Here is a 228,360-nt window from a genome sequence, read left to right on the forward strand (position 1 = left end):
GAGATCGCCACCGCCGTCTCCCTGGGAATCTTCGGCAGCATCGACGCCAACCGTGGCGATCCGCAGAACGGCTGGGACACCGACCAGTTCCCCAACAGCGTCGAAGAGATGACTCTGGCCACCTATGAAATCCTCAAGGCCGGCGGGTTCGGCAATGGCGGCTTCAACTTCGATTCCAAGGTCCGTCGTCAGAGCCTGGACGAGATTGACCTGTTCCACGGCCACGTTGCGGCCATGGACGTACTGGCTTTGGCCCTGGAACGCGCGGCAGCCATGGTGCAGAACGATCAGTTACAACAGTTCAAGGACCAGCGCTACGCAGGCTGGCAACAACCGTTTGGCAAAGCGGTACTGGCCGGTGATTTCAGTCTTGAATCACTGGCCGAACATGCCTTTACCACCGAGCTGAATCCCCAGGCTGTCAGCGGTCGGCAAGAGATGCTCGAGAACGTGGTCAACCGGTTCATCTACCCCTGATACCCGGCCCGTTCGCTGCGCAGAGGTTGTTACATTCTCGCGACAAATCTCTGCCCGCGGCACCCCGGGAGTCTCTACAGTTCTACCCGCACCACGTTCATCGTCAGGCAGTGTCTTTCAAACAACAATAAAAGGACGCACCACCATGAAAAAACTAAAACTCACGCTGCTCGCCGGCGCCCTGGCCCTGCTCTCGCTTCCGGTCATGGCCGACGCTACTAACCCCAAGATCGGTTTCTCCATCGATGATCTGCGCCTGGAGCGCTGGTCCAGGGACCGTGACTATTTCGTCGCGGCGGCGGAAAAAATGGACGCCAAAGTCTTCGTCCAGTCGGCCGATGCCAACGAGCAGAAGCAGATTTCCCAGATCGAAAACCTCATCTCCCGTGGCGTCGATGTGATCGTCATCGTGCCGTTCAATGCCACCGTGCTGACCAATGCCGTAGCCGAAGCCAAGAAGGCCGGGATCAAGGTGGTGTCCTATGACCGACTGATCCTCAATGCCGACATCGACGCCTACATTTCCTTCGATAACGAAAAAGTCGGCGAGATGCAGGCCAGCGGCGTGTTGAAAGCCGCGCCCAAGGGCAACTACTTCTTGCTCGGCGGCGCGCCCACGGACAACAACGCCAAGGTCCTGCGCGAAGGCCAGATGAAAGTGCTGCAACCGGCCATCGACCGGGGTGATATCAAGATTGTCGGGCAACAGTGGGTCAAGGAATGGAACCCCACCGAAGCCTTGAGCATCGTTGAAAACGCCCTGACCCGTAACGACAACAAGATCGACGGCATCGTCGCCTCCAACGACGCCACCGCCGGCGGTGCCATCCAGGCACTGGCCTCGCAAAAAATGGCCGGCAAGGTGCCGATCTCAGGCCAGGACGCCGACCTGGCGGCGGTCAAGCGGGTGATCGATGGCACCCAGACCATGACCGTCTACAAGCCGCTGAAACTGATCGCCACCGAAGCGGCCAAGCTCTCGGTGCAGCTGGCGCGTAACGAGAAACCCACCTACACCTCGCAATACGACAATGGCAGCAAGAAAGTCGACACCATCCTGCTCACCCCGACCCCGTTGACCAAGGACAACATCGACCTGCTGGAAAAAGATGGGTTCTACACCAAGGCGCAGATAGCCGGGCAGTGATTTCTGTGGGAGCGGGCTTGCTCGCGAATGCGGTGGGTCAGTCACCATCAATGCAGACTGATGCACCGCTTTCGCGAGCAAGCCCGCTCCCACAGGAACTTTGCCTGACTCTGGCATTAGCGTGAGGCTGGCCCCCCATCCCCACCTGCTGATGTGTGAGCCCTTTTCATATGAGCCCTCGCCATGTCCGACTACCTGCTGCAAATGAACGGCATCGTCAAAACCTTCGGCGGCGTCAAAGCCCTCAATGGCATCGACATCAAGGTCAGGCCGGGTGAATGCGTCGGCCTGTGCGGTGAGAACGGTGCCGGTAAATCCACGCTGATGAAAGTCCTGTCGGCGGTCTACCCCTACGGCACCTGGGACGGTGAAATTGTCTGGGACGGCCAGCCGCTCAAGGCGCATTCGATCAGCGAAACCGAAGCCGCCGGGATCGTCATCATCCATCAGGAACTGACCCTGGTCCCCGACCTGTCGGTGGCCGAAAACATCTTCATGGGCCACGAGCTGACGCTGCCCGGCGGACGCATGAACTACCCGGCAATGATCCACCGTGCCGAAGCCCTGATGCGTGAACTCAAGGTACCGGACATGAACGTCTCGCTGCCGGTGTCACAATACGGCGGGGGGTACCAGCAACTGGTGGAAATCGCCAAGGCACTGAACAAACAGGCGCGCCTGCTGATCCTCGATGAGCCCTCCTCGGCCCTGACCCGTTCGGAAATCGAGGTGCTGCTGGACATCATCCGCGACCTCAAGGCCAAGGGCGTTGCCTGCGTGTATATCTCCCACAAGCTCGATGAAGTGGCCGCCGTGTGCGACACCATTGCGGTGATCCGCGACGGCAAACACATCGCCACCACCGCCATGACCGACATGGACATTGCCAAGATCATCACCCAGATGGTCGGCCGGGAAATGAGCAACCTCTACCCCACCGAACCCCATGACATCGGCGAGGTGATTTTCGAGGCGCGCCATATCACCTGCTACGACATCGACAACCCGAGGCGCAAACGGGTCGATGACATTTCGTTCGTCCTCAAGCGCGGGGAAATCCTCGGCATCGCCGGGCTGGTCGGCGCCGGCCGCACGGAACTGGTGTCGGCGCTGTTCGGCGCCTACCCCGGCCACCATGAAGGTGAAGTCTGGCTCAACGGCCAACGGATCGACACGCGCACGCCCCTCAAGTCAATCCGCGCCGGTCTGTGCATGGTTCCTGAAGACCGCAAGCGCCAAGGCATCGTTCCCGACCTGGGAGTCGGTCAGAACATCACCCTGGCGGTGCTGGGCAACTACTCGAAAATGACCCGCATCGACGCCGAAGCGGAGTTAGGCAGCATCGACCGGGAAATCTCGCGCATGCACCTCAAGACCGCGAGCCCGTTCCTGCCGATCACCAGCCTCTCCGGCGGTAACCAGCAAAAAGCCGTGCTGGCCAAAATGCTGCTGACCCGACCCCGCGTGCTGATTCTCGATGAGCCGACCCGTGGCGTGGACGTCGGCGCCAAGTATGAGATCTACAAGCTGATGGGCGCGCTGGCCGCCGAAGGCGTGTCGATCATCATGGTGTCCTCGGAGCTGGCCGAAGTGCTGGGGGTGTCCGACCGCGTACTGGTGATCGGCGAAGGCCAGTTGCGCGGCGATTTCATCAACCACGAACTCACTCAGGAACAGGTGCTCGCCGCCGCCCTCAGCCACCCCGAAGACCATAACAATAATGATCGGAAGTCCGCGTAGATGAATCAGGTCAAGCAACTCTTCAGCCGCTACAAAATGCTCGCGCTGGTGATCGCCGTGGCGGTGATCTGGCTGTTTTTCAGCTGGCAGACCGAGGGCGGGTTCCTGACCCCGCGCAACCTCTCCAACCTGCTGCGGCAGATGTCCATCACCGGGATTCTGGCCTGCGGCATGGTGCTGGTGATCATCAGCGGCGAGATCGATCTGTCGGTGGGCTCACTGCTTGGATTGCTCGGTGGCCTGGCGGCGATTCTCGACGTGATCTATCACATACCGTTGTTGGCGAACCTGAGCCTGGTTGCCCTGTGTGGCCTGGTGATTGGCCTGGGTAACGGCTACATGACCGCCTATCTGCGCATCCCGTCGTTCATTGTCGGCCTGGGCGGCATGCTGGCCTTTCGCGGCGTTCTGCTGGGCATTACCGACGGCACCACCATCGCTCCGGTGTCACCAGAGCTGGTCTACATCGGCCAGGGCTATTTACCGCACTCCGTCGGCACGGGCCTGGGCGTGCTGCTGTTCGCCTTGACCCTGTTCCTGACCTGGAAACAGCGCCGCAATCGTGCCCTGCATGGCCTGGCGGCCCACTCACTGATGCGTGACGTATTACGCGTGGTGCTGATCGGCGCGGTACTGGCCGGCTTCGTCTATACCCTCAACAGCTACGACGGTATTCCGGTTCCCGTGCTGCTTCTGCTGATTCTGCTCGGCGTGTTCAGCTACGTCACCAGCCAGACCGTGTTCGGACGACGGGTTTACTCGGTGGGTAGCAACATGGAAGCCACGCGCCTGTCCGGCATCAACGTACAGGCGGTGAAGCTATGGATCTTCGGCATCATGGGCGTGATGTGCGCCCTCGCCGGCGTGGTCAACACCGCGCGCCTGGCCGCGGGCTCACCCTCGGCCGGCAGCATGGGCGAACTCGACGCCATCGCCGCCTGCTTCATCGGCGGCACCTCCATGCGCGGCGGCTCCGGCACCGTCTACGGCGCCCTCCTCGGCGCGCTGGTGATCACCAGCCTGGACAACGGCATGTCCATGCTCGACGTCGACAGTTATTGGCAGATGATCGTCAAGGGCAGCATTCTGGTGCTGGCGGTGTGGGTGGATGTGAGTACGCGCACTGGGCGGCGTTGATCTGTATGCGTCACTTGCTGGCAGAAGCCATCAGCACGCCAAAACCCAGGAAAGTGACGCCCGACAACTTGCCGACAAGCCTGGCGCCCTTGTTTGTGGAGAGCCAGCCTCTTGCGGCCTGGGCCATCAGGGCATACCCGGAATGCACCACTACAACGAGCAAACTGTAAGACGACACCAGCAAGAAGAACTGGCTGTAGTAGTCACCCGCCGGCTTGATGAATTGGGGAAATACAGCCAGGAAAAAGAAACCCGCCTTGGGGTTGAGCAACTGGATTGACAACGCTTCGGTAAAGCGCCGCCAAGGACGTGGCGAAGTGGCGTTGAGTTCGGGAATAAAACGCTGGGTACGCCACATCTTGATGCCCAGGTACAACAAGTACAGCGCGCCGATGTATTTGAGCACCGTGAAGGCTGTCGCCGAGGCAGCCAGGATCAGCCCCAGGCTACTGGCGCAAATGCCCGCCACGATAAAAGCGCCTGAGGCGATCCCGACGATACCCGGCAGCGAACCGCTCCAGCCATGGCGCAAGGCATTGGAAATCGTCAATACCACGCCGGGGCCCGGGCTGAGCACTGTCAGGGTTGCCAGAATCAGAAAAAGTCCGTAACTGGCCATTAATCACTCCACGTTGAAAGGCGCGTTGAACCGGCCTGCAGATTGGCGTGGCAATGCGACGCTGACAAACGCTTTAATTGCACCTCATATGTGACTAAATTAGACACATGATTGCCGACCTCCCCCCGTTGAACGCCGTCCGCGCCTTCGCCGCTGCCGCTCGCCACCAGAGTTTCAGTCGCGCAGCCGAAGAACTGCACGTCAGTCACAGTGCCGTCAGCCGGCACATCAAGCTGCTTGAAGAACGCCTGGGCGTGCTGCTGTTCGAGCGTCGAACCCGGCAGTCTGTGCTCACGCCGGCGGGCCAGAGCTTTTACGAACAGGTCAACGTGGCACTGACGCAGATTGCCAACGCCGCCACAACCCTGACCCGCAATGCTGCCCTGCGCAAGGTCACCATTAACGTGCGTCCATCCTTTGCGGTGCGCTGGCTGATTCCGCGGTTGCCTGAGTTCATGGCGCTCCATCCGGACATCAAGCCCGACGTCGTCACCAGCACCCGGCCTCCCGATCCATCACGGGAAACATTCGACGTAGTCATCCGTCGCGGGCACGCCGGCTGGTCGGCCAATCTGCAGCCCACGGTATTGCTGGAAGATGACTTGCTGCTGGTCGCCGCACCGTCATTGTTGCAAAGCGTGCCATTGGAAAACGTCCACGACCTGGCCCGGCACACCTTGTTGTCGGGCAGGACGCGCAGCAGCGATTGGCAAGATTGGTCGGAGCACGCGAAGATCAATCCATTGAACAACCTGCCAACCCTGCAATTCGATCACATGCACCTCGTGCTGCAGGCCGCCGTCGATGGGCTGGGCGTGGCGTTGTGTCCGGCTTCGCTGCTGGGCAGGGATTTGTCCAACGGGCGCCTGACCTGTCCACTGCCGTCGTTGCGCCTGCCGTTAGCCCGCTATTACTACGGGGTGTCCGGGGATGCGGTGGCTGAGACGCAGGTTTTTGTTGATTGGTTGTTGACCCATATTCATCAGGGTTGGGATGGGCGGGGTTTCAGTCATTCAGATCCAGTTAGCAACGCTGCAAATAACCAGCCGCATCCAGGGTGACGGTCAAAAAACGTAGCGCTCGGCAAAAGACGGGATGACATTGGTCATAAGGTAAATCGTCAAAAGGTGCCCAGAAGAACTCAAAAGCAAGACCGCCGCCGTCACACGTGTTGTATGTCCATTGCTCGGGGAGTGCGATCCTTGGGTCACATAGATGAAACGACCATACTTGGGCAAGATGATCAGCGTCCCAACATCCGAGATCGGCCGACACTGTCGCGCAGTCGATGCCAGCCTCCTCATTCAGCTCTCGCAGGGCGGCCTGCCAGGCAGACTCACCGGTCTCAATCGTGCCCTTCACAATTTGCACACCTGCCAACGGATGACGGAACAACAAGATTCGCGGCAGGTGAGAATGGGAAAGAATGATAGGACAAGCTTTGTTTGGAAGCATCATGTTTTCCAGAGAGAGGGCCGGATTGCTTAAGGTTTCTCAAGCAATGTCGACTCAACGCAATCCGACAAGACTAGCCATTCAAAGCTGGTTTCGCGATAGCTGTGCTGTTGTTTGTGAGGTGTGAAATCAGTATCAAGAGTGGCTACGGCAACCGATATCCAGTCTGGAAACGCACCGTGAGGGTCAGACCAGAACAAGCTTGAACCGCAGGCCCCGCAGAACTGCCGTTTGACGCCAGTTTCGGATTCATACAACCTGAGCACGTTTCCATTTGCTGAGATTCGCAGTGAAACAGCCGGAACGCTGGCATAGGTTGCGAACGCAGCACCATGAGCTTTCTGGCAGCGCCTGCAATGGCAATGAGTCAACGCCTTGAGCTTTGCCGAAATTTCGTAACGGATCTCGCCGCATAGGCAACTTCCGTGGTGATTTTCATTCATCCTTGGCGCTCTGTTTAAACTTGGGCTGGGACTCTAGCGCAATGATCGCTGAGGGCCAACACATTGGGCTAAAAGCCCGAGAGCCTAGGTCGAGCCCCTGCCATCCATCACGGTCCAGCCACAAGACCGATAGCCACGATGCCAGGCCAGATCAGCAAGTGTCGCCAGAGCTCTGCGAAAAACAGATAGATCACGCCCAAAAACAGAATCGCCAACACTTGGAACGCATCCACTTCATCCACTTGATCACTGTCCGGATTCTTGAAATAGCGTGCCATGTACCACTCCTTCGTTAGGCATTTCCATCTTTAATCTGCGGTACTCGTCCAGCATCAAGCACGGCCATCGTGGCTACACTAGCTGCGCCCAGGTCATGCCGGCATCTTAAGCAACACAGGAATGTCCAGTGATTGAATCAGCACGAGAACTGACGGTACGGCAACTGCTAGAACTTCCTTCGGCGATTCTGCAACTAGAGGCAGAATCTGTCACAGAGGGTTTCAGGTTTCTTACTCGCTTGATCACCGATTGGAGAAACGGGTCCAATCGATTCGATCAACCTGGGGAGTGCTTTCTAGGAGTCTTCTGCAACGGGCAACTGATTGCCGTTGGCGGACTTTCATATGATCCCCATGCCGCCCCGAGTGTCGGTAGGTTACGAAGGGTATATGTCACGCGAACCTCAAGGGGCCTGAAGGCGGGCAGTTTTTTGGTGGAGCATCTCTTGGAGCATGCAGCATCACGGTTCCAAGCGGTGCGCCTGTCTACAGACACACCGGAGGGCGCAGCCTTTTACCTTCACTGCGGATTTCGGCCGGTAGAAGATGATTTTGCGACCCATGTCATGTCATTTTCAGATGCTACGTAATCAGGACGAAAACACGCATGCTCATCGAACCTTTCTCCATCGACATCCCCGAAAGCGCCCTTGAAGACCTTCGGCACCGCCTGTTGAACGCAAGGTTGCCAGAGCCCCTGGCCGGCCAAGGCTGGAGCGAAGGCATGGACATGGATGTGCTACGAGAGCTTCTCGCCTATTGGTCGAGCCCATTCGATTGGCGCGCTCAGGAGGCAGCACTTAATCGTCTGCCGCAATTTGTCGCCGACATCGGCGAACAAAGGGTTCATTTCATTCATCAGCGGGGCGTCGGGCCGAATCCGATGCCGCTGATTCTCACCCATGGCTGGCCGGGTTCATTCATCGAGATGCAACGAATAATCCCGTTACTGACCGACCCCGCCAGCCATGGCGGCGATCCGACAGATGCCTTTGATGTGGTGGTGCCGTCGCTACCCGGCTACACCTTTTCCGCGCCGTTCAAGCAATCCGACATGGGGCCTTATGAAGTAGCCGGTTTGTGGAGTGAGTTGATGACGGGGCTGGGCTATGACCGGTTTGGCGCCCAGGGCGGGGACATTGGCGCGGGCGTGTCGAGCTGGCTCGGCGTACGGTTTCCCGAGCGGGTGCCAGGCATACACCTCAATTACATCCCGGGGTCCTATCGCCCTCCCCTTGGCGAAACCGAACCACCGCTAACGGAGGCCGAAACGGTCTTCTTGCAACGCGCCGCGGCATTTGCCGATGCCGAGGGTGCCTATGGGCACATTCAGCGAACCAAACCGCAAAGCCTGGCCGTGGGCCTGAATGACTCACCGGCGGGACTGCTGGCATGGATGGGGGAAAAGATCCTGTCCTGGTGCGATACCCGCCCCGCCATTGATCATGACTGGCTGCTGAGCAATGTCACCCTGTACTGGCTGACGAATTGCATCGGCTCGTCGTTTCGCCAGTATGTGGCAGGTAGCAAGCGGCCGTTGCTATTCAACCACGGAGAACGGGTGAAACCACCGGTTGGGGTTGCGCTGTTTCCCAAGGAACTGCCCATGCCGCCGAGGAGCTGGGTGGAGCGCTGCTATAACGTGGAGCGATGGACCCTCATGCCTCGCGGTGGTCACTTTGCCGCGCTGGAGCAGCCGGAGTTGTTGGCGGAGGATATCAGGGCGTTTTTTCGCAGCTGTCGCTAGAAAAACTCCGAAAAAGCTCAGCGCAAGCCTTCTGTGGGAGCAAGGCTTGCCCGCGATGAAGATGACGCGGTCTTCCGGGGGACCGAGGTGCCTGCATCGCGAGCAAGCTTTGCTCCCACTGGAACCTGCGCACTCCAAGCAGTGACGGCCAGAGCCGGTCTGAAAACCTCGTAGGAATTTACCTCTGTGGCGAGGGGATTTATCCCCGCTGGGCTGCGAAGCAGCCCCAAACTGGGCACCTCGTTTCGCCAGGTACACCGCAGACACCGGGTTTGCGACTGCTGCGCAGCCCAGCGGGGATAAATCCCCTCGCCACAGGGGACGGGGGGCGTCCTACAGGTAGGTTGTGGGTGCCGGGATCGACTTCTATAGTTGGGTTCGTCGCTGGCTTTGGCCGGTGATGGGGTTTCGCAGCCCGAGTGAACAAATCTAGATACCGTCAAATTGAATTCAGGCAAACTTGCCCGCTTTCATTTTATGGCGGTTGCGCGCGGGAGACTTTCGGGTCTGCCGAGTTTTGGATTGGTTCCTCGGTCTGCGAACCCTCGCGCAACTGCCACCCATTTGATTCGCAGCAAAAAGGTGGCGATTCTTTCTATCAAATGAGTGCAACCTTATGACAACGAATCAACCATCCAGCCGCTTCACCCCACTCACCCAAACCGCCACCACCCACCCCGTCCTGCTGATCGACACCCACGCTCCACTGCCCGAACTCCATGCCTGCGCCAGCGAACGCCTGCACGCCACGCTCGATTACCTGACACTGGTGGCCTGCTCCAGCCTGCGCGATTCAGCGACGAGCGACATCAACACCCTCACCAACGTCGCCCGGATTCTGGTACAGGACGTGGCGGATGTGTTTGGCGTGATCGAACAGCGCGGGCTCGAAAGCTAAACAAACAGTTGTGTTTTCGCAGCTGTCGCTAGAAAAACTCCGAAAAATCTCAGCGCAAGCCTTCTGTGGGAGCAAGGCTTGCCCGCGATGAAGATGACGCGGTCTTCCGGGGGGCCGAAGTGCCTGCATCGCGAGCAAGCTTTGCTCCCACAGAAAACCGTGCACTCACAGCGGTGCGGCAAGAGGTGATCCGAAAATCTCGTAGGAATTTACCTCTGTGGCGACGGGAGCTTGCTTGCACAGGGAGTTTCCTGTCCTATCGAAGATCGGCTCGGATTGGGCCGTTCCTACTTCAACAAGGAGTGACTGCATGGAAGTGCACAATCAGCTACAACCCTGCGATTGCGCGAATATGGAAGACATCCGGCGCGAGATCGATGCCCTTGACCAAGCCGTTATCAAACTGCTGGGCAAGCGCTTTCAGTACGTACTGGCAGCGTCGAAGTTCAAGACCTCAGCCACGGCGGTGCGTGCTCCGGAACGCTTCCAGGCCATGCTGGCGACCCGGCGCCAGTGGGCCGAGGCGGAGGGCCTTAGCCCGGATGCGATCGAGAAAATGTACAGCGACCTGGTGAACCACTTCATCGCCCAAGAGATGGAACACTGGACGGCTCTTCAATCCGCGACCTGATCGACACCACAAGCGCCCTGCGTTCAGGCCCAGGCAACCGTCAGCAGGCCGGCGCCAAGCACGACACATAACGGTGAATAGACCCAGGTGTCGAGCTTGGCGAACGTCGAGCCCTTGACCTCCTTGAAGAAACCCACCAGGTTCGATTCGCCAATGGCACGGGCGAACATCAGCAAGGCGATCGCGCTGATCAGCCATTGCAAGGCCCGATGGGTGACGGGCGGTGCCAGCAAGCCGACTCGCAGGCACACCAGAACTGCGATCAGCAGCAGCGCAAGCGCCACCAGCAGTGTCAACCAGCCCGATGGGTTGAATGCCGGGCGAAGCGTCTGTCCTTGTGTCACCGGAACCTGAGGCACGACCGCCAGGGCCGCCCATCGGCCGCCCAGGGCCCAATACAAATGAATCAAGCTGATGGTCGCAAATATTGCGACCAGCGACCGAGCCACTAAAAGCGTCATTCGCCAGCCTCCTTGAAAGGTTGAACAATCATCCTAGCTCGAATTCGGCATTTCGCCGCACGGGCGCAGATTGCCGGTTTGCGGCGAATGACGCATTGCTCAAGATCAAGAGTTCAACCTGACGCGCTACAGACCGGCGGCGACTTTGTCGGCAACCTCCTTGGGCAACCAGGCCTGCCAGACCTGTGGATGGGCCTTGAGGAACGCTACCGCGGCTTCACGCGGCGGTGTGTGCTTTTCGCTCATGTCGGCCAGGGCCTTGTTCAACGGCTCGATCGGCAGGTCAACCTTACTGAAAAACTCGGCAATGTCCGGGTGCTGCTTCTGGAACGGCGCGGATACGCCAATCGACAGCTTCGAGGCCAGGGAGCGGGTTGGCTTGGGGTTGGGGTTGTCGGCATCGGTCAGGGTTTTCCAGGCCTCGGCATCGAACGCAGGCTCTTGCAACTGCACCAACTTGAAACGTCCCAGCAGCGGCGTAGGCGACCAGTAATAAAACAGAATCGGCTTGCCTCGGCGGATCGACGAGCTGATTTCCGCATCCAGCGCCGCCCCCGAACCACTGCGGAAATTCACATAGCTGTCGGACAGCCCATAAGCCTTGAGCTTCTGCTTGTTGACGACTTCGGAGGTCCAGCCGATGGGACTGTTGAGGAAGCGGCCCTTGCTGGGGCTTTCCGGGTCTTTGAAGACATGCTTGTAGCGCGCCAGGTCTTCGACGCTGCGCAGATCCGGCGCCATGGGTTTGATGCCCCTGGCCGGATCGCCCTTGATCACATACTCCGGGACCCACCAGCCTTCGGTCGCGCCCTTGACCGTATCGCCCAAGGCGATCACCTTGCCTTCAGCCTCGGCCTTGACCCACACCGGGCTGCGCCCCGCCCACTCTTCCCCGATCACCTGGATGTCGTTATTGGCCAGCGCCGTTTCCAGGGTAATGGTAGTGCCCGGCAATGTGTCGGTCGGCAGCCCATAGCCCTTTTCGACGATGACCCGCAGGATATCGGTGATCAGGCTGCCGCTTTCCCAATTCAGGTCGGCAAAATGGATCGGCGCCTGCGCGGCCGATACCGGGAGTGGCGAAACCATCACCGCACAGGTGGCCCAGGCAGCCAACCACTGTCGAACTCGTTTCATGCGTTGCACCTCGTAACAGACACAGCGATAGCTGAAAGGTCCTGCGTAACCAGACGCAAGCCTCTGAACAGTTCAGTCAACTGACTGTAGCCGAGGTTCCAACCCGATCCTGTGAAAACTGTTACCGAAATGCGGATCCCAGGCATTGTGCCAACCCGGCTCTCACCGTCCCTGCACCGTCACTGCAGGCATTACTCGCTGGCTTTGAAGGTGACCAGTTCGCCCTTGCGCCACTTGGCGGCTTTGGCGGTCACCGCCTTCAACGTCTTGGTCAGGCCCTCATGTAACTGCTCATTGGCAGCGAATACGGTCACCACGCTGTGCCCTTCCTTGAACAGGATCGCGTGGCCACCGGGGGTGGTTACGAACGCGTAATCCCCGAGGCCATAGACCGTCAGTTTGATTTCGCGAAACCTGATTTCAAACTTGCCACCTTCACGGCTCGGCAATACCGCTGCACGAAAATGATCACCGACTTTGAGTTCAAGCCTGGGCTTGTCATCGACCACCAGGGCCGACTCAGTGTCGATTTCGGCAACATAGATACCTTCGGCGGTTTGCTCGGTGATGTAGACGAAGCGCGACTGGAATTGCTTGACCAGTTTTGCCCGCAGGTCACCAAGTACGAATAACGCATGCATGTCGAGATTACTTACTGCCAAGGAAACATCCCCATCTTTGTAAACGGCCCGCCCTCTGAAAAGGACGGACCACGAGAACCCGTGCCGACTGTGTGTCGCAGTGGACCTGAAACTGAAAATTCGAAGTGAACGGCGTGCCCTGCCCCGGGGCGAGAGAAGACTAAAGGATTGCCACTCTCGCCGTCTTTCCCGCGGGGTCGTCAGAGGCTGAAGGAAAACGCCACTCTGAGCATCGGAAAAGGTGGGACTACTAACTTTAGGGAAATTTCTCACTTAGAAAAGCATTTTTCTGACATCGAGGCCAAAAAAAATTGCTTTAGATAGGCACAGCCATCCACACAGTGCTGCCGATTCTAGAGCAGCCGCAGGCGTGGAGACTACTCAAAACACTCGGCAATTCGTCGGTAAACCATAGAAAAGGAATTCACATGGGCACTTTCACCACACTGACCCAACCCCTCACCCCTTGCATCGCTAACAAGCCTGACGCGTTTGCCGAGGTCCATTACCTGCCTGTTTCTTTGTTTCAACCGCGTTATCGGGTGGTTCTGGCCGGCAAGTGCTTTTTCCATATTGAAGAAACATCGACTGGCCGTGTACGAGGTTTCCGCACCGATCATAACGAGGCTTGCTACCTGGCCAGGCGTCTGGAACGAAGCGCTTGACCTGATATACGCCACGCCCATCACTTAACTCAGCCGCGACGGGCAACTGCTGCCATACTGCCCGCCCCGCGAAGCCCGTCCCCCATTGACGGATCGCGCACCCATACTATGACTTGTGAAGGAAAGGCGCGACGTGACGGAATTTGATATTGGCGAATTTTTCATCCGGGGCGAGGCCAGAGAGGTCGAAGGCGAATTCCAGGCCGTCATCGTGATGCGCGCCAAGCCCCCCTTGACCACCACCAGTTATCATCAGGTGGAAAAGGATCGCTGGTTCAAAACCCCCGAGATCGCCGCCGAAGCCGCGCGGGCAGCGGCAATAGCCCTGAAACTCGCCGTGGATGAAGGCGCGTTGAAAGCCTGAACCCGATCGAACTCCTGACGGGCGTTTGCCTCAGATAAAGGGAAGCAACCGAGGCGCCATGACGGCGCCCGCCCAAAGGAGAACCCCATGGAACAGCCTTCGCACGAACTCAGAACCCTGTTCGATCAACTAGGCCTGCCTTCGGATGGCGAAGCCATCGATGACTTCATCATGGCACATCCGCTGGACCCGGAGATCAAACTGGTGGAGGCCGACTTCTGGTCGGAGCAACAGAAAGATCTACTTCGCGAATGGCTGCTCGCCGACGGCGAAGAGGCGGTGCTGGTAGATCAGTTGAATGTCCGTTTGCACGACGGTAAATAACCGATCAAACCTCGCCACCATTTGTTCAAGTGCGGGCCAGAGAACTGCATGAGGCCTAGCGCGGCTTCTCTGGCTTATAACCCAGCCGCAAGCCACCCCAATGACGCCCCTTGAGCATGATCGGCACTGAAAGGTCATGCATCAGCTCACCCGTATCTCGAGTGTAGGTCTGCAACAGCACGGGCTGCTGGTGGCTGCCGCAACGGATCCCGGTGCGGTCGGAGAATTTGCGTTTAGTGCGATTGTTCACCGTGTCCACTTGCGGATCGCCGGTCAAGGGTTGGCTGAAGACGTTGTTGTGGGTCGGTACATAACCTTCCTGGGTACAGGCAATCGCGAAAACCAGGCCCTCGTGCCGGGCGAGCAACGGTTCCTGGAGGGCCGGCAGGACCTGATCGGTATAGCGGTCGAAACGGGTCTGGAACTTGGCGGGCTGGGTATTGGGAATCGGCTGGTAGCTGCGGTCGAACAGATCCTCCAGGCTGACACGGCCCTGGTCAATGTCCGCCTCGAATCGTGCGGCGATCTGACTCGCCCCTTCGCGCGCCAGGTCGTAGACCCGTTGGTGATAGTCGTCCAGGCCAACCTCGGCCAGGCGCTCGCTGATGGTTTCGGCCTGGCCTTCCATTTGCACCGCCGCCTGGGCCAGGCGCTGGGTCTGCTGATCGCTGATGGACAGGTCGCTGCGCATCTGTTCGATGGCATGAAACAGGCTGTCGAGTTGTTCGCGGTTGGTGTCGGTGCCTTGGGCGATGGCGCTGACCTGGGTTTCGACGCCGGCCGCCAGCCGGGCAATGTTTTCCAGGTGCTGACCGGTGTGTTCGACCTGCTGCACGCCACTGTCCAGGTCACTGGCCAGTTGCCGGATCTGCTCCACCACCTGGGCGGTGCGCTGCTGGATGTCCGCAACCATTACGCCAACCTCGCCGGTTGCCGCGGCCGTACGCCCGGCCAGCCCACGGACCTCATCAGCCACCACCGCGAAACCACGACCATGTTCACCGGCCCGCGCAGCTTCGATGGCCGCGTTCAGCGCCAATAAGTTGGTCTGGCTGGCGATCGACTGAATCACCAGGCTTACCCGCTGGATCTCATCGCTGCGTACGCTCAGCGCCTCGATCAACTCGCGACTGTCGTTTGCACGCTGGCTGAGCTGGTGCATCCGGCTGATGGACTCCACCAGTTCGCTGCGCCCGGCAACGCTGCTGCGATGGGCCTCACTGGCGGCACTCAGGGCCTGCTGGCTGAGTTGCGAGGTGGCCTGTTCGGTGGCAATCATCGATTCGGCATTGCCGACGATTTGCGCCGCCGCGTCGAGCTGCGACTGGACCTTGCCAGCCAGTTGCTTGACCGAATAGGCGACGCCGGCCGCTGACAACGCGTTATGGCTGGTGGTGTAAGACAGGTCGCGGGTCAGCTCGGCCAAAGTGTCCGCGGCTACCGGCTCAGGCGCGGCAGCCAGGCGCGAGCGTAGGCGCGGCAGCCAGACGATGAGCATCGCCAGGGGCAGGCCCAGATACAACGACCAGCCGCCCAGCGTCATGCCGCACAGCAGCAATGTCAGCGCCAGGCTCTGCAAAGTCGGCGTCAACCAGCGCGCCATGCTGTTGGCCACAGGCACCTGTGCCTGTACCGCATTCGCCACGGAACCGTCTGTCGCCATGTTGATCACCCACATTTCTCGTTGTTATACCTGCATTAAACGCCACTACGGAGCCATTATCCATGGTCCATTAGTCGTGTTCTTGCGGGGGGTCAACGGAAGTAGACGAACAGGCGCAGACGAAAGCAAAAAATCGCAGCTTCCGGATGAAAGCTGCGATCTTTTCTGAAACGCGAATCAGGCCTGACGCTGATGCTTGTCGATCTGCTCGTGACGTTCCTGAGCTTCGATGCAGTACTTGGTGGTCGGGCTGATCAGCAAGCGCTTGAGGCCGATTGGCTCGCCGCTGTCATCACACCAGCCGAAGCTGTCGTCGTTGATACGGTCCAGGGCCTGCTCCAGCTGAGGCAGCATGCGCTGGTCGCGATCGATGGCGTTGACCAGCCAGGTCCGCTCTTCTTCTACGGAAGCAGCGTCCGCCGGGTCAGCCGGGGTATCCAGGCTCTCAATGGCGATTCGGTTCTGTTCGATGCGCTCGTGGGTTTCCACTTTCATGTTCTGCAACAGCTTGGTGAAGAAAGCCAGCTGCTCGGCATTCATGTAGTCATCCGCCGGCATGGCCAGCAACTTTTCCTTTGTCATTGATTTCTCTATAAAAAAACGTGCATTAAGACGAATTATGAAGCGTCCCGCAGCGCGCTGCCACGCTCATCGGGAAGGCGCCGTCTATTCCAAGCGCCACCCGGCACTCAATTTACGAGGGGCGGCAGTCTAAGGCCGAGTCGAAGCGTCAGCAACTGAAAACATAGGGAAAATGTCCGACAACCCTTCTAAATGTTCTCTGACAAGCTTTCGGCAGTCATCGGAGTGCGTTTATAACAAGAAATTCGATTCAATAGCTGTATCAAGAAGACAAATGGCAACGCCACGCGGGTCAGGCGTGGCGCTTTGTCGCAGCGTAAGACCGTTCAGCGTTTGAGTTTACGCTTGTTGCGGTACTGGTCGATGACCACCGCCACCACAATGATCAGCCCCTTGATGATGTCCTGGATATAGGCATCGACCCCGACGAAGGTGAACCCACTGGCCATGACCCCGAGGATCAGCGCGCCGATCACCGTCCCGGTGATGCGCCCCACCCCTCCGGCCAGACTGGTGCCGCCGATCACCGCTGCGGCAATCGCGTCCAGCTCATAGGACATGCCCATGCCGGCCTGCCCGGTGGCGGCCCGTGCCGAAGCCACCACCCCGGCCAGCCCCGCCAGCAAGCCGGCGATGCTGTAGACGATCACCAAGTGGCGCTTGACGTTGATGCCCGAGGTGCGCGCCGCCTGCATGTTGCCGCCGATGGCGTAGGTGTATTTGCCGTACTTGGTGTAGCGCAGGGCGATATGGAAAATCACCGCCACCACCAGGAAGATGATCACCGGCATGGCACCATGACCGATGGCCGTATAGGAATCGGACAACATGCTCACCGGCTGGCCTTCGGTGTAGTAACGCGCCAGACCGCGGGCCGAGACCATCATGCCGAGGGTGGCAATAAAGGGTGGGATGCCCGTGATGGCGATGATGCTGCCATTGATCGCTCCGGCCAACAGCCCAACACCCAGCCCCGCCACCACCGGTATCCACACCGGCAAGTCCGTCAGGGAGGGGAACACCGCCCGGGTGAAGTCCGACGTCTGGGCCAGGCTGGCGGCGATCATGGCTGACAACGCCAGCACCGAACCGGACGACAGGTCGATACCGGTGGTGATGATCACCTGGGTCACCCCGATGGCCAGCAGACCGATGATCGACACTTGCAGGATCATCAGCACCAGGCGCTGGGAGTTCATCAGGAAACTCTGGTCGCGCACGATCCAGCCGAACACTTCGAACACCAGGCCGATGCCAATCAGCACCAGGAAGATACTCAGTTCCGTCGGTAGCCGCCGACGTGTCCGGGCCGGTGCGGCCGCGGGTTTGTTTTCCAGTATCGCGTTCATAACCACTCACCTTTTTTTATTGCTTACCGGCGGCGCAGGGATCGCTGCCGGCGTCGATTCGTTTAACCGCTAGAGCAACCCCGAAGCCAGTTGCATGACCCGTTCCTGGGTCGCCTCGCTACGGTCCAGCGTGCCCGTCAGGTCACCTTCATGCATCACCATCACGCGGTCGCTCATGCCCAGTACTTCCGGCAGTTCCGAAGAAATCATGATCACCGCCATGCCTTCACTGGCGAGGTAGGAAATGAGCCGGTAGATCTCGGCCTTGGCGCCAACGTCGATGCCGCGAGTCGGCTCGTCGAGGATCAGGATGCGCGGGTTGGTCATCAGCCAGCGGGCCAGCAGGGCTTTCTGTTGGTTGCCGCCGGACAAGGTGTCGATGCACTGTTCCAGAGACGGGGTCTTGACCCTCAGTTTCTTGCACATGTCTTCGCACAATGCGCGCAGGGCTTTCTGCTGGATGAAGCCGTTGCCGACGTAATGAGGCAATACGGCCATTTCCATGTTTTCCAGCACCGACAGACACGGGAACAGGCCGCTGAGCTTGCGATCTTCGGTCAACAGCGCAAAGCCCTTTTCGATAGCCATGTGCGGGTCGCTGATGCGCACCGGTTGGCCGTCCAGGAAGATTTCGCCGCTGGTGCTCGGGGTGACCCCGAAAATCGCCTCGGCGACGTTGGTCCGACCCGAGCCCATGAGTCCGGCGATGCCAAGGATTTCACCAGCATGCAGGTCGAAGGACACACCCTTGAACACGCCATCCAGGCTCAGGTCACGCACCGACAGCAACAAATCGCCGATGGGCTGTTCCCGCACCGGGAACAACTGGCTCAATTCACGCCCGACCATCATCGAGATCAGGCTGTCGCCGTCCATACTGTCGGCCCGTTGCAGGCCGATGTAGGCGCCGTCGCGAAACACCGCCACTTCATCGGCGATGGCGAACACCTCGTTCATTTTGTGGGTGATGTAGATGATGCCCTTACCCTGAGACTTGAGGTCGGCGATGATCGAGAACAGATGGGCGACCTCCGTCTCGGTGATGGCTGAGGTCGGCTCGTCCATGATCAGAATGTCAGAGTCGTAGGACACCGCCTTGGCGATCTCGACCATCTGCCGTTCGGCAATGCTCAGATTGCCCACCTGCTCCTCGGGATCAAGGTTGATGCGCAGGCGCTCCAGCAACTTGGCGGTGCAACGGTGCATTTCCCCGTGATCAACCATATGCAGGCCGTTGAGCTGCTCGCGGCCGATCCAGATATTTTCGGCGATGCTCATATGGGGCATCAGGTTCAGTTCCTGGTGGATCATCGCGATGCCAGCCTGCAAGGCTGCCAAAGGTGTGTCGAACTTCACCGGCTTGCCCCGCAGGCGCAATTCACCGGCGTCCGGTTGGTAGATACCGGCCACAATTTTCATCAGGGTGGATTTGCCCGCACCGTTCTCGCCCATCAAGGCCAGCACCGAGCCGGGGCGCACCCGCAATTGCACATCCGACAGGGCCACCACGCCGGGAAACCCCTTGCTGACATTGGCGACTTCCAGCAGGTACGGTTCTTCAGGTGTTACGTCCGGTCGGACAGTAGCCGCCGGGGCGCTCGAAGCAGTCGCTGAAGCGAACATGGTCAGGTACTCCCTTGGCAAGGTCGACGGTGCGACCTTGCCTGCTTATTGTGGTGGTGGGCGGCGATGGGTTGAACGTCACTTGAACTGGTCGACGTTCTCCGGGGTGATCAGGCGATACGGCACCCACACGGCCTGCTCGACGGGCTGCTTCTTGACCATTTTCACCGCCGTATCGATGGAGCCGTCGGCCTGGCCCTTGGCGTCCTGGAACACCGAGACCGCCATCTCGCCTTTCTTCACGGCGTTCAGGCCGTCCGGCGTGCCATCGACCCCGGCGATCAGTACGCTGCCTTTCTCCTTGCCGGCACCCTTGAGTGCCATGGCCGCGCCGATGGCCATTTCGTCGTTGTTGGAGACCACGGCATTGAACTCACGACCCTGAGTCAGCCAGTCGTTCACCAGTGTCATGCCTTTATCCCGCGACCAGATACCGGTCTGCTCTTGCTCGATCTTGATGCCCGGGTACTTGGCCAGCACTTCCTTGACGCCCTTGGTGCGGTTGGTGGTGGAGTTGTTCGCCAGGTCACCCAGCAGAATCACGATGTTGCCCTTGCCACCCATCTTGTCGGCCAGGTATTGCATCTGCATCCGGCCGGCTTCCAGATCGTCGGACGCCACGGTCACCACGCCAGCGGGCAGCTTCAGGTCGTCGGGACGACGATTGACGTACACCAACGGGATACCGGCGGCGACGGCGGCCTGGGTTATGCGCTGGGTGGCGGCAGTGTCCACCGGGTTGACGATGATTGCGTCGACCTTCTGGCTGATAAAGTTTTCCACCTGACTCAGTTGCTTGACCACATCACTGCGTGCGTCTTCGAACTGCAAGGTGACGTCGTCCGGCAGGGACTTGGCTTTGCTGTCCATCGACTCACGCAGGTACGTCAGCCAGGTGTCATCGAACTGGGACATGCTGACGCCGATCTTCAGGTCCGCCAGGGCGGCGCCGCTGGTGAGCATCAACGACAGGGCCAGCGAGGCGATACGGGTCTTGGTCTTCATGAACGGTCTTTCTCCACTTTTTTGTTGGTTTTATGGATAAGGCGTGATGGATCTCAGGAACGGGGCAAACGCACGATGGGCGCACCGGGCATGCAACACACCACGGCGCCGTTGCGCTGAATGCACAGGGATTCGAACAGGGGAAGGATTGCGCACAAGCGCAGCAGGCGTGGCAGGTGAAACGCAGAGCGGCTGAAGGTTTTCATCGACGGTACCTAGCTGTGTTTCTTGTTTTTGTTTTGTCCGTGATTGGCTCAAGGCGGGCTTGGCAAAAGACGAACAGGGTTGTCGGTAACCTGGAATCGACTTTATTGGAAAATATTTTCCATATCAACTCATTTTAGAATTTTATTCGTTTTTTATTCCATGGCCGACAGGCGTGGATAACATCACCACTTCACCCTGTTCGGCGCTCTGCCTTGCCGCGTCCAGAATGCGCGTGGTCGCCAGTGCATCACGAGCTTGCACTGGCAGCGGGCCGGCGTTCTGCAAGGCGGTTTGCAGGCTCTGGTAGAACGCCATCCAGCAGCCGCGCTCCGACGCCACACGCTCGCGCTCGCTACCTTGCTCGAACCAGCCCCAGCGCCGATGCTCTTCGCTCCCCCAGCGCTCACCCTCGGTCGCCGGGCTCAACCCAGCCAGCGCCTGGGCCTCCTGCCCGTCCAGGCCCTCGACGGTGTAACAGCCCTCGGTGCCGCTGACCCGAAAGCGCGGGCGCGGTGCGTTTTGCAGGCAACTGCCGCTCAGGTGGGAAAGCACGCCGCTGGCATGGGTCAGGCACATAAAAAAGCCGTTGTCGAACGTCTGGTCGGGTTGTCGGTAATCCAGCTCGGCGTACACCCTGGTCACCGGCCCGAACAATTGCAGCGCCTGGTCCACCAGATGGCTACCCAGGTCCCGCAGAAACCCGCCGCCGCTGCCTTTGCCGACTGAGGCAGGCGAATAGCGCTCGACGCTGGACTCAAAACGAATGACTTGCCCCAGCGCAGCGGACTCCAGCAGTTTGCGCAAGGTCAGGTAGTCCGAATCCCAGCGGCGATTCTGATACACGGTCAGCGGCACGTTGCGCTGCTCGGCGGCCAGCACCATCGCCTCGGCCTGTGCGGCATCAAGGGCGAAAGGTTTGTCGCTGACCACCGCCACACCCAGTTCAATGGCCTGCATGACCACGGCCGGACGACCGTCCAGCGGCGTGGACACCACCACCGCATCGACGCCTGCGGCCACCAACTGTTCGAGGGTGTCGAAGGCTTGGGCGTGCGGGTGCTCATTCGCCAGTTGCTGGCGCCGCTCAGCGGACCGCGTCACCACGCCGACAAACGTAGCCCCGGGCAGACTGCTGATCAGCGGCGCATGGAAAAACCGCCCGCCCTTGCCGTAGCCTACTAGTCCGATGCGCATGAAAGCTCCTTGTTGATCACTGAATGAATGCAAGCCCAGCTCCCACAGTTTGTTCTCGGGTAACTGCGGGAACTCTGCTCACCACAGATCCCATGTGGGAGCGAGTATCTTCAGGGTAAACGCGGTCGACTGTGGGAGCGGGCTGGCTCGCGAAGGCGGCGGTACATTCAGCATTGATGGCGACTGACACTACGCCTTCGCGAGCAAGCCCGCTCCCATAGGGAATGCATTTAACCGTAGAAACGCGGGCGCTCGGGCAGCTCGACTTTGACGATCTGCCCGCTCTGCTGCGCTTCGACGCAGGCATCCGCCGCCACTGCCGCGGCGAAGCCGTCCCAGGCCGAGGGTCCACCCACTTGCCCGGCGCGCACGCCGTCGATGAACGCCTGCAACTCAACGTCGTAAGCCGCAATGAAGCGATCCTTCCAGTCCATCAGAATGGCGTTGGACAGCTTGGCGCCACTGCGCAGTTGCACCTGGGACGGCTCCGGGAGTTTGGCGATGCCGGTTTCCCCCACCACTTCGCACTGGATGTCGTAGCCATACTGGCAGTTGACGAACACCTCCACATCGATGCGCGTGCCCCTGGCGGTTTCCAGCAGCACGATCTGCGGATCGCGCAGGTGCGCCAGCGCCTTGCTGGTCTTGCGCGGGAACACCACCTGCACCGAAACGTAGTCATCGGCCAGCAGCCAGCGCAACACATCCAGTTCATGGATCAAGGTGTCGGTGATCGCCATGTCGGTCTTGTAATTCTCCCCCACGCTCGGATTGCGATGAGCGCAGTGCAGCATCAGCGGCTCGCCGATCTGGCCGCTGTCGATCACCGCCTTGAGCGCTCGATAACCTTCATCGTACGGGCGCATGAAACCGACCTGAACCAGCCGCTTGCCATGGGCGACTTCGGCTTCGACGATCTTGCGACAGCCTTCGGCCGTGACCGCCAGGGGCTTTTCACAGAACACCGGTTTACCGGCCGTGATCGCCGCCAGTACGAACTCTTCGTGGCTCGGGCCCCAGGAAGTGACCAGGATCGCCTCCACGTCCGGCGCACTGATCAAGGCATGGCCGTCGGGATACACCTCGGCGGTCAACTTCAGATCGGCCACCACCTTTGCCGCCTGGGTGAGGTTGATGTCGGTAACAGCAACCACCTGGCTGTTGAGCAAGGTCTGACTGCAACGACGGATATGGTCCTGGCCGATGGCCCCGGTGCCGATAACGCCCAGCTTCAAAGACATGTAGAACTCCTTTCGTAGGGTTGGGGCAATCAGTATTGACGGGCCTTGGCCAGTCGTTCGTTAAGGGTCCTGGCGACCGCATCGGTGCGGGCACTGGTGGAAACTTGCGCGACGCCGACCCGCCACCACGACAGGTACTTGTGGATCATGGTCTTGGGCAGAACCTTGATATCGATCAGTGTCGAGACCGTTTGCAACCGCGCATCGGCCAGGGCCGCGTGCAGTTCGTCGAGGGTCTTCACCTTGTAGGTCTTGCAGCCATAGGCTGCCGCACTCATGGCGAAGTCCACCGGCACGAAGCCGCCATCGAGCTTGCCGGTGTCCGGGTTGCGGAAGCGGAACTCGGTGCCGAAGCTGTCCATGCCGTGTTCCATTTGCAGGTTGTTGATGCAACCGAACGTCATGTTGTCCAGCAGCACCACATTGATCTTGCGGCGCTCCTGGATCGAGGTCGCCAGCTCCGAATGCAGCATCATGTAAGAGCCGTCACCCACCAGGGCATAGACCTCTTTGTCGGGCTCGGCCAGCTTCACGCCCAGCGCCGCGTTCACCTCGTAGCCCATGCACGAATAACCGTACTCGACGTGATAGGTGTTCACGCCCTTGCTGCGCCAACTGCGCTGCAAGTCGCCGGGCAGGCTGCCGGCAGCGGCGACGATAATCGCCTCATCCGCCAGGGTCTCGTTGAGGGTGCCCAGTACCCGGCTCTGGGTCAGGCAGGAGCCGGTGAGTTCGATGAATTCGCGAAATACGGCCGGGTCCATGTGATCGTTGATTTCAGGGACGAAATCCTGGGCCTGGAAGTCAGCCTGATAGATCCGGTCCACTTCGGCATCCAGTTGGGCTTTGGCATCGGCGATCTGCCCGCCCCATTCGGCACGATAGTCACCCATCGCAGCGGACAAAGCCTCCAGACCGGAGCGCGCGTCGGCCAGCAATTGCACGCCGTCGAGCTTCAAGGCGTCGCACGGGCTGATGTTGAGGTTAAGAAACTGCACATCCGGATGCTGGAACAGCCATTTGGACGCGGTGGTGAAATCGCTGTAGCGGGTGCCAATCCCGATAATCAGGTCTGCTTCCTTGGCCAGCAGGTTCGCCGCCAGGCAACCGGTTTCGCCGACGCCACCGACATTCAGCGGATGGCTGGACACCACCGCGCTCTTGCCGGCCTGGGTCTCGGCGAAGGGGATTGCGAAGCGCTCGGCAAACGCCTGCAACGCTGCGTTGGCGCCGGCGTATTTCACCCCGCCGCCGCAGATGATCAACGGCTGGCGCTTGCCCTTGAGCAGTGCCAGGGCATCGCCGAGCATCGCTTCGGTGGCCGGGCGGCGGTCGATGCGGTGAACGCGCTTTTGCAGAAAGTAATCGGGGTAATCGTAAGCTTCGGCCTGCACATCCTGGGGCAGCGCCAGGGTCACCGCGCCGGTCTCGGCCGGATCGGTGAGCACGCGCATGGCGTGGATAGCGGCGCTCATCAGTTGCTCAGGGCGGTTGATGCGATCCCAGTATTTGCTCACGGCCTTGAACGCATCGTTGGTGCTGATGCTCAGGTCATGGAACTGCTCGATCTGCTGCAGCACCGGGTCCGGTTGGCGGCTGGCGTAGACGTCGCCGGGCAACAGCAGTAACGGGATGCGATTGGCGGTCGCAGTGGCGGCGGCGGTCAGCATGTTCGCCGCGCCAGGGCCGACCGACGACGTACAGGCGTAGATCTTGCGGCGCAGATGCTGCTTGGCGAAACCGATGGCAGCGTGGGCCATGCCCTGCTCGTTGCGGCCCTGATGGACCACCAGGTCGCCGCTGTCCTGCTCCAGCGCCTGGCCCAGGCCCAGCACATTGCCGTGGCCAAAAATGGTAAAGACCCCGGCGACAAATTTGCTTTGAACGCCATCGACCTCGATGTACTGGTTATCGAGGAATTTCACCAGGGCCTGGGCCATGGTCAGTCGTGTTGTGGTCATGCTTGCACCTTTTCAAACGCAACTCGGTCGAGTGTGGGAGCGGGCTTGCTCGCGAAAGCGGTGTGTCAGGCGACATCAATGTTGGCTGTACTGCCGCCTTCGCGAGCAAGCCCGCTCCCACAGGGGTTCTTCATCATTTGAGGACTGTGTCAGGCCTGGGGGTTTTGCAAGTGGTTCATACTCGCCCCCAATGCCTGGCGAATGTCAGCCAGTTCATGAATGCTCTGGGCAAATGGTTCGAAGGACAGGTAGCCCTCGTAACCACCGGCCCGCAACGCCTCGATCTGCGCGGCATTGCCCAGGATGTCGGCCTCGCCCACCAGCACGCGGTGGCCGTCGCGGATGGTCGTCAAGGGTGCCTGGGCATCCTCGACACCGGAGATGTGTACCAGCCCGGTCAGCTCGGGAAAAAATTCCTGCTCACCGGCCAGGTGATGATGAAAGGTGTCATGCACCAGCCGGAACACATCCAGCCCGCCAGTCGCCTTGATCGCTTCCACTGCCGTGCGCTTGCGCCGCAGCGAACATTCCTCGAAACCCAACGGTTCGATGAAACCGTAGATGCCGAACGCCCGCAGGATCGGCGCCAGCTCACTGAGGGCCGTGCGCAATCCCGCGGCGCGTTCTGCCTCGCTGCGCGGGTCGGCGCGATCGTTGAGCGGGCACATCACCAGTCCCTCGGCGCCGCATTCGCGAGCATAGTCCGCCAGCCGCACGGCCTGGGCACGGCGCTCCTCGTTCCACACGTCGAAGGGATACAGCGCGTTGATCGACAACACCGTGATACCCCGTTCCTCGCACAACTCACGCACCTGTGCGGGCGGCATGCCGTTTTCGATCTCGACTCCTTGCAGGTCGTTGCGAATCTCGATGGCATCGGTTTTCAAGGCCAGCGCCAGGTCAATGAAATCAGGCAGTGACAGGCGCGGGGCAACCATTCGGTTCAGGGCAAAACGCAGGGGTTTGTTCATTGTTGTTATCCCTCCGGCATTCATAAAAAATTATTGGGCGGTCGGCATGCTGAACTCGGGACCCTTGGCAATGCTGTCGGGCCAGCGCTGCATCACGCTTTTGTAGCGGCTGTAAAAGCGCAAACCTTCTTCACCGTAGGCATGGTGATCGCCAAACAGCGAGCGCTTCCAGCCGCCAAAGGAATGCCAGGCCATGGGCACCGGAATCGGCACGTTGATACCGACCATGCCGACCTTGATGCTGCGGGCAAACGCCCGGGCAATGCCGCCGTCACGGGTGAAGCAGGACACGCCGTTGCCGAACTCGTGAGCATTGATCAAGGCCACTGCGCTGGCGAAATCCGCCACGCGGACGATGCCCAGCACCGGACCGAAGATCTCTTGCTGGTAGATGCTCATCTGGGCGGTGACCTGGTCGAACAATGTCGCCCCGACAAAGAAACCGTCCTCGGCCCCCGGCACTTTGAAACCACGGCCATCGACAATCAGCCGAGCGCCTTCGGCCACGCCCGCGTCGATAAAACCTTCGACCTTGGCCTTGTGCTCAGCGGTGACCAGCGGCCCCATGTCGGTACCAGGTTGCTGGCCATTGCCGATCTTCAACTGGTCAATGCGAGGCAACAGTTTGGCGATCAGTTCATCGCCCACATCACCCACCGCCACGGCAATGGAAATCGCCATGCAACGTTCGCCGGCCGAGCCGTAGGCCGCGCCGATCAGCGCATCCGCCGCCTGGTCGAGGTCGGCATCGGGCATGACGATCATGTGATTTTTCGCTCCGCCAAGCGCCTGTACACGCTTGCCGTTCGCCGTGCCCTGCTGGTGGATGTACTCGGCAATCGGCGTGGAGCCGACAAAGGAAATCGCTTCGATGTGCGGGTGCTGCAACAGCGCATCTACCGCCACTTTGTCGCCCTGGACCACATTGAAAACGCCGTCGGGCAAGCCGGCTTCCGTCAGCAGCCGGGCCATCAGCAAACTGGCGGACGGATCGCGCTCCGAAGGCTTGAGGATGAAGCAGTTGCCGGTGACCAGTGCCAGGGGAATCATCCACAACGGCACCATCACCGGGAAATTGAACGGCGTGATGCCGGCACACACCCCCAGGGGCTGGCGCAGGTTCCAGTTGTCGATGCCGCCGCCGATGTTGTCGCTGAAATCGGTCTTGAGCAGGTTCGGCGCACCGCAGGCGTACTCGACGATCTCGATGCCACGGGTGACTTCGCCATGGGCATCGGACAGCACCTTGCCGTGCTCGCGACTGATGATCTGCGCCAGTTCGTCATGATGGCGGTCGAGCAATTCCTTGAACTTGAACATCACCCGCGAACGGCGCAAGGACGATTGCTCGGACCAGCCCGGGAATGCCGCCAGCGCCGAAGCCACCGCGGCCTCGACGGTGCCCGGTTCGGCCAGCGCCACCCGGGCCTGGACCGCGCCGGTAGCCGGGTTGAAGACGTTGCTGAACCGCACCGTGTCGCTGTCCTGCACTCGACCGCTGATGTAATGGCCTACAACCGGGACATCGCTCATTGTTCTTGTTCTCCGTGCAAAGGGTGGAAGTCAGAGATCGAGCAGCCAACTGTGCTGCGGATCGTTATGGAACTGCCAGACCCGTTTCGGGCCGGCCATGACGTTCAGGTAATACGACTCGTACCCGTAGGGCACGCTGACCGGGTGGTAACCCTTGGGCACCACCACCAGGTCGCTGTTTTCCACGGCCATGGCCTGGTCGATGCTGCGGTCATCGGTGTAGACCCGCTGGAACACGAACCCTTGGGACGGGTTGACCTGGTGGTAATAGGTTTCTTCCAGGAAGCTCTGGTGCGGCAGGTCATCAGTGTCGTGTTTGTGGGGCGGGTAGCTCGATGAATGCCCCGACGGCGTGCGCACCTCCACCACCAGCAGCGAGTGGGCCGGCTCACTGTCGGGCAGGATGTCGCAGACATAGCGAGTGTTGGCGCCCTTGCCGCGCACGCTGCGCTTCATGCTGTCGGGACGGATCAACCGCGGGCCATAGTTGTTCTGGTCGCCGCCCGGCGCGGCACACACGGCCAGTTGCACGTCGCTCAGGGCGGCCACCTGGGCCTGGCTGCCGGGCGGCAGGTACACGGCGTAGGGCGATTTGTCCTCGAACACCGATTGACGATCACCCAGGTTGTCCCAGTCGAAGCTGCCCTGCCCCGGCGCTTCACCCTTGAGGCTGATTCGCCCGCAGAGCAAGACCAGGCACAGTTCCTTGTCGGCGGCAGCCACCGGCAGCTTTTCACCCAGACTCAAGCGGTAGGCGGCAAACCCGACATACTCCAGTTCGCCGGCGGGTAGCTGGACCATGGTCTGGCCGCTTGGCTGGCTTTTGATCAACAGGCTCATGACAAAGTCCTCTCTTGCAGCAAGGCGCGCAGGGTGTCGTAGCCTTTCTTGGCGTAGGCATAACTCGGTGCCACGGCCGGATCCTGTTCGGCTTCTACGACCAGCCAGCCGTGATAGTCGGCGGCCAGCAGGACGTCCAGCAACGCGGCAAAGTCGATGTCACCGTCACCCGGTACGGTGAAGGTGCCGTTGATGATGCAGTCGGGGAAACTCCAGAGGTTGTTGCGCGCCAGTTGCACCACAGGCTTGCGCACGTCCTTGAAATGCACATGGCAAATGCGCTCGATGTGCTTGCGCAACACCTGCAAGGGTTCGCCTCCGCCCATGTAGCAGTGGCCCGAGTCGAACAGCAGGCCGACTTCGTTGCCGGTCAGGGCCATCAGTTTGTCGATGTCCGAAGGCGACTCGACATAGGCGCCCATATGATGGTGATACGCCAGGCGCACACCCCGGGACAGGGTGAAGCGCGCCAGTTCGGTGAGTTTTTCGGCGTAGTCTTGCCAGGCTTCGTCCGTGTGAAAACGCGGCCGCTCGATCAGTGGGATGCGCTGGCCCTGAATGGAATCGGCCACCTCACCGTACACCAGCACCGTCGCACCGTTTTGCGCCAGCAACTCGACATGGCTGGCGATGGCGTCGATTTCTTCGGCCGCCGAGCGCCGGGCCAGACGACTGGAATACCAGCCGGAGACCAGCGCCAGGTCATAGGGCCGCAGCACATCGCCAACGCCCTTGGCATCCTTGGGAAACTTGCCGTTGAGTTCGAAACCTTCATAACCGATTTCCTTGCCTTCGCTCAGCGCCGTACTCAACGGCGTCTCGCCACCCAACGATGGCAGGTCGTCGTTGCTCCAGGAAATCGGGTTGATGCCAATTCGAATAGCGGGCATGGCTGCACCTTTTATTGTTTTTTCACAAATCCGTAAGAACAACGCTGCCCCTGTGGGAGCAGGCTCGCTCCCACAGGGTCAGTGTTCACAGCTTTTAACTTCGCGCAGCACGCCACGCCTCGATCAACTCCACAAACCTGCCCTGCACCTGTCGGATCAACGTTTCATCGTCGATTTCCCCGGCCAGCCAGGCTCGGCTCGGTTCCTGGAAAATCGTCCGCCCGACAGCAAACCCACGGCAGGTTGTGCTCTGACTGGCCTGGCGAAAGCCTTCGGCCAGTGCGGCGGCCGGGGCGTTGAGGCCCAGCAGGACCACGCCGCGGCAATACGGGTCGCGCTGTTGAATCAGTTCGTCGAGCTGTTTCCACTGCTCCGCTGTCTGGGCCTGGATCTTCCACCATGCCGGGAAGATGCCCAGGTTGTAGAGGCGTTTGAGGGCGCGATACAGCACGTCCGGGTGCGGCGACGGGTGATCGTTGGGGGGAATGACCTCCAGCAGCAGTTCGTGACCGCTGACCTGGGACGCCTGATACAACCCCATTAGCTGCGCCTCCTGCTCCAGGCGCAGCAGCGGTTCGTCGTCGGGGTGAAATTGCACCAGGCACTTGATGATCTGTTCCTGTGGCCAGGCGATCAGGTTGCTGCCAATGGAGCGCCCGTGTTCGAACGCCAGTGGTCGCGAACCCTGGACTTCCACCGGCCGCGCCACCCACCAGTCACGTCCGGTGGCGGCGTTCAGCGAATCCTGGCCGAAACGTTGATCGGCCAGCAAACCAACATCAGCCTCGATGCCTTGACGCTTCAAGTCGGTTTCGACCCGCTCCACGGCCTGGATGAACAGTTGTTTGAGTTCGCTGATGGCGCTCAGCTCGCGACCGCCTTTGTGGGCCAGCTCCACCAGTTGCCAGCGATGATCGAAGGCAAAAATGAACAGTTGTTTCCACTGTTTGCGCGGCACGCTGACCTGATGCAGACGTTGCAATACCACGTCCTGATCCGGCCGGGTAATGGGTACCGGGCTATTGAACAGATAGTCGAGTTCAGCCCGGGTCGGCATCGCAGGAGCACAGGCGTGGCGCGACACCACCAGGCCACCGCAGGCGTTGGCCAACTGGCAGCAGCGCTCATCGCTGGCGTCCTCCAGCCAACCGGTGAGAAAGCCCGACATGAAGGCATCACCTGCGCCCAATACGTTCAGTACCTCAACCCGAACCCCGGGATAGAGGGCGCCGTCTTCAAGGCGGCTCGGGATGGCACCGTGGATCACCGTGCAGCCCTGTGGGCCAAGCTTGACCACCAGGGTCGCCGCCGTCAGCGCGCGCACGCTGCGCAATGCGCTCAACAGGTCTTCGCGGCCACCGGCGATCAGGAATTCTTCCTCGGTGCCGACGATCAGGTCAAACCGCGGCAGGATGCTCTGCACGTGCTGGCTGACCTTCTGGTCGGCGACGAACCGGGTCTCGCCATCGGCCTTGCCTGCCAGGCCCCAGAGTACCGGGCGATAGTCGATGTCCAACACGCGTTTGACGTTGTGCTTCTCGGCGTAATCCAGTGCCTGAGTGCTGGCCTTGTAGACGCCTTCGGTAGAGAAATGAGTGCCGGTAATCAGCAGGGACTTGCTGGAAGCGATGAAGGCCTCGTCAATGTCTTCGGCGCGCAGCGCCATGTCGGCGCAGTTTTCCCGGTAGAACACCAAGGGAAAGGTTTCCCGGTCCTTGATACCCAGCAGGACCATGGCCGTCAGACGTTCAGGGTCGACCTTGATGCCACTGACATCGCAGCCCTCGCGAACCAGGGACTCCACCAGGAAGCGACCCATATGGTCGTCCCCTACCCGGCTCAGCATCGCCGACTTGAGCCCCAACCGCGCGGTGCCAAAGGCGATGTTGGCCGACGAGCCACCCAGGTATTTGGCGAAGCTTGCGACATCTTCCAGACGCGCGCCGACTTGCTGCGCGTAGAGGTCGACGCCCAGGCGTCCCAGGCAGATCACATCCAATTGACGCCCACTGGCAAAACGAGTCTGGCCCATGCTGGCTCCTGTTATTTTTATCAGCCCGCGCTTGCCACCGAAACCGGCGTCAACGCTGTTGGTGGATGCAGACTAAAACGAGCAGCAGCCAATAATCAATAATTATTCTATAAATTTTTTACGTGGAATATTTTTTCCAATACGCTATCACTGGAGCGCGCCAGACGCAGTGCATCGTTTCAGCAGCGACTGCAACGTTGTCTGCTCATGATTTTCCCCGCGCCTACGCTGTAGACTGCGATCAGCCAACCTATTGTCGAGGGCCGGGCCTTTTTCCGGGCGGCCCTATAAGAACAAGCCAGAAGGATTTTCTATGACCCGCCCCGATCTGCCGGCGCCGTCCGAGAGTGCGTCCGAACCCGCCCTTTCAAGCCCACCGATCAATGCCGAGCGTCTGCTGCAACTGATTACCGACGAGTATGAAAGCCTGCCGCGACAGCTCAAACGCATCGCCAGCTACATGAGCCAGCAAAGCGACCGGATCATGGTCGATCGCATCAGCGACATTGCGCGCGAATGCGAAGTGCATCCGTCGGCCATCGTGCGGTTTTCCCAGCGTTTCGGCTTCAGCGGGTTCAGCGAAATGCAGGCCTTGTTTCGCGAGGCCTATACCCACAAGACCACGCCGGTGCAGAACTACCAGCAGCGCATCCGCAGCATGATCGCCAACAAGTCGCAGAAAGCCAGCGGCGGCGACCTGGCGCGCGAATGCGTCAACGCCACCCTCTCGGGCATCGAGCGCCTGGGCCTGGAGCTGGACGATCAAGCCTTCGACAAAGCCGTAGACCTGGTGGTCAACGCCGACAACATCTATGTGGTCGGCGTGCGACGCTCGTTCGCGGTGGCCGATTACCTGGTTTATAACCTGCAACACACCAACAAGCGTATCCATCTGGTGTCCGGCCTGGGGGGCAGTTACCGCGAGCAGATGCGCAGCGTGCGGGCCAACGACCTGGTGATCGCCATCAGCTTTACGCCCTACGGCAAGGAAACCCAGCACTGCCTGCGCATTGCCCAGCATCATCAGGCCAAGACGCTGATCATCACCGACAGCAACCTGTCGCCTCTGGCCAAACGGGCCAATGCGGTGCTGCTGGTGAACGAAGGCAGCTCTTTCGCCTTCCGCTCGTTGAGTGCCACGCTGTGCCTGTGCCAGGCGTTGTTCATCGCCGTGGCTTACCGGCTGGAACTCAAGGTCGATGAGATCCATGAACAGGTCGGGTTCGAGGATTAACACCCGCAAAGGATTACTCAAGGAGACGTCATGAAACTGATCGGCATGCTGGACTCGCCCTACGTGCGACGCGTCGCCATTTCCGCCAAGTGCCTGGGGGTTGCCCTGGAGCACGAGTCCGTTTCGGTGTTCAGGCACTTCGAACAGTTCCAGCGCATCAACCCGGTGGTCAAGGCCCCCACCCTGGTGCTCGACGATGGCGGCGTGCTGATGGACTCCACGTTGATCATCGACTACCTGGAAGCCCTGGCCGAGCCGGGTAAAAGCCTGATGCCGAGCGATATCGGAGAACGGCTCAGGTCATTGCAGTTGATCGGCCTGGCATTGGCGGCGTGCGAGAAGTCGGTGCAGATCTACTACGAACGCAACCTGCGGCCGACAGAAATTCAGCACGCGCCCTGGGTCGAACGCGTGGAAGGCCAACTGGCGGCGGCCTATGACATGCTCGAACAGGAACTGGTGAAACAGCCCCTGGCCACCGATGGCACCCTCGATCAGGCGGGCATCACCGTGGCAGTGGCCTGGAGCTTCACCAATCTGGTGGTGCCGGATCAGGTGCAGGGCAAGTCATTTCCGTCGATCAGCGCGTTTACCGCTTATGCCGAAGGGTTGGAGGCGTTTATCAGCACGCCGATGGTATAGCGGACGAGCGCGGCTTGTGTGGGAGCGGGCTTGCTCGCGAAGACGGCGGCAGACTCAACATCATCGTCTCGGATATACCGCTTTCGCGAGCAAGCCCGCTCCCACAGTTGGTTCCTGAGTGACCATCGGATGAGGGTCACCCCAAGATCTATGTGGGAGCGAGCCTGCTCGCGATAGCGGTGGGTCAATCAACATCAATGGCACTGATCCGACGCCATCGCGAGCAGGCTCGCTCCCACAGTTTGGGGCCGGGGGACTGCAAAATTTGTGTTCGGCACAAAGAGTTGCTTCAAGTCAGTTCCATTTCCTTGGGTTTTGCCATGGGTGTCACCTCAAACCGGTCCGCCAGAAACGGCGTGATGTCCACCGGCAACGGCTCGTTGTTCACCAGTTTGTCCAGCAATACTCCGGTAATGGCCGAGGTCAGGATGCCAGTGCGGAAGTGCCCGCAGGCGTTGAGGTACCCTTCCACGCCGCGCATCGGCCCCAGGATGGGCAGTTCATCAGGTGAGCCGGGGCGCAAACCGGCCCAGGTGCGTTTCAGGTTGATGTCGGCCAACTGCGGTATGCACCGCACCGCGCCCTGCACCAGCCCCTCGATTTCCGGGTAGGTGGTGGTCACGTCGAACCCCTTGTCCTCGGTGGTACTGCCGATGAGGATTTCGCCATTGTCCTTTTGCGCTACATAGCAGTCGCTGGTAGTCAGACACCCGTTGAGGATCTTCGGCATGCGCTCGGTCAGCAGGATTTGCCCCTTGACCGGCTTGACCGGGATTCGCACGCCCGTGGCCTGTTCGCTCAGGTCCGCTGCCCAGGCACCGGCGGCATTGATCAGCGTCCGGCAGTTGAACGTCCCGGCTTCGGCGGTTCTCACCCCCGTCACCCGCGCCCCGTCACGCAGCACTTCAGTCACGTTGGTGTTGAAGAACATATCGACGCCGTTCTGTCGGGCACCCTCAGTGTAGGCATCGGCCAGGCGGAACGGGCTCACCTGATGGTCGCACAGGAACTCCAGCGCGCCCCGCGCCTCATGGCTGACATTCGGCTCGGCCTCGCGCAAGGCGGCCTGATCGAGCCAGCGCACCTGATCGGCCAGATGGGGAATGCAGGCGACGATGTGCTCGGCGTACAAACGGTCTTCATCGTCGTAGATCACGAACTTGAGCCCGGTCTCCTCGAACTTGAAGTCCATGCCGTGGTTGTCCATCAGCTCGCGGTGCAGTTGGGGATACATCGCGTTGGACTGCAGGGCGAAATCGAAGAACGACTGGGGCAGGATGTGCGGGGTGCTGGCGTCCACCGCCACGGCGGCGCCCTGGGCCTGGCGCTTGCGGTTGGCCGACATCATCCGAAAGAAGATCACCCCGCAGCCCAGGCCCACGGATTCACCGATAGCCCACAGGCCGCCGGCCGAAGCGCGGGTGGCGTTGCCGGGGCGCTTGGCGTCGATCAAGGCGACTTTCAGATGTTTGCGTTTGGACAGTTGATAGGCACAGGACGCACCGATCACGCCCCCGCCGGCGATGACGACGTCATAGTGCTTGAGGTCTGGATGCTCAGTCATGCGGGACGGCCTCCGTGCCGAGGTTCTGAAAAGCTGAAAAGGGAATCGGGTCGATGGGGAAACGCGGCCGCAGCCAGCCAACGTCGGCGCGCCCGGTGGCCTGGCGCAGGCGATCACTGCAATAGCCGACGCACATCCGCCCCTGGCAATCGCCCATGCTCACGCGGGTGCGCATTTTCAGGCTGGCCATGTCTTGCACGCCCTGCTCCAAGGCGCAGTCGATGTCGGCGCGGGTCGCGTGTTCGCAGCGACAAATGACCGTATCGGCGGTCGGCAAAGCGGTTTGCCCGGCGCCGCGCTGGGTGTAGCGGTCCACCGCGGCGCGAAAGCGCACGATCCGGTCAAGCTGCGCCTGATATCGCTCTCTGCGCGCAAGGGCCGTGGATGAGTCCAGCACACCGCATCGCATCAGGATCGACAGCGCGGCCATGCGCCCGCTTAGCACGGCAGCCTCACCGCCGCGAATCCCGCCCACGTCGCCGGCCAGGTGAATGTGCGCCTCGCTGCTTTGTTGCCAGGCATCGGACACCGCCCGCAAATAACCGTCATCGCTAAAGCCATGTTCCAGGCCCATCTGCTGGCTCAACTGAGTGCGCGGGATGAAACCGTAGCCGACCGCCAGCGTCTGGGCCGGGACGTGCTCGACTCGTTTGAGGTCGGGCTCCCAGGTACTGGAATACGGCGCGACGCTGACCATGTTCAACTCACCTTCGCCGTGGGCTTGCACCACCCCCCAACCATACCGCATGGGGATGCGATGCAGTTTGAGATAAGCCAGCATGCTCAGGCCGTCGAGCAACAGTTGCGGCTTGTTCAACAACGCCAGGCTTTCTTTGGCGATCCTGCCGAATGCACAGGCCTCGTAGACACCCGCCACGGCCACGCCCGAAGCGTGCAGTTGACAGGCCACCAGCGGCAACAACGGACCGGTGCCGGTGATCACCACCGGGCTCGGCGGCTTGACCACCCCGCTCTTGATCTGCAACTGCAGCCCCCCGAGCATCATCACACCCGGCAGCGTCCAGCCAGGAAACGGCACGCTGCGCTCATGACAACCGGCCGCCAGCACCAGGTGCGAATAGGTGACCTCGCACAGCTGTTCATCGGCGTTCAGCAGCATCAGCGCCTTGAACCCTTCGGCGCCGATGACGCGGTGGTTGAGTCGCACATCGATCAGCTCGGCGTAGCGCTGGAACTCACCGTGGAGTTTCTCCAGGGCTTCGCTGTAGCGCGGCCCCAGGTAATCCAGGCTCACCCCGTCGCGCAGCGGCCCGCGGTAAACCACGCCCCCCAGGCGCGGCGCTTCTTCGAGCAGGGTGCAGCGCACCCCGTGGGAGGCCAGTTCGATGGCCGCTGCCATACCCGCCGGCCCGCCGCCGACAATCACCGGATCAAGGTTCATGGCGCCTCCGTTTCGGCGATGCGATTGGCCCGGGTTTCGATCTGCATGCCGGGACGCACCTGGGTCTGACAGGCGCGGCGCTTGTGACGGCCGTCGATCTTGACCAGGCAACACTGACACACGCCCATGCCGCAGTAGGCACCGCTGAGCTGGTCGTGATCGTTGCGGGCCACTTGACGCTGACCCAGGGACTGGATGACGCTGAGGACGGTTTCACCTTGCGCCGCGCTGACGAATTGCCCATCAAGGCGAACCGTCATGTCGGCCTGCTTCAGCGGCTGGATATCAAATTTTCGGCGTAGAAGGTCTTGAGGTTGCATCATGCTGCTCTTCCTTGAAGGTTCAGTGAGGTCTCGGCTCCTTGCGGCACACCATCACCGGTTCGTGTCAGTGCCCGTCAGCGACAGCGCGCCAAAGCAGGGCAACGGACGCAGCATGATAGTGCGCACCAAATTTATGTTAGGGATTATTTGTGACCAAGTGTTGATCCAGGCCAGTGAATTCAACTGTCGGCGTCCATGAACTTTTTTTCAGAAAGCCGACCGCTAATTTTTGGCAGAATGCAGCGCAATGGCTTCAATTTCTCACCCGGTACCGCCCATGAACCGCATTTTGACCATCGAAGACGACGCCGTGACCGCCCGTGAAATCGTCGCCGAACTGACCCGCAACGGCCTGGATGTCGACTGGGTCGACAACGGCCGCGAAGGCCTGGAGCGAGCGGTGAGCGGCGATTACGACCTGATCACCCTGGACCGCATGCTGCCCGAACTCGATGGGCTGGTGATCGTGACGACATTGCGCACCATGGGCGTGGCCACGCCGATCCTGATGATCAGCGCCCTCTCCGATGTGGACGAGCGGGTCCGTGGCCTGCGGGCCGGCGGCGACGATTATCTGACCAAGCCGTTCGCCACCGACGAAATGGCTGCCCGGGTCGAAGTGCTGCTGCGGCGCAACAACGGTGCCCGCGAGCCGGAAACCGCGCTGCGGGTGGCCGACCTGGAACTCAACCTGATCAGCCGCGAAGCCAGCCGCAACGGGCAACTGCTCAGCCTGCTGCCCACCGAATACAAGCTGCTGGAGTTCCTGATGCGCAACAGCGGCCAGATCCTCTCGCGCATGATGATTTTCGAAGAGGTTTGGGGCTATCACTTCGACCCCGGCACCAACCTGATCGACGTCCATATCGGCCGCCTGCGCAAAAAAATCGACCCGCCGGGCCTGGAACCGCTGATTCGTACGGTACGAGGTTCCGGCTATGTCATTGCTGAACCCCGCTAAGGGCTGGCGCTCCTCCAGCAGCCGCCTGCTGGCGCTGTACAGTTCGCTGTTCGTGCTCTGGAGCGCAGTCCTGATGGGGGTGATGTATTACGAAGTGTTCGGCTACCTCGACAGCCTTGCCAAACACTCCCTGATGCAGCGCCAGCACCTGTTCGCGCGGATTCATGGCGATCAGTTGGAAGATGCTCTCATGGCCAGCCTGACCCTGGATGAACGCGGCGTCGACGCCTACGGCCTGTTCGATCCGCAACTGCGCCACTTGAGCGGACCGATCCGGCGCGTCCCCGCCGACCTGCCGCTGGACGGCAAGATTCATATGCTCGGTGGCTGCGTCGATTCCAGAGATCCAGGTACTCCTTCCGACAGTTGCGACGCGGTGGCGACCCGGACCCAGGACGGCCGCTGGCTAATCCTGGCGCGGGACAACGGCTCGCTGTTCGCCGTGACACGCATCATTCTGCACGCGCTGTTCTGGGGCGTGTCCCTGACCATCCTGCCGGGCATTGCCGGCTGGCATCTGTTGCGCCGGCGACCGTTGCAACGCATCCGCAAACTGCAGGCCAGTGCCGAGGCCATCGTGGCCGGCGACCTGACCCATCGTTTGCCGCTATCGAGCCGTCGCGATGAGCTGGACATGCTGGCGGCGATCGTCAACGCCATGCTCGATCGTATCGAACGTTTGATGAACGAGGTCAAGGGCGTGTGCGACAACATCGCCCACGACCTGCGCACACCACTGACTCGCCTGCGCGCCCAGCTTTATCGCATCCAGCAGCAAGCTCCGGACGGCTCGCCCGAGGCGTTGCAGATGGATCAGGTGATTGCCGAGACTGATACCCTGATGGCCAGGTTTCGGGGGTTGTTGCGGATTTCCGAGCTGGAAGACCAGCAACGACGCTCAGGGTTTGTGCGCCTCGATCCGTTGCAGTTGTTGCAGGAACTGCACGATTTTTATCTGCCGCTGGCCGAGGAGCGGGAACTGACCTTCACCCTCGAAGTGCCCGATGCCCTGCCCTTGCTCAACGGCGACCGGGCATTGCTGTTCGAGGCGGTGTCCAACCTGCTGAGCAACTCGATCAAATTCACCCCGTCGGGTGGTGAGGTGATCCTGCGTGGCGTTGATCAGGGCGACAGCAGCCGCATCGAAGTGCTCGACTCCGGGCCTGGAATCCCCGAGGCGGAGCGCAAGGCCGTGTTTCGCCGCTTCTACCGCGCCGAGGGCAGCAGCCAGCAAAGCGGCTTTGGCCTGGGGCTGTCGATCGTCGCGGCGATCGTCAATTTGCACGGGTTCACGCTGGAAGTGGGCAACAGCGAACAAGGCGGCGCTCGGCTGGCGCTCGATTGCCGGGCGACGCTGTTGTAGTCACTGAAGGGAATGAGCTGCAAACACATACCTGTGGCGAGGGGACTTGTGGCGAGGGGATTTATCCCCGCTGGACTGCGAAGCAGGCCCATTCAGTTATGACTACTGGCGTCTGCTTCGCAGCCGAACGGGGATAAATCCCCTCACCACAATGGATTCTGCACACCAGGTCAATCAGGACTCACGTCGATGCAGCGGGGAGTTTTCAAGCTCATAGCGCAACTCGTCAATCAGCTTTGCCAGGCTTTCTTCCGATCGGACGCTGTCCAGGCTCATGCCACTAACCACCAGATCCACTTCCCCGCTTTCGCGGTGATAGAGGCGTACGGTAAGGGTTCCGTCGCCGTTGAGGCTGCAGTCGCAAGCCAGCGGCGTAAAGCTTTCTTCGAGGCGAGCGCGCAGGGGGGCCAGTTGGGTCATTCCTTACACCTCAGCGCTGAGGTCGCAGATGACCGGCGCACTGCTCCCGGCTCATGGACTCTGCAAACATCCTGTCGATTGCACGATTGATTCGTTCACTGCGCATTGTGGCCTGTTCCTTGACTGTTTCGTGGGGGACGCGGCGTTATGAAGAACATGCCGCACCCTCACAGAGTAAGGAGCCAACGACAGGTGCAAAACCCAAATTTGCACCAGCACGCCCAGTGCATTTGCACTGGCTATCACGGTGCCTTCATTCGCCACTCCTTGGCGAACAGGCCGCGCTCGCGAGCCCAGACGATCGCCTCGCTACGGCTGTGAACATCAAGCTTGGAGTACAGCGTCGCCACATGATTGCGCACGGTATTGGGGGCCAGCTTCAAGCGCGCGGCGATTTCCTTGTCGGCCAGGCCTTGGCAGATCAGCCCCAGCACATCACGCTCCCGGGCTGTGAGTTCTGTAAATGAAGTGGTGGGCAACTGGGCGTTGATGCTCTTCACATTGGCCAGTTTTTCAATGAGGGTCCGACTGAACCAGGAGGCATCTTTCATCACCTCCTCGATAGCCGCCACCAGCTCCAGCTCTGAGCGTTTGCGTTCGGTGATGTTCATCAACACCAGCAAATAACACGCTTTGTCCTGGATCACGACAGTATCGGCCGCCATCTCGCAGTCGATCTGTTCCCCGCCCTTTTTGTGAACCTTGACGTCGACATTGGACACGGTTGCGGTTTTTTCCAGCGTGGCAAACAGCGCGGCGCGGGCATCCGGGTCGAGAAAGCCGATTTCCTCCACGGTTTTGCCCAGTAGCTCTTCACTGGCGTAACCGCTGGTCTGGAGAAAGGCTTCGTTGATTTCCAGCAATTGCTGTTCGGCACTGCACACCAGGGTCGGCACGGGCGTGAGGCGGAACGACTTGGCAAAGCGCTCCTCACTCTGGCGCAACGCCGTTTCAGCCTTGCGGCGCGGCTCCATGTCCATGAAGGAAAACAGCATGCAGTCTTCGTCATGCAGGTCCAACGGCTGGCCGGCGACGATCACTTGTTTGCTACCGCCACCGGGCAATTTCAGCTCGGCCTGCATCTGCGGAATGGTCGCACCCTGGCCCAGCCGTTCAACGGCCAAATCACGTTTCTCAGCCGCCTCGAGTACATCCAGCTCATACACCGAACGCCCGATCACTTGCTCGCGGCTGTAGCCGGTCATTTCCAGAAAGCCTTGGTTGACCTTGATATAACGCAGGTCGCTGAGACGACAGATCACCGCCGGCGCCGGGTTGGCCGCGAAGGTTTTCTCGAAACGCTGTTCGGCGCTGGCCCATTCGGTGGCATCGCTGAGAATCAGCACCAGCAATTCCGCCTCGCCGCTGCGGTCGGTCAGCACCATGCTGCGGATCCGGTGAACCCAGGTGCGGTCGGAATCAGCCTCGGGCGTAACCTCCACCAGAACATCGCTGAACTCATCGCCACGGGCGACCCGGGCGATGGGGTAGTTGTCTTCGGTCAGCGGATGGTTGTTGCGATATCGCAAATTGAACCGCTGGGCGTATTGCTCGGCGTTGGCCCCAAGGTCCTTGAGATCAGCGACCCCGTGCATGGTCAACGCCGCCTCATTGGCCCAGGCGATGGTCTGGTCGACTTCGATCAACATCACCCCATCAGACAGCCCGGCGATGATTTGCAGCAATTGACGACGATTGGTATCGGTAGTCGGGACATCCTGGCTCATCAGGTCTCCATGTGGTCAGAGGAGCGTGGAGATTACGACCATCCGCGGTGATGACACGTTCCCTGGAGCTGCCGAGTGCAACGAGGCTGCGATCTTTTGATCCTCAGCCTTTTCAAGCCGCCATGCGCCCCTCGGCAATCGCCTGTGAGGCGGCGAGCATCGCTCGCAGCAGCACCGCGCAACCGGCGGCGAGGTCATCCGGGGCGGCGTTTTCGATTTCGTTGTGGCTGATACCGCCTTCGCACGGTACGAAGATCATCCCGGCCGGCCCCAGTTCGGCGAGGAAGATCGCGTCGTGGCCGGCGCCGCTGACGATGTCCATATGCGACAGGCCCAGCCCTTGGGCAGCACCGCGTACGGCTTCGACGCAGCCCTTGTCGAAGTACAGCGGCGGGAAGTCGGCCGTAGGGGTCAATTCATACGTCAACCCGTGTTGCTGGCAGGTGTCATCAATGACTTGCCTGACCTCGGCGATCATCGAATCCAGGCGGGCCGGCTCCAGGTGACGAAAATCCAGGGTCATGCGCACTTCGCCCGGGATGACATTGCGCGAACCGGGATAGGCTTGCAGGCAGCCAACCGTGCCGCAGGCATGGGGTTGATGACCGAGGGCCGCGCGGTTGAGCGCACCGACGATGATCGAAGCACCCACCAAAGCGTCCTTGCGCAAGTGCATCGGAGTCGGGCCGGCGTGGGCTTCGACGCCCCGCAAGGTCAGATCGAACCACTTCTGCCCCAATGCGCCCATGACCACACCGATGGTCTTGCGTTCGTCCTCCAGGATCGGCCCCTGCTCGATATGCGCCTCGAAATACGCCCCCACCGAATGCCCGCTGACCGGGCGTGGCCCGGCGTAGCCGATGGCATTGAGCGCCTGGCCGACGCTAATGCCCTCGGCGTCGGTCTTGGCCAGGGTTTCTTCGAGAGTGAACTTCTCGGCGAATACGCCAGAACCCATCATGCATGGGGCGAAGCGCGAGCCTTCTTCGTTGGTCCAGACCACCACCTCCAACGGTGCTTCGGTTTCTATTTTCAGATCATTGAGGGTGCGCAGCACTTCCAGGCCAGACAGCACTCCGAAGCATCCGTCGAACTTGCCGCCGGTAGGCTGGGTGTCGATGTGGCTGCCGGTCATCACCGGCGGCAGGTTCGGATTGCGCCCCGGGCGACGGGCAAAAATATTGCCCACCGCGTCAATGCTGACGGTGCAGCCGGCCGCCTCGGTCCATTGCACAAACAAGTCCCGGGCCTGGCGGTCCAGGTCGGTCAGGGCCAGCCTGCACACCCCGCCCTTGACCGTGGCACCGAGCTGCGCCAGGTCCATGAGCGACTGCCACAAGCGGTCGCGGTTGATGTGCTGTTGGGTGGACTGTAGAACGTCGACGGCTGCGTTCATGGGGGATCTCCTTCAACCGATTATTTCAATCTCAACGCGGTCCAGTGTGGGAGCGGGCTTGCTCGCGAATGCGGTGGGTCAGTCGACATCACTGCTGGCTGAACCACAGCATTCGCGAGCAAGCCCGCTCCCACAGGAACCACACTCATCTGTTATTGCAGCGGTGATTTAACGATGGCGGGGTTTGCTCCTTGCAGACTGCACAACCCGTAATAAATCACCCCGCCCAGTGCCGAGCCGGTGAACCAGCCGTAGCTGTAGAACCAGCTGAACGCGTCGCTGCCCAGGGACAACAGCGTCAGCACCACTGGCACGCCAAAGGCAATGAAGCCGTTCCAGTTCCAGGCCGGGTAGACGTCGTCGCGGTACAGCCCGGCCAGGTCCAGTTGCTGTTTCTTGATCAGGAAATAGTCCACCACCATGATCCCGGCAATCGGCCCCAGCAGGCTGGAATAACCCAGCAGCCAGTTGGAATAGACCGACTCAAGGCTGACCTCGGAAACGATCAGACCGAGTTTTTTCAGCAGTTCATGGGCCATCAGCGCCAGCCCCACCAGCCCGGTCAGCATCACCGCCTTGGTACGGCCGATCAGTTTTGGCGCCAGGTTCTGGAAATCGTTGGTGGGCGAAACGATGTTGGCGGCGGTGTTGGTCGAGAGCGTGACGATGATGATCAACACCATGGCCAACGCCACCCACAGCGGGCTCTGAATGTGTCCGATCAGGGTCACCGGGTCGGAGACGGTCACGCCCACCAGTTTTGCCGAGGCCGCCGTCATGACCACGCCGAGGGCGGCGAACAGGAACATGGTCAGCGGCAGGCCGATGATCTGCCCCACGATCTGGTCTTTCTGGCTCTTGGCATAACGACTGAAATCAGGAATGTTCAGCGACAGCGTGGCCCAGAAACCCACCATCGCCGTGAGTCCCGCCAGGAAATAACTGGTCACACCGGCACCTTCGGGCCGTTTGGCCGGCTGCGCCATCAGTTCGGTCAGGGAGACGTTGGGCAATGCCCACATCAACAGGCCGACCCCCACCAGCACCAACAGCGGCGCGGACAGGGTTTCCAGCCATTTGATCGACTCGGCACCGCGCAGCACCACCCACAAGTTCAAGACCCAGAACACCATGAAACCGATCACTTCGCCGGTACCGTCCAGGCTCTTCCAGCCTTCGAACACCGAGCCCAGAAACAGATGAATCGCCAAGCCGCCGAACATCGTCTGGATTCGGAACCAGCCACACGCCACCAGCGCGCGGATCAGGCAGGGAACGTTGGAGCCGATGACGCCGAAGGACGAGCGCAACAGCACCGGGAACGGAATGCCGTATTTGGTCCCGGCAAAGGCGTTGAGGGTCAGGGGAATCAACACGATGATGTTGGCGAACAGGATGGCCAGCAGCGCTTCGCCCACGGAAAGCCCGAAATAGGCCGTGAGCACGCCGCCGAGGGTGTAGGTCGGCACACAGATCGACATGCCGACCCAGAGCGCGGTGATGTGCCATTTATTCCAGGTTCGTTCATGCACCTGAGTGGGTGCGATGTCATGGTTGTAACGGGGGCTGTCGAGAACGTCGCTACCGGCTTCAAGCTCGAACAACCCGTCGCGCTCGGTCACTGTTGATCTGGTCATGTCCGCTCCACTGTTTTCATTATTTTTGCTCATCGACTGGCGATGGCCGGAGTACTTGCATGTAAAGCGCGCGTTCTACCGGCGGCCCTGCCTGGCAGCGACAGCACTCAATAACCGTGCCGATTGCCTCGCCAGGCTGACCGGTTGAACGATATAACGCTGACAACTTTCTGATATTTAAAGCTTTAATCTGATTTCATTGTCCTCTTGCACTGCGCGCCAGTGACCTTGAGGCTAGATGACCTATACGTTCTGTCGAGCCCGAGATTCAAAGTGGTGCACTCCACATTATTGCGAAGCGTCTAAACCGCACTTTAACGCCTTTCAAGCTGCTGATTTACCATGATTAATCTCGCTCAAATAATGATCCTGTCAAGTGCGTCAAAATGGTGAGGCCGCTCACCATTTTGGTGATTCAAACATTTAATTCATTATTTTCAATGAGTTATACATTCAAACAACCTATTAAAAATAATCTTGCTGATTCGGCAAACTCCAGCTAGCTTCTAATCCTGACAACTGTGACAGGATTAGAACGCTGCACGAGTCATCACTTCCCCATGATGATCTATACAACATAAAGAACCGGCATCAGTCGGTCATGCCTGCGAGGAACTCGGAATGTCTTTGTTGATCCGTGGTGCCACCGTAATAACCCATGATGAACGTTATCGCGCCGATGTGTTGTGTGCCGAGGGTGTGATCAAGGCCATTGGTGAAAACCTGGATGCGCCCGCCGATGTCGAAGTACTCGATGGCAGCGGCCAATACCTGATGCCGGGCGGCATCGACCCACATACCCACATGCAGTTGCCGTTCATGGGCACCGTCGCCAGCGAAGACTTTTTCAGTGGCACGGCGGCAGGCTTGGCGGGAGGCACGACGTCGATCATCGACTTCGTCATTCCCAATCCCCAGCAGTCGCTGATGGAAGCGTTTCACCAATGGCGCGGCTGGGCAGAGAAAAGCGCCAGTGACTACGGTTTTCACGTGGCGATCACTTGGTGGAGCGAACAGGTTCGTGAAGAGATGGCCGAACTGGTCAGCCATCACGGAGTGAACAGCTTCAAGCACTTCATGGCCTACAAAAACGCGATCATGGCGGCCGACGACACCTTGGTGGCGAGCTTCGAGCGGTGCCTGGAGCTGGGCGCCGTGCCCACGGTACATGCCGAGAACGGCGAGCTGGTTGATCACCTGCAGCGCAAGTTGCTGGCCCAGGGCATTACCGGTCCCGAAGCCCATCCACTGTCGCGGCCATCGCAAGTGGAAGGTGAAGCCGCGAGCCGGGCCATCCGCATTGCCCAGACCCTGGGCACGCCGCTGTATCTGGTGCACGTGTCGACCAAGGAAGCCCTGGATGAAATCACCTATGCCCGCAGCCAGGGCCAGCCAGTCTACGGTGAAGTATTGGCCGGGCATCTGCTGCTGGACGATAGCGTTTATCGCCATCCCGACTGGCAGACCGCAGCCGGTTATGTGATGAGCCCACCCTTCCGTCCTCGCGGGCATCAGGAGGCGCTCTGGCATGGCTTGCAGTCGGGCAACTTGCACACCACCGCCACCGACCATTGCTGTTTCTGCGCCGAGCAGAAAGCCGCCGGCCGCGAAGACTTCAGCAAGATTCCCAACGGCACCGCCGGTATCGAAGACCGCATGGCGGTGCTCTGGGATGAAGGGGTCAACAGCGGCAAATTGTCGATGCATGATTTCGTCGCCCTCACCTCCACCAACACGGCGAAGATCTTCAACCTTTACCCGCGCAAAGGCGCCATTCGCGTCGGTGCCGACGCCGACCTGGTGCTCTGGGACCCCCAAGGCAGCCGTACGATTTCGGCCAAGACCCACCATCAGCAGGTGGACTTCAACATCTTCGAAGGCAAGACCGTACGCGGCGTTCCCAGCCACACCATCAGCCAGGGCCGACTGGTCTGGGTCGATGGCGACCTGCGGGCCGAACGCGGGGCCGGACGCTACATCGAACGACCGGCTTACCCGGCGGTGTTTGATTTGCTGAGCAAGCGGGCGGAGTTGCACCGGCCAACTGCGGTTAAACGCTGAAATCCAGGCCTTCGGCCTTCGCGAGCAAGCCCGCTCCCACATTGGATCTGGGATAGACGCAGATGTGTGGTGCGCAGCAGATCCCTTGTGGGAGCGGGCTTGCTCGCGAAGGCGTCAGTCCAGGCAACGAAAAAAACACTGCCCACCAGAGGCAGCACCTCAAACACCGTGAGGCCAATTCCATGATCGAGCCCTTGAGTCACCTCCCCCATTCCCAGGAAGACCCGGCCGCCCTCGCAGCGCGCTTCAGCGACCTGGCGCCGCCGCTCAACGCGCGCCAGGCGCACCTGGAAGCATCCCGTTGCCTGTACTGCTACGACGCACCATGCGTGAACGCCTGTCCAAGCGAGATCGACATCCCTTCGTTCATCCGCAACATCCATCAGGACAACGTCCAGGGCGCGGCGCAAAAGATTCTCTCGGCCAATATCCTCGGCGGCAGTTGTGCCCGGGTCTGCCCCACGGAGATCCTTTGCCAGCAAGCCTGCGTGCGCAACAACGCCCACGAGTGCGCGCCGGTACTGATCGGCCTGTTGCAGCGCTACGCCGTGGACAACGCGCACTTCAGCGAACACCCGTTCAAACGCGCCGCCGCCACTGGCAAGCGTATTGCCGTGGTCGGCGCGGGTCCCGCAGGGTTGTCCTGCGCTCACCGCAGCGCGATGCACGGCCATGACGTGGTGGTGTTCGAAGCCCGGGAAAAGGCCGGCGGCCTCAACGAATACGGAATCGCCAAATACAAGCTGGTGGACGATTATGCCCAGCGCGAATTGGACTTTCTGCTGGGCATCGGCGGCATCGAAATCCGCCATGGCCAAAAGCTTGGCGAGAACCTCAGCTTGAGCGACTTGCACCAGCAATTCGACGCCGTGTTCCTCGGCCTGGGCCTGGCCGCCAGCAAACAACTGGGCCTGAGCGATGAACAAGCGCCGGGGCTGCTGGCCGCCACCGAGTACATCCGCGAGTTGCGCCAGGCCGACGATCTCAGCCAATTGCCACTGGCCGACCGCTGCATCGTTCTCGGCGCTGGCAACACCGCCATCGACATGGCCGTGCAGATGGCCCGTCTCGGCGCCCGGGACGTTAGCCTGGTGTACCGGCGCGGTCTTGAGGACATGGGCGCCACCGTCCATGAGCAAGACATCGCCAAGGCCAATCAGGTGCGTCTGCTGACCTGGGCCCAGCCGCAACAAGTGCTGCTGGACGAGGCCGGGAATGTGCGGGGCATGCGCTTCTGCCGCACCCATCTGGAGAACGGTCGGTTGGTCACCGGCACCGACACCTTCGACCTGCCCGCCGACGGGATTTTCAAAGCCATCGGCCAGGCCTTCGATGACCACGCGCTGGCGGACCCGCTGGCCCGGGAGCTCAAACGCCAGGATGGACGAATCCTGGTGGACGAGCATTTGCGCACCAGCATTGCCGGCGTGTATGCCGGCGGTGACTGCACCAGCCTGGACCAGGACCTGACGGTGCAGGCCGTGCAGCACGGCAAGCTTGCCGCCGAGGCGATCAACGCTCAACTCATGCTCAACGTGGAGGCTGCGTAAATGGCCGATCTGTCGATTGTCTTCGCCGGCATCAAAGCCCCCAATCCGTTCTGGCTGGCCTCCGCGCCGCCGACCGACAAGGCCTACAACGTGGTACGTGCCTTCGAGGCCGGCTGGGGTGGCGTGGTCTGGAAAACCCTTGGCGAGGACCCGGCGGCCGTGAACGTGTCGTCGCGTTACTCGGCCCACTTCGGCGCCAATCGCGAGGTGCTGGGCATTAATAACATTGAGCTGATCACCGACCGTTCGCTGGAGATCAACCTGCGGGAAATCACCCAGGTGAAAAAGGACTGGCCGGACCGGGCGCTGATCGTGTCGTTGATGGTGCCGTGCGTGGAAGAATCCTGGAAACGCATCCTGCCCCTGGTGGAGGCCACCGGTGCCGATGGTATCGAGCTGAACTTCGGCTGCCCCCACGGCATGCCAGAACGGGGCATGGGCGCGGCCGTCGGCCAGGTGCCGGAGTACGTCGAACAAGTCACACGCTGGTGCAAAACCTATTGCTCGCTGCCGGTGATCGTCAAGCTCACCCCGAACATCACCGACATCCGCGTTGCCGCCCGCGCGGCCCATCGGGGCGGCGCCGATGCAGTGTCGTTGATCAACACCATCAACTCCATCACCAGCGTCGACCTGGACCGCATGGTCGCCCTGCCCATCGTCGGCAGCCAGAGCACTCACGGCGGCTACTGCGGCTCGGCGGTCAAACCGATCGCGCTGAACATGGTCGCGGAAATCGCCCGCGACCCGCAGACCCAGGGCTTACCGATTTGCGGCATCGGCGGCATCGGCAGTTGGCGCGACGCGGCGGAATTCATCGCCCTGGGCAGTGGCGCCGTGCAAGTGTGTACGGCAGCGATGCTCCATGGCTTTCGCATCGTCGAAGAGATGAAAGACGGCCTGTCACGCTGGATGGACGATCACGGCCACGCCAACCTGCAGGCATTTTCCGGTCGCGCGGTGGGCAACACCACCGACTGGAAGTACCTGGACATCAACTATCAGGTCATCGCCAAGATCGACCAAGAGGCCTGCATCGGTTGCGGTCGCTGCCACATCGCCTGTGAAGACACTTCCCACCAGTCCATCGCCAGCCTCAAACAGGCGGACGGTACGCACAAATATGAAGTGATCGATGAAGAGTGCGTGGGCTGCAATCTCTGCCAGATCACCTGCCCGGTGCAGGACTGCATCGAGATGGTGACGGTGGAGACAGGCAAGCCGTTCCTGGACTGGAACCATGATCCGCGTAATCCCTATCATGTAACGGCTTGAAATTTGAGGCGTCTGGGCTGGCCTCTTCGCGAGCAAGCCCGCTCCCACAGTGGATCGCTGTCGTTCACAAATATTGTGTTCACTGCAGATCAAATGTGGGAGCGGGCTTGCTCGCGAAAGGGCCATCAGCCACTCCACAAATTTCAGGGCTCCAACCCGATCCCCCGCAAAATCACACTGGTCACCGTCTGCACCGCCCGTTCGAACTGCATGTCGGACAGCGGCTGGTGATCATTGAGGATGTTGATCTGGTGGTCGAAGTCGGCGTAGTGCTGGGTCGAGGCCCAGATCATGTAGAGCAGGCTTGAAGGCTCCACCGGCAGGATGCGCTTGTCCTCGACCCACTGGCGGATTTTTGCCTCCTTCATCTTGGCCCAGTCATAGAGGCTGGCATCCAGCGCCTGGCCCAGCGTCGGCGCACCGTGGATCACTTCGTTGGCCCAGACCTTCGAGCCGTAGGGCCGACTGCGGGAGTGGTTCATCTTGGCGCGGATGTAACTGCTGAGCACCACCCGTGGGTCATCGAACATCTCGAAGCACAAGGCATCCTGCTTCCAGACCTCCAGCAGATCGAACAGCACGGCGCTGTACAGTTCGCTCTTGGTGCTGAAGTAATAATGCAGGTTGGATCGGGGCAACTGCACCTCGGCGGCGATGTCGGCCATGGCGGTGCTGCCGAAGCCCTTTTCGGCAAAGACCTTCTCGGCGGCCAGCAGGATTTTCTCGACGTTACTGCGACGAATCTCGATCTTGTGATTGCCCATGAGGGCTCCCTGGCGACAGCGTTGGTCAAGACTAGCATTCACCCACTTTTGAGAACACCGGCGCTGCTTGTGGGAAAGCTTTTGTGGCGAGGGAGCTTGCTCCCTCGCCACAGAAGCGGGTTCGTGTTGGCCTCTGGAGGTGTTCTTCGGAGGCCAGTTTCAAGGGGAGAGTCGACTAGTGCGCTTCGACATTATCCAGCGCGCGGTTCGCCAGCAATCCGCTCAGTTCGATCAATTGCTGGATGCCCAGGGCGATGTGGCGCCTGGGACCTTCCAGGTCGAAGGCCAAGTCACTGACCATGGCATTGGCCGAGGCCAGGTTTTCGCTGAGGTTGGCGAGCAGGGTTTCGGTGTCCACGCCATTGGCGACGGTGAACAGTTGGCCGGGATCGGCCTCGGGTTTGCTGGGTTTGGGCTTGAGGTAGTGGTCGAGGATACGGTCAGCGGCTTTGTCGAACGCCTTGGAGTTGGATGGATCTGTCTCGGGTGGGTTGGGGGTTACTTTGAACATAGATGAATCTCCAAATCGAAAAATGGAGCCATCACTCTCGCTACCAAACGAAGGGTGGCGGCCATACGCGGGTTGGTAGACCGGTGACTTGGAGAACCGGCGCGTCCGAAGACGCCCTGCGCATGACCACCATAAAACAGATACCGAAACGGACTGTTATGACAGGGGGCTATGCGTCAAGTCAAAAGCCGGGCTACCAAACCCGATCACTGATTCAATCAGTGACCCGGAAACGATAGAGCCCGGCCCCAAGGCGCACAAGCCGGCGGATTCTGGCGCAGTTGTAGGCAACGGCGCAAGACAACGTAGCCCGACCCCGAACGATCCTACATCTGGATAAACACAAGCCTGTTTGAACTGGAAACACAGGGTAACAGCACACTCTTGTGGCGAGGGGATTTATCCCCGCTGGGCTGCGCAGCGGCCCTAAAGCAGTTGATTCAATCTTCCTGGCACACCGAGTTGCCGGTTTGGGGGCTGCTGCGCAGCCCAGCGGGGATAAATCCCCTCGCCACAAGAGCCTTCTTAAGACTTCCAATCGCCAACATTCGACTAATGTCTTAGACCAGTCATCGCACAACCAAGGACAGCCGCAGCTATTCTGAGGCCCGTGGATTGCTTGGGCCGAAGCTTTCAAAGCCTCCCTTATCGACCCTGAAACCAACGTAATCCCTCATCCTCAGACACAAGGACGATGAGAATTCCGATAATGGCCAGTTGACAACGTGGAACGACGCCCAAATAATCCGCGCCATGTTGTACGACGACGTATGACAAATAAAAACAACAAAAAAGTAGGGAGCGTCATAGTGAGCACACCTGTCCGTTTTTCACCCGGCAACCAAACCCGTCGTACCCTTTTCAACTCCCGACACGCCCTGGGGTTGATCAGTTGCAGCAGCCTTGCCCTGTTCCTGCCCATGACCGCCAACGCCGAAGGCTTCGTTGATGACGCCAAGGTCAACCTCAACCTGCGCAACTTCTACATCAACCGCAACTTCACCAACCCGGACAACGCCCAAGGCAAAGCCGAGGAATGGACCCAGAGTTTCATTCTCGACGCCAAGTCCGGCTTCACCCAAGGCGTGGTCGGTTTCGGCGTGGACGTGTTGGGCATGTACTCGGTCAAGCTCGACGGGGGTCGCGGTACTGCCAATACCGCATTGTTGCCGGTGCACGATGATGGCCGTCCGGCCGATGACTTCGGTCGCCTGGGGATCGCCCTCAAGGCCAAGGTGTCGAAAACCGAACTGAAGGTGGGCGAATGGATGCCGGTGCTGCCGATCCTGCGCTCGGACGACGGTCGCTCCCTGCCGCAAACCTTCCGCGGCGGCCAGGTAACCTCCACCGAAATCAGCGGCCTGAGCCTCTACGGCGGCCAGTTCCGCGCCAACAGCATGCGCAACGACGCGAGCATGGAAGACATGTCCATGAACGGCCGTGGTGCGTTCCTTTCGGACCGCTTTAACTTCGGCGGTGGCGAATACGCCTTCAACGACAAACGCACCCAGGTCGGTGTCTGGTATGCGGAACTGTCCGACATCTACCAGCAGAAGTATTTCAACCTGACCCACAGCCAGCCCGTCGGTGACTGGACCCTGGGCGCCAACCTCGGTTACTTCATCGGTAAGGAAGAAGGCAGCGCCTTGGCCGGCGACCTGGACAACAAAACCTTGTCCGCCATGCTCTCGGCCAAATACGGTGGCAACACTTTCTACGTCGGCCTGCAAAAACTCAGTGGCGACGATGGCTGGATGCGCGTCAACGGCACCAGCGGCGGCACCCTGGCCAACGACAGCTACAACTCCAGCTATGACAACGCCGAGGAAAGATCCTGGCAAGTGCGCCACGACTTCAACTTCGCCGCCGTCGGCGTACCGGGCCTGACCCTGATGAACCGTTACATCAGCGGTGACAACGTACACACCGGCACCATCACCGACGGTAAGGAATGGGGCCGCGAAAGCGAACTCGCTTACACCGTACAGAGCGGTGCGTTGAAGAGCCTCAATGTGAAATGGCGTAACTCGACGATGCGCCGGGATTACAGCACCAGTGAGTTCGATGAAAACCGCTTGATTGTCAGCTACCCGATCTCGCTTCTTTAAGCCGGGATCCGTCGCCATGGGCGCTTTTCAAAAGGGCCATGGCGACGCAACAGCCAAAGGCAAGGATGCCGTTGTAGAGCGATTCGTCGATCAAACGTTGACAAGGTAGCGGTAGGATAAGGATATTCCCTCTCGGTCGTACGACAACTTATAACAACTGATACCTCTCACCGTTTGCTCAGGTAATTTCATGACTACGACACACATTCGCCAACCCTTCAATCGTCTGCTGCTGACCGGTGCTGCCGGCGGCCTGGGCAAAGTCTTGCGTGAACGCCTCAAGCCTTTCGCCCGCCACATTCGCCTGTCGGACATCGCCAACATGGCCCCGGCCATTGATGAAAGTGAAGAAGTGCTGCCGTGCGACCTGTCTGATAAACAGGCGGTGCACCAACTGGTGGAAGGCGTCGACGCCATTTTGCATTTCGGCGGCGTTTCGGTAGAGCGTCCGTTCGAAGAAATTCTCGGTGCCAACATCAGCGGCGTGTTCCACATCTATGAAGCCGCCCGCAAGCATGGCGTCAAGCGCGTAATCTTCGCCAGCTCCAACCACGTCATCGGCTTCTACAAGCAGGACGAGGCCCTCGACGCCCGATCCCCTCGCCGTCCGGATGGCTACTACGGCTTGTCCAAGTCCTACGGCGAAGACATGGCCAGTTTTTACTTTGATCGCTACGGCATCGAAACCGTGAGCATCCGCATTGGCTCGTCGTTCCCCGAACCGCAGAACCGCCGGATGATGAGCACCTGGCTGAGCTTCGACGACCTCACTCAACTGATCGAATGCTCGCTCTATACCCCGAAAGTCGGCCACACCGTGGTGTATGGCATGTCCGCCAACCGCGACGTGTGGTGGGACAACAGCCAGGCCGCGCACCTGGGCTACCAGCCCAAGGACAGCTCCGAAATCTTCCGTGACAAGGTCGAAGCTCAGCCGATGCCGGCCGCCGATGACCCGGCCAGGGTCTACCAGGGTGGTGCCTTTGTCGCGGCCGGCCCGTTCGACGACTGATTCGCCTGTTTTTCATGGGATACGAACGAACCAAGGAATCGCCATGCAAGCCGAATTGATTGTCGATGCACGCAACGCTGTCGGTGAGAGCCCGGTGTGGGTCCCCGAGGAAAACGCCCTGTACTGGGTAGACATTCCCAGCGGTGGGCTGCAGTGCTGGAATGCCGGAACCGGACAACTCAAAGGCTGGGAAACGCCCGAAATGCTCGCCTGCATCGCCCGTCACCAGGACGGGGGTTGGGTCGCCGGCATGGAGAGCGGCTTCTTTCGTCTGCACCCCTTTGATGACGGCAGCCTGGACAGCGAATTGTGCGCCAGTGTCGAGCACGCCCGCACCGACATGCGCCTCAACGATGGCCGTTGCGACCGCCAGGGTCGTTTCTGGGCCGGCAGCATGGTGCTGAACATGGGGGCCAATGCCGATCAGGGACGGATGTACCGCTTTGATGGCGGGCAGCGCGGCCCGGTCGAGGCACAACTGAGCGGGTTCATCGTACCCAACGGCCTGGGCTTCAGCCCGGACGGGCGCACGATGTACCTCTCCGACTCACATCCGTTGGTCCAGCAGATCTGGGCTTTCGACTACGACATCGACAGCGGCACGCCCTCCAACCGGCGGCTGTTCGTCGACATGATGCCCCTGGCCGGACGTCCGGACGGCGCGGCGGTGGACGCTGAAGGTTGCTACTGGATCTGCGCCAACGATGCCGGCCTCATCCATCGTTTCACCCCGGATGGCCGACTGGATCGCTCTTTGGCGGTGCCGGTGAAGAAACCGACGATGTGCGCCTTTGGCGGCAGCCGTCTGGACACCCTGTTCGTCACCTCGATCCGCCCTGGCGACGACACTGATCCGCAATCCCTGGCTGGGGGCGTGTTTGCCCTCAACCCCGGCGTCAAGGGCCTTGCTGAAACGGCTTTCGGAGGATCGAAACACGCCGCCAACTGACCTGCATTGCCGCTTCATTCGATAGACATAAAAACAACAACACTGGAGATTGACCATGAATTTCAAACGCACGCTTCTGATCGCAGCCCTCCCCCTGGCCTTCCTTGCGCAAGCGGCCCAGGCTCTTGAGATCAAGTTTGCCGATATCCACCCCGATGGCTATCCAACCGTGGAAGCGGAAAAAATCCTCGGCAAGACGCTGGTCGAGGGAAGCAAAGGCCAGAAAGACCCGTTCACCTTCAAGATGTATTCCGGCGGTGTGTTGGGCTCGGAAAAAGAAGTCATCGAGCAGCTTCAGGTTGGCGCCGTACAAATGGCTCGCGTCAGTCTGGGCATCGTTGGACCGGTGGTGCCGGACGTGAACGTCTTCAACATGCCATTCGTGTTTCGTGACCAGGCGCACATGCGCAAGATCATCGACGGTGAAATCGGCCAGGAGATCCTCGACAAGATCACCAATTCCGAATTCAACCTGGTGGCCCTGGCCTGGATGGACGGCGGCACGCGCAACCTCTACACCAAGAAGCCAGTGCACAAGCCCGAAGACATGCATGGCATGAAGATTCGCGTCATGGGCAACCCGATGTTCATCGAAACGCTCAACGCCATGGGCGGTAACGGGATCGCCATGGACACCGGTGAAATCTTCAGTGCCCTGCAGACCGGCGTGATTGACGGTGCGGAAAACAACCCGCCGACCATGCTGGAGCACAACCACTACCAGAACGCCAAGTACTACAGCCTGACCGGCCACCTGATCCTGCCGGAACCAGTGGTGATGTCCAAGTTCACCTGGGAAAAACTCACCCCCGAGCAGCAAGCCCTGGTGAAAAAAGCGGCCAAGCAGTCCCAACTGGACGAGCGCGAATTGTGGGACAAGAAGACCCTCGCCAGTGAAGAGAAACTCAAGGCCGCCGGCGTTGAGTTCATCACTGTCGACAAGAAACCCTTCTATGACGCCACCGCACCGATCCGGGCCAAATACGGTGCGCCGTACGCCGACCTGATCAAGCGTATCGAAGCCGTTCAGTAACACCTCTCAATCTGTACTTGAAAAGGCCAGGCGCGCCCGATGTCCCAGGGCGCGCCCGGTTACGGTGGAACCCGATGAAGAATTTGCTGCTGCGCATCAACGATAAGATTTACATGACTTGCATCTGGGTCGCCGGCCTCTCTGTCCTGGCAATTGCTCTGATGATTCCCTGGGGCGTGTTCGCCCGCTACGTGCTGGGTACCGGCTCAAGCTGGCCTGAGCCCACCGCGATTTTGCTGATGATTGTGTTCTCGTTCATCGGCGCCGCCGCCAGCTACCGCGCCGGTGCGCACATGGCCGTGGACATGCTCACCAGCCGCCTGCCCCCTCACTTGAAAACCGCGGCCTCGGTCGTTTCCCAACTGCTGATGGCTGCAATCTGCATCTTCATGATCAGCGGCGGCACCAAACTCTGCATATCCACCTGGAACCAGTACATGAGCGCCCTGCCCACGCTGCGGGTCGGCATCACGTACATGCCCATACCGGTCGGTGGTTTTTTGACCCTGATTTTTGTCCTGGAAAAACTCTTGCTCGGTGATCAGAGCAAGCGTCGGGTCGTGCAGTTCGACCTGGTCGAAGAAAGTGAAGGTGCCGCTTAATGGACGCTCTGATTCTGCTGGGCAGTTTTTTCCTGTTGATCGTGATCGGCATGCCGGTCGCCTACGCTCTGGGCGCCGCTGCGCTGATCGGCGCGTGGTGGATCGACATCCCGTTCCAGGCCGTGATGATCCAGGTCGCGGGCGGGGTGAATAAGTTTTCGTTGCTGGCCATTCCGTTCTTCATTCTGGCCGGTGCAATCATGGCCGAGGGCGGTATGTCTCGCCGGCTGGTGGCATTCGCCGGTGTGCTGGTGGGTTTCGTGCGCGGCGGTCTGTCGTTGGTCAACATCATGGCCTCGACCTTCTTTGGCGCAATCTCGGGTTCCTCGGTAGCGGACACCGCATCAGTCGGTTCGGTGCTGATTCCGGAAATGGAACGCCGTGGTTATCCGCGCGAATTCTCCACCGCCGTCACCGTCAGCGGCTCGGTACAAGCGCTACTGACCCCACCGAGTCACAACTCGGTGCTCTACTCCCTGGCTGCCGGTGGTACGGTCTCCATTGGCGCACTGTTCATGGCCGGAATCGTGCCGGGGCTGTTGATGAGCGCCTCGCTGATGGCCCTGTGTCTGATCTTCGCGAAAAAGCGCAACTACCCCAAGGGCGAAGTGATTCCCCTCAAGCAGGCGCTGAAAATTTGTGGTGAAGCCCTGTGGGGCATGATGACCATGGTGATCATTCTCGGCGGTATTCTGTCAGGCGTTTTCACTGCCACCGAATCGGCCGCCATCGCTGTGCTCTGGGCATTTTTCGTGACCATGTGCATCTACCGCGACTACAAGTGGAGCGAGTTGCCGAAACTGATGCATCGCACGGTACGTACCATCTCAATCGTGATGATCCTGATCGGCTTCGCCGCCAGCTTCGGTTACATCATGACCCTGATGCAGATCCCGGCGAAAATCACCACCCTGTTCCTGACCATCTCCGATAACCGTTATGTGATCCTGATGTGCATCAACGTGATGCTGCTGGTCCTGGGTACGGTGATGGACATGGCGCCGCTGATCCTGATCCTGACGCCGATTCTGATGCCGGTGATCCTGGGCATCGGTGTAGACCCGGTGCAGTTCGGCATGATCATGCTGGTGAACCTGGGTATCGGGCTGATCACTCCGCCTGTGGGCGCCGTGCTGTTCGTGGGCGCCGCCATTGGCAAGGTCAGTATCGAAAGCACCGTCAAGGCCCTGCTGCCGTTCTACGGCATGCTGTTCCTGGTGTTGCTGGCCGTGACCTACATTCCGGCTATCTCGCTGTGGCTGCCGAATCTGGTGTTGTAACGAACAAACGACAAAATCCCCTTGTGGGAAATCCCCTTGTGGGAGCAAAGCTTGCTCGCGATGCAGGCTCCTCGGTTTCCAGGGAGACTGCGTCATCTTCATCGCGAGCAAGCTTTGCTCCTACAAGTCCTCGCCAAAAATCCGGCTGTCCCCACAACAGTTTTTTCAACCTTGCAAAACAAGGTCACCATGACGCCGCCCCTTCTCCACCTCGAAGACGAACTGACCCGCCTCACCCTGGCCCCGCACCTGGGCGCCAGTCTCGTTGAATGGACGTTGCGCAGCACCGGTGCTCCCCTGCTACGCCCGCCCGCGCCGCAAGCGCTGGAAAACGGCCTGCCTGGCAAGCTCGGCTGTTTCCCGCTGATCCCGTGGTCGAACCGGATCGCCAAGGGCGGTTTCGACTGTCCGGGCGGCTGGCTCGCCCTGGAAGCCAACAGCCCCAACGATCCGTTTCCGATCCATGGCAGCGCCTGGCAGCAACCCTGGCAAGTCATTGAGCACAGTGCTCAGCAAGCGCTGTTGCAGCTCGACAGCCAACAGCCGTTCGCCTACTGCGCCAGCCTGCGGATCCGTTTGAGCGGTGGTCAGTTACAGATCGCGATGCACGTCACCCACCTGGCCGAACAGGCCGCGTGGCATGGGCTGGGTTTACACCCGTACTTCCCGCGCACTGCGGGCACACGCCTGCAAACCCGTGCGACCGAAGTCTGGATGTGCGATGAGCAAAAACTACCGACAGGGCTGGGGCAGGTTCCTGAAATCTGGGACTTCCAACAACCCCGCTTGCTGCCGGACACCCTCGTGGATAACGGCTTTGGCGGGTGGGACGGGCATTGCCTGATCCAGCAACCAGACCTGGGTTATGAGCTGGAATGCCGAGCCAGCGGTAGCGAATACTTCCTGCTGTACTGTCCCGTGGGCCTGGATTTCTTTTGCATCGAACCGGTCAGCCATCCGGTCAATGCCCACCACCTGCCAGGGCGGCCGGGGTTGCGCTTGCTGGAGCAAGGGCAAGCGGTGACGCTCGGGTTTTCGATGCAGTGCCGACTGCTCTAACACCCAGTTCCCTGTGGGAGCAAGGCTTGCCCGCGATGAAGTGGACGCGGTCTCCCGGGAACCGAGGCGTCTGCATCGCGAGCAAGCTTTGCTCCCACAGGGATTGGTGCGGTCTTTTGATGCTCAGGTGCCCAAGGTCAATCCGTTGGCCGGCAAAGGCAGCGCAGTCTTGTAACGCACCTGCTTGAGCGCAAAGCTCGAACGGATATTCGCCACACCCGGGACCTTGGTCAGAAAGTCCATCATGAACCGCTCCAGCGACTGGATCGACGGCACCAGCACGCGGATCAGGTAATCCGGGTCGCCTGCCATCAAGTAGCACTCCATCACCTCCGGCCGGTCGGAGATCGCCTCTTCGAAGTGCTGCAACGCCTCCTCCACCTGTTTTTCCAGGCTCACGTGGATGAACACATTGACATGCAGGCCCAGCAGATCGGCATCCAGCAGCGTGACCTGCTCGCGTATCACCCCCAGCTCCTCCATGGCCCGGACCCGGTTGAAGCAAGGCGTGGGCGAGAGATTGACCGACCGGGCGAGCTCGGCGTTGGTAATGCGGGCGTTTTCCTGAAGGCTGTTCAGAATGCCGATGTCGGTGCGATCCAGTTTACGCATGAGACAAATAATCCTGTTTTTTATCGTTGTGCAGATTTTTTATCTGCAAATGATCTGAACAGCAACCCAACAGAGAAAAATATTCTTCTGCGTCGAGCCTATGATTGTTGTAGGACAATTTTTCCTTACCCAGGAAAGTTCGTCAGCTAGCGCGCCCACTACAAGAAATTCACAAGATCGAGCGTAGAAAGCCATGAACCCAGCGTATGAACCACTACGCCTGCACGTCCCCGAACCCTCGGGCCGTCCCGGCTGCCAGACCGACTTCTCCTACCTGCATCTGAGCGATGCCGGCACGGTGCGCAAACCCTCCATCGACGTTGAGCCGTCCGACACCGCCGACCTGGCCCGAGGGCTGATTCGGGTGCTCGATGACCAGGGCAATGCCCACGGCCCATGGGCCGAAGACGTGCCTCTGGAGATCCTGCGCAAAGGCATGCGCGCCATGCTCAAGACGCGCATCTACGACAACCGCATGGTGGTCGCTCAGCGCCAGAAAAAAATGTCGTTCTACATGCAGAGCCTCGGCGAGGAAGCCATCGGCAGCGGCCAGGCCCTGGCGCTGAACATCGATGACATGTGCTTTCCCACCTATCGCCAGCAAAGCATCCTGATGGCCCGCGACGTGCCGCTGGTGGGCATGATCTGCCAACTGCTGTCCAACGAGCGCGATCCGCTCAAGGGCCGGCAGTTGCCGATCATGTACTCGGTCAAGGACGCCGGTTTCTTCACCATTTCCGGCAACCTGGCCACGCAATTCATCCAGGGTGTGGGCTGGGGCATGGCCTCGGCGATCAAGGGCGACACCAAGATCGCCTCGGCCTGGATCGGTGACGGTGCCACCGCCGAATCGGACTTCCACACCGCCCTCACTTTCGCCCACGTCTACCGGGCGCCGGTGATCCTCAACGTGGTCAACAACCAGTGGGCAATCTCCACTTTCCAGGCCATTGCCGGTGGTGAAGCCACCACCTTCGCCGGACGCGGCGTCGGCTGCGGCATCGCCTCGCTGCGGGTGGATGGTAACGACTTCATGGCGGTCTACGCCGCCTCGCGCTGGGCCGCCGAACGTGCCCGCCGCAACCTCGGCCCGGCGCTGATCGAATGGGTGACCTACCGCGCGGGCCCGCACTCCACTTCCGACGATCCCTCGAAGTACCGTCCCGCCGACGACTGGAGCCACTTCCCGCTGGGTGACCCGATTGCGCGCCTCAAGCAGCACTTGGTGAAAATCGGCCACTGGTCCGAAGAGGAACATGCTGCAGTCACCGCCGAACTCGAAGCCGAGGTGATCGCCGCGCAGAAGGAAGCCGAGCAGTACGGCACCCTCGCCGGCGGGCAGATCCCAAGCGCCGCGACCATATTCGAAGACGTCTACAAAGAGATGCCGGAGCACTTGAAGCGCCAGCGTCAGGAGTTGGGGATCTGACATGAACGATCACAACAACGCTATCCAGCTGGACACCGCCATGACCACTACCACCATGACCATGATCCAGGCCCTGCGCTCGGCCATGGACGTGATGCTCGAGCGCGACGACAACGTCGTGGTGTTCGGCCAGGACGTGGGCTACTTCGGCGGCGTGTTCCGCTGCACCGAAGGCCTGCAAAACAAGTACGGCACCTCCCGGGTGTTCGATGCACCGATCTCTGAAAGCGGTATCGTCGGCGTGGCCGTGGGCATGGGCGCCTACGGGTTGCGGCCGGTGGCCGAGATTCAGTTCGCCGACTACGTCTACCCGGCGTCGGACCAGATCATTTCCGAAGCGGCGCGCCTGCGCTATCGCTCGGCCGGCGAGTTCACCGCGCCGATGACTCTGCGCATGCCCTGCGGCGGCGGTATCTATGGCGGCCAGACCCACAGCCAGAGCATCGAAGCGATGTTCACCCAGGTCTGTGGCCTGCGAACCGTGATGCCATCGAACCCTTACGACGCCAAGGGCCTGCTGATCGCCTCCATCGAAAACGATGACCCGGTGATCTTCCTCGAACCCAAGCGCCTGTATAACGGCCCGTTCGACGGCCACCACGACCGCCCGGTAACGCCGTGGTCCAAACACCCGTCGGCGCAGGTGCCGGACGGTTACTACACCGTGCCGCTGGACGTCGCCGCCATCACCCGTCCGGGCAAGGATGTGACCATCCTCACCTACGGCACTACGGTCTACGTCTCCCAAGTGGCGGCCGAAGAAACCGGCATCGACGCCGAAGTCATCGACCTGCGCAGCCTGTGGCCGCTGGACCTTGAGACCATCGTCAAATCCGTGAAGAAGACCGGCCGCTGTGTGGTGGTCCACGAAGCCACCCGCACCTGCGGTTTCGGCGCTGAACTGGTGTCGCTGGTGCAAGAGCATTGTTTCCATCACCTGGAAGCGCCCATCGAGCGTGTCACCGGTTGGGACACGCCCTACCCGCATGCGCAGGAGTGGGCGTATTTCCCAGGGCCGTCCCGGGTGGGCGCGGCGTTGAAACGGGTCATGGAGGTCTGAATGGGCACGCACGTTATCAAGATGCCGGACATCGGCGAAGGCATCGCCGAAGTTGAACTGTCGGTGTGGCACGTCAAGGTTGGCGACATGGTGGTCGAGGACCAGGTACTGGCCGATGTCATGACCGACAAGGCCATGGTGGACATTCCCTCGCCAGTCCACGGTCGGGTGATTGCCCTGGGTGGCGAGCCGGGCGAAGTCATGGCGGTGGGCAGCGAACTGATCCGCATTGAAGTCGAAGGTGCCGGCAACCTCAAGGAATCGGCGCAGCCCGCCGTCGCCGCGCCAGCGCCGAAAGCCGAGCCGGTGGCAACGCCTGAACCGGCGCTGGAAAAACCCGCTGCGGCGCCACGCCCCGCGCCGCAAGCGCCGGTAGCCCGCGAGCCTGACGAGCGGCCGCTGGCCTCTCCGGCCGTACGCAAACACGCGCTGGACCTGGGCATTCAATTGCGCCTGGTCCAGGGCAGTGGCCCGGCCGGGCGTGTCCTGCATGAAGACCTGGAGGCCTATCTGGCCCAGGGTCCGTCGATCCAGAACAAGGGGGGTGCAGGCTACGCCGAACGCCACGACGAGCAGCAAATCCCGGTGATCGGCATGCGCCGCAAGATCGCCCAGCGCATGCAGGAGGCGACTCAACGTGCCGCCCATTTCAGCTACGTTGAGGAAATCGACGTCACCGCTCTGGAAGAACTGCGGGTTCATCTGAACGAAAAACATGGCGCCAGCCGCGGCAAGCTGACCTTGTTGCCATTCCTGGTACGCGCCCTGGTCGTGGCCCTGCGCGACTTCCCGCAAATGAACGCCCGCTATGACGACGAAGCCCAGGTCATCACTCGCTCGGGCGCCGTGCATGTCGGCGTTGCCACTCAGAGCGACGTCGGCCTAATGGTGCCGGTGGTGCGCCACGCCGAAGCCCGCAGCCTGTGGGATAGCGCGGCAGAAATCTCGCGCTTGGCCACCTCGGCCCGCAATGGCAAGGCCAGCCGCGATGAGCTGTCCGGCTCGACCATTACCCTGACCAGCCTCGGCGCCCTCGGCGGTATCGTCAGTACGCCAGTGCTGAACCTGCCGGAAGTGGCGATCGTCGGCGTGAACAAAATCGTCGAACGGCCCGTGGTAATCAAAGGCCAGATCGTGATCCGCAAAATGATGAACCTTTCCAGTTCCTTCGATCACCGGGTGGTCGACGGCATGGACGCGGCGCAATTCATCCAGGCCCTACGCGGCTTGCTCGAACAACCTGCCACCCTGTTTGTGGAGTAAGCGATGCAGACTTTGAACACCAAGCTGCTGATCATTGGCGGCGGTCCTGGCGGCTACGTGACAGCGATTCGCGCCGGCCAACTGGGCATTGAAACGATACTGGTGGAAGGCCAGGCGCTGGGCGGTACCTGCCTGAACATCGGCTGCATCCCATCCAAGGCGTTGATCCATGTGGCCGAGCAGTTCCACCAGACCCGACACCACAGCCAGGGCTCGGCCCTGGGCATCACGGTTTCGGCGCCACGCCTGGACATCGGCAAGAGCGTGGAATGGAAGGACGGCATCGTTGATCGCCTGACCACCGGCGTCGCGGCGCTGCTGAAAAAGCATAAGGTCCAGGTCATTCACGGTTGGGCCAACGTAGTCGATGGCAAAACCGTTGACGTCGGTGACACGCGCATCCAGTGCGAACACCTGCTGCTGGCCACCGGTTCGAAAAGCGTCGATCTGCCGATGCTGCCGATTGGTGGGCCGATCATTTCCTCCACCGAAGCCCTCGCCCCGGCCTCGGTGCCCAAGCACCTGGTGGTGGTGGGCGGTGGCTACATCGGCCTGGAGTTGGGCATCGCCTACCGCAAACTCGGCGCCGAAGTCAGCGTGGTCGAGACCCAGGAGCGGATTCTGCCGGCCTACGACGGCGAACTGACCCAACCGGTGCACGAGGCGCTCAAGCAGTTGGGCGTGAAGCTGTACCTCAAGCACAGCGTCGAAGGTTTCGATGCCCAGGCCAGTACGTTGCAAGTGCGAGATCCCGATGGCGATACGCTGAACCTGGACACCGACCGGGTGCTGGTGGCCGTTGGTCGCAAACCCAACACCCAGGGTTGGAACCTCGAAGCGTTGCACTTGGAAATGAACGGTTCGGCGGTAAAAATCGACAATCGCTGCCAGACCAGCATGCGCAACGTCTGGGCCATCGGCGATCTGAGCGGCGAACCGATGCTCGCTCACCGGGCCATGGCCCAGGGCGAAATGGTTGCCGAGCTGATCGCCGGCCAGCCTCGCGAGTTCGCCCCGACGGCCATCGCTGCGGTGTGCTTTACCGACCCGGAACTGGTGGTGGTCGGCAAGACCCCGGACGAAGCCAAGGCCGCCGGGCTCGACTGCATCGTTTCCAGCTTCCCGTTCGCCGCCAATGGCCGGGCCATGACCCTGGAATCGAAAAGCGGTTTCGTGCGGGTCGTGGCACGTCGGGACAATCACCTGATCGTTGGCTGGCAGGCGGTCGGCGTCGGTGTGTCGGAGCTGTCCACCGCGTTCGGCCAGTCCCTGGAAATGGGCGCACGCCTGGAAGACATCGCCGGCACCATCCACGCCCATCCGACGCTGGGCGAGGCGGTGCAGGAAGCGGCGCTGCGGGCGTTGGGGCATGCATTGCATCTGTGACTCAGGGGATTTGAGGGTGTGAGTGGTGGCCTCTTCGCGAGCAAGCCCGCTCCCACAAGTGATCTCGGTCGCTCATGCGAACACAATCCAATGTGGGAGCGGGCTTGCTCGCGAATTTTCAAAAACACCACCATTTATCTGCCTACCCCCCATCGAGCAGGCTGCGAAACAGCCCCGGAATGAAGTATTGTTGTCCCCATCCAAAAAACGTCAGAAGCCTTGAACCGTTTCGGCGGTTGTTAAGAAATAGAGGGTGTCATGGGTAACGAGAGCATCAATTGGGACAAACTGGGCTTTGACTACATCAAGACCGACAAGCGCTATCTGTCGCACTGGCGCGATGGCGCCTGGGACGCCGGCACCCTGACCGACGACAACGTGCTGCACATCAGCGAGGGCTCCACCGCCCTGCACTACGGTCAGCAGTGCTTCGAAGGCCTGAAGGCCTATCGCTGCAAGGACGGTTCGATCAACCTGTTCCGCCCGGACCAGAACGCCGCGCGCATGCAGCGCAGCTGCGCCCGCCTGCTGATGCCGTTCGTCGAGACCGAGCAGTTCGTCGAAGCCTGCAAGCAGGTGGTTCGCGCCAACGAGCGTTTCATCCCGCCTTACGGCACCGGCGGCGCGCTGTACCTGCGCCCCTTCGTGATCGGCGTGGGTGACAACATTGGCGTGCGCACCGCACCGGAGTTCATTTTCTCGGTCTTCTGCATCCCGGTCGGCGCCTATTTCAAGGGTGGCCTGACCCCGCACAACTTCCTGATCTCCAGCTTCGACCGCGCAGCCCCACAAGGCACTGGCGCGGCCAAGGTCGGTGGCAACTACGCCGCCAGCCTGATGCCCGGTTCCCAGGCCAAGAAGGCGAGCTTCGCTGATTGCATCTACCTGGACCCGCTGACCCACTCGAAAATCGAGGAAGTCGGTTCGGCCAACTTCTTCGGCATTACCCACGACAACAAATTCATCACCCCCAACTCGCCCTCGGTACTGCCAGGCATCACCCGCCTGTCGCTGATCGAACTGGCCAAATCGCGCCTGGGCCTGGAAGTGATCGAAGGCGATGTGTTTATCGACAAGCTGTCGGACTTCAAGGAAGCCGGCGCCTGCGGTACCGCCGCGGTCATTACCCCGATCGGCGGTATCAGCTACAAGGACAAGCTGCACGTGTTCCACAGCGAAACCGAAGTCGGTCCGATCACCCAGAAGCTCTACAAAGAGCTGACCGGTGTGCAGACCGGTGACGTGGAAGCGCCGGCGGGTTGGATCGTCAAGGTCTAAGCAGCGTTCATGTGGCGAGGGAACCTGCTCCCTCGCTACATGAACCTATGCCCACTACCCCCGACGCAATAACCCCCATTGCCCCCAGCGCTGGTAAAACCACCCGGCACCACTGACCAGCAGGATACCGCTCAGCACCAGAGCGGCGCCGACGATGAAGTTCGGTTCCAGCGGTTCATCCAATAACCAGACGCCGAAACCGATGCCGAACAGCGGCGTCATGAACGACAGCACCCCCAATTGCGAAGCCAGGTAGCGGCGCAGCAGGGAAAACCAGATCAGAAAACTGGCAAAAGACACCAGCAACACTTGAAAGGCCAGGCTGGCCAGCAGTTGCGGTGTGGGGTGGATCGTCGTTTGCCCCAGCACCACCGACATCCCTACCAGCAGCACCCCGGCGCCGACCAATTGGTACAGCAACGTCTGGCTGGCGGGCAGGTTCGTCAAGCGCGAACAACGCACTGTCACCGTGGTCGCCCCCCAGAGCGCACCGGCCAACAGCCCCATGCCATCACCCAGCAGCGAACTGCCGTTCGCCGACCCCGTCCCCCCACTGAAGGCCACGACAATACCGCCGAACGCCACGGCGATACCCAGCCATTGCAGAGGTTTGAGGCGCTCGCTCGGCAGTTTCCAGTGCAGCCCCAGGGCGGCGAACATGGGCGCGGTGTAGAGGAAAATCACCATGTGCGAAGCCGTCGTGTGGCGCAGGCCTTCACCCACCATCACGAACTCCAGGGCAAACAGCAACCCCACCAGCAGGCCCGGGCGCCAACTGCCATCGGCCAGCGACAGACGCTCGCCCCGCACCCACACCAGTAGCGATACCAACACTGCGGCGATGGCCGAGCGCAGACCCAGTTGCAGCATGGGCGCCATATCGGCGGCGCTGGCCTTGATTGCCACCTGCTGAAACCCCCAGATGGCGCACAGACCAGTCATCAGGGCACAGACTGGCCCATCCAGGGCGCGGCGGGTCGTCATGGTAATTGTCCTTAGGGTTGATTTGAGGAAAGGATTGTCTGCCTGACAACTTTGATGGATATAGTGATAACCCGACAAGCCATCCCGGCAATCCGCCATCGTGGTCGATATGCATCCACCTGCCCAGCATTTGAAGATTCCGCCGTTCGAAGCCGCCCTGCCGACGCCGATTTATTTTCGCAGCGCCTGCATGCCGGCCCACGCTACTTACCCACGACACAGCCACGCCTGGGGCGAGTTCGTCTACTCCTATAGCGGGGTCATGGAGATCGAGATCGCCGGACACCACTACCTGGCACCGCCGCAGTACGGCATCTGGTTACCACCGGATATGGAACACATGGGATTCAATCGGCATGAGGCCTGTCATTGCTCCTTGTACCTGTCAGCCGAACTGTGCAGCGCCCTGCCCGCCTGGCCTTGCGCATTGACCTTGAGCCCGTTGATCCGCGCCCTCCTGGAAGAACTGCGCAGCGATCCGCCGAGCGTTGCGCCGACACCTCAACAGCAACGATTATTACAAGTGCTGGTGGACAAACTGACCCAGGCGCCCCACGTCGGCAGCTACCTGCCCTCCTCCGACGATCCACTGTTGGGGCCGGTACTGCGAGCCCTGGAGGCCAATCCGGGTGACCCACGCTCGCTGCCGGAACTGGCCCGCGCCGCCAACACCACCGAACGCACGCTGATGCGCCGGGCACAGCGGGACTTAGGCATCTCACTGGTGCAATGGCGTCAGCGCCTGAAAGTCATCGAAGCCCTGGCCCTGCTCGAACGAGGCCAGACCGTGGAAACCATCGGCCTGGACCTGGGCTACAGCAGCGCCTCGGCGTTCATCAGCATGTTTCGCAAAATGATGGGCACCACGCCAGAGGAGTATCGACGCAGGCACATGGCTTGATGACCATGGCGCGGCTGACACCACCTTCGCGAGCAAGCTCGCTCCCACAGGAGGTTGGGGTGTTCATGAGCTTGTGTTCTGCGCAGTTCCACTGTGGGAGCGGGCTTGCTCGCGAAGAGGCCGTCACATTCAACATCAATGCTGACTGACTCACCGCCATCGCGAGCAGGCTCTCTCCCACAGGGGTTTGGGGTGTTCATGAGCTTTGTGTTCAGCGCAGTTCCACTGTGTGGCGGGCTTGCTCGCGAAGAGGCCGTCACATTCAACATCAATACTGACTGACTCACCGCCTTCGCGAGCAAGCCCGCTCCCACAGGGGTTCGGGGTGTTCATGAGTTTTGGTTCAGCGCAGTTCCATTGTGGGAGCGAGCCTGCTCGCGATGGCGTCAGCAGGTCCGACATCCATCGCGACATCGACACCCAATCGCGCCGCCATTTCCTTGCGGCCACTGGCCGTCAAGCCCAGCGCCCGACTGTCCAGGTCCTGGATCACCCATTTGCGCTTGATCGCCGTCTGCAGCAGCGCCGCGCCCAAGGCGCCCCCCAAGTGTGGACGGCGCATGCTCCAGTCCAGGCAGGGACAGGCAAATCGGCGTCGCTGAACGGCAAGCGCCTGGACATCAATGCCCAGCCCTTGGAACAGCGCCTCGCCGGACTCACTCAGGCGATACCCTTTGCCGTCCACATCCACCAGCCAGCCGGCTTCAAGCATCCGATCATGCATGCGCACCGCCAGCGTACCGGCCATGTGGTCGTAGCAGGTGCGGGCGAATTGCAGGCGGTCCGGGGTGCGTGGGGAGAAGCTCGAGGCGGCGTTCTGGCCGATCACCATCAACGCTTCAAGGGCCTGGGCAACGCGTTTATCCGCCAGGCTGTAGTAGCGATGTCGGCCCTGGACGTACACGCGCACCAACGCCAGCTCCTTGAGCTTCGCCAAATGGGTGCTGGCGGTAGAGGCGCTGACATCGGCGATGCTCGCCAACTCCGTGCTGGTTCGGGCATGGCCGTCCATCAACGCGCACAGCATTCGGGTGCGGGCCGGTTCGGCAATGGCCGCGGCGACCTGGGACACCCCCAGATCATGTTGCTCTGCATTCATATTTCGCTCCCTGACGAATCGAGCCATGGCACCACTGGAGAGAATAGCAACACGTTCAATCGTCGCGGGTCAGCACTTCCAGCAACTCGATTTCGAAAATCAGATTGGCGCCCGGCTTGATGTGGGCCCCCATGGACCGTTCGCCGTAGGCCAGATTCGCTGGCACCCACAGCTTGCGCTTGCCGCCGACCTTCATGCCCATCAGGCCCAGGTCCCAGCCCTTGATAACCCGACCGGTACCAATCACGCACTGGAAAGGTTTGCCTCGACTGTAGGACGAATCGAATTCAGTGCCGTCTTCCAGCGTGCCACTGTATTGGGTGGTGATCAGCGCGCCTTTGACTACGCTTTTGCCGTCGCCCTGTTCCAGGTCGATGATTTGCAGCTCTTCGTTCATGGGGCACTCCCGTGTGGTTCAGGCGCGGGTTTTCGCAGAAATTCGCGTGGCTGGCAAACTTTTGTGTATTGCGTACATAAGGGAACCGCAGCGGTCGCTTCGGTTCACATGGGTATCGACCCTGCATTTCAGATAAGGATATTCTGATGATCGACTCTCGCCCGCTCCACGGCTTCATTCCCCCCTATATCCTCAACCGAATCATCGCCCACGGCTCCGAACATCAGCGCTCCAGTGCCCTCGGCACCCTGACCCACGTACGCAACCTGCGGCATAACCCCGGCCCGCCGCACACCCCGCCCGCCGCCGCTGCGCTGCCCAGGCCCGGTAAGCCCGGCCAACCCCAGCGCAGCGTGCATGACGCACAAAACACCATGGAACTGCCCGGCCAGCCGGTACGCCTCGAAGGCCAGGCAGCCACTGGCGACCCGGCCGTGGACGAGGCCTACGATGCCCTCGGCGCCACCTACGATTTTTTCTGGAAAGTGCTGGGGCGCGACTCCATCGACAACAAAGGCTTTGCTCTGGTGGGCAGCGTGCATTACGGCCAGGACTACGAAAACGCCTTCTGGAACGGCGCACAGATGGTGTTCGGCGACGGCGATGGCGAAATCTTCCAGCGCTTCACCCGATCCCTTGACGTCGTGGCCCACGAGCTGGCCCATGGCGTGACCGAAAGCGAAGCCGGATTGATCTACGCCAACCAGTCCGGCGCGTTGAACGAGTCCATGTCCGATGTATTCGGCGTACTGGTCAAGCAGTTCGTCCTCGAACAGACCGCGGACCAGGCCGACTGGCTGATCGGCGCCGACCTGCTCACGGACAAAATCAACGGCGACGGCCTGCGCAGCATGTCCAACCCCGGCACCGCCTACGATGACCCGCTGCTGGGCAAGGACCCGCAACCGGCGCACATGCGTGAATTCGTCATCACCCGTGAGGACAACGGCGGCGTACACATCAATTCCGGCATTCCCAACCGCGCCTTCTATCTGGCGGCCACCACGCTGGGCGGATTTGCCTGGGAAAAGGCCGGCCGGATCTGGTATGAAACCTTGTGCGACAGAAGACTGGCCAACGACGCATCCTTCAGCGCCTTCGCCCGCTTGACCGTCGAGCACGCCCGCCAGCGCTTCGGCGTCCGGGAAGTGCAGGCGGTGCAGAACGGCTGGGCCCAGGTTGGCGTCGACTTAACCGAGGAACGCTGATGAAACCCCTTCCAGACCTCGATGACCACGCCGTGGTGCGGCTGTCCCGCCAGGGCGGCGTGGCGGCGATTCCCGCCCTGTCTCGCCCTCGGGAAATCGAGTTCGCCCAGTGCGATCTCGACCAACGCACGCGCATCTGCTCGGTACTGGAAGGTTGCCTGCCGCTGGACTCGGCGGCGCCGGGGCGTGGCGACCAACGTTTTTTTCGGATCGAGGTGCGCTATCGCGCCAACGAACAGGACGACGAAATGGTGCTGCAGGTGCCTGAGGATCAGGCACCCGGCGAGCTGGTTCGCCTGTGGGACAAAGGCGAAGTGAGCTGATGGATTAACGCGTGGCGGGGGTGATTTTCAGAATCCGGCCGGAGGCAATCACCACCATCACGTATTTGTCATGGATCTGCACCCATTGCGCCCCTTCCTCGGGTGCTTCGAGCCCCTTCTGCTTCCAGTTTTTTATGGCCTTGTCCGAGCGCTGATATTCAGCCGGCGTCCGGTCGGCCTCCACCAACCGGCGACCATTGTTGGGTGAATGCTCCACCGCATCTCCGGTGGCCTCGACCGCTTGCGCCATAGGGCCAAAAGCTCCGAGACCGGCGATCAGGACCAGACTGGCGATCAGGGTTGGGTTGCGCATAAAAACTCCAGTGATTTCGAGAATACTGAAATCTCCGACTTCAACGGCAGCGAATCATTCCGTTTACTGTAGCGACGAATCTGTCGCCGACTGTACGGGGCGGCCATGCCAACTACCGGCGTAGGCTGGCAAAAAAGCCATTGATAAAAACCGGGGCTCGCCATGCACATCGCCATTCTGACCTTCGACGGTTTCAACGAACTGGACTCACTGATTGCCTACGGCATGCTCAGCCGCATTGCCCTGGTGGGCGATAAGGATTGGCGCGTGAGCATCGCATCACCTGCCCCGCGCGTCACGTCCATGAATGGCTTGACCATCGACGCCCAGATCGACCTGGAGCAGGCCTGCAAGGCCGACGCTGTGTTGTTTGGCAGCGGCATGAAGACCCGGGAAGTGGCCGACGACCCAGCCATCATGAGCCGGCTGCGTCTGGATCCGACGCGCCAGCTGCTCGGCTCCCAATGCTCCGGCACCTTTCTGCTAGCGCGCCTGGGGCTGCTCGGCCAGGCACCGGCCTGCACCGACACCACCAGTAAACCATGGGTCGTGGCGGCGGGTGTCAACGTGGTCAACCAGGCATTCCACGCCAATGGCAACATCGCCACCGCCGGTGGCTGTTTCTCTGCCCAGTACCTGTCGGCCTGGGTGCTGGCCCGGCTCAAGGGTCTGGAGACCGCGCGAGAAGTGCTGCATTATTTTGCCCCGGTGGGCGAGAAAGATGCGTATGTCGAGCGTGGGTTGGGGCATATTCGCCGGTATGTGGGTGAAGCGGCAGAAGTTTGATTGTCAAAGAACTGAACCAGGCCGAGCCCCTCTGGCGGGAGGATAAATTCCCCTGCCACAATTTTGCGTTACAGCACATCCTGCGCTACAAATCGGCCAGCCCATCGTGAAGTCGATCACACCCGGACGGACCCTGAAATGACCACCCCCACCACCTCATCCCCGGCCCTGAAGGAAATCTTCAACAAACCGCGCCTTGAGCACATCGCCAGTGAAATGAGCGCGGTGTATCCGGCATTCGATAGCCGGGCGTTCCTGGACAAGGCTCAGGACGGTTTGAACGAGTTGTCGGTGATGCAACGCATGGCGCGAGTCAGTGAGTGCCTGCATGCGGTACTGCCTATGGAGTACGAGGCATCGCTGGACGTGCTGCGGGACCTGGCGCCCCGACTCAACAGCATGTTTGTCAGCATGTTCCTGCCCCACTATGTGGCGTCCTACGGCCGGCACAGTTTCGACCTGTCCCTGGATGCGCTCAAATACTTCACCCGGTTCGGCTCCTCGGAGTTCGCGGTGCGGCATTTCCTGCGCGATGACCTGGCGCGCACCCTCAAGGCCATGCACGACTGGGCGCACGACCCCAACGAACACGTGCGTCGCCTGGCCAGCGAAGGCAGTCGACCGCGCTTGCCCTGGTCATTCCATCTGGCACCGATCCAGGCCAATCCCGACCTCGCCGCCGCGATCCTTGAGGCCCTCAAGGCCGACAGCAGCCTGTATGTACGCAAGTCCGTGGCCAATCATCTCAACGACATCACCAAGCAGCACCCTGACTGGGTGCTGGACCGGATCGAAGGCTGGCCCCTGCAAGATCGCCATACCGCATGGATTGCCCGCCATGCTTTGCGCAGCCTGATCAAACAAGGCAATTCGCGGGCGCTGGCGGTTATCGGGGTCGGCGGCAAGGCGCACATCCAGGTGCTGGACTTGAAGGTCACACCTGCGGTGATTCGTCTCGGCGAGCCAATCACCTTGTCGTTCAAGGTGCAATCAACCCTCGAGCAGAGCCAGCGCCTGGTGATCGACTATGCCATCGACTATGTGAAAGCCTCGGGCGGCACCTCGGCCAAAGTCTTCAAGCTCAAGACCTTCGACCTGCCCGCGCTGGAGTGCGTCAGCCTCAGCCGCTCCCAGCACATTCGCGAGCTGACCACCCGCCGGCACTACGCGGGCCGGCATGCGGTGCATCTGCTGGTCAATGGCGAGCGGCTGGGCAGCACGGCGTTCGACATCGTTCCCTGAGCGGCCGCTCAGGCCAGCGCCAGCCGTTGTGCCTGGCGAATGTCGTGCAGGAAGCGTTCGGCCGGCAGCGGGTGGCCCAGCAAGTAACCCTGCAATGAATCGCAACCCAATTGGGTCAGGAAATCCTGCTGCACGTCGGTCTCCACCCCTTCGGCAACGATCCGCAGCCCCAGGGCCTGGCCGAGGGCGACGATGGCCGAGACGATCGCCGCGTCATCACTGTCGTGCTCCAGGTCGCGGACGAAACCACGATCGATCTTCAGCTCGTTGGCCGGCAAACGCTTGAGGTACATCAGGCTCGAATACCCGGTGCCAAAGTCGTCGATGGACAAGTCCACGCCCATGTCCGAGAGCTCCTGCAGTACGGTCATGCTCGCATCCGCATCGCTCATCGCCGTGGTCTCGGTGATTTCCAGGGTCAGGCTGTTGGCCGGCAGATGATGAATCTCCAGCGCCGTGGCGACGCTCTGCACCAGGCCCACGTGACAGAACTGCAAGGCCGACAGGTTCACCGCGATGCGCCAGTCGGTGTAGCCGAGCACGTACCATTCACGCATCTGGCGACAGGCCTCGTTCAACACCCATTCACCGATGGGAATGATCAGCCCGGTTTTTTCCGCAAGGTCGATGAAGGTATCGGGCATCAACAGGCCCTGGGTTGGATGCGTCCAGCGCAACAAGGCTTCGGCACCGACCGGACGGCCGTTGGCGGCATCGAACTTGGGCTGGTAATGGAGGCTGAACTGGCGCTGCTCGACGGCAATGCGCAAGTCTTGCAGCAATTGCAGTTGCTTGCGGGCGTTGCTGTTCATCGAGGCATCGAAAAAGCTGTAGCCGTTCTTGCCGGCGCCCTTGGCGTGGTACATCGCCGCGTCGGCATTCATCAGCAGCTCTTCGGCGCTCTGGCCGTTGCCCGGATAAAGCGCGATGCCGACACTGGCGGATATCTGCAGGTCATGATCGGCCACCCGGAATGTGCGACCGATCAGCCCGACCTGACGGGCCGCCAGTCGCAATGCATCGTCAGGCTCGGCCAGTTGCACCAGTAGCACGAACTCATCACCGCCGATCCGCGCCAGGGTGTCCTGGCTGCGCAAGTCTTCCCGCAGGCGCTGGGCTACGTCCCGCAGCAACAAGTCACCCATGTGATGACCGAAAGCATCGTTGACCGGTTTGAAGCCGTCCAGGTCGATGAACATCAAGGCGAAACAGCCGCCTTGCTCATGCACCCGATGCATGGCCTGATCGATACGATCGGCCAGCAGCACGCGGTTGGGCAATTCGGTGAGCGGGTCGTGCAGGGCCAGTTGCGTCAGCTCGCGGTTGGCCAGGGTCAGCGATTGGGCCAGCTCGGCGGTCCGGGCTTCCAGGCGCGCATCGAGAATCGAGGTGAGCAAGGCGATGGCCAGTACCGCCAACGTGGTGATCAGCACCAGATTGTCCAGGCCCTTGCCGCTCAAGCCGTCCAGGGCCCCGCAAAAACTGCCGTCGCTGAACCGCGCTGCGGCCATGCCGGTGTAATGCATGCCGACAATGGCCAGCCCCATCACTACGGCGGCGCCGGCGCGGGCCAGGCGTACATGAGGGATGTTCTGGCGCAGGCGAAAGGCAATCCACAACGCGGCCGCCGAAGCGCCGACCGCAATCACCAGCGAAGCGCCGAACAACGAGGGGTCATAATCAATACCCGGCTGCATCCGCAGCGCCGCCATGCCGGTGTAATGCATGGCGCTGATGCCGGCGCCCATGATCAACGCGCCGAAAGCCAGTTGCCAAGCCGGCAATTGCGGTTGACTGACCAACCACAGGGCAAAGCCGCAGGACAGGATGGCGGTCAGCAGCGACAAAGCGGTGATCGACACATCGTAGCCAAGCTCCACCGGCAAGGTGAACGCCAGCATGCCGATAAAATGCATGGACCAGACCCCGATGCCCATGGCCAGGGAACCGCCGGCCATCCACCAATGCGCCGCGCGCCCCTGGGTGGTCGCTATGCGTCCGGTCATGTCCAGCGCGGTGTAGGAAGCCAGTACCGCAACAAACAGGGAAATCAAAACAAGGGCCGGTGAATAACTACCGATGAGCATGGGGTTTTTCTCGTGACTGGAAAGCCGAACTGCTTCCATGCCCGGTTGAAAGGCGGCGATTGTACTCAATTGTGGTACGGGCGTACCGACCAAATATCAAAAAGCCATCAGCCCTTGAATATTTGCGACGAAAGACATCTTCTTCCGTTCGGCTAAGCTGTGGGGGCCATTTTTCAGGAGCCCCATCCATGACCGCCCCAACTACCGCGTTAGTGGTAATAGACGTTCAGAACGACTTCATCCCCGCAGGCCAACTGGCCGTACCGGGGGGTGACGAAATCGTGCCATTGATCAACCGCCTGGGCCGTTCATTCAGGCACGTCATCCTCGCCCAGGACTGGCACCCGGCCGGGCATGCTTCGTTTGCCTCCAGCCATCCGGACAAGCAACCGTTCGACCTTATTCAACTGCCCTATGGCGAACAGAAACTGTGGCCCGACCACTGCATACAGGGCACCCAAGGCGCCGCGCTGCACCCGGCCCTGGACCTGCCCCACGCCCAACTGATCATTCGCAAGGGCTGTAACCCGGACATCGACAGCTATTCGGCCTTCATGGAAGCCGACCGCCAGACACCCACCGGGTTGACGGGCTACCTCAAGGAGCGCGGCATCGACACGGTGTATATGGTGGGGCTGGCGCTGGATTTTTGCGTGATGTTTTCGGCGCTGGATGCCCGGGCGGCGGGGTTCAATGCGCTTGTGGTGCTCGACGCCTGTCGGGGCATTGATATCGACGGTTCGATGGAGGCGGCAATCCGGCGGATGCAGCAAGCGGGTGTGGCGCTGATTGAATCGAGCGCATTAGACGCCTGACCCCTCGCCCCGGCCTCGAACGGCATCAGCACGCTGGTGGCAACCACAAGCGCAACCGCGCGCCGCCCAGCGGCGAGGCTTGCGCCGTCAGCGTACCGCCCTGGGCTTGCAGGGCTCGACGGCTGATGGCCAGGCCCAGGCCAAAGCCGCCCGTGGCGCGGTCGCGGCTGCGGTCCAAACGGTAGAACGGCTCAAACACGCGCTCGCGCTCGCTGTCGGGAATACCGATACCGTCGTCGTCGACCCAGATCTCACAGCCCTGGACGCCGACCTGGACGCCGACCTGGATCCGTTTTTCGCAATAGCGCATGGCATTGCGCAACAAGTTCTGCAATGCCCGGGCCGTCAAGCGTGGGTCCAGCACGAAACGCTCCAGCGCGCCGTGCAGCAGCACATCAATCACCACGTCCGGCGCCGCCAGGTCCTCGTCAACACTGCCCAGGATGCTGTCGATGAACTCGTCCAGTGCCACCTCCACTCGCTCGGGCAGATGCTCGGGGTTCTGCAGACGGCTGTAGGACAGCAACTCCAGCACCAACTCATCCAGCTCGCGAATGTGCGCCACCAACCCTTGCAGCCGCTCGCGACTGGCCGGTGGCAGGTCTTCGGACAGCGCCAGGGCCAGGCCGAAATCGAGGCGGGTCAATGGCGTGCGTAATTCATGGGACACCGCATTGAGCAGATCGCGCTGCTGGTTGAGCAGACGCTCGATGTCGCCGGCCATCGTATCGAACACGTGGGCCAGGCTGCCGATGTTCGAGCTGGCGCCAATCTGCGTACGTTCGCTCAAATGGCCTTTGCCGAAGCGTTCAGCGGTGCGTTTGAGCCGTTCCAGATCGCGCCAATGCGGCCGCAACCAAAGCAGCAGGCAGGCCAGCATCGTCGCGCCGATCAGCACGTTGATGCTCCAGTACAGCCCACTGACCTCGGTCGGGTCCGGGGGCACGATCATCTTGACCGCCGTGCGCTCATCCAGCGGCGCGGCCGCCAGGGTTCGCCAGGCCCATTCGCCCAGACGCACCACGTTCTCGCCGCGCTTGAGACGCGTCTGCTCATCGGCGCTGAAACCTTCATCATCGATGGCCGCCAGTTCGATGCGCAGCGGCTCGAATTCCTTATCCATCTGTGCCGCCAGTGTCGGCCACTGTTCGCTGGGCACGTTATGGAACTGCCTGACCATCAAGGTTTGCAGGCCACGGGAGTAATCGAGGTTGTAGCTCAGAAAACGCTCATGAAACAGCCGGACCACCAGTTCCGGCATCAGGTAGATCGCGGCGCTGTAGGACACGATGGTGACCAGGTAAAGGCGAATCAGCAGCTTCCACATCGACTCAACATTCCCACTCGGAGCGGCTGAACAGATAACCCTTGCCCCACACGGTCTTGATCTTGCGGGCTTCGCCGGCGTTGTCGTCGAACTTGCGCCGCAGCTTGGAAATCGCCACGTCCACCGAGCGGTCGGTGCCGTTGAATTCGATGCCGCGCAGGCGCTGCAGGATCTGATCGCGGCTCAACACCTCACCGCAATGCCGGGCCAGCACTACCAGCAGGTTGTATTCGCCGCTGGACAGTTCCACCGCTTGCCCGCGCCAGGTCACGGTACGTTCGGACAGGTCGATGCACAGGTTGCCCATGAGAATACGGTCGTTGACCGTCTGCGGCTCGGTGAGGCTACTGCGGCGCAACAAGGTCCGCACCCGCGCCAGCAGCACCCTGGGCTCGCAGGGCTTGCTGACGTAGTCGTCGGCCCCCATCTCCAGGCCCAACACCTGATCATGGCTGTCGTCCCGGGCGGTGAGCATCAGAATCGGCAAGGTGGCCGAATCGGCCCGCAACAAGCGGCAGACCTGCAAGCCGTCCAGCCCCGGCAGCATCAGGTCGAGGATCACCAGGTCCGGTGGATCGACCCGCGCCCGTTCACGCACATGATCGCCACGGCTGAGCACACTGACCTTGTAGCCGTTGCGCTCCAGGTAGCTGGCGATCAGTTCAGAAAGGGCGGTGTCGTCTTCCACCAGGAGGATGTTGGGCATGGTGTTTCCAGAGTGCTGGGGCGCCTGGCGGATCGCCTTCGCGAGCAAGCCCGCTCCCACAGAGGTTGGCATGAGCATTGTGGGAGCGGGCTTGCTCGCGAAGGCGGCATAACAGGCACCAAGGAATCAAGCTGCCAAGGATATACGCCCTCGCCCCCCCACGAGCAAACCCCTTACACAATTTCACACAGCCCCTACAAAGCTTTACCGATGCGCCCCTTCACCCCCCGTAGCATGCAACGTTCATTGTTGGGGAAGCACCATGCCAAAGAACCCTTTCGCCACCCTGGGCCTGTTGCTCGGGACGCTGCTGCTGAGCGCCTGCGACGGCCCCTCGAGCCCTGAAGACGCGACGCCGCTGGCCACTGTGGCAATCGAAACCATCGAAGCCCGGCCACTCTCCATCAGCAGCGAACTGAGCGGACGCCTCGCTGCGCCGCGCATTGCCGAGGTTCGCGCACGGGTGCCAGGGGTGGTGCTGCAGCAGGTCTTTCGTGAGGGCAGCGACGTGAAACAAGGCGATGTGCTGTTTCGCATCGACCCGGCACCGTTCAAGGCCGACCTGGACAGCGCCGAAGCGGCATTGCGCAAGGCTGAGGCCAACGCGTTCCAGGCCCGCCTGCAAGCGCAGCGTTATTCGCAGTTGATTGAAGATAACGCCGTCAGCGGCCAGGACTACGACAATGCCCGTGCCGCCGTACGTCAGACCGCCGCCGACGTCTGGGCGAATAAGGCCGCCGTGGAACGGGCCAGGCTGAACCTGGGCTATGCCACGGTCACCGCGCCGATTGCCGGGCGCATCGGTCGGGCGCTGGTGACCGAAGGTGCGCTGGTGGGACAGAACGAAACCACACCGCTGGCCCTCATCCAGCAGTTGAATCCGATCCATGCAGACCTGACCCAATCAGTGCGCGAGCTCAATGATTTGCGCCGCGCCTTGCGTTCCGGCCAGTTAAAACAGGTCGGGCAGGACCAGGCCAAGGCCACGCTGATCCAGGATGACGGCAGCCTCTACCCGTTGCCGGGCAAGTTGCTGTTCACCGACATCACCGTCGACCCGGGCACCGGCCAGATCACCCTGCGCAGCGAGTTTCCCAACCCTGACCTCGACCTGCTGCCGGGCAGCTTCGTGCGCGTGCGCCTGGAGCAAGCCGTCGACCGTCAGGGTATCAGCGTGCCGCAACGGGCTATCCAGCGCGACAGCGCCGGGACCGCTCAGGTGTTGCTGCTCGACGCGCAGCAGCAAGTCAGCCTGCAACCGGTGGAACTGGGTCCCGTGCAAAACGACCGCTGGATTGTCACCCACGGTCTCAAGCCCGGCGACCGTATCGTGGTGCAAGGTCTGCAACACGCACGCCCCGGTGAAAAAGTCCGGATCGACCCATCCCCTCTTCCACTTGCCCAGGCACCTGGTCAGTAAGCAGGACGTTCCCTATGCCGCAGTTCTTTATCGACCGCCCGGTATTCGCCTGGGTGGTCGCGTTGTTCATCCTGTTGGCCGGCGCGCTGGCCATACCCCAACTGCCGGTGGCGCAATACCCCGATGTCGCGCCGCCGCAAATCGAGATATCCGCCACTTACCCGGGCGCGTCGGCACACACGGTCGACGAAAGCGTGGTCAGCGTGATTGAGGAAGAGCTCAACGGCGTCGATCACCTGTTGTATTTCGAGTCCCAGAGCAGCCTCGGCAGCGCCACCATCACCGCGACTTTCCAACCCGGCACGAACCCGGAGCTGGCCCAGGTCGATGTGCAGAACCGCCTCAAGGCCGTGGAGTCACGCTTGCCCCAGGCGGTCACCCAGCAAGGCTTGCAGGTGGAAAAAGTCTCCGCCGGCTTCCTGCTGCTGATCACCCTCACCTCCAGCGACGGCCAACTCGACGACGTAGCCCTCAGTGATTACCTGGCGCGCAACGTGATGAACGAGATCAAGCGCCTGGACGGTGTCGGCAAGGCGCAGTTGTACGGCGCCGAACGGGCGATGCGGATCTGGATCGACCCGCAGAAACTGATCGGTTTCAACCTGACCCCAACGGATGTCAATGCCGCCATTGTCGCGCAGAACGCTCAGGTCTCGGCGGGCAGCATCGGCGACTTGCCGACCCGTGCCACTCAGGAGATCACGGCGACCGTCCTGGTCAAGGGACAGCTGTCGACCCCCGAAGAATTCGCCGACATCGTGCTCAAGGCCAACCCCGACGGCTCGACCGTGCGTATCGCCGACGTGGCGCGGGTTGAAGTCGGCAGCCAGGAATACCAGTTCTCCACACGGTTGAACGGCAAGCCCTCCACCGCCGTCGGCGTGCAGTTGTCACCGGGTGCCAATGCCCTGAATACGGCGTCCCTGGTGCGGGCAAAAATGGACGAACTGGCGCGCTACTTCCCCAAAGGCGTGGAATACAAGATCCCGTATGACACCTCGCCCTTTGTCAAAGTCTCCATCACCAAAGTGATCTACACCCTCGGCGAGGCGATGCTGCTGGTGTTCGCCGTGATGTTCCTGTTCCTGCAGAACATCCGCTACACCTTGATCCCGACCCTGGTGGTGCCCGTGGCGTTGATGGGAACGTTTGCCACCATGCTCGCCCTGGGCTTTTCCATCAACGTGCTGACGATGTTCGGCATGGTGTTGGCCATCGGCATCCTGGTGGACGATGCCATCGTGGTGGTGGAGAACGTCGAACGGATCATGGCCAGCGAAGGCTTGTCACCCAAGGACGCCACGCGCAAGGCGATGCAGCAAATCACCGGGGCAATCATCGGTATCACCCTGGTGCTGGTGGCAGTGTTTATCCCCATGGCGTTCATGCAAGGTTCGGTGGGTGTCATCTACCGGCAGTTCTCCCTGTCCATGGCAACGTCGATCCTGTTTTCGGCGTTCCTCGCATTGACCTTGACCCCGGCGCTCTGTGGGACGTTGCTCAAACCGGTAAGCCAGGGCGACCATCACGCCAAGGGCGGATTCTTCGGCTGGTTCAATCGGCGTTTCGAGCAGTTGAGCGATCGTTATCAAGGCTGGGTCGCCTATGCCCTCAGGCGTACCGGGCGTTATCTGCTGATCTACGGCGTGCTGCTGGTGGGCGTGGGCCTGCTGTTCAGTCGCCTGCCCTCCTCCTTCCTGCCGGTGGAGGACCAGGGCTACACCATCACCGATATCCAGCTGCCGCCCGGTGCGAGCAAGAACCGCACGGTACAGGTGGTCGAACAGATCGAGGCCCACAACGCCGGTGAACCGGGGGTGGGCGACAGCACGATAATTCTGGGCTTCAGCTTTTCCGGCAGCGGGCAGAACGCCGCACTGGCATTCACCACGCTCAAGGACTGGTCGCAGCGAGGCAGCGACGACTCGGCCGGCTCGATTGCCGAGCGCGCCAACCAGGCGCTCGGCCAGATCAAGGATGCCATGGCCTTTACCGTGCTGCCGCCGCCAGTGGATGGCCTGGGGACCTCCAGTGGTTTCGAATTCCGCCTCCAGGACCGCGGCGGCCTCGGCCACGCCACGCTGATGCAGGCGCGCAGCGAATTGCTCGCCGCCGCCGAAAAAAGCCCGGTACTGATGAACGTGCGTGAAAGCGCCCTGGCCGAGGCGCCGCAGGTGCAACTGGAAGTCGACCGCAAACAGGCCAATGCCCTCGGCGTCTCCTTTGCCGATGTTGGCAACGTGCTGGCCACTGCGGTGGGTTCGGCGTATATCAACGACTTCCCCAATCAGGGGCGGATGCAGCGGGTGGTGGTCCAGGCTGAAGGCGATCAGCGCAGCCAGGTGGCCGACCTGCTGAAAATCCATGTTCGCAACAACAGCGGAAAAATGGTGCCGCTGTCGGCTTTCGTCCAGGCCAGATGGACCCAGGGACCGGCGCAGTTGACCCGCTATAACGGTTACCCGGCCATCAGTATTTCCGGCGAACCGGCGTCTGGCCACAGCACCGGCGAGGCCATGGCGGAGATCGAACGGCTGGTGGCCCAAGGGCCGGCGGGACTGGGCCAGGAATGGACCGGGCTGTCGTTGCAGGAGCGCTTGTCCGGCAGCCAGGCGCCAATATTGCTGGGCCTGTCGTTGCTGGTGGTGTTCCTGTGCCTGGCGGCGCTTTATGAGAGTTGGTCGATCCCCACTGCGGTGCTGTTGGTGGTGCCGCTGGGGGTACTCGGCGCGGTGTTGGCGGTATCGTTGCGCGGCATGCCCAACGATGTGTTCTTCAAGGTCGGGTTGGTCACCATCATCGGTCTGTCGGCCAAGAACGCGATCCTGATCATCGAGTTTGCCAAGCATCTTTACGACGAAGGCCACGACCTGATCGACGCCACGCTCCAGGCCGCGCGCCTGCGCCTGCGCCCGATCATCATGACCTCTCTGGCCTTCATCCTCGGCGTGGTGCCGCTGGCCATCGCCACCGGAGCCAGTTCAGCGAGCCAGCAGGCCATCGGGACCGGGGTGATTGGCGGAATGATTACGGCCACGCTGGCAGTGGTGTTTGTGCCGGTGTTTTTTGTCGGGGTGATGAAGCTGGTGCGCAAGCGTCACAAGCACATTAAAGAGTCAGCCCCGTCTGCGGGCTAATCAAAAAATCATAAATAAAAGTGCTTGTAAACTGTCAGGAATGACAGTTTACAAGCCTTTGAAAAACGCGTTCTCTAGCGTTATCCAGCAGTAGGCTCAATGCGGCCTTTGGACACCTTAGTTCTAGCAACGGAGACCGAATCCATGAATGCCGCCACTCATCAATTGAGCTTTGCCCCCGGCAACTATGTCACCGCGTCAGCGTTCTCAACCAATGGCAAAGAGTTCCCCGAGTTTGTCGCCACCTCTCGGCTCATCGAAAAGAAAAAGGCGGGTATCACGCGCACGGAAGCCGTGGTGATTACCGCCATTGATCGGGAGGAAAAAAAGACGAGGGCGACAGTCACATCGACTCGCGAACTCACTATCAGTATTCCGGCAAACTTCGAGCCGGGTAGTTATGAGTTGAAAACACGGGATGATGTGAGCTTCAGCTTCAAGGCGTCCACCACTATTTACGAAGGTATTTCCGGTAGCATCGAATTGATACCAACCTCTGAGGGGAACGTAAGGGGCAACTTCAATGTTGATCTCGAACTGCCGGAGGCCGATGGACAAACCATACTGCTTAAAGGCCAGTTCCAGGTGCGCAAGGCTTGATAGTTCGCTGCCAGCACACAGCAAAAAGGGAAGCCGAAGCTTCCCTTTTTACGTTACTCAGAATGTGTAGTGGGCACCCAGATTGAATCCGATGTCCTTGGTCACATTGTCACCTTTGCTGGTGTCGAGTTCGGCATGAACCTGCCAGCGATCATTCAGTGTCCATGAGGCCCCTGCAGCCACTTCGAACCGGGTACCGGACAAGTCGTTATTGAACTTGTTGTTGTTGACTCGAACTTCGTTGTGCTTGGCAAATTCCTGGACCACCGCGGTGCGAATATGCGGTTGCAGTACGCTGCCATCGTCCAGGGTCATACCCCGCCCCAGTGTCACACCCACTTTGCCAAGCATCGACCGCGTGGTGTCGGCGTCAGCCTTCAAACCATTATCGAGGCTGAAATCCTTGCCCTGCACTGTCGCCACCTGCCACTGGGTAAACGGCTCCACGTAGTAGCCATCCTTGATATCGATGTGTTTACCAAACTCCACTGACGCACTGGCCCCCAGGTTGTTGTAGCCGCCCTTGGTCCTGGTGCCATCGCTCATCGTGACCTTGGCATCGTTACGGAAATGGTTGAGCTTGGCGACGGTATCCAGGTAGTAACCGCTATCACCCAGCCAGGTGCCGTACATACCCAGGGAGGTGCTGTCGATTTCTCCCGAACTGCCACGGCTTAAATCGAGGTTCGACTTGCTGTAACCGGCGAATACACCCAGCAACACACGTTCGCCGGCGATCTGCACCGGGGTATCGACCCCCAGGGAGATGCCGTGTTGATTCTGGCTGTAGCCGTTGCCGTAAGCGTTGGTGGTGACGCTGTATCGATTGCCGAACGAACGAATCCAGCCACCCGTCTGTCCGCCATTGACCCGCAGATCGCCCATACGGGTGTTCAACAGCGCCATCTCGCCATAAATCACCGTGGGCGCGGTGCCGAAGATGGCCATGACCGAACGGGTCGGCGTGCTGACCTCATCCTTATCGGGTTGCAGATACCAGTCATCTCCATTCTTCACCAACCGGTAGGTATAAGCGCCGACATCCACGCGATCATTGACCAGATCGTACTGGGCACCTGAGGCGACACTCTGCACCACCTTGATCGAGTCATCATTGACCGGATCAAGACCGGTGCTGGCGACCAACACTTGATGATTGCCGGTAGCGCTGCCAGTGATGTTCAGAAGGTCACTGATGCCCTGATTGAAGTCGGTGCCTATTTCGAACCTGCCATTACCCGCCAGATTGGCCACGTCCAGTTGGAAATATTGCTGATCACTCCCCAACCGAACGGTCCCGCCAGCGCTGAGCGTAAGATTGCTCACCGACTGGCTCTCGGTCATCTGCCACAACGCCTGATTGTTGATGGCGAAATTGGATACACCGTTCACCTGGCCGGTCAGGCTGGCGCCATTATCCAACGTCAGATTGGAAACGCTGTCGGCAGCGCCCGTTACATCACCGACCATTACGCTGCGGTTGTTGATCGAGACATTGGCGACATCTTGCAAGTTGCCGGTGAGCGTAGAGGCGTTGTTGATCACCACGTTCGAGGCGCCCAGCACGTTGCCCGTCATATGCGCCTGATTGTTGAGGGTCGCGTTGGTGACATTCTGCAGATCACCGGTCAACGACGCCGCGTTCTGCAGGATGACATTACCCGAACCACCCTCGTCCACTACGATATTTCCCGTCAATGCGCTGTTATCGACGAGTAAATCAGCCGCGGCACCGGTACGCACTTCCAGCAACGTACCGTTCCCGCCGATCAGGGTTGAACCGTTGCGGACCTCAATGTCGGCCACGCCTGGGATACTGACCGGACTGTAGCCGACGACAATCGCCGAACCGCTTTGACCTTCTACCCGGGTACTGTCGAGCACGATCGACGACCGGATGACCGTTGATGCATTGGAATCGGTGCCCACGATCAGCCCGTTCAGGCCACCCGTGATCGTGCTGCCGCTGGCGGACAATACTCCTTCATGCAGACGTATCCCGAAACTGTTGGCACCGGTGCCCTCCACCGTGGAGTTCTGAACGCTCAGGTCGCTGAAACGGTTGCCGGCGAGCCCTCCCACCAAACCTCGGACCACACTGTTGTTACCCAAGGTGACCTGCGAGCCGCCGGTACTGGCAATATTGCGCGCGGCCAATATGCCAATTCCCGTAGCGCTGGTAACCGTGGAGTTATTCAACGTAGCGCTGGCATTAGTCAGCGCAATACCCTGCACGCCATTCACGCCGTCAGAGGTGACCATGGAATTGCTCAGGTTAACCGTGGCACCCGCAACGCCGGAGATGCCAAAGGTCGAGGCCCCCGAGCCTGTTAACGTTGCGCCGGCTCCAACGACCCAGGTTTCCACCGGGGTATTAACGTCGATAGCCTGACTTTGCCCAGCAGGAACAGTGCCAGCCTCGGCCAGCGATGGATTGATCAGCAGCGGCATGAACAACAAGGCCGATATGCTGGTAGCTGTTTTGCGATAGGAAAATACAGACTTAGACGACATATTAATGAGTCCTACTCGATTACATTCCGTCAGGAACGAATATCCGACTCAATGAGCGTGAGCCGGAATAAAAAACGGTCGCCAGACTAGTGCTTATCTATTCATCGCTATGTAGGATAAATCCGTATATGCGTACGACTTTTCCCGTTTCAATGTGGGAGTTCTATATCTGAATCTATGGAGCCTCGTTTCAACAGTTAAAGACGACAACCACCGTCGCCCTTAACTGTTTATATTTGAAACACTATCAATTTTTATTGGAAACCCTATCAGGGGACCTCGGGACGTTCCTGTTCGCAATACACCAGGCTGGAGTTCAAGAGGGACACGCCGATGGTGGCCGCTGATTCGATACCATTGACCGTGTAGGCGATACGTGCGTATCGAGCGGGGGGGCGTTGCCCTGCTCCAGGGCTCGGCAACTGGATCTCGCGGATTTTGGCGTAGTCATTCAGCCTGAACTCCAAGTCTCCGGTCGGCGGCATGGGCGCCGAATCCGTAATGCGAGTATTGGGAATGACCGGGGCACCCACTGCGTTGGTTTCGCGCCCTTCGAATACCAATGCCACCGTGGCACCCGATGGAATATTGGGGTCGCGCCGGATGCGGATTCGCAGATTGCGCGGCATATAGGGAGGCATAGGGCCATCAGGCACCACCGGGTGGTTGAGACTCGGGCAATTAATCATGCTAACGATTCGTTCCGGCACGGACGAACCGCTTGCAGCTGTGTACGCCGAGACGACAACTTGTGGGGCGGGCAAGTTGATGACGATAGCCGTTACATCGACTTTGGTCGTTGGCGTCTGTTTCATCACGTTGGCGCTGCCAGGGTATTCAATGGTGATGTAGGCCTCACGGGCGTCACCACCTGCACTCGTGCCGTTACCCTCAGCCAGAATTGTTTCCCAAGGCAATTGTGTCGTGATTGTCGTATCACCTACCCGGACAGGCACTGGGCCGCCAACCTGCTTGTCTTGATAGTAGAACTTGACGATTTCACGGCCAGTGATGGGCCGACTGGCATCAACCCAAACGGGCCAGTTCATGGCCGCGCCCATACCTGCCTGATCAGGCCCCAGGGTGTTGGGAGGGGGGGGAGTGGTGCCTACGCCTTGAACCACTACCGGATCCATGTTGGGGTTATCCGGACTCGGCAGATTGGGGTTTTCCGGTCCGGCATAGGAAAAGTCGATGATCGCGAATTGCATGGGCGTCGAAATCGGATTGGGACTAATGGTAGAGCGTTCCAATTCATACCAGTACTCGATCTCGGTTTCGTCGGCTTTATTCTCGTCCCCGAAGAACGGGGCCAACGTTGCGTAGTCCAGGTTGAACTCCAATGTCCCAGGCGTAGGGGGATTCGGTATGCTTTGTTCTGGCAACGCGGTTGGCCCGCTTTCGCTTGAATAGATGTAGGGAATGATTCGATCACCGCCAAGGGCGTTAAGTGGATGGTCGATTTCCATAATCGCTCGGGTGCCTGGAGGCGCCACCGTCGAGAAAGAAATAGGCACGCCACCATCGGTGACCGGGATCCTTGGCACACTGAGAATCGGTGCCGGAGCCTTGACCCGCGTGAACAACAAGGTAATGGGCGCGTTGTTACTGATATTGCCCGGTAAATCAATGAGGTTGTAGGAATAAAAGTAAGTCCCTTCGTCCAGCCCATCCAAAAAAGTGCGCGGAATGTTGATGATCCCAGTGCCAGGCAGAGGGCCGCTAAATGCCGGAGTTTCAGCCTGCATTAAGCTGAACGTCGTTGCCGTCGAGATATAGAAATTGACCTCATCGTTAAGCGCCTCGAACTTTGTATAGGCGTGGGGAATGGTGAGGTCCAACCCATTGGCATTGACGGGGTCACTCAGCCACGCGTCGTCAATGGTGTCGGGAAACGTACCGCCCAGCGTTAATGATTCAGGCCGCGCCCCGGTACCATTACCAGTGCCTGGCTGGCGTTGGTAGGGTGCTGTCAAATCAACCAGAACGTCGGTATAGGGGTCCGATGTGTCTTTGTTACCGTCATCGTCCTCCAGAACAAACGCCATTTCGTACGCGGCGTAATCACCCGCGCTATCGAATACATCGACCAGACGATCAACCGCTACATCAAACTCTATCGGGAACGTCCAGACACCTGTTGGCTCATCGGCTCTTTCTTTTACTGCGACTATATAGGTGAAATCGTAAGGGTCGGGGTCGGGGTTTGCACCTTGTGGAAATAAATGAAGTGTTATCCTTGCCCCCCCTTTGACTTTATCGTCGATGTCCGCAAGTTCCACTTTAATGCGCTGGTCTACCTTGAGCTGTTGATAGGTGAGCCGGCCATCCGCCAATTGACCGACAACCACGGGAGATTCGGCAAATATGCCACCTGACCTGACGTTCATGTTCATGTTCATAAACTCCGTCGATGAATGATTGATTGAATTGCCAACGCCATGAAACGCAGAGGCGCTCCCGATGCCTGAACCCGCCACGCTACCTGGGCCGCAGGGGAGCGCCTCGCCCGGGATGATTCGATCGATCTTCACCAGCCCAGGGGGGGATTTGCCTAATGGGCCGCTGTTTCGATACAGCGTGTAACTGGCCAAAGCCGATGCATTGCGTTCCATCGGCTTTATGTACTGTTCATATTTATCGCTACCCAAGACGAAATCGAATCCCTGGGCGGACGTGGCCTCTTCCTGGGTCAATAACTTAGTCAGTCGCAGCGCTGTACCACCGATCGGGCCTAGACCATTGAGAGAGGTAAAGCCCTCCCAATTCAGGATGCATTCATCATCCTTGGCGAACCGTCCGGGTTGGGCGGGCACATGAACTAATACGCTTTCCCATAACTTCGGCTGCGAAGAGCAATTGAGATAGCCCCATAACGTAGCGCTGGGAAACTCTGGTTCGGCCAGATTCACAGGGGTAGGACGCTTGACAATGAACACTTGCGGGGACGATGTATCCTCGTTCTCATCATCTCCAGCCGTCACCCGATAACGCAGGCGAATATCTCCCTCTGCCTGCAGGTATTGCGCCGGCAATAAAACAAAATCCGGAAAGACCACCTCCACGGGAAACAAGTTGCTGTAGAACCGTATTTCAATCGGCGAACCCGGCGGCACCACCCAGACTTCCAGCAAGTCACTTTTACCGGGTGTTTGGGACGGCGCCTCCCACGCTGGAATGAATAGTTTCGCGCCCACGGTGGACGCTTCGGGCGGAAGCACGTTATCGGCGCCGACCCCTTCAATACTCAAAGGTCTTGCCAGGACACCGGTATTTCTTCCACTTTTGGTTGATGAAGACATTCACAATTCTCCAAAGCCAGGATTCATCTGGCCTGGAGAAATTAGATGCGGATTTGCCGGTGACGCCTACTGTCAGATCTGACAGGTCTGACCGCCGTTCGTCGGACTGATCACCTCGGCCGCCTTTTACCAGAGAGGACAATCAAGTTGGCGATTGCTCCAGTGTTTGCGCCGCGCAACGGCTGATCCGTTGGCAGGCCTCCTTGAGGTGTGGCTGGCCAAGCACCAGGCCAATCCGTATATGCCCCGCCGCGCTCGCCCCGAACGCCTCGCCGGCCAGCACCGCCACGCCATAGCCGTCCAGCAGCCGTTCGGCGAAGGCCTGGGCGCCGAGGCCGGTCTGGCGCACGTCGACCATCACGAACATGCCGCCATCAGGCCGCACCGGCTTGAGGCCGGGACAGTCACCAAGCATGGCGCACACCAGATCCCGACGCTGGCGATACTCCTCGTGCATCTGCGCCACCTCAGGCAAGTCCTGCTCCAGCGCAACCTGGGCCGCCCGCTGGACGAAATCCGGCAGGCCGAACAGCATGCACAGCGACAGGTTCGCCAGATGCTCGGCGAGCGGTTCAGGGCCAACGACCCAGCCGATGCGCCATCCGGTCATGGCGTGGGATTTGGACAGGCTGTTGATCGTCGCGGTGCGCTCAGCCATGCCCGGGAGGCTGGCCGGGCTGATGTGTTCGCCTTCGTACAGCAGGTCGCTGTAGACCTCGTCGCTGATCAGCCACACGTCATGCTCGATGCACAACTGCGCCAACCCTTGCCAGGTGGACAGCGGCAGGCTGGCGCCGGAAGGATTGTTGGGGCTGTTGAGCAGCATCGCCCGGGTACGGGGGGTAATCAGCCGGGCGACGTCGGCCGGGTCAACCCGAAAAGCGTTTTCCGGGCGCACCGCCACCGGCAGTACTTTCGCCCCACAGGCACCAAACACGGCTTCGTAGGTGACATACATCGGTTCGGCGATGATCACTTCATCACCGGGGTTGAGCAGACATTGCGCGACCGCATAGACCCCACACTGTGCCCCCGGCAACACGATGACATGCTCGGCACCTACCGGCTGGCCACAACGCTGGCGATGGCGCCGGGCAATGCTGGTGCGCAAGGTGTGCAAGCCACGCACGTCCGAATAATGCGTGTCGCCGGCCCGCAGGCTGGTCACAGCGGCGTCGATGATGGCGCGTGGGGTGTCGAAATCCGGGTCGCCCACCGATAACAGCAATACATCCATGCCCTGCTCGCGCATGGCCAGCGCCCGGTCGTGGATCTGCCATGCGGCGGCGCCGTCGCCGGTGATGCGGCGGGTCAAGTCTGAAAAGCGCATGTGCCACTCCTGTTTGCGCGAGGTCCAGCCTCAACCCTATCTCAAATTCAACCCCGTGGGAGCAAAGCTTGCTCGCGATACAGGCGCAGCGGTCTCCCAGGAATCGAGTCGCCCCTTTCGCGGGCAAGCCTTGCTCCCACAGGTCTATCGGGCGGCCACTCGCCAAAGCCGGGCGATGTCCCGGGCTCGTTCACTCAGCAGACGTGGCGCATCGGCACAGGCCTCTTGCAGGGTCATCGGCCCGCTCACCAAGGCAAAGGCTGCTTCGATGCCGTGCTCATACAGTGCCTGATAACCCTCCCCCAGCGTGCCGGCGATGACCATCACCGGTACGCCATGCTGGCGGGCGATGCGGGCCACGCCAAAGGGCGTCTTGCCGCGCAAGGTCTGGGCGTCGAAACGGCCTTCGCCGGTGATCACCAGGTCGGCGCCGTTGATCGCCTCGGCCAACCCGGTCAACTGGGCGACGACGTCCACGCCCGTGCGAAATTGCGCGCCCAGGAACGCCTTGGCGGCGAACCCCAGTCCTCCGGCGGCGCCGCTGCCCGGTTCGTCGCGTACATCCTTGTTCAACACCTGGGCGCAGTGTCCGGCGAAATGCCCCAGGGCCTGGTCCAGTTGCTGTACCTGCTGAGGGGATGCACCCTTCTGCGGGCCGAAAATCGCGGAAGCCCCGTGAGGGCCGCACAGCGGGTTATCGACATCGGCGGCGATCTCGAAACTCACCTGGGCCAGGCGCGGGTCCATCTTGCTCAAGTCGATACGCGCCAGTTCCGCCAGGGCCAGGCCGCCGGGTGGGAGTGGCCGGTTGTGTTCATCCAACAGCGCCACGCCCAGGGCCTGCATCGCACCGGCACCGCCGTCGTTGGTGGCGCTGCCGCCGATGGCCAGGATCACTCGCCCGGCACCCTCATCCAGGGCGGCGCGAATCAGTTCGCCGGTGCCGTAGGTGCTGCTCGAGCAGGCATCGCGTTGCCCTGGAGGTACCAATTGCAAGCCGCTGGCCTCGGCCATTTCAATGATCGCGGTGCGGCTGTCGGGCAACCAGCCCCAACGCGCCTCGACGATGGTGCCCAGCGGACCGCTCACCCGATTGCGGCGCCACTCACCATTGCACGCCGCCAGCACCGACTCCACCGTGCCCTCCCCGCCGTCGGCCATCGGGCACTTGATCAACTGTGCATCCGGCCAGACCTGGGCCAGGCCCTGAGCGACGGCATCCGCCACGCCCTGGGCGCTCAGGCTGTCCTTGAACGAGTCGGGGGCGATGACTATTTTCATACTTATTCTCCGGTTCCAGTGCACAGTTGTTCAAGTTCACGCAATCGGATTGCCATCGACATGGTTGTCGAGGCTGATGGCCTCATCGCGAGCAGGCTCGCTCCCACAGGGATCTGGGTTAGCTGAAACCTATGGCCCAGGCAGATCAGTGTGGGAGCGAGCCTGCTCGCGATAGCGGTCTGCCTGTCAAATCCCAATCGCGTGCGTGGGTTGTTGTCGGGAGTGTAAGGGGTCGAGCGCGGCCTGCGATCTTTTCGTTTGCCACGCCCGGTTGTTCTAGGGTTTGATTGGACCTTTCCCACCGATAAAAGGACCTTGTCATGAGCTACCGCACGCTAGGCCATTCCGGGTTGCAAGTCTCGACATTGACTCTGGGCACCATGATGTTCGGCGAACAGACCAGCACCGAGGATTCGCTGCGGATCATCGACAAGGCCTGGGACCAGGGCATCAATTTCATCGACACGGCGGACGTCTACACCAACGGTCGCTCCGAGGAAATCGTCGGCGAGGCGATTGCCAGTCACCGTCATGAATGGGTGCTGGCCACCAAGGTCGGCTTCGGTCCGCCGGACGGCGTGCCCAACCGCAGCGGCCTGAGTCGCAAGCACATCTTCAATGGCATCGAGGCCAGCCTGACGCGCCTGGGCACCGATTATCTGGACATCTATTACCTGCACCGCGAAGACCACAACACCCCGCTTGAGGTCACGGTGTCGGCCATCGGTGATTTGATTCGTCAGGGCAAGATCCGCTACTGGGGCCTGTCGAACTACCGTGGCTGGCGCATCGCCGAGGTGATTCGAATCGCCGACCGCCTGGGCATCGACCGGCCGGTGATCAGCCAACCGCTGTACAACATCGTCAATCGCCAGGCCGAAACCGAGCAGATCACCGCCGCGCAGAACTATGGCCTTGGTGTGGTGCCCTTCAGCCCGCTGGCCCGCGGGGTGCTCAGTGGCAAGTACGCACCGGACGTGGCACCGGACGCCAACAGTCGCGCCGGTCGCCAGGACAAACGCATCCTGGAAACCGAATGGCGGGTCGAGTCCCTGCGCATTGCCCAACAGATCCAGCAATACACCCAGGGACGCGGCGTGGGCATTGTCGAGTTCGCCATTGCCTGGGTGCTGAACAACCGCGCCGTCACCTCGGCCATCGTCGGGCCGCGCACCGAGGAACAATGGGATGGTTACACCAAGGCGCAGTCGGTGACGATCACGGCCGAAGATGAAGCCTTCATTGATTCGCTGGTGACACCGGGGCATGCCTCGACACCAGGGTTCAATGACGTGGGCCACTTCGTGCCGGGGCGTGTGGCGCGTACGTCATAACTTCGTCGACTCCGACGCCCCCCTTGTGGCATGGGGATTTACCTGTGGGAGCATGGCTTGCCCGCGATGGCTGCGCTGCGGTTTAACAGCTGAACCGCGTTATCGTTCATCGCGGGCAAGCCTTGCTCCCACAGGCCATGCGCCACAGATAAATTTTCCAGTCACAAGTTCGGGTGTTGACTGATCACCCCCAAGAGAATCACCGTGTCTAAAGGCATCGTTCTGTCGGTCTCGGCCTCTGCGCTGTTCGCCGTCATGTATTACTACACCTCACTGCTCTCGCCACTGACCGGCGTGGAAATCTTCGGTTGGCGCATGCTGCTGACGATGCCCTGCATGACGGTGTTCATGCTGGTGGCAAAGGAGTGGAACCTGGTGACGGCGCTCGGCAGGCGGCTGATCGCCGCGCCGCGTCTGTTGATCGGCGCCATAGCGTCTTCGGCGTTGCTGGGGGCGCAGTTGTGGCTGTTCATGTGGGCGCCCCTCAACGGCTACAGCCTGGACGTGTCGCTGGGGTATTTTCTGTTGCCGCTGTCGATGGTTCTGACCGGGCGCCTCGTCTATGGCGAGCGCCTGTCCTACCTGCAGAAAATCGCCGTGTTCTTCGCCTCCCTCGGTGTGGTCAACGAGTTATACCAAGTGGGCGGTTTTTCCTGGGCGACCTTGCTGGTGGTGGTGGGTTATCCCCTCTACTTCATCCTGCGCAAACGCCTGGGGACCGACAACCTGGGCGGGCTGTGGCTGGACATGACCCTGATGCTGCCGCTGGCGCTCTGGTTCGTGCAAAGCGGTGAGCAGGGATTCGCTGTTTTCGACCAGTACCCTTGGCTGTCGTTGCTGATCCCGTTGCTCGGGGTGATCAGCGCTTCGGCACTGGTGGCCTACATCATTGCCAGCCGGTTGCTGCCGTTCAGCCTGTTCGGACTGTTGAGCTATGTCGAACCGGTGTTACTGCTGGGCGTTGCGCTGCTGCTGGGAGAAAGCATCCAGGCCAGTGAATGGCTGACCTACATTCCGATCTGGATGGCCGTGGCCGTGCTGGTGTTCGAAGGGTTCAAGCACCTGATGCGCCAGCGACGCCGGAACTGAAAATTACACGGCCCCCTTGTGGGAGCGGGCTTGCTCGCGAAAGCAGTGTATCAGTCGATATCAATGGCGCCTGACACGACGCCTTCGCGAGCAAGCCCGCTCCCACAGGGGGCCTGTACTGGCAATAAAAAGCCCGCCCGACATCACTGCCGGGCGGGCTTTTTGGTCTCAGCTCTTACTCAGTAGCCAGCACACCACGCCGCACCTGGTCACGCTCGATGGACTCGAACAGCGCCTTGAAGTTGCCTTCGCCGAAGCCATCGTCGCCCTTGCGCTGAATGAATTCGAAGAACACCGGTCCCATCAGGGTTTCCGAGAAAATCTGCAACAGCAGACGCTTGTCGCCCTGTTCGGAGGAGCCGTCCAGCAAAATGCCCCGTGCTTGCAGTTCATCCACCGGCTCGCCGTGATTTGGCAGGCGGCCTTCGAGCATTTCGTAGTAGGTGTCCGGCGGCGCGGTCATGAAGCGCATGCCGATGCCTTTGAGCTGGTCCCAGGTCTTGATCAGATCATCGGTCAGGAAGGCCACGTGCTGGATGCCCTCACCGTTGAACTGCATCAGAAACTCTTCGATCTGCCCGGCACCCTTGGACGATTCCTCGTTCAGCGGGATGCGGATCATGCCGTCCGGGGCGGTCATGGCCTTGGAGGTCAGACCGGTGTATTCGCCCTTGATGTCGAAGTAACGGATCTCGCGGAAGTTGAACAGCTTCTCGTAGAAGCCGGCCCAATAGGCCATGCGCCCGCGATAAACGTTGTGGGTCAGGTGGTCGATGATTTTCAGGCCAGCGCCCACCGGGTTGCGGTCAACACCTTCGAGGAACACGAAGTCGATGTCGTAGATGGAGCTGCCTTCGCCAAAACGGTCGATCAGGTACAACGGCGCGCCGCCGATGCCTTTGATTGCCGGCAGGTTCAGTTCCATCGGGCCGGTTTCGATGTGGATCGGCTGGGCGCCGAGTTCCAGGGCGCGCTTGTAGGCCTGTTGCGAATCCTTGACGCGGAATGCCATGCCGCACACCGACGGGCCGTGTTCGGCGGCGAAATACGAGGCCACGCTGTGGGGTTCGTTGTTGAGGATCAGGTTGATCGCGCCCTGGCGATACAGATGCACGTCCTTGGAGCGGTGGCTGGCCACTTTGGTGAAGCCCATGATCTCGAAGATCGGCTCCAGGGTGTTCGGGGTCGGGGATGCGAATTCGATGAATTCAAAGCCCATCAGGCCCATCGGGTTTTCGTATAGATCTGCCATGTTGGCGCCTCATCATGCTTATCAATTAACGGAGCGTTAGTTGCCGGCCATGCTGAGGGCACGCGGTGGCGCGCAGGAAATGCCGCGAACGGTGCGGGCGAGGAAATCGCCGTAGATCAGTTGAAACCCGAATATCTTCATTGTCGACCCAAGGCTCTTGCGGGCGAGGCTTCTGCTGCCAGAAGACGTTTATTCTTATATGCGTAACTCGATTCTACACAGCGTAACCTTGTTTGTCCGCCTTCCTTATCAAATCGTCTTTTCCGGCGACCGCGCAAGGGGTTTGTTGCACAGGAAAATCCCCGTCAGGATCAGCCCCGCGCCTACGCCCATCAAGACGGTGAGCCGCTCGTCCAGCAGCAGCGCACCGAACAACACCGCAGTCAGCGGGTTAAGAGCGATGAACACGCCGGAACGCGTCGCGCCAATCCGACGGATGCCGTCGTACCAGGCAATATAGGCCAACGCCGATCCCAGCACGCCGAGGTAGAGCAGGCTCAACCATTGCCCGATGTCCAGCCCGCGCAATGCTTCTACGCGAACTTCGCCTGCGGCCACGCAGGCTACCCACAACATCAACGTGCCCAGCAGAATCGACCAGGTCACGGTTTGCAAAGGCCCGAGGCTTTCATTCAAGTTTTTGGAAAACAAGGAATAGATGCCCCAGCCCAGCACACAGCCGAAAATCAGCAGATCGCCCAGCCAGCCCTGTGCTGCACTCTGCAGCAAGGAAGGATCGCGACTGACGATCACCAACCCGGCCCCGCCCATACACAGCACGATACCCGCGACTTTCAACCGGCTCAGCCGCTCCTTGAATAGCCACCAGGACGCCAGCCCGATCACCGCCGGATTCAAGGCCACGATCAACGAGGCCCGCGACGCATTGATGTATTGCAGGCCATAGAAGAAACACAGGTTGTAGAAAAAGATCCCGAAGAATCCCAGCGCCGCCAATTGCAGCCCTTGTTTCAGGCTGGGCCTGGCCAGCGGGATCCCGGCCAGACCGAGAAACAGCAACAGCGCGAGACTGGCCAGCAGAAACCGCAGGCTGGCGGCGAGCAACGGCGCCAGGACATCGGAAAGGATCCTGCCAGCGACGAAGGTGCCGCCCCAGATCATGGTGACCATGGCCAGCTTCAGGTACACCGGCAGGTCGGAAGGGGTTGGGACAGATTGTTCGAGGGTTTTCATGGGGCACCGAAGCATGTAAGTGAACGACGTACAAACCTTGCGGCGCGCAAGATTTTCCCCCTGTGGGAGCAAGGCTTGCCCGCGATGAACGAGAACGCGGTTCAACGGTTAGACTGCGGTGCGGCCATCGCGGGCAAGCCTTGCTCCCACAACTAATCCCCGCGCCACAAGGTTGTATTGCTTTCTGAATAGCGTCAGATGCCTCATTATCGAACTCATGTTCGATCATCGTAAAATGAGCATTCCCTCATGACCCTCACCCAACTCGAAATCTTCTCCCAGGTCGCCGAGCTGCGCGGTTTTACCGCCGCGGCGACGCGGTTGGGCATTAGCCAGTCGGCGGTGTCCCACGCCATCAAATCGCTGGAGCAGGAGTTGGGCGTGGAGTTGTTCAGGCGTCATCAGGCCCTCATCGAGCCCAGCGACATTGGTCAGCAATTGCTGCTGCGCGCCCGGGCCATGCTCGGGCTGGCCAACACGCTACGCCAGGAGGCTGCCGATGCACGGGGCATGCGCCGAGGCACCCTGCGCATCGGCTCGTTCGGCCCGACTTCGTCAATGAAGTTGTTGCCCGCCATCCTGCAACGCTACCGCGCTCTGCATCCGGGAATCGAAGTGCACATCGACGAAGGACCGGACCGGCAAGTCATCCAGTGGCTGGATGAGCGGCGGATCGACGTCGGTTTCGTGGTGCTGCCCGAAGACCGTTTCGACACGTTCGCGCTGATGCAAGACCAGATGGTCGCCGTGCTACCCACCGCCCATCCCCTCGCCGCCCAAACCAGCCTGAGCCTCAAGGACCTGTGCAACGACCCCTTCGTACTCACCGAGGCCGGATCTTCTGAACTGGTTTCGCGCCTGTTCAACTCGGCCCGGCTCACACCGAACGTACGCTATCGTTGTTCGCAACTGCTCAGCACCCTGGATGTCGTCAGCCGCGGTGAGGCCGTGACCCTGGTGTCCGAAGGGTCGCTGCCGGGCGGCGACAACCCGCGCTTCGTCACGCGGCCATTGTCGCCGCAGGTCCCGCGTCAGATAGGCCTGGCGGTACTGGACAGCCGACAGGCCTCGCCCGCCACCCTGGCGTTTATAGAACTGGCGAGGCAGTCAGTCTGATCATCCGCAACCGGATGCACTATCGGGCCTGTCTTGCGGCTGATCGGTAGCAACGCGCACTTGAGGCTGGGGAATTCGTGCCGTATCTGCAACCGGTCGTGCATGGCGACAGGCATCATCGAACTGTCAGGCAAGCTGGACTTGGGTATTGTTGCCTAGGGGGTCGAAACCGTTGAACAAAGCGACTATCAGGCCGCCATGGGGTGAACTTTCTACAAGGTTATCTATTTGGTCGCCCCCTGAGTGCGCCAGACTTCATTACGACCGTGCCTCCCTTGAAAACCATCGCCCTGCACCGCTTCATTGGCACAGTCCAAGTGAAAAACTTTGCTATTGTTACATAACGAAAAAGTTACGATTTACACCTTTGCGATTCACTACTACAATTTTTTCAGCGGTACCCGATAACAGGAGCGTCATTATCACCGAGTCGCTTCAAGGCACTTGGCTTATAGCTTTGTTTGCGGTTGGTATCAGCCAAATATTCTGATTGGAGTAACGATATTGTCCAGACTCGCTGAATTTCGTAGAGCAGAACAGGACCTTCAAGAACAGCTCAAGCAGCTGGAAAAGCTGAAGAACGACGCCGGGCTCAAGAAAGAAATCGAATTTGAAGAGAAGCTCCAGGGACTGATGAAAACCTACGGCAAGAGCCTGCGTGACGTCATCGCGATTCTCGACCCGAACCCGGCCAAGGGTGGCCTGTCATCGACTAAACCTGTGAAAACCCGCCGCGCGCGAGTGGTCAAGGTGTACCAGAACCCGCACACGGGTGAACTGATCGAAACCAAAGGCGGCAACCATCGAGGCCTGAAAGCCTGGAAAGAACAGTACGGTGCAAAAACCGTTGACTCCTGGTTGCGCACCTGAAAGCTGACCGAATGAAAAAACCCTGAGTTCTGCTCAGGGTTTTTTTATGGGAAAAATTTATGGACTCAGTGGTTCTAATGCCGAGGGCTTTATAGTTTCAGACTGTTTCGTACTGACTGTATTTCATCTTGGCTTTCTAAAAATTCCTGCGCCTGCTCTGCATAGGACAGCACATTAGCCCTGCCCTCCTTTAGTGCAGCTACGAGTGTCTGAGACAACACATGCCGCCCGTTTTGCGTGATCGTGCAAGTGGTCTCCAGCGCGGCGACGTCGCCCAACATCGAAGCATGAATTTTATTACACACACTTTGATAACCGCCCTGGTAAAAGTCCTTCTGAACTGACTTGCGCATTTCCAGTAACACGCCTTGCAAGTTGACTTGATGGTCCGGTTCGATGGGCGTCGTGGTCAGTTCCATGACCATCAGCGCAGTGCCCGCTGAATCACTCTTTGTCGCCCGTTGCCGGGTCGTCCCTGGCACTGCCAGCGAGGTGCCCGCATCAGAGGGCAACGGTTCGATGACCCAGCCTGGGGGCCAGGTAACTTGCGGTTCGGCCGCCTGGACACCGACACCTGCCATCGCGAGCAGCAGGACAAACAGCGAAAGGAACGGTCGAATCATTGCATTGCACTCAAGGACGATGGGTAAAGTCTGAAGCCCGCCGCCCAGGCAAGCAATAGCCAGAGGCGTTTGGCGATGCCGAGCCCCTTGCGTATCATGGGCGCACCTGCAAGGAAGCCGTTTAGCGCAAGCCCAGGATCATCGCAGCAAGGTTGCGATGCCGTTTGCCTCACTTATTTTCCGGAGGGCCCATGAGCCTGCACGAACTCAACACTGTCCCAGGCGTCACCGCCCAACCCGATACCGCCACGGCCAAATTTGTCTTCAACCACACCATGCTGCGGGTCAAGGACATCACCCAGTCTCTGGATTTCTACACCCGAGTGTTGGGTTTTTCCCTGGTGGAAAAACGCGATTTCCCGGAAGCCGAATTCAGTCTGTACTTCCTGGCCCTGGTGGACAAGAGCCAGATTCCGGCCGACGCTGCACAGCGTACCGAATGGATGAAATCCATCCCCGGCATCCTGGAACTGACCCACAACCACGGCACCGAAAGCGACCCGGCGTTCGCCTACCACAACGGCAACACTGACCCACGCGGGTTCGGCCACATCTGCATCTCGGTCCCGGACGTCGTGGCCGCCTGCGAGCGCTTCGAAGCGCTGGGCTGCGACTTCCAGAAACGCCTGAGCGACGGTCGCATGAAAAGCCTGGCGTTCATCAAGGACCCGGATGGCTACTGGGTCGAGATCATCCAGCCCGCGCCGCTGTAAAACCAGAGCGCGCCTGCTCCCGATAGCGCTGGGCCTGTCGACAATGATGCTGCACCTGAAGACCCCTTCGCGAGCAAGCCCGCTCCCACACTGGATCGGTGACACACACAAAAACTGTGAACGCCGCGATCAAATGTGGGAGCGGGCTTGCTCGCGAAGAGGGCGACTCGACCTGTCGAACTGAACAAGCCACCCGCCCCACAAACAATGCGCAATATAAAAAACCCCATGAGCACTGGCTCATGGGGTTTTGTTTTTCCCGCTGTCGGCTATTGATTTAGGCCGGCGCGGAGGTGCGGATCAGGTGATCAAAGGCGCTCAGCGAAGCCTTGGCCCCTTCGCCCACGGCGATCACGATCTGTTTGTACGGAACAGTCGTCACGTCACCGGCGGCGAACACGCCAGGGATCGAGGTTTCACCGCGGGCATCGACAATGATCTCGCCCCGTGGCGACAGCTCGACGGTGCCTTTGAGCCAATCGGTGTTAGGCAACAGGCCAATCTGCACGAAGATCCCTTCCAGCGCCACGTCCCGCGCTTCACCGCTCGGGCGGTCTTTGTAGCGCAAGCCGTTGACCTTCTGGCCATCGCCCGTCACTTCGGTGGTCTGGGCGTTGGTGATCACGGTCACGTTCGGCAGGCTGTGCAGTTTGCGTTGCAATACTGCATCGGCACGCAATTGCACGTCGAACTCCAACAGAGTGACGTGGGCCACGATGCCAGCCAGGTCAATGGCCGCTTCCACGCCGGAGTTACCGCCGCCAATCACCGCGACGCGCTTGCCTTTGAACAGCGGGCCGTCGCAGTGCGGGCAGTACGCCACGCCCTTGTTGCGGTATTGCTGCTCGCCCGGCACGTTCATTTCGCGCCAGCGGGCACCGGTCGCCAGAATCACGGTCTTGGCCTTGAGGCTCGCACCGCTGGCGAATTTGATTTCGTGCAGCACGCCATTCTTGCCAGGCACCAATGCATCGGCGCGTTGCAGGTTCATGATGTCCACGTCGTACTGCTTGACGTGCTCTTCCAGGGCCACGGCCAGTTTCGGGCCTTCGGTTTCCTGTACCGAGATGAAGTTCTCGATGGCCATGGTGTCGAGCACCTGACCGCCGAAACGCTCAGCCGCGACACCAGTGCGGATACCCTTGCGGGCCGCGTAGATCGCCGCCGAAGCGCCGGCTGGGCCACCGCCCACCACCAGCACATCAAAAGCATCCTTGGCGCTGATCTTCTCGGCCTGACGCTCGATACCACTGGTGTCGATCTTGGCGAGAATTTCCTCCAGGCCCATGCGGCCCTGGCCGAAGTTCACGCCATTGAGATAAACACTCGGCACGGCCATGATCTGACGTTCGTCGACCTCGGCCTGGAACAGCGCGCCGTCGATGGCGACGTGGCGGATGTTCGGGTTCAGCACCGCCATCAGGTTCAGCGCCTGGACCACGTCCGGGCAGTTCTGGCAGGACAGCGAGAAATAGGTCTCGAAGTTGAACTCGCCTTCAAGTGAGCGAATCTGCTCGATCACTTCAACACTGGCCTTGGAAGGATGACCGCCGACTTGCAGCAAGGCCAACACCAGCGAAGTGAATTCGTGGCCCATGGGGATACCGGCAAAACGCAGGCTGATATCGGCTCCCGGGCGATTCAACGAAAACGAAGGCTTGCGCGCGTCGGTGCCGTTGTCGAGCAAGGTGATCTGGTCACAAAGACTGGCAACGTCTTTGAGTAATGCGAGCATTTCCTGGGATTTCGCACCGTCGTCGAGGGAGGCGACGATCTCGATCGGCTGGGTGACCCGTTCCAGGTATGACTTCAACTGAGCTTTAAGATTGGCGTCCAACATACGGGCGATTTCCATTTTTTGAATTTCAGAAAAAACAACGCCCGAGCGAATCTCGCCCGGGCGTTTTTTGGGGCGAAGCGGCTTACTTGATTAAGAGCGGATCGCCCTCGGATGACTCACAGACTTAGATCTTGCCAACCAGGTCCAGGGACGGAGCCAGAGTAGCCTCGCCTTCCTTCCACTTGGCCGGGCAGACTTCGCCCGGGTGAGCAGCAACGTATTGAGCAGCCTTGACCTTGCGCAGCAGCTCGGAAGCGTCACGGCCTACACCGCCGTCGTTGATTTCAACGATCTTGATCTGACCTTCAGGGTTGATCACGAAAGTACCGCGGTCAGCCAGGCCAACTTCTTCGATCAGCACGTCGAAGTTGCGAGAGATGACGTGGGTCGGGTCGCCAATCATGGTGTACTGGATTTTGCCAATGGCTGGCGAGGTGTTGTGCCAGGCAGCGTGAGCAAAGTGAGTGTCGGTGGAGACGCTGTAGATTTCGACACCCAGCTTCTTGAATTCAGCGTAGTTGTCGGCCAGGTCTTCCAGCTCGGTTGGGCAAACGAAGGTGAAGTCGGCCGGGTAGAAGAACACCACGGACCACTTGCCTTTCAGGTCGGCGTCCGAAATCTGGACGAATTCGCCGTTTTTGAAAGCGGTAGCGTTGAACGGTTTAACTTGGCTGTTGATGATAGGCATCGATGACTCTCCGTCAGGGGTTGAAAAGTTGATGACGTGAATCTTAACCACTCGTCCCCCGGCAGGCTCATTGGCAAACCTCATGTGAATGATTGGTTTTGGCTATCAGCCGCGTAATAGATAGAAGAAAACCTAATATGGCGAGCAGGCTCGCTCGCCATAGGTTCGTCCCAGGGATCAGGACGCTAAGGGCGTACGCATCGTGACGAATTCCTCAGCGGCAGTCGGATGCACGCCAATGGTCTCGTCGAAATCACGCTTGGTGGCGCCAGCCTTGAGTGCGATGGCCAGGCCCTGGACGATTTCCCCCGCATCCGGCCCGACCATGTGGCAGCCCAGCACTTTGTCCGTACGGGCATCCACCACCAGCTTCATCAGCGTGCGCTCCTGGCAGTCGGTGAGGGTCAGTTTCATCGGGCGGAAACGGCTTTCGAACACCTGCACCTCATGCCCCTCCTCCCTGGCTTGTTCTTCGGTCAGGCCGACCGTACCGATATTCGGCAGGCTGAACACAGCCGTGGGGATCATTCGGTAATCCACCAGGCGATATTGCTCGGGCTTGAACAGGCGCCGCGCCACGGCCATGCCTTCAGCCAGGGCAACGGGCGTGAGTTGTACGCGACCGATGACATCGCCGATGGCCAGGATCGACGGTTCGGCGGTCTCGTACTTTTCATTGACCTTGACGAAGCCCTTCTCGTCCAGCGTGACACCGGTGTGTTCAAGGCCAAGATTGTCGAGCATCGGCCGCCGGCCGGTGGCGTAGAAGACGCAATCGGTGGCCAGTATGCGACCATCCTTGAGCTCTACCTTCAGGCTGCCATCGTCCAGTTTTTCGATGCGTTTGATGTCAGCGTTGAATTGCAGATCCAGGCCACGACGGGTCAATTCTTCGGCCAGATGTTTGCGTACCGCGCCATCAAAACCGCGCAGGAATAGCTCCCCGCGATACAGCAACGACGTCTGCGCGCCCATGCCGTGGAAGATTCCGGCGAACTCCACGGCAATGTAACCACCGCCCACGACGATGACGCGCTTGGGCAGTTCTTTGAGGAAAAACGCCTCGTTGGAGCTGATGGCGTGCTCACGGCCCGGAATGTCCGGTATCACCGGCCAGCCACCGGTGGCGATCATGATGTGTTCGGCGGTGTAGCGCTGACCGTTGATCTCGACCTCATGGGGTCCGGTCAGCCTGGCGTGGCCCTCGTGCAACACCACGCCGCTGTTGACCAGCAGGTTGCGGTAAATCCCGTTGAGGCGATTGATTTCCCGATCCTTGTTGGCGATCAGCGTGGCCCAGTCGAAACTCGCTTCTCCCGCCGTCCAGCCATAGGCCGACGCTTGCTCAAGGTCCTCGGCATAATGCGCACCGTAGACCAGCAGCTTCTTCGGTACACAACCCACGTTCACGCAGGTACCACCCAGGTAGCGGCTCTCCGCCACGGCCACCTTGGCTCCGAAACCGGCCGCGAACCGCGCAGCACGCACACCGCCGGAACCGGCGCCAATCACATACAAGTCAAAATCGTAGGCCATTTTCTATCTCCTTCGGCAGACCATCAGCATACCTGCTGTTTTCACGCGAGGCAGCGTTGCGATGTTATGGGGGCGGGAAATGAATAAGCCAGGCGGATTGACTCATGTCGAGCGGTCAAGCCGAAAACCTGTGGGAGCGGGCTTGCTCGCGAATGCAGTGTGTCAAACGACATCAATGTTGGCTGTACCGCCCTCTTCGCGAGCAAGCCCGCTCCCACAGGGGTTCGCTTGTGTGATTGATGACTTGCGAGACCTTTCCCCGCGCAAAAAAACGCCCCGAACCAGTCGGGGCGTTTTTCAAGGTGCGGCGCAGGTGATCAGTACGCCTTACCCGTCTTGTAGAAATTCTCGAAGCAGAAGTTGGTCGCGTCGATGTAGCCTTCGGCGCCACCGCAGTCGAAACGCTTGCCTTTGAATTTGTAGGCCATGACGCAGCCGTTCTGGGCCTGCTTCATCAGGGCGTCGGTGATCTGGATTTCACCACCCTTGCCTGGCTCGGTCTGTTCGATCAGGTCGAAGATGTCCGGGGTCAGGATGTAGCGGCCGATGATCGCCAGGTTCGACGGCGCATCTTCAGGCTTTGGTTTTTCAACCATGCTGTGGACGCGGTAGATGTCGTCGCGAATCATTTCGCCAGCGATCACACCGTACTTGTTGGTTTCCTGCGGATCGACTTCCTGGATCGCCACGATGGAGCAGCGGAACTGTTTGTACAGCTTGACCATCTGGGTCAACACGCCATCGCCTTCGAGGTTGACGCACAGGTCGTCCGCCAGGACCACGGCGAAGGGTTCGTCACCGATCAGCGGGCGACCGGTCAGGATCGCGTGGCCCAGGCCTTTCATTTCGGTCTGACGGGTGTAGGAGAACGAACATTCGTCCAGCAGTTTGCGGATGCCGACCAGGTACTTCTCTTTGTCGGTGCCCTTGATCTGGTTTTCCAGCTCGTAGCTGATGTCGAAATGGTCTTCCAGGGCGCGCTTGCCACGGCCGGTGACGATGGAGATTTCCGTCAGGCCCGCAGCAAGGGCCTCTTCGACGCCGTACTGGATCAGTGGCTTGTTCACCACCGGCAGCATTTCTTTGGGCATGGCTTTAGTCGCTGGCAGGAAGCGAGTACCGTAACCGGCTGCTGGGAACAAGCATTTCTTGATCATATAAGTCCTTGAAAAGGCGGTGTGTACGAGTTTCGGCGCAGTCTAATCAGGCCGCAGGCACCTTACAATGCCGGGCTGGCCAACCGGTGCCATCATAGAGAAATAAAAAATGGCGGATAGTTCAATCATCTTTCATTGCGATAGCCAGGCGGTCTCACTGTACGCTCATGGGCGCTGTTTGCGAGCATTTGGCGTATCATGGCGCCCTTGATCCCGCCAATGAGGCAGCTAGATGTCGGCAACAAAAAACGCAAACGGTTATTCGGTCAGCCAGGACAAAGACGGTCAGTGGTGGATTATCAACTACCACGGAGAACAGGTTGCTGGCCCCTTGCCCAGCAAAGCGATGGCGGTGGAAGTGGCCGCAGTGTTCCAGGACGAGCGCTCTGCCCCGGCAGCAAAAGAGCGTGAAACGGCTCCAGCGCGCAGCCCCCGTCGCAAAAAGTAACTGGACAAGCCTCAAGTAAATGTTGTTTGAACATGGAATGAGGCTTTGTTTATCTGTACCGAAATGGCCATTAGCTATAACCTCGCGCCAGCCCCTTCCTTCTCGATGACGATTCCATGAAAAAACTTCTGGCGCTGTTTGCAGTCCTGGCCCTGGCGGGCTGTGCCACGGCCGAAAAAACCTACCTGAACAGCGGCGAGCAAGGCCTGACCATCGATTGCTCGGGCGAAGCGAACTCCTGGGCCACCTGTTATGAAAAGGCTGACGCCTCCTGTGCCGGCACCGGCTACCGCATTGTCGGCACCGATGGCACGCCGCACGCCAAGGAAAGCGAAAAGACCTTGGGTGTCGATGTCGGCAACTTCACCAGCCGCAGCGTGCTGGTGGTGTGTAAATAAACGAGTGTCCTGACACTCAGATGTGGATCTCGGCGAACTTGATCCCCAGGCCGCGGATGATCTCGATCAGGTCGTCGAGACGGCTGAAGGATTCAACTTCATCCTGGTCATCCACCAGAAAAAAGCTGCGCCCTGCGCTTTTCTTGAAAAAGACGATCCATTCCCCCGGGTTCGCCGGGTTCTGAATCACATGGGTGGCGCAGATAAGACCTTCTGCATGGCGCACACGCACCTGCTCGCGCTTCATCGACTGACTCCATAAATGACAATGCCGCCAACGTCGGCCGTGGCGGCATTTTTTGTCGAGGGCGGCAGTTTATCCGATGCCCGGCCTGCTCGTCAGGTCGAGCCCTGGCTCAACCGGAAATGCAGGCGTTGGCCGCATCCTGCACATCACCCGGGCGCACAGGCACATTGGACAGGCTTTCGTGCAGCTTGATGCTGCTGCCGCTGGAGCGCTCGTCAATATCGAACACTGCCGCCGGCAACGTCGACAATTTGCCGGGGACGATCAAGCGAACGCCATTCTTGTGAGGTTCCATTTGCAACGGACCACGGGTACTGGCCAGCTTGTCAGCAACGCACTTGGCATATTCCTGAGGTTTCTTTCCGGAGATGACATTCATGGTGGGCGGCGTCTGGTTGATGTCCGATACCGATGCACATCCACTCATGGCCAATGCCAACACCCACACGCTGCGCTTCATATGATTCCTCCGATAAAGATCCTCCGACAGTGCAAACGCTGCTTTTCTCCGGCGTCCTGCGTCTTTTTTTTTGCGCATCCTGCGATAAATGAATAAAGCGTGAGGCGCGGGCCGGATATTAGCACTCGGTGCTGATAAACTGCGCACCATTGCCCCTTGCTATCGTTTTGATTTGGTAGAAAAAGCCCTTCTGGAGGCGCCCATGAAATTCATACACCAGCGCGAGCACCTCAACGAAGACGATATCGTCGTCATCGAATGCTCCCAAATGTGCAACATCCGTTTGATGAACGACGCCAACTTCCGCAGCTTCAAGAACGGCGGCCGGCACACTTATCACGGCGGCGCGTTCGACACGTTCCCGGCCAGGATCACCGCACCAAGTACCGGTTTCTGGAACATCACCATCGACACCGTCAACCGCCGTGCCATCAGCGTCACGCGCAAGCCGACCCTGACCCACAAGATCAAAATCATCCGGCGTTCCAGCTCGAAACTGAGCTGAGCATCGCCCCTCCAAGACAGGCAAAACCGTGGCCCAGACAACCAAATACGTCATCAACTACAAGCTTAACGGCGAACGCCGCTTCGAATTCGCGCAACTGCAAACCGGTACAGTGGACGAAGCCATGGCAGCGCTGCAGGCGATGCATGGCCAGACCGATGATGTGATCAGCGACGTTAAAGTCAGCAAAGCGCTGTAACAAGCTCCGCTCCCCAAGTGTTGTGTGGCGAGGGGATTTATTCCCGCTCGGGTTCTGGCACCGCAAGATCCAGGGTGCCAGCCTCCGAAGCACTTGCCAGACTGATCAATCCTCTCTGTCAGGACTTGTGATCATGTCTCCCACTGCGCACTGCCCCTCACTCGCCCAACGAATAAACAACATCGACTGGCCGTCCCTGGAACAAAACCTCGAGCAGGACGGCAGCGCAATCATCCGTAACCTGCTTACGGCCAGGCAATGCAGGATGCTCAGTGGCCTATACGCTGAACCCGGCTTTTTCCGTTCGAGGGTAATCATGGCCCGCCATGGATTCGGGCGCGGCGAATATCAGTACTTTCGTTATCCGCTGCCCGATGCGGTCCAGCAACTGCGTCAGTCGTTGTACCCGGCGCTGGTGCCCCTGGCCAATCGCTGGAATGAATGCCTGGGAATTGAGGTGCGATATCCCAACGAGCACCCGGCTTTCATTCAACGCTGTCACGCCGCCGGGCAACGGCGTCCTACGCCGTTGTTGCTGCAATACGGTCCGCAGGACTACAACTGCCTGCATCAGGATCTGTACGGCGAGCATGTATTCCCGTTGCAGGTGGCGATTCTGCTGTCGGAACCGGGCCAGGACTTTAGCGGCGGCGAGTTCGTTCTCACTGAGCAGCGCCCGCGCATGCAGTCACGTGCGCAGGTTATCGATCTGAAACAGGGCGATGCGCTGGTGTTTGCCGTGCATCAACGGCCGGTCAAAGGCGTTCGCGGTTATTATCGAGTGAATTTGCGCCATGGCGTCAGCCGCGTACACAGCGGCAGCCGGCATACACTTGGAATCATTTTTCATGATGCGCAGTGATAACCCCCCTATCACGCTGGACCTGTTCGCCGACCAGACGCCGACGACACCCGGCCTGACCGAACAGATCGGCGAGCAGGCGTTTGTGTTACGCGGTTTCGCTCTGCCCTGGCTCGAACGTTTGCTGCCGGCCCTGGAAGCGGTGTTGCTGGCCGCGCCGTTCCGGCAGATGGTCACGCCTGGCGGTTTTACCATGTCGGTGGCCTTAAGCAGTTGCGGCGCCCTGGGCTGGACCACCGACCGCAGCGGCTATCGCTACACGGCCCACGACCCACAGACCGGCCTGCCCTGGCCCGACATGCCAAAGGTGTTCCGCGAACTGGCCCAGGCCGCCGCCCGGCAGGCACACTTCGAACACTTCGAGCCCGACGCCTGCCTGATCAACCGTTACCTGCCCGGCGCGCGGATGTCGCTGCATCAGGACAAGAACGAACGTTGCCTCAGCGCCCCCATCGTCTCGATGTCCCTGGGCTTGCCGGCGGTGTTTCAGTTCGGCGGATTCGAGCGCAGTGACAAGAGCCTTCGTGTTCCGTTGTTTCATGGCGATATCGTGGTCTGGGGCGGCGTGGACCGAATGCGTTTTCACGGTGTGCTGCCGCTCAAGGAAGGCCAGCATCCGAAGCTGGGCGTCCAGCGGATCAACCTGACATTTCGCACCGCCGGATGAAGGTGCAGAATTCAACCGCAAGACCCGGAGTGTTGCCATCTTGCAGGCTCGCTACCTTAGCCAAAACGGGCCAATGGACATAACGACCATGAACAGCACTTCGAACACCCTTACCGCTGAACTGGACCCTCGCTGGGCTGCCGTGCTCGCCCGGGATCCGCGCGCCGACGGGCAATTCGTCTATGGCGTGAAAACCACCGGCATCTATTGCCACCCCAGCAGCCTGTCGCGCCTGCCCAACCCGCGTAACGTGGAATTTTTCGACACGCCGGAACAGGCCCAGGCGGCGGGTTATCGTCCTAGCAAGCGGGTGGCCAGGGACCAGACCCAGATCGCCGCCCAACAAGCGGCCCGGGTCGCGGCCGCCTGTCGGCAGATCGAGGCCGCCGAAGAACTGCCTGGGCTCAATGAACTGGCGCAAAGCGCAGGCTTGAGTCCCTTCCATTTCCACCGGGTGTTCAAGGCCGTCACCGGTCTGACACCCAAGGGTTATGCCGCCGCCCACCGCTCACGCAAGGTGCGCGACCGCCTGAGCGATGGTGGATCGATCACCGAAGCGCTGTACGACGCCGGCTTCAACTCCAACAGTCGCTTCTATGAAGCCGCCGACAAAGTGCTGGGCATGAAACCCGCCGATTACCGCGCCGCCGGGCAGAACACCGATATCCGCTTCGCCGTCGGCCAATGTTCCCTGGGGGCGATTTTGGTGGCGCAAAGCGAACGTGGTGTGTGCGCGATCCTGCTGGGCGACGATCCGGACGCGCTGGTGCGCGACCTGCAAGACAAATTCCGCCGCGCCAACCTGATCGGTGCTGACCGCGAATTCGAGCAGTTGATCGCCCAGGTGGTGGGTTTTATCGAAGCACCGGCCCTGGGCCTGGACCTGCCACTGGACCTGCAAGGCACGGCGTTCCAGGAACGGGTCTGGCAGGCCCTGCGGGATATTCCGCCGGGCAGCACCGCCAGCTACGCCGAGATCGCCCAGCGCATCGGCATGCCCAAGGCCGTGCGCGCCGTGGCCCAGGCCTGCGGCGCCAACAGCCTGGCGGTGGCGATCCCCTGCCACCGGGTGGTGCGCAGCGACGGCAACCTGTCGGGTTATCGCTGGGGCGTGGAGCGTAAACGTCAGTTGCTGGCGCTGGAACGCTCGTCCGCGGACTGAACGCCGATGTAGATCGCCACCGAATCGGGGCCGCTGTAGACCTCGAAATCGGTGGCGAACCGGCGCAGGGTTTGCGGGTTATCCGCGAAATATGCCCAGATCAGGCCCCAGGTCTGGATCACGCAATCGGGCATCGGCCCCTTGGCCGAAAACACCAGGTAATCCCCGCCTTCGATGTCCACGGCGGGATAGCCTGCGCTGGTCGCATCCACCTGCACCCCGGCCGTCACATCAAAGTACCCGGTGGCGTCGGATTCATAGTGGGAATAGACCCCGTAGACAAACGATTCCGACTGCCTGGCGGGGATCTTGTCAAACAGCCCTTCGGTGAAGAACTGCTGCCACATCGGGCCGATCCGTGCCGTGTCGGGCTGCTGTTCGTCAGCGTTGCGCGTGTGTACCTGCAGACCGGCCACGGTGAAGGGTTCGACTGCCTTGAGTTTGACGTCCATGGGTCAGGCTCCTTGATAAATGAAGCCCGCATGGTAACCCGCTTGCCCCCGGGATCAAGTTGCAGCATCCGATTGAAAAACTCGACTGGCCCTGGCCGGGCCACACCTGCTAAAAACGCTGTTTTCCTCTGCCGTCGGAGACCCGCACATGAGCCAGTGGCCAGACACTCGCATTCTTGACCTGCTCGGCATCGATCTGCCCATCATCCAGGGGCCGATGGCCGGGGTGACGGGCCCGGCCATGGTGATCGCCGCCTGCAATGCCGGCGGACTGGGTTCGATGCCGGCGGCGATGCTGGATGTCGAGCAACTGCGTCAGGCGCTGACGACAATCAGCGAACAGACCGACAAGCCGTTCAACGTGAATTTTTTCTGTCACCAGCCACCCGTGCTCGATGAACAACGCGCCGAGGCCTGGAAGCAACACCTCAAGCCCTACTACGAAGAACTGGGCGCCGACTTCGACGCACCGACACCAGTGTCCAACCGCACGCCGTTCGATGATGCGGCCTGCCAGGTGCTGGAGCAGATGCGTCCTGAAGTGGTCAGCTTCCACTTCGGCCTGCCGGAAAAGTCCCTGCTGGACCGGGTGAAAGCCACCGGCGCTAAAGTCCTGTCGTCAGCCACCACTGTCGAGGAGGCCATCTGGCTGGAACAGCACGGGTGCGACGCGATCATCGCCATGGGCTATGAAGCCGGCGGCCATCGCGGGATGTTCCTCAGTGACGACCTCAACTCCCAGGTCGGCCTGTTTGCCTTGCTGCCACAGGTGGTGGATGCGGTGAGCGTGCCGGTGATCGCTGCGGGCGGTATTGGCGATGCACGGGGTATCGTTGCGGCGTTTGCTCTGGGTGCATCGGCGGTGCAACTGGGCAGCGCTTATCTGTTTACGCCCGAGGCCAAGATCAGCGCGGCCCATCACCGGGCGCTACGCACGGCCAAGGAAAGTCAAACTGCTGTCACCAACCTGTTCACCGGCCGCCCGGCCCGAGGCATCGTCAACCGGGTGATGCGCGAGATCGGGCCGATGACTCCCATGACACCGGCGTTCCCCCTGGCGGGCGGCGCGTTGATGCCGTTGCGGGCCAAGGATGAAGCGGACTTCAGCAACCTCTGGGCCGGCCAGGGGTTTCCCTTGGGCCGGGAGCTGTCCACCGCCGAGCTGACCCGGCATTTGGCCGAAGAGACGCTGGCCCAACTGAACGGCCGTGGGCGGTCCTGACGGTCATCATCGTCTGTCAGGCCGTCATCGCGAGCAGGCTCGCTCCCACAGGGGATGTGTGGCGAACACAACATCTGGACACACCACTGGACCTGTGGGAGCGGGCTTGCTCGCGAAAGCGGTGGGTCAGCCAACAGACATGTTGAATGTACCGCCATCTTCGCGAGCAAGCCCGCTCCCACATGGGTTCTGGTGTGGCAGCAAGCGGTGTGTTCGCCACAGATCCCTGTGGCAGCAAGAGGTGTGTTCGCCACAGATTCCTGTGGGAGCAAAGCTTGCTCGCGAAGATGGCGGCACATTCAACATCACCGCCACTGCCCTCTGCAAAACTCACATTCCGTTTGCCAGCCATTCGCTATATATTTCCGTATATAGCGAAACCGACCTTACGGAGCCTTTAATGCACCTCATCCGCCTCGCGCCGCTGCTGCTGACCACACTCTTTACCGTTGGCGCCGTCCAGGCCGATGAAGTGCAGGTGGCCGTGGCGTCCAATTTCACCGCGCCGATCCAGGCCATCGCCGCCGGTTTTGAGCAAGACACCGGCCACAAACTGGTGGCGGCCTATGGCGCGACCGGGCAGTTTTATACCCAGATCAAGAACGGCGCACCGTTCGAAGTCTTCCTCGCCGCCGACGACACCACCCCGGCCAGGCTCGAACGAGAAGGCGACACGGTAAAGGGTTCGCGCTTCACCTACGCGGTCGGCACGCTGGCGCTGTGGTCGGCCAAGGACGGTTATGTCGACAGCCAGGGCCAAGTGCTCAAGGGCAACGGTTTCCAGCACCTGTCCATCGCCAACCCGAAAGCCGCGCCCTATGGTTTGGCCGCGACCCAGGTGCTGGATAAGCTGGGGTTGACCGGGCAAGTCAAAGGCAAGATCGTCGAAGGCCAGAACATCACCCAGGCCTATCAGTTCGTTTCCACCGGCAACGCAGAACTCGGTTTCGTGGCCTTGTCCCAGGTCTACAAGGACGGCAAGGTGGCCAGCGGCTCGGCATGGATCGTCCCCGCCGAACTGCATGACCCGATCAAACAGGACGCGGTGATCCTCGAAAAAGGGCGAAACAACGCCGCAGCCTCGGCATTCATGGATTACCTAAGAGGCCCGAAAGCCACCGCCATCATCCAAGCCTACGGTTATCAACGCTAAATGCCACTGACCAGTGCCGACTACGCCGCCATCTGGCTGACCCTGAAACTGGCGTCGCTGACCACGGTGATCCTGCTGCTGATCGGCACGCCCATCGCCCTGTGGCTGTCACGTACCCAGTCCTGGCTGCGCGGGCCGGTGGGCGCGGTGGTGGCCCTGCCGTTGGTGCTGCCGCCCACGGTGATCGGCTTTTACCTGTTGCTCGCCCTGGGTCCCAACGGCTGGATCGGCCAATTCACCCAGGCCGTCGGGCTGGGTACCCTCACTTTCAGCTTCACCGGACTGGTGATCGGCTCGGTGATCTATTCCATGCCGTTTGTGGTGCAGCCGTTGCAAAACGCATTCTCCGCCATCGGCAGTCGCCCCCTGGAAGTGGCCGCCACCTTGCGGGCCGGTCCTTGGGATACTTTTTTCAGTGTCATCCTGCCGTTGGCTCGCCCCGGTTTCATCACCGCCGCGATCCTCGGCTTCGCCCACACCGTCGGCGAATTCGGCGTGGTGCTGATGATCGGCGGTAATATCCCCGAAAAAACCCGGGTGGTGTCGGTGCAGATTTACGACCATGTCGAAGCCCTGGAATATGCCCAGGCTCATTGGCTGGCGGCGGCGATGCTGGTGTTTTCATTTCTTGTGCTGCTGGCGTTGTATTCCAGCCGTCGAACCCGGGCCGGCTGGAGCTGATCGATGATTCAAGCGCGTTTTCAGCTCGACCATGGGGACTTCTCCCTGGACCTGGATGTGCAACTGCCGGGCCGTGGCGTGACCGCGCTGTACGGTCAGTCCGGTTCCGGCAAGACCACCTGCCTGCGCGGCATTGCCGGGCTGGAGCGGCCGGCTCGGGGTTTCATCGAGGTCAACGGCGAAGTCTGGCAGGACAGCGAGCGCGGCGTGTTCGTGCCGCCCCATCAACGGGCGCTGGGCTACGTGTTCCAAGAGGCGAGCCTGTTCGCGCATCTGTCGGTGCAGGCCAACCTGGCATTCGGCCTCAAGCGCATCGCGCCAGCGCAACGACGGGTGGACATGAGCCAAGCGACCGAGCTGCTGGGCATCGGTCACTTGCTGGAGCGGCAGCCACACAACCTGTCCGGCGGCGAACGCCAGCGGGTCGGCATCGCTCGAGCCCTGTTGACCAGCCCGCGACTGCTGCTGATGGACGAGCCGCTGGCCGCCCTGGATACCCGGCGCAAGAACGAAATCCTGCCCTACCTGCAACGCCTGCACGATGAGCTGGACATCCCGGTGCTGTACGTCAGCCACTCGCAGGACGAAGTGGCGCGCCTGGCCGACCACATCGTGCTGCTGGACGCCGGTCGTGTGCTGGCCAGCGGCCCGATCGGCGAAACACTGGCGCGACTCGACCTGCCGCTGGCGTTGGGGGATGACGCGGGCGTGGTGGTCCAGGGCAAGGTCAGCGGTTATGACGCTGCCTATCAATTGCTGTCCCTGACCCTGCCCGACAGCCTCTTGAACGTGCGTGTCGCCCACACGCCTCTGGCCGTCGGACAGCCACTGCGCTTCAAGGTCCAGGCCCGTGACGTCAGCCTCAGCCTGACAAACGATGCCCAGACCAGCATCCTCAACCGTTTGCCCGTCACCGTGGTCAGCGAACTGGCCGCGGACAACGCCGCCCATGTGCTGATTCGGCTGGAGGCTGCCGGCACCCCGCTGTTGGCGCGCATCACCCGTTACTCCCGCGATCAGCTCAAGCTTCATCCGGGGCAGTTGCTGTGGGCGCAGATCAAGGCGGTGGCGGTGTTGGCGTAAGGTTTGAACATCTCAAGTCGACCTCATGTGGGAGCGGGCTTGCTCGCGAAAGCGGTGTAACAGCCAACATTGATGTTGAATGCAATTGCCTCTTCGCGAGCAAGCCCGCTCCCACATGAAGCCCAGCGGTGTAGTCCAGATGCGGTGGACTACACGCCGTTGCGGGCCACCTCAGAAACTTGGCACGAGCGTCACAGGCTGCGGTCAATCAATCACAGGCCCCCGGATTTGCTGCCAAGGATTCTTTCATGCCCGACACCCTGCCGCCGGATGCATTGCCGGCCGATCTGCATTATGTCGATGACACCGCCCCTGGCATCTCCCGCAAAAAGTTGCGGGGCAAGTTCTGTTATTTCGATCCTCAGGGCCAGCGGATCACCGAGGTGGCGCAAATCCAGCGCATCAACGCCTTGGCCGTGCCGCCGGCCTACACCGATGTATGGATCTGCCTTGACCCGCGCGGTCATCTCCAGGCCACCGGCCGGGATGCTCGCGGGCGCAAGCAATACCGCTACCACCCACGCTGGCGCGAAGTGCGCGATGCCGACAAATACTCGCGAATGCTGGAGTTTGGCCGGACCCTGCCCCGCCTGCGCAAACGCCTGGAGCAAACCCTGGCCACGCCCGGATTCAGCCGCGATAAGGTCATGGCCACGGTGATCACGTTGCTGGACGTCACCCTGATCCGGGTCGGCAACCCCCAGTATGCCCGGGACAACCGCTCCTACGGCCTGACCACCCTGCGCAGCAAGCACGTCGAGGTCAACGGCAGCGCCATCGCCTTCCAGTTCCGTGGCAAGAGCGGCGTCGAACACCAGATCACCGTGAAAGACCGGCGCCTGGCGCGGATCATCAAGCGCTGCCAGGAGATCCCCGGGCAGAACCTGTTCCAGTACCTGGATGAACAGGGTGAGCGCCACTCCATCAGCTCCTCGGACATCAACGCCTACCTCAAGAGCCTGACCGGCGCCGATTTCACCGCCAAGGATTACCGCACCTGGGCCGGCAGCGCGGCGGCGCTGGCCGGGCTGCGAACGCTGCGCTGGGAAACCGAGACCGAAGCGAAAAAGCACGTTGTCGAGATGGTCAGGCAGGTCGCCCGGCAACTGGGCAATACGCCAACCGTCTGTCGTAAATGCTACATTCATCCGGCGGTGGTGGAGGGTTTCCTGCTCGGTGCCCTGTGGCAATTGCCCAGGCCTGGGGCACGCAAAGGCCTCAGTGCGGAAGAAGCCGGATTGGCGATGTTTTTGCAACGCATGGCCGAATGTTAAGACAAGCTCGTCAGCGCTCGCTATACGCCCGTTTCACCGTCTCAATCCAGGTCGGGTCCAGGCACGGCTGATCGGTGTCGAGATTCAGTGCCTGCATTCTGGCCAAATGCTCGTCGGCGTCCCGGCTCAGTGAACCCTGGGCGCTGGAGTTGGCGTCGAGTTGATGCATCTGCGTCAGGCCCAGGTGATAGAAGCGCAACAACTTCATTGCCGCCGGGTCCTGGGCCTGCACACCGGCCGTCACCTGATGCATCACATTGGTGATGCTCATCAGGCTGCGCTTGAGTCGCCAACCGTACACCGCCGCGGCCATCCAGGGCTGCGACCAGAAATACAGCCGCATCAGTGCGACCATCATCAGCACCGCCGCAAACACCCCGCCCAGGTTGAAGCGAAAATTATCACCCCCAGGCGTGCCGAACAGCATCACGGCCAGACTGGACAACAGCATCGCCAGTGCCAGGAACGTCACGGCGACGATGAAGGTACTGCGCCGGGTCTGGCGTCGGTAGGCTTCGGCGTCCCACGGTTTGAGCTCGAACATCGCAGTGCAATTTCCTTGTGCGGCGTAAAAAAAGTCCCGCATTATCGCCTGCCCGGTGGATTTAGCTATGCTGGGGCTCATTTTGTGTGCAACTGACCCGAAGGATCCGGATCAAAGCCCATGGCGATACCACAAGGATCGTGCGATCTTTCTGCGTGGACGTTTTTTTCAAGATGCCGTCGTTGTGCGTACGGCATCGTTTTCAAGGAAAGCTGAATGAATCAAAGACATGTAATCAACGCCTCGGTCAGCCCCAAGGGCAGCCTGGAGACTTTGTCCCAGCGCGAAGTCCAGCAACTGAGCGAAGCCGGTTCCGGCAGTATCTATACCCTCTTCCGCCAGTGCGCCCTGGCCATTCTCAACACCGGCGCCCATGTCGACAACGCCAAGACCATCCTGGAAGCCTACAAGGACTTCGAGATCCGTATTCACCAGCAGGACCGGGGTGTTCGCCTGGAACTGCTGAACGCGCCGGCGGATGCCTTCGTCGACGGCGAAATGATTGCCAGCACCCGGGAAATGCTCTTCAGCGCCTTGCGCGACATCGTCTACACCGAGAACGAACTGGACAGCCAGCGCATCGACCTCAGCTCCTCACAAGGCATCAGCGACTACGTCTTCCACCTGCTGCGCAACGCCCGCACTTTGCGGCCCGGCGTGGAGCCAAAAATTGTTGTGTGCTGGGGCGGCCACTCGATCAACACCGAAGAATACAAGTACACCAAGAAAGTCGGCCACGAACTGGGCCTGCGCAGCCTGGACATCTGCACCGGCTGCGGCCCGGGCGTGATGAAAGGCCCGATGAAAGGCGCCACCATCGCCCACGCCAAACAACGCATCCACGGCGGCCGTTACCTGGGCCTGACGGAGCCGGGCATCATCGCCGCCGAAGCGCCGAACCCGATCGTCAATGAGCTGGTGATCCTGCCGGACATCGAGAAGCGCCTGGAAGCTTTCGTGCGCGTGGGCCACGGCATCATCATCTTCCCGGGCGGCGCCGGTACGGCGGAAGAATTCCTCTATTTGCTGGGTATCCTGATGCACCCGGCCAACCAGGACCTGCCCTTCCCGGTCGTCCTTACCGGGCCCAAAAGTGCCGCACCGTACCTCGATCAACTGCATGCCTTTGTCGGCGCAACCCTGGGCAAGGCTGCGCAGAAGCACTACCAGATCATCATCGACGACCCGGCCGAAGTGGCGCGGCATATGACCCAGGGGCTCAAGGCGGTCAAACAGTTCCGCCGCGAGCGCAACGACGCCTTCCACTTCAACTGGTTGCTGAAAATCGACGAAGGCTTCCAACGCCCGTTCGACCCAACCCACGCCAACATGGCCAGCCTGGGCCTGAGCCGCGACCTGCCTCCCCACGAACTGGCCGCCAACTTGCGCCGGGCGTTCTCGGGGATCGTGGCCGGTAACGTCAAGGACAAGGGTATCCGCCTGATCGAAGAACACGGCCCTTACGAGATTCACGGCGATGCCGCCATCATGGAACCTCTCGACCGGCTGCTCCAGGCCTTCGTCGCCCAGCACCGGATGAAACTGCCGGGCGGCGCGGCGTATGAACCGTGCTATCGCGTGGTGACCTGACGCCCCGCTCCAATGTGGGAGCGGGCTTGCTCGCGAAGACGGCGGTACATTCGGCATTGATGCAAGCTGACCCACCGCTTTCGCGAGCAAGCCCGCTTGTGTCTTGCGCTACGTTTAGACTGAAGGTGAGAGCGGTGGGTGGCAAGCTGAATGCCCGGAGTGCTTAAAGCACGTGTGGGAGCCCATGCTGCCACTCACCTCTCCACTCTGGTCATTGAGCCCGAACAGTTGAACGAGCCCACCTCGAACAGTTACAAGCGTGGGCCAAGCCAGAGCGCTCTCACCTTGAGTGTAAGAGGGTTTGGCCATGTTTTCCTATCCAGCAGGTATTGATGTTTCAAAAGACAGTCTTCAGGTTCAGGTTGATCTCTTAGATGTTGGGGTGAGTTGCCCTAACGCTGAAGATGATTTTCCTGGATTAATTGGTTGGCTGCTGCTCCATCAGGTCACCCGTGTGTTGTTGGAAGCCACTGGCGGTTACGAGCGAAACGTCATGAAAGCGCTTCAGGCTGCAGGTTTTGAGGTCATTCGGATCAACCCCTGCCGAGCCAAGAGCTTTGCCAAAGCAATGGGACAACAAGCTAAAACCGACCCGATAGATGCGCGCCTCCTGGCGCAATTTGCAGCGGTCATCAAATCGGCTAACAGCCGGATCACAAGTGCCGAACAGGACGACTTGCGCGCACTGGTCCAGCAACGGGAAAACTTTACTCAGCAGAGAGATGACGACAAACGCAGATTTAAAACGGCCTCATCTGAGGCCGTTAAACCCGCGTTGCAGAGTCATATCGACTACCTGTGCGAAGCCATTAAGTTGATAGAAAAGATGATCCGTCAAAGCGCTGAAAGCCTGGACAGTGAAAAAGTCACTCGCCTGTGCTCGGTCAAGGGGATCGGTCTCGTCACGGCAGCCAGCGTAATGGCCTATCTTCCAGAGCTCGGCGAGGTTGGGCGACATCAGATAGCCGCATTAGCAGGCATCGCCCCCTACAACGACGATAGCGGCACGCACAAAGGCCAACGCCATATCAGCGGCGGTAGGTTCTCCGCCAGGCGCGCTCTGTACATGGCCTGCTGGTCAGTGATCAGGTATCAGCCTGACTTCAATGCACGCTACAAGGCGCTGCGCGAGAAAGGCAAATGCGCGAAGGTTGCGCTCATCGCATGTATGCGGATCTTGTTGATACGTCTAAACGCAATGATCCGGGATGGTTCTGAGTGGAAGGGAGACGTCGCGTAGATTGTGATTCCGGTTCCCTCAGACAATTGCATAGCCCAGAGCTGTGGGAGGCTCGCTGCCTCTGAAAAAGATGGCTAAATAAACCATCCAAGACAGTTGCTCCCACAGGGGATTTGTGTGGTTACAAAATTCGCATCCGGCCGGTTTCATTTACCTCAACGCCAAGGCCTCGGTAATCCTTGATCTGCGGATGAAGGGTGACTACCGGGTGCGTATGTGTCGCCGTTACCACCATCACATCCGCCTCGGCCGCCTCGCCTGCCCGGATGCCTGCCTCGGCGTCTTCAAAGACCAGGCATTCTTGCGGTGCCACTTGCAAGCGTTCGGCGGCCAGGCGATAGCAGGTGGGGTTGGGCTTGCCATCGCTTACGTCTTCGGCCGTGACCATGACCAAAGGGCGCGGAATTGCGGCGGCTTCCATACGGCGTAAGGCCAATGCCATGGGCGCTGAGGTGACGATTGCCCACCGTTCTGGCGGCAGGCTGTTCAGAAATGCCGCAGCACCGGGTACTGGCACCACACCTTCCACGTCTTCGATTTCCTCGCGGGTAATCTGCTCGGCCTCGGCCAGGGCATCCACCCCCGGCAGGCGTTGGCGGGCGATGGTGTCGACAGCACGCACGCCGTGGATAGTCGGCAGAAAGCTCGCCACATCCACGCCGTGACGAAGGGCCCAGCGCGTCCAGATCCGCTCGGCAGCGGCGATGGAATTGAGCAGCGTGCCGTCCATGTCGAAGAGGAAGGCGCGGTAGGAAACACTGGATGGCGGGCTGGCAGACATCGAGATCCTCGGTGATGGCAGTAGGAGAATGCCGGCCACTGTAACATCGCCAGGCACCGAATCTCCGTGGGAACGAGCTTGTGGAAGCAAAGCAAAGCCTGTGGGAGCGAGCCTGTGGAAGCAAAGCAAAGCCTGTGGGAGCGAGCCTGTGGGAGCAAAGCTTGCTCGCGATGACGTCATCACCTACAACACCCCTGTTGGCTTTAAAACCGCTATCGCGAGCAAGCTTTGCTCCCACAGGCTTGCTCCCACAGGTTCAACCACAGGCTCACCCGCAGGGGATGTGTGTTGTGTCAGTAAAGCTCTGGTCTACACAAGGCGCTCAATCCGCTGATGCTGCCAGACCAGTTTGTAGTACAGCGTCTGCAGCACCAGCATGCTCAAGTAAGCCACCGGAAACGCCATCCATACCCCCTGCAGCCCGAACTGTGCGTCCAGCAGGTAGGCCACTGGCACCTGAACGCCGACGATGCAGAAGATCGAAATCGCCACCGGCATCAGCACCGTGCCGCTGGCGCGCATAATGCCGCCGACCACCGCCTGGAAGCCGAATACCAGCAGGCTCCAGAGCATGATGTGCAGCAGGTGTTCAGCCTGGATTCGCGCCGCCGGGTCGGTGATGAATAATCCCAGCAACCAGTGAGACAACAGATACCCCGAGACCACCAGTCCACCGGTGAGCCAGACATTGATCAACAGACCCGTGCGCAGGATCGGCCCCAGCCGCTCCAGACGCCCGGCGCCGATGGCCTGGGCACCGAGGATCGAGGCGGTGATGGCAATCGACAATGCCGGGAACTGCACGTAATTGACGATTTGCGTCACCGCGCCATAGGCGGCCGTGGCCTCGGAACCGTGACGATTGACCAGCGCCAGGATCACCAACTCCGACAGCGAGATCACCACCATCTGCAACCCCGTGGGCAGGCCGATGCGCAGCACCTTGCCGAGGATGTCCATGTTCAGGCGCATCGCCGCGAACAACGCCCGGTCCGGCGCCAGGGCGTGTTCACGACGGTTCAGGCGCCACGCCAGCATGACCATAGCCGATGCCGTACCCACCAGCCCTGCCAGCGCCGCGCTCTCGATGCCTATCTGCGGCAGCCCCAGCCAACCGCGAATCAGCGCTGGTGTCAGCAGCAGTCCGACACTGGTGGACACCAGCAACGCCAGCATGGGCGACAGCGTATCGCTCACCCCACGCAGCAACTGGGTGAACACCACGAACACCAGCAGTATCGGCAGGATCCACATCATCACCCGGGCATAGGAAACCGCGTCCTCAAGCACATCGACCGGCGTTCCCAACCCCTGGAGCGCCTGGCGCGCGAACACACTGCCGAGCACCGCCGCCACCAGCCCGATGATCGCCGCCAGCAACAGCGTAGTGCCGGCAATCGCCTTTACCGTGCCGGTTTCCCCGGCGCCGTAGGCCTGCCCGATCAGCACCCCTGCTCCAGCGCCCAGGCCAATCACCAGCGCGATAAAGAAAAACAGGATGGGAAACATGCCCGACACCGCCGCCAATGCCTGGGTGCCGAGCATCTGCCCGATGTAGATGCTATTGAGCGTGCCGGACATCGATTGCAGGAAATTGGACAGGACCATGGGGGCCAGGAACAGGAGGTAGATTTTCCAGAGAGGCTGGGTGGGCATGAGGGCTCGTGATGGCAGGTTCGAAGATCCGATGCGGGGTAATTTAGCTTATTCCCACCCAGGGGTGAGGGAATCTGTGGGAGCAAGGCTTGCCCGCGAAAGAGGCGACTGAAGTGCGTCTCATCTGTTCGTCAGTGCACCTCGACATTTCAGGGACTGCGTCTAACCTCAAGTAGCACAGTGCCACTTACTGGGCAGGCCAATGCCCTCAGCCAAACCGGAATCGGACGACCGGTCTTAAAGTCCGGGGTGGGGTCGCAGATAACCAGTTATTCGCAAACAACCTGTTAGCAACACTGTTCAAGGACCGAACCATGACGTCGTATTCACACGGTCATTCCCAATCCCAAACTCCGCCGCGCATCCTCTGGTCCAGCTTGTTTGTGGCCCTGATCGCGAGCGTTGGCCTACTGGTTCTCAACGACCCGAGTACACAAAACCTGGCGTTGTGCGCCGTGCTCCTGGCTATTGGCGCCGGTGCCGGCGTGTGGGGGGCTCGTGCCCAATACCAGCAGATCGACAAAGCAGTCGCCGCCGCCATTGCACATCATCAGCTCAATGCCGCCGACCACTTGAGCCAAAAGGCCAGCGCGCAACTCAACGAAGTCATCCTCGGGGCGATGCCGATCTGGGCCAAGCAGGTGGAAAGCTCCCGGCAGCAGACCGAAACCGCGATCGTCTCGCTGACCAGTCGCTTCACCGGCATTTCTTCACGTCTGGAAGACACCGTGCAAGCCTCGCAACTGGCCGCCGGTGAGCTGGCTGGCAATAGCAGTGGCGGCGCCGTACAGGTGCTGGCCCAAAGTGAAGGTGAGCTGGTCCAGGTCATCAACTCCCTGAAAGCCACCCAGGCCAGCCGCGACGAAACCCTGGCCCAGGTGCGTAACCTCACCGCCTACACCGGTGAGCTGCGGACCATGGCCGCCGATGTCGCGGCCATTGCCGCCCAGACCAACCTGCTAGCCCTCAATGCCGCGATCGAAGCCGCCCGTGCCGGCGAAGCCGGGCGCGGTTTTGCGGTGGTGGCCGATGCCGTGCGCAGTCTGTCGAGCAAGTCCAGCGAGACCGGCCAGCAGATGTCGGCCAAGGTCGACATCATCAATAACGCCATCACTCAATTGGTCCAGGCCGCCTCCAGCGGCGCGGATCAGGACAGTCAGTCGGTTACCGTCTCCGAGGACAGCATCCAGCGCGTGCTGGAGCGCTTCAAGAGCGTCACCGGGCGGTTGGCCGAATCGGCCGACCTGCTGCAACAGGAAAGCTTTGGTATTCGCGACGAACTCACCGAAGTGCTGGTCAACCTGCAATTTCAGGATCGGGTCAGCCAGATCCTCAGCCACGTGCGCGACAACATCGAGGACCTGCATGTGCATATGCAGCAGGCCAGTCAGTCGCCCGACCAGGCCGTCTCCATCGACGCCCGCCAATGGCTGGCGCGTATGGAAACCACTTACGCCACCGAAGAACAACGCCGCAACCACCACGGCGGATCGGGCGCGCAACAGAATTCACAGGAAATAACCTTCTTCTAGGAGAGCCGTTCATGGCTAAAAGTGTATTGGTTGTCGACGACTCCGCGAGCGTTCGGCAGGTCGTCGGCATCGCGTTGAAAAGTGCCGGCTACGACGTGATCGAGGCCAGCGATGGCAAGGATGCATTGGGCAAGCTCAATGGCCAGAAGGTGCACCTGATCATCAGTGACGTGAACATGCCGAACATGGACGGCATCACCTTCGTCAAGGAGGTCAAGAAGCTGGCCAGCTACAAGTTCACGCCGATCATCATGCTCACCACCGAATCCCAGGAGTCGAAAAAACTCGAGGGCCAGGCGGCGGGTGCCAAGGCCTGGGTGGTCAAGCCGTTCCAGCCGGCGCAGATGCTGGCGGCGGTGTCCAAGCTGATTCTTCCTTGATTCGCGGAGAGTGAAATGCCGTTGCTGTACGAAACACAGGATGACACCGCGCAGGTGCAGATCGACGGCGAGCTGACGATCTACACCGCCGCCGACCTCGCCGCGCAGTTGCTGCCGCGCCTGGGGGCGACGCCGCGCATGGCGCTGGATCTGTCGCAGATCACAGAAATGGACGGCGCTGGCCTGCAATTGCTGCTGATGGTCCAGCGCGAGGCGCCCAAGGCCGGTACCCGGCTGGAGATAACGGATCACAGCAAAGCCGTCACCGAAACACTCGCCCTGTGCAACCTGGTTGTATAGCGGCCCCGCAACACGTCGGACACGACAAAGGATATGAGCGTGAGCATCAATCTCGATCAGGCACAACAAACGTTCATCGTCGAGGCACGAGAACAGTTGCAGGCAATGGAAGAGTCCCTGCTGCAACTGGAAAGCGACCCCGCTGACGATGATGCCATCGGCGCGATCTTCCGGGCGGCCCATACGATCAAAGGCTCGGCCGGGCTGTTCGGCCTGGAACCCATCGTCAGTTTCACCCACATCGTCGAAGACGTGCTCGATCGGTTACGCAACGGCAGCGTCGAAGTGGACGCCGGCTTGATCGCCGTGTTGCTCAAGTCCAGTGATCACATGCTGGAGCTGATCAATGTGGTGGCCAACCAGGGCGCGACACTGGCGCCCCCGGCGCTGGCCCGGGAAATAGAGCTGTGTCAGATCCTTCAGGAATACCAGGCGCCCTCGCCTGCCGAAGCCCCGAAACCCGCCGAAGCAAGCGAGACACAGGCGTCCGCCGAAGCGCGCCTCTGGCACATTTCCCTGCACTTCGGTCCAGAGGTGTTCCGCAACGGCATGGACCCGCTGTCATTCCTGCGTTACCTGCAAACCCTCGGAGAGATCATCCACATCACCACGCTGACCGACGCAATGCCCTCGGCCGAAACCTGGGATGCCGAGTCCTGCTACCTGGGGTTCGACATTGAGTTTCGTTCGGCCGCCGGCCACGGGGCGATCAACGAAGTCTTCGATTTCGTGCGGGAAGATTGCCAGATCCAGATCGTCGCCATGGATGACCCTGCGCCGCCGATGAACACCGGGTTGGTTGCAACCACCCAGGAGCAGGCTGACCCCAACACGGCAATGGTCACCACCGGCGACCTGATGCCAGACCAGCGTTCAGCACCGCGCATGCCCGCTCAAGTCACGGCCGACAAGCAACCGGCGACCAGCGACGGCAAAGCCCGGGATGGCACCTATGTGCGAGTCAACGCCGACAAGCTCGACGAGTTGATCAACCTGGTGGGCGAGCTGGTCATCGCCAGCGCCGGCGCCAGCCTGCTAGCCCGCAACTGCAACGACGACTCGTTGCAGGAATCGACCTCAACGGTGTCCGGGCTGGTGGAAGAAATTCTCGACGGTGCCTTGCGTCTGCGCATGATCCCCATCGGTGAGACCTTCAACCGGTTCCGCCGGGTGGTGCGCGATGTCAGCCAGGAACTGGGCAAGGACATCGACCTGATCATCAGCGGTGCGGAAACCGAGCTGGATAAAACCGTGGTGGAAAAAATCGGCGACCCGCTCATGCACCTGTTGCGCAACGCCATGGACCACGGCATCGAAACCGCCGAGGCGCGGCTGGCGGCCGGTAAACCGGTCAAAGGTCATCTGCACCTCAATGCCTACCACGACTCGGGCAGCATCGTGCTGGAAATCGCCGACGACGGCGCCGGCCTGAACCGTGACCGGATCCTGGAAAAAGCCCAGGAACGTGGCCTGGTCGCCCCCGGCGCCAGCCCCACCGACCAGGAAATCTACAACCTGATCTTCGAGCCTGGTTTCTCCACCGCCCAGGCCGTCACCAACCTTTCCGGGCGTGGCGTGGGCATGGATGTGGTCAAGCGCAACATTACCCTGCTACGCGGCACTGTCGACCTGGACAGCCAGCCGGGCCAGGGCACCGTGGTGCGTATCCGCCTGCCGCTGACGCTGGCGATCATCAATGGCTTTCTGGTGGGCATCGGCCAGTCCACGTACGTCATTCCCCTGGACATGGTCCAGGAATGCATCGAGCTGAGCGAGGACGACGGGGTTTGCAGCCGCGAACAAGGCTACCTCGACCTGCGCGGCGAAGTGCTGCCGCTGGTGTACCTGCGCGACCACTTCAACCACGAAGGCCCGGCCTCGCGTCGGCAGAACGTGGTGGTGGTGCGCTACGCCGAACTCAAGGCCGGGCTGGTGGTGGATGACCTGCTGGGTGAATTCCAGACCGTGATCAAACCCCTGGGCAAGCTGTTCGGCGCGCTGCGCGGGATCAGCGGCTCGACCATCCTGGGCAGCGGCGCCGTGGCCTTGATTCTCGACGTGCCGGCGCTGCTCACCCAGATCGCCCAAATAGACAACCGCTACACCTCGACTCAATCACAACAAGCCACTGCTCGCTGACGCTTTAGCAATTCCATGGAGAGGTACTTCCCGATGAAATGGTTCTACGATCTTAGAATCGCCACCAAACTGATCACCTCGTTTTTGGTGGTGCTCGCGTTGACCGCCGTCATGGGGGTGTTCTCGATTATCCAACTCAACGAGGTCAACGGCACAACCATCGATATCCGCGAGAACTGGATGTCTTCGATGCGCGCCGCCTCGGGCATGCGCTTCTACGCGGCGAACTATCGCCTCAAGGAAAATCGCCACATTTCCGCCGACTCCGAGCAGGAGCGCACTGGCATCGAGCAAGAAGCGGACGAAGCCAAACAGGGTTTCGAAACGCGCCTGGCGACCTATGAAAAACTGATCTCCAGTGCCGAAGATCGCCAGCTGTTCGACACCACCCGCAGTGACTGGGCCGCGTACCTGGCTGTTAGCAAGGACCTGTTCGCGCTGTCGCGGCAGAACCTGACCGGCCAAGCCCAGGAACTGCTCAAGGGTGAGTCCAAACGTCATTTCGACCTGGTGACCGCCGACCTGCAGAAATTGGTCGAGCTCAATGCCGCCGGGGCCGACGTGGCCAGCGCCCATGGTACGGAGCTGTACGAGGAGGCGCGCCTGTCGATCATTGCCGTGCTGATTGCCACCCTACTGGTAGGCCTGGGCCTGGCACTGTTCATTTCCCGGATCATTTCCCGTCCCCTGAAGCAGGCGGCCTTGGTAGCCGGGCAACTGGCCGAAGGCAACCTGAACGCGAAAATCGAAAGCGGCTCCAAGGACGAAACCGGCATGGTGCTCAACGCTATGCAAAATATGGTGGGCAAGCTGTCCCACATCATCGGTGAAGTGCGCAACGCCGCCGACAACCTGGCCAGCGCCTCCGAAGAAGTCAGCGCCACCGCGCAATCCATGAGCCAAGCCACCAGCGAACAGGCGGCCAGCGTCGAAGAAACCAGCGCCTCCATCGAGCAGATGAGCGCCAGCATCAACCAGAACACCGAGAACGCCAAGGTCACCGACGGCATGGCCAGCAAGGCCGCCAAGGAAGCCACCGACGGCGGTGAATCGGTGCAGCAGACCGTGGTGGCGATGAAAAAAATCGCCCAGCGCATCAGCATCATCGACGACATCGCCTACCAGACCAACCTGCTGGCGCTCAACGCTGCAATCGAAGCGGCCCGCGCCGGTGAACATGGCAAAGGCTTCGCTGTGGTCGCCGCCGAGGTACGCAAACTGGCTGAACGCAGCCAGGTGGCGGCCCAGGAGATCGGCGAGCTGTCGTCCAGCAGCGTCGACATGGCCGAGAAGGCCGGGCATCTGCTCAACGAAATGGTCCCGTCTATCAACAAGACCTCGGACCTGGTGCAGGAAATCAGCGCCGCTTCCGAAGAACAGGCCGCCGGTGTGGCGCAGATCAACACCGCCATGACCCAACTCAACCAGGTGACCCAGCAGAACGCTTCCAGCAGCGAAGAGCTGGCCGCCACTGCTGAAGAGATGAGCAGCCAGGCCGAACAACTGCAACAGGCCATGAGCTTCTTCACCCTGGACGCGCCGGCCAAATCGGCCAACCAGCCGCTGAAGGTGGACAACACGCCCGGCCCGTCCAGTCGCAAGACCGTCCGTGCCCCCGCGACGGTGATGCCCAAGGCGTTTGCCTACACCATGGCCAGCGCGCCAGACGAATCCGAGTTCACCCGATTCTGACGGTCCGACCCTACAGGCTTGCTTAAAAGGAGAAAAGGCATGGGCGCCATCGCGACCACACGTCAAGCCGCCATCGCGGTTGAGGAAGAAGCGCAATACCTGACGTTTATGCTCGGCACGGAGATGTTTGCCATCGGCATCCTGTGCATCAAGGAGATCATCGAGTACGGCAACCTGACGGTGGTGCCGATGATGCCGACCTTCGTACGCGGGGTGATCAACCTGCGCGGCGCGGTCGTGCCGGTGGTGGACCTGTCGGCCCGGTTCGGCCGACAGAACTCGGCGATCACCCGGCGTTCGTGCGTGGTGATCATTGAGGCCAACACCGAGGACGGACCCGCCCAGGACATTGGCCTGCTGGTGGACACCGTGTCGGCGGTGCTGGAGATTCCGGCTTCGCAGATCGAACCGCCACCGAGTTTCGGGGCGAAGATCCGCGCCGATTTCATCAGCGGCATGGCCAAGGTCGACGGCAAGTTCGTGATCGTACTGGAGGTGGACCGGGTGCTGTCCATCGATGAAATGTCGCAGTTGGCCCAGGCCAGCCCTGCCGCGTTGGAAGCTGAAAGCCAATGAACACGGACACCTGCAAGGAACGCACTGTGAACTCATTGGCGCTCAATGACCGTGAGTTCAGCCAGTTTCAAGCCTGGCTGTACCAGGCCGCGGGCATCAACCTGTCACCGGCCAAGAAGGCCCTGGTGGCCGGACGTTTGTTCAAGCGCCTCAAGCACTATGAACTGGGCAGTTATGGCGAGTATTTCAAGCTGATCATGAGCGGCCAGCGCACCGAGGAACTGCAGGTGGCGCTGGACCTGCTTACCACCAACGAAACCTACTTTTTCCGCGAACCCAAGCACTTTGATTTCCTGCGCCAGCATGTGCTGCCCCATGCAACGCCAGGTAAAACCTTTCGTCTGTGGAGCGCGGCCAGTTCCTCGGGTGAAGAGCCCTACAGCCTGGCCATGACCCTCGCCGAAGGACTGGGCACCACACCCTGGGAGATCATCGGTTCAGACATCAGCAGCCAGGTACTGGCCAAGGCCCGCTCCGGACATTACCCCATGGAACGCGCCCGTACCCTGCCCCAACCGTTGCTGGTGAAATATTGCCTGAAGGGCACCGGCAGCCAGCAAGGCACATTCCTCATCGACCGGGCGTTACGCAGCCGGGTCAACTTCATCCAGGTCAACCTCAACGACACCTTGCCGGAGCTGGGGGAGTTCGATGTCATCTTCCTGCGCAACGTGATGATCTATTTCGACCAGCCCACCAAAAGCAAAGTGGTCGCCCGATTGCTCCCGCGGCTCAAGTCCGGCGGGTATTTCATCGTGAGCCACTCCGAAAGCCTCAACGGCGTATCCGATGCGTTGAAACTGGTGGCGCCTTCGATTTATCGCAAGCCATGAGCGCCGCGCTGATGCAAGTGCCCGAGGTGTATCTGGCACCAGGCGAGTTTCGTTTCGCCACGAGTCCGACTCGCCTGCGCACCATTCTCGGCTCTTGCGTGGCCGTCACCCTGTGGCACCCGGAGCGCAAGATCGGCGGCATGTGCCATTACATGTTGCCCAGCCGGGCGCGCTGCTCGACGGCGCTGAACGGCATGTACGCCGACGAAGCCATCGAACTGTTCGTCCGCCAGGCGAAGGCCCATCGCACCGAACCCGAGGATTACCAGCTCAAGCTGTTCGGCGGCGGCGAAATGTTCCCGGAGCTGCAACGCCAGGTGCCGTTCGGCGACGTGGCGCGCATGAACGTCAACGCAGCGCTGGAAATGGCCGCCCTCTACCGCCTGGACCTGATCGCCCAGGACATGGGCAGCACCGGCTACCGAAGTATCATCTTTGACCTGTGCAGCGGCGACGTGTGGGTCAGGCATCAACCGATAAGGACCCGGCATTAACCATGTCAAAAAAGATAAATGTACTGTTGGTGGATGACTCTGCCGTGGTTCGCCAGGTACTGCTGGCGATCCTCAGCGACACGCCGGACATTCATGTGATGGGCGCGGCGTCCGATCCGATTTTCGCCATGGACAAACTGGCCAAGGAATGGCCCGACGTGATCGTGCTGGACGTGGAAATGCCGCGCATGGATGGCATCACCTTCCTGAAAAAAATCATGAGCGAGCGTCCCACGCCGGTGGTGATCTGCTCGTCCCTGACGCCCAGGGGCGCCGAAACCACCTTGCAAGCCATGGCCGCCGGTGCGGTGGAAATCATCACCAAGCCGACCAGCGGCCTGAAGAATTTCCTGTTGGAATCGGCACCGGAGTTGATATCGGCCATCCGCGCCGCCGCCCAGGTCAACGTCAGAAACCTGGGCCGGCGCCCTGCCCCGGCCCCACTGACCCCAGCCACCAAACTCACCGCTGACGCCATGCTGCCGGCCGCCAACGGCCACGCCATGGCCCAGACCACCGAACGCATCGTCGCCCTCGGCACTTCCACCGGTGGCACCCAAGCCCTGGAAGCAGTGCTGACTGCCTTGCCACGAGTGTGCCCAGGGATCGTCATCGTCCAGCACATGCCGGAAAAATTCACCGCCTCGTTTGCCGCCCGGCTCGACAGCCTGTGCCAGATCGAAGTGCGCGAAGCTCGCAACAACGATCGTATCCACCCGGGCCTGGCCCTCATTGCCCCAGGCGGCAAACACATGATGGTGACCCGCAGCGGCGCGTTCTATCACGTACAAGTGGTGGACGGCCCCCTGGTCAATCGCCACCGCCCATCGGTGGACGTGCTGTTTCGCTCAGTGGCCAAATTCGCCGGCCGCAACGCCACCGGCATCATCATGACCGGCATGGGCGACGACGGCGCCCGTGGCCTGAAAGAAATGCTCGACGCCGGCAGCAGCACCGTGGCCCAGGACGAAGCCAGCTGCGTGGTCTTCGGCATGCCCAAGGAAGCCATCAAACTCAACGCCGCACAACGGGTGATGGGGTTGCATGAAATTGCGCAGGTGATTTTGCATCGGTAGGCGCTGAGGACTGCTCCCCGATCCACACAGAACTCATTGTGGGAGCAAGCTTTGCTCCCACAACGGGGATAAATCCCCTCGCCACAAAAAGCGATCGGGTTGGCTTCAGTATTCCGCTGAAGCATTCCTTTGCTACAGGGCCGCCTTGTCTGCGAGCTTGTGTCTACACCGGGGAAATCGTTGCCAGTACGCCAATCAAAAGCGTCAACGCCAAGAACCCACCCAAAAAAATCGCCATCTTCGTCATGAGCACACCTGATAGAAAAGTTTGCAGCACACGGCCCGCCTGAGAGGCGAACCGCGACGGTATTCTGGGGTGGGGGTCGAGATTGTTACAGGGGCAGGTGTCGCAAGAAAAAGCGGATCAGCGCACAAGGTACTTGGAGCCGCAGGATGCTTTGCACAGTCGATGGGAACGCGCATGCTCACTTAACCAATCGGGTATCCAGTCCGAACCGCTCCTGGGAAACAAGCCTGAACCGATCCGCCGCCAAATCGCAGCTCACCAGCAGATTCCAGGAATGCTGAGTCACCGCCGATGGAATCAGCACGAAGGGATGCTGCTCCAGCAGCTCTTCAGCAAACTGCTGCTGGTTAGGCGAGGGTCGAGCCGGAACAAGCCAGTTCGGGTTCGGCACGTCTTCGGCCTGAACCACTTTGATAAGCGCCGGATCCAGCACTTCAAAACATGTCAGTAGGTAAGGCACCCGGTCTAACGCGTCGAACCCCAGATGGGCCGCAACTTCCAGAATGGCCGTAGACGGGTCAGCCGAAGCATAGATGACCCGCCGACCGGGGGGATTCCAACGCCCACCGGTTCGTTGCGCGCCAATGCCGCTGTCCCACGTCTGCTTGTAGACCTCGCGGTCAAGGCGCCAGGCGTGCCACCGTCCGTCCCAGGGCAGAGGATTCATTGATAAACCCCGTGCTCAATCCGGGTCAGGTAATCCTCCACCACCTGAAAACCCAGTGAATTGTCGATTAGCTCCAATGGCACATAACCGTCCAGGTATTTGCAGGGTTTCTTCAGCCAGTCCTCAGCCAACGGCTGGCTACCAAAGACATTGGTAGCGTGCTCCAGGGTCTGGGCATACTGAAAGGCCACCGTACTCTGCTGCTGGTTCAGGCGTATCGGCTTGGTCTCCTTCGCCAGACGCTGGACGGTTCTGACGGACCTCCCAGTAATGCGCTGAACCAGGTCGTGCTCCATGTACAGAGCGGACGTGGAAAGCATGTCCTTGACGTCGCTCAGGTAAAAACCCTCTTGCGTGTACCGGATGATCAGCAAGCGCTCATCACCTTTGCGGCCATGCAGCAGCACCTCCGTTGGCTTTCTGGCGATGTCCGTTACTCTCGTCCCCGCCCCTGTTTTCGCCGTGGATTTGACGGCGGGTTTGTCTGCTTGTTTGGCTTCGGACATAACGTTGACCTCAGTGCGACATTTGACGCAATCATAGCGCCAAATGTCGTCACAGCGAAAACTCCGTTTGTCAGCCTTTGCGTATAAGGTTTCAGGCATCGATCTGTCCTCACGATATAAAATGAAGCTGAGCGTGCCGGATTCCACACCGAGCGCAGCGACAACGCCAGATCGTAAGTGCGGTGCTTCCCAAGGCCAACCCTAAAAAGTTGTCAGAAACTTCCTCGATTTATCCCAAAGTGATCATTGGTCGTAAGACGCTGTTCAATGACGGCCCGTGTGGCGACAACATCCGACGTCATTGCCTACAACCACTACAGAATCAGCTGGCTTTTGCCCCGTTCGCGGGCTCAAGGTTCAACGCCAGCACGCTTGTCAACACGATAATCGCCCCAACAATGACCATCGCTGACGGGCGCTCGGCCAGCACCAAAGAGGCCATCAACATCGCAGTGGGCGGTATCAGGTAAAGCGCCATGGAAGCGCGGCTTACATTGCTATGCGCCAGCACGTAAGCCCATGCGAGGTATGCCAACGCACTGGGAAAAATACCGAGAATCAATACCGCCAGATTCACCGAAGCCGAAGCATGTCGCGCCGCGCTCAACATCCCTGGTGCAAAAATGAACAACACGATTGTGCCCGACCAGACGGTGTAACAAACCATCGTCAGCCCGTCGTAGCGATAGCAATGGCGCTTGTGCAAAGAGAAATACAGACTCCAGGACAGCGCCGCCAACAGGATCAATAGCCCATGCGCGTCCATGTCACCCAAGCCACGATCACCCGTGACGACCACGCCAGCGCCAAGCAAACCGCACAGTACACAACCCCATTGCCAACCGCTGACCTTGTCCTTGAAGACAAAATGCGCCAGTAATGTACTGAACAAAGGCGTGGACTGGGCCAGCACACTGGCCGCCCCGGCGCTGACGCCCCGCTGACCATAATTGAGGGCGATGTGGTGCAGGCTGACGGCGAAGAACCCCAACACCGCCAGCAATGGCAAATCCCTGAAACGCGGCCAGGAAATCCCCTTCACCATCGCCACAAGGACCATGAACACTGAAGCAATGAGAAACCGCATCAACGCCAACTGACCCGGTTCGTAAGCCTGCAAGCCAATGCGAATGCCGATCGGAGAATAGGCCCAGCAAAAAATCACAAACAGCGTCGCCAGGATAATTCTCGCACCGGGTTTGCTGGAGGAGTCGTCGAACGACACACAACGCGTTTCCATTTAGAGTTCTTGCCCCACTGAGCGTCTGGCCGATTTATCTCAAAGTATCGAAACCACCCAACCTCAGCACAAGTGACTTAAACTCAGCCCACCATTCACTTTGGGTGAGCTATGGAACTGTCCCAACTGCGCATGCTCAAGACGGTCTGCGACACCGGCAGCATCGCCCGTGCCGCTGAAGTGCTGCACTGCGTGCCGTCCAACATCACTGCGCGCCTCAAGTCCCTGGAACGGGAACTCGGCACACCGTTGTTCTTCCGCGAAGGTCGCGGGCTGCGGGTCAGCCCGGCGGGCGAAGTGTTTCTGGAGTACGCGACAAAAATACTGAGCCTGACGGAAGAGGCCCGCCGCGCAGTAGCCCCTGACAGCGCACCGAGCGGCCCGTTGCGCATTGGCGCGATCGAGTCCAGCGCCACGGGGCGTCTGCCCCAGTTGCTGGCCAAATACCACGCGCAGTACCGGCAAGTATCCCTGGAACTGAGCACGGGCACCTGGGCTCAGTTGCTGGACGATGTCCAGCATCATCGGCTCGATGGCGTGATCGTAGCGGTGGACATAGAGCGACCTGGACTCAAGCGAGCCGTGATGTACCGCGAAGACCTGGTGCTCATTGCCTCCGAGTCCCACGGCCCACTGCGCAGCGCGGCAGATTTGCGAGGCAAGGCGATCTTCATGTGGTCCACAGGGTGTCCGTACCGCTTGGCGCTGGAGCAATGGTTGTTACGCCATGAGCAAACGCAGCCGATCATCAGCATCGCCAGCTATGGCGCCATCGTCGGCTGCGTCAGCGCTGGTGCAGGTGTCTCGCTGGTGCCTCGGGGGATCTATGAGCAATACCACCAGGGCGCTGGCTGGACAGGATATGAATTCCCCGAGCTGACGGGGATCGATAACCTTTTTTACTGGCACGAAAACGCCGGTCGGCATCCTGCCAGAGAGGCGTTTTTGGCGATGCTGAAAACGGAGTTCGAAGGCTAGCCGCGCCGCCCTTCCATTGTGGCAAGGGGATTTAGTGAATCGTCGCACCGCCCCGCCGGACGGCGAAGCAGTCCCAAGATGGTTGTAGGTGATCGACTGATAAACCGAGATGTAAGCTTTAGTCGCATGTAAGCCCAAACCGAACGCTGACTGGGAGTCTATTTTGGAATTAGCACCACAGTTCATCCTCCATGAAACCACCCATTGGATCGTCAACCATCACTTGGCATCCGCCCTGCCCGGCTACCTCATGCTCGGTTCCAAAGCTCACGTAAACTCATTGGCACAATTGCCGGACGCTGCGCTCGCAGAGCTGGGTGGTCTGATGGCAAACATCCAGCACACTCTCGAAACACAACTGAACCCAAAATGGCTTTATATCAGCCGATTCGGCCACGATCCCCGCTACCCCATCCACTTCCATTTCATCCCGGTTTACGACTGGGTCGAGGAACTGTTTTGGAAAGATGCGCGGTACAGGCTGCTGGAGACGTTTGGTACCCAAGAGAATGCCCAAACGTTGACCGATGGCGCAGAGTTGACGTTGTTCGTTTGGCGTGAATTCAGCGAGAGCCCTACGCCGCCGGCAATCCAAGGGCCTTCGATCAGCCAGGTGATTGAACGGTTGCGGAAGGCGTTCAAGACTCGGCCGACACCAAACCTTCCTCCAGCGCAATGGCCATGATGTCTGTTGCTGGTACGTTGACCCAGGTTGACACATCAACCTCGCCCCTCGACGCAAGCCAGCGTCCGGCCATTTGATAACCCAACGAGTAACCGAGCCATCTGGGCTTGTCGCCGAAACCAAAGAACCACTCGTTGTGATCGTAATACCTTGATTCGAGGCCCTGGAGTCCAACCGGTGAATTTGAAAGATCCGCGAACTCAATGGCACATTCCCAAGGCTCCGGATCGCTACCGAGCAAATGCCGAACAAATTGACCGGCAAGCCCTTCGCTGACCAGAGCCTCGCCCAAAGTCCAACCATAGCCAGGACCGCCCATGCGCAGGCAATGATGAACCTCATGAATAACATGTCGACGCAACGCACCGGTGCGTAGGCTGGAAAGGAAATTGGGATTATCGGGATCAAGGGTCATGGAAAACATGGAACTTCGATACGCCCGCCCTACCAGACCCATTTCCGGAATGGTTTCGCCTGGTAGCCTCTGAATCAGAACATCGAGCCTCGGCGGGGGCATCAGGCGAGCAAGGGTCTCGTACGCGGCATCAAATTCGTCAGTCAGCTCGCGGCGAAACTCGGCCAGGCTCCCCGAGGCCTCCAGCCAGTGCAGCGTCCATTTCTCCATAACCCTCTCCTTTAATCACAGTACTGGCCCGATAGTTCCATGCCGCTCGCGACAGTAAATTTCCCTAGGGCAGCTGTCCAGTGTCGATAGATTCGACTGCCCCTCTGTCTGTAGGCCATCTCTGGCAAAAAACTATCGCGATTCCTACAAAGCTCTCGGACCCCGGTGCCTTGTCCGTCGAGCGCGGGGAAACCTATAGTCATTCCGTCGCCCCAGAATGGCGATCAGGTTTGGCGACCTGTGGATCGGATCAGCCCTTTAACCTGATCGGAGCAATCCCATGCAAAGATACATCCCCATCACCGGCATCGACTTCACCCCTGCTTCCCTCCTCATTGATACTCAAGCCCCGCTGGACGTCTTGCACGCAACCGCTGATTACCGGATCCGCGTGGCAACTCAAGTACTGGAAAACATCGCGTTCCGATCCGAGATCGCCAGCGACACAGTGGTGCTTTCGGACCTTGCGCAACTTTTGGTGATTCCGTTGCGTGATGGGTGTGATTTGCTGGGGGTGATTGGTCGACGGCTTCAGGCGCAGGTCAAAAGCTGATGAAACGACGGGCGCCTGAAAGCGCCCGTTTTACGTAATTATAGATGGTATCTGCACCGTGCATCAGATCTGAACATCTAGTTAAAAGGTCCCACCGGCAGAGAGCGGCCATGTGCGGTCAGCCCCTCCCAGCTCGAAGGGGAGATCAAGCGAGTCAGTGCAGCACTGGAGTAAGGCAGTAAAAGCACTGCAACACACCCAACTCGACGTAGCAATATTCCCCTCCTCCAGTTACGCCCGACAACCAACCCCATACGAAGGTCAGAGTGGTGCGTCCAGCGTGATCAACGCCTACCTTGCCACGAATAGAACCAATCCTGCTGCAAGCGATGAACTCAGAGCAACCATCGCAGTAGCCATCCCCCTTTTATCGCCTTCCAACCAGAAACCCGTTTCAGGGACTTGTGCTTCCGGTATTATGGTATACCATCAGACGCACAGACACTCTTACCCTACACGGAGCAGCTCATGAGTTTCGAAATCCGCAAGATCGTCAGCTATGTCGAAGAAACCTTTATCGAAGGCGGCAAGGCTGCCGACAAGCCCGTGACCATGGTCGGACTGGCCGTCGTGATGAAAAACCCTTGGCTGGGTCGCGGCTTTGTCGAAGACCTGAAGCCGGAAATTCGCGCCAACTGCTCCGACCTCGGTGCGCTGATGGTCGAGCGTCTGGTGGGCATCATCGGCGGCGCCGAGAAGATCGAGGCTTATGGCAAGGCCGCTGTAGTGGGCGCCGACGGTGAAATCGAACACGCCTCCGCCGTCATCCATACCCTGCGCTTCGGCAACCATTACCGCGAAGCGGTCAAAGCCAAGAGCTACCTCAGCTTTACCAACAAGCGCGGCGGCCCAGGCACCTCGATCCAGATCCCGATGATGCACAAGGACGACGAAGGCCTGCGTTCGCACTACATCACCCTGGAAATGCAGATCGAAGATGCACCGCGTGCCGACGAAATCGTGGTGGTTCTGGGTTGCGCCGATGGCGGCCGCCTGCACCCACGCATCGGCAACCGTTACATCGATCTCGAAGAACTGGCTGCTGAAAACGCCCAATAATCAATGTCGGTAAGAACAACAAAAAGGCATGCAGGAGCGCTCCATGATTCGGCTCACCGCTGAACGCACCCCGGCTGGCACCAGTTACCTGGCGACCGGCCAAGGCCAGCCCGTGGTTTTGATCCACGGCGTGGGCCTGAACAAAGAAATGTGGGGCGGCCAGGTCGTTGGCCTGGCCACGAAGTACCGTGTGATTGCCTACGACATGCTTGGCCATGGCGCCAGCCCGCGCCCGGAAAGCGGCACGCCTCTACTGGGCTATGCCGACCAGTTGCTGGAACTGCTCGATCACCTGCAACTGCCTCAGGCAACCGTGATCGGTTTTTCCATGGGCGGGCTGGTGGCGCGGGCGTTTGCCTTGCATTACCCGCAACGCTTGCAAGGCCTGGTGGTGCTCAACAGCGTCTTCAACCGCAGCCCCGAGCAACGCGCCGGTGTCATCGCCCGCACCGCTCAGGCAGCCGAACATGGTCCGAACGCCAACGCCGAAGCGGCGCTGTCGCGCTGGTTCAGCCGCGAATACCAGGCGGCCAACCCGGCACAGATCGCCGCGCTACGCCAGACCTTGGCGGGTAACGATCCGCAGGGTTACCTGACCACTTATGAGCTGTTCGCGACCCAGGACATGTACCGCGCTGACGACTTGGGTCGCATTCAGGTGCCGACACTGATCGCCACCGGTGAACTGGACCCGGGCTCGACGCCGGAAATGGCCGAGCAATTGGCCGCACGCATTCCCGGCGCAACAGTTGCCGTGCTCGCCGAGCAGCGGCATATGATGCCCGTAGAATCGCCGCGTCTGGTCAACCAGTTGTTGCTGGAGTTTCTCGACACGGCAAACGCCCGACAAAACCAAATAAAGGGGATCGTTGCATGACACTCGCACGCTTCCAGATGTGCATCGGCGGTGAATGGGTCGATGCCCTCTCCGGCAAGACTTTTGAAAGCCTGAACCCGGCCCTGGCTCAAGCCTGGGCTGAATTGCCCGATGCCGACGAAGCCGATGTCGAGCGCGCCGTGCAGTCTGCGCAGACGGCTTTCGACAGCCCGGCCTGGCGTGGCCTCACCGCCACCGCGCGGGGCAAACTGCTGCGCCGCCTCGGTGACCTGATCGCTGAAAACAAGGAGCAACTGGCGCAGCTGGAAAGCCGCGACAACGGCAAGCTGATTCGCGAAACCCGCGGTCAGGTCGGCTACCTGCCGGAGTTCTTCCACTACACCGCGGGCCTGGCCGACAAGCTCGAAGGCGGCACCCTGCCCCTCGACAAGCCTGATCTGTTTGCTTACACGGTGCATGAAGCCATGGGTGTGGTCGCGGCGATCATTCCCTGGAACAGCCCGCTGTACCTGACGGCAATCAAACTGGCGCCGGCGCTGGCGGCAGGCAACACCATTGTGATCAAACCGTCCGAGCACGCCTCGGCAACCATTCTCGAGCTGGCTCGCCTGGCGCTGGAAGCCGGCATCCCGCCGGGCGTGGTCAACGTCGTCACCGGTTACGGCCCGAGCACCGGCGCAGCCCTCACCCGCCATCCGCTGGTGCGCAAGATCGCCTTCACCGGCGGCGCTGCCACGGCCCGGCATGTGGTGCGCAGCAGCGCCGAGAACTTCGCCAAGCTGTCGCTGGAACTGGGCGGCAAATCACCGAACATTATCTTTGCCGACGCTGACCTCGACAGCGCGATCAATGGTGCGATTGCCGGGATCTATGCGGCATCAGGCCAGAGCTGCGTTTCCGGTTCGCGGTTGTTGGTGCAGGACGAAATCTACGATGAGTTCGTCGATCGTCTGGTCGAACGCGCCAAGCGCATCCGCATCGGCAACCCGCAGGAAGACAGTAGTGAAATGGGCCCGATGGCCACTGCGCAACAACTGGCCGTGGTCGAAGGCTTGGTAGCCGATGCCGTCGCCGAGGGGGCGCGTCTGCGCCTGGGCGGCAAGCGTCCAGAGAACCTGGGGGATGGCTGGTTCTATGAGCCAACCCTGTTCGAATGCGACCGCAATTCGATGAAGATCATGCAGGAGGAAGTCTTCGGTCCAGTGGCCTCGGTCATCCGTTTCAAAGATGAAGCCGAAGCGCTGGCGATTGCCAACGACTCGCAGTTCGGTCTCGCCGCCGGTATCTGGACCCGCGACCTGGGGCGTGCCCATCGCCTGGCCCGGGACGTTCGCTCGGGCATTATCTGGGTCAACACCTACCGTGCTGTCTCGGCCATGGCGCCGATCGGCGGCTTCAAGAACAGCGGTTATGGACGCGAGAGCGGCATCGATTCGGTGCTGGCCTACACCGAGCTGAAAACGGTGTGGATCAACCTCTCTCAGGCACCTATGCCTGATCCCTTCGTGATGCGCTAGGAGACCCCCTCCATGATCGAACCCGGCATTTACAAAGACGTCATGAGCTCGTTCCCTTCCGGGGTCACGGTGGTCACAACCCTGGACCCGGACGGTGGCATCGTCGGCATCACCGCCAGCGCCTTCAGTGCACTGTCGATTGATCCGGCACTGGTGCTGTTTTGCCCCAACTACGCCTCCGACACGTATCCGATCCTTCGTGACAGCCAGCAATTCGCGATTCATCTGCTGTCCGCCGACCAGACTGCCGAAGCCTATGCGTTTGCAGGGAAAGGCAAGGACAAGGCCAAAGGCATCGACTGGCACCTCAGCGAGCTGGGCAACCCGCTGCTGCGCAAAGCCACGGCGATCATCGAGTGCGAACTGTGGCGTGAATACGACGGCGGCGATCACGCGATCATCGTCGGCGCGGTGAAGAACCTGATTCTGCCCGAGCAACCGGTCACGCCGATGATCTATCACAAAGGCAAGCTGGGCCCGCTGCCCACCCTGGCCTGACGTCTACATTTGGGCTGCGTCTACCCCCCCGGTGCGGCCCTTTTTTACATCTATTATGGGAGCCGGCATGAGCCCAGCAGCCTTGCAACTGTTCCGCCAGCAGGCCTATATCGACGGCCAATGGCTGGATGCGCCCGATGGCGCCTGTCAGGACATTTTCAACCCGGCCACCGGCGAAAAAATCGGCCAGGTGCCCAACCTTGGCGCCGCAGAAGCTCGTCAGGCCATCGCCGCCGCCAACAAAGCCTGGCCGGCCTGGCGCGCACTGACCGCCAAGGAACGCAGCCAGACGCTAAAGCGCTGGCACGCACTGATGCTGGAGCACGCCGATGCCCTGGCGGAAATCCTCACTCTGGAACAAGGCAAGCCCCTGGCCGAAGCCAAGGGTGAAATCCTCTACGCCGCGAGTTTCATCGAGTGGTTCGCCGAAGAAGCCAAGCGCATCTACGGCGACACCATTCCCAGCCACAAAGGCGATGCGCGCATTGTGGTCAGCAAGGAACCGATCGGCGTGGTCGCGGCCATCACCCCGTGGAATTTCCCGGCGGCGATGATCACCCGCAAGGCCGGCCCGGCGCTGGCGGCCGGCTGCCCATGCATCGTCAAACCGGCACCGGAAACCCCGTTCTCGGCGCTGGCCATGGCCGCGTTGGCGGAACAGGCCGGGATTCCACCGGGCATTTTTAATGTGATCACAGGTGACGCCGTGGCCATCGGCGGTGAGCTGACCGCCAGCCTGCTGGTGCGCAAACTGTCGTTCACCGGCTCCACCGCCATCGGCAAACTGCTCATGGCGCAGTGCGCGCCAACGCTGAAAAAAGTCTCGCTGGAATTGGGGGGCAACGCGCCCTTCATCGTGTTCGACGATGCTGATCTGGAGCGTGCCGTGGAAGGCGCGCTGATCGCCAAGTTCCGCAATGCCGGGCAAACCTGTGTCTGTGCCAATCGCTTCCTGGTGCAGAGCGGCATTCATGATGCTTTTGCCACGCGACTGGCCGAGCGCGTGGCACACAACTGAACGTTGGCAGTGGTTTCGAGGCAGGTGTCACCCAAGGCCCGCTGATTAACGAACGCGCGGTGGCCAAAGTCGAAGACCACGTTCAGGACGCCCTCTCCCAAGGCGCGCAACTGCTTTGCGGCGGCGAACGCCATGCACTGGGACACGGCTTCTTCCAGCCAACCGTGCTGGCCGGCGTGACCGGTGACATGAAAGTCGCTCAAGAGGAAACCTTCGGCCCGCTGGCTGCAGTGTTCCGCTTCGACACCGAAGCCGAGGCCGTGCACTTGGCCAATGACACCGAATTCGGCCTCGCGGCGTACTGCTACACCCGCGATCTTGGCCGAGCCTGGCGCATGAGTGAAGCACTGGAATACGGCATGGTCGGGATCAATGAAGGGCTGATTTCTACCGAAGTCGCACCCTTTGGCGGGATCAAATCCTCGGGGCTGGGCCGTGAAGGGTCCAAGTACGGCATCGAAGATTATCTGGAGCTCAAATACACCTTGATGGGCGGGCTCGACGATTTTGGGAGCGCACAGCGATGAGCAATGAAAAATATGAAAAAGGCCTGAAAATTCGCACCCAGGTGTTGGGCGCAGCCTATGTGAACCGCTCCATCGAGAACGCCGACGACTTCACCCGGCCTCTTCAGGAGATGGTCACCGAGTACTGCTGGGGCCACGTCTGGGGCCGTGAGGGTTTGTCGCTTAAAGAGCGCAGCATGATAAACTTGGCGATGATTTCGGCCCTCAATCGGCCTCACGAACTCAAGCTGCATGTACGCGGCGCCTTGCGTAACGGGCTGAGTCGTGAACAAATACGCGAAATTCTGCTTCAGGTCGGTATTTATTGCGGTGTTCCCGCTGCCGTAGACAGTTTTCGGCTCGCCCGTGAAGCCTTCGCCGAAGCCGATGCCGAGGCCTCCAGTTAACCCTTGGCTGTTTTGATGACCTGAGCACGATGATCCTGGATCGAAGTGCTCTTTTTGCATGGACAGCCACACTCAGAGCGGACCCCATGAAACGCCTGCCACTCGACGACAGCTTCAAGGTCAATCGCAACCCCGTTACCCTGCGCGAAATCGTGCTGGATAAACTTCGAAGCGCCATCATGAACTTCCAGCTCTTGCCGGGAGATCGTCTGGTCGAACGCGATCTGTGCGATCGCCTGGGCGTCAGCCGCACGTCCGTACGCGAAGCCTTGCGTCACCTGGAGTCCGAAGGTCTGGTTGAGTTTGCCGACGCCAAGGGCCCACGGGTCGCGATCATCACCCTGGCCGATGCAGTGGATATCTACGAGCTGCGTTGCGTGCTCGAAGGCCTGATCGTCCAGCTGTTTACCCTGCGTGCCAAGGCCAAGGACATCAAGGCCCTGGAAAAAGCCCTCGAGGAAAACCGCAAGGCCCTCAAGGAAGGTGAATTGCAACAGGTGATCGATTCGGTTCAAGGTTTCTACGACGTCCTGCTCGAAGGCTCCGGCAATCATGTGGCGGCCACTCAACTGCGTCAGTTGCAGGCACGGATCAGCTACCTGCGGGCGACTTCGGTGTCCCAGGAAAATCGCCGTGGCGTGAGCAATCAGGAAATGGAACGCATGGTCGAAGCGATCAAAAGCGGTGACCCGCTGGCCGCCCACCAGGCTTGCGTCGACCACGTGCGCGCCGCCGCAACCGTCGCACTCGATTACCTCAAGCGCAAACAGGAAGAGACCGGAAAAATCCCCGATATCACCCTGCCCATCGCGCTCAAAGAACCTCGCATAGGTCGCTAACCATGTTCAGCCCGAGCTTTTGTCCAAGGTGCGGCGGCGGTGACCTCGGTCACCAGTTGCCACCGGGCGATACGCACGAGCGTCTGATGTGCCGTGGTTGCGGCTACATCCATTACATCAATCCGAAAATCATCGCCGGCTGCATCATCGAGCAGGACGGCAAGTACCTGTTGTGCCAACGCGCGATCCCGCCGCGTCCGGGCACCTGGACGCTGCCGGCAGGCTTCATGGAAGGCGGCGAGACCACCGAGCAGGCGGCGCTGCGCGAAGTCTGGGAAGAGAGCGGCGTGCGCGCGGAAATTCTCTCGCCCTACTCGATCTTCAGCGTGCCGAAGATCAGCGAGGTGTACATCATCTTCCGCGCTATCGCGCTGGAAATCACCGGCCAATACGGCCCGGAAACCCTGGACTACAAATTCTTCGCACCCGAGGACATTCCCTGGGACAGCATCTATTACCCGGCAATCCGGCAAATCCTCGAACGCTATATCGAGGAACGCCAGGCCGGGGTCTACGGCATCTACATCGGCAACGACGATACCGGCAAGATCCACTTCATCCGCTGACATCGCCTAAGGTGCCACCCCCTCGACAATGACCACCTCGGCCCGGGCCACGCCCTCGCGGTGATGTTTCGCCTCCTGATATTGCTCGCTGTGATAACAGCTCAGCGCCTGCTCGTAAGAATCGAACTCGATGACCACGCTGCGTTGCGGTGTCGGCCGACCTTCCATCGCTTCGCTGCGCCCGCCCCGGGCCAGCATCCGCCCGCCATATAGAGCGAACGCCGCCGGAGCGCGTTGGGTGTATTGGCTGTATTGATCGGGGTCGGTGACATCCACGTGAGCAATCCAGTACGCCTTCATAGTGACCTCTTGGTTTATTTCGTATTATGGTATACCAATAAATATACCCACCAAACACTGAGAGTTCCAGTATGGCCTTCAACAGCATCGAAGAAATCATCGAAGATTACCGGCAAGGCAAGATGGTGCTGCTGGTCGATGACGAGGACCGGGAAAACGAAGGCGACCTGCTGATCGCCGCCGACCGCTGCACCGCAGAGGTCATCAGCTTCATGGCTCGTGAAGCGCGCGGATTGATTTGCCTGACCCTGACCGACGAGCACTGCCAGCGCCTGGGTCTGGAGCAAATGGTGCCGAGCAATGGCAGTGTGTTCAGCACCGCGTTTACGGTATCCATCGAGGCCGCTGTGGGCGTAACCACTGGTATTTCCGCCGCCGATCGGGCGCGTACCGTTGCCGCCGCCGTAGCCGCCAATGCAGGTTCCACGGACATTGTGCAGCCTGGCCATATCTTCCCGCTACGCGCCAAGGAAGGCGGCGTGCTGACCCGTGCCGGCCACACCGAAGCCGGTTGCGACCTCGCTCGCCTGGCCGGTTTCACTCCCGCTTCGGTCATCGTCGAAGTAATGAACGACGACGGCACCATGGCCCGCCGCCCGGACCTGGAAGTGTTCGCCCGTAAACACGGGATCAAGATCGGCACCATCGCCGATCTGATCCATTACCGGCTCAGCACCGAACACACCGTGGTGCGCATTGGTGAACGCGAACTGCCGACGGTGCATGGCACTTTCCGGCTGATCACCTTTGAGGACCGCATCGAAGGTGGCGTGCATATGGCGATGGTCATGGGTGACATTCGTCGAGAAGAACCCACCCTGGTGCGGGTTCATGTGATCGATCCGCTGCGTGATCTGGTCGGTGCGCAGTACAGCGGTCCGTCCAACTGGACGTTGTGGGCCGCGTTGCAACGGGTGGCTGAAGAAGGTCGTGGCGTGGTGGTCGTGCTGGCCAATCATGAGTCGTCGCAAGCGCTGCTGGAACGCGTTCCACAACTCACTCAGCCGCCACGACAGTTCAGCCGCTCGCAATCGCGCATCTATTCTGAAGTAGGGACCGGGGCGCAGATTTTGCAGGATCTCGGCGTGGGCAAGTTGCGTCATCTCGGCCCGCCACTGAAGTACGCAGGCTTGACCGGTTACGACCTGGAAGTGATCGAGAGCATCCCGTTCACCGAATGAGTCCGGGGCTGGCCCCTTTACCCACGCAGTCCACTATTGGATGGCCTGACGGCAAAAAAACCGCTTTTGGCTGATAGCCGGTAAGGCAAAGTGCTTGCACAAAGTTTGGAATACCATAATATGATATTCCATAGACCGGACATTCCAACCAAGGGCCCCCGACAGGGAAAGCACCAACAACAGCCCTTGGCACGGTCGCCTTTAGAGGCCAGATGGACCTACTGCTCCCGATAGGCGGGCATCAACAGCCCGCTCACAAACACAACAAAATGAGGGCGTAAAAATGGTGTTGAACAAAGGTGTAACCGCAATGCTTTTTGCGGGCTTGTTGAGCATGACCAGCCAGGCGCTGATGGCGGCTGAAAGCGTCAACTTCGTCAGCTGGGGCGGCAGCACCCAGGATGCACAGAAGCAGGCCTGGGCCGATCCGTTCAGCAAGGCCAGCGGCATCACCGTGGTCCAGGATGGTCCTACCGACTATGGCAAACTCAAAGCCATGGTCGAAAGCGGCAACGTGCAGTGGGACGTGGTCGACGTCGAAGCGGACTTCGCCTTGCGCGCGGCAGCTGAAGGCTTGCTCGAACCCCTCGACTTCTCGGTGATCCAGCGCGACAAAATCGACCCGCGCTTTGTCTCCGACCACGGCGTCGGCTCGTTCTACTTCTCGTTCGTCCTCGGCTACAACGAAGACAAGCTCGGCGCCGGCAAACCTCAAGATTGGTCCGCGCTGTTCGACACCAAGACCTACCCTGGCAAACGCGCCCTCTACAAATGGCCAAGCCCCGGCGTGCTCGAACTGGCGCTGCTGGCCGACGGTGTACCCGCCGACAAGCTGTATCCGCTGGACCTGGATCGCGCCTTCAAGAAACTCGACACCATCAAGAAAGACATCGTCTGGTGGGGCGGCGGCGCGCAGTCGCAACAGTTGCTGGCCTCGGGTGAAGCGAGCCTCGGGCAGTTCTGGAACGGCCGCATCTACGCCCTGCAACAAGATGGCGCGCCGGTGGGCGTGAGCTGGAAACAGAACCTGGTCATGGCCGACATTCTGGTCATCCCTAAAGGCTCGAAAAACAAGGCCGCAGCCATGAAGTTTTTGGCCAACGCCAGCAGCGCCAAAGGACAAGCTGACTTCTCCAACCTGACCGCTTATGCGCCGGTCAACGTCGACAGCGTGGCGCGCCTGGATTCGGTGCTCGCCCCTAACCTGCCGACTGCCTACGCCAAGGATCAGATCACTCTTGATTTCGCGTACTGGGCCAAGAACGGTCCGGCCATCGCGACACGGTGGAACGAATGGCTGGTCAAATGAAAATGACGGCAACAGCGTCCCGTCAACCCACGCCGACCGGGAGCGCCACTGGCGCTGCCGGGGCGGTTCCCGGCAAGGCGGCTGCGATGAACCAATCTCCTTCACTGGCACAGCGCTGGCGCGGTTCGAGCAACCTGATCCCCGCCCTGCTGTTTCTCGGCCTGTTCTTTCTGGCGCCGCTGATTGGTCTATTGCTGCGGGGCGTACTTGAACCGGTACCGGGCCTGGGTAACTACGAACAACTGTTCGCCAACTCGGCTTACGCCCGGGTCTTGCTCAACACCTTCTCGGTGGCCGGGCTGGTGACCTTGTTCAGCCTGCTGCTGGGCTTTCCGCTGGCGTGGGCGATCACGCTGGTGCCTCGTGGCTGGGGCCGCTGGGTCCTCAACATTGTGCTGCTGTCAATGTGGACCAGCCTGTTGGCGCGGACCTATTCCTGGCTGGTGCTGTTGCAGGCGTCCGGTGTAATCAACAAAGCGCTGATGGCAATGGGCATCATCGATCAGCCACTGGAAATGGTGCACAACCTGACCGGCGTGGTGATCGGCATGAGTTACATCATGATCCCGTTCATCGTGCTGCCGTTGCAGGCAACCATGCAGGCCATCGACCCGATGATTCTGCAGGCCGGTTCGATTTGCGGCGCCAGCCCCTGGACCAACTTCTTCCGGGTGTTCCTGCCGCTGTGCCGGCCGGGGCTGTTCTCCGGCGGCCTGATGGTGTTTGTGATGTCCCTCGGTTACTACGTGACCCCGGCACTGCTGGGCGGCGCGCAGAACATGATGCTGCCGGAGTTCATCATTCAGCAGGTGCAGTCGTTCCTCAATTGGGGACTGGCCAGCGCCGGTGCAGCGTTGCTGATCGTGATCACGCTGGTGTTGTTCTACTTCTACCTGAAGCTCCAGCCGGAATCCCCGGTTGGCGCCAGCAACTCGAGGTAAGCCGTCATGCTCCTGACCCCCAATGCCATGAGCCGGCGCATGCGTTTCGGCCTGTATTTCACGACCGGCTTGATCGCGCTGTTCCTGCTGTTGCCGATCGTGTTCATCGTGCTGCTGTCCTTCGGCTCTTCCCAGTGGCTGGTGTTTCCGCCGCCGGGCTGGACGCTGAAATGGTACGGCCAGTTCTTCTCCAATCCCGATTGGATGAACGCAGCCATGGCCAGCCTCAAGGTCGCCGTGCTGACCACGATCTGCGCTGTAGCCCTGGGTTTGCCGACCGCTTTTGCCCTGGTACGCGGGCGCTTTCCAGGACGGGAAATGCTCTACGGCCTGTTCACCCTGCCGATGATCGTACCGCTGGTGATCATCGCCGTGGCGGTGTACGCGCTGTTTCTCAAACTCGGCTACACCGGAACGATGTTCGCTTTCGTGGTCAGCCACGTCATCGTAGCGCTGCCGTTCACTATCATCTCGATCATCAACTCGCTGAAGCTGTTTGATCAGTCCATCGAGGATGCTGCAGTCATCTGCGGCGCCTCGCGACTGCAGGCAGTGTTCAAGGTGACTTTTCCGGCAATCCGCCCGGGTATGGTCGCCGGTGCGCTGTTCGCGTTCCTGGTGTCGTGGGATGAAGTGGTGCTGAGCGTGATGATGGCTAGCCCTACCCTGCAAACCCTTCCCGTGAAAATGTGGACCACCCTGCGCCAGGACCTGACGCCCGTGATCGCCGTCGCTTCGACGCTGCTGATCGGCCTCTCGGTATTGGTCATGGTCATCGCCGCCGCCGTTCGCCGGCGCAATCAAATCAGCGCCTGAGCGCACAGGAGTACGACATGAGTGCCGTCATCAAAGCCCAGCAAAACGACAAACCGCTGGTCAGCCTGCGCAACCTGAACAAGTACTACGGCGACTTTGCCGCCGTGGACGACATCTCGCTGGACATCAAGGACGGTGAATTCCTGACTTTCCTCGGCTCCAGCGGCTCCGGCAAAAGCACCACCCTGTCGATGCTTGCCGGCTTCGAAACCCCGAGCAGCGGCGAGATCCAGGTCAATGGCCAGTCGTTGGTCAACGTACCACCGCACAAGCGTGACATTGGCATGGTGTTCCAGCGTTATTCGCTGTTTCCGCACCTGTCGGTGCGCGACAACATCGCGTTTCCACTGGCCATCCGCAAGCTGGCCGCCAGCGAGCGTGAGCGCCGGGTCGACGCGATGCTCAAACTGGTGCAACTGGAACAATTCGCCCATCGCCGCCCTTCACAACTTTCCGGTGGTCAGCAGCAACGGGTGGCGATCGCTCGGGCGCTGGTTTATGAACCACGCATTCTGCTGATGGACGAACCTCTCGGCGCCCTGGATAAAAAGCTTCGCGAAGACCTGCAGGATGAACTGCGTCAGTTGCATCGACGCCTGGGTATCACCATCGTCTACGTCACACACGACCAGGAAGAAGCCATGCGACTGTCCCAACGCATTGCCATCTTCAGCCACGGCAAAATCGTCGGCCTGGGCAGCGGCTACGACCTGTACCAGAACCCGCCGAATGCCTTTGTCGCATCGTTTCTGGGCAACTCCAACTTTCTCAAGCTCAAGGCCCAGGGCAACGCGGTCGCGACGTTTGAAGGTCAGTCTCTGTCGATTCGCCTGACCGCAGGGTTGCAGACCGATCAGGATGTTTTGCTGATGGTGCGGCCGGAGAAAGCGTTGGCCTTGAGTGTCGAGCAGGCCGCCCAGGAACCGTTGTCGGCGGGCTGGAATGAAGTTTCGGCCAAGGTCGTGGAAGTGCTGTTTCTTGGTGAAAGCCAGACTTGCAGTGTGGTGACCTCGGGCGGCACGTCGATGACCGTCAAGGCCCTCTCTGCCGCCGGCATGTCGCTCAAGGCTGGCGACCCGGTGCGAGTGCGCTGGGCGACTGCGGATGCATGCGTTTATACCGAATGGGCTGAGAGCGATCTGAATAAGGCTGCTGGCGCTCATTGATCCTCAAGCGACCCATGCCAGTGGGCCGCACGTTATCTTTCACCCTCGGGTCGCTGCAACGTCGGGTTGCAGCGGCCTTTTTTGATCTCACTATCCCCTCTGCCTGACTCATCGTTTTCACGAGCAAAGGCCCCGGGATCGCCACGAACACAACATCCGTGCCCTGCTCCGAGCGGATGTGTATCTCCCTCTCGAATACATCCTTCAGCCAACAACGCCGTCGCCCCTGACCAACCGCTTCCTCCAGCAAGCTCACACAGTGAATCTTGAGTGGGCACACTATCCGAGCTTGGTACCGATCAAATGTGCGTCTTCAGCCCCCCCTCTGTTCGCCATCCAAACGAAAATGCCCGGCACAGGCCGGGCATCTCAGACGAACAGAAGACGGGTTTGATTAATCGGCATAACCGAGTCTGGAAGCTTTGCGCTCTTGCGCTTGACTGCGGGTAGCCAGGCAATAATACAACGGGCAAGTCACCACCAACCCCACCAGCCACGACAGATCAGCCCCTTCCACCAAATTGGCATACGGCCCGACATACAACGACGTATTGGCAAACGGCAGCTGCACAATAATCCCGATGAAATACGCAACGATCGCATGCAGATTGAAACACCCGTAAATCCCGCCATCCGCACGGAAGATCGAGGCAATGTCATAACTGCCACGCTTGATCAGATAGAAATCAATCAGGTTGATCGACGCCCAAGGCACCAGCACCAGCAGCAGCGCCAAAATCAGGCCGATGAACTGCGAGATGAAGTCTGCGGAAGCGCCCAATGCGACGAAGCAGCACCCCGCCAGCACCCCACTCGACAACACCACGCGCACCTTGATGCTCGGCGTCCATTGGCTGGCGAAGGTCTGGATCGAGGTGATGATCGACAGCACCGCGCCATACAGATTCAAGGCGTTGTGGCTGATGATGTTGAGCAAAAACAGCACCATCAGAATCGGCCCCAGCCAACCAGTGGACTGCTTCACCGCTGCCATCGCCTCGGTGCCTTCCGGAGTCGCCAGCACCGCCACCGCGCCGAAGGTGAACGAGAGAATGGTACCCAGGGTCGCGCCCAGATACGTGGCGAAAAACGGACGGGCAATCCCGATATCCGCCGGCAGATAACGCGAGTAATCCGACACATAAGGCGAGAAGCTGATCTGCCAGATGATCCCCAGCGACACCGTCGCCAGCCAGCCCGACAGGTTGAAACCGCCGCGCGTGAAGAAGTCTGCCGGCAGGTCGTGGGCGAAGATGTAAAGGAAACCGGCGAGCAAGGCACTGCCCATGACCCAGGTGCCAATGCGATTGAGAGTGTGAATGAAGCGGTAGCCGATCACCCCGATCGCGGTGGCGCTCAGGGCGCCGATGAGGATGCTCGCCGGCACCGGAACCGAAGGCACAATTCCGACGATCGATTTTCCGGCCAGGACGATGTTGGAGATGAAAAAGCCGATATAGATGATCGCCGCAAAGAACACGATCAGCAGCGCACCGTAACGGCCGAACTGGCCGCGGCTCTGCACCATCTGCGGAATCCCCATGCGCGGGCCCTGGGCCGACGCGAGGGCAATCACCAGACCGCCAACCATGTGCCCGAGCGCAATCGCCAGCAGCCCCCAAAACAGGTCGAGGTGGAACACTTGGACCACCATGGCACCGGTCACGATGGGCAACGGCGCGATGTTGGTACTGAACCATAAAGTGAAAAGGTCGCGGGCCTTCCCGTGCCGTTCCGCGAGTGGGACGTAATCGACCGTATGATTCTCGATCAGGGGGTCTTGCCGGGACATCTGGGACATGTGAAATGAACTCTAGTTTGTCTGATCTTATAGTTGTATGAAGCCAAACCGGGGGAGCTCTTTGGCCACCCCTCAGATACCGGCCATATTATGGTATTCCATCTTTTACACAAGACTGATCCGGCCTTTTAGCGTCCATCTGACCCGTAGTCCTGGTGCCTCAGCGCCCGCAAAATGCGCTAAAAACCCTGTAAACATTGACTACAAGGCCGAACACGTACGTTTATCGGGCCAAAAAAAAAGCCCTTGCAAACTATGTATTACGGTATACCATCAGACCTACAAACACATAAAAATCCGCATTACACCGCCAGAGGACCGTCCCATGATCGATGCCGCCATCTACAAACAAGTGATGGGTTCGTTTCCTTCCGGGGTGACTGTGATCACCACGCTGGATGACGATGGCCAAATCGTCGGCCTGACCGCCAGCGCCTTCAGCTCGCTGTCCATGGACCCGGCCCTGGTGCTGTTTTGCCCCAACTACAGCTCCGATTCCTATCCGGTACTGATCAAGAACAAACGCTTTGCCATTCACGTCCTGTCCGGCGGCCAGCAGAACGAAGCCTATGCCTTCGCGCGCAAAGGCAAAGACAAGGCGCAAGGCATCGAATGGACCTTGAGCGAGCTGGGCAACCCGATTCTGGCTAACGCCACGGCGGTGATCGAATGCGAGCTATGGCGCGAATACGAAGGAGGCGACCACGCGATCATGGTCGGCGCGGTGAAGAACCTGATCGTGCCGCAGCAGAACGCCGGGCCACTGGTGTATTGCCACGGCAAAATGGGCGCCCTCCCTGTGCTCGCCTGATCCAGAAAATATTTTGCGCATATTGCGAATTTCGATTATCCAATAATCAGCCAGCCGACTCCCGATCGACCGGCCAACAACAAAAGATCCGAGGTAAGCGTCATGAAGTTTTCCCTGTTCGTGCACATGGAACGTTGGGACGAAAGTGTCAGCCACCGCCAGTTGTTCGAAGACCTGACCGAACTGACCCTGATGGCCGAGGCCGGTGGCTTCAGCACCGTCTGGATCGGCGAACACCACGCCATGGAATACACCATCTCACCAAGCCCAATGCCACTGCTGGCCTACCTGGCGGCCAAAACCACCACCATTCACCTCGGCGCCGGCACCATCATCGCGCCGTTCTGGCACCCGTTGCGGGTCGCCGGCGAATGCGCACTGCTGGACGTGATCAGTAACGGTCGCATGGAAGTCGGTCTGGCCCGTGGCGCCTATCAGGTGGAGTTCGACCGCATGGCCGGCGGCATGCCCGCCTCCTCCGGCGGTCAAGCGCTGCGCGAGATGGTTCCGGTGGTGCGCGCCCTGTGGCAAGGCGACTACGCTCACGATGGCGATATCTGGAAATTCCCGACATCCACCAGCGTACCCAAGCCGATCCAGAAGCCCAACCCGCCGATGTGGATCGCCGCTCGCGACCCGGATTCGCATAACTTCGCTGTGGCAAACGGCTGCAATGTCATGGTCACTCCGCTGATGAAGGGCGACGAAGAAGTCCTCGACCTGAAGAGCAAGTTTCAGACCGCCTTGGACAACAACCCTGACGTACCGCGCCCGCAACTGATGGTGCTGCGTCACACCCACGTGCATGCGGCCGATGACCCCGAGGGCTGGAAAGTCGGGGCGAAGGCGATCTCGAAGTTCTACCGCACCTTCGATGCCTGGTTTGGCAACAAGGAAGTGCCGGTCAACGGCTTCCTGGCGCCGAGCCCGGAAGAAAAATTCGCCGCTCGCCCGGAGTTCGAACTGGAGAGCCTGCACAAGACTGCCATGATCGGCACCGCGGAAGAAATCATCCCGCGCATCAAGTATTACCAGGAACTGGGGGTCGATGAGTTCAGCTTTTGGTGCGATAACAGCCTGCCCCATGCAGAGAAGAAAAAATCTCTGGAGCTGTTTATCAAGCAGATCGTTCCCGCGTTTCGATAACACCCAGAGTTCTATATAGGGAGCGGGCTTGCTTGCGAAGGCGGTGTATCAGTCAACATTGATTTCGACTGACACTCCCTCTCGCGAAAAAGCCCGTACACACCTGATTTGCTGTGCACTACAAACCTCATAGCCCTTCAGGGCTGAGCCGCCCGCCGCTCGAAAATCGCCCCCTCGATACCCAGCACTTCCCGGGTGTCGGCATAGATCCCCACACCCTTTTCCCAGACATGCTTGATCGACTGATCGGCGCAACGTATCCGGTAATTGAGTTCGAACGGCTCCTGCCGCGACAAGGCATATTGCACCTCGCGCCAGACGTAATCGGCATCCTGCGCCAGGATCAGGCTGTTGTAGGTGAATTCATGGTTGTCCACCAGCCGCTCCGGTGGATACCCGGTCAGTTGCAGGCAACCGGCGCTGACGAACTCCATGGTCCAGTCGCGGTTGTTGCGGCCGCGATAGATCAGGCCCGGCATGCTGTCGAGCAAGCTCATGCTGCTGCGCTGGCTGGCCTGCAAGGCGATCTCGCGCCGCTTGTGCGCAGTGATGTCGCCGGCCACCAGATAGAAACCCTGCGGCCCGCGCTTCAGGCTGACATCGAACCAGCGCAGTTCCCCCGAAGGGTGAACAAAACGCAGCCGCTGGTTGAACGAGGTGTCGGGACGCCGACGCAGTTCATTCAAGGCCTGACGCCACAACGAACGGTCTTCGTGGTGCACATAGTCGATGAGGTTGCACTCCGTGCCCGGCAAATCCATCAGCTCGACCCAGGCCAGGTTGAAGTGGGCGATCTGACCGTTATCGCGAAGTTCGAGCAACGCCGCCGGAAAGAGATCCATCAGGTGCAAGGGCAGTGTCTGCACAAATGCCTCTGGCCGTTCCATCATCTAGTGACGCTCCTCGTGTCTCACCGACGCGGCGTTGTGCACCCACGCCGCCAGCTCCAGGCGCGAGTGCAGGCTGAGTTTTTGCAACAGATTCCTCACATAGATTTTGACCGTGCCATCGCTGATCCCCAGTTCCCGGCCGATCTGTTTATTGCTCATGCCAGCAGCGATCAGGGCCAGGGTCTGCCCCTCCCGCTCGGTCAGGTTGCCGGTGTCGAGCGGATCCGAATCGTGCGCAGGCCGGGTGACCGACTCGCGCTGATCGGCCAGCAGCGCAATCAGGGTTGAATCCAGAACGATTGCGCCCTTGTGGCAATTGCGCATGTAGTCCAACAACGCATCAGGCTCGGTTTCCTTGAGCACATAACCACTGGCCCCCAGGCGCAGGGCGGTCAACAGCTCGGCACGATCCATCGATGCGGTGAGCACCACCACCTGGCAGTCGAGGCGCAACTGACGTAGTTCGTCGAGCACCTGCAAACCGCTCAAGCCGGGCATATGCAGATCAAGCAAAACCTGCTGCGGCGCCAGGCTCACAGCCAGGTTGATGCCTTCGCGCCCACTGGCGGCCTGCCCCACTACTTCGAAGTCGTCGCTGGCGCCGAACAGCTGTGCCAGTCCTTTGCGAAACAACGGGTGATCATCGATCAGTAATAAGGTCGTGCAGTCCATCGAAACTCCCCTGTGGCAGGTCTTGGTGGCAGCGAAGGCCAAGGTGCACGCGGACCCCGTGCGGGCGGATCGCCTCAATGGTCAGTCGGGCGCCAATGCTCGCGGCGCGCTCGCGGATAATCGCCAGGCCGAAATGGTTGTCCTCCCCTGACGCCGGGCTCAGTCCGATGCCGTCATCCTCCACCGAAACAGAAGCATCACCGTCCTGGTTTTGCCGCAACTCGATGCGCACATGCCGTGCATGGGAATGGCGTACCGCGTTGGCCAGTGCCTCGCGAATGATCTGCAAAATCTGCAATTCGGTTTCCGGGCTCAAAGCGTCATCAGCCAGGCGATTGTCCAGTTCAAAAACGATGATGCAGCGCCGCGAGAACTCGGCGACAGAGTCGGCCAGGGCCTGGCGCAGTGAGCGCCCGTCCATGGTCAGGCGAGCGCTGGTGATCAGTTCGCGCACCTGGCGCTGCAGTTGGCTCAATCCGGCGCACAGGTCCTGCAAACCCGCAGTGGCTTGTTGCGGCTCGCCCAACCGGGATTGCAAGCCATGGGCCTGGAACGACAGGTAACCAAGTTGCTGTGCCACCGAGTCGTGCAACTCACGGGCCAAGGCTCCGTGACGGGACGTCGCCTGTTTACGCTGCTGCTCACGGTTGTAGCTGCGCAAGCGCACGGCCACGCCGACCGCCTGCGCCGCCTCCTCCAGTAGTTGGCGCCAACTGGCACCGGCCCGTTTGGGGCTATCGAGCAGCAACACACCCTTTTGGCCCTCGGGCAAGGCGCACACCAGGCGGTGCACGCCGCGTTGCTGGCACGTGCCGCAGGCTTGGGGGGTGTCTGCCGCGCGTGCGTCGCGCCAGGGGCAAGTCGCCACGTCCAGGCAGCCCTCGATCAAGCCGCGTCGCGTCGGGCTGAGGTCTTCACCGCCAAGGATCAGGTTCAGCCTGGCAGGTGGCAGCAGTGCGTCGAAACGGTCCAGAAAACCCGATAAGGCACCGTCAGCGTGCGCCTGGCTCAAAGGCAACCCGGCCAACAGCTTGCGCACGCTGCGTGCCTGTTCGGGGCGCACAGGCCCTAACCAGAGCGGCCACCACTGCGATCGTGTTCGCACTCTCGATAACTCCCCCGTCCGGTTGCTCCACGCGCCTCGAACACCAGCAACTTCCATGCCCCGACGGCCGTGTAGCAAGGCTTATCTCCAAAGACATAGCCCTTTTTCCGGATTGAGAAGATTTTCCCCCTAGGAAAGTATCTCTCCCAACAGGAAATAAAAAAGCATTTGGAGAGCCCGCATGAAGCCCACCCTTAACCGCCCCATCGTGGTGACGCAATCGGAAACCGTCTGCGCGCAGGTTGTCGCTGAACTGGACAACCCCCTGCTGTTGAACGGCGAACAACCCGACTTCGCCCGGTGCTTGCAACACGTATTGGCCAGCGCAACCGTGGGTTGTCGGCTCTACCTGCTGGGCGATGAAGCTTTTGTCTGGCGCATCCACGCCGAGGCCCGCGCCGCAGGCCTGGAAGACGACGAGATCAGCATGAGCTGCGCAACGCCCGGCCTGCGCCAGGTGTACTGCGCGCACTGTGGCCTGACCCAGGCGGCCGGGCCGGAGTCGTCGCTGAACTGCATCGGTTGCCACGTCGGGCTGGAGGTGCGCACGCATTTTTCCCGGCGCCTGGGGGCTTACCTCGGCGTGTGCATCAACCCCGACCAGCCCTATGCGGCCTTCCAGCCATGAGCGCGGTCCTCAACGTTCAGGTCAGCGCGGCAAGAATGCTCACGCCGGTGGTGCGCGAATTAACCCTGACGGCCTGCGACGGCGCCCTGCCCGGCTTCTCGCCCGGCAGCCATGTGCAGGTGCATTTGCCCCTGGCCGAGGGCAAGGTGCGCAACGCCTACTCACTCACCAACGACCCGGCGCACATCCAGCACTACCGCATCGCCGTGCGCCTACAGGAGGCTTCTCGTGGCGGCTCGCGGTACCTGCATCACCAGGTTCAGCTCGGCGACACCTTGCAGATTTCGCCGCCGGCCAATCTGTTCGCGCCCCACGGCACCGCACACCTGCACATCCTGATCGCCGCCGGCATCGGCATCACACCGTTCATGGCCTATATCGCCGCGATGGAACAGCAGCAGGCCCGTTTTGAACTGCATTACCTGTTTCGCCCGGGCATCAGCGACGCCTACCTCGACGAACTGCAACAACACCTCGGCGCGCGCCTGCATGCGTACGACAGACGGCCCGACCTGAGCCAGATCCTCGCCGACCGGCCGCTGGGCAGCCACGTCTATACCTGTGGCCCGCAGTCGCTGCTCGACGCGGTTGAGCGTGAGGCCACGCGCCTCGGTTGGCCGCGCAAACGCGTGCATTCGGAAGCGTTCAAAGGCGCGCAACCCGGCCAGCCCTTCGACCTGCACCTGCTGCGCAGCGGCCGGCGCCTGCGCGTCGAGGCCGAGCAGAGCCTGCTCGAAGCCCTGGAACACGCCGGGGTGCAAGTGCCCAACCTGTGCCGTGGCGGGGTCTGCGGTCAGTGCATCACACGCCACCAGGGCGGTGCCATCGAACACCGCGACAGCTTCCTCAGCCCGGCCGAGCAGGCCGACTTTCTGATGCCCTGCGTCTCGCGCGGCTGCGGCCCCTGCATTTCGCTGGACCTATAGGAGTGAGTGACATGCCCCTGCAAACGAGCCCCGTGCTGAGCTATCGCGACGACTTCAGCTTTCGCAACAGCCCTGCGGCAATCCGCCGTTTCCCCTTTCCCTTTGTCGAGGACAGCTACCTGTACTCGGTCAATATCGAACCGGCCACCTCCCGCGACCCCGGTTCGATCTATGAGCACGCCTTCGACATCGACGAGCACTACCGCTCGGAAATGGCCGAACGCGCCCTGGTGCTGGACAAGGACCCGCGCCGCTACCTGGTGATGCCGCACATGCAAGTGGCGGCCTGGGATGCATTACAGATGCTGATGGAACACCTGGCCGCCGACTACCCGCAGTGGTTCAGCCTGGCGTGTGACGGCGACCGTTGGCATTGGTGCAACCGCCTGCTGGAGATCAGTCAGCCGTTCATTTTCGGTGATGCCACCAGCCTGCCCTGCGCGCCGCTGGAGTACATCGGCCGCCAGGTCCAGGGGGATTTCGCCCTGCTCGACCAGCGCGACGGTGACCTGTACATGGACGCCGGCCTGGTCACCAGTCCGGCCGACTGGTCCCTGGCCTTCGACGCCGGCATGAGCTTCAAACAGTGGCATTCACCGGTGCCTATGGCCCACCAGATGGGCGTGTTCGACCGCGCGCTGAAGTACCTGCTCAACCTGCAAGTGGGCCAGCCAGTGCGGCGCCTGAACTGGACGCTGACCATCAACCCGCGCCTGGATTCCTCGCCCGAGACGTTCCATGAATGGGGTGCCGACCGAGGCCGCATCACCGCCGAAAACGTCGGGCAACAGGTTCACCTGCGCGTCGAGCTGCAAGTGATGGCTCGTCTGCCACGCAGCAACGCGGTGATGTTCAGCATCCGCACCTACCTGATCAGCCTGGATGAACTGGTCACTCAACCCGGCTGGGGTTGTCGCCTGCACCGCGTATTGCGCGACCTGCCCGATCCCATCGCTGACTACAAGGGCATGACCCGCTACCGAACCACGCTGGTCGAGTGGCTGAGCCAATTCGACCCGCACGCCTGACCTCTCTTTCCCGACAAGGACCCTCACATGACCCTTTCATGGCGTATTTCTGCATTGGCCGAGCGGCACCGCGCCCTCGGTTCGAACCTTGAAGACTGGAATGGCATGGGCACCGCCTGGACCTACAGCAGCGCGCTGGCCGACCACCACGAAGCAATCCGCACCCGCGCCGGGCTGATGGACGTGTCCGGCCTGAAAAAAGTCCACTACGTGGGGCCCCACGCCGAGAGCCTGTTGCAGTGGGCCACCACCCGCGACATCGCCAAACTCTACCCCGGTAAATCGGTGTACGCCTCGATGCTCGATGAGGAAGGCAAGTTCGTCGATGACTGCATCGTCTACCGCACCGGGCCTAACGCGTTCATGGTGGTCCACGGCGCCGGCATCGGTCACGAAATGCTTGTGCGCTCATCCCAGGGCCGGCAAGTGGCGGTGCTGTTCGATGACGACCTGCACGACCTGTCGCTGCAAGGGCCGCTGGCAGTGGATTTTCTCGCCGAGCACGTCCCCGGGATTCGTCAGCTGCCCTATTTCCATCACCTGCAAACCCGCCTGTTCGATCGCCCGGTGATGATCTCTCGCACCGGCTACACCGGCGAGCGCGGCTACGAGATTTTCTGCAAGGCCGCCGATGCCCCAGCGCTGTGGGACACGATCCTTGAACAAGGCGCGGGCCTGGGCATCATCCCTTGCGCCTTTACCGCCCTGGACTGGTTGCGGGTGGAAAGCTCGCTGATGTTTTTCCCCTATGACAACTCGCAGATGTACCCCTTCGCCGACCAGAAGGCCGGCGACACCCTGTGGGAAATGGGCCTGGACTTCACCGTCTCACCCGGCAAACAGGCCTTCCGTGGTGCCGAGGAACACCTGCGCCTGCGCGGTCAGGAACGCTTCAAGATCACCGGTGTGCTGCTCGAGGGCGTACGCCCGGCCGAGGCCGGCGACACCCTGTGGCAGGGCAACCAGCAAGTCGGCGTGATCACCTGCGGCATGTACTCGCGCCTGAGCAAGCGCTCCATGGCCATCGCCCGGATGAGCGTCGCCTGCGCCGTGCCCGGCGTTGCACTGCAGGTACGCGGCAGCCTTGAAGCGGACGCCGTGACCCACGCCCTGCCCTTCGACGACCCGGAAAAAACCAAACGCACGGCCAAGGGCTGAGCCTTCCCTCACTTTACTCAGGAGCCTTCGATGGACGCCTCCAGCGAACATTACATTCTCAAGATCACCTGCCCGGCGGCGTCCGGGATCGTCGCTGCGATCAGTGCCTGCCTGACCCGGCAGCAGTGCTACATCAGCGAACTGACGCAGTTTGACGACGAGTTCACCGGGCAGTTTTTCATGCGCGCGGTGTTCCGTTTCAACACTGGCGTCAGCGGTGATATCGGCGCCCTGCGCGAAGGCCTGGGCGATCTGGCCGGCGGCTTCGACATGCAGTGGCAATTGTTCAGTTCGCACCAACCGACCCGGGTGCTGCTGATGGTCAGCAAGTTCGACCATTGCCTTACCGACCTGCTCTATCGCCACCGTAAGGGCGAGATGGACATGCACATCACCGCCGTGGTTTCCAACCACCTGGACCTGCGGGCGATGGCCGAGCGCGAGGGCATTCGCTTCATCTACCTGCCGATCACCAAGGACAGCAAGGCCAGCCAGGAGGCCGAGTTGATGCGCATCGTCGAGGACACTCAGACCGATCTGGTGGTGCTTGCCCGCTACATGCAGATTCTGTCCGACGGCCTGTGCCAGCAGCTGTCCGGCCGGGCCATCAACATCCATCACTCGTTCCTGCCCGGGTTCAAGGGCGCCAAACCCTATCACCAGGCCTATGACCGCGGCGTGAAACTGATCGGTGCCACCGCCCATTACGTCACCAGCGACCTCGACGAAGGCCCGATCATCGAGCAGGAAATCCAGCGCGTCGATCACACGCACCTGCCTGATTCTCTGGTTGCCATCGGCCGCGACACCGAGACCGTCGCCCTTTCCAAAGCCCTGAAATACCACCTGGAACACCGGGTGTTCATCAACCAGGACAAGACAGTGATCTTTCGCTGAAAGCCTCAGGAGGCACGCTCATGACTCTACGTGTAGCAATCATCGGCGCCGGCCCATGCGGCCTGGCCCAACTTCGCGCCTTCCAGTCGGCCCGCGACAAGGGCGCCGCGATCCCGGAACTGGTGTGTTTCGAAAAACAGCAGGACTGGGGCGGCATGTGGAACTACACCTGGCGCACTGGCCTGGATGAGAACGGCGAACCGGTGCACGGCAGCATGTACCGCTACCTGTGGTCCAACGGCCCGAAGGAATGCCTGGAGTTCGCCGACTACACCTTTGAAGAACATTTCGGTCGGCCGATCGGCTCCTATCCGCCGCGCGAAGTGCTGTGGGACTACATCAAGGGCCGCGTGGAAAAGGCCGGCGTACGCGACTACATCCGCTTCAACAATGTGGTGCGCCAGGTCACCTTCGACGAACAGACCCAGCGCTTCACCCTGTACGCCCACGACTACAACAGCGACACGTTGACCTGCGAGGAATTCGATTACGTGATCAATGCCTGCGGCCACTTCTCCACGCCCAAGGTACCGTACTTCGAAGGTTTCGAGCAGTTCGCCGGGCGCATCCTGCATGCCCACGATTTTCGCGAGGCGCTGGAATTCAAGGGCAAGGATCTGCTCATCGTCGGCAGCAGCTATTCGGCCGAGGATATCGGCTCGCAATGCTACAAATACGGCGCCCGCAGCATCACCAGCTGTTATCGCACCGCGCCCATGGGCTACGCCTGGCCGGACAACTGGGAAGAAAAGCCGCTGCTCAAGCGTCTGGAAAACAACCGTGCCTATTTTGTCGACGGCAGCAGCAAGCACATCGACGCGGTGATCCTGTGCACCGGCTACAAACATCACTTCCCGTTCCTGCCCGATGAGCTGAGCCTGAAGACCGACAACCGCCTGTGGCCGATGAACCTCTACAAGGGCGTGTTCTGGGAACCCAACCCACGGCTGATCTACCTCGGCATGCAGGACCAGTGGTACTCGTTCAACATGTTCGATGCCCAGGCCTGGTATGCCCGCGATGTGATCCTGGGGCGCATTCAACTGCCCAGCCACGACCAAATGGTCGCCGACAGCCAGCAATGGCACGAACGGGAACAGACACTGGAAACCAACCAGCAGATGTTCGAATACCAGGGCGCCTACATCCAGCACCTGGTAGACGCCACCGACTACCCGAACTTCGACATCGCCGCTGTCAATGAAACCTTCCTCCACTGGAAGCACGACAAAGCCGAAAACATCATGGGTTATCGCGACAAGTCCTATCGCTCGTTGATGACCGGCACCCAGTCACCGCCGCACCACACCCCCTGGCTGCATGCGCTGGACGACTCAATGGCGGCGTACCTCGCTGAGCCGCCAACGTCCATCACGTCGGTCGGTTGACCTGGAGGTTCATCATGCATGCACCTCGTGTCTCTCATCCCCGGGAGCCCGGACTGTTTGCCCGGGCCCCGACCCTGGAGCGCTATAGGGTAGCGGCCGGAGGCCTGACACTGGTGGCCTTGCAACCCGGCGACAGCCTGCAGGTGATCGACCTTGAAGGGCAGCAACCCTGTGAACTGCTGGCCATGGACACCAACGGGCGCAGCACACTGGCGGCCTGGGCATTGAGCGGTTCGGCGGCCTGCGGGTTCATCGGTGCACGGCTCGCCGAGCCGACCGTGCAAGCTCGGCGTATCAACCAGGCGTTGAGCCGACGCGGTATTGAGCCATACCAACTGCCCAGCGCGGCTTCGCTCTGGGACGAGGACAGCCCTGCCGACTTCAGTCGCCACTTTGTCGCCAGCGAAGAACTGCTGGTGATTGTCGCTGCGCCCGCCGGGCCAACATCCGTCGACCGGCAGTATCGGCCCAGCGAACTGAGGTTGTGGGTGACACGAGCCAATCCTTCGTCGCTGCTGCTCCCGGCGTTGCCCGAACCGTTGGGCGAGTTACTCGACGAGTTCACAATTCACGCCGGCACCGCTCACAGTTACACCGTCGGCAAAGGGCAGTACGTGCAGGTGCTGGATGTCGCCGGTCGCCAATGCTCGGACTTCGTCGCCCTCGACCGTCGCGCCCTGGATCGCGGCCTGGAGCTGGACCTGGACCAGACCGTCACCCGCACCTTGAACGGTAGCGCCTACCCGGCACCGGGACTGTTCTCGAAGTTTTTCGACCGGCAGATGCAGCCGATGCTGGAGGTGGTGCGTGACACCGTCGGCCGCCACGACTCCTTCGCCCTGGCCTGCGCCGCGCGCTACTACGAGAGCCATGGCTACTTCGGGCACGACAACTGCAGCGACAACCTGAGCCGGGCCCTGGCGCCCCACGGGGTCGAGGCGCGCAGCGGTTGGCCGGCGATCAATTTGTTCTTCAACACCGGCATCGACGCCCACCAGCAGATGACGCTGGACGAGCCCTGGTCGCGCCCCGGCGATTACGTGCTGCTGCGGGCCATGACCGATCTGCTGTGTGGCAGCACCTCATGCCCGGACGACATCGACCCGGCCAACGGCTGGAACCCGACCGATATCCAGGTCCGCATCTACAGCGAAAAGGAGCGTTTTTCCATCGCCATGAGCACTCGAACCACGGCCGATGCCGACCCGATCCTCACCCGTGAGTCCGCGTTCCACTCACGTACCAGCGCCTTGACCGGCAGCTTTACCGACTACCGCAATTGGTGGCTACCACTGCGCTACGACGGCTATGGCGCAGTCGAGGAATACCTCGGTTGCCGTGAACGCGTCGCGGTGATGGACCTGACCGCGCTGCGCAAATTCGAAATCATCGGCCCCGACGCCGAAGCCTTGCTGCAGTACTGCCTGACCCGGGATGTACGGCGCCTGGCGGTGGGTCAAGTGGTGTATTCGGCGATGTGCCACGAACACGGCGGCATGCTCGACGACGGCACCCTGCTGCGCCTGGGCCCGGACAATTTCCGCTGGATCTGTGGCGAGGATTACGCCGGAGTCTGGCTACGCGAACAGGCGCAAAAGCTCGGCATGAAGGTCTGGGTCAAATCCGCCAGCGAACAGATTCACAACCTGGCCGTCCAGGGCCCGATGAGTCGTGAACTGCTCAAGCAGATGGTCTGGACCCCAGCGACCCAACCGAGCCTGGAAACCCTGGGCTGGTTCCGGTTCCTGGTGGGCCGCCTGGACGGTTACGACGGCTGCCCGCTGATGATCTCGCGCACCGGCTACACCGGCGAACTGGGCTACGAAGTCTGGTGCCAGCCCGAAGATGCCGAGCGGGTCTGGGACCGAATCTGGGCGCTGGGCCACCCCTTGGGCCTGGTGCCGTTGGGCCTGGAAGCGCTGGACATACTGCGCATCGAAGCCGGGCTGATTTTCGCCGGCTACGAGTTCAGCGACCAGACCGATCCTTTCGAGGCGGGTATCGGTTTTTCTGTGCCGATGAAAAGCAAAACCGACGACTTCATCGGCCGCGATGCGCTGTTGCGACGCAGCGCCCACCCCGCCCACAAGCTGGTGGGCCTGCAACTGAGTGGCAACGAAGCCGCCCACCACGGTGACCCGGTGTATCGCGGCCGGGCCCAGGTCGGGGTCATCACCAGTGCCTGCCGCTCGCCGCTGCTGGCCAGCAACATCGCGCTGTGCCGGGTCGATGTGGCCTGCGCCGACGTCGGCACCACGCTTGAGATCGGCAAAGTCGATGGCCTGCAGAAGCGCATCAGCGCCGAGGTCACCGCAGCGATTTTCTACGACCCGCAAAAGAGCCGGGTGCGCAGTTGATCGACCAGACGGACCTGGGCGCCACCCTGACTTTGACTGCCGCCACTACTCCGCTACTCAGACATGGGAATACGAAGATGGAAGCGACTACGTTCGAGACCGTACCGCAGGCCGCCAGCTCAGTGGGCAGCCTGCACCGCAAGATCGATTGGCGCGGGGCTTTCTGGGTCGCCAGTGGCGTGCCCGCGCTGGTGCTGTTTTCAATCGGTGCGATTGCCGCCACGGTGGGCAAACCGGCGTGGATCGTCTGGATCGTGTCGATCCTGTTCGGGTTTATCCAGGCCTTCACCTACGCCGAAATCGCCGGACTGTTTCCACACAAATCCGGCGGTGCCTCGGTCTATGGCGCGGTCGCCTGGGTGCGCTATAGCAAGCTGATCGCGCCGGTTTCGGTGTGGTGCAACTGGCTGGCCTGGTCACCGGTGCTGTCGATCGGTTCAGGGCTGGCAGCCGGCTACATACTCACCGCACTGTTTCCCGCCGATGCGCTGATCAATACCTGGCAACTGACCCTGGTCGATCTGGGCTGGATCAAGAGTGGCCTGTCGCTGCGGATCAATGCAACATTCGCCATCGGTCTGTTGATCTTGCTGACAGTTTTCGCCGTACAGCATGGCGGCATTCTGCGCTCGGCGCGTCTGACCCTGGTGCTCGGCGTGACATCGCTGATCCCCTTGCTGCTGGTGGGCGTGGTGCCGTTGTTCACCGGTGATTCGGCCCAGGCCAATTTCCTGCCGTTGTACCCCCTGGCCCATGATGCGGCCGGGCAAGTGATCGATGGGCCCTGGGATCTGTCCGGCTGGTCGCTGATGGCCGGCGGTCTGTTCATGGCCGCGTGGTCCACCTACGGCTTCGAAACGGCGGTGTGCTACACCCGGGAATTCAAGGACCCCAAGCGCGACACGTTCAAGGCGATTTTCTATGCGGGCCTGCTGTGCATCCTGGTATTCACCCTGGTGCCCCTAGCGTTTCAAGGCAGCCTGGGGCTTGGCCAACTGGTGACACCGGCCGTGCTGGACGCCAGTGGTGCGGTGGTTTCGCCGGCGGTCTACAGTGGCCTGTTGTCGCCAGCGATCTACAGCGGCATGGGCGTCGGCCAGGTGATGGCGGACAGTATCGGCGGCGGCAAACTGGTCGCCAACATCGTGTTGATCATGCTGGTCCTGGCCACCTTGCTGGCGATCATGACGTCGATGTCCGGCTCATCGCGCACCTTGTACCAGGCGTCGGTGGACGGCTGGCTGCCGAAGTACCTGGGCCGAACCAATGAACACGGCGCGCCCACCGCCGCGATGTGGACCGACCTGTCTTTCAACCTGCTGCTATTGCTGATGTCCGACTATGTCTTCGTGCTCGCCGCGTCCAACGTCAGCTACATCATCTTCAACTTCCTCAACCTCAATGCTGGCTGGATCCATCGCCTGGACCGTCCCGACTGGATACGCCCGTACAAAGCCCCTACCGTGCTTCTGGCAGCCGGTGGCGTGCTGAGCTTCGTCAACCTGGCCTGCATGGGGCTGGGCGCCGATATCTGGGGCGCGGGAACGCTGATGACCGGCCTGCTGCTGGCGCTGTTGATCCTGCCGGTGTTCTGCTACCGCCACTATGTCCAGGACAAGGGACTGTTCCCCGAAGCCATGCTTAACGATCTCTATGTTCAGGCTGATGCCGGTCAGAAACGCGCTGGCTGGTTGCCTTACGTCACGCTGATCGCGGGTGTCCTTGTGGTGTACGGCAGCCATCAATTGGTAGTCTGAGCGCCCTTGCCAGCAGAACGCTGATAAATCATCGAGGTGCAACGACGCCTCGGTGATTGTTTCGCCCCTCTATCCATCAAGACAACGGTGACTCTTTTGATCAGCACCACCCCTGCACTTGCCCGCGACATCGACGGCAAGGCCATCTCCGCTCTGGTTCTCAACGAGGTTCGAGAGGAGGTTCTGGCCCTCGCGGGACAGCACATTTACCCTGCCCTGGCGGTACTGTTGGTGGGTGAAGACCCGGCCAGCGAGGTTTACGTGCGCAACAAACTGCTGCGGGCCAAGGACGTCGGCATCCGCTCACTGGAGTACCGTCTGGCAGAAAACACCAGCCAGCATCAGGTGCTGGAACTGATTGCCCAACTGAACGCCGATGTCACGGTGAACGGGATTCTGGTGCAACTGCCATTGCCGGGGCATATCGACGAGGCGGCGGTCATTCATGCCATCGACCCGATCAAGGACGTGGACGGTTTTCATCGGGAAAACGTCGGCGGCCTGGTACAAGGCATAGAAGTCCTTACGCCCTGCACGCCCAGCGGCTGCATGCGCCTGCTGCACGAAACCTGCGGTGATGTGAGTGGCTTGCACGCCGTGGTCGTCGGGCGTTCGAACATCGTCGGCAAGCCCATGGCGACCTTGCTGTTGCAGGCGCACTGTTCGGTCAGCGTGGTGCACTCACGCAGTGTCGATGCCCCGGCGTTGTGTCGACTGGCCGATATCGTCGTCGCAGCGGTGGGCCGTCCCGGGCTGATTGATGCCAGTTGGCTCAAGCCTGGCGCGGTGGTGATCGATGTCGGGATCAATCGCATCACGGACGAATCCGGCAGCCATCTGGTGGGCGATGTCAACTACGCCAGCGCGCGCACCGTCGCCAGCGCTATCACGCCGGTACCCGGTGGCGTCGGGCCGATGACCATTGCTTATCTGTTGAAGAACACCCTGACCGCCAGCCAGTTGCAGCGTGCAGCCCAGACCCGTGAACAGAAATCTGCCAGCCATCTGGTTATGAGTTGAACACAACGCATACGGCCCACTCGAAGGTGGGCCGTGTCGATCAACAATAACGATCAGTGGTTGTAAGCACGCTCGTTGTGCTCGGCCAGGTCCAGCCCCATCTCCTCCACCGATTCATCGGCGCGCAAGCCGATCACCGCGTTGATCACCTTGAGAATGACCCAACTGATGACAAAGCAGTAAACCGTCGTCAGCAACACGCCTTTGATTTGCGCCACGACCTGAGCCCCCATGGACACACCCTCGACCAATCCCCCCATCGACGGCACGCAGAACACCCCAGTCAATACCGCGCCAATCATTCCGCCGATGCCGTGCAAGCCAAATACGTCGAGGCTGTCGTCATAACCAAAGCGGCGTTTCAGCACAGTGACGCTCAAGTAGCAGAACACCCCGCACAGCAGACCGATGGCCAACGCACCGCCTACGCCCACATACGCACATGCCGGAGTAATGCCGACCAAACCAGCCAAGGCACCACTGGCGAGGCCCAAAGCACTCGGCTTGCCAACCTTGAACCACTCGGTGAACATCCAGCCGAGAATGCCGGCGCACGCACCCAATTGAGTGTTGAGCATGACGATGCCAGAAGTCCCGTTGAGGCCACCACCGGAACCGATGTTGAAACCAAACCAGCCAACCCAGAGCATCGCCGCACCGGCCATGGTCAGGCTCAGGTTGTGGGCCGGCATCGGCGTATTCTGGTAACCCTTGCGCTTGCCGAGAATCAGGCACGCGGCCAACGCGGCAACGCCGGCATTGATGTGCACGGCGGTGCCACCGGCGAAATCGAGCACACCCCAGTTATGCATCAAAGCGCCCGAACCACCCCAAACCATATGCGCCACCGGGGCATACACCAAGGTGAACCACAACGCCATGAACCACAGCGCCGCCGAAAACTTCATGCGTTCGGCGAATGCACCGGCAATCAGCGCCGGGGTGATGATCGCGAAGGTCATCTGGAAGGTCACGAACACGCCTTCCGGAATATCCCCTACCAGGCTCTCCGGGGTCATGCCCGCCAGAAAGGCCCGGTTCAGGCCGCCGACAAAGCTGTTGAAGGTCACCTGCCCTTCGACCATACCGGTGCTGTCGACCACCATGCTGTAGCCGTAGATCACCCACAACACGCCGACCAGGCCGGCGATGCCGAAGCACTGGGTAAACAGCGAAAGCATATTTTTTGCGCGCACCAGTCCGCCGTAGAACAACGCGAGGCCTGGCAGGCACATGAACAACACCAGCACGGCGGCAGTGACCATCCAGGCGGTGCTGCCGGTATTGAGCGTTGGCGTTTCAGCCGCCTGCGCCAGCGGCACAAGCACGCCGGTAGCCAGTAAGCCAAGAAGGGATTTGCCAAGAAGACGATTGACCATGTTCAAAGCTCCTGCAAAGAAAGGTGGGTATCGGGCAGCGAGCAACAAAGAATGAGATACGGGCCTTTTCGGCCTCTCGAATAAATGCCATGAACAGGACTTGTGGGAGCGGGCTTGCTCGCGAAAGCGGTGGGTCAGCTTGCATCGATTTTGACGGTGCCACCGTCTTCGCGAGCAAGCCCGCTCCCACAGCTTTTTCCGGGGCGTTCACTTACATTGCGCACGCCAAAAATTCCTTGTGGGAGCGAGCCTGCTCGCGAAAGCGGTAGGTCAGCTTGCAGCAGTTTTGACTGTGCCACCGTCATCGCGAGCAGGTTCGCTTCCACAGGTTTCGCGTCAGTACCCAGAACCTGGAACCCAATTGGTCCCCGCCAACGGCACCCGCGCCATGGCCGCCGACTCCACCGTCAGGGCTACCAAATCCTCGGGATCGAGGTTGTGCAAGTGCGACTTGCCGCAAGCCCGGGCCATGGTCTGGGCTTCCAGCACCATGACGCGCAGGTAGTTGGCCAAGCGACGGCCCCCCTCCACCGGATCCAGTCGCTTGGACAGTTCCGGGTCCTGTGTGGTGATCCCGGCAGGGTCGCGACCGTTCTGCCAGTCGTCGTAGAAACCGGCGGCCGAGCCGATCTTCTTCAGTTCCTCGTCCAGGCGTGGATGGTTATCGCCCAAGGCAATCAGCGCCGCCGTCCCGATGGCCACCGCATCCGCACCGAGTGCCATCGCCTTGGCGACGTCGGCACCGTTGCGAATCCCTCCGGAAACGATCAGTTGAACCTTGCGATGCATGCCCATCTCTTGCAAAGCCTGCACCGCTTGCGGGATGGCCGACAGAATCGGAATCCCCACGTGTTCGATAAACACTTCCTGGGTCGCCGCCGTGCCGCCTTGCATGCCATCGAGCACAATCACATCCGCCCCGGCCTTCACGGCCAACTTGACGTCGTAGTACGGCCGGCTGGCACCGATTTTCACGTAGATCGGTTTTTCCCAATCGGTGATTTCGCGCAGCTCGGCAATCTTGATCGCAAGGTCGTCGGGGCCGGTCCAGTCCGGGTGACGGCAGGCGCTGCGCTGGTCGACACCGACCGGCAAGGTGCGCATGCCGGCCACACGTTCGGTGACTTTCATGCCCAGCAACATACCGCCACCACCGGGTTTGGCGCCCTGCCCCAGGACGATTTCAATGGCGTCGGCCTTACGCAGATCGTCCGGGTTCATGCCATAGCGGGACGGCAAATACTGATAAACCAAATGCTGCGACTGGCCGCGTTCCTCCGGGGTCATGCCGCCGTCACCGGTGGTGGTGCTGGTGCCCGCGATGGTTGCGCCACGGCCCAGGGCTTCCTTGGCATTGGCCGACAAAGCACCGAAACTCATGCCGGCGATGGTCACCGGAATCTTCAGGTGGATCGGCTTCTTGGCGAAGCGGTTGCCGAGGATCACATCGGTGCCGCACTTCTCCCGATAGCCTTCCAGCGGGTAACGCGAAACGCTGGCGCCGAGCAGCAGCAAGTCATCGAAGTGCGGCAATTTGCGCTTGGTGCCACCGCCACGAATGTCATAGATGCCAGTCTCGGCAGCACGCTGGATTTCCTGGATGGTCAGGCGGTCGAAGGTGGCTGACTCGCGCAGTACGGGAGCCGCTTTTTGGCTGATTGGGTCGCTCATATCTGTTCTCCTCGCGCGGATCAGTACGCGGACGCGTTATCGACTTTGAAGTTGTACAACTGACGGGCCGAACCGTAGCGCTTGAAGTCAGCCGCCTTGTGCTCGAAACCGGCGCGATTGAGCAGCCCTTGCAGCTCTTCCAGGTGCTCGGCGCGCATCTCTTTTTCGATGCAATCCGAGCCGAGGGACTCAACGGTCCCTTTCACGTAGATGTGGGTTTCATACAACGAATCGCCCAGCGCATCGCCGGCATCACCGCAGACCACCAGACGACCGGCCTGGCCCATGAAACAGCTCATGTGGCCGATGCTGCCGCCGACTACGATGTCGATACCCTTCATGGAAATCCCGCAACGCGCCCCGGCGTCACCTTCAATCACCAGCAAGCCGCCATGGGCCGTGGCACCCGCCGCCTGGGAAGCGCTGCCTTTGACCCGAACGTAGCCGGACATCATGTTTTCGGCGCAACCGACACCGACGTTGCCGTGGACGGTGATCGAGGCCTTTTGATTCATGCCGGCGCAGTAGTAACCGGCGTGGCCCTGGATATCGATGGACACCGCTTCATTCACCCCGACCGCAAGGTTGTGCTTGCCGTTGGAATGAGTCACTAGCCACTCGTGATCGGTCACGTTATTGACCTGGTCGTGCAGCGCCTGATTGAGGTCACGCACGGTGGCAGTGGAAAGATCGATGGTTTTCATGTGTGCGCTCCTTAAGCTGACTCGCGTTCCCAGATGTACATAGTGGCCGGTGCCGGCTCCCAGACCCTGGCGTGTTCGATACCCGGCAGGCTCGACAGCGCCTGATACTCGGAGGCCATGGCCACGTAGTCGTCGGTTTCGGCGAGAATCGCCGGCTTGCAGGCAATCGGGTCGCGGATCACCGCAAAACCGTTGCGGGTGCCGATGGCGAAGGTAAAGAAACCGTCCAGATCCTCCAGCGAGTGATCCAGCGCTTCTTTCAATGAGTCGCCCTGCTGCAGGCGCCAGGTCAGATAGCCAGCGGCCACTTCGGTGTCGTTGTCGGTCTCGAAGTGAATGCCTTCGCGCTTGAGTTCCTGACGCAGACGGAAGTGGTTCGACAACGATCCGTTGTGCACCAGGCACAGGTCGGCGCCGGTGGAAAACGGGTGACTGCCTTCCATAGTCACGGCGCTTTCGGTGGCCATGCGGGTGTGGCCGATGATGTGGCTGCCCTTCATGCCGGCCAGGCCGAAGCGTTGAGAAATCTCCTGGGGCAAGCCCATACCCTTGAGGATTTCGATGCTTTGCCCGGCGCTCATGATGCGCAGGCTCGGTGCCAGTTCGGCGAGGGCCAGACGTACCGGCGCCTCTTCGGCATGAATCTTCAGCACCGCGGCACTGGCGTTCTGGAACCAGTCCAGCGAACAGCCAAGGCGCCCTTCCAGTTCGCCCATCAGGGTTTTCCAGTCGAAGCTCTCGGTGGTCGCCTGCAAGGTCAGCTTGACCCAGCCGTCCGCCACTTCATCGCCATAAATGGCGAAGCCGGCACTGTCCGGGCCACGATCGGTCATGGCCTGCAACATCGGTTCGAAGAGCTTGCCGAGCTGGGATTCCAGCTGCGGATTTTTCAGGTAAAGACCTACGATTCCACACATATCAAGTCTCCTTCGGAGGCAGTGAACGCCCGACGCCGTGCCGGGTGCCCGAATGGTTGTCGATGCAACAAATCAGAAAAATTCGGTGTAGCGCTGGATCTCCCAATCGGAGACGTGGCGGCTGTATTCCACCCACTCCATGCGCTTGAGCTTGATGAACTCGCCAACGATTTGCGGGCCGAGCACCTCGGCGAACAACGGGTCGGCTTCGAGCGCATCGCAGGCTTCCTTGAGCGATTGCGGCAGGGTCTTGATGCCCCGCGCGGCGATCTGCTCGAGGCTCAAGCTGTAGAGGTTTTCGTTGCAGACATGGTCGATTTCCAACTGGCGGTCGATGCCGTCCAGGCCGGCAGCGATGATCGCGGCGCTTACCAGATAGGGATTGCACCCCGCGTCCGGCAGACGGAATTCGAGACGGCCGTAAGGCACACGCACCATGGCTGAACGGTTGTTGGCGCCGAAGGCAATGAAGGCTGGCGCCCAGGTCGCGCCGGACAACGAATTGCCCACCACCAGACGCTTGTAGGAGTTGACCGTCGGCGCGGCGAAGGCACACAGCGCCGGACCATGGGCCAGCAGGCCGGCGGCAAAGTGATAAGCCATTTTCGACAGGCCCATACCGCTGGGGTCGCTGGCGTCATGGAACAGGTTTTTGTTTTCAGCACTGCTGATCGACAAGTGAAAATGCATGCCGTTACCGGCGCGCTTCGGGTCCGGCTTGGGCATGAATGAGCAGATCATGCCCAGATCGTTGGCGATTTCGCCGGCAGCCATGCGGAAAAAAGTGAAGCGATCCGCCGAGGTCATGGCGTCGCTGTAGGTGTAGTTGATCTCGAACTGGCCGTTGGCGTCCTCGTGGTCGATTTGATAGACCTCAAAATCCACGGCCTGCAAGGCTTCGGTCAGCTGTTCAAGGAAAACGCGGGAGCGCGACAGGCCTTTGTAGTCGTAGCAAGGCTTGTCCAGGTTGTCGCTGAGGTCCACCAGTTGCAGCTTGCCGCTCTCATCGCGGCGCATCAGGTTGAACTCGGGTTCCAGACCGGTGTTGAGGGTCCAGCCCTTTTCTTCCAGGCGTTGCACTTGTTGCTGCAACACATAACGACTGTCATACGGATGCGGTTTGCCGTCGACATGACCGATGCATACCACTCGCCCGTAACCCGGCTGCCAGGGCACCGGGGTCAGGGTGGACAGATCGCCACGGGCCATGAAGTCCGGTCCGTGGGGTTCCATGCCCATGCCGCTGATCGCGAACCCGGCAAAACCTGCTCCCTCTTCAGCGACGGTCTTGAGCCCACAGATCGGCACCGACTTGGTTTTAGCCGCACCGTGAATATCCACAAATTGCGCAAGCACGTACTTGATCCCGTGCTTGTCGATGATGCGCTGGGTTTCTGCTGGCAACATTGCTCGTCACTCCTCGCGAAAGGCAAAACATTCTGGATGGGCCTTGACCGTCTTTTTATTCCTAAAAAGAAAGTTATTTTCCCAATAGGAATGCAAAGCCCTTGCCAGATTCGCGAGTGAAACGGCGAAACGCTGTGACAGGCGCTTTTGTGCTGTATATATGGGAATATTCTTTTCCCTGGGGGAATACTGCCCCCTGGGCTGGCGGCAAGCGTCGCCATTTGCACTTTCTCAGTGCGAAACTAATATTACTGAACGGAAAGTGTGCAGGATTTGATGACTATGTCGACCGAAACCGCCCCGCGCCTCAAGCTTGAGCAATATCTGGGATTGCAGATCAAGCGCCAGCGCCAGGCTCAGGATCTGAAATTGTCTGACGTGGCCAAGATTGCCGATATCAGCCAGGGCATGTTGAGCAAGATCGAAAACGCCCAGGTGTCCACCAGCCTCGATACCCTGAGCCGTCTGTGCGACGTGCTCGGCCTGCCACTGTCGAAGTTGTTCAGCGAATACGACCAGCAGGACGGCAGCGCGCTGTTGGTCAAGGCCGATCAGGGCATGGAAGTGGTACGCCGCGGCACCGAGAAAGGCCATACGTACCATCTGCTCAACCACACCCGCGGGCCGAAGAAGAGCTTCGAGGCTTACATGGTCAGCATGGATGATGCGAGTGAGGAGTTTCCGACCTTCTCTCACCCCGGCACCGAATTCCTTCACCTGCTGGAAGGTGAATTGATCTATCGCCACGGCAATCAGCTTTACCACATGGAAGCTGGCGACAGTCTGACGTTCGAAGGCGAAATCCCCCATGGCCCCGAGCAACTGGTGCAGGTGCCTATCCGCCTTTTGTCGATCATGAATTACGGCAACGACAAAGAGTAACGCCCCCTCCCGATGCATGAAGATCAACCTGTGGGAGCAAGCCCGCTCCCACATTTTTGACCGCGTTCGACCGACGGAAACGAGTCACCCTCCCTCGCAAAAAATCCCCCTCAGTTAAAAATCTTTCCCAAAACCCCTAGACGTCCCGCCTCCACTCCCCTATAAAGTCACGTCAGGAATAATTTATTCCCCTCAAGAAAACGCGCTCATGGATGAGCCTGCTGTCCGTTGATGATTTTTTTCGCTATGCGATGAGCTGCCGCCATCATCCCGAGGACGTGTCATGCAACACGAAAAAAACCATTTCATTATCAAGATCACCTGTCCCGCGGTGTCCGGCATCGTCGCAGCCGTCACCACCTATCTGGCGGACAACGGTTGCTACATCGGGGAGATGGCGCAATTCGACGACGACTTCAGCGGCCGTTTTTTCATGCGCGCGGTGTTCCGCTTCAACGACGGCCATCCGGGCGACATTCAACAGATCAAGGACGGTTTCGCTGACGTCGCCCAAGCTTTCGACATGAGCTGGGAACTGCACGACACCCGCGAGCCGATGCGCGTGTTGCTGATGGTCAGCAAGTTCGACCACTGCCTGACCGACCTGCTCTACCGCTACCACAAAGGCGAAATGGACATGACCATTACCGCCATCGTCTCCAATCACCTCGACCTGCGCCCTATGGCCGAACGCGAGGGCATTCGCTTCATCTATTTGCCGGTGACGAAGGACACCAAGGCCCGGCAGGAAGCCGAACTGATGAAGATCGTCGACGACACCGGAACCGAACTCGTGGTGTTAGCACGCTACATGCAGATCCTCTCCGATGACCTGTGCAAGCAGCTCTCGGGCCGGGCGATCAACATTCACCATTCATTCTTGCCCGGTTTCAAAGGCGCCAAGCCGTATCACCAGGCCTACCAACGTGGCGTGAAACTCATTGGCGCCACCGCTCACTACGTCACCAGCGACCTCGACGAGGGACCGATCATCGAACAGGAAGTGCAGCGTGTCGATCACGTCTACCTGCCCGACGACCTGGTCGCCACCGGTCGTGACACCGAAACCGTGGCCCTGTCCAAGGCGGTCAAGTACCACCTGGAGCACCGGGTTTTCCTCAATCAGGACAGAACGGTGATCTTCCGGTGAACACGCACAAACTGATCGACGGTAAAGCCAGCGCCGCCCGCGTGCTGATACAGGTCCGCGAGGACGTGAAGCGCCTGCGCGAGCAAGCCATTGAACCTGCGCTGGCGGTGATCCTGGTGGGCAGCGACCCGGCCAGCCAGGTCTACGTGCGCAACAAGATCCTGCGCGCCGAAGAGGTGGGTATCCGCTCGCTGGAACATCGGCTGCCTGCGGACACCAGCACTGAACAGTTACTCATTCTGATCGCCCGACTGAATGCCGATCGCTCGATCCACGGCATTCTTCTGCAGCTACCGCTGCCTGCTCATATCGATGAATTACGCGCACTGGAGGCTATCGCTCCGGACAAGGACGTCGATGGGTTCCACAGTCAGAACGTCGGCGGCCTCAGCCAGGGTCGCACGGTACTCGCGCCCTGCACCCCCAGTGGTTGTTTGTATTTGCTGGAACAAACCTGCGGCGATCTGCGCGGCAAGCACGCGGTGGTGATCGGCCGCTCGAACATCGTCGGCAAACCCATGGCAGCGTTGTTGCTGCAGGCCGACTGCTCGGTGACCGTCCTGCATTCGCGCAGCCCGGATCCGCAGGCCCTGTGCCGGCAGGCAGACATCGTCATCGCCGCCGTAGGTCGCCCAAGACTGATCGACGCCAGTTGGCTCAAGCCAGGCGCCGTGGTGATTGACGTCGGCATCAACCGCATCGAGGACGATGGCCGCAGCCGTATGGTAGGCGATGTCGACTTCGACAGCGCCCTGCCCCACGTCGCGGCAATCACCCCGGTACCCGGAGGCGTCGGTCCGATGACTATTGCCTTCCTGATGAAAAACACCGTCATCGCAGCCCTTGCACAACACCGGGCCCTACGCAGCCAATCGGAGGCCTTATGCCATTCAATCTATTGAAATACGGGATGAGTTCAGAGTACCCGGTAGACGTGGATTTGCCGCCACCGAAGGAACTCAGATCGAGCTATGACGTAGTGATCATCGGTGCCGGCGGTCATGGCCTGGCCACCGCTTACTACCTCGCCAAGTACCACGGTATTACTAACATCGCGGTGCTGGAAAAATCCTATTTGGGCGGTGGTAATACCGCGCGCAACACCGCGGTTATCCGTTCCAACTACCTGACCAGTGAAGGTGTGCGCTTTTATGCCGAGTCGGTGCGGATGTTCCAGTCGCTTTCCAACGAATTCGATTTCAACATCATGTACTCCGAGCGCGGCCAACTGACCTTGGCCCACACCGATGCCACGGTGCGTTCGTTTCGCCAGCGGGCCGAGGTCAACAAACACTTCGGCGGCCGCACCGAGATGATCGACCGCCAGCAGATCCGCGAACTGGTGCCCAGCCTCAACCTCGATCCCGGCCACTTGCCGGTTCTCGCCGGCCTGTGGCACATCGACGGCGCTACCGCTCGCCACGATGCGGTGGCCTGGGGTTACGCCAAGCAGGCTGCCAAGCGCGGTGTGGAAATCCATCAACTGACCGAAGTCCAGGATCTAATCATCGAGAACGGCACCATCACTGCCGTAAAAACCAATCGCGGCACCATCAAGTGCGGTTGCGCGGTGCAGGCGATTGCCGGGCACAGTTCTTTACTGATGGCCAAGGCCGGGATCCGTTCACCGATCCAGACCTTCCCGCTGCAAGCCATGGTTACCCAGCCGTTCAAGCCGTTTCTTGATCCGCTGGTGAGTTCCTCCGCCCTGCACTGTTACGTGCAGCAAACCAGTCGCGGCGAGGTGGTGTTTGGCGGCGGCTCCGATCCATACCCGCTGTTCAACACACGCTCGACCCTGGACCTCAAGGAGAGCCTGCTCGCCCATGCGATCGAGATGTTCCCGTTCCTGGCCAACGCCAAGTTGATGCGCCAATGGGCCGGGATCACCGACATGACCCCGGACTACAGCCCGATCATGGGCCTGTCGCCGGTGAACAATTACTACCTCGACGCGGGATGGGGCACCTGGGGTTTCAAGGCCACGCCAATCTGCGGCAAGACCATGGCCGAGTTGGTCGCCAGCGGCGGCAAGGTGCCGGAGCTGATCAAACCGTTCGGCCTCGAACGTTTCTCGACCTTCCAGCAAGTCAACGAAATGGGCGCCACGGCGGCCAGTCACTGACGGAGAGCGGACTATGAAAATCATGACTTGCCCGCTCAACGGGCCGCGCAATATCAGCGAGTTCACCTATGGCGGCGAATTCAAGCCAATGCCTGACCCGGTCAGTTGCAGCGATGCCGAATGGGCCGACTACGTGTTCAACACCGACAACCTCGCCGGCGTGGTGCGCGAGTGGTGGATGCACACTCCATCCAGCTACTGGTTTCTGGCGGAGCGGCACACCGTCACCGACGAAATCCTGCGTACCTTCGATCCCAAAGAACTGTTCAGCACCCGTGTCGAATTCAGCGCAGTTGCCAAGGAGATCGCAGGATGAACCGCCTACCCGCCCCCATGGGCTTGCTGATCGACCGCGATCAGCCGCTGGATTTCAGTTTCGACGGCCACCGCTATCAAGGTTTGCAAGGCGACAGCATCGCCAGCGCCTTGCTGGCCAACGGGCGTTTCCTGATTTCCCGCTCGTTCAAATACCATCGCCCACGCGGCCCGCTGACCATGGCCGGCCAGGACGCGAACAGCTTGGTGCAATTGCCTGAAGAACCCAACGTGCTGGCCGACGCTCACGCGCTGTCCGCCGGTTTGCAGGTCACGGCGCAGAACGTCAACGGCTCACTGGATAACGACCGCGACGCCTACCTGGGCAAATTCTCCAAATTCATGCCGGTGGGTTTCTACTACCGCTCGTTCTACAAGCCCAAGGGCATGTGGAAAGTCTGGGAACCGATCATTCGCAAGAAGGCCGGCCTCGGCGTGCTCGACCTGAAGTTCCAGCCTGAATACTACGACAAGGCCTACCTGTTCACCGACGTGGCGGTGATCGGTGCCGGTCCCGCCGGGCTGCACGCGGCCCTGACCGCTGCCAATGCGGGTGCCAAGGTGCTGCTGATCGAACAGCAAGCTGTACTCGGCGGCTCGCTGACCTATGCCCGCTTCGACATCGAAGGCCAGCGCGGCGAAACCCTGCGACGCGAGTTGCTGGCAGCGGTGGAACAACATGCCAATATTCAGGTGCTGACCCAAGCCACCTGCAACGCCTGGTTCACCGATAACTACCTGCCGGTGATCCAGGGCAAACGCATGTACAAGGTGCGCGCCCGCCAATGCCTGGTGTGCAGCGGCTCCTTCGATCAGCCGGTGATCTTCCGCAACAATGACCTGCCCGGGGTAATGCTGACCAGCGCCGCGCAACGGTTGATGAAACTGTATGCGGTCAAACCCGGCAAACGCGCGGTGGTGCTGACGGGTAACGATGACGGTTACCTCGCGGCTCTCGATTTGCATGATCAAGGGGTAGAAGTGGCGGCGCTGGTGGACCTGCGCCATGCGCCAGGGAACATCGCTTTGCAGGGGGCGTTGGCGCAACGCAAGATCCGTTGCCTGAGCAACAGCACGGTGTACGAAGCCCTGCACGCAAAGGGTATGCGTCATGTCACTGGCGTCGACATACGCAAGATCACCGCGCAAGGTCAGGTCGCCGAGAGTGGGCTAATCCTGGACTGCGACTTGCTGTGCATGTCAGCAGGTTACATGCCGGTCTATCAGCTGCTGTGCCAGGCCGGCGGAAAACTGGCCTACGACGACCAGCGCGCCGAGTTCACTCTCAGCGGCCTGCCAAAAAACCTCGCGGTCGCCGGCTCGGTCAATGGCCGCCATGGGCTGGACAATGTCGTCGCCGATGGCGTGAACGCTGGTGCCGATGCGGCGCTCGCCCTGGGCCTTGAGGTTGGAGCCCAGCGTGCACCTTTCGCTACAGAAGCCCGGATCAACTTCAACTGGCCGATCTTCCCGCACCCCAAAGGCAAGGACTTCGTCGACTTCGACGAGGACCTGCAAGTCGCCGACATCGTCAACGCCACCCGGATCGGCTATCGCGACGTGCAACTGGTCAAGCGCTACTCCACCGTGGGCATGGGCCCGTCCCAGGGACGTCATTCGGCGCTGCCGACTGCACGGCTGGTGGCGTGGGCCACGCAGCGCAACATCAGCGAAACCGGCGTGACCACGGCGCGACCACCGTTTGTGGCTGAGAAGCTGGCGCATGTCGCCGGTCGCGCATTCGATCCCTACCGACAAACACCGATGCATGCTCGCCACCTGCAAGCCGGGGCGAAGATGATGCCCGCCGGAATCTGGCAACGCCCGGCCTACTACGGTGATGCCAAGGATCGCGAAGCCTGCATGCAGGCCGAAGCCCTGCATGTACGCAACAAGGTCGGCATCATCGACGTCTCGACATTGGGCGGCCTGGATGTACGTGGCCCGGACGCCGCCGAGCTGCTCAACCGCATGTACACCTTTGCCTTCCTCAAACAGCCGGTCGGCCGCTCCCGCTATGCGCTGATGACCAACGAGCACGGTGTGGTGATCGACGATGGTGTCTGTGCGCGGTTGGCCGAGAATCATTTCTACGTCACCGCCACCACCAGCGGCGTCGACCGGATCTATCAGCAGATGCTCAAGTGGAATGCACAATGGCGCCTGGACGTGGACGTCGCCAACGTCACCGCGGCCATTTGCGCGGTCAACGTCGCCGGGCCCGATTCGCGCAAAGTGCTGGAGCAGGTCTGCACCGACCTGGATCTGAGCGCCGAAGCCTTCCCTTATCTGGGCGTCCGTCAAGGCACCGTGGCCGGCATCAAGGCCCGTTTGCTGCGCGTGGGTTTTGTCGGCGAACTGGGCTATGAGATCCACGTGCCGGCGCGCCACGGGCTTATGCTCTGGGACACGCTGATGGAGGCCGGCAAGGCCCATGACATCCGTCCCTTTGGCGTCGAAACCCAGCGCCTGCTACGCCTGGAAAAAGGTCACGTGATCATCAGCCAGGACACCGACGGCATGACCCACCCGGCAGAAATCGACATGGGTTGGGCGGTCAGTCGCACCAAGCCGTTCTTCGTCGGCCGCCGCTCGGTGGACATCCTCGAAGCCCAGCCACTGAAACGTAAACTGGTGGGTTTCAGCCTGCCCAAAGGCAGCCTGCAACCGTTGGAAGGCCACCTGGTGCTTAACGGCCCGGACATCAGCGGCAACGTCACCTCCTGCGAGTATTCCGCCTCCCTGGGCAAGATCATCGGCCTGGCCTACGCCGGCATCGACCAGAGCACACCAGGGCAACGAATTCCGATCCGTGTCGAAGGCGGCATCGTGGTCCAGGCCGAGGTGGTGCAGTTGCCCTTCTTCGATCCCGACAACCAACGCCAGGAGCTTTGAGTCATGACCAGTCTGAGAGAACAACACAGCATCGCCCGACAAGCCTTGGCACCGTTGCCGGGGTGCCGCCTGGCGGACCTGACCGACCTGCCGCGGGTCGGTTTCCGCGGCGCCTACAGTGCCGAGTACCTGCGCAGCCGCGGCTTCGTCCTGCCAGATGCGCCCAACCGTGCGGTGATTCAAGCCGATGGCAGTCAGGTGGCACGGCTGTCGCAGACCGAATACCTGCTGCTGGGCAGTCCCGAGGATCAGGGCCAACGAATGGCCGATGAAGAAGCCCGCTGGGAGCTCGATCACCAAGCCAACTATCTGCTGCCTCGTCAGGACAGCCATGCCTGTTTTCAACTGACGGGGGATCATCTGAGCGAAGTATTGGCCAAGCTCTGTGGGGTTGATCTGAGCCCGCAGGCGTTCGGCCCGGGAGCTGTAGTTCAATCGTCGGCGGCACGCATCAACGTGATTGTCATCAATTCAGGTGCCGTGCAGCAGGCGAGCTTGCACATCCTCTGTGACCGGGCGTCGCAGGAGTATTTTCGGGGAGCGTTGGAGGATGCAATGCAGGAATATTAGCCGCGCACTGGCAGATTCGGTTGGCGCCATCTCTGACCGATCAGAGTACGAAGGTAAGCGTCCGACCTGTTGGCGCCGACTCCGAATTGACCCAGTTACCGAGATCTCTCTGACCCAGCCTGATTCCTCGCGAACCAATACTGTGTTGGATTTGTGCGGATTTGAAGATGGGTCAGTCTTGCGTCGGCACGTGGAGCAATTCGGCATCGGCGTCAACACACTCATCCCAAACACCACGCATCAGTTCCTTCAGCAGCAGCGCCTCGCCCCAGCGATCCGTTATATCGCGCCCATCACTCCCCGTGATCGCATAGGGTGGCGGGCCAAGCTCGCAGGTGAAGGACAGGCTCGCGGGTGTGTTCGGTCGCGCCAGCCAATCCTTGATTCCGTAACGCCACCAGCCCAGAAACCGGTCCAGCCAGGGGCGATGCTGGGCGAAGGTCAAGGGCACCTGGACCTGCTCACTATTAGCGACCCGCCCATGAAAACCCCAACTGTGTCGCAAGATGGTGTGAATCTGTTCGTCGTCTTCGGCCGCGGCCGGCTCAGGCAATTCGCGGCCCACGACGTAATGGGACAAGTCAGCCAACAACTTGAGGTCGGGCATCTGCGCGAGCAAATCGAGGGTGAACAACAGGTCACTGGTGAGACGATAGCGGTGGGTTTCCAGCAGGATCGGAAAGTCCACCTGCTCGGCCAGACGCTGCCAGCCTTCGATCATAGTGATCGCCTGTGCCAGCGTGCGCGGCCGGACGTCGGCTTGCAGCGTGAGGTGGTGGCAGCCGTAGCGAGAGGCCACCTCAAGCGCTTGCGCCAAGTCACTCACGGTGCGGGGAAACAGTTGACCTTCGATTTGCAGGCCTTGCGCCTTGGCAGCGGCATGCAGACGTTCGGCCTGTGGCGCGATCCAGAAATGGTCGGTGACCCCATCGAAGCCAGCAGCGGCAATCTTCTCCACCTGCGCCTCAAGGGAAAGATCGCATTGACCACGGTGATCTTGCATGGCCCACAGGGACTGAAACACCAGGAATTCACGCATGTCAGGGCCTTAGCAGATGTTTGAGCGACACATCGGCGTCGGCCAATGCGTCCACAGAGAGTGGGGTCAGGTTGGCAATCAGCCGTTCACATAACTTGATGTCCTTGGCAACGCTGTTGCCCTGCCCCCAGCCGCAGGCACCTTGCAAACGTTGCTCGGTGTCCAGGTAGAACAGCAGCAGACCACCGCCTGCCAGGGTGCGAACGGCCGAAGGTGGCGTCGGTGAGATCACGCCCACCGTCTGTAAGCCCCAGTCGTACTGATCAGACCAGAAGCCGGGAACCCCCTCGAACGGCAGCTCGCCGCCCAACAGATTCAATGCCGCGTGACGGCCCTGGGTCTCGGCATTGCGCCAGGTTTCCTGGCGCTGGAATAACGCATCGGCGTGCAGGCGAAACTCACACACATCGCCGGCAGCAAAGATGTCTGGCGCGCTGGTGCGCAACTGGGCATCGACTCGAATTCCCTGGCCCACCTCAAGCCCCGCCGCTGCGGCCAATTCGATGTTGGGTTGCATGCCGATACCGACTACCACCCAGTCACAGGGCAGCACCTGGCCGTCCACCAGTTGCACCGCCTCAGCGCGTTCGATGCCTTGTACCCTTTCAAGCGCTACGTTCAGCCGAACATCCACGCCCTGTTGCCGATGCAACTCCAACAAGGCCTGGGACACGGCTTCAGGCAATACTCGCCCGGCCAGTCGTGGCCCGGCTTCCAGCAACGTCACCTGACAGCCCAGGGTTCGGGCCGTTGCCGCGACTTCGAGGCCGATAAAGCCACCGCCGACAATCACCAGGCGCGTGCCGGGCCTCAATGCGCTGCGCAGGGCCAGGGCTTCGTCATGGGTGCGCAGGTAAAGCACGTTGGACAGAGGTTCAGGCACCAGGGACAAGCGACGCGCTCTACCCCCGGTCGCCAGCAGTAATCGGCTGTAGGACAGCCAACGTCCGTCGGTCAATTGCAGGCGGTGGTGCTGCGGATCCAGGCTTTTTACCGGGTTGCCCGCCAGGTGTTCGATGTTCAGTTCAGTGAGCCGGCTATCCCGCCACAGGCTGCAATCGTCCAGGTTCATCGTACCCTGCAGCAAGCCCTTGGAAAGCGGAGGACGCTCGTACGGCAAATGGAGTTCATCGCCGATCAGGATCAGCCGACCGGTATAACCCTGCTCGCGCAAGGTCAGCGCCGTGCGGCCACCGGCATGGCCGGCGCCGACGATAATCAGTGGAGCATTCATGGCGTGCACTCCTGGCGGTCAAGCCGAAATGGCGAGCAGAACCCGTCCCGCGTCGACCCGTACCGGATAGGTCTTGAGATTGACGCACACCGGCGCCCCCAAGGCTTTGCCGGTGCGATAGTCAAAGCGCCCGTTGTGCTTGGGGCACTCGATGACGTGGTCCATCACCAGGCCGTCAGCCAGGTGGATCGACTCGTGAGTACACAGGCCAGCAGTGGCAAAAAATTCGTTGTCAGCAGAGCGGTAGATAGCATAGGTATGCGGACCGTGGTCGAAGCGAATGACGTCTTCTTCATTGATTTCGCCCACGGCGCATACATCGATCCATTGATCGTTCATGGCGTTTTCTCTTGTTCGGGATACAGCCGGAAGGTGTCAGCCCAAGGTGGCTTCAGCCTGTGGATGAGCGTCGGTGGCAGGCCTTGAGCTACCGACAGGGCGTCGCACGAAATACGTCGGGTCCTTGCGCTGCTTCAAGAGGGTCGGAATGATTTCCTTGAAGGCCTCACCTATGTTGGCGTAAGGCGGCGGGCAGTCGTGGCGGATCTCTTCATGGAGTTGCGCCAGGGCGTGGTACGGCACCATCGGGTACATGTGGTGCTCAAGGTGATAATTCATGTTCATGTACAGAAAGCGCAGTAACCGGTTCATATAGATGGTGCGGCAGTTGCTGCGGTGGTCCAGCACGTCTTCCGCCAGGCCTACATGTTGGGTGAGGCCGAACAGGTAGGACAGCCAGCCGCCATACAGGGTGGGCAGGCCGATATACATCAGCGGCAACCAGCTGTGCAGGTAAAGCGCCGCGCCAAAGATAACGGCGTAAATCGCGATCCAGATACGGGCCGCCAGGAACACCTTGGGCCATTCGGACTCAGGGATGAACGTCTGTTCCTGGGCATCCATTTTGCCAACCGCGTGCCGGCACACGCCCCCCATCGTCTTCAGCAGCAACGGGATCTGGAACAGGCTCAGCAGCATCATGAACAAGCTCGGTGGACGCGGTTCGACGATTTCCGGATCGCGGCCGACGACGATGGTGTCGGTATGGTGCCGGGCATGACTCCAGCGCCACACATGGGGCTCGAACATGCACATGAAGCTCGCCACCTGGTAGAGCGCATCATTCATCCAGCGAGTCTTGAAAGCCGTGCCGTGGCCGGTCTCATGCCAGCGCGGGTTGGAGGCGGTGGCGTACAGAACGCCATACGCAAGAAAAAACGGCACACAAGCCCAACTGCCCCAGAACCAGTAGCCGCCGAAGCCGGTGATCAGCAGGGCCAGCAGCCAGATGGCGGTGTCGAGCAAGGCCGGGCCGTCGCGGCGCTGCATCAGTTGCTTCATGCGTTGACGGGAGATAGGCGACTGGTACCAACTGGCCGATACAAGGCCTTTTTCAGCCGCGCGGGCGGCTTCAGGGCCGGTCAGGCGATAGTCCCGAGTAGAGGCTGTGTTGTCTTGAGACATTGTTATTGTTCTCCGCAAGCGTGAGATGTCAGGTGCTTTGCGTAAGAAAATATAGAGAGCGTGGAAGGCCCCCTCAAGGTCTTGAATACATTCCCTATCAAGCTATCATCCAGCTCCTGCGGGGCTTGATAGTTTTCTATCAAGACGCTTTGAAGGTTCATCATGAATAACAATAAACGCCCCACCATCGCCACGGTCGCCGAACACGCAGGCTTAAGTGTCGCCACCGTCGACCGCGTGCTCAACGCTCGCGCCCCGGTTAATCCAGCCACTGCCGAACAGGTGCTTCAGGCCGCCGAAGCCGTGGGTTATTTTGCCGCGCGGCTGATCGGCCAACGCATTCTCGAACGCCGCCCCACGTACCGTTTCGGCATCCTGCTGCTGGGCACCGCCCAGGCGTTCTACGCCAACCTGGCCCAAGCCATCACCGAGGCCGCGCAGCGCCAGGCCGGGGCCAACCTGACCTGCCAATTCGAATACGTTTTTGATCGCACCCCCAGCGCCATCATTGCCCAGATCGAACAGTTGGCGGTGCAATGCGACGGCCTGGCGGTGGTCAGCTTCGCCCACCCGCTGATCAACGCCGCCCTTGCCCAGATTCGCGAGGCCGGCGTGCCCGTGGTGGCATTGCTGTCGGGCATTCATGAGGCGGCGGCCGAGCCCTATGTCGGCCAGGACAATCAGGTAGTCGGGCGCACGATGGGGTGGCTGCTGGCCCGCACCTGTGGCGCGCGCAAAGGCAGCATCGGCATTCTGCTCGGTGGCCATCGCTTTCTTGGCCACCAGGAGCGGGTCGAAGGTTTGCACAGCTACTTGGCCGAACACGCACCGGGATTGCGCCCGCTGGAGCCGCTGATCAATCTGGATAACTGCGACATCACCGAAGAAGCAACCCTCGACCTGCTGGTTCGGCATAACGATTTGCGCGGGTTATGCGTGGTAGGCGGCGGTGGCGACGGGATCATCAACGCGTTGGCGCAACTGCCCAAGCGCCCGACGCTGTGCTGCATTTTGCAGGAGTCCACCGAGCTGTCACGCCAAGCCCTGGCCCAGGGTTTGGTCGACGTGGTGATCGACTCTCAGCCGCGTCAGACCGCAACGGCGCTGGTGAATCTATTGGTGGAATTGCAGACTGCGCAGCCGTTCAATCCTGTGCGTCACCGGGTCCATATTCCGCTGCAGATTGTGACATCGGAAAATACCCAAAGCTGATGGGCTGGCGGCACAACCTGCTCGACCCTTGATAACGCGGCTAGCCGCCGCTTACGACGGCTTCAGCTGACTTCTGCACATTCATCCCGTCACCCCTCGACGCTCGGTAGCACAGTGGCAAACGGGCAGATCTACCGGGGTAATTCGCGCGACCTTCCTGCTTATGCCTGTCGGATCTACGTCACGGCTAAACCGTTGGTACTGTTCCGCCGTCGATCACAAACTCACTTCCCGTGATAGATGCCGCTCGCGGCGAAGCCAGGAAACCGATCAGGTCAGCAACTTCGCAAGGCGTCGATGGGCGGCCGAGCGGGATCCCCCCAAGTGCTTTCATGATGATCTCTTTGCCACCTTGATAATCAGTACCTGCCTCCTGCGCGAGTCGCTCGGCCAATGCGACCGACGCTTCGGTTTCAACCCAGCCCGGCGAAACCCGAACCACGCGGATGCCTCTGGGCGAAACCTCTTTCGATAAACTTTTGCTGTACGTCGAAAGCGCGGCCTTGGCCGCCGCGTAAGCTGTTGTCGCTTGCGGCAGTGGTAGCCGACTCTGGATGGACGTGACGTGGATGACGACCCCTTCCTTGCGCTCCAGCATCCCCGGGAGCAAGGCGCGATCGAGGCGCACCGCCGACAACAGGTTCAGGCTGAGCTCTCGTTGCCACTGTTCCTCGTCCAGCGCAGCAAAACCGCCGCCAGGTGCCGACGAACCACCCAGGACGTGGATCATGATGTCCACGCCACCCAGCCGCTGTTGGATCGCGGCGATCAGTACATCACAACCCTCCCGGGTCGAAAGATCAGCCGCAATCAGGAGAGCGCCCGGCATTTCCACGTCCACCTGCCTGGCCGAGGTAATGACCTTTGCACCCTCGGCCAGTAACAACTCGACGACAGCCTTGCCGATGCCCTTGGTGCCACCGGTGACGAGGACCCGCTTGCCAGTCAAACCTAGATTCAGCATGGCGTGATCTCCAGGGAACGGATTCGACCGCCCTCCAGCGTGAAGACGTGACTCAGTTGAACCGGGCTACCGGGGAAATTCCCAACAAGGCGCGCAATGACAGACAGTCTGCCCTGCCCTTGCAGGGCTTGCAGTGGTTGGACCTGATAGACGAAGGCTCTGCGTGCCTCCTGTTGCCAGGCTTCGATGGCGGCCGTTCCTTCGTAGGTTTTTCTTTCATCGCAAACCGTGGCGTCAGAGCGGAAGCAGCTCGCAAGTTGCGCTGCATCGCCACCATTGCTGATTGCAAAGTACGTCTGCACGACGTCGGGAAGCTGAAGGGTCATTTACCGATCTCCTGGATGGATGTCCTGGAGCGATCTTGCTGCCTGACGGATAGTTTGTTCAACTGGGACAAACCTTTATGCCCAATCCCGAAACTCAGGATAATCCATGCCACAAGATCGTTTAGGCCTCAGTGAGCTGGACGCTGTTATAGCGGTTGCACGCAGGGGTTCGTTTCGGCAAGCCGCTATCGATCTCGCCGTCTCCACCACCGCGCTGAGCAACACCATCGCGCAACTGGAAGCCCGCCTCGAATCGCGGCTGTTCAATCGCACGACCCGTAGCGTGGCCATCACCGAAGCGGGCAGGATATTTCTGGAGCAGGTGGGGCCAGCCTTGCAGGATCTGCGTGCGGCACTCGATGCAGTGCGATCGCATAACGCCGGGCCCTCAGGCACGCTGCGTATCAATGCGTTCGCCAGCGCTGCCCGATCAGCGCTCCTGCCATTGGTGATGGAGTTCCTGCAGCAGCATCCGAAAGTACACATCGACCTCGTCACCGAAGGCCGTCTGGTGGATATCGTGGCTGACGGCTTCGATTTCGGCGTGCGCTCAGCAAGCCTCGTTCCGAACGACGTGATTGTGGTCCCGCTCGGCCAGCCGCAACGGTACGCTGTGGTCGGTTCGTCGGCGTACTTCGAAAAACACGGCAAACCGCGAACGCCATCCGAGTTGCTCCAGCATCAATGCATTCGCGTTCGACTACCGAATGGGGCGATTTTCCCGTGGCATTTCGAGCGGGACGGGGAAGTGACTCGTCTCGATGTGAGCGGGCCGCTTACGCTGGATGAATCCAGCGTGGTCAAGGTGGCGGTGCAGAAAGGCATGGGGCTCGGCTTTTTCATGGAGCAGGACGTTCACGACGAAATCCGCACCGGACAGCTCGTGCGGACTCTCGAAGACTGGACACCGCCCAGAGACAAGCTGTGCCTGTACTACCCGAACCGACGCAACCCCAGCGCCGCAGCCAAGGCTTTCATCGACCTGGCACGCGCCAGTCAAGCCGGTCAGGACGGGCTCGCATGATTCAGGCTTAACCCGGACCTGGCTCAGGCAATCAATCCCAGTGTCAGTCCCTTCAAGGTAGCGGCTGCCCGGGTCGAGCATTCCAGTTTGCGAAAGATGCTTTCCATGTGCGTGCGAACCGTGCTCGGACTGATGTCCAGCAGCCGCGCCACCTGCTTGTTGCTGGCGCCACGGCTGATCTCCAGCAGGATGCGGCACTCGCGAGTCGTGAGCAACGCAGCCTTCGGTTGTCGCATTCGACGCTCGCCACCTGCGGCGGCAATGACTGCTTCGCAAACATCGTTGTCGAACAAGCCACTGCCAGCATCCTGTTTGAGCAGCCTGGCGGCATCCGCTTCGCCGTGAGCCGATCGCCATGGCCTGGCTTCCCTTAGCGCGACCCAGGCTACCGATGTAGCGAGCAGGCGATGCTCGGCACACAGCGCATCACCCGCCACGCCTCGAAAATAGCCACTGCCGTTGAGCCGTTCATAGGCATGGGCTGCAATCTCTGCGGGCACAGCCAGTTCAGGGATAGGTCTAAGCGCCTGTTGCGTCCAGTAAGGGACAAGGCGCACCCGCTCCGCAGCGCCGTATGGCAGCGTCCCTGCGGTATTCCAAAGGTGATTCGAAACGGCTGCCCGGCCGAGACCGTAGATGAGCGCGGACTTGCCGATGTCTGTCAAAGTCGGTTCACGCAGCCCCCACAGGCGTGCAGCTTCAACGGCGACATGCGCGACCTGCCGCGAATGCCCTGCCAACCACGGGAGCTTCAAGTCGATTACGTCTCCCACCAACGTCAGTGAGACGCAACGTTGCTCATGCCCCTGATCAACCGTTTTCGAAAGCGTTTCCAGATCCGCCAGCCAGTCCTTTGCGTTCTCCAGAAGCAACAATACCAGCGACGCGGGATAGCGCCGATCCGACTGCTCTCTGATCCAGCGTAGCGCCGCGTCCAGGCCGTGTGCACGACTGAGAATATCCAGATCGCCGGCAAGTACTACCTGATAGGCGACCTCCGGAATGTGCTCATGGGTCAGGCCCAGCGGCCGGCCAGTGCCGTCGTAGGTTTCGAACACGCGACACAAGCCCGCCTCGACGGCGGCACCGAGCTGGAGGGTTTTGGCGATTGCTCCAGACACCTCACAGTGCACGACGGCAAGCGGGGTTGCCTGATGCACCGCGTTCATTTGCTCATTGCCCAGCGTCAAATCGAGCATCGCGCGGCGGCCATCGACGTCGTCGCCCAGCAGGTCCGCAAAGCCTTCGGCATTGGCGGTGCAACCGGACCAGCGCAGCAAGGCAACCTGTTCCGCTACCCTCAGGTGCTCACCGTCACCGTGCCGGGCCTGCGCAAGCATCCGCGCCAGTGCGGCAACGCGCCGGGAATGACCGAGTGGTTGTCCCATGCTGAGGTCACCGACCTGGGCGATCGTCGCCAGTGCCCCACCCAGGGAGATGTCCAGTTGCAACGCACTATCCATGAAAAATGTCCCGGGGTCGGATAATTGACCGATGCCCACATCGCAGGCCAGTCAGCAGAATTTGAACTCCCGAACAGGAGCTCATCCAATGAAAACATTCAAATCGAAAATCGCTACCGTCGCCTTTGCCCTGGCCGGTACCTTCATCGCAAGCGCCAGTCACGCGCAGGATACAACGCCCTCCGTGGTGATCGTACACGGCGCGTTCGCCGACGGCTCCGATTGGGCCAAAGTGGTGCCACTGCTCCAAGCCCAAGGGGTGGCCGTTACGGTTGTGCAAAACCCGCTCACCTCGCTTGCCGACGATGTTGCCGCGACGCGCCGCGCCTTGAACAACCAGCAGGGCAAGGTGGTTCTAGTCGGGCACTCTTGGGGCGGCACCGTGATTACCGAGGCCGGTAGCGACCCGAAGGTCAGCGCGCTGGTGTATGTCGCCGCCTTCGCGCCAGAGGCCGGGCAAACCAGCGGCGAACAAGGTAAAGGCGCGCCCACGCCCCCTGGCATCAGTCAGATCAAGGCCGACGGCAACGGTTTCCTCTATTTGACGCCGGAGGGCATGGCCAAGGACTTCGCCCAGGATCTCCCGGCAGCGCAGACCGCCGTCATGACCGCCACGCAAGGTCCCATCCAGGCATCTGCCTTCGAAGATAAAACGACCGTGTCGTCCTGGAAGACCAAACCATCCTGGTATCTGCTCGCCACAGAAGACCGGATGATCCACCCCGACGTCCAGCGCTCTGCCGCCAAGCGTATCGGTGCCACCCTTGCAGAGGTGCACACCAGCCATGTTCCCCAGCAGTCGCAGCCGACCGAGGTCGCCGCCGTGATTCTTAAAGCAGTGCGCAGCGTTGGCAAGCAGTGATCGCAGGGAAATGACGCCACTGATAACCGCAAACTCAATCGCAGCATCGTTACGGAGCGTCCTGCATGAATCACCTACGTGATCAACACTATGACTTCATCGTGTGCGGTGCAGGTACGGCGGGCTGCGTGGTCGCTGCCCGTCTTGCCGATCAGAAAAGCGCACGCGTCTTGCTGATTGAAGCTGGCGAGGGATACTCGGGCCCCGAGGTTACTGAACCGGCGCAATGGCCGATGAACCTCGGTTCAGCGCGCGACTGGGCATTCGAAGGGCAACCCAATCCACACCTCAATGGTCGACGGCTATCCCTGAACATGGGTAAGGGACTCGGCGGTGGCTCCAGCATCAATGTGATGGTCTGGTCGCGCGGGCACCGCTCCGATTGGGACCATTTCGCTGCCGAGTCCGGCGACACGGCGTGGGGCTACGATTCGGTACTCAATTACTACCGCAGGATCGAAAATTGGCAAGGCAGCCCTGATGCCACTCGGCGTGGTTCAGGTGGCCCCGTGCATGTCGAACAGCCGGCCACGCCTCAACCCCTCGCGTGGGCAACGCTGGAGGCGGCCAGCCGTCTGGGTATCCCCACATTCGACAGTCCCAATGGCGAGATGATGGAAGGCCCGGGCGGGGTCGCTATTACCGACCTGCGCATCAACCAGGGCAAGCGCGAATCCGTTTACGACTCCTACCTCCGGCCACGGTCGCACTATTCGAACTTGACGGTTCTGCCAGGGGCATTGGTGACCCGCGTATTGCTTGTCGGTACACGGGCTATCGGTGTCGAAGTGGTGATCGCAGGCGAACGTCAGTGCTTCTATGCCGCAGCCGAGGTCATCCTGTCCATGGGCGCGGTGCAGACACCCAAGGTGCTCATGCAATCGGGAATCGGCCCGGAAGATGAACTGCGACGTCACGGCATCGCCCCGATCAATCACCTTCCTGGCGTAGGCGAGAATCTTCAGGATCACCTCGCCTTTGGCTGCACATGGGAGTACCTGCAACCCCAGGCAGTCGGTGGCAGCGGGTGTGAAACCACGTTGTACTGGAAAAGCGACAGTCGCCTGGATGTCCCGGACCTGTTGCAGTGTCAGCTGGCGTTTGCGGTACCCTCCCCGCCTGAGGTCGCGATTGAGCCGCCACAACATGGCTGGACAATGTTCGCAGGGCTGGCCAGGCCTGCCAGTCGAGGACGCGTGCGCCTGTCGGGTGCCGGGCCACTGGATGCCCCACTCATTGAGCCGAACTCACTGAGCGCGCCCGAGGATATGACAGCGGCGTATGCGTCGATCGACCTGTGCAGGGCGCTCGGTAACAGCGAAGCCTTCAACGGGCTGGTCAAACGCGAGGTTGTGCCCGGGCCGAAAGAACATCGCGCTATGGAGCAGTTCATCCGTCGCTCTGCCGTGACTTACTGGCACCAGTCCTGCACCGCGAAAATGGGCCGAGATACGATGTCGGTGGTCGACCATCAACTACGCGTGTACGGCATCGATAAACTGCGCATCGCTGATGCCTCGATCATGCCGCGAATCACCGTTGGCAACACGATGGCGCCGTGCGTCGTCATCGGCGAACGCGCAGCAGATCTTATCCTCGCTACGCAGGGTGTGACGGCTGCGGCCTCAGCGATTCACTGGTAATTCATGAGAATATTGATACAACCGATGCTCACCGGCAGAAATTGGCCGAAAGCAGTCTGTCGACCTGTTGAGCACCACCGTCAAGTCGATGGTACGGGTGCTCAGCGTACCGCTCACGGTGGATATCGAAGGCGGCTACTCGGATGACCTGGAACGAGTCGGCCAAGTGATTGACGCCGTCATCGCCGCTGGGGCGGTCGGGATCAACATCGAAGACGGCCTGGGCTCGCCAGAGCTGCTTGTCCGCAAGATCGACGTCGCGAGAACGGTGGCGAACCAGGCGGGGGTCAAGCTGTTCATCAACGTACGGACCGACGTCTACCTGAAAAACCTGTTCCCTGCCGAACAACGCCTGGAGGAACTCCTCAAGCGCAGCGCACTGTATGCCAGCGCCGGGGCGGATGGTCTGTTTGCCGCTGGCGTGGTCGATTCGAACGAAATTGCCACCATTTGCCAGGAGACCAAACTGCCAGTCAACCTGCTGTCCTGGGACGGACTGCCCTCCCCCGACGAATTGAAGCGTCTGGGCGTCAGACGACTCAGTGCGGGCTCCAGCATCGCCGAGTTCCTGCTCGGAGCCATGGGAGCATTGGTCCGCAGTTTCTTGGACAACGGCCAACTCGACACCCAAACCTTGAAAGCCCATACCTACGCCGAATTGAACGCTTTGATGGCGGCGAAAACCGAGTAATACCTGTTTCTCGGGCGAGGCAAACATCAGTCTGAACAGAAGGTGTCAAGTTCTAAAATCGGTTTACACCGGTCTCAGGGCTAGGCCTAACGAAAGCAACGACCACAATTGCGCGCCGCGTGCTCACCACGGTTCGGTCTGCATCAGCTAGCGGCGAGCCGCCTATAGATCGCGCGCGCGCCCCAAGAGAGCATCACTGCCGGGATCGAAAGCAAAAATGGAATACAAAATGCCGACGGCCAGTAGCGGCCCCGCTTCAGATGTCATCATCACACACACGGAATCTGCCCGAACATTACGATGGGGCCTGCCAGCCATCCGCGTTTTTGAAACAGCAGACCAAGCGTCAATGTCAGCGCCAGGGACGCAGGATATAGAACAGTCCAATAACATTGCGCGTCCCAAGGCTCATTCACTCCGGCCGACCATGACGCCGCCAGCCAAAAGCTCACACTGATGACGCAAGCAACGATCGTCGCCAGCCACATACTTTTCAATGACGTTCTCCGACGAGGAAGACTGCTACACGATATCACCATCATCTTGAGCACGCGGACGCGCGGGCGCTGAGGACGATGCTTGGACCTGCGTGGCTGCGAGCGGCTGCATGGGGATGCTCTGACCCTGAACGGCTTGGCTTTGAGAGGTGGCCGCGGCGCGTTGCCTCAGGGCTCCAATGCTTTTGTCCCAGGCCGATTGGGAAGTGGTGCCAATGGCGCTAGCAACGCTAATAACTCCATCCCCTGTCGCTTGAACTGCACTTTTTGTGTGGTTGGTCGCTGAAACAGCTGTCTCTTTGGCAAATCTGGCGCCGGTGAGCGATGTCTTGACTGCAAGCTCACCTCCCTTGACCGCCACCCTGCCAGCTGCATCTGCGGTCCCTTCTACTGCTTTTGGTACATGGGCATCGACAGCAGCAACGGCTTTTTTCGGCAATGATCCACCTAACGAGGCGCCAGCTGCCCACAGCCCGAAAGCCACGGTACCCAATACGTTTTTTACAGCCTCCGAAGCTGCGGTAGCCGCCATTTTCCCCAGCTCCTTAGACTTGGCTAAGTCAGCTGTGGCGGCTGTAGCCGCGCCCATTGCAGAAAAACCGCCAATCAGGAGACCATTTCCTACAACACTGACCGGGTCTAGTATCTCTTTAAGGGCGTCGCCGCTGATGACCGCATTCAGAGCCGTAGCCGCGCCTTCACCAAGCCGCGCGGAGACCATCTTAACCAGGGCAGTGGCATCGAGATCCTTTAAAGTCCTGAAGCCATCCAGCCATTCGGTATCTTGATCAATAGGCTTATGAGGCTGCCCTTGCGGTACAGCATCTCGACGACCATAGAGCATTGCAGGGTCAGCTAAATGGTTCGTGCGATCGCGGCTCACATTGTAATGCTCAATTGCTATACCCACGATGATAGCCGTGACCGGTCGTAGGGCGGGTTGCAGGATTGCATCCAGGTCCTCTTTGCCAGCCGCCGTCATGGCAAGCGTTGACGCGTACATTGCAGTATTACGTACGGCAAACCCGGTAAGCCACTTATTGGCTTCGTCGAAAGCATTACGCAATGGACCTTTGTCCAGCGCCAGCAGCTTTTCCGCCACTGATGCTTGAAGCGCCGGGTGCAGTGTATCGCTCTCGGGTTTAAGGTAATAACCAGGCTTCAAGCCCGCAATCGTCTTGTTACCGGCAGCATCCGCCATACCGGCATACAAGCATGCCATAGCGTTCTCTATAGCCGCTTCGCGTACTGTATTGGCATGCTTGCCCGCTACCTGGAGGATGGACGGCTTGAAATTACCTGCCTCGGTAAGCGCCGCAAAGGGCGTCCCCCCCATCCCTGACTTGATTGACGCAAACAATCTGTCGGCTCTGGCTGCGTTTTTTTCCGCCTTCTCCATGTCATGGACGTTATAGCCCCCTGCCTCTAACCGTTGAGCACGGTCAGCGCGAATGGCGTTCAGCTCCGCGTTGCGGGCGCTTGAAGCAGGGGCCGCGGGTTGATCGGAGCCAGTCTCTGTTTCAAGGTGAGCCTTGAAATGGTTTTGAAGCCGCGTGCTCATCGCTAACCCTGTAGAACCAAGGTTAGGAGAGTGAGAGGCCTGTTGCGTTGCTTCCTGCTGTATCTCATCAGGTACACGAGTCAGCTCGCGGCTTGCACCTACATTAAGCGTATCCATGGCACTGTTCTCTTAGTGATCGGCAGATAGAAGAATGCAAATGCTCCGGTATGAGCGGCGACATCCTTACACCTGAGTGACCGTGCCGAGAGAAGCGTTCCAAAGGATGTAATAAAAATGAAAACCAAGCGGCTACTTGATAACACGCGAATTCGCCGTGCGTACCAAATTGGCCTGGAAGACTTTTGAAAGCTGTCGCGCGCCCCTGACCTAGGGGCCCCAAACGAGGAACAGTATCTTGTGCGCAAGCTCGCAGGGGCCGGTGCGTCAGTGAATCGTTGCAAGCCTTCCAGCGTAAGCGTTCGGAGAACAGTAAGCGGATGGTGATCCGCACGTAGCTACCGAGGGAGCCGGATCAAAGGTGCAGCGCCGGCCTGGCCTGGGCACTGCCATGGGCAGAAGGGACCCGGACACGCAACGCAATCAGCAGCGCGGCCAGCAGCATCAGCACGGCCGCCGCTACAAATACGCCTGCGCTGCCACCGAGGCTGAACATCGCACCGCCAGCGGCTGCGCCCGTTGCGATGGCCGACTGCACAGAAGCCACCACCATGCCCCCGGCGCTTTCCGCCTGATCAGGTATTGCGCTGGCGACCCAGTTCGACCACGCCACTGGCACACCGCCAAAAGCCAGACCCCAGATCGCCAGCAGCACCGCCTGCCCGGGTACCGAGGCCGGCAACAGCACCAACGCCAGTGCTGCAACACCCACCAGCGCGGGCATCAACACCAAGGTGGCCAGTGGGTGACGTTCAAGCAGCCACCCGGCCAACAGCGTGCCGCCGAAGTTCGCCACACCGAAACCCAGCAGCATCAGCGACAGCCCTTGCGGACCGATGCCGGTAGTACCCTCGAGGAATGGCCGAACATAGGTGAACATCGCGAAGTGACCGCTGTGCACCAGCACACAACCGAACATCCCCATGGCGATGCCCGGGCGCCGCAACACCTCGAGTACGGTGCGCAGGCGTGCCGGCGTGCGCGGCGCAAGACTCGGCAGCGTGAACGACTGGAAAGCCAGGGTCACCAGACCTACCGCCGCCGCTGCAAAGAACGCGCTGCGCCAACCATATAGGCCGCCCAGGTAGCTGCCCAGCGGGACCGCAACCACTGTCCCGACGGCAATTCCGCTGAAAATGATCGAGAGCGCTCGAGGCAACAAAGCCCCCGGTACCAAGCGCATCGCCACCGCTGCCGCCATGCTCCAGAACCCGCCAAGGGCAATACCTAGCAAGATTCGCATTACCAATAGCACCGCGAAACTGGAGGAAACGGCGACCAAGAGATTGGATGCGATCATCAACGTAGAAAAACCCAGCAGCACCCAGCGGCGGTCGATACCGCGGGTCAGGCCTGGCACCAACAGGCCAGCGAACAGTGCCACCACTGCTGTCACCGTTACTGCCTGGCCAGCCAGCGCTTCGGACACACCCAAATCGGTAGCCATCGGCGTTAACAGGCTGGCCGGAAGGTACTCGGCGGTGAGCAATCCGAACACGCCCATTGCCAACGAGAAGACTGCCATCCACGCAGGGGTTGCAGGTTCTACATCCAGCCCGGCGCCGGGACGGCTGTCGGATAAGGCATTACAAACACAGTCAGTCATTGCACGGATCTCCCAATCTGAATGGCGACCCGCAGTCTAGGCGCGGGGATCTGGATGATCTATGATCGAGAACCTCATTTTTTTGACCAAAACACCTGAATAATGCCTACCGATCAATTTGCTCTCTCCTCGGATCTCATCAACGAACTGTTGCGCGGCATGCGCCTGCGTGGCGTCGAATACCGGCGTATCCAAGCCGGTCCAGCCTTCGGCCTGGGCTTCGCTGAGAAACCTGGGCATGCCTGGTTCCACTTCCTGGCGGTCGGCAATGCGGTGCTGCGGATGGAGGACGGGGCTGCGTACGCGATGACGGCCGGCAACGCCGTATTCATCTCCCATGGCGCGGCCCATCAATTGCTTTCCGATACGGACGTGCCTGTTCAGGACATCGACCGTTTAGACGCCGCCCCCCTCGGTGATACGGTCAGCGCGGTGGATACCGGAACCGATGCCAGCCCCACGCCGACCACCCTTTTGTTCAGTGGCTGCATGGAGTTTGAACTGGGCAGTATCCATGGCCTTGGCAGGCTGATGCCGGGCCTGATGCTGATTGATGCCGGCGGCCAGCGTTACCCCGGACTGGTGCCTATCCTGACCACCATGGAACGCGAGGTCAGCGCCGCACGTGTCGGCTTCGCCGGTATCCTCGCGCGTTTGGCCGACGTGGTGGCCGCCATGGTCGTTCGTGGCTGGGTGGAGTGCGCCTGCGGTAATGCCTCTGGCCTGGTCGCTGCGTTACGCGATCCACGCTTGGCAAGCGCGCTTCTCGCGCTCCATCAACAACCGGGGCGCGACTGGACCGTTGCGCAGTTGGCGGAGCAATGCAATACCTCTCGCTCGGTCTTCGCGGACCGTTTCCAGGCGACTATTGGTATGGCCCCACTGCGCTACGTCACTGAGTTGCGGATGCGGCTTGCGAGCCAGTGGTTGACGCTCGAAAGGCTGCCGATTGAAGAGGTGGCGCAGCGCCTGGGCTATACATCTCAGGCTGCTTTCAGTCGCGCATTCAAGCGCATTACAGGCAAGACGCCTGGATTAAGTCGTCAGTCGAGGCAGTCCGCTGTTTCCTGAAGCCGAAATACCGACCGATGCTGCTTCGGCGATGACCTATTACTGAGTACTCATGATCTTGCATGCCATCTTCGCACTGACCAACACCATTTCGCTGGCGGAATAAAAGCACTTTGAAATTCAAAAGTGCTCGGTGACTAGCGTTCAAATCTCCTAAACGCTGGATGCATTCTTTCACTCGCAGCCTCTACAGAATGATCGCGTTCGCCCAAAAGCGGACAGTGAGCGCCACGTATTTGCCTAAGGCCTATCGCGTGAGTAGAATGCGATTAATTATCAATCATATACTTGCCGGGACTCCGATGCGCAGCGATGAAACACTAGGTACTGCAGATCTAGGGCTGCTCTATCGAACCCACCACTCGTGGTTACATGGCTGGCTAGTCCGACGCATTGGATGTCGCGATAACGCAGCAGATTTGGCGCAGGACACCTTCGTACGTCTGCTCAAATCCCGTCAGTCCAGCCCCTTGCGCGAACCACGCGCCTATTTGAGCAGTATCGCCCGCGGACTGATGATTGATCAGTATCGTCGTCGCGAACTCGAACGTGCCTACTTGGAAAGCATCATGTTGCTGCCTCAACACGAGGTTCCATCGGAAGAAAGCCGGCTGATGATTCTTGATGCGCTCGAGCGCATAGACCGTATGCTCGGTATGCTTAAACCAAGAGTTCGGCAGGCATTTTTATTTGCCCGACTCGACGGTCTAACCTGCGCGCAAATAGCCGAAAAGCTGGGTGTTTCCCGTGCGACGGTGGAACGCGACCTGGCCACGGCCCTGCAACACTGCTATCGCTTGCGTTATGTCGAGGCGTGAGCCGCAGACGCTCAATCCGGCCATTGTTGAGCAGGCGATCCAATGGCTGGTGCGCCTTCGCTTCAATCAAGCCGATGAACAAACACAGCGCACTTTTGAGCACTGGCTGCAGCAGAGCCCGGAGCATGTGTTGGCGTGGCAGCGTGTGGAAACGCTTGGGGATGAATTCGCAGGCGTACCAGCTCAACTGGCCCGACAAACCCTTAATGGTGCCAATCATGGAATGCGGCGGCGGGAAAGCCTGAAGCTACTGGGCATATTGGCGACTGTTAGCACGGCAGCCTGGCTCGGCCGGGACTATACACCCGTACCAGCCATGCTTGCGCAGCAGCGCAGCAGTACTGGCGAGCAACGACGCTTCCAACTCGATGATGGCAGCCTTATTCAGCTCAATAGCGATAGCGCCGTCGACAGCGTTTTCGACGCCCAGCGACGCCTGATAATCCTGCGACGTGGTGAAATCATCGTGAATGTCGGCGCGGATCAACACTCGCCTCGAGCGCGACCGTTCTGGGTGCAATCACGTGACGGGATCATGCGCGCTCAGAGTTCCCGCTTTCTGGCACGCGAGCTTGACGACGGCACTCTGGTCGCGGCGCAGGAAGGATCAGTCACGGTTTTCCCCGGCTCCAGTCAAACTCCGGCGAGCCGCAGCGTCCAGGCCGGAAATCAGCTGCTGTTCACATCAAGTGGCGCCCGAATATTCAGGGACAACGGCCTTGATCTATGGAGCTGGGGTGACGGGGTGATCAGTGCACGCAATATGCGCCTCAATGATTTCATCGTGGAGTTGTCGCGTTATCGCCCCGGGGTACTGCGCTGCGCCGAAGAGGTCGCTGATCGTCGCATTTCCGGCACCTTCCAGCTCGCCGACAACGATCAGGTCCTGGCATTGATCGCGCAGTCACTGCATTTGCACATTGATTATCGGACCCGTTATTGGGTGACAGTAACCGCTGCCACCTGAGCCCATCAGACTTTGTGCTACCTAAAAAATAATGAGGTAGCTTCTCATTCTCGTTCGACCTCTAAGGAAGGCCGGAATACAGGCCAGTCTGCCGATGTCCCTTCTTGGAGCGAGAAAATGAGTTCGTCCCCTGTTTCACAGCGCCATCCATTAAATCATGCCTTGCACGGTGCGATTTTGGGTTTGATCGTAAGCAGCTACGCATTGCCATCGCTGGCACAAACGTCGAGCGCTGACCACAGCAATCAAGCCAAGCAATGGAACATCGCTGCCGGCCCACTGGCGCCGGCGCTTGACCGCTTTGCGCGCGAGGCTGGCATCAGTCTTTCCTTCGACGCGTCGAGTGTAATGAACCGCACCACTGCTGGCGTGAATGGCACGCTCGATACGTCGGCAGCGCTGTCATCGTTGCTGCGGGGGAGCGAATTGCAAATCGAACAGCAAGGCCCGAATGCCTATCTAATCTTCCCTCAACCAAAGCCCGCCGGCCCGCTGGAGCTCGGCACAACGGACGTCGAGGAATACCGCCTTGCCCCCCTCATCATCAATGCCAAGGTCAGGGTCAGGGTCAGTGCCGACGACGACGCCAACTCGGTGGTCGCCAAGGAGCTCTGGGTTGGCGGCAAGGTGGCAACCAGCATTCTCAATACACCGGCCTCGGTGTCGGTTGTTACCAACAAGGAAATGGAGCAACGCAGCGTCAGCACCACGGAAGAGGCGCTGCAATACACGCCGGGCGTGGTCAGTGACTTCTATGGTACGGATGACCGCAACGACTATTTCCAAATCCGGGGCTTCCAGGCGACCACCTACCGTGACGGCTTGACCCTGAGTTCGATGCGCGGCGTACGCGAAGATCCATTCGCGTATGAACGCATAGAGATTCTGCGTGGCGCCAACTCTACGCTGTTTGGCCCAGCGGACCCGGGCGGTTCGGTGAATTTCGTGACCAAACAGCCGCGCTTCGAGCAGTTTGGCCAAGGCTATGTGACCTACGGTTCGTTTGACCATGTCGAGACAGGCATCGATGTGGGGGATGCGCTGAACGACGAGAAAACCTTGGCTGGCCGCTTTACTGCCAAAGGCCAAAACAGCGACCGCGAGTACGATCACTCACAGGACGACAACCGGTTGGTGATGGGTGGCCTCACCTGGGCACCCACGGATTACACGTCAGCCACCATGATTCTGGACTATCTGAAAACTGAAAGTTCGCCCAACAGTGGCGGCTATCCGCTGGACAAGGAATACGACCGCAGCAAGTTTTATGGTGAGCCCAGCTACAACTTTCACGATGTCGAGCGCACCAGCCTCAGCGGTAACGTCACCCATGACTTCGACAACGGCTTCGTACTGCGCAGCAATCTGCGTTACAGCAAATTGACCGATGATTTTGGCTACGTTTACATCAGCGACAGCGCCGCACGTGTTGGTACTACCGTTGACCGGTATCTGTTTGGAACGGACAGTGAGGCCGACCAGTTCAACGGCAATCTGATGCTGCAATACGATGCCCGCTTCGAGAACATCGACAGCAGCAGCCTGGTGGGCGTGGAGTACCTCGACTCGACCACCAAGGAAAGCTCGGTCTACGCCCTGACGACCCCGATTGACATTGCAAATCCCGTGTTTACTGGCGTTCCACGCTCAATCACACCGTATGCCGTCAACAAGCGAGACGCGACCACCAAGGCCGTGTTCCTTCAGCAGAACCTATCGTTCTACGAGCGTTTCATCGTCACCGCGGGTATGCGCAACGACTCGATGGACCTTACCAGCAAAGGCTTGCAATCCACTGAGAAAGACAACTTCTCCGAAACCTCCTACCGAGGTGCGTTGACCTATATCGTCAACGATGAGGTGTCCACCTATGTGAGCATGGTGGAATCCGTCTCGCCACCTCAGGTTGGCGTAACACCGCAGACGGGCAGGCAGTACGAAGTGGGCGTGAAGTATGCGCCGATGGGGATGGACGCACTGTTCTCCGCCGCCGTTTATGACTTGACCCAGGAAAACGTCACCATCGCCGTGGTGCTGCCGAGCGGCATCATTGAACAACAAACGGTGGGCGAATCGCAGGCGCGTGGCCTCGACCTGGAAGCCAAGGCGCAGGTGACGCAGAACCTCAGCCTGATGGGTGGCTACTCCTATATGGAGTCCGAGGTACTGCGCGGTTCCTTGTACGACGGCAGCTCCCTGAAGGGTAATGAGTTCACCACGGCACCCAAGCATTCTGCTTCGCTCTGGAGTTATTACGACGTGCCCGGCACTGATGTCAGCGTTGGCTTGGGTGCGCGCTACGTCGGCTCTTATTACTTCGATGCAGCCAACTCCGGCAAAAGCGATGGCACCACGCTGTTCGACGCCGCCTTCAACTACGAGATCGCCAAGGGCACCGACCTTGCGGTGAACGTCAGCAACCTGCTGGATGAGCAGCACGTGGTCGGTTCCGGCACAGCGAACTTCTACAATCCGGGTCGCGAGATTACCGCCAAGGTGAGTTACAGCTGGTAAGCAGGCGTGTAAGCCTTTTCCCCATGTAGGAAGCGGTGCCCGCTATACCGCGGGCACCGTCAACTTGGTCATCATTGTGCGAGATGAAAAGCAAGGGCGTTCGATTTTCATCGTTACGCGCCAGCTGTTAACTAAGCGCCAGTAGCGCGAGATAACATCAACCTGTTTTCGAGCATCTGCTTTCGGCCCAGAGTGTGTAAAAACGCTTTCGCAAACCCTTGCTATGACTTCTGAGGATTTCATCGCAGGGACCGCTCATGAAGCGCTTTATCCAAGGTGAACATCGAGGCCAAGGTACCTTCCTTCCGGAGAGCCTCGACGATTACGTCAGCGATACCAATCCGGTGCGCGTAGTCGATGTCTTTGTCGACGAACTCGACCCGGTCAAACTGGGTTTCGAGGGCGCCATACCGCCTGATACTGGCCGGCCGGCTTACCATCCCGCAATCCTGCTGAAGATCCACATCTACGGTTATCTGAACCGCATTCCATCGAGCCGGTGTCTTGAACCAGAAGCCCAACGCAACGTCGAGCTGATGTGGCTACCAATAGCGGCCCTTCGGACTTGCCCCAAAAGCTCGCCTGCTGACCGGTCAATGCAGATAACGAAAACTATGCATGTTAGGCGGAGTATCGGCTTTAATGTCGGTGCAGACTCAACTGCTCACGGCGCAGGATTTCTATAATTTGCGAGATGTGATGCACGCTATCGGTGGGTTCCAAGTTCTGAATCCCTGTCTAAATCAAGGACGACAACCCATTGAAAACAGCTCTCGGCGCCCTGCTTTTAACGTGTCTGACGACCAGCGCTCTCGCTGACGTCAACTCTGTCGGCTTCCAATCCTACACCCTACCGGACCCACGCAATGAGCGTCCGCTGGAGATGGTCGTCTGGTATCCCAGCACAACGACCGCCACCCCACAGTTGATCGGCGACGATGTGGTGTTTGTCGGTGCTTCTGCGGTTCGCAACGCGCCGCCCTCTGCTGGCGAGCACCCATTGGTGGTGCTCTCCCATGGATTCAGAGGCAATTGGAACAATCAGAACTGGTTGGCGAGTGCATTGGCCCATAAAGGTTACATTGTCGCAGCGGTCAACCACCCCGGCACCACGACCCATGATCGAAGCCCGCAAGCGGCCGCGCAGTTATGGCAGCGGCCCATTGACCTGCATCGGGCCATTGAGGCGGTCACCACTCAACCTGAAAAATTTGGCGTGACCACAAAGCATCAAATTGCTGTAATAGGCCATTCACTAGGCGGCTGGACTGCAATGGAGATCGCCGGCGCTCGTTTCGACCCAGCCCTATTTGCCCGTGACTGCGAACTCCATCCGCAGTTATCCAGTTGCACCATTTATCAAAAGATCAACCCGGAGGGTACTCCGGTATTAAAGGCTGGTCTGGCCGGCGATTTGCGCGATCAACGGGTCACCGCTGTGGTTTCTTTGGACCTGGGACTCTCGCGCGGGATGACTGATGAGAGCCTTGCGGCACTGCCGGTGCCGGTGCTAGTTATCGCTGCCGGAGCACCATCGGTGGAACTGCCTGCTCAGTTGGAGTCCGCCAACCTGGCCACACGCCTGCCCCAAACGTCCAGCCGCTATGTCGAGATCAGTGACGCCAGCCATTTCAGCTTCTTGCCGATTTGCAAACCAGGTGCAGTGGCATTGCTCGAAGAGGACATTCCTGGCGATGGGATCATTTGCGGGGATGGCGACAATGCTCGCCCGCGCGAGGTAATTCAACAGCAGGTTACGTCACTGATCACCGAGTTTTTGACGCAGTCCGCGAACAACAAAGTGGAGCTCTAGGATTGCTGGCACTCGGCAACTCAGCAGACCTGAAATTTGCGTAGGAGCCAATTTTTGTGTCGAATCCAGCCACCTATTACGATCAAAACCAAGCTGCGACCACTCGACCTGCATCGGCGCTCCCTGATACGGGCAATCCAGGGCCGTGAACGAATCTGGTACTGCGGAACCGACTTCTCCTATGGCGGCCATGAAGGCGCCCTGACCTCAGGTCTGGTGCTGGCCCAGCGTTTCGGCGCGTCGGTGGACCAAGGCAGCAATGCCAGTGCGCGCATCCAGTTCGAGCTGGTCAAGGACCTGATGGGCGTGGAATCGGCGTCCGGGAAACTGATACGCCAACTGGACCAGCGCCTGCTGCGCATCGCCGAAAAACTGGGCGCCGTCGAGCGTCTTGCACCGCGCGTGATGCGCCATTACTTGCAATGAGGTTTGCATGACATCTTCGATCCCTTCCCGTGCCCATGGCAAAACGACCCTGATCATCAACAACATGCAAGTCGATCTGCTGCCCATGATCCAGGACGCCAGCCGCGTGCTGGAGCATTGCTGCTGGCTGGCCGAACTTGCCCAGGAAATCGAGCTGCCCGTTGCTCTGGTCTGCCATGAAAAGCTGGGCGCGCTGCCAGCACGGCTACGCAAGGCAGCGGGTGTTTGCACGACACTCTCCAAATGCCACTTCAATGTGCTCGATGAACGGGGGGTCGACATCTTCCGTACCGCTCCGCCCGGCAATCACTGGATTTTCGCGGGTGTGGAAACCCACGTGTGTATCCTGCAATCGGCACTGGCGCTACGCGCACGCGGTGACCAGGTTTCGGTGGTAGTAGACGCAGTGTCGTCCCGCAGCGTCCTGGATCACGAGGTCGCGCTCTCGCGCATGTCACGCCACGGCGTGGAGCTGATCACCCGCGAGATGTTGTTCTTCGAAACCATGGCGCAGTCGGAGCGAGCCGATTACCTGGCGCTGAGCCAACGCTTTCTCGATGGCCGCTACCTGAGGACCTACGGCGAATGACCCAGATTGCCGCACCGGACACCATGCCCACTCGCACCTTGTTCGCACGGAGCCAGCCATGACCGCCGTTCTCTCGCAGACACACGCCACTGCCAAGGCCACGCCCTTGATCCTGCTGCTGATCATTTTCATCGACGGCCTGGGCACGGCATTGCTGCTGCCGATGCTACCGATGCTGCTCGACCCCGGCGACCCTGCTGGGGTGGTTTTCACCAGCACACCGACTGCCGCTCGGACCGCCTGGCTCTACGGCGTGCTGTTGGCAGGCTACGCCTTTGCGATGATGGTGGGCGCGCCTCTGCTGGGTGCGCTTTCAGACCGCATCGGGCGGCGCCCAACGCTTCTGCTTGCGGTGGCAGGGTCGGTCGCCGGGTATGCCCTGAGCACTTGGGCGGTGAGCCTGGGCAGCGTGGGCTTGCTGATCGCCGGACGCTTGCTGGGAGGCACCTTCGCCGGTAGCGTCCCGGTGGCACAGGCCATGTTGGTCCAGACCCCCGACAGCGCAATGAAACGCATTGGCTGGGTAATGTTTGCCATGACTGCGGGTTTTTTCGCCGGTCCCGCGCTCACCGGCATCCTGCTGGCAGGTCATACGCCGGGAGCAAGCCTGCTCCTGCCTTTGCAGGTCGCGCTGACGCTCAGCGTGCTGTGCCTGCTGATGGCCTTCTTGCTGCCCTCTACCCCAGCTCCGGCGGCAACAACGGGCCCATCGCTGATCAGGCAGGTCTTGAACGGTTTTACCTCGCCAGCCACGCGCAGACCATTGCTTGCACTGCTCTGGCTGCAAATTGGCTGGAACCTCTTCTACCAGTACCTGCCCTGGATGCTCGCGCGCCAGAGCCAGACCGTAGGCAGCATCAGCCTACTGCTGACAGTGGTCGGGATCGGCATGTGCATCGCCTTCATCTGGGTAGCCGGAGCCTTGCAAACCCGGTATCCAGCGCCACGGATCGCACGCGCTGCCATCCCCACGCTGGTGGTAAGCTGCGCACTGCTCGCGGCCACGCTCGACAACTCGCTTGCCCTGGTTTTCGGTGCGCTTGCCGCGATCGCCTATGGGGTGGCCTACACTGCCTTGATCGGGCATGCCCTGGCATGCGAGCAGGCAAGCCTGCGTGGCACGGTACTGGGCATCGCCGCTTCACTGGCTGCCGGCGCCGCAGCCGTCACGGCGTTGCTGGGCGGGGTAATCGGCGTCTGGGGCAACCTGCTGCTGGCCTCGCTGAGCGTGGGTGCGCTGGTCCTGAGCTGGGTCATCCTGGGTTCGGGAAAAGATCGAGATGAGTAGCGACAACGCCACCTTGATCCTCAAGAACCTGACCTTGCGCCTGCCAGACGGCAGGCCGCTGTTCTCGGGGCTCAACGCAACGTTCTCCAGGCAGTTCACCGGCATCGTCGGGCCCAATGGTAGCGGCAAATCGATGTTGGCGCAGATCATGGCGGGTCGCCTAGCCGCGAGCGAAGGCAGCGTCCAGTGTGATAGCAGTGTCGGTTATTTGCCGCAATGGCTCGGGCCCATCAGCGGCACCGTTGCCGACCTGCTGGGGGTACATAGCGCTTTGCAGGCCCTGGCCGAGGTCGAGGCGGGCGCCTGCGACCCGGCGCTGTACGACCTGATCGACGACCGCTGGAACCTGCCGGGCGATATCTATGCCTGTCTGACGCGCCTGGGTCTGGCCCATCTGCCGCTTGATCGCGCGAGCGAGGCCTTGAGCGGAGGCGAGACTGTACGCCTGATGCTCGCCGGTCTGCGCCTTGGCGGAGCGCGGATATTGATACTCGACGAGCCCACCAACCATCTGGATCGCCAGGCCCGCGAGCAGTTGAGCAAAGAGCTGCGCCAGAGCAAGGAAACCCGCATTGTCATCTCCCACGACCGGGCGCTGCTGGAACATGCCGATCGTATCCTCGAGCTTCGCAGCGACGCTCTGGTTCAATACAGCGGCGGCTACAGCAGCTATCGCGAGCAGCGCCAGGCCGAGCAGGACAACGCCCAGGCTGCACTGGTCAGGGCACGCGCGGCACGCGACAGAGTCGAGCAGCAGATCGCCATGGCCCGCCAGCGCGAGGTGCAAAGTGCCAGTCATGGTCGCAAGGTGGCGCGTGCCACCGGTACCCCAGCCATCGTCGCCAATGCGCAGGCAGAGCGCGCCGAACAGCACAGCGGCCATCAGCGCATCCAGCAGGCGCGCCTGAGCCAAATGGCGCGCGAGCGGGTCGACCAGGCCAGTGCGAACGTCGAGCCGGTACGCTCAAGCCAACTGCTCGCACCTACCGGCCTGGTCGCCAATGCGACCCAGATGGTCACGCTCGAACACTGCGAGCTCCCCTACGGTCCCTCCGACAGCCGCTTCATCGATCTCACCCTGCACGGCCCGATGCGAGTCGCGGTGATCGGGCCGAACGGCTGCGGAAAATCAACCCTGCTGAAGGTGATAGCCGGGCAACTGGCGCCTGCCAGCGGCATCGCCCGGCATGTCTTACGCACTCGCCTGATCGACCAGCACGCTGAAACCTTCGACCCCGAGCACAGTATCGAGCAGGTACTGCGCAATGAGCTGGGCACTGTCGAGGAGGGCCGCTTTCGCCAGGTCTTCGCCAACGCCGGGCTCGACGCTCGGCAGATGGCTACGCCATTCGGTCGGCTCAGTGGTGGCGAGCGCCTGCGCGCAGCGCTCGCCTGGCTGGCAGGCGGCCCCGAACAGACGCAACTATTGCTGCTCGACGAAGTGAACAACCATCTCGACATCGCGGCCTTGGAAGCAGTCGAGCAGTTGCTCAGACAATTCAGGGGCGCGCTCATCGTGAGTGCTCACGACCCTGATTTTCTGCAGGCCTTGGAATTGACGCACCAGATGATCTGGCAACCAACGGGTTGGCGCTACGAGCCGTGGGATGGTGGCGGGCGGTGAATAGCGGAGACCGTATTACAATTCCGGGCATCGAAAGGTAAGAGACCTCCGAATCTGCAGCCCGGCACTTCAAGGCATCGTGAGCAAGGAACTATATCCTATGCCCGCTTCAGACAGCTTCGCTGTTGTTGGACTTGGCAAGCAAGGCTAGGCAGGCCACATTGATGATAAAGAATGCAGCTTGGAGCAAGCGGTTGATGCTCTGGCAGGAGCTCCTGCGACCCAGCGCGTCCAGACCATCAATGCCAGTCAGATCAGCAAAAGCTTCATTGATGCTGTAAACCTCAACCGCCGGCACCATCGACTCAATGCGCGTCATGACCCGCTCACTCATATCGCCATAAAGCGCGAGTTCGATGAGAACGGAACAATGCCGTGCTTTTGCAGCTTGTGCTTGATCTGGAAGTACGGCTCCCCCATCTTCACGTAGGGCTTGGCATCGTAACTGCGGGCGATCACACAGCCATCGTTGTTGCTCAGCACCACGATGGGCACCCGGGCCAGGTCTGGACGAAATACACGTTCGCAACTGGCGTAGAAGCTGTTGCAATCGATCAGGGCGAACACCGGCTGGACTTTAGACATGGCTGCGCACGCTGCAGGTGATTACCCCACAAATGACCAACTCGCCCCCTCGAGCACGTACCTCGGTGGGTACTTTGGGTTCTCCGACAGGAGAATCACCTCCCTTCCCCGCAGGCACAGCCGCTTGCAAACAGGTTCGTTGTTCAACAGCGCCACAACGATGTGCCCGTGCACCGGCTCCAATGCCTGATCCTGCCTCAGCACACAAATTTCAGGTAAAAAAAAGCCACTCATCTGAGTGGCTTTTTTCTGAATCTTGGAGCGGGAAACGAGACTCGTATCTGGCGTCCGACTCATTGAAATATAAGGGGTTTATTTTCCTACCGAAGAAGGAAAAGACTTGATTCTGGACTTGTTTTCAGAGCGTATCAAGAGCAAAAAAAATGGAGTAATTCCAAGGTACATCGCAGATCCTGATACCGGATAATCTGCGCAGCGGCGTCACCAAAGCGCATCGCTACGAGCCCGACATCAACCCCAGTTACCGCGACCTGGCCGAGCATTACAGCGTGGCCGTGCTGCCTGCCAGATCTCGCAAGCCTCGGGACAAAGCCAAGGTCGAAGTCGGCGTGCAAGTGGTCGAGCGCTGGATCCTAGCGGTGCTGCGCAACCGCCAGTTCTTCTCGCTGGGCGAACTCAACACAGCCATCGGACTGCTGCTGGATCGCCTCAATCAGAAGCCCTTCAAGAAGCTGCCCGGCTCACGCCGGTCGGTCTTCGAGGCCATCGACCAACCCGCGCTGCAATCGCTGCCAGAGCATCCTTATGTCTACGCCGAATGGAAAAAAGTGCGGGTACACATCGACTACCACGTCGAGGTCGACGGCCATTACTACTCCGTGCCGTACCAACTGGTGAAACACCAACTCGAAGTACGCCTGACCGCACAGACCGTCGAGTGCTTCCACGCCAACCAGCGCGTGGCCAGCCATCTGCGCTCGCCACATAAAGGCCGCCACACCACTCAAACCGAGCACATGCCCAAGAGCCACCGCGAACATGCCGAGTGGACGCCGCAGCGACTGATCCGCTGGGCAGAGCAGACAGGCCCGAATACGGCCGGCGTCATCGCCTACATCCTCGAACGCCGAACCCACCCGCAGCATGGCTTCCGCGCCTGCCTGGGCATCCTGCGCCTGAGCAAACAGCACGGCGAAGAGCGGCTGGAAGCCGCTTGCCAGCGTGCGCTGGCACTGGGCGCGTGCAGCTACAAAAGCCTCGAATCGATCCTGCGCCAAGGACTGGAACGGCTACCGCTGGCCCAGCAAAACCTGCCGTTATTGCCCGAAGAACACATCAACCTGCGCGGCCCTGGCTACTACCACTGACCTGAAAAAGGAGCACCAACATGCTGCCCAACCCGACACTCGACAAGCTACAAACCCTGCGCCTGCACGGCATGATCAAGGCGCTTGACCAGCCAGATGCCGGTGGACAAATGGCATGCGCTGATCGGTGATCCGACCTTAGGCGATGCGATCCTCGACCGGCTGGTGCACAACGCTTACCGGATCGAACTTAAGGGCGAATCGATGCGCAGGCGCGCAACGAAATTGACGACGGCAGGGACTTCAGACTAACAATGCAAACCTGCGTCGCTGCGCCCCGACTGCCTGTCCGAATGAGCGTGGAACGAGTGTCCGGATGTTCGTGGGCTGAGTGTCCGGATGGCGTGGAATCCGCCCCCCCTAGCAACCATGACTGACAGTGAGCAGCCAAGAGTGGCCACTCGAACACATCATCTGGATCGGTTGTTTTGTATGACGAAGCGATCACCGATGTTCCGCTGCCAACATTGACCTGAACTGAGAAATGATCTCCGAAGATAGCCCGGCATCTTTGAACACTGCGCAGGTGAAGCTAACGGGTGCAGGGCCTGGAGCAGTTATGATGCGGTCTGCAACCACAGCTACCGGACTATTTCGATAAAGCGTACGCCCTTCATAACCTACGGCATTTTGTTTTAAGAAGTCAGCGCTGTTCGAGGTATGAGGAACCGTGTCGAGAAGCCCGGCCCTAGCAAGTGCCAGCGTTCCCCCACAGATACCGGCAATTGTCGCTCCACTTGAACGACTAGCATGAAGAAAGTCTCGAATATCCGGTGCTTCTGCACTTTCCCAGATCATTCCTCCAATGACGACAACAACGTCCGGTTTCCAGTCCAGACATTGTTGCAAACTGCTATCGACAGTTACAGTCAATCCACCCTGCGAGCGGAACTGCCCCGTAGCAGAAGCGAAAAACCTGACGTCGATCCCGTAAAACGGAGACGCAGTTCCAGCAATGAAAGCGTATTCCCAATCCGCAAAACCGGGTGTCAGTATCAATCCCACGCGTGCCATCAGTCAGATTCCTCCATGAATGCCAATAACATATGGCGACAACACACATACATCAAGGGCTGCTTTGGGTCCAGAGTGTGTAAAAACGCTTTCGCAAACCCTTGCTATGATTTCTGAGGATTTCATCGCAGGGACCGCCCATGAAGCGCTTTATCCAAGGTGAACATCGAGGCCAAGGTACCTTCCTTCCGGAGAGCCTCGACGATTACGTCAGCGATACCAATCCGGTGCGCGTAGTCGACGTCTTTGTCGACGAACTCGACCTGGTCAAACTGGGTTTCGAGGGCGCCATACCGGCTGATACTGGCCGGCCGGCTTACCATCCCGCGATCCTGCTGAAGATCTACATCTACGGCTATCTAAACCGCATTCCATCGAGCCGGCGTCTTGAACGAGAAGCCCAACGCAACGTCGAGCTGATGTGGCTGACCGGGCGTTTGATACCCGATTTCAAGACCATCGCCAACTTCCGAAAAGACAACAGCAAAGCCATCCGAGGCGTCTGCCGCCAATTCGTGGTGCTGTGCCAGCAACTGGGACTGTTCGGAGAAAATCTGGTCGCCATCGACGGCAGTAAATTCAAGGCCGTCAACAACCGCGATCGCAATTTCACCAGCGCCAAGCTGAAGCGGCGGATGGAAGAAATTGAATCGGGTATCAATCGGTACCTGACTGCGCTCGACGAAGCCGATCGGCAAGAACCCTCGATCGCTCAGCCCAAGGCTGCCCGTCTGCAAGAGAAAATCGACAAGCTCAAAGCTCAGATGAAAGAGTTACAGGTCATTGAAACTCAGCTCAACGACGGATAAACAGGTCTCACTGACCGATCCCGACGCCCGTTCCATGATGACGCGCGGCACTGGAATCGTCGGTTACAACGTGCAGACAGCGGTCGATACCCAGCACCATTTGATCGTTGCCCATGAGGTTACCAACGTCGGTTCCGACCGTGATCAACTCAGCGCGATGGCCAAGCAGGCCCGCGAAGCGATGGCGTCAGAAACGCTTTCGGTAGTGGCTGACCGAGGTTACTTCAAAAGCGAAGAAATCCTGGCTTGCCACGATGCAGGCATCACCGCCTATGTGCCCAAGCCGATGACCTCTGGAGCCAAAGCAGACGGGCGTTTCAATAACGATGCCTTCATCTATGACGCGGCAAAAAACGAATACATTTGCCCGGCTGGAGAGGCCCTGATCTGGCGCTATACCAACGTTGAAAAAGGCCTGGCGTTGCACCGTTACTGGAGTTCGAAATGCCGGGGTTGCGCAATGAAACCGCAGTGCACACCGAGCACGGAACGGCGGGTTCGACGCTGGGAGCATGAAGCCGTCCTGGAGGAAATGCAGAACAGGCTGAGCAACGCGCCGGAAATGATGCGGATCCGAAAACGGACTGTTGAGCATCCCTTCGGGACGCTCAAACAATGGATGGGTGCAACGCACTTCCTCACGCGAAAGCTCAACGGGGTCAGTGCAGAGATGAGTCTGAACGTGCTCGCCTACAATTTGAAAAGGGTCATGAAAATCATCGGCACCGCTGATTTGATGAAAGCGTTAGCGGCGTAAAAACCGCTCTTTTTGCCCCGCCCAAAGGACTTTAAGAGGCTGCTGAGTCGTTTTGACTGCTTCTGGAAGCGTCGTGATGTTGATCAGTTTGCGAAACGAAAGCACGGGCTGCTGACGTCGATACAGAAAACTCAATCTGACGTTTTTACACACTCTGGGCCGAAAACGGTCGTTTATGAATGTCTATTTCTGGCCGAAAGCAGGCATCCGTCCATCTCTTCTACGTCTGAATCTACGATCGAATAGATAGTGACGCAGTCATTTGCGCATGACACACCGCCAGAATTTCATCGGCCAGCGCCGAGTCGTCAGGACAGGCGCGCGATAGCATGATCGCGCCGACCGCGCGCGCCAGCAGGTCGATCATTTTCTCCCTCGCCTCACCCGGCGCCGCATCCGGCCCGGTCGGGTATTTTTCGCCGAGTGTTTGCAGCATGCGCTCGATGCCTTCAGCGAATGCCGACTTCAAATCGCTCGACTGACGTGCCGCGTCACCGCACAACGCCGCCATGGTGCAGCCTGTGGCGCGACCGTCGCGATGGTCCCGTGACACATACACATCAATGAAGTCCTTCACGCTCAATGCTTCGGCGCCGATCAGTGACTGCTCAAGACTTTTCGCCGAGGCTTCGGCCATCAGGTCAGCCTTCGAACCGAAATGTTTGTAGAAACCGCCATGGGTGAAACCGGCGGCGGCCATCAGGTCGGCCACGCCGACCCCGTCAAAACCGCGCTCGCGAAATACGACTGAGGCTGTTTCGACGATGTGCTCCCGATTTGCCTGGGCCTGGGCCTTGGTCACTCGCATGTTTGGATACCTCGTTACCGCTGGAAATTCATCGACTGATCATACATTGATGTTGATCATAATCAAAACCGTTGACAGCTTAGATTTCGATCATCATCATAATCTCCAGCGACCTGACCAGTTACCAACGGACACGGAACAACCCCCATGAGCGACCTGAATCTGTTTACCGCCTATACCCTTGGCCCAGGCACTGGCTGATCGAGCCTGATTTTTTCTCGTGCCTCAATCCCAACCCACGTTTCTGATAAAGAGCTGACATCATGACTACTCGCCCTACCGTTCTCATCACTGGCGCCTCCACCGGCATTGGCGCGGTTTACGCCGAGCGTTTCGCCCAACGCGGGCATGATCTGGTACTGGTCGCTCGTGATCACTTGCGCCTGGAAACGCTCGCCGCAAAGTTGCGTGGCGAGCACAACGTCACCGTTGAAGTGCTTCAGGCCGACCTGACTCAACTCGGCGACCTGCACAGCGTCGAAGCGCGCCTGCGGGATGATGCGCGCATCGGCATCCTCGTCAACAATGCTGGCGCGGCACAGTCCGGCACCTTCATCGAGCAAAGCACCGACAGCGTTGCGCAACTGGTGGCCCTCAACACCACTGCGCTGGTGCGGCTCGCCAGCGCCATCGCGCCACGCCTGGCCAAAGCAGGTGAAGGCGCGATCATCAACATCGGCTCGGTGGTGGGCCTGGCGCCCGAATTCGGCATGTCGGTCTATGGTGCAACCAAGGCGTTCGTACTGTTCCTGTCCCAAGGACTGAGCCTGGAACTGTCGCCTCAGGGTGTTTATGTGCAAGCCGTACTGCCGGCCGCCACTCGCACAGAAATCTGGGACCGCGCCGGTATCGACATCAACACCTTGAGCGAAATCATGGAAGTGGGTGACCTGGTCGACGCCGCCCTGGTGGGCTTCGACCGTCGCGAACCGGTGACCATTCCTCCACTGCAAGAAGGCGAGCGTTGGGATGCCCTGCAAGCGGCGCGTCAGGGTCTGCTTTCGCAAATCAAGCAGTCCGCTGTGGCGCAGCGCTATCTGACTCAAGGCTGATCCATGTCGACAGGTCGACCTCGCCCCACTCTCATTCCACCGCCAGGAGCAGCTGCAACATGAAGGCATTTTTTATCGACCGCTACGGCAAGCAGAACGGAATGATTGGCGAGGTGCCCGACCCTGCGGTCGGTGTGCATGACGTTCTGGTTCAGGTGCATGCAACGAGCGTGAACCCACTGGACTCGAAGATCAGAACGGGGGAATTCAAACTGATCCTGCCCTACGCATTTCCATTGGTGTTGGGCAATGACCTGGCCGGAGTGGTGGTTCGCACGGGTTCGGCGGTGAAGCGGTTCAAGCCAGGAGACGAAGTCTATGCACGTCCTCCAGAGGCACGGATCGGGACGTTTGCTGAACTGATCGCCGTGAACGAAAACGCGCTCGCGCTGAAACCCTCGAATCTCGATATGGCCGAAGCGGCTGCCATCCCCTTGGTGGGTTTGACGGCCTGGCAGGCGCTGGTTGAGACCGCCCAGGTGAAAAAAGGCCAGAAGGTGTTGATTCATGCCGGATCCGGCGGCGTCGGCACGCTTGCTATTCAGCTCGCCAAACACCTCGGCGCCTTCGTTGCGACCACCACCAGCACGGCGAATGTCGAATGGGTGAAAGCACTCGGGGCGGATGTGGTCATCGATTACAAACAGCAGGATTTTGCAAACGAATTGCGCGATTTCGACGTGGTGTTGAACAGTCTCGGCGCCGATGTACTGGAGAAATCGATCAAGGTGCTCAAGCCTGGCGGACAGCTCATTTCCCTTTCAGGGCCACCGACCGCGCAATTTGCCCAAGAGCAAGGCCTGTCCTGGGTGCTGGGGCAAATCATGCGCCTGCTGAGCAGCGGTATTCGCAGAAAAGCCCGCAGACATGGGGTGAGCTATGCATTTTTGTTTATGCGTGCCAACGGGACACAACTGCAGAAAATCACCTCGCTTATCGAGGCTGGCGTCATCAAACCGGTCATCGATCGTTCCTTCCCTTTTGCATCGACCGCAGAGGCGCTGCGGTACGTCGAGCAGGGCAGATCAAAAGGCAAAGTCACCGTAACAATCAAATAGGCGCACTACAAAAAAATGTCAGTAGATGGCTTGCGCCGCTGATTTCGACGTAACGGCTTGACGCCGCAGGCAGGCGTTCGGCCAATCACGAGAGCGAAGCCAAAAACATTTAACTGCCTTCAGCCCCCTGCCCCAGAACTTGCAGCATCTGTCCAACAACAAAGGTTTCGACCGCACCTTGACTGGCCCCCCTCTCAAAAGCGGCGCAACAAACCGATGCGCCGCCGTCGCAGATACGGTAAACGGCAATGACACTGCCAGGCCCGCCGCCTGTGTGTCCGCAGAGGGAAAACCCACCGTCAATCGCCCCCTGCATCACACCCAGGCCATAGCCCGGGGTGATCCATGGGCGTCCGGGAATCGGGCCGCCCAATGCTCGAGCTGCCTGCATTTGCTGGAGCAAGTCCTTGGAGAGAAGATCGGCAGAAAGGAGTCGATCCAGCAATAGCGCTGCTTGCGAAACCGGGCCGATCAGCAAGCCATGATAGACCCAGGCGGGGTCATAATTTGAGGCACTTCCAAGATGGGTCGTTCGTAGGTCTGCTCGCGTTTTAGCGAAGCGAACGTTCGACAGGCCCAGAGGGGTTAGTGCGCGTTGACTCACTGCATCATCAAGCGTCAGATCAGTCAGCTGTTCAATAAGCCTGCCGATGAGCAAGTAGCCCACATTCGAGTAGCGCCAAGCGGTGCCGGGGGTGTATCGAAGTCGAGCACCGTCAAGGCGTTGCATCATTTCATCGGCCGACCAGGCGGATTCATTGTTCGTAACGGCGGCGTGATATTCCGCAAGCTCGCCATAATCAGCGAGACCCGCCTCATGCCGCAGCAGCTGGCGTAGCGTGAACGGCTGATCAGCAATGGGGTCGTCCAACCCAATCAGCCCATCACGCACCAACGACAGAGCCGTCGCGGCCAGGACTGTTTTGGTAAAACTCCACCAGGGGACCATCAGTTCTGATCGGTCAGGCGTTCGTGGTTGACCATTTGATATGAGTGAACTGAGCATTGGCTTCCCTGGAATGTTTGGCGGATCGACAAGATATCTCAATGGCCAGCCCGAACAGTGATCGCTCCAGACTGTTGCTCCTCATGCCTACTCCACAGCCTCAGCCACGCCCTGATCCTCCCCCAGAAATCCGCCACTCTGGTGATGCCACAGTCGCGCATAGGTGCCGTTTTTCCCGAGCAATTCGGCGTGGGTGCCTTGTTCGATGATGCGTCCATCATCCATGACAATGAGCCTGTCCATCGCTGCAATCGTGGACAGCCGATGGGCGATGGCGATCACGGTCTTGCCCTGCATCATTTCATCGAGGCTTTCCTGGATGGCTACTTCGACCTCTGAATCCAGCGCGCTGGTGGCCTCGTCAAGCAGCAGGATCGGGGCATTTTTGAGCATCACCCGGGCAATCGCAACGCGTTGACGCTGACCGCCCGAAAGCTTGATACCCCGCTCGCCCACCAAGGTGTCGTAGCCGCTGTGGCCTTGCTTGTCGCTCAGTTGGCTGATGAACCCATCGGCTTGGGCACTTGCCGCGGCGCTGCGGATTTGCTCATCGGTGGCGTCGGGGCGCCCATAGGCGATGTTGTCGCGAATGGAGCGGTGCAACAGGGAAGTATCCTGAGTGACCATCCCGATGGCGCTGCGCAGACTGTCTTGGGTGACGTGCGCGATGTTCTGCCCGTCGATGCGAATCTCTCCCTTGTCCACGTCGTAAAAGCGCAGCAGCAGGTTGATCAGCGTGGATTTACCGGCACCGGAGCGGCCCACCAGCCCGATCTTTTCGCCCGGGCGAATGCTCAGGCTCAGGCCGTCGAGCACCTGGCGTTCGCCGTTATAATTGAAGCTCACATTGTCGAAGGTCACCGCGCCGCCAGTGGTGACCAGCTCGCCAGCGTCTGGCGCATCCTGCACCTTGGGGCCACGGGCCAGGGTCGCCATACCATCCTGCACGGTGCCGATGCTCTCGAACAGCGAGGTCATTTGCCACATGATCCAGTGCGACATGCCATTGATGCGCAACGCCATGGCAGTAATCGCCGCCACGGCACCCGCGCCCACTTCGCCTTGGTGCCATAGCCATAGGGCATAACCGCCGGCCCCCATGATCAACCCGACCACCAGTACCTGATTGACGATTTCGAATTGGCTGACCAGGCGCATCTGGCGAAAACCGGTTTGCTTGAAATCCTCCATGGCTGCGCGCGCGAAGTGTGCTTCACGTTTGGAGTGGGAGAACAGCTTCACCGTGGTGATGTTGGTGTAGGCATCTGAGATACGCCCGGTCATTGATGACCGCGCATGGGCCTGCTCTTGCCCTACTTTCTCAAGGCGGGGCACGAAGTAGCGCATGGCAAGACCGAACAACGCCACCCAGGCAATGAAAGGCAGCATCAGCTTCAGATCGAAGCCGCCGGCCAGCGCGATGATCGCGATGAAGTACACCCCGATCCCCGGAGCGATCTCGATAATGGTGAATAGCACCTCGCGCACCGACAGCGCCGTCTGCATCACCTTGGTGGTGACCCGGCCGGAGAATTCATCGGAAAAAAACGAAAGGCTTTGTCGCAGCATCAGCCGATGAAAATCCCAGCGCAGCCGCAACGGCAGGTTGATCGCCAATATTTGGTGCTGCACCATCGTGCGCAACGCTACCAGCCCAATGCTGGTCACCAGCACCACGCCGATGCCCCACAGCACTCGACTTTCCTGGCTGACCGCATCGCCGCCTGCCTGCCAGATCGATAGCATGTCCACGACCTGCCCGAGAAAAGAAAACAGCCAGGCTTCGTAAATCGATACAGCGGCACTGAGCAGCGCAAGCGCGAGAATATAACCGCGGGCGCCCCGGGTGCAGGCCCACAGGAACCGCGCCAGACCGTCAGGTGGTGGCGGTGCCTCGTCGGGTGGAAAAGGGTCGAGCCGTTGTTCAAATACGCGAAGCATCGTGATCTCCAAAACGATCTAGTAAAGAGATTCTGGCATTTAAAGGTTGCTTTGAGGGGGTCGGATGGAGGAAAGGTTGTTCGCCCGGCACAACGAGGGCGCACGGGAGCAAACGTTTCATGCTTCACAAGGAAACCGAGATCACCATGATCGACCGCAAACAACTGCATCAGGAAGGCTATGCCCTACTCCGCCGAGCGATCCCCGCCGAGTGGCTGGGTGACCTGCGTGCCGTGTTCGACGCCGGGGTGAAACCGTCGGACCAGTGGCCAGTGCCGCGTGGCATGGACTGGCGTTACTCGATGCTGGATGACGATGCGAAGGTTCAAGCTGTGTGTCGCCTGCCCCAGGTGCTGGCTGTGGTGAGTGAGCTGATCGGGGAGCGGTTCTTTCTCTCGCAGGTGGAGGGCCGCGAGCCTCTTCTCGGTGGCGGCCATCAACAACTGCACCGCGACTTGTCGGCCCAACGGCCAGGCGACATCGCCATCGCCCTGGCTTTTTTCGACGATTATGGCCCCGAGAACGGCGCGACACGTATCGTCCCCGGTAGCCATCGCCCCGAGCAGGGAGAGCCGCCCATGGACCTCAACAACGAGTCGCGCTCCGTACAGCTTTCAGGCGGCGCGGGAGACATCCTGGTGTTCGATGTCGATCTGGTCCATGCGGGCAGTCTGAACTCGATTGGCGCGCGCCGTCGCTCGATTCTGATCAGTTATTTTTCGGAGCCGTTGTACGCCTCACACCTGGAAACCGTGGGGTTGCGCAATGTGAGGATGGACACGAGTGAGCGGTTCGAGCCTTTGGGGGCCTGCGAAGGATGTGAGCAGCGAGCTTTCGTTTATTGCCCAACGGGCCGCTCATACCGCCGCTGAATCCGCTCCACCTCGCCAGAACGCCGCAACTGCTCCAAAGCCTTGGCCCACGCAGCCACCACCTCATCTTCAGAGTCAAGGCTGAAGGCGATGTACAGCGAGGACCGATAGAGCTCGATGGGAATTTTGCGCAGTGTGCCAGGCGCGATATTCAACTGGCGGCTGTAGTAAGCCACCCCCGCATCGGTGTCGCCTACGATGATACCGGTGCGCCCGGCGAGCAGCATGCGGTAGAGCAGCTTGCTCTCGGTTGCACTTTTGTCCAGATTGTTGAAGCCCAGCGACTGCAGCATCTGCGGGACCAGGCCGGCATGACGCGTGGTGATCTGCGGGGCATGCAGCAGTTGCTCCAGGGAGGTCACCGGCGGTGTACTGGCCAACTGATAAGCATAAATGGACTCTTCCACGATCGGCCCGACCCACTTGTACAACGGCTCGCGCTCCGCCGTGCGGAACAGTGAAAACATGAGGGTCTTGCTTCGGGTCCTCAGTACCTGGGTGGCGCGCATGCTGGGCTGCAGCAGCACCTCGAAGTCATCCCCGGTCAGGGCCATGATGGCCCGCACGATCTCTGTGGTCATGCCGGTGAGCTGGTTGTTTTCTTGATAGTTGTAGGGGGCCCATTCTTCGGTAACCACCTGATATTCCCCGGCCCTGACCACAGTGCCAAGCAATAGACAGAGCAGCGCTGCAACCGGTGTCGAAAGTCTCACATATTCTCCTGGTAGGCCGCTCGGTGTTCACGGTGGGCCTGATGGAACTGACTCAATAAGCATAGACGCAAACCCGCTCCAAACCGATGACGCAGTTCAAATTCCTGACCTTTGCAACCTCTCGGAACCAGGCCCCTTTGGTGCCGCTGCGTTCGTTCGGCTGAGCGGCGCAGTGTTTAAGAGGAGCCACTTTTGACGTAGGGATTTGGCCTCTCGCCACAGATACCCCACAACGGATTCCTGTAGTTGGCCCACCCTCGTATCTGACCGCAGGTATCTGTTATTCCTATAGTTGCTATCGATACCAACGCCATTCTCGCCATCGGCCTCTCTCTCTAATCTGCCCACCAACGCGATCGATGACGATCGCCGCCCATCAAACCCGACCCTTATGGAGAGAGAAACGATGAACACACTCAACCGCACCCTGGCCATTGCGACGCTGGCACTGGCAACCCTCAGCGCCGAAGCCGCCTCCCCCGCCCAAATCGCGGCGAGCACGTCCGCCGTCGGCAGCTTTATTCAGTCCTCCAGCTACATCACCACCCGGGATGGCGTGCATCTGTACTACAAGGACTGGGGCCCACGGGATGGCCAGGTAGTCACCTTCAGTCACGGCTGGCCGCTGAACGCCGACAGCTGGGAAGCGCAGATGATGTTCCTCGCCGCCAAAGGTTACCGCGTTGTTGCCCACGACCGTCGCGGTCATGGCCGCTCCAGCCAGCCGTGGGAAGGCAACGACATGGATCACTACGCCGACGATCTGGCGGCGGTGATTGAAGCGTTGGACCTCAAAGAGGTCACGTTGGTTGGGTTCTCGACCGGTGGCGGCGAAGTGGCTCGCTATATCGGTCGCCATGGTACTGGCCGGGTGAAGAAGGCCGTGCTGGTTTCCTCAGTCCCACCGCTGATGCTCAAGACCGAAACCAACCCCAACGGCTTGCCCCTCGAGGTGTTCGACGGGCTGCGCAAGGCGTCCCTGGAGAACCGCTCACAGCTTTACCTGGACATTGCCTCCGGTCCCTTCTTCGGTTTCAACCGCGAGGGTGCCAAGCCGTCCCAAGGTCTGATCCAGTCGTTCTGGGTGCAGGGCATGCAGGGTGGCAGCAAGAACACCTACGATTCGATCGCGGCCTTCTCGGCCACCGACTTCCGTGGCGACTTGAAGAAGTTCGATATGCCGACCCTGGTTATCCACGGGGACGACGATCAGATCGTGCCCATTGCTGCTTCCGGCCGGGCCTCGGCGGCGCTGATCAAGGGCGCTCGTCTGATCGTCTACCCCGGCGCGCCGCATGGCCTGACCGAGACGCACAAGGACCGCCTGAACCAGGATCTGCTGACGTTTCTTCGGGAATAAAGCCGGGACATGGCACTGACGCCAGTCAGTTAAGGATCTGAACCTGTGGGAGCGGACTTGCTCGCGAAGACAGTGTGCCGAGCAACATCAATGTTGACTGGCCGCCGTCTTCGCGGGCAAGCCCGCTCCCACAAGTGTTCTCTGACGGACATAAACTCAGCAGATGGCCCTGACTGGCACGCTCATCAATTCATATGAACCTAGCCGTCCTACAACCCTCGGATATTCAAGACGTACCAAGGGTGACGCACATGACAATCGAAGACACTTTATTACGTCAACGCAAGGTACTTGCCGAGTTCGGCGAGCTGGCCCTGGTTTCAGACGACCTGGAGCACATCCTCGACGAGGCCTGTCGTTTGGTAGGCGAGGCACTGGAAACCCATCTGGCGAAATTCATGTCGCTGGAAGACGACGGCGTCACTTTCTTTGTACGCAACGGTGTGGGCTGGTTGCCGGGCGTCGTGGGTCAAGTCCGGATCCAGGCATCGGAAGGAACGCCGGAGCGGTATTCCCTGGACATGGGCGGCGCCGTCACCTCCACGGATATTGCCTCAGAAACACGCTTTCATTATCACGACTTCCAAACACGCAACGGCGTCCAGGCGTTCGTCAACGTGCTGGTATACGGAGCCACCGAGAAGCGGCCCTTCGGCATCTTCGAAGTCGACAGCCGCAGCCCCCGGCAGTTTAGCGAGAGCGACATTGATTTTCTGCGCGGCTACAGCAACCTGCTGGGTGCAGCATTGAAACGCGCCAAAACCATGCAGGCCATGCGTCTGACTGAAAAAAAATTGCGTGAAAGCGAAAGACACTACCGAATCGCCGCGCAGCTCAATCCGCTCTGGCCCTGGACGGCCGACAGCCATGGCGCGGTGACATCGCTGGATCAACGCTGGTATGAATACACCGCAAGGTCGCCGGAGCAGACACTGGGACGCCAGTGGTTGAACGCAACGCACCCCGATGACCGAATCTCATTTGCCAGGTTGTGGAATCAGTCGTTGGCGAGTTTGCAGCCCTTCGACGCGCAGATCCAGTTGCGAAAATCCACAGGAGAATATCGATGGTTCAGAATCCGCGCATTTTGTAGCCTGGACTCCGAAGGACGATGCGAGCAGTGGTACGGCACCGCCGAAGACATCAATGAACGGGTGCAACTGGAGGCAGCGCTCAGAGACTGGAACGATCTGCTCGAAGAACGTATTGCAAGCCGTACCGAGCAGCTTGAAGCCGAACAACAGGAGCGCGCACTGGCTGAGTCGAAACTGCGGCAAAGTCAGAAAATGGAAGCGGTAGGCCAACTGACAGGGGGCATCGCTCACGACTTCAATAACCTGCTGGCCGGCATCACCGGCAGCCTGGAGCTGATGCAACGGCACATCGACCGTCAACGCTACGGCGAACTGTCTCGCTACAACTCCGTCGCCCTGACCTCAGCAACGCGCGCAGCCGCACTGACCCAGCGCCTGTTGGCATTTTCCAGGCAGCAATCTCTGGAGCCGGAAATTCTCGAACCGCGCAAAGTGGTGGCCGGCCTCGAAGAAATGATCCGGCGCTCCGTGGGCCCGAGCATTCATGTCGAATGCGCTTTCAGGGGGCAAGATCCAATCAAATGCGACCCCAATGGACTGGAGAACGCCCTGCTCAATCTGGCGATCAACGCCCGGGATGCGATGCCCGGCGGCGGAAACTTGAAACTTGACGTTCAGCGCTGCGTTATCGATGCGACATCTTCCAGCGAAAAAATGATACCGCCGGGCCTGTACGTGGCGATCTCGGTCACCGACTCGGGCACGGGGATCAGCGCCGATATCCTGTCTCGGGTGTTCGATCCGTTTTTCACCACCAAGCGCATTGGCGAAGGCTCCGGCCTGGGTCTGTCGATGATCTACGGGTTTGCCCAGCAATCCGGAGGGCAGGTGAAAATTCAGAGCAGCGTCGGCGTGGGCACGACCGTGACGATGTATTTTCCGGTTGTCAGCCAATCCCCCATCAGGGTGAAGAGCGCGCATCTGGATGAGACTGCACCTTTGCAGCCCGGCGCCAACGAAACCATCCTGGTGGTCGACGACGAAGCGGCGATTCGCCAGTTGGTCTCGGAATTCCTGACTGAAACCGGCTATCACGTCCTCGATGCGCTGGACAGCGTCTCTGCCCTGAAACAGGCCGATAAGACCGAGCATATCGATTTATTGCTGACAGATATCGGCCTGCCCGGAACCATGAATGGCATCAGCCTGGCGAATGAAATGAAGGTCAGATACCCCGCGCTGAAAGTGTTGTTCATCACCGGATTTGCCGAGGGGGAAAATATGGTTTCGGTCGACGCCACGACCCACGTACTGGCCAAACCTTTCAGCCTGACTGACCTGGGCCGGCGGGTGGGTGCGTTGATTCACTTCCATGATGACGGCGCGGGATCACACTGACGCGATTGTGGGCTTCGACTAAGACCCGCTACCGCGCCTACTCCTCGAAGCGCCCGGTGCCTTCTCGATCATGCTGGTAGTGCCTGGTGAACGGAAACGCCGGCAACCAGGACTCACGGCGCACAGTCCAGCTTTCGTAGGTGGGCATCAGTTGATCCGGGGCATCCAGCGTTCCCAGGTTCACTTCAACCTCGTCGCCGGTACGGGCGAACACCGACGAGCCGCAGCGCGGGCAGAAGAAGCGTCCGGCGTAGTCCCGGGCTTCACCCTCGATCGTCACGGCATCCTGGGGAAACACGGCAGAGGCGTAGAAGAGCGCCCCGTGATGCTTGCGGCAGTCGAGGCAGTGGCAAAGGCCAACCCGGTAGGGGCGGCCCGAAGCTTGGATGCGAACGTTGCCGCATAGGCAACCGCCGGTGAATCGGTCCATGGTGCGTCTCCTCTGCAGTCATGCGGTCGGGTTTCATAACCCGGATCGGTCAATAACAGGCCCGTGTTGCGCCATCAACTCCACCACCCACTCAATGAACACCCGCAACTTGGCGCTGATATGCCGGTTCGGAGGATAAGCCACGTAGAGCGGCATCGGGTCGAGGCGCCAGTCTTCGAACAGGGGCACCAACTCCCCTCGCGCCTGGTGGGATCTGGACATGTACTCGGGTAGCCAGAGCACACCCAACCCCGCCAGCCCCGCCGCGAGGTAGGCGTTGCCATCATCCACGGCCAGTGCGTAGCGTCCTTTGATGTGCAGATGTTCGCCGTGGTTGTGCATGGCGTAAGGGAGCGCTTTGCCGGTGCGCGCCCAGAGGAAACCGACGATGCGATGCTGGGAATCTTCCAGTTCTCGCGGATGCGCAGGCGTGCCGACGCGCTGCAGATAGCTCGGTGCGGCAAACACGCCAAGGGCCAGATCGCCGACGCGCCGGGCGATCAGCGACTGGTCCGTCAGCTCGCCGCCGCGCACCACGCAATCGACATTTTCATCGATGATGTCGACGATGCGGTCGCTGGCGCCCATGTCGATCTGGATGTCCGGGTATCGTGCGTAAAATTGCGGCAATCCCGGTACCAGGATCATGGTCGCCAACGGGCTTGGCACATCCACTCGCAGTCGTCCCCGGGGCAGTGCCTGGGCGCCGGACAGGCTGGTCTCGGCATCGTCCATGTCGGCCAGCAGGCGGATCACCCGCTCGTAATAAGCGGCGCCGTCAGCGGTGACGTTGACCTTGCGCGTGGTGCGGTTGAGCAACTTGACGCGCAGCCGCGCCTCCAGTTGCTGCACCAGTTGGGTCACGGTGGTTTTGCTCATGTGCAGTGTGTCGGCGGCTTTGGTGAAGCTGCCCGCCTCCACCACTCGAACGAATGCTTGCATCGCGTCGAAACGATCCATTGCTGCCCCGGTGTCCGTCAGATTGTTTGGATTTTACAAACAGTGATCGCCAAGGTTGCTCGTTTATCGTCCGCGCACAAGCCCCTAGAGTGTTCTCAACGTTGAATCCGACCTTTTGATGGAGGCACCCATGACGCAGCGCGATGTAGTTTTCCCCGCCGGACGCCAGGCACTTTATGAGCGTAATCGCTATTCGCCGGCGATTCGCTCCAATGGCTTTTTATTCGTATCGGGGCAAGTCGGCAGCACCGAAGATGGCTCGCCAGAACCCGAACTGGAGGACCAGGTTCGGCTGGCGTTCAACAATCTGAAGGCCATTCTCGCCGCCGCCGATTGCACCTTTGATGATGTGGTCGATGTCACGGTCTTCATCGTCGATCCAGAATCGACATTCGAAACGATCTGGAAAGTGGTGCCCGAATTCTGGGGCAGCGCACCGCATCCGACGCTCACGGCGGTGGGGGTGACGTGGCTGTATGGTTTTCAGTTCGAGATCAAGGTGATCGCCAGGTTGCCTGAAGCCGCCCAGGGATGAGCTGACTGGCGGCAGATCAGGTTGCAGCCATGTTGAATGTGCCGCCGTCATCGCGAGCAGGCTCGCTCCCACAGGGGATTGCGCTGGTTTCGAATCTCGAGGCCGCTGAAAATTCCTGTGGGAGCGGGCTTGCTCGCGAAGACGGCGGCACATTCAATATCAATCCAAGCCGGCCCACCGCTTTCGCGAGCAAGCCCGCTCCCACAGGGAATCGGCGGTGACCGCTGGTTAACCTTTCAACGCTGCTTCGATGGCCGCGATGTCGATCTTTGTCATCTCCATCATGGCTTCGAACGCGCGCTTGGCGGCTGCTTTATCGGGATTGGCTATCGCGGCGGTCAGCACGCGAGGGGTGATCTGCCAGGACAGGCCCCACTTGTCCTTGCACCAGCCGCAGGCACTTGCCTGGCCGCCATTGCCGATAATCGCGTCCCACAAGCGGTCCGTTTCGGCCTGGTCATCGGTCGCGACCTGGAACGAAAAGGCTTCGTTGTGCTGGAACGCCGGACCTCCGTTCAGCCCCAGGCATGGAATGCCCATTACCGTGAACTCCACCGTCAGCACATCACCCTGCTTGCCCATCGGATAATCACCGGGGGCTTGATGAACGGCCTGCACCGCACTGTCCGGGAACGTCGCGGCGTAGAACTGCGCAGCCTCCAGCGCAGCACCGTCGTACCAGAGACAAATCGTGTTTTTGTTGTTCATCCGATCTCTCCGAGAGATAGCTGGACGGTAAAGTCTAGCAGTCTCTACGTCGGCGCAAGGCTACCGGACCAGTGGGTTTACCCGCTCCCCATGACTGACCATCCAGCGAATCATGCTCGCCAGCGGCACCCGGTAATTCTGGAGGTCGCACGCGCCGGCCTGGTCATGGCTGTACAACTCCAGATAACGGCTGAGCAGCAGATGTCGACCATCCTCCGTCAACTGCAGCTCGATCTCCCGGCAATGCAAAATGCCTCGGTCGAGGGTTTTCACTCGCCGGTGCAGCACCAATACAGGGTTACTCATCAACGGTCGCTCCCTCCTGGCAATCGGCGTCATCCCCAGCCACCGCGCCCAACTTGCCCTGGGCGACAAAATCGGCGCGCCGCTGCGCTACCGAGTCACGAAGCGCCGCGTAGTAATCCGGCCGGCCGCGCAACTTGTCCGTCAGCGGGAGCGCCTCGGCACGACCATCGACAACCCCGCCTACGGTATTGATCGTACTCAACGTATCGACCGTGTCGCTGTTGCTGCCGAACGGATCGACCGCAGAACTCAGCAGTCTGCCCGTTGCGTCGCGCAGGCTGGACGTTCCCAGCAGCGGCAGTTCGACAATCGGCCCGGGGGCGATGTTCCAGACGCCGAAGGTCTGGCCGAAATCGGCCTTGTGGCGTTCGATACCCAGTTTGCCCGACACATCGATCAGCCCGACGATGCCTGCGGTGGTGTTGATGACGAAGCGGCCCAGGGTGTTGACCGAGCGCTGGGCGTTGCCTTGCAGCAGATCGTTGATGAAGACCTTGGGCTCACCGAAGTTCGCCACGAAATTATGGACCCCAGTCTGTACCACGTCCGGAAGCTTGAGATAACCACGGGCAACCGGGGCCAACGCATAGTCATCGACCGTCCGGTTGAAGGCGAAGATGCCCCGGTTGACCGGCTCTGCCGGATCATCGACGGTGTAGCTCGCACGTTCACAACTGCCAGGGGTTGCAGCGGGCGTGCTGGTGCAGCCGCTGGCGACTGCCACGAGTACTACGACAACAGCGCAACGGACAAACAGCGCAACGGGCTTGGTGATCGGCATACAAGGCTATCTCGGCAAGGGATGGGGCGATACCGGTCAGTTAGGGGAGACACCGCCGTGCACAAATCCCGTGGCGAGATTGCGTGTTGGGCTGGCCATTTTCAACTGACTGACATGGGGCGATCCTGCCCTTGTTTTTTTGCCTGAAGATTTCCAGAACATTGCCCGTCGGCAACTTTATTACCAAGTTGAAATATATGACGCAGCCCCCGGATTAACCCTAGTATCCCCTTCTGTATTCATTGCCGTGCGTGCCCACTGTGAGCCATCTATTACTGGTGGACGACGACCTCGAAGTCCTCGCCCTCTTGCGCAAATTCCTCGAGCAACATGGCTATAGCGTCGAAGTGGCCGCCGACGGTGCCGCCCTGTGGCAGGCGGTGGCGCGTCGGTTGCCGGACCTGATCATCCTCGATGTCATGTTGCCGGGAGACAGTGGACTGGTGCTCTGCCAGCGACTGCGGGCCGAGCATACGGTCGGCATCATCATGCTCACGGCCATGGGTGAGCTGAGTGATCGCGTCGTCGGTCTTGAGCTGGGGGCGGATGATTACCTGACCAAGCCGTTCGATGCGCGCGAGCTGCTGGCCCGGGTGCGCGCCGTGCTCAGACGCACCGGTGAAGCCAGGGACACATTGAATAACACCTCGCGTCTGATTCTGGAATTCGAAAGCTGGCAACTGGACGTCACCCGTCGCGAGTTGCGCTCGCCGGACAAAGTCATGATCCCGCTGTCCACCGGCGAGTTTGAGTTGCTGCTGGTCTTTGCCGAACACCCGCGCCGGGTCCTCACTCGCCAGCAGTTGCTAGACCTGGCCCGCGGCGAAACGTACGACGCGTTCGATCGCAGCATCGACGTCCAGGTCAGCCGGCTGCGCCGCAAGCTGGAGACCGATATCACTGGCCCATCGATGATCCGCACCATTCGCAACAGCGGCTACCTCTTCAGCCCCCACGTGGTGAAGCGATGAAGGCCAAGCTCTCACCCTTTCATCGACCACGCGATACGGTCGCCCGCTGGATTGCCCTGACCACCATGCTCGCCATGCTGACCTTACTGGCATTGAACGAGCTGTTCGGCCTGTTGGCCGGAACCTGGGCGCGCCCTCCCCTGATGGAAACCGGCCTGATGGAGAAGGCCGCCGCCATCACTCGCATCATCGACTCGGTGGCGCCCGGACAACGACCCGATATCGCCAGGGCGGCCAGCGACCAGGCGTTCGCCGCGCAATGGTTACCCCGCCGTGAAGATGCACGATTACCGGTGATCGACGACCCGCAATTCAGTGAGGGCTCGGCGTTCCTGCGCAAGCAGCTGGGCAGGCCCGACGCCAGGATAGAGGCCTTCGAGCCCGCCGATTGGCCCGCCGATCAGCCAAACAGACGCTACGCGGTCCTCATCCAACTGGCCGACCATTCCTGGGTGGAGTTTTCCGTGCCCTCTCGCAGTTGGGGCATGAAGGAATGGATGCGCAACCTGATCATTATCGCGCTGATTCTTTTATCGACTTTCATCGTCGGCTTGATTGCCACGCGGCACCTGGCGACCCCGCTGGAACGCTTCGCCGAGGGCGCCAGGCGCTTTGGCGTGGACTTCAAGGCGCCGCCCATCCCCGTGGTCGGCCCTCACGAAATCCGCCAGGCGATCCTCGCGTTCAACGCCATGCAGGCCCAGCTCCAGCACTTCGTCCAGGACCGCACACAAATGCTCGCCGCCATCTCCCACGACCTGCGCGCCCCCCTGACCCGCATGCGCCTGCGTGGAGAGTTCATCGACGACGCCGAACAGCAATCGAGACTGTTCAGGGACGTGGATGAAATGCAGGTGATGGTCAATAGCGCGCTGGAATTTTTTCGCGACGAAGCTCGGCTCGAACACGCCACCGCGTTCGACCTGGCCGAGCTGCTGCACACCGTCGTCGACGACTTCAAGGATGCCGGCACTGAGGTTTCATTCGAGGGCGCTCATCGTTTCGTTTATGTGGGCCGGCCCATCGGGATCAAGCGAGCGCTGGTCAACCTGATCGACAATGCGAGCAAATATG

209 protein-coding genes and 10 pseudogenes (2 of these 219 only partly in view) are annotated in these 228,360 nt (G+C 60.3%); 129 read left to right on the top strand and 90 right to left on the bottom strand.

The window, feature by feature from the left end; translation table 11 throughout:
* From xylA to PSH57_RS16360, 4 genes are all read left to right on the top strand, one after another.
* Positions 1-477: the final stretch of a xylose isomerase gene (gene xylA, locus PSH57_RS16345; RefSeq protein WP_305384168.1), read on the top strand. It extends 840 nt beyond the left edge of the window; only the last 477 of its 1,317 coding nucleotides appear in the window; the start codon falls outside the window, past its left edge; its stop codon occupies positions 475-477.
* A gap of 145 nt (positions 478-622) precedes the next feature.
* Positions 623-1,624 carry a D-xylose ABC transporter substrate-binding protein gene (gene xylF / locus PSH57_RS16350; protein WP_305384170.1) on the top strand — a complete coding sequence of 334 codons (1,002 nt, stop codon included), beginning with the start codon at positions 623-625 and terminating at the stop codon, positions 1,622-1,624.
* 183 nt (positions 1,625-1,807) lie between these two features.
* Positions 1,808-3,364, top strand: a complete 1,557-nt coding sequence (gene xylG / locus PSH57_RS16355) for a D-xylose ABC transporter ATP-binding protein (protein WP_305384171.1) — start codon at positions 1,808-1,810, stop codon at positions 3,362-3,364.
* The gene (locus PSH57_RS16360; protein ID WP_305384173.1) at positions 3,365-4,501 is read left to right on the top strand and encodes a sugar ABC transporter permease; all 1,137 of its coding nucleotides are present in this window, start codon (positions 3,365-3,367) and stop codon (positions 4,499-4,501) included.
* 10 nt (positions 4,502-4,511) lie between these two features.
* Here PSH57_RS16360 and PSH57_RS16365 read toward each other — a convergent pair whose 3' ends face one another.
* Entirely contained in the window at positions 4,512-5,120 is a 609-nt protein-coding gene (locus PSH57_RS16365) for a LysE family translocator (protein ID WP_305384174.1), read from the bottom strand.
* A 107-nt stretch (positions 5,121-5,227) separates the two neighbouring features.
* Between PSH57_RS16365 and PSH57_RS16370 the strand changes: the two genes are divergently transcribed.
* Positions 5,228-6,181 (top strand): LysR substrate-binding domain-containing protein, encoded by a 954-nt coding sequence (locus PSH57_RS16370; protein ID WP_305384175.1) that lies wholly within the window; start codon positions 5,228-5,230, stop codon positions 6,179-6,181.
* On the opposite strand, the gene PSH57_RS16375 is transcribed toward PSH57_RS16370, so the two are convergent.
* From PSH57_RS16375 to PSH57_RS16385, 3 genes are all read right to left on the bottom strand, one after another.
* A complete protein-coding gene (locus tag PSH57_RS16375) occupies positions 6,144-6,575 on the bottom strand; it encodes an NUDIX hydrolase (protein ID WP_305384176.1) in 432 nt (143 codons plus the stop codon). The genes PSH57_RS16370 and PSH57_RS16375 overlap by 38 nt on opposite strands.
* Positions 6,576-6,604: 29 nt before the next feature.
* On the bottom strand, positions 6,605-7,018 hold the full coding sequence (locus tag PSH57_RS16380) for a GFA family protein (RefSeq protein ID WP_305384177.1): 414 nt from the start codon (positions 7,016-7,018) through the stop codon (positions 6,605-6,607).
* Positions 7,019-7,125: 107 nt separating this feature from the next.
* Complete coding sequence (locus tag PSH57_RS16385; protein ID WP_305384178.1) at positions 7,126-7,296, bottom strand: hypothetical protein; 171 nt, start codon at positions 7,294-7,296, stop codon at positions 7,126-7,128.
* 128 nt (positions 7,297-7,424) lie between these two features.
* Between PSH57_RS16385 and PSH57_RS16390 the strand changes: the two genes are divergently transcribed.
* From PSH57_RS16390 to PSH57_RS16405, 4 genes are all read left to right on the top strand, one after another.
* The gene (locus tag PSH57_RS16390; RefSeq protein ID WP_305384179.1) at positions 7,425-7,886 is read left to right on the top strand and encodes a GNAT family N-acetyltransferase; all 462 of its coding nucleotides are present in this window, start codon (positions 7,425-7,427) and stop codon (positions 7,884-7,886) included.
* 17 nt (positions 7,887-7,903) lie between these two features.
* Entirely contained in the window at positions 7,904-9,043 is a 1,140-nt protein-coding gene (locus tag PSH57_RS16395; RefSeq protein WP_305384180.1) for an epoxide hydrolase family protein, read from the top strand.
* 616 nt (positions 9,044-9,659) lie between these two features.
* On the top strand, positions 9,660-9,941 hold the full coding sequence (locus PSH57_RS16400) for a fructose-bisphosphate aldolase (protein WP_305384181.1): 282 nt from the start codon (positions 9,660-9,662) through the stop codon (positions 9,939-9,941).
* A gap of 310 nt (positions 9,942-10,251) precedes the next feature.
* Positions 10,252-10,572: an isochorismate lyase gene (locus tag PSH57_RS16405; protein ID WP_305384183.1), complete on the top strand. Its 321-nt coding sequence runs from the start codon at positions 10,252-10,254 to the stop codon at positions 10,570-10,572.
* A 23-nt stretch (positions 10,573-10,595) separates the two neighbouring features.
* Here PSH57_RS16405 and PSH57_RS16410 read toward each other — a convergent pair whose 3' ends face one another.
* The 3 genes from PSH57_RS16410 to PSH57_RS16420 form a co-directional block, all read right to left on the bottom strand.
* Positions 10,596-11,033, bottom strand: a complete 438-nt coding sequence (locus PSH57_RS16410; protein WP_305384184.1) for a DUF3995 domain-containing protein — start codon at positions 11,031-11,033, stop codon at positions 10,596-10,598.
* A gap of 126 nt (positions 11,034-11,159) precedes the next feature.
* Positions 11,160-12,170, bottom strand: a complete 1,011-nt coding sequence (locus tag PSH57_RS16415) for an ABC transporter substrate-binding protein (protein WP_305384185.1) — start codon at positions 12,168-12,170, stop codon at positions 11,160-11,162.
* Between the two features lie 191 nt (positions 12,171-12,361).
* Positions 12,362-12,811 carry a hypothetical protein gene (locus PSH57_RS16420; RefSeq protein WP_305390403.1) on the bottom strand — a complete coding sequence of 150 codons (450 nt, stop codon included), beginning with the start codon at positions 12,809-12,811 and terminating at the stop codon, positions 12,362-12,364.
* Positions 12,812-13,239: 428 nt separating this feature from the next.
* On the opposite strand from PSH57_RS16420, the gene PSH57_RS16425 reads away from it, so the two are divergent.
* The 3 genes from PSH57_RS16425 to PSH57_RS16435 all read left to right on the top strand — a co-directional run bounded on the left by PSH57_RS16425 (position 13,240) and on the right by PSH57_RS16435 (position 14,164).
* Positions 13,240-13,476, top strand: a complete 237-nt coding sequence (locus tag PSH57_RS16425) for a hypothetical protein (protein WP_305384186.1) — start codon at positions 13,240-13,242, stop codon at positions 13,474-13,476.
* 133 nt (positions 13,477-13,609) lie between these two features.
* On the top strand, positions 13,610-13,840 hold the full coding sequence (locus PSH57_RS16430) for a hypothetical protein (protein WP_305384188.1): 231 nt from the start codon (positions 13,610-13,612) through the stop codon (positions 13,838-13,840).
* 87 nt (positions 13,841-13,927) lie between these two features.
* Complete coding sequence (locus PSH57_RS16435) at positions 13,928-14,164, top strand: DUF2789 family protein (RefSeq protein ID WP_305384189.1); 237 nt, start codon at positions 13,928-13,930, stop codon at positions 14,162-14,164.
* 55 nt (positions 14,165-14,219) lie between these two features.
* Here the strand turns inward: PSH57_RS16435 and PSH57_RS16440 are convergent, their stop codons facing one another.
* The 14 genes from PSH57_RS16440 to PSH57_RS16505 all read right to left on the bottom strand — a co-directional run bounded on the left by PSH57_RS16440 (position 14,220) and on the right by PSH57_RS16505 (position 31,255).
* The gene (locus PSH57_RS16440; protein WP_422766040.1) at positions 14,220-15,842 is read right to left on the bottom strand and encodes a methyl-accepting chemotaxis protein; all 1,623 of its coding nucleotides are present in this window, start codon (positions 15,840-15,842) and stop codon (positions 14,220-14,222) included.
* Positions 15,843-16,004: 162 nt separating this feature from the next.
* Entirely contained in the window at positions 16,005-16,409 is a 405-nt protein-coding gene (locus PSH57_RS16445) for a TraR/DksA family transcriptional regulator (RefSeq protein ID WP_003202859.1), read from the bottom strand.
* A gap of 326 nt (positions 16,410-16,735) precedes the next feature.
* Positions 16,736-17,758, bottom strand: coding sequence for an ABC transporter permease (locus PSH57_RS16450; RefSeq protein WP_305384191.1), 1,023 nt, complete (start codon positions 17,756-17,758; stop codon positions 16,736-16,738).
* 69 nt (positions 17,759-17,827) lie between these two features.
* Positions 17,828-19,381 carry a sugar ABC transporter ATP-binding protein gene (locus PSH57_RS16455; protein ID WP_305384192.1) on the bottom strand — a complete coding sequence of 518 codons (1,554 nt, stop codon included), beginning with the start codon at positions 19,379-19,381 and terminating at the stop codon, positions 17,828-17,830.
* A 78-nt stretch (positions 19,382-19,459) separates the two neighbouring features.
* Positions 19,460-20,386, bottom strand: coding sequence for a sugar ABC transporter substrate-binding protein (locus PSH57_RS16460; RefSeq protein WP_305384193.1), 927 nt, complete (start codon positions 20,384-20,386; stop codon positions 19,460-19,462).
* 53 nt (positions 20,387-20,439) lie between these two features.
* The gene (locus tag PSH57_RS16465; protein WP_305384194.1) at positions 20,440-20,592 is read right to left on the bottom strand and encodes a hypothetical protein; all 153 of its coding nucleotides are present in this window, start codon (positions 20,590-20,592) and stop codon (positions 20,440-20,442) included.
* Between the two features lie 142 nt (positions 20,593-20,734).
* Positions 20,735-21,787, bottom strand: a complete 1,053-nt coding sequence (locus PSH57_RS16470; protein WP_305384195.1) for a Gfo/Idh/MocA family protein — start codon at positions 21,785-21,787, stop codon at positions 20,735-20,737.
* 230 nt (positions 21,788-22,017) lie between these two features.
* The gene (iolG, locus tag PSH57_RS16475; protein ID WP_305384197.1) at positions 22,018-23,028 is read right to left on the bottom strand and encodes a bifunctional inositol 2-dehydrogenase/D-chiro-inositol 1-dehydrogenase; all 1,011 of its coding nucleotides are present in this window, start codon (positions 23,026-23,028) and stop codon (positions 22,018-22,020) included.
* Positions 23,029-23,057: 29 nt separating this feature from the next.
* Positions 23,058-24,989, bottom strand: coding sequence for a 3D-(3,5/4)-trihydroxycyclohexane-1,2-dione acylhydrolase (decyclizing) (gene iolD, locus PSH57_RS16480; protein WP_305384198.1), 1,932 nt, complete (start codon positions 24,987-24,989; stop codon positions 23,058-23,060).
* Between the two features lie 149 nt (positions 24,990-25,138).
* Positions 25,139-25,960: a TIM barrel protein gene (locus PSH57_RS16485; protein WP_305384199.1), complete on the bottom strand. Its 822-nt coding sequence runs from the start codon at positions 25,958-25,960 to the stop codon at positions 25,139-25,141.
* Positions 25,961-25,990: 30 nt separating this feature from the next.
* Positions 25,991-27,493 (bottom strand): CoA-acylating methylmalonate-semialdehyde dehydrogenase, encoded by a 1,503-nt coding sequence (locus PSH57_RS16490; RefSeq protein WP_305384200.1) that lies wholly within the window; start codon positions 27,491-27,493, stop codon positions 25,991-25,993.
* A 30-nt stretch (positions 27,494-27,523) separates the two neighbouring features.
* Positions 27,524-28,333, bottom strand: coding sequence for a 5-deoxy-glucuronate isomerase (gene iolB, locus PSH57_RS16495; protein WP_305384201.1), 810 nt, complete (start codon positions 28,331-28,333; stop codon positions 27,524-27,526).
* Positions 28,330-29,223: a myo-inosose-2 dehydratase gene (gene iolE, locus PSH57_RS16500; RefSeq protein ID WP_305384202.1), complete on the bottom strand. Its 894-nt coding sequence runs from the start codon at positions 29,221-29,223 to the stop codon at positions 28,330-28,332. The genes iolB and iolE overlap by 4 nt, the downstream gene beginning before the upstream one ends.
* A 94-nt stretch (positions 29,224-29,317) precedes the next feature.
* Positions 29,318-31,255 carry a bifunctional 5-dehydro-2-deoxygluconokinase/5-dehydro-2-deoxyphosphogluconate aldolase gene (locus PSH57_RS16505; protein WP_305384203.1) on the bottom strand — a complete coding sequence of 646 codons (1,938 nt, stop codon included), beginning with the start codon at positions 31,253-31,255 and terminating at the stop codon, positions 29,318-29,320.
* A 313-nt stretch (positions 31,256-31,568) separates the two neighbouring features.
* Between PSH57_RS16505 and PSH57_RS16510 the strand changes: the two genes are divergently transcribed.
* Together PSH57_RS16510 and PSH57_RS16515 are read left to right on the top strand one after the other, a co-directional pair.
* Positions 31,569-32,489, top strand: coding sequence for a MurR/RpiR family transcriptional regulator (locus tag PSH57_RS16510; RefSeq protein ID WP_047230196.1), 921 nt, complete (start codon positions 31,569-31,571; stop codon positions 32,487-32,489).
* Between the two features lie 30 nt (positions 32,490-32,519).
* Positions 32,520-33,131 (top strand): glutathione S-transferase, encoded by a 612-nt coding sequence (locus PSH57_RS16515; RefSeq protein ID WP_305384205.1) that lies wholly within the window; start codon positions 32,520-32,522, stop codon positions 33,129-33,131.
* A gap of 289 nt (positions 33,132-33,420) precedes the next feature.
* On the opposite strand, the gene hcnC is transcribed toward PSH57_RS16515, so the two are convergent.
* The 3 genes from hcnC to hcnA are packed head-to-tail and all read right to left on the bottom strand — an operon-like array spanning position 33,421 to position 36,417.
* Positions 33,421-34,695, bottom strand: a complete 1,275-nt coding sequence (hcnC, locus tag PSH57_RS16520) for a cyanide-forming glycine dehydrogenase subunit HcnC (protein ID WP_305384206.1) — start codon at positions 34,693-34,695, stop codon at positions 33,421-33,423.
* Positions 34,688-36,097 (bottom strand): cyanide-forming glycine dehydrogenase subunit HcnB, encoded by a 1,410-nt coding sequence (hcnB, locus tag PSH57_RS16525; RefSeq protein WP_305384208.1) that lies wholly within the window; start codon positions 36,095-36,097, stop codon positions 34,688-34,690. Before hcnB ends, hcnC begins: the two co-directional genes overlap by 8 nt.
* A complete protein-coding gene (hcnA, locus tag PSH57_RS16530) occupies positions 36,094-36,417 on the bottom strand; it encodes a cyanide-forming glycine dehydrogenase subunit HcnA (protein ID WP_305390405.1) in 324 nt (107 codons plus the stop codon). The genes hcnB and hcnA overlap by 4 nt, the downstream gene beginning before the upstream one ends.
* 280 nt (positions 36,418-36,697) lie before the next feature.
* On the opposite strand from hcnA, the gene PSH57_RS16535 reads away from it, so the two are divergent.
* Together PSH57_RS16535 and PSH57_RS16540 are read left to right on the top strand one after the other, a co-directional pair.
* On the top strand, positions 36,698-37,381 hold the full coding sequence (locus PSH57_RS16535; protein ID WP_047230191.1) for a response regulator transcription factor: 684 nt from the start codon (positions 36,698-36,700) through the stop codon (positions 37,379-37,381).
* Positions 37,359-38,744, top strand: coding sequence for a sensor histidine kinase (locus tag PSH57_RS16540; RefSeq protein WP_305384211.1), 1,386 nt, complete (start codon positions 37,359-37,361; stop codon positions 38,742-38,744). Before PSH57_RS16535 ends, PSH57_RS16540 begins: the two co-directional genes overlap by 23 nt.
* Before the next feature lie 174 nt (positions 38,745-38,918).
* On the opposite strand, the gene PSH57_RS16545 is transcribed toward PSH57_RS16540, so the two are convergent.
* From PSH57_RS16545 to PSH57_RS16560, 4 genes are all read right to left on the bottom strand, one after another.
* Positions 38,919-39,164: a DUF1652 domain-containing protein gene (locus PSH57_RS16545; RefSeq protein WP_305384212.1), complete on the bottom strand. Its 246-nt coding sequence runs from the start codon at positions 39,162-39,164 to the stop codon at positions 38,919-38,921.
* A gap of 242 nt (positions 39,165-39,406) precedes the next feature.
* Positions 39,407-40,891, bottom strand: a complete 1,485-nt coding sequence (locus PSH57_RS16550) for a helix-turn-helix transcriptional regulator (protein WP_305384213.1) — start codon at positions 40,889-40,891, stop codon at positions 39,407-39,409.
* Between the two features lie 112 nt (positions 40,892-41,003).
* Positions 41,004-42,287 carry a Zn-dependent hydrolase gene (locus PSH57_RS16555; protein WP_305384215.1) on the bottom strand — a complete coding sequence of 428 codons (1,284 nt, stop codon included), beginning with the start codon at positions 42,285-42,287 and terminating at the stop codon, positions 41,004-41,006.
* Between the two features lie 152 nt (positions 42,288-42,439).
* Positions 42,440-43,924, bottom strand: coding sequence for an NCS1 family nucleobase:cation symporter-1 (locus tag PSH57_RS16560; protein WP_305444687.1), 1,485 nt, complete (start codon positions 43,922-43,924; stop codon positions 42,440-42,442).
* 621 nt (positions 43,925-44,545) lie between these two features.
* Here PSH57_RS16560 and hydA point away from each other — a divergent pair.
* The 3 genes from hydA (at position 44,546) to preA (ending at position 48,810) form a co-directional block, all read left to right on the top strand.
* Positions 44,546-45,985, top strand: a complete 1,440-nt coding sequence (gene hydA, locus PSH57_RS16565) for a dihydropyrimidinase (protein WP_305384218.1) — start codon at positions 44,546-44,548, stop codon at positions 45,983-45,985.
* A 182-nt stretch (positions 45,986-46,167) separates the two neighbouring features.
* Entirely contained in the window at positions 46,168-47,535 is a 1,368-nt protein-coding gene (locus PSH57_RS16570) for an NAD(P)-dependent oxidoreductase (protein WP_305384219.1), read from the top strand.
* Positions 47,536-48,810 carry an NAD-dependent dihydropyrimidine dehydrogenase subunit PreA gene (gene preA, locus PSH57_RS16575; protein WP_305384220.1) on the top strand — a complete coding sequence of 425 codons (1,275 nt, stop codon included), beginning with the start codon at positions 47,536-47,538 and terminating at the stop codon, positions 48,808-48,810. It abuts the gene before it with no gap.
* 143 nt (positions 48,811-48,953) lie between these two features.
* On the opposite strand, the gene PSH57_RS16580 is transcribed toward preA, so the two are convergent.
* Positions 48,954-49,574 carry a TetR/AcrR family transcriptional regulator gene (locus PSH57_RS16580; RefSeq protein WP_003180478.1) on the bottom strand — a complete coding sequence of 207 codons (621 nt, stop codon included), beginning with the start codon at positions 49,572-49,574 and terminating at the stop codon, positions 48,954-48,956.
* A 175-nt stretch (positions 49,575-49,749) separates the two neighbouring features.
* Positions 49,750-50,085 carry a DUF6124 family protein gene (locus PSH57_RS16585; RefSeq protein WP_305384222.1) on the bottom strand — a complete coding sequence of 112 codons (336 nt, stop codon included), beginning with the start codon at positions 50,083-50,085 and terminating at the stop codon, positions 49,750-49,752.
* 920 nt (positions 50,086-51,005) lie between these two features.
* On the opposite strand from PSH57_RS16585, the gene PSH57_RS16590 reads away from it, so the two are divergent.
* From PSH57_RS16590 to PSH57_RS16620, 7 genes are all read left to right on the top strand, one after another.
* Positions 51,006-52,193 (top strand): OprD family porin, encoded by a 1,188-nt coding sequence (locus PSH57_RS16590; protein WP_422766103.1) that lies wholly within the window; start codon positions 51,006-51,008, stop codon positions 52,191-52,193.
* Positions 52,194-52,383: 190 nt separating this feature from the next.
* Positions 52,384-53,205 (top strand): NAD-dependent epimerase/dehydratase family protein, encoded by an 822-nt coding sequence (locus tag PSH57_RS16595; RefSeq protein WP_305384225.1) that lies wholly within the window; start codon positions 52,384-52,386, stop codon positions 53,203-53,205.
* 43 nt (positions 53,206-53,248) lie between these two features.
* Positions 53,249-54,154 carry an SMP-30/gluconolactonase/LRE family protein gene (locus PSH57_RS16600; protein WP_305384226.1) on the top strand — a complete coding sequence of 302 codons (906 nt, stop codon included), beginning with the start codon at positions 53,249-53,251 and terminating at the stop codon, positions 54,152-54,154.
* A 55-nt stretch (positions 54,155-54,209) separates the two neighbouring features.
* The gene (locus PSH57_RS16605) at positions 54,210-55,187 is read left to right on the top strand and encodes a TRAP transporter substrate-binding protein (RefSeq protein ID WP_256229122.1); all 978 of its coding nucleotides are present in this window, start codon (positions 54,210-54,212) and stop codon (positions 55,185-55,187) included.
* A 74-nt stretch (positions 55,188-55,261) separates the two neighbouring features.
* Positions 55,262-55,789 carry a TRAP transporter small permease gene (locus PSH57_RS16610; protein WP_305384227.1) on the top strand — a complete coding sequence of 176 codons (528 nt, stop codon included), beginning with the start codon at positions 55,262-55,264 and terminating at the stop codon, positions 55,787-55,789.
* A complete protein-coding gene (locus PSH57_RS16615; protein WP_305384228.1) occupies positions 55,789-57,069 on the top strand; it encodes a TRAP transporter large permease in 1,281 nt (426 codons plus the stop codon). The genes PSH57_RS16610 and PSH57_RS16615 overlap by 1 nt, the downstream gene beginning before the upstream one ends.
* A gap of 189 nt (positions 57,070-57,258) precedes the next feature.
* Complete coding sequence (locus tag PSH57_RS16620; protein ID WP_305384229.1) at positions 57,259-58,128, top strand: aldose 1-epimerase; 870 nt, start codon at positions 57,259-57,261, stop codon at positions 58,126-58,128.
* A 123-nt stretch (positions 58,129-58,251) separates the two neighbouring features.
* Here PSH57_RS16620 and bkdR read toward each other — a convergent pair whose 3' ends face one another.
* Positions 58,252-58,740 carry a Bkd operon transcriptional regulator BkdR gene (gene bkdR / locus PSH57_RS16625; RefSeq protein ID WP_047227603.1) on the bottom strand — a complete coding sequence of 163 codons (489 nt, stop codon included), beginning with the start codon at positions 58,738-58,740 and terminating at the stop codon, positions 58,252-58,254.
* Between the two features lie 193 nt (positions 58,741-58,933).
* Here bkdR and PSH57_RS16630 point away from each other — a divergent pair, with 193 nt between their 5' ends.
* From PSH57_RS16630 to PSH57_RS16650, 5 genes are all read left to right on the top strand, one after another.
* Positions 58,934-60,169 carry a 3-methyl-2-oxobutanoate dehydrogenase (2-methylpropanoyl-transferring) subunit alpha gene (locus PSH57_RS16630; RefSeq protein ID WP_305384230.1) on the top strand — a complete coding sequence of 412 codons (1,236 nt, stop codon included), beginning with the start codon at positions 58,934-58,936 and terminating at the stop codon, positions 60,167-60,169.
* 1 nt (position 60,170) lies between these two features.
* Positions 60,171-61,229 (top strand): alpha-ketoacid dehydrogenase subunit beta, encoded by a 1,059-nt coding sequence (locus PSH57_RS16635; RefSeq protein WP_305384232.1) that lies wholly within the window; start codon positions 60,171-60,173, stop codon positions 61,227-61,229.
* Positions 61,230-62,492 (top strand): dihydrolipoamide acetyltransferase family protein, encoded by a 1,263-nt coding sequence (locus tag PSH57_RS16640; RefSeq protein WP_305384233.1) that lies wholly within the window; start codon positions 61,230-61,232, stop codon positions 62,490-62,492.
* A 3-nt stretch (positions 62,493-62,495) separates the two neighbouring features.
* Entirely contained in the window at positions 62,496-63,878 is a 1,383-nt protein-coding gene (gene lpdA / locus PSH57_RS16645) for a dihydrolipoyl dehydrogenase (RefSeq protein ID WP_305384234.1), read from the top strand.
* A 258-nt stretch (positions 63,879-64,136) separates the two neighbouring features.
* On the top strand, positions 64,137-65,156 hold the full coding sequence (locus PSH57_RS16650; protein ID WP_305384236.1) for a branched-chain amino acid aminotransferase: 1,020 nt from the start codon (positions 64,137-64,139) through the stop codon (positions 65,154-65,156).
* 54 nt (positions 65,157-65,210) lie between these two features.
* Here the strand turns inward: PSH57_RS16650 and PSH57_RS16655 are convergent, their stop codons facing one another.
* On the bottom strand, positions 65,211-66,140 hold the full coding sequence (locus tag PSH57_RS16655; protein WP_305415932.1) for a DMT family transporter: 930 nt from the start codon (positions 66,138-66,140) through the stop codon (positions 65,211-65,213).
* 109 nt (positions 66,141-66,249) lie between these two features.
* Here PSH57_RS16655 and PSH57_RS16660 point away from each other — a divergent pair, with 109 nt between their 5' ends.
* Positions 66,250-67,041: an AraC family transcriptional regulator gene (locus tag PSH57_RS16660; RefSeq protein WP_305384237.1), complete on the top strand. Its 792-nt coding sequence runs from the start codon at positions 66,250-66,252 to the stop codon at positions 67,039-67,041.
* A gap of 343 nt (positions 67,042-67,384) precedes the next feature.
* Here PSH57_RS16660 and PSH57_RS16665 read toward each other — a convergent pair whose 3' ends face one another.
* Entirely contained in the window at positions 67,385-68,140 is a 756-nt protein-coding gene (locus tag PSH57_RS16665; RefSeq protein WP_305384238.1) for an ArsR/SmtB family transcription factor, read from the bottom strand.
* Positions 68,141-68,195: 55 nt separating this feature from the next.
* Positions 68,196-68,537 (bottom strand): FKBP-type peptidyl-prolyl cis-trans isomerase, encoded by a 342-nt coding sequence (locus tag PSH57_RS16670; RefSeq protein ID WP_305384240.1) that lies wholly within the window; start codon positions 68,535-68,537, stop codon positions 68,196-68,198.
* A gap of 146 nt (positions 68,538-68,683) precedes the next feature.
* Here PSH57_RS16670 and PSH57_RS16675 point away from each other — a divergent pair, with 146 nt between their 5' ends.
* Both PSH57_RS16675 and PSH57_RS16680 read left to right on the top strand, forming a co-directional pair.
* On the top strand, positions 68,684-69,745 hold the full coding sequence (locus PSH57_RS16675; protein ID WP_305384241.1) for a M4 family metallopeptidase: 1,062 nt from the start codon (positions 68,684-68,686) through the stop codon (positions 69,743-69,745).
* A complete protein-coding gene (locus tag PSH57_RS16680) occupies positions 69,745-70,068 on the top strand; it encodes a protealysin inhibitor emfourin (protein ID WP_305384242.1) in 324 nt (107 codons plus the stop codon). Before PSH57_RS16675 ends, PSH57_RS16680 begins: the two co-directional genes overlap by 1 nt.
* A 4-nt stretch (positions 70,069-70,072) precedes the next feature.
* Here the strand turns inward: PSH57_RS16680 and PSH57_RS16685 are convergent, their stop codons facing one another.
* Positions 70,073-70,381 carry an RcnB family protein gene (locus tag PSH57_RS16685; protein ID WP_305384244.1) on the bottom strand — a complete coding sequence of 103 codons (309 nt, stop codon included), beginning with the start codon at positions 70,379-70,381 and terminating at the stop codon, positions 70,073-70,075.
* 162 nt (positions 70,382-70,543) lie between these two features.
* Between PSH57_RS16685 and PSH57_RS16690 the strand changes: the two genes are divergently transcribed.
* Positions 70,544-71,167 carry a DJ-1/PfpI family protein gene (locus PSH57_RS16690; protein ID WP_305384245.1) on the top strand — a complete coding sequence of 208 codons (624 nt, stop codon included), beginning with the start codon at positions 70,544-70,546 and terminating at the stop codon, positions 71,165-71,167.
* 138 nt (positions 71,168-71,305) lie between these two features.
* Positions 71,306-72,409, top strand: coding sequence for a DNA alkylation repair protein (locus tag PSH57_RS16695; protein ID WP_305384246.1), 1,104 nt, complete (start codon positions 71,306-71,308; stop codon positions 72,407-72,409).
* 8 nt (positions 72,410-72,417) lie between these two features.
* Here the strand turns inward: PSH57_RS16695 and PSH57_RS16700 are convergent, their stop codons facing one another.
* Positions 72,418-74,496 carry a putative bifunctional diguanylate cyclase/phosphodiesterase gene (locus tag PSH57_RS16700; RefSeq protein WP_305384247.1) on the bottom strand — a complete coding sequence of 693 codons (2,079 nt, stop codon included), beginning with the start codon at positions 74,494-74,496 and terminating at the stop codon, positions 72,418-72,420.
* Positions 74,497-74,684: 188 nt separating this feature from the next.
* Between PSH57_RS16700 and pncA the strand changes: the two genes are divergently transcribed.
* On the top strand, positions 74,685-75,311 hold the full coding sequence (pncA, locus tag PSH57_RS16705; protein ID WP_305384248.1) for a bifunctional nicotinamidase/pyrazinamidase: 627 nt from the start codon (positions 74,685-74,687) through the stop codon (positions 75,309-75,311).
* A 25-nt stretch (positions 75,312-75,336) separates the two neighbouring features.
* Here pncA and PSH57_RS16710 read toward each other — a convergent pair whose 3' ends face one another.
* A complete protein-coding gene (locus PSH57_RS16710; RefSeq protein WP_305384249.1) occupies positions 75,337-76,638 on the bottom strand; it encodes an ATP-binding protein in 1,302 nt (433 codons plus the stop codon).
* A 4-nt stretch (positions 76,639-76,642) separates the two neighbouring features.
* Positions 76,643-77,344: a response regulator gene (locus PSH57_RS16715; protein WP_305384250.1), complete on the bottom strand. Its 702-nt coding sequence runs from the start codon at positions 77,342-77,344 to the stop codon at positions 76,643-76,645.
* A 262-nt stretch (positions 77,345-77,606) separates the two neighbouring features.
* On the opposite strand from PSH57_RS16715, the gene PSH57_RS16720 reads away from it, so the two are divergent.
* From PSH57_RS16720 to PSH57_RS16730, 3 genes are all read left to right on the top strand, one after another.
* Positions 77,607-78,764: an efflux RND transporter periplasmic adaptor subunit gene (locus PSH57_RS16720; RefSeq protein WP_305384252.1), complete on the top strand. Its 1,158-nt coding sequence runs from the start codon at positions 77,607-77,609 to the stop codon at positions 78,762-78,764.
* 14 nt (positions 78,765-78,778) lie between these two features.
* Positions 78,779-81,901 carry an efflux RND transporter permease subunit gene (locus tag PSH57_RS16725; RefSeq protein WP_305444688.1) on the top strand — a complete coding sequence of 1,041 codons (3,123 nt, stop codon included), beginning with the start codon at positions 78,779-78,781 and terminating at the stop codon, positions 81,899-81,901.
* Positions 81,902-82,045: 144 nt separating this feature from the next.
* Complete coding sequence (locus tag PSH57_RS16730) at positions 82,046-82,501, top strand: hypothetical protein (protein ID WP_305384253.1); 456 nt, start codon at positions 82,046-82,048, stop codon at positions 82,499-82,501.
* 57 nt (positions 82,502-82,558) lie between these two features.
* On the opposite strand, the gene PSH57_RS16735 is transcribed toward PSH57_RS16730, so the two are convergent.
* The 4 genes from PSH57_RS16735 to PSH57_RS16750 form a co-directional block, all read right to left on the bottom strand.
* Entirely contained in the window at positions 82,559-85,015 is a 2,457-nt protein-coding gene (locus tag PSH57_RS16735; RefSeq protein WP_305384254.1) for an autotransporter outer membrane beta-barrel domain-containing protein, read from the bottom strand.
* A 269-nt stretch (positions 85,016-85,284) separates the two neighbouring features.
* Positions 85,285-88,317: a hypothetical protein gene (locus PSH57_RS16740; RefSeq protein WP_305384256.1), complete on the bottom strand. Its 3,033-nt coding sequence runs from the start codon at positions 88,315-88,317 to the stop codon at positions 85,285-85,287.
* A 142-nt stretch (positions 88,318-88,459) separates the two neighbouring features.
* Complete coding sequence (locus tag PSH57_RS16745; protein WP_305384258.1) at positions 88,460-89,647, bottom strand: pyridoxal phosphate-dependent aminotransferase; 1,188 nt, start codon at positions 89,645-89,647, stop codon at positions 88,460-88,462.
* 144 nt (positions 89,648-89,791) lie between these two features.
* Positions 89,792-90,928, bottom strand: a complete 1,137-nt coding sequence (locus PSH57_RS16750) for a glycerate kinase (protein ID WP_305384259.1) — start codon at positions 90,926-90,928, stop codon at positions 89,792-89,794.
* Between the two features lie 320 nt (positions 90,929-91,248).
* Here PSH57_RS16750 and PSH57_RS16755 point away from each other — a divergent pair, with 320 nt between their 5' ends.
* The gene (locus PSH57_RS16755) at positions 91,249-92,262 is read left to right on the top strand and encodes an aldo/keto reductase (protein ID WP_305384260.1); all 1,014 of its coding nucleotides are present in this window, start codon (positions 91,249-91,251) and stop codon (positions 92,260-92,262) included.
* Positions 92,263-92,466: 204 nt separating this feature from the next.
* A complete protein-coding gene (gene rarD / locus PSH57_RS16760; RefSeq protein WP_305384262.1) occupies positions 92,467-93,351 on the top strand; it encodes an EamA family transporter RarD in 885 nt (294 codons plus the stop codon).
* 175 nt (positions 93,352-93,526) lie between these two features.
* Here the strand turns inward: rarD and hppD are convergent, their stop codons facing one another.
* Both hppD and PSH57_RS16770 read right to left on the bottom strand, forming a co-directional pair.
* The gene (gene hppD / locus PSH57_RS16765) at positions 93,527-94,603 is read right to left on the bottom strand and encodes a 4-hydroxyphenylpyruvate dioxygenase (RefSeq protein ID WP_305384263.1); all 1,077 of its coding nucleotides are present in this window, start codon (positions 94,601-94,603) and stop codon (positions 93,527-93,529) included.
* Between the two features lie 249 nt (positions 94,604-94,852).
* Positions 94,853-95,797 carry a DMT family transporter gene (locus tag PSH57_RS16770; protein WP_305384265.1) on the bottom strand — a complete coding sequence of 315 codons (945 nt, stop codon included), beginning with the start codon at positions 95,795-95,797 and terminating at the stop codon, positions 94,853-94,855.
* Between the two features lie 249 nt (positions 95,798-96,046).
* Between PSH57_RS16770 and PSH57_RS16775 the strand changes: the two genes are divergently transcribed.
* From PSH57_RS16775 to PSH57_RS16785, 3 genes and pseudogenes are all read left to right on the top strand, one after another.
* Positions 96,047-96,913 (top strand): LysR family transcriptional regulator, encoded by an 867-nt coding sequence (locus PSH57_RS16775; RefSeq protein WP_305384266.1) that lies wholly within the window; start codon positions 96,047-96,049, stop codon positions 96,911-96,913.
* 114 nt (positions 96,914-97,027) lie between these two features.
* Positions 97,028-97,257, top strand: a pseudogene (locus tag PSH57_RS16780) (hypothetical protein); the annotation flags it as partial.
* Between the two features lie 160 nt (positions 97,258-97,417).
* Positions 97,418-97,783 (top strand): histone-like nucleoid-structuring protein, MvaT/MvaU family, encoded by a 366-nt coding sequence (locus PSH57_RS16785; protein WP_305384267.1) that lies wholly within the window; start codon positions 97,418-97,420, stop codon positions 97,781-97,783.
* 89 nt (positions 97,784-97,872) lie between these two features.
* Here the strand turns inward: PSH57_RS16785 and PSH57_RS16790 are convergent, their stop codons facing one another.
* Positions 97,873-98,406 (bottom strand): DUF4946 domain-containing protein, encoded by a 534-nt coding sequence (locus tag PSH57_RS16790; protein ID WP_305444689.1) that lies wholly within the window; start codon positions 98,404-98,406, stop codon positions 97,873-97,875.
* Between the two features lie 191 nt (positions 98,407-98,597).
* Here PSH57_RS16790 and gloA point away from each other — a divergent pair, with 191 nt between their 5' ends.
* The gene (gloA, locus tag PSH57_RS16795) at positions 98,598-99,119 is read left to right on the top strand and encodes a lactoylglutathione lyase (RefSeq protein ID WP_305384271.1); all 522 of its coding nucleotides are present in this window, start codon (positions 98,598-98,600) and stop codon (positions 99,117-99,119) included.
* Positions 99,120-99,396: 277 nt separating this feature from the next.
* On the opposite strand, the gene ahpF is transcribed toward gloA, so the two are convergent.
* The 4 genes from ahpF to galU form a co-directional block, all read right to left on the bottom strand.
* Entirely contained in the window at positions 99,397-100,959 is a 1,563-nt protein-coding gene (ahpF, locus tag PSH57_RS16800) for an alkyl hydroperoxide reductase subunit F (RefSeq protein WP_305384273.1), read from the bottom strand.
* A gap of 124 nt (positions 100,960-101,083) precedes the next feature.
* Positions 101,084-101,647, bottom strand: a complete 564-nt coding sequence (ahpC, locus tag PSH57_RS16805; protein ID WP_305384274.1) for an alkyl hydroperoxide reductase subunit C — start codon at positions 101,645-101,647, stop codon at positions 101,084-101,086.
* Positions 101,648-101,824: 177 nt separating this feature from the next.
* Positions 101,825-103,183 carry a glutathione-disulfide reductase gene (gorA, locus tag PSH57_RS16810; protein ID WP_305384276.1) on the bottom strand — a complete coding sequence of 453 codons (1,359 nt, stop codon included), beginning with the start codon at positions 103,181-103,183 and terminating at the stop codon, positions 101,825-101,827.
* A gap of 317 nt (positions 103,184-103,500) precedes the next feature.
* Entirely contained in the window at positions 103,501-104,340 is an 840-nt protein-coding gene (gene galU, locus PSH57_RS16815) for a UTP--glucose-1-phosphate uridylyltransferase GalU (RefSeq protein WP_047227638.1), read from the bottom strand.
* 232 nt (positions 104,341-104,572) lie between these two features.
* Between galU and PSH57_RS16820 the strand changes: the two genes are divergently transcribed.
* Together PSH57_RS16820 and PSH57_RS16825 are read left to right on the top strand one after the other, a co-directional pair.
* The gene (locus PSH57_RS16820; protein WP_214918669.1) at positions 104,573-104,788 is read left to right on the top strand and encodes a hypothetical protein; all 216 of its coding nucleotides are present in this window, start codon (positions 104,573-104,575) and stop codon (positions 104,786-104,788) included.
* Between the two features lie 116 nt (positions 104,789-104,904).
* Positions 104,905-105,186 (top strand): hypothetical protein, encoded by a 282-nt coding sequence (locus tag PSH57_RS16825; RefSeq protein WP_305384279.1) that lies wholly within the window; start codon positions 104,905-104,907, stop codon positions 105,184-105,186.
* A gap of 16 nt (positions 105,187-105,202) precedes the next feature.
* On the opposite strand, the gene PSH57_RS16830 is transcribed toward PSH57_RS16825, so the two are convergent.
* On the bottom strand, positions 105,203-105,433 hold the full coding sequence (locus tag PSH57_RS16830) for a hypothetical protein (protein WP_256229085.1): 231 nt from the start codon (positions 105,431-105,433) through the stop codon (positions 105,203-105,205).
* 109 nt (positions 105,434-105,542) lie between these two features.
* Positions 105,543-105,893, bottom strand: a complete 351-nt coding sequence (locus PSH57_RS16835; RefSeq protein WP_139050581.1) for a hypothetical protein — start codon at positions 105,891-105,893, stop codon at positions 105,543-105,545.
* A gap of 202 nt (positions 105,894-106,095) precedes the next feature.
* On the opposite strand from PSH57_RS16835, the gene PSH57_RS16840 reads away from it, so the two are divergent.
* The 5 genes from PSH57_RS16840 to ada all read left to right on the top strand — a co-directional run bounded on the left by PSH57_RS16840 (position 106,096) and on the right by ada (position 109,288).
* Positions 106,096-106,398, top strand: a complete 303-nt coding sequence (locus PSH57_RS16840) for a DUF1883 domain-containing protein (protein ID WP_003182962.1) — start codon at positions 106,096-106,098, stop codon at positions 106,396-106,398.
* 28 nt (positions 106,399-106,426) lie between these two features.
* On the top strand, positions 106,427-106,597 hold the full coding sequence (locus PSH57_RS16845; RefSeq protein ID WP_305384282.1) for a hypothetical protein: 171 nt from the start codon (positions 106,427-106,429) through the stop codon (positions 106,595-106,597).
* Between the two features lie 133 nt (positions 106,598-106,730).
* Entirely contained in the window at positions 106,731-107,459 is a 729-nt protein-coding gene (locus PSH57_RS16850) for a 2OG-Fe(II) oxygenase (RefSeq protein WP_305384284.1), read from the top strand.
* A complete protein-coding gene (gene alkB, locus PSH57_RS16855; RefSeq protein ID WP_305384286.1) occupies positions 107,446-108,126 on the top strand; it encodes a DNA oxidative demethylase AlkB in 681 nt (226 codons plus the stop codon). Before PSH57_RS16850 ends, alkB begins: the two co-directional genes overlap by 14 nt.
* A gap of 88 nt (positions 108,127-108,214) precedes the next feature.
* Positions 108,215-109,288, top strand: a complete 1,074-nt coding sequence (gene ada / locus PSH57_RS16860; protein ID WP_305384287.1) for a bifunctional DNA-binding transcriptional regulator/O6-methylguanine-DNA methyltransferase Ada — start codon at positions 108,215-108,217, stop codon at positions 109,286-109,288.
* Here the strand turns inward: ada and PSH57_RS16865 are convergent.
* Positions 109,252-109,740 carry a GyrI-like domain-containing protein gene (locus tag PSH57_RS16865; protein WP_305384288.1) on the bottom strand — a complete coding sequence of 163 codons (489 nt, stop codon included), beginning with the start codon at positions 109,738-109,740 and terminating at the stop codon, positions 109,252-109,254. The two genes, ada and PSH57_RS16865, sit on opposite strands and share 37 nt — an antisense overlap.
* Positions 109,741-109,888: 148 nt before the next feature.
* On the opposite strand from PSH57_RS16865, the gene PSH57_RS16870 reads away from it, so the two are divergent.
* From PSH57_RS16870 to PSH57_RS16890, 5 genes are all read left to right on the top strand, one after another.
* On the top strand, positions 109,889-110,962 hold the full coding sequence (locus tag PSH57_RS16870) for an NAD(P)H-dependent flavin oxidoreductase (RefSeq protein WP_305384289.1): 1,074 nt from the start codon (positions 109,889-109,891) through the stop codon (positions 110,960-110,962).
* 400 nt (positions 110,963-111,362) lie between these two features.
* Positions 111,363-112,115, top strand: coding sequence for a molybdate ABC transporter substrate-binding protein (gene modA, locus PSH57_RS16875; protein WP_305384291.1), 753 nt, complete (start codon positions 111,363-111,365; stop codon positions 112,113-112,115).
* Entirely contained in the window at positions 112,116-112,796 is a 681-nt protein-coding gene (gene modB, locus PSH57_RS16880) for a molybdate ABC transporter permease subunit (RefSeq protein WP_047227648.1), read from the top strand.
* 3 nt (positions 112,797-112,799) lie between these two features.
* A complete protein-coding gene (modC, locus tag PSH57_RS16885; protein ID WP_305384292.1) occupies positions 112,800-113,879 on the top strand; it encodes a molybdenum ABC transporter ATP-binding protein in 1,080 nt (359 codons plus the stop codon).
* 248 nt (positions 113,880-114,127) lie between these two features.
* On the top strand, positions 114,128-115,153 hold the full coding sequence (locus PSH57_RS16890) for a DNA topoisomerase IB (protein WP_305384294.1): 1,026 nt from the start codon (positions 114,128-114,130) through the stop codon (positions 115,151-115,153).
* A 10-nt stretch (positions 115,154-115,163) separates the two neighbouring features.
* Here PSH57_RS16890 and PSH57_RS16895 read toward each other — a convergent pair whose 3' ends face one another.
* Positions 115,164-115,697, bottom strand: coding sequence for a DUF3087 family protein (locus PSH57_RS16895; protein ID WP_305384295.1), 534 nt, complete (start codon positions 115,695-115,697; stop codon positions 115,164-115,166).
* A 216-nt stretch (positions 115,698-115,913) separates the two neighbouring features.
* On the opposite strand from PSH57_RS16895, the gene ppnN reads away from it, so the two are divergent.
* Positions 115,914-117,287, top strand: coding sequence for a nucleotide 5'-monophosphate nucleosidase PpnN (gene ppnN / locus PSH57_RS16900; protein WP_305384297.1), 1,374 nt, complete (start codon positions 115,914-115,916; stop codon positions 117,285-117,287).
* A gap of 307 nt (positions 117,288-117,594) precedes the next feature.
* Entirely contained in the window at positions 117,595-118,527 is a 933-nt protein-coding gene (locus PSH57_RS16905; protein ID WP_305384149.1) for a transposase, read from the top strand.
* 121 nt (positions 118,528-118,648) lie between these two features.
* Here PSH57_RS16905 and PSH57_RS16910 read toward each other — a convergent pair whose 3' ends face one another.
* Positions 118,649-119,308 carry an HAD-IA family hydrolase gene (locus PSH57_RS16910; RefSeq protein WP_305384301.1) on the bottom strand — a complete coding sequence of 220 codons (660 nt, stop codon included), beginning with the start codon at positions 119,306-119,308 and terminating at the stop codon, positions 118,649-118,651.
* A gap of 309 nt (positions 119,309-119,617) precedes the next feature.
* A complete protein-coding gene (locus tag PSH57_RS16915; RefSeq protein ID WP_305384302.1) occupies positions 119,618-120,964 on the bottom strand; it encodes an MATE family efflux transporter in 1,347 nt (448 codons plus the stop codon).
* A gap of 587 nt (positions 120,965-121,551) precedes the next feature.
* Between PSH57_RS16915 and PSH57_RS16920 the strand changes: the two are divergent.
* The 9 genes and pseudogenes from PSH57_RS16920 to PSH57_RS16960 all read left to right on the top strand — a co-directional run.
* A pseudogene (locus PSH57_RS16920) lies at positions 121,552-122,496 on the top strand (methyl-accepting chemotaxis protein); the annotation flags it as partial.
* An 11-nt stretch (positions 122,497-122,507) separates the two neighbouring features.
* Positions 122,508-122,876, top strand: coding sequence for a response regulator (locus PSH57_RS16925; protein WP_047227658.1), 369 nt, complete (start codon positions 122,508-122,510; stop codon positions 122,874-122,876).
* A gap of 15 nt (positions 122,877-122,891) precedes the next feature.
* A complete protein-coding gene (locus tag PSH57_RS16930) occupies positions 122,892-123,176 on the top strand; it encodes an STAS domain-containing protein (protein WP_305384305.1) in 285 nt (94 codons plus the stop codon).
* A gap of 39 nt (positions 123,177-123,215) precedes the next feature.
* A complete protein-coding gene (locus PSH57_RS16935; protein WP_305384307.1) occupies positions 123,216-125,315 on the top strand; it encodes a chemotaxis protein CheA in 2,100 nt (699 codons plus the stop codon).
* A gap of 33 nt (positions 125,316-125,348) precedes the next feature.
* Positions 125,349-127,007, top strand: a complete 1,659-nt coding sequence (locus PSH57_RS16940) for a methyl-accepting chemotaxis protein (RefSeq protein ID WP_305384309.1) — start codon at positions 125,349-125,351, stop codon at positions 127,005-127,007.
* Between the two features lie 39 nt (positions 127,008-127,046).
* Positions 127,047-127,583, top strand: a complete 537-nt coding sequence (locus PSH57_RS16945; RefSeq protein WP_305384310.1) for a chemotaxis protein CheW — start codon at positions 127,047-127,049, stop codon at positions 127,581-127,583.
* Positions 127,580-128,416 (top strand): CheR family methyltransferase, encoded by an 837-nt coding sequence (locus tag PSH57_RS16950; protein ID WP_305384311.1) that lies wholly within the window; start codon positions 127,580-127,582, stop codon positions 128,414-128,416. Before PSH57_RS16945 ends, PSH57_RS16950 begins: the two co-directional genes overlap by 4 nt.
* A complete protein-coding gene (cheD, locus tag PSH57_RS16955; protein ID WP_305415939.1) occupies positions 128,413-128,910 on the top strand; it encodes a chemoreceptor glutamine deamidase CheD in 498 nt (165 codons plus the stop codon). Before PSH57_RS16950 ends, cheD begins: the two co-directional genes overlap by 4 nt.
* A gap of 2 nt (positions 128,911-128,912) precedes the next feature.
* Complete coding sequence (locus tag PSH57_RS16960; protein WP_256229065.1) at positions 128,913-129,986, top strand: protein-glutamate methylesterase/protein-glutamine glutaminase; 1,074 nt, start codon at positions 128,913-128,915, stop codon at positions 129,984-129,986.
* A gap of 425 nt (positions 129,987-130,411) precedes the next feature.
* Here PSH57_RS16960 and PSH57_RS16965 read toward each other — a convergent pair whose 3' ends face one another.
* The 3 genes from PSH57_RS16965 to PSH57_RS16975 form a co-directional block, all read right to left on the bottom strand.
* Positions 130,412-130,900: an RES family NAD+ phosphorylase gene (locus PSH57_RS16965; RefSeq protein ID WP_305384313.1), complete on the bottom strand. Its 489-nt coding sequence runs from the start codon at positions 130,898-130,900 to the stop codon at positions 130,412-130,414.
* A complete protein-coding gene (locus tag PSH57_RS16970; RefSeq protein WP_305384315.1) occupies positions 130,897-131,406 on the bottom strand; it encodes an antitoxin Xre/MbcA/ParS toxin-binding domain-containing protein in 510 nt (169 codons plus the stop codon). Before PSH57_RS16970 ends, PSH57_RS16965 begins: the two co-directional genes overlap by 4 nt.
* Positions 131,407-131,728: 322 nt before the next feature.
* Positions 131,729-132,646, bottom strand: coding sequence for a DMT family transporter (locus PSH57_RS16975; RefSeq protein ID WP_305384316.1), 918 nt, complete (start codon positions 132,644-132,646; stop codon positions 131,729-131,731).
* Between the two features lie 111 nt (positions 132,647-132,757).
* Here PSH57_RS16975 and PSH57_RS16980 point away from each other — a divergent pair, with 111 nt between their 5' ends.
* Positions 132,758-133,624 carry a LysR family transcriptional regulator gene (locus PSH57_RS16980; RefSeq protein ID WP_305444692.1) on the top strand — a complete coding sequence of 289 codons (867 nt, stop codon included), beginning with the start codon at positions 132,758-132,760 and terminating at the stop codon, positions 133,622-133,624.
* A gap of 163 nt (positions 133,625-133,787) precedes the next feature.
* Positions 133,788-134,309, top strand: a complete 522-nt coding sequence (locus PSH57_RS16985; protein WP_305384317.1) for an HIT family protein — start codon at positions 133,788-133,790, stop codon at positions 134,307-134,309.
* Here the strand turns inward: PSH57_RS16985 and PSH57_RS16990 are convergent.
* Positions 134,263-134,934 carry a DUF2268 domain-containing putative Zn-dependent protease gene (locus PSH57_RS16990; protein WP_305384318.1) on the bottom strand — a complete coding sequence of 224 codons (672 nt, stop codon included), beginning with the start codon at positions 134,932-134,934 and terminating at the stop codon, positions 134,263-134,265. The genes PSH57_RS16985 and PSH57_RS16990 overlap by 47 nt on opposite strands.
* Before the next feature lie 280 nt (positions 134,935-135,214).
* Between PSH57_RS16990 and PSH57_RS16995 the strand changes: the two genes are divergently transcribed.
* The 9 genes and pseudogenes from PSH57_RS16995 to PSH57_RS17035 all read left to right on the top strand — a co-directional run bounded on the left by PSH57_RS16995 (position 135,215) and on the right by PSH57_RS17035 (position 142,735).
* Positions 135,215-135,487 (top strand): hypothetical protein, encoded by a 273-nt coding sequence (locus tag PSH57_RS16995; protein ID WP_305384319.1) that lies wholly within the window; start codon positions 135,215-135,217, stop codon positions 135,485-135,487.
* Between the two features lie 468 nt (positions 135,488-135,955).
* Positions 135,956-136,546: an amino acid synthesis family protein gene (locus PSH57_RS17000; RefSeq protein WP_018927718.1), complete on the top strand. Its 591-nt coding sequence runs from the start codon at positions 135,956-135,958 to the stop codon at positions 136,544-136,546.
* Between the two features lie 43 nt (positions 136,547-136,589).
* The gene (locus tag PSH57_RS17005) at positions 136,590-137,423 is read left to right on the top strand and encodes an alpha/beta fold hydrolase (protein WP_305384322.1); all 834 of its coding nucleotides are present in this window, start codon (positions 136,590-136,592) and stop codon (positions 137,421-137,423) included.
* Positions 137,420-138,901, top strand: a complete 1,482-nt coding sequence (locus PSH57_RS17010) for an aldehyde dehydrogenase (protein WP_305384323.1) — start codon at positions 137,420-137,422, stop codon at positions 138,899-138,901. The genes PSH57_RS17005 and PSH57_RS17010 overlap by 4 nt, the downstream gene beginning before the upstream one ends.
* A gap of 12 nt (positions 138,902-138,913) precedes the next feature.
* Complete coding sequence (locus tag PSH57_RS17015; protein WP_305384325.1) at positions 138,914-139,399, top strand: flavin reductase family protein; 486 nt, start codon at positions 138,914-138,916, stop codon at positions 139,397-139,399.
* A 67-nt stretch (positions 139,400-139,466) separates the two neighbouring features.
* A pseudogene (locus tag PSH57_RS17020) lies at positions 139,467-140,944 on the top strand (NAD-dependent succinate-semialdehyde dehydrogenase).
* Positions 140,941-141,330: a carboxymuconolactone decarboxylase family protein gene (locus PSH57_RS17025; protein WP_305384328.1), complete on the top strand. Its 390-nt coding sequence runs from the start codon at positions 140,941-140,943 to the stop codon at positions 141,328-141,330. The pseudogene PSH57_RS17020 and the gene PSH57_RS17025 overlap by 4 nt, the downstream one beginning before the upstream one ends.
* A gap of 86 nt (positions 141,331-141,416) precedes the next feature.
* Positions 141,417-142,169, top strand: coding sequence for a GntR family transcriptional regulator (locus PSH57_RS17030; protein ID WP_305384330.1), 753 nt, complete (start codon positions 141,417-141,419; stop codon positions 142,167-142,169).
* 2 nt (positions 142,170-142,171) lie between these two features.
* Positions 142,172-142,735, top strand: a complete 564-nt coding sequence (locus PSH57_RS17035; protein ID WP_305384331.1) for an NUDIX hydrolase — start codon at positions 142,172-142,174, stop codon at positions 142,733-142,735.
* Positions 142,736-142,741: 6 nt separating this feature from the next.
* On the opposite strand, the gene PSH57_RS17040 is transcribed toward PSH57_RS17035, so the two are convergent.
* A complete protein-coding gene (locus tag PSH57_RS17040) occupies positions 142,742-143,035 on the bottom strand; it encodes a DUF1330 domain-containing protein (protein WP_305384332.1) in 294 nt (97 codons plus the stop codon).
* 71 nt (positions 143,036-143,106) lie between these two features.
* Between PSH57_RS17040 and ribBA the strand changes: the two genes are divergently transcribed.
* The 5 genes from ribBA (at position 143,107) to PSH57_RS17065 (ending at position 148,448) form a co-directional block, all read left to right on the top strand.
* Positions 143,107-144,216, top strand: a complete 1,110-nt coding sequence (gene ribBA / locus PSH57_RS17045; protein WP_305384334.1) for a bifunctional 3,4-dihydroxy-2-butanone-4-phosphate synthase/GTP cyclohydrolase II — start codon at positions 143,107-143,109, stop codon at positions 144,214-144,216.
* Positions 144,217-144,499: 283 nt separating this feature from the next.
* A complete protein-coding gene (locus PSH57_RS17050; protein ID WP_305415941.1) occupies positions 144,500-145,525 on the top strand; it encodes an ABC transporter substrate-binding protein in 1,026 nt (341 codons plus the stop codon).
* Positions 145,522-146,466 (top strand): ABC transporter permease, encoded by a 945-nt coding sequence (locus tag PSH57_RS17055; RefSeq protein ID WP_305384337.1) that lies wholly within the window; start codon positions 145,522-145,524, stop codon positions 146,464-146,466. Before PSH57_RS17050 ends, PSH57_RS17055 begins: the two co-directional genes overlap by 4 nt.
* A gap of 6 nt (positions 146,467-146,472) precedes the next feature.
* Positions 146,473-147,282 carry an ABC transporter permease gene (locus PSH57_RS17060; RefSeq protein ID WP_074877303.1) on the top strand — a complete coding sequence of 270 codons (810 nt, stop codon included), beginning with the start codon at positions 146,473-146,475 and terminating at the stop codon, positions 147,280-147,282.
* A gap of 17 nt (positions 147,283-147,299) precedes the next feature.
* Positions 147,300-148,448 carry an ABC transporter ATP-binding protein gene (locus tag PSH57_RS17065; RefSeq protein WP_305384338.1) on the top strand — a complete coding sequence of 383 codons (1,149 nt, stop codon included), beginning with the start codon at positions 147,300-147,302 and terminating at the stop codon, positions 148,446-148,448.
* A 394-nt stretch (positions 148,449-148,842) separates the two neighbouring features.
* Here the strand turns inward: PSH57_RS17065 and PSH57_RS17070 are convergent, their stop codons facing one another.
* The gene (locus PSH57_RS17070; RefSeq protein ID WP_305384339.1) at positions 148,843-150,249 is read right to left on the bottom strand and encodes a purine-cytosine permease family protein; all 1,407 of its coding nucleotides are present in this window, start codon (positions 150,247-150,249) and stop codon (positions 148,843-148,845) included.
* A 325-nt stretch (positions 150,250-150,574) separates the two neighbouring features.
* Here PSH57_RS17070 and PSH57_RS17075 point away from each other — a divergent pair, with 325 nt between their 5' ends.
* A complete protein-coding gene (locus PSH57_RS17075; protein WP_305384341.1) occupies positions 150,575-151,060 on the top strand; it encodes a flavin reductase family protein in 486 nt (161 codons plus the stop codon).
* Between the two features lie 102 nt (positions 151,061-151,162).
* Positions 151,163-152,206, top strand: a complete 1,044-nt coding sequence (locus tag PSH57_RS17080) for an LLM class flavin-dependent oxidoreductase (RefSeq protein WP_305384342.1) — start codon at positions 151,163-151,165, stop codon at positions 152,204-152,206.
* Between the two features lie 137 nt (positions 152,207-152,343).
* Here the strand turns inward: PSH57_RS17080 and PSH57_RS17085 are convergent, their stop codons facing one another.
* Genes PSH57_RS17085 through PSH57_RS17095 form a run of 3 tightly spaced genes read right to left on the bottom strand, consistent with a single transcriptional unit; the run spans position 152,344 to position 154,807 of the window.
* Complete coding sequence (locus tag PSH57_RS17085; RefSeq protein ID WP_305384343.1) at positions 152,344-153,096, bottom strand: PAS domain-containing protein; 753 nt, start codon at positions 153,094-153,096, stop codon at positions 152,344-152,346.
* A complete protein-coding gene (locus PSH57_RS17090) occupies positions 153,097-153,768 on the bottom strand; it encodes a response regulator (RefSeq protein ID WP_305384344.1) in 672 nt (223 codons plus the stop codon).
* Entirely contained in the window at positions 153,737-154,807 is a 1,071-nt protein-coding gene (locus PSH57_RS17095) for an ATP-binding protein (protein ID WP_305384345.1), read from the bottom strand. Before PSH57_RS17095 ends, PSH57_RS17090 begins: the two co-directional genes overlap by 32 nt.
* 247 nt (positions 154,808-155,054) lie before the next feature.
* Between PSH57_RS17095 and PSH57_RS17100 the strand changes: the two genes are divergently transcribed.
* From PSH57_RS17100 to PSH57_RS17140, 9 genes are all read left to right on the top strand, one after another.
* Positions 155,055-155,501: a dimethylamine monooxygenase subunit DmmA family protein gene (locus PSH57_RS17100; protein WP_305384346.1), complete on the top strand. Its 447-nt coding sequence runs from the start codon at positions 155,055-155,057 to the stop codon at positions 155,499-155,501.
* Positions 155,498-156,427 carry a PDR/VanB family oxidoreductase gene (locus PSH57_RS17105; RefSeq protein WP_305415945.1) on the top strand — a complete coding sequence of 310 codons (930 nt, stop codon included), beginning with the start codon at positions 155,498-155,500 and terminating at the stop codon, positions 156,425-156,427. Before PSH57_RS17100 ends, PSH57_RS17105 begins: the two co-directional genes overlap by 4 nt.
* 11 nt (positions 156,428-156,438) lie before the next feature.
* A complete protein-coding gene (locus tag PSH57_RS17110) occupies positions 156,439-157,455 on the top strand; it encodes a heme-dependent oxidative N-demethylase family protein (RefSeq protein ID WP_305384349.1) in 1,017 nt (338 codons plus the stop codon).
* 27 nt (positions 157,456-157,482) lie between these two features.
* Positions 157,483-158,613: an aminomethyl transferase family protein gene (locus PSH57_RS17115; protein ID WP_305384350.1), complete on the top strand. Its 1,131-nt coding sequence runs from the start codon at positions 157,483-157,485 to the stop codon at positions 158,611-158,613.
* Between the two features lie 30 nt (positions 158,614-158,643).
* Positions 158,644-159,510, top strand: coding sequence for a formyltetrahydrofolate deformylase (gene purU, locus PSH57_RS17120; RefSeq protein WP_305384352.1), 867 nt, complete (start codon positions 158,644-158,646; stop codon positions 159,508-159,510).
* Positions 159,511-159,530: 20 nt separating this feature from the next.
* The gene (locus tag PSH57_RS17125; RefSeq protein WP_305384354.1) at positions 159,531-160,898 is read left to right on the top strand and encodes an NAD(P)-binding domain-containing protein; all 1,368 of its coding nucleotides are present in this window, start codon (positions 159,531-159,533) and stop codon (positions 160,896-160,898) included.
* 14 nt (positions 160,899-160,912) lie between these two features.
* On the top strand, positions 160,913-163,255 hold the full coding sequence (locus PSH57_RS17130; protein WP_305384355.1) for a trimethylamine N-oxide demethylase: 2,343 nt from the start codon (positions 160,913-160,915) through the stop codon (positions 163,253-163,255).
* 77 nt (positions 163,256-163,332) lie between these two features.
* Positions 163,333-165,012 (top strand): APC family permease, encoded by a 1,680-nt coding sequence (locus PSH57_RS17135; protein WP_305415947.1) that lies wholly within the window; start codon positions 163,333-163,335, stop codon positions 165,010-165,012.
* Between the two features lie 96 nt (positions 165,013-165,108).
* Positions 165,109-166,032: a bifunctional 5,10-methylenetetrahydrofolate dehydrogenase/5,10-methenyltetrahydrofolate cyclohydrolase gene (locus PSH57_RS17140; RefSeq protein WP_305384358.1), complete on the top strand. Its 924-nt coding sequence runs from the start codon at positions 165,109-165,111 to the stop codon at positions 166,030-166,032.
* A gap of 53 nt (positions 166,033-166,085) precedes the next feature.
* On the opposite strand, the gene PSH57_RS17145 is transcribed toward PSH57_RS17140, so the two are convergent.
* The 5 genes from PSH57_RS17145 to glnT all read right to left on the bottom strand — a co-directional run bounded on the left by PSH57_RS17145 (position 166,086) and on the right by glnT (position 172,110).
* Positions 166,086-167,411, bottom strand: a complete 1,326-nt coding sequence (locus tag PSH57_RS17145) for an ammonium transporter (protein WP_305384360.1) — start codon at positions 167,409-167,411, stop codon at positions 166,086-166,088.
* Positions 167,412-167,747: 336 nt separating this feature from the next.
* Positions 167,748-169,082 (bottom strand): FMN-binding glutamate synthase family protein, encoded by a 1,335-nt coding sequence (locus tag PSH57_RS17150; protein ID WP_305384362.1) that lies wholly within the window; start codon positions 169,080-169,082, stop codon positions 167,748-167,750.
* 20 nt (positions 169,083-169,102) lie between these two features.
* Positions 169,103-169,786 carry a GltB/FmdC/FwdC-like GXGXG domain-containing protein gene (locus PSH57_RS17155; RefSeq protein WP_060742974.1) on the bottom strand — a complete coding sequence of 228 codons (684 nt, stop codon included), beginning with the start codon at positions 169,784-169,786 and terminating at the stop codon, positions 169,103-169,105.
* Positions 169,787-169,797: 11 nt separating this feature from the next.
* Positions 169,798-170,703 carry a class II glutamine amidotransferase gene (locus tag PSH57_RS17160; RefSeq protein WP_305384363.1) on the bottom strand — a complete coding sequence of 302 codons (906 nt, stop codon included), beginning with the start codon at positions 170,701-170,703 and terminating at the stop codon, positions 169,798-169,800.
* Between the two features lie 72 nt (positions 170,704-170,775).
* On the bottom strand, positions 170,776-172,110 hold the full coding sequence (gene glnT, locus PSH57_RS17165; RefSeq protein ID WP_305384364.1) for a type III glutamate--ammonia ligase: 1,335 nt from the start codon (positions 172,108-172,110) through the stop codon (positions 170,776-170,778).
* 282 nt (positions 172,111-172,392) lie between these two features.
* On the opposite strand from glnT, the gene PSH57_RS17170 reads away from it, so the two are divergent.
* The 7 genes from PSH57_RS17170 (at position 172,393) to PSH57_RS17200 (ending at position 180,047) form a co-directional block, all read left to right on the top strand.
* On the top strand, positions 172,393-172,992 hold the full coding sequence (locus PSH57_RS17170) for a helix-turn-helix domain-containing protein (protein ID WP_123722575.1): 600 nt from the start codon (positions 172,393-172,395) through the stop codon (positions 172,990-172,992).
* 283 nt (positions 172,993-173,275) lie between these two features.
* Entirely contained in the window at positions 173,276-174,142 is an 867-nt protein-coding gene (purU, locus tag PSH57_RS17175; protein ID WP_123722574.1) for a formyltetrahydrofolate deformylase, read from the top strand.
* On the top strand, positions 174,139-175,044 hold the full coding sequence (gene folD, locus PSH57_RS17180; protein ID WP_305384365.1) for a bifunctional methylenetetrahydrofolate dehydrogenase/methenyltetrahydrofolate cyclohydrolase FolD: 906 nt from the start codon (positions 174,139-174,141) through the stop codon (positions 175,042-175,044). Before purU (PSH57_RS17175) ends, folD begins: the two co-directional genes overlap by 4 nt.
* Positions 175,026-176,267, top strand: a complete 1,242-nt coding sequence (locus PSH57_RS17185) for an FAD-dependent oxidoreductase (RefSeq protein WP_305384366.1) — start codon at positions 175,026-175,028, stop codon at positions 176,265-176,267. Before folD ends, PSH57_RS17185 begins: the two co-directional genes overlap by 19 nt.
* A gap of 13 nt (positions 176,268-176,280) precedes the next feature.
* Positions 176,281-176,583 (top strand): sarcosine oxidase subunit delta, encoded by a 303-nt coding sequence (locus PSH57_RS17190; RefSeq protein WP_305384368.1) that lies wholly within the window; start codon positions 176,281-176,283, stop codon positions 176,581-176,583.
* Positions 176,580-179,477: a 2Fe-2S iron-sulfur cluster-binding protein gene (locus PSH57_RS17195; RefSeq protein ID WP_305384370.1), complete on the top strand. Its 2,898-nt coding sequence runs from the start codon at positions 176,580-176,582 to the stop codon at positions 179,475-179,477. The genes PSH57_RS17190 and PSH57_RS17195 overlap by 4 nt, the downstream gene beginning before the upstream one ends.
* Before the next feature lie 3 nt (positions 179,478-179,480).
* Complete coding sequence (locus tag PSH57_RS17200; protein ID WP_305384371.1) at positions 179,481-180,047, top strand: sarcosine oxidase subunit gamma; 567 nt, start codon at positions 179,481-179,483, stop codon at positions 180,045-180,047.
* A gap of 172 nt (positions 180,048-180,219) precedes the next feature.
* On the opposite strand, the gene PSH57_RS17205 is transcribed toward PSH57_RS17200, so the two are convergent.
* The 4 genes from PSH57_RS17205 to PSH57_RS17220 are packed head-to-tail and all read right to left on the bottom strand — an operon-like array spanning position 180,220 to position 183,784.
* Complete coding sequence (locus PSH57_RS17205) at positions 180,220-181,086, bottom strand: sugar phosphate isomerase/epimerase family protein (RefSeq protein ID WP_305384372.1); 867 nt, start codon at positions 181,084-181,086, stop codon at positions 180,220-180,222.
* Position 181,087: 1 nt separating this feature from the next.
* Entirely contained in the window at positions 181,088-182,320 is a 1,233-nt protein-coding gene (locus PSH57_RS17210; protein WP_422766041.1) for an NAD(P)/FAD-dependent oxidoreductase, read from the bottom strand.
* Between the two features lie 18 nt (positions 182,321-182,338).
* Positions 182,339-182,659 (bottom strand): MocE family 2Fe-2S type ferredoxin, encoded by a 321-nt coding sequence (locus PSH57_RS17215; RefSeq protein WP_018608132.1) that lies wholly within the window; start codon positions 182,657-182,659, stop codon positions 182,339-182,341.
* A 36-nt stretch (positions 182,660-182,695) separates the two neighbouring features.
* Entirely contained in the window at positions 182,696-183,784 is a 1,089-nt protein-coding gene (locus PSH57_RS17220) for a fatty acid desaturase family protein (protein ID WP_305384375.1), read from the bottom strand.
* 162 nt (positions 183,785-183,946) lie between these two features.
* On the opposite strand from PSH57_RS17220, the gene PSH57_RS17225 reads away from it, so the two are divergent.
* Positions 183,947-184,996 (top strand): LacI family DNA-binding transcriptional regulator, encoded by a 1,050-nt coding sequence (locus PSH57_RS17225; RefSeq protein WP_305384377.1) that lies wholly within the window; start codon positions 183,947-183,949, stop codon positions 184,994-184,996.
* A gap of 187 nt (positions 184,997-185,183) precedes the next feature.
* On the opposite strand, the gene PSH57_RS17230 is transcribed toward PSH57_RS17225, so the two are convergent.
* Both PSH57_RS17230 and PSH57_RS17235 read right to left on the bottom strand, forming a co-directional pair.
* Complete coding sequence (locus PSH57_RS17230; RefSeq protein WP_305384378.1) at positions 185,184-185,960, bottom strand: SDR family oxidoreductase; 777 nt, start codon at positions 185,958-185,960, stop codon at positions 185,184-185,186.
* Complete coding sequence (locus PSH57_RS17235; protein WP_305384380.1) at positions 185,954-186,286, bottom strand: nuclear transport factor 2 family protein; 333 nt, start codon at positions 186,284-186,286, stop codon at positions 185,954-185,956. The genes PSH57_RS17230 and PSH57_RS17235 overlap by 7 nt, the downstream gene beginning before the upstream one ends.
* Before the next feature lie 106 nt (positions 186,287-186,392).
* Between PSH57_RS17235 and PSH57_RS17240 the strand changes: the two genes are divergently transcribed.
* A complete protein-coding gene (locus PSH57_RS17240; protein ID WP_305384382.1) occupies positions 186,393-187,310 on the top strand; it encodes a LysR family transcriptional regulator in 918 nt (305 codons plus the stop codon).
* A gap of 23 nt (positions 187,311-187,333) precedes the next feature.
* On the opposite strand, the gene PSH57_RS17245 is transcribed toward PSH57_RS17240, so the two are convergent.
* Positions 187,334-188,773, bottom strand: a complete 1,440-nt coding sequence (locus PSH57_RS17245) for an HD domain-containing phosphohydrolase (protein WP_305384383.1) — start codon at positions 188,771-188,773, stop codon at positions 187,334-187,336.
* 88 nt (positions 188,774-188,861) lie between these two features.
* Between PSH57_RS17245 and PSH57_RS17250 the strand changes: the two genes are divergently transcribed.
* The 3 genes and pseudogenes from PSH57_RS17250 to PSH57_RS17260 form a co-directional block, all read left to right on the top strand.
* The gene (locus tag PSH57_RS17250) at positions 188,862-189,635 is read left to right on the top strand and encodes an alpha/beta fold hydrolase (RefSeq protein ID WP_305384385.1); all 774 of its coding nucleotides are present in this window, start codon (positions 188,862-188,864) and stop codon (positions 189,633-189,635) included.
* 65 nt (positions 189,636-189,700) lie between these two features.
* Positions 189,701-191,278: a GMC family oxidoreductase gene (locus tag PSH57_RS17255; protein WP_305384386.1), complete on the top strand. Its 1,578-nt coding sequence runs from the start codon at positions 189,701-189,703 to the stop codon at positions 191,276-191,278.
* Between the two features lie 43 nt (positions 191,279-191,321).
* Positions 191,322-191,969: pseudogene (locus PSH57_RS17260) on the top strand (isocitrate lyase/PEP mutase family protein); the annotation flags it as partial.
* A 522-nt stretch (positions 191,970-192,491) separates the two neighbouring features.
* Here the strand turns inward: PSH57_RS17260 and PSH57_RS17265 are convergent.
* Both PSH57_RS17265 and PSH57_RS17270 read right to left on the bottom strand, forming a co-directional pair.
* Complete coding sequence (locus PSH57_RS17265; protein ID WP_305384389.1) at positions 192,492-194,144, bottom strand: RopAA-2; 1,653 nt, start codon at positions 194,142-194,144, stop codon at positions 192,492-192,494.
* A 355-nt stretch (positions 194,145-194,499) separates the two neighbouring features.
* Positions 194,500-195,750 carry an MFS transporter gene (locus PSH57_RS17270; protein ID WP_305384390.1) on the bottom strand — a complete coding sequence of 417 codons (1,251 nt, stop codon included), beginning with the start codon at positions 195,748-195,750 and terminating at the stop codon, positions 194,500-194,502.
* Between the two features lie 102 nt (positions 195,751-195,852).
* On the opposite strand from PSH57_RS17270, the gene PSH57_RS17275 reads away from it, so the two are divergent.
* From PSH57_RS17275 to PSH57_RS17320, 10 genes and pseudogenes are all read left to right on the top strand, one after another.
* Positions 195,853-196,821 (top strand): AraC family transcriptional regulator, encoded by a 969-nt coding sequence (locus PSH57_RS17275; protein ID WP_305384391.1) that lies wholly within the window; start codon positions 195,853-195,855, stop codon positions 196,819-196,821.
* Between the two features lie 302 nt (positions 196,822-197,123).
* Positions 197,124-197,639 (top strand): sigma-70 family RNA polymerase sigma factor, encoded by a 516-nt coding sequence (locus tag PSH57_RS17280; RefSeq protein WP_305390407.1) that lies wholly within the window; start codon positions 197,124-197,126, stop codon positions 197,637-197,639.
* Positions 197,626-198,606, top strand: coding sequence for a DUF4880 domain-containing protein (locus tag PSH57_RS17285; protein WP_305415956.1), 981 nt, complete (start codon positions 197,626-197,628; stop codon positions 198,604-198,606). The genes PSH57_RS17280 and PSH57_RS17285 overlap by 14 nt, the downstream gene beginning before the upstream one ends.
* A 117-nt stretch (positions 198,607-198,723) precedes the next feature.
* On the top strand, positions 198,724-201,120 hold the full coding sequence (locus PSH57_RS17290; RefSeq protein ID WP_305384394.1) for a TonB-dependent siderophore receptor: 2,397 nt from the start codon (positions 198,724-198,726) through the stop codon (positions 201,118-201,120).
* 257 nt (positions 201,121-201,377) lie between these two features.
* A pseudogene (locus tag PSH57_RS17295) lies at positions 201,378-201,665 on the top strand (transposase); the annotation flags it as partial.
* Positions 201,666-201,880: 215 nt separating this feature from the next.
* On the top strand, positions 201,881-202,933 hold the full coding sequence (locus PSH57_RS17300) for an alpha/beta hydrolase family protein (RefSeq protein ID WP_305444694.1): 1,053 nt from the start codon (positions 201,881-201,883) through the stop codon (positions 202,931-202,933).
* Between the two features lie 54 nt (positions 202,934-202,987).
* Positions 202,988-203,359 (top strand): hypothetical protein, encoded by a 372-nt coding sequence (locus PSH57_RS17305; RefSeq protein ID WP_305384396.1) that lies wholly within the window; start codon positions 202,988-202,990, stop codon positions 203,357-203,359.
* A gap of 7 nt (positions 203,360-203,366) precedes the next feature.
* Positions 203,367-203,948 carry an isochorismatase family protein gene (locus tag PSH57_RS17310; RefSeq protein ID WP_305384397.1) on the top strand — a complete coding sequence of 194 codons (582 nt, stop codon included), beginning with the start codon at positions 203,367-203,369 and terminating at the stop codon, positions 203,946-203,948.
* 58 nt (positions 203,949-204,006) lie between these two features.
* On the top strand, positions 204,007-205,236 hold the full coding sequence (locus PSH57_RS17315; protein WP_305384398.1) for an MFS transporter: 1,230 nt from the start codon (positions 204,007-204,009) through the stop codon (positions 205,234-205,236).
* On the top strand, positions 205,229-206,860 hold the full coding sequence (locus PSH57_RS17320; protein ID WP_305384400.1) for an ATP-binding cassette domain-containing protein: 1,632 nt from the start codon (positions 205,229-205,231) through the stop codon (positions 206,858-206,860). The genes PSH57_RS17315 and PSH57_RS17320 overlap by 8 nt, the downstream gene beginning before the upstream one ends.
* Positions 206,861-207,062: 202 nt before the next feature.
* Here PSH57_RS17320 and PSH57_RS17325 read toward each other — a convergent pair.
* Both PSH57_RS17325 and PSH57_RS17330 read right to left on the bottom strand, forming a co-directional pair.
* Positions 207,063-207,445, bottom strand: a pseudogene (locus tag PSH57_RS17325) (Y-family DNA polymerase); the annotation flags it as partial.
* Positions 207,438-207,637 (bottom strand): annotated as a pseudogene (locus PSH57_RS17330) (LexA family protein); the annotation flags it as partial. The pseudogenes PSH57_RS17325 and PSH57_RS17330, both read right to left, overlap by 8 nt.
* A gap of 218 nt (positions 207,638-207,855) precedes the next feature.
* Between PSH57_RS17330 and PSH57_RS17335 the strand changes: the two are divergent.
* Together PSH57_RS17335 and PSH57_RS17340 are read left to right on the top strand one after the other, a co-directional pair.
* Positions 207,856-208,773: pseudogene (locus PSH57_RS17335) on the top strand (Mu transposase domain-containing protein); the annotation flags it as partial.
* Between the two features lie 75 nt (positions 208,774-208,848).
* Positions 208,849-209,025 (top strand): annotated as a pseudogene (locus PSH57_RS17340) (ATP-binding protein); the annotation flags it as partial.
* Between the two features lie 192 nt (positions 209,026-209,217).
* Here the strand turns inward: PSH57_RS17340 and PSH57_RS17345 are convergent.
* A complete protein-coding gene (locus tag PSH57_RS17345) occupies positions 209,218-209,787 on the bottom strand; it encodes a DJ-1/PfpI family protein (RefSeq protein WP_305384402.1) in 570 nt (189 codons plus the stop codon).
* A 140-nt stretch (positions 209,788-209,927) separates the two neighbouring features.
* Between PSH57_RS17345 and PSH57_RS17350 the strand changes: the two are divergent.
* Positions 209,928-211,353, top strand: a pseudogene (locus tag PSH57_RS17350) (IS1182 family transposase).
* 232 nt (positions 211,354-211,585) lie between these two features.
* Here the strand turns inward: PSH57_RS17350 and PSH57_RS17355 are convergent.
* Positions 211,586-212,161 (bottom strand): TetR/AcrR family transcriptional regulator, encoded by a 576-nt coding sequence (locus PSH57_RS17355; RefSeq protein ID WP_305384405.1) that lies wholly within the window; start codon positions 212,159-212,161, stop codon positions 211,586-211,588.
* Between the two features lie 263 nt (positions 212,162-212,424).
* Here PSH57_RS17355 and PSH57_RS17360 point away from each other — a divergent pair, with 263 nt between their 5' ends.
* Together PSH57_RS17360 and PSH57_RS17365 are read left to right on the top strand one after the other, a co-directional pair.
* Positions 212,425-213,213 carry an SDR family NAD(P)-dependent oxidoreductase gene (locus PSH57_RS17360; protein ID WP_305384407.1) on the top strand — a complete coding sequence of 263 codons (789 nt, stop codon included), beginning with the start codon at positions 212,425-212,427 and terminating at the stop codon, positions 213,211-213,213.
* A 59-nt stretch (positions 213,214-213,272) separates the two neighbouring features.
* Positions 213,273-214,271 (top strand): NADP-dependent oxidoreductase, encoded by a 999-nt coding sequence (locus PSH57_RS17365; RefSeq protein WP_305384409.1) that lies wholly within the window; start codon positions 213,273-213,275, stop codon positions 214,269-214,271.
* Positions 214,272-214,380: 109 nt separating this feature from the next.
* Here PSH57_RS17365 and PSH57_RS17370 read toward each other — a convergent pair whose 3' ends face one another.
* Together PSH57_RS17370 and PSH57_RS17375 are read right to left on the bottom strand one after the other, a co-directional pair.
* A complete protein-coding gene (locus PSH57_RS17370; RefSeq protein WP_305384411.1) occupies positions 214,381-215,277 on the bottom strand; it encodes a serine hydrolase domain-containing protein in 897 nt (298 codons plus the stop codon).
* Between the two features lie 87 nt (positions 215,278-215,364).
* The gene (locus PSH57_RS17375; protein ID WP_305384413.1) at positions 215,365-217,218 is read right to left on the bottom strand and encodes an ABC transporter ATP-binding protein; all 1,854 of its coding nucleotides are present in this window, start codon (positions 217,216-217,218) and stop codon (positions 215,365-215,367) included.
* A 146-nt stretch (positions 217,219-217,364) separates the two neighbouring features.
* On the opposite strand from PSH57_RS17375, the gene PSH57_RS17380 reads away from it, so the two are divergent.
* Positions 217,365-218,090 (top strand): phytanoyl-CoA dioxygenase family protein, encoded by a 726-nt coding sequence (locus tag PSH57_RS17380; RefSeq protein ID WP_305390409.1) that lies wholly within the window; start codon positions 217,365-217,367, stop codon positions 218,088-218,090.
* On the opposite strand, the gene PSH57_RS17385 is transcribed toward PSH57_RS17380, so the two are convergent.
* Positions 218,057-218,803, bottom strand: a complete 747-nt coding sequence (locus tag PSH57_RS17385; protein WP_305384414.1) for a substrate-binding periplasmic protein — start codon at positions 218,801-218,803, stop codon at positions 218,057-218,059. The genes PSH57_RS17380 and PSH57_RS17385 overlap by 34 nt on opposite strands.
* A gap of 406 nt (positions 218,804-219,209) precedes the next feature.
* Between PSH57_RS17385 and PSH57_RS17390 the strand changes: the two genes are divergently transcribed.
* Together PSH57_RS17390 and PSH57_RS17395 are read left to right on the top strand one after the other, a co-directional pair.
* Complete coding sequence (locus PSH57_RS17390; protein ID WP_305384416.1) at positions 219,210-220,163, top strand: alpha/beta fold hydrolase; 954 nt, start codon at positions 219,210-219,212, stop codon at positions 220,161-220,163.
* Positions 220,164-220,414: 251 nt separating this feature from the next.
* Positions 220,415-222,595: an ATP-binding protein gene (locus PSH57_RS17395; RefSeq protein WP_305384418.1), complete on the top strand. Its 2,181-nt coding sequence runs from the start codon at positions 220,415-220,417 to the stop codon at positions 222,593-222,595.
* A gap of 37 nt (positions 222,596-222,632) precedes the next feature.
* Here PSH57_RS17395 and PSH57_RS17400 read toward each other — a convergent pair whose 3' ends face one another.
* Positions 222,633-223,025: a GFA family protein gene (locus PSH57_RS17400; RefSeq protein WP_305384420.1), complete on the bottom strand. Its 393-nt coding sequence runs from the start codon at positions 223,023-223,025 to the stop codon at positions 222,633-222,635.
* Between the two features lie 33 nt (positions 223,026-223,058).
* Positions 223,059-223,985 (bottom strand): LysR family transcriptional regulator, encoded by a 927-nt coding sequence (locus tag PSH57_RS17405; RefSeq protein WP_305384422.1) that lies wholly within the window; start codon positions 223,983-223,985, stop codon positions 223,059-223,061.
* Between the two features lie 130 nt (positions 223,986-224,115).
* Between PSH57_RS17405 and PSH57_RS17410 the strand changes: the two genes are divergently transcribed.
* Entirely contained in the window at positions 224,116-224,520 is a 405-nt protein-coding gene (locus tag PSH57_RS17410; protein ID WP_305384424.1) for a RidA family protein, read from the top strand.
* A gap of 228 nt (positions 224,521-224,748) precedes the next feature.
* On the opposite strand, the gene PSH57_RS17415 is transcribed toward PSH57_RS17410, so the two are convergent.
* From PSH57_RS17415 to PSH57_RS17425, 3 genes are read right to left on the bottom strand one after another with little or no spacing between them, the layout of a single operon-like run.
* A complete protein-coding gene (locus PSH57_RS17415; protein ID WP_305384425.1) occupies positions 224,749-225,228 on the bottom strand; it encodes a VOC family protein in 480 nt (159 codons plus the stop codon).
* A gap of 60 nt (positions 225,229-225,288) precedes the next feature.
* The gene (locus tag PSH57_RS17420; protein WP_305384426.1) at positions 225,289-225,534 is read right to left on the bottom strand and encodes a hypothetical protein; all 246 of its coding nucleotides are present in this window, start codon (positions 225,532-225,534) and stop codon (positions 225,289-225,291) included.
* Positions 225,527-226,315, bottom strand: coding sequence for an MlaA family lipoprotein (locus PSH57_RS17425; protein WP_305384428.1), 789 nt, complete (start codon positions 226,313-226,315; stop codon positions 225,527-225,529). Before PSH57_RS17425 ends, PSH57_RS17420 begins: the two co-directional genes overlap by 8 nt.
* Positions 226,316-226,575: 260 nt before the next feature.
* Between PSH57_RS17425 and PSH57_RS17430 the strand changes: the two genes are divergently transcribed.
* Both PSH57_RS17430 and PSH57_RS17435 read left to right on the top strand, forming a co-directional pair.
* Complete coding sequence (locus tag PSH57_RS17430; RefSeq protein WP_305384429.1) at positions 226,576-227,286, top strand: response regulator; 711 nt, start codon at positions 226,576-226,578, stop codon at positions 227,284-227,286.
* A protein-coding gene (locus PSH57_RS17435; protein ID WP_305384431.1) for a sensor histidine kinase crosses the window boundary here: on the top strand, positions 227,283-228,360 show its 5' portion. The gene runs 269 nt beyond the window's last position; 1,078 of the gene's 1,347 nt are visible here — the first part of the coding sequence; the start codon lies at positions 227,283-227,285; its stop codon lies off the right edge, out of view. Before PSH57_RS17430 ends, PSH57_RS17435 begins: the two co-directional genes overlap by 4 nt.

The sequence above is a fragment of the Pseudomonas hefeiensis genome, from assembly GCF_030687835.1.
Lineage (GTDB): Bacteria > Pseudomonadota > Gammaproteobacteria > Pseudomonadales > Pseudomonadaceae > Aquipseudomonas > Aquipseudomonas hefeiensis.

Bases quoted from the DNA above. Each gene is read 5' to 3' on its own strand.
- xylF (WP_305384170.1), top strand. From the start codon at position 623: ATGAAAAAACTAAAACTCACGCTGCTCGCCGGCGCCCTGGCCCTGCTC.
- xylG (WP_305384171.1), top strand. From the start codon at position 1,808: ATGTCCGACTACCTGCTGCAAATGAACGGCATCGTCAAAACCTTCGGC.
- PSH57_RS16360 (WP_305384173.1), top strand. From the start codon at position 3,365: ATGAATCAGGTCAAGCAACTCTTCAGCCGCTACAAAATGCTCGCGCTG.
- PSH57_RS16365 (WP_305384174.1), bottom strand. From the start codon at position 5,120: ATGGCCAGTTACGGACTTTTTCTGATTCTGGCAACCCTGACAGTGCTC.
- PSH57_RS16370 (WP_305384175.1), top strand. From the start codon at position 5,228: ATGATTGCCGACCTCCCCCCGTTGAACGCCGTCCGCGCCTTCGCCGCT.
- PSH57_RS16375 (WP_305384176.1), bottom strand. From the start codon at position 6,575: ATGCTTCCAAACAAAGCTTGTCCTATCATTCTTTCCCATTCTCACCTG.
- PSH57_RS16380 (WP_305384177.1), bottom strand. From the start codon at position 7,018: ATGAATGAAAATCACCACGGAAGTTGCCTATGCGGCGAGATCCGTTAC.
- PSH57_RS16385 (WP_305384178.1), bottom strand. From the start codon at position 7,296: ATGGCACGCTATTTCAAGAATCCGGACAGTGATCAAGTGGATGAAGTG.
- PSH57_RS16395 (WP_305384180.1), top strand. From the start codon at position 7,904: ATGCTCATCGAACCTTTCTCCATCGACATCCCCGAAAGCGCCCTTGAA.
- PSH57_RS16400 (WP_305384181.1), top strand. From the start codon at position 9,660: ATGACAACGAATCAACCATCCAGCCGCTTCACCCCACTCACCCAAACC.
- PSH57_RS16405 (WP_305384183.1), top strand. From the start codon at position 10,252: ATGGAAGTGCACAATCAGCTACAACCCTGCGATTGCGCGAATATGGAA.
- PSH57_RS16410 (WP_305384184.1), bottom strand. From the start codon at position 11,033: ATGACGCTTTTAGTGGCTCGGTCGCTGGTCGCAATATTTGCGACCATC.
- PSH57_RS16415 (WP_305384185.1), bottom strand. From the start codon at position 12,170: ATGAAACGAGTTCGACAGTGGTTGGCTGCCTGGGCCACCTGTGCGGTG.
- PSH57_RS16420 (WP_305390403.1), bottom strand. From the start codon at position 12,811: ATGCATGCGTTATTCGTACTTGGTGACCTGCGGGCAAAACTGGTCAAG.
- PSH57_RS16425 (WP_305384186.1), top strand. From the start codon at position 13,240: ATGGGCACTTTCACCACACTGACCCAACCCCTCACCCCTTGCATCGCT.
- PSH57_RS16435 (WP_305384189.1), top strand. From the start codon at position 13,928: ATGGAACAGCCTTCGCACGAACTCAGAACCCTGTTCGATCAACTAGGC.
- PSH57_RS16440 (WP_422766040.1), bottom strand. From the start codon at position 15,842: ATGTGGGTGATCAACATGGCGACAGACGGTTCCGTGGCGAATGCGGTA.
- PSH57_RS16445 (WP_003202859.1), bottom strand. From the start codon at position 16,409: ATGACAAAGGAAAAGTTGCTGGCCATGCCGGCGGATGACTACATGAAT.
- PSH57_RS16450 (WP_305384191.1), bottom strand. From the start codon at position 17,758: ATGAACGCGATACTGGAAAACAAACCCGCGGCCGCACCGGCCCGGACA.
- PSH57_RS16455 (WP_305384192.1), bottom strand. From the start codon at position 19,381: ATGTTCGCTTCAGCGACTGCTTCGAGCGCCCCGGCGGCTACTGTCCGA.
- PSH57_RS16460 (WP_305384193.1), bottom strand. From the start codon at position 20,386: ATGAAGACCAAGACCCGTATCGCCTCGCTGGCCCTGTCGTTGATGCTC.
- PSH57_RS16465 (WP_305384194.1), bottom strand. From the start codon at position 20,592: ATGAAAACCTTCAGCCGCTCTGCGTTTCACCTGCCACGCCTGCTGCGC.
- PSH57_RS16470 (WP_305384195.1), bottom strand. From the start codon at position 21,787: ATGCGCATCGGACTAGTAGGCTACGGCAAGGGCGGGCGGTTTTTCCAT.
- iolG (WP_305384197.1), bottom strand. From the start codon at position 23,028: ATGTCTTTGAAGCTGGGCGTTATCGGCACCGGGGCCATCGGCCAGGAC.
- iolD (WP_305384198.1), bottom strand. From the start codon at position 24,989: ATGACCACAACACGACTGACCATGGCCCAGGCCCTGGTGAAATTCCTC.
- PSH57_RS16485 (WP_305384199.1), bottom strand. From the start codon at position 25,960: ATGAACAAACCCCTGCGTTTTGCCCTGAACCGAATGGTTGCCCCGCGC.
- PSH57_RS16490 (WP_305384200.1), bottom strand. From the start codon at position 27,493: ATGAGCGATGTCCCGGTTGTAGGCCATTACATCAGCGGTCGAGTGCAG.
- iolB (WP_305384201.1), bottom strand. From the start codon at position 28,333: ATGAGCCTGTTGATCAAAAGCCAGCCAAGCGGCCAGACCATGGTCCAG.
- iolE (WP_305384202.1), bottom strand. From the start codon at position 29,223: ATGCCCGCTATTCGAATTGGCATCAACCCGATTTCCTGGAGCAACGAC.
- PSH57_RS16505 (WP_305384203.1), bottom strand. From the start codon at position 31,255: ATGGGCCAGACTCGTTTTGCCAGTGGGCGTCAATTGGATGTGATCTGC.
- PSH57_RS16510 (WP_047230196.1), top strand. From the start codon at position 31,569: ATGACCCGCCCCGATCTGCCGGCGCCGTCCGAGAGTGCGTCCGAACCC.
- PSH57_RS16515 (WP_305384205.1), top strand. From the start codon at position 32,520: ATGAAACTGATCGGCATGCTGGACTCGCCCTACGTGCGACGCGTCGCC.
- hcnC (WP_305384206.1), bottom strand. From the start codon at position 34,695: ATGACTGAGCATCCAGACCTCAAGCACTATGACGTCGTCATCGCCGGC.
- hcnB (WP_305384208.1), bottom strand. From the start codon at position 36,097: ATGAACCTTGATCCGGTGATTGTCGGCGGCGGGCCGGCGGGTATGGCA.
- hcnA (WP_305390405.1), bottom strand. From the start codon at position 36,417: ATGCAACCTCAAGACCTTCTACGCCGAAAATTTGATATCCAGCCGCTG.
- PSH57_RS16535 (WP_047230191.1), top strand. From the start codon at position 36,698: ATGAACCGCATTTTGACCATCGAAGACGACGCCGTGACCGCCCGTGAA.
- PSH57_RS16540 (WP_305384211.1), top strand. From the start codon at position 37,359: ATGTCATTGCTGAACCCCGCTAAGGGCTGGCGCTCCTCCAGCAGCCGC.
- PSH57_RS16545 (WP_305384212.1), bottom strand. From the start codon at position 39,164: ATGACCCAACTGGCCCCCCTGCGCGCTCGCCTCGAAGAAAGCTTTACG.
- PSH57_RS16550 (WP_305384213.1), bottom strand. From the start codon at position 40,891: ATGAGCCAGGATGTCCCGACTACCGATACCAATCGTCGTCAATTGCTG.
- PSH57_RS16555 (WP_305384215.1), bottom strand. From the start codon at position 42,287: ATGAACGCAGCCGTCGACGTTCTACAGTCCACCCAACAGCACATCAAC.
- PSH57_RS16560 (WP_305444687.1), bottom strand. From the start codon at position 43,924: ATGACCAGATCAACAGTGACCGAGCGCGACGGGTTGTTCGAGCTTGAA.
- hydA (WP_305384218.1), top strand. From the start codon at position 44,546: ATGTCTTTGTTGATCCGTGGTGCCACCGTAATAACCCATGATGAACGT.
- PSH57_RS16570 (WP_305384219.1), top strand. From the start codon at position 46,168: ATGATCGAGCCCTTGAGTCACCTCCCCCATTCCCAGGAAGACCCGGCC.
- preA (WP_305384220.1), top strand. From the start codon at position 47,536: ATGGCCGATCTGTCGATTGTCTTCGCCGGCATCAAAGCCCCCAATCCG.
- PSH57_RS16580 (WP_003180478.1), bottom strand. From the start codon at position 49,574: ATGGGCAATCACAAGATCGAGATTCGTCGCAGTAACGTCGAGAAAATC.
- PSH57_RS16585 (WP_305384222.1), bottom strand. From the start codon at position 50,085: ATGTTCAAAGTAACCCCCAACCCACCCGAGACAGATCCATCCAACTCC.
- PSH57_RS16590 (WP_422766103.1), top strand. From the start codon at position 51,006: ATGACCGCCAACGCCGAAGGCTTCGTTGATGACGCCAAGGTCAACCTC.
- PSH57_RS16595 (WP_305384225.1), top strand. From the start codon at position 52,384: ATGACTACGACACACATTCGCCAACCCTTCAATCGTCTGCTGCTGACC.
- PSH57_RS16600 (WP_305384226.1), top strand. From the start codon at position 53,249: ATGCAAGCCGAATTGATTGTCGATGCACGCAACGCTGTCGGTGAGAGC.
- PSH57_RS16605 (WP_256229122.1), top strand. From the start codon at position 54,210: ATGAATTTCAAACGCACGCTTCTGATCGCAGCCCTCCCCCTGGCCTTC.
- PSH57_RS16610 (WP_305384227.1), top strand. From the start codon at position 55,262: ATGAAGAATTTGCTGCTGCGCATCAACGATAAGATTTACATGACTTGC.
- PSH57_RS16615 (WP_305384228.1), top strand. From the start codon at position 55,789: ATGGACGCTCTGATTCTGCTGGGCAGTTTTTTCCTGTTGATCGTGATC.
- PSH57_RS16620 (WP_305384229.1), top strand. From the start codon at position 57,259: ATGACGCCGCCCCTTCTCCACCTCGAAGACGAACTGACCCGCCTCACC.
- bkdR (WP_047227603.1), bottom strand. From the start codon at position 58,740: ATGCGTAAACTGGATCGCACCGACATCGGCATTCTGAACAGCCTTCAG.
- PSH57_RS16630 (WP_305384230.1), top strand. From the start codon at position 58,934: ATGAACCCAGCGTATGAACCACTACGCCTGCACGTCCCCGAACCCTCG.
- PSH57_RS16635 (WP_305384232.1), top strand. From the start codon at position 60,171: ATGAACGATCACAACAACGCTATCCAGCTGGACACCGCCATGACCACT.
- PSH57_RS16640 (WP_305384233.1), top strand. From the start codon at position 61,230: ATGGGCACGCACGTTATCAAGATGCCGGACATCGGCGAAGGCATCGCC.
- lpdA (WP_305384234.1), top strand. From the start codon at position 62,496: ATGCAGACTTTGAACACCAAGCTGCTGATCATTGGCGGCGGTCCTGGC.
- PSH57_RS16650 (WP_305384236.1), top strand. From the start codon at position 64,137: ATGGGTAACGAGAGCATCAATTGGGACAAACTGGGCTTTGACTACATC.
- PSH57_RS16655 (WP_305415932.1), bottom strand. From the start codon at position 66,140: ATGACGACCCGCCGCGCCCTGGATGGGCCAGTCTGTGCCCTGATGACT.
- PSH57_RS16660 (WP_305384237.1), top strand. From the start codon at position 66,250: ATGCATCCACCTGCCCAGCATTTGAAGATTCCGCCGTTCGAAGCCGCC.
- PSH57_RS16665 (WP_305384238.1), bottom strand. From the start codon at position 68,140: ATGAATGCAGAGCAACATGATCTGGGGGTGTCCCAGGTCGCCGCGGCC.
- PSH57_RS16670 (WP_305384240.1), bottom strand. From the start codon at position 68,537: ATGAACGAAGAGCTGCAAATCATCGACCTGGAACAGGGCGACGGCAAA.
- PSH57_RS16675 (WP_305384241.1), top strand. From the start codon at position 68,684: ATGATCGACTCTCGCCCGCTCCACGGCTTCATTCCCCCCTATATCCTC.
- PSH57_RS16680 (WP_305384242.1), top strand. From the start codon at position 69,745: ATGAAACCCCTTCCAGACCTCGATGACCACGCCGTGGTGCGGCTGTCC.
- PSH57_RS16685 (WP_305384244.1), bottom strand. From the start codon at position 70,381: ATGCGCAACCCAACCCTGATCGCCAGTCTGGTCCTGATCGCCGGTCTC.
- PSH57_RS16690 (WP_305384245.1), top strand. From the start codon at position 70,544: ATGCACATCGCCATTCTGACCTTCGACGGTTTCAACGAACTGGACTCA.
- PSH57_RS16695 (WP_305384246.1), top strand. From the start codon at position 71,306: ATGACCACCCCCACCACCTCATCCCCGGCCCTGAAGGAAATCTTCAAC.
- PSH57_RS16700 (WP_305384247.1), bottom strand. From the start codon at position 74,496: ATGCTCATCGGTAGTTATTCACCGGCCCTTGTTTTGATTTCCCTGTTT.
- pncA (WP_305384248.1), top strand. From the start codon at position 74,685: ATGACCGCCCCAACTACCGCGTTAGTGGTAATAGACGTTCAGAACGAC.
- PSH57_RS16710 (WP_305384249.1), bottom strand. From the start codon at position 76,638: ATGTGGAAGCTGCTGATTCGCCTTTACCTGGTCACCATCGTGTCCTAC.
- PSH57_RS16715 (WP_305384250.1), bottom strand. From the start codon at position 77,344: ATGCCCAACATCCTCCTGGTGGAAGACGACACCGCCCTTTCTGAACTG.
- PSH57_RS16720 (WP_305384252.1), top strand. From the start codon at position 77,607: ATGCCAAAGAACCCTTTCGCCACCCTGGGCCTGTTGCTCGGGACGCTG.
- PSH57_RS16725 (WP_305444688.1), top strand. From the start codon at position 78,779: ATGCCGCAGTTCTTTATCGACCGCCCGGTATTCGCCTGGGTGGTCGCG.
- PSH57_RS16730 (WP_305384253.1), top strand. From the start codon at position 82,046: ATGAATGCCGCCACTCATCAATTGAGCTTTGCCCCCGGCAACTATGTC.
- PSH57_RS16735 (WP_305384254.1), bottom strand. From the start codon at position 85,015: ATGTCGTCTAAGTCTGTATTTTCCTATCGCAAAACAGCTACCAGCATA.
- PSH57_RS16740 (WP_305384256.1), bottom strand. From the start codon at position 88,317: ATGTCTTCATCAACCAAAAGTGGAAGAAATACCGGTGTCCTGGCAAGA.
- PSH57_RS16745 (WP_305384258.1), bottom strand. From the start codon at position 89,647: ATGCGCTTTTCAGACTTGACCCGCCGCATCACCGGCGACGGCGCCGCC.
- PSH57_RS16750 (WP_305384259.1), bottom strand. From the start codon at position 90,928: ATGAAAATAGTCATCGCCCCCGACTCGTTCAAGGACAGCCTGAGCGCC.
- PSH57_RS16755 (WP_305384260.1), top strand. From the start codon at position 91,249: ATGAGCTACCGCACGCTAGGCCATTCCGGGTTGCAAGTCTCGACATTG.
- hppD (WP_305384263.1), bottom strand. From the start codon at position 94,603: ATGGCAGATCTATACGAAAACCCGATGGGCCTGATGGGCTTTGAATTC.
- PSH57_RS16770 (WP_305384265.1), bottom strand. From the start codon at position 95,797: ATGAAAACCCTCGAACAATCTGTCCCAACCCCTTCCGACCTGCCGGTG.
- PSH57_RS16775 (WP_305384266.1), top strand. From the start codon at position 96,047: ATGACCCTCACCCAACTCGAAATCTTCTCCCAGGTCGCCGAGCTGCGC.
- PSH57_RS16790 (WP_305444689.1), bottom strand. From the start codon at position 98,406: ATGATTCGACCGTTCCTTTCGCTGTTTGTCCTGCTGCTCGCGATGGCA.
- gloA (WP_305384271.1), top strand. From the start codon at position 98,598: ATGAGCCTGCACGAACTCAACACTGTCCCAGGCGTCACCGCCCAACCC.
- ahpF (WP_305384273.1), bottom strand. From the start codon at position 100,959: ATGTTGGACGCCAATCTTAAAGCTCAGTTGAAGTCATACCTGGAACGG.
- ahpC (WP_305384274.1), bottom strand. From the start codon at position 101,647: ATGCCTATCATCAACAGCCAAGTTAAACCGTTCAACGCTACCGCTTTC.
- gorA (WP_305384276.1), bottom strand. From the start codon at position 103,183: ATGGCCTACGATTTTGACTTGTATGTGATTGGCGCCGGTTCCGGCGGT.
- galU (WP_047227638.1), bottom strand. From the start codon at position 104,340: ATGATCAAGAAATGCTTGTTCCCAGCAGCCGGTTACGGTACTCGCTTC.
- PSH57_RS16820 (WP_214918669.1), top strand. From the start codon at position 104,573: ATGTCGGCAACAAAAAACGCAAACGGTTATTCGGTCAGCCAGGACAAA.
- PSH57_RS16825 (WP_305384279.1), top strand. From the start codon at position 104,905: ATGAAAAAACTTCTGGCGCTGTTTGCAGTCCTGGCCCTGGCGGGCTGT.
- PSH57_RS16830 (WP_256229085.1), bottom strand. From the start codon at position 105,433: ATGAAGCGCGAGCAGGTGCGTGTGCGCCATGCAGAAGGTCTTATCTGC.
- PSH57_RS16835 (WP_139050581.1), bottom strand. From the start codon at position 105,893: ATGAAGCGCAGCGTGTGGGTGTTGGCATTGGCCATGAGTGGATGTGCA.
- PSH57_RS16840 (WP_003182962.1), top strand. From the start codon at position 106,096: ATGAAATTCATACACCAGCGCGAGCACCTCAACGAAGACGATATCGTC.
- PSH57_RS16850 (WP_305384284.1), top strand. From the start codon at position 106,731: ATGTCTCCCACTGCGCACTGCCCCTCACTCGCCCAACGAATAAACAAC.
- alkB (WP_305384286.1), top strand. From the start codon at position 107,446: ATGATGCGCAGTGATAACCCCCCTATCACGCTGGACCTGTTCGCCGAC.
- ada (WP_305384287.1), top strand. From the start codon at position 108,215: ATGAACAGCACTTCGAACACCCTTACCGCTGAACTGGACCCTCGCTGG.
- PSH57_RS16865 (WP_305384288.1), bottom strand. From the start codon at position 109,740: ATGGACGTCAAACTCAAGGCAGTCGAACCCTTCACCGTGGCCGGTCTG.
- PSH57_RS16870 (WP_305384289.1), top strand. From the start codon at position 109,889: ATGAGCCAGTGGCCAGACACTCGCATTCTTGACCTGCTCGGCATCGAT.
- modA (WP_305384291.1), top strand. From the start codon at position 111,363: ATGCACCTCATCCGCCTCGCGCCGCTGCTGCTGACCACACTCTTTACC.
- modB (WP_047227648.1), top strand. From the start codon at position 112,116: ATGCCACTGACCAGTGCCGACTACGCCGCCATCTGGCTGACCCTGAAA.
- modC (WP_305384292.1), top strand. From the start codon at position 112,800: ATGATTCAAGCGCGTTTTCAGCTCGACCATGGGGACTTCTCCCTGGAC.
- PSH57_RS16890 (WP_305384294.1), top strand. From the start codon at position 114,128: ATGCCCGACACCCTGCCGCCGGATGCATTGCCGGCCGATCTGCATTAT.
- PSH57_RS16895 (WP_305384295.1), bottom strand. From the start codon at position 115,697: ATGTTCGAGCTCAAACCGTGGGACGCCGAAGCCTACCGACGCCAGACC.
- ppnN (WP_305384297.1), top strand. From the start codon at position 115,914: ATGAATCAAAGACATGTAATCAACGCCTCGGTCAGCCCCAAGGGCAGC.
- PSH57_RS16905 (WP_305384149.1), top strand. From the start codon at position 117,595: ATGTTTTCCTATCCAGCAGGTATTGATGTTTCAAAAGACAGTCTTCAG.
- PSH57_RS16910 (WP_305384301.1), bottom strand. From the start codon at position 119,308: ATGTCTGCCAGCCCGCCATCCAGTGTTTCCTACCGCGCCTTCCTCTTC.
- PSH57_RS16915 (WP_305384302.1), bottom strand. From the start codon at position 120,964: ATGCCCACCCAGCCTCTCTGGAAAATCTACCTCCTGTTCCTGGCCCCC.
- PSH57_RS16925 (WP_047227658.1), top strand. From the start codon at position 122,508: ATGGCTAAAAGTGTATTGGTTGTCGACGACTCCGCGAGCGTTCGGCAG.
- PSH57_RS16930 (WP_305384305.1), top strand. From the start codon at position 122,892: ATGCCGTTGCTGTACGAAACACAGGATGACACCGCGCAGGTGCAGATC.
- PSH57_RS16940 (WP_305384309.1), top strand. From the start codon at position 125,349: ATGAAATGGTTCTACGATCTTAGAATCGCCACCAAACTGATCACCTCG.
- PSH57_RS16945 (WP_305384310.1), top strand. From the start codon at position 127,047: ATGGGCGCCATCGCGACCACACGTCAAGCCGCCATCGCGGTTGAGGAA.
- PSH57_RS16950 (WP_305384311.1), top strand. From the start codon at position 127,580: ATGAACACGGACACCTGCAAGGAACGCACTGTGAACTCATTGGCGCTC.
- cheD (WP_305415939.1), top strand. From the start codon at position 128,413: ATGAGCGCCGCGCTGATGCAAGTGCCCGAGGTGTATCTGGCACCAGGC.
- PSH57_RS16960 (WP_256229065.1), top strand. From the start codon at position 128,913: ATGTCAAAAAAGATAAATGTACTGTTGGTGGATGACTCTGCCGTGGTT.
- PSH57_RS16965 (WP_305384313.1), bottom strand. From the start codon at position 130,900: ATGAATCCTCTGCCCTGGGACGGACGGTGGCACGCCTGGCGCCTTGAC.
- PSH57_RS16970 (WP_305384315.1), bottom strand. From the start codon at position 131,406: ATGTCCGAAGCCAAACAAGCAGACAAACCCGCCGTCAAATCCACGGCG.
- PSH57_RS16975 (WP_305384316.1), bottom strand. From the start codon at position 132,646: ATGGAAACGCGTTGTGTGTCGTTCGACGACTCCTCCAGCAAACCCGGT.
- PSH57_RS16980 (WP_305444692.1), top strand. From the start codon at position 132,758: ATGGAACTGTCCCAACTGCGCATGCTCAAGACGGTCTGCGACACCGGC.
- PSH57_RS16990 (WP_305384318.1), bottom strand. From the start codon at position 134,934: ATGGAGAAATGGACGCTGCACTGGCTGGAGGCCTCGGGGAGCCTGGCC.
- PSH57_RS16995 (WP_305384319.1), top strand. From the start codon at position 135,215: ATGCAAAGATACATCCCCATCACCGGCATCGACTTCACCCCTGCTTCC.
- PSH57_RS17000 (WP_018927718.1), top strand. From the start codon at position 135,956: ATGAGTTTCGAAATCCGCAAGATCGTCAGCTATGTCGAAGAAACCTTT.
- PSH57_RS17005 (WP_305384322.1), top strand. From the start codon at position 136,590: ATGATTCGGCTCACCGCTGAACGCACCCCGGCTGGCACCAGTTACCTG.
- PSH57_RS17010 (WP_305384323.1), top strand. From the start codon at position 137,420: ATGACACTCGCACGCTTCCAGATGTGCATCGGCGGTGAATGGGTCGAT.
- PSH57_RS17015 (WP_305384325.1), top strand. From the start codon at position 138,914: ATGATCGAACCCGGCATTTACAAAGACGTCATGAGCTCGTTCCCTTCC.
- PSH57_RS17025 (WP_305384328.1), top strand. From the start codon at position 140,941: ATGAGCAATGAAAAATATGAAAAAGGCCTGAAAATTCGCACCCAGGTG.
- PSH57_RS17030 (WP_305384330.1), top strand. From the start codon at position 141,417: ATGAAACGCCTGCCACTCGACGACAGCTTCAAGGTCAATCGCAACCCC.
- PSH57_RS17035 (WP_305384331.1), top strand. From the start codon at position 142,172: ATGTTCAGCCCGAGCTTTTGTCCAAGGTGCGGCGGCGGTGACCTCGGT.
- PSH57_RS17040 (WP_305384332.1), bottom strand. From the start codon at position 143,035: ATGAAGGCGTACTGGATTGCTCACGTGGATGTCACCGACCCCGATCAA.
- ribBA (WP_305384334.1), top strand. From the start codon at position 143,107: ATGGCCTTCAACAGCATCGAAGAAATCATCGAAGATTACCGGCAAGGC.
- PSH57_RS17050 (WP_305415941.1), top strand. From the start codon at position 144,500: ATGGTGTTGAACAAAGGTGTAACCGCAATGCTTTTTGCGGGCTTGTTG.
- PSH57_RS17055 (WP_305384337.1), top strand. From the start codon at position 145,522: ATGAAAATGACGGCAACAGCGTCCCGTCAACCCACGCCGACCGGGAGC.
- PSH57_RS17060 (WP_074877303.1), top strand. From the start codon at position 146,473: ATGCTCCTGACCCCCAATGCCATGAGCCGGCGCATGCGTTTCGGCCTG.
- PSH57_RS17065 (WP_305384338.1), top strand. From the start codon at position 147,300: ATGAGTGCCGTCATCAAAGCCCAGCAAAACGACAAACCGCTGGTCAGC.
- PSH57_RS17070 (WP_305384339.1), bottom strand. From the start codon at position 150,249: ATGTCCCAGATGTCCCGGCAAGACCCCCTGATCGAGAATCATACGGTC.
- PSH57_RS17075 (WP_305384341.1), top strand. From the start codon at position 150,575: ATGATCGATGCCGCCATCTACAAACAAGTGATGGGTTCGTTTCCTTCC.
- PSH57_RS17080 (WP_305384342.1), top strand. From the start codon at position 151,163: ATGAAGTTTTCCCTGTTCGTGCACATGGAACGTTGGGACGAAAGTGTC.
- PSH57_RS17085 (WP_305384343.1), bottom strand. From the start codon at position 153,096: ATGATGGAACGGCCAGAGGCATTTGTGCAGACACTGCCCTTGCACCTG.
- PSH57_RS17090 (WP_305384344.1), bottom strand. From the start codon at position 153,768: ATGGACTGCACGACCTTATTACTGATCGATGATCACCCGTTGTTTCGC.
- PSH57_RS17100 (WP_305384346.1), top strand. From the start codon at position 155,055: ATGAAGCCCACCCTTAACCGCCCCATCGTGGTGACGCAATCGGAAACC.
- PSH57_RS17105 (WP_305415945.1), top strand. From the start codon at position 155,498: ATGAGCGCGGTCCTCAACGTTCAGGTCAGCGCGGCAAGAATGCTCACG.
- PSH57_RS17110 (WP_305384349.1), top strand. From the start codon at position 156,439: ATGCCCCTGCAAACGAGCCCCGTGCTGAGCTATCGCGACGACTTCAGC.
- PSH57_RS17115 (WP_305384350.1), top strand. From the start codon at position 157,483: ATGACCCTTTCATGGCGTATTTCTGCATTGGCCGAGCGGCACCGCGCC.
- purU (WP_305384352.1), top strand. From the start codon at position 158,644: ATGGACGCCTCCAGCGAACATTACATTCTCAAGATCACCTGCCCGGCG.
- PSH57_RS17125 (WP_305384354.1), top strand. From the start codon at position 159,531: ATGACTCTACGTGTAGCAATCATCGGCGCCGGCCCATGCGGCCTGGCC.
- PSH57_RS17130 (WP_305384355.1), top strand. From the start codon at position 160,913: ATGCATGCACCTCGTGTCTCTCATCCCCGGGAGCCCGGACTGTTTGCC.
- PSH57_RS17135 (WP_305415947.1), top strand. From the start codon at position 163,333: ATGGAAGCGACTACGTTCGAGACCGTACCGCAGGCCGCCAGCTCAGTG.
- PSH57_RS17145 (WP_305384360.1), bottom strand. From the start codon at position 167,411: ATGGTCAATCGTCTTCTTGGCAAATCCCTTCTTGGCTTACTGGCTACC.
- PSH57_RS17150 (WP_305384362.1), bottom strand. From the start codon at position 169,082: ATGAGCGACCCAATCAGCCAAAAAGCGGCTCCCGTACTGCGCGAGTCA.
- PSH57_RS17155 (WP_060742974.1), bottom strand. From the start codon at position 169,786: ATGAAAACCATCGATCTTTCCACTGCCACCGTGCGTGACCTCAATCAG.
- PSH57_RS17160 (WP_305384363.1), bottom strand. From the start codon at position 170,703: ATGTGTGGAATCGTAGGTCTTTACCTGAAAAATCCGCAGCTGGAATCC.
- glnT (WP_305384364.1), bottom strand. From the start codon at position 172,110: ATGTTGCCAGCAGAAACCCAGCGCATCATCGACAAGCACGGGATCAAG.
- PSH57_RS17170 (WP_123722575.1), top strand. From the start codon at position 172,393: ATGTCGACCGAAACCGCCCCGCGCCTCAAGCTTGAGCAATATCTGGGA.
- purU (WP_123722574.1), top strand. From the start codon at position 173,276: ATGCAACACGAAAAAAACCATTTCATTATCAAGATCACCTGTCCCGCG.
- PSH57_RS17185 (WP_305384366.1), top strand. From the start codon at position 175,026: ATGCCATTCAATCTATTGAAATACGGGATGAGTTCAGAGTACCCGGTA.
- PSH57_RS17190 (WP_305384368.1), top strand. From the start codon at position 176,281: ATGAAAATCATGACTTGCCCGCTCAACGGGCCGCGCAATATCAGCGAG.
- PSH57_RS17195 (WP_305384370.1), top strand. From the start codon at position 176,580: ATGAACCGCCTACCCGCCCCCATGGGCTTGCTGATCGACCGCGATCAG.
- PSH57_RS17200 (WP_305384371.1), top strand. From the start codon at position 179,481: ATGACCAGTCTGAGAGAACAACACAGCATCGCCCGACAAGCCTTGGCA.
- PSH57_RS17205 (WP_305384372.1), bottom strand. From the start codon at position 181,086: ATGCGTGAATTCCTGGTGTTTCAGTCCCTGTGGGCCATGCAAGATCAC.
- PSH57_RS17210 (WP_422766041.1), bottom strand. From the start codon at position 182,320: ATGAATGCTCCACTGATTATCGTCGGCGCCGGCCATGCCGGTGGCCGC.
- PSH57_RS17215 (WP_018608132.1), bottom strand. From the start codon at position 182,659: ATGAACGATCAATGGATCGATGTATGCGCCGTGGGCGAAATCAATGAA.
- PSH57_RS17220 (WP_305384375.1), bottom strand. From the start codon at position 183,784: ATGTCTCAAGACAACACAGCCTCTACTCGGGACTATCGCCTGACCGGC.
- PSH57_RS17225 (WP_305384377.1), top strand. From the start codon at position 183,947: ATGAATAACAATAAACGCCCCACCATCGCCACGGTCGCCGAACACGCA.
- PSH57_RS17230 (WP_305384378.1), bottom strand. From the start codon at position 185,960: ATGCTGAATCTAGGTTTGACTGGCAAGCGGGTCCTCGTCACCGGTGGC.
- PSH57_RS17235 (WP_305384380.1), bottom strand. From the start codon at position 186,286: ATGACCCTTCAGCTTCCCGACGTCGTGCAGACGTACTTTGCAATCAGC.
- PSH57_RS17240 (WP_305384382.1), top strand. From the start codon at position 186,393: ATGCCACAAGATCGTTTAGGCCTCAGTGAGCTGGACGCTGTTATAGCG.
- PSH57_RS17245 (WP_305384383.1), bottom strand. From the start codon at position 188,773: ATGGATAGTGCGTTGCAACTGGACATCTCCCTGGGTGGGGCACTGGCG.
- PSH57_RS17250 (WP_305384385.1), top strand. From the start codon at position 188,862: ATGAAAACATTCAAATCGAAAATCGCTACCGTCGCCTTTGCCCTGGCC.
- PSH57_RS17255 (WP_305384386.1), top strand. From the start codon at position 189,701: ATGAATCACCTACGTGATCAACACTATGACTTCATCGTGTGCGGTGCA.
- PSH57_RS17265 (WP_305384389.1), bottom strand. From the start codon at position 194,144: ATGGATACGCTTAATGTAGGTGCAAGCCGCGAGCTGACTCGTGTACCT.
- PSH57_RS17270 (WP_305384390.1), bottom strand. From the start codon at position 195,750: ATGACTGACTGTGTTTGTAATGCCTTATCCGACAGCCGTCCCGGCGCC.
- PSH57_RS17275 (WP_305384391.1), top strand. From the start codon at position 195,853: ATGCCTACCGATCAATTTGCTCTCTCCTCGGATCTCATCAACGAACTG.
- PSH57_RS17280 (WP_305390407.1), top strand. From the start codon at position 197,124: ATGCGCAGCGATGAAACACTAGGTACTGCAGATCTAGGGCTGCTCTAT.
- PSH57_RS17285 (WP_305415956.1), top strand. From the start codon at position 197,626: ATGTCGAGGCGTGAGCCGCAGACGCTCAATCCGGCCATTGTTGAGCAG.
- PSH57_RS17290 (WP_305384394.1), top strand. From the start codon at position 198,724: ATGAGTTCGTCCCCTGTTTCACAGCGCCATCCATTAAATCATGCCTTG.
- PSH57_RS17310 (WP_305384397.1), top strand. From the start codon at position 203,367: ATGACATCTTCGATCCCTTCCCGTGCCCATGGCAAAACGACCCTGATC.
- PSH57_RS17315 (WP_305384398.1), top strand. From the start codon at position 204,007: ATGACCGCCGTTCTCTCGCAGACACACGCCACTGCCAAGGCCACGCCC.
- PSH57_RS17320 (WP_305384400.1), top strand. From the start codon at position 205,229: ATGAGTAGCGACAACGCCACCTTGATCCTCAAGAACCTGACCTTGCGC.
- PSH57_RS17345 (WP_305384402.1), bottom strand. From the start codon at position 209,787: ATGGCACGCGTGGGATTGATACTGACACCCGGTTTTGCGGATTGGGAA.
- PSH57_RS17355 (WP_305384405.1), bottom strand. From the start codon at position 212,161: ATGCGAGTGACCAAGGCCCAGGCCCAGGCAAATCGGGAGCACATCGTC.
- PSH57_RS17360 (WP_305384407.1), top strand. From the start codon at position 212,425: ATGACTACTCGCCCTACCGTTCTCATCACTGGCGCCTCCACCGGCATT.
- PSH57_RS17365 (WP_305384409.1), top strand. From the start codon at position 213,273: ATGAAGGCATTTTTTATCGACCGCTACGGCAAGCAGAACGGAATGATT.
- PSH57_RS17370 (WP_305384411.1), bottom strand. From the start codon at position 215,277: ATGCTCAGTTCACTCATATCAAATGGTCAACCACGAACGCCTGACCGA.
- PSH57_RS17375 (WP_305384413.1), bottom strand. From the start codon at position 217,218: ATGCTTCGCGTATTTGAACAACGGCTCGACCCTTTTCCACCCGACGAG.
- PSH57_RS17380 (WP_305390409.1), top strand. From the start codon at position 217,365: ATGATCGACCGCAAACAACTGCATCAGGAAGGCTATGCCCTACTCCGC.
- PSH57_RS17390 (WP_305384416.1), top strand. From the start codon at position 219,210: ATGAACACACTCAACCGCACCCTGGCCATTGCGACGCTGGCACTGGCA.
- PSH57_RS17395 (WP_305384418.1), top strand. From the start codon at position 220,415: ATGACAATCGAAGACACTTTATTACGTCAACGCAAGGTACTTGCCGAG.
- PSH57_RS17400 (WP_305384420.1), bottom strand. From the start codon at position 223,025: ATGGACCGATTCACCGGCGGTTGCCTATGCGGCAACGTTCGCATCCAA.
- PSH57_RS17405 (WP_305384422.1), bottom strand. From the start codon at position 223,985: ATGGATCGTTTCGACGCGATGCAAGCATTCGTTCGAGTGGTGGAGGCG.
- PSH57_RS17410 (WP_305384424.1), top strand. From the start codon at position 224,116: ATGACGCAGCGCGATGTAGTTTTCCCCGCCGGACGCCAGGCACTTTAT.
- PSH57_RS17415 (WP_305384425.1), bottom strand. From the start codon at position 225,228: ATGAACAACAAAAACACGATTTGTCTCTGGTACGACGGTGCTGCGCTG.
- PSH57_RS17420 (WP_305384426.1), bottom strand. From the start codon at position 225,534: ATGAGTAACCCTGTATTGGTGCTGCACCGGCGAGTGAAAACCCTCGAC.
- PSH57_RS17425 (WP_305384428.1), bottom strand. From the start codon at position 226,315: ATGCCGATCACCAAGCCCGTTGCGCTGTTTGTCCGTTGCGCTGTTGTC.